179 protein-coding genes, 3 tRNA genes and 4 pseudogenes (2 of these 186 only partly in view) are annotated in these 230,686 nt (G+C 62.2%); 93 read left to right on the forward strand and 93 right to left on the reverse strand.

All coding sequences use genetic code 11. From position 1 onward, the window contains the following. From MUN81_RS20205 to MUN81_RS20235, 7 genes are all read right to left on the reverse strand, one after another. Positions 1-530, reverse strand: partial view of a TonB-dependent receptor gene (locus MUN81_RS20205; protein ID WP_245113808.1) — the 5' portion only. The gene continues 2,758 nt to the left of window position 1, outside the view; the window shows 530 of its 3,288 coding nt (coding positions 1-530); its start codon is at positions 528-530; the stop codon falls past the left edge of the window. A 38-nt stretch (positions 531-568) separates the two neighbouring features. After that, complete coding sequence (kduI, locus tag MUN81_RS20210) at positions 569-1,399, reverse strand: 5-dehydro-4-deoxy-D-glucuronate isomerase (RefSeq protein ID WP_245113809.1); 831 nt, start codon at positions 1,397-1,399, stop codon at positions 569-571. A gap of 111 nt (positions 1,400-1,510) precedes the next feature. Beyond that, positions 1,511-2,281: an SDR family oxidoreductase gene (locus MUN81_RS20215; RefSeq protein ID WP_245113810.1), complete on the reverse strand. Its 771-nt coding sequence runs from the start codon at positions 2,279-2,281 to the stop codon at positions 1,511-1,513. A 501-nt stretch (positions 2,282-2,782) separates the two neighbouring features. After that, positions 2,783-3,739 carry a pectinesterase family protein gene (locus tag MUN81_RS20220; RefSeq protein ID WP_245113811.1) on the reverse strand — a complete coding sequence of 319 codons (957 nt, stop codon included), beginning with the start codon at positions 3,737-3,739 and terminating at the stop codon, positions 2,783-2,785. 325 nt (positions 3,740-4,064) lie between these two features. Continuing rightward, positions 4,065-5,756: a sodium/sugar symporter gene (locus MUN81_RS20225; protein WP_245113812.1), complete on the reverse strand. Its 1,692-nt coding sequence runs from the start codon at positions 5,754-5,756 to the stop codon at positions 4,065-4,067. A 254-nt stretch (positions 5,757-6,010) separates the two neighbouring features. Next, on the reverse strand, positions 6,011-7,939 hold the full coding sequence (locus MUN81_RS20230; protein ID WP_245113813.1) for a glycoside hydrolase family 88 protein: 1,929 nt from the start codon (positions 7,937-7,939) through the stop codon (positions 6,011-6,013). 167 nt (positions 7,940-8,106) lie between these two features. Continuing rightward, positions 8,107-10,470 carry a glycosyl hydrolase family 28 protein gene (locus tag MUN81_RS20235; RefSeq protein WP_245113814.1) on the reverse strand — a complete coding sequence of 788 codons (2,364 nt, stop codon included), beginning with the start codon at positions 10,468-10,470 and terminating at the stop codon, positions 8,107-8,109. 381 nt (positions 10,471-10,851) lie between these two features. Here MUN81_RS20235 and MUN81_RS20240 point away from each other — a divergent pair, with 381 nt between their 5' ends. Then, entirely contained in the window at positions 10,852-11,865 is a 1,014-nt protein-coding gene (locus tag MUN81_RS20240; protein WP_245113815.1) for a T9SS type A sorting domain-containing protein, read from the forward strand. Between the two features lie 246 nt (positions 11,866-12,111). Beyond that, entirely contained in the window at positions 12,112-15,450 is a 3,339-nt protein-coding gene (locus tag MUN81_RS20245; RefSeq protein ID WP_245113816.1) for a pectinesterase family protein, read from the forward strand. Positions 15,451-15,802: 352 nt separating this feature from the next. On the opposite strand, the gene MUN81_RS20250 is transcribed toward MUN81_RS20245, so the two are convergent. Beyond that, a complete protein-coding gene (locus MUN81_RS20250) occupies positions 15,803-16,060 on the reverse strand; it encodes a hypothetical protein (RefSeq protein WP_245113817.1) in 258 nt (85 codons plus the stop codon). Then, positions 16,057-18,318 (reverse strand): TonB-dependent receptor plug domain-containing protein, encoded by a 2,262-nt coding sequence (locus tag MUN81_RS20255; RefSeq protein ID WP_245113818.1) that lies wholly within the window; start codon positions 18,316-18,318, stop codon positions 16,057-16,059. The genes MUN81_RS20250 and MUN81_RS20255 overlap by 4 nt, the downstream gene beginning before the upstream one ends. A gap of 378 nt (positions 18,319-18,696) precedes the next feature. Here MUN81_RS20255 and MUN81_RS20260 point away from each other — a divergent pair, with 378 nt between their 5' ends. Next, positions 18,697-19,728, forward strand: coding sequence for a LacI family DNA-binding transcriptional regulator (locus MUN81_RS20260; protein WP_245113820.1), 1,032 nt, complete (start codon positions 18,697-18,699; stop codon positions 19,726-19,728). 75 nt (positions 19,729-19,803) lie between these two features. Here the strand turns inward: MUN81_RS20260 and MUN81_RS20265 are convergent, their stop codons facing one another. The 6 genes from MUN81_RS20265 to uvrA all read right to left on the reverse strand — a co-directional run bounded on the left by MUN81_RS20265 (position 19,804) and on the right by uvrA (position 27,948). Continuing rightward, a complete protein-coding gene (locus MUN81_RS20265; RefSeq protein ID WP_245113821.1) occupies positions 19,804-21,567 on the reverse strand; it encodes a T9SS type A sorting domain-containing protein in 1,764 nt (587 codons plus the stop codon). A 187-nt stretch (positions 21,568-21,754) separates the two neighbouring features. Beyond that, positions 21,755-22,585 carry a 50S ribosomal protein L11 methyltransferase gene (prmA, locus tag MUN81_RS20270; RefSeq protein ID WP_245113823.1) on the reverse strand — a complete coding sequence of 277 codons (831 nt, stop codon included), beginning with the start codon at positions 22,583-22,585 and terminating at the stop codon, positions 21,755-21,757. Between the two features lie 81 nt (positions 22,586-22,666). Then, entirely contained in the window at positions 22,667-23,050 is a 384-nt protein-coding gene (locus tag MUN81_RS20275) for a hypothetical protein (RefSeq protein WP_245113825.1), read from the reverse strand. Between the two features lie 90 nt (positions 23,051-23,140). Next, a complete protein-coding gene (tpiA, locus tag MUN81_RS20280; RefSeq protein ID WP_245113827.1) occupies positions 23,141-23,905 on the reverse strand; it encodes a triose-phosphate isomerase in 765 nt (254 codons plus the stop codon). Positions 23,906-24,054: 149 nt separating this feature from the next. Continuing rightward, a complete protein-coding gene (locus MUN81_RS20285) occupies positions 24,055-24,936 on the reverse strand; it encodes a hypothetical protein (RefSeq protein WP_245113829.1) in 882 nt (293 codons plus the stop codon). Between the two features lie 159 nt (positions 24,937-25,095). Next, the gene (uvrA, locus tag MUN81_RS20290; protein WP_245113830.1) at positions 25,096-27,948 is read right to left on the reverse strand and encodes an excinuclease ABC subunit UvrA; all 2,853 of its coding nucleotides are present in this window, start codon (positions 27,946-27,948) and stop codon (positions 25,096-25,098) included. Between the two features lie 164 nt (positions 27,949-28,112). On the opposite strand from uvrA, the gene MUN81_RS20295 reads away from it, so the two are divergent. From MUN81_RS20295 to MUN81_RS20325, 7 genes are all read left to right on the forward strand, one after another. Continuing rightward, a complete protein-coding gene (locus MUN81_RS20295; RefSeq protein ID WP_245113832.1) occupies positions 28,113-29,504 on the forward strand; it encodes an alpha/beta fold hydrolase in 1,392 nt (463 codons plus the stop codon). A 174-nt stretch (positions 29,505-29,678) separates the two neighbouring features. Further along, positions 29,679-31,154, forward strand: a complete 1,476-nt coding sequence (locus MUN81_RS20300; RefSeq protein WP_245113833.1) for an alpha/beta fold hydrolase — start codon at positions 29,679-29,681, stop codon at positions 31,152-31,154. Between the two features lie 200 nt (positions 31,155-31,354). Then, on the forward strand, positions 31,355-32,407 hold the full coding sequence (locus tag MUN81_RS20305; protein ID WP_245113834.1) for a helix-hairpin-helix domain-containing protein: 1,053 nt from the start codon (positions 31,355-31,357) through the stop codon (positions 32,405-32,407). 153 nt (positions 32,408-32,560) lie between these two features. Then, positions 32,561-33,196, forward strand: coding sequence for a (2Fe-2S)-binding protein (locus MUN81_RS20310; protein ID WP_245113836.1), 636 nt, complete (start codon positions 32,561-32,563; stop codon positions 33,194-33,196). A gap of 151 nt (positions 33,197-33,347) precedes the next feature. Then, positions 33,348-34,331: a xanthine dehydrogenase family protein subunit M gene (locus tag MUN81_RS20315; RefSeq protein ID WP_245113838.1), complete on the forward strand. Its 984-nt coding sequence runs from the start codon at positions 33,348-33,350 to the stop codon at positions 34,329-34,331. Positions 34,332-34,477: 146 nt separating this feature from the next. Further along, the gene (locus MUN81_RS20320) at positions 34,478-36,808 is read left to right on the forward strand and encodes a xanthine dehydrogenase family protein molybdopterin-binding subunit (protein ID WP_245113840.1); all 2,331 of its coding nucleotides are present in this window, start codon (positions 34,478-34,480) and stop codon (positions 36,806-36,808) included. A 3-nt stretch (positions 36,809-36,811) separates the two neighbouring features. Beyond that, positions 36,812-37,444 carry a nucleotidyltransferase family protein gene (locus tag MUN81_RS20325; RefSeq protein ID WP_245113842.1) on the forward strand — a complete coding sequence of 211 codons (633 nt, stop codon included), beginning with the start codon at positions 36,812-36,814 and terminating at the stop codon, positions 37,442-37,444. 24 nt (positions 37,445-37,468) lie between these two features. Here MUN81_RS20325 and MUN81_RS20330 read toward each other — a convergent pair whose 3' ends face one another. After that, positions 37,469-38,743, reverse strand: coding sequence for an MFS transporter (locus MUN81_RS20330; RefSeq protein WP_245113850.1), 1,275 nt, complete (start codon positions 38,741-38,743; stop codon positions 37,469-37,471). Positions 38,744-38,872: 129 nt separating this feature from the next. Between MUN81_RS20330 and MUN81_RS20335 the strand changes: the two genes are divergently transcribed. From MUN81_RS20335 to nth, 3 genes are all read left to right on the forward strand, one after another. Further along, positions 38,873-39,277, forward strand: coding sequence for a hypothetical protein (locus MUN81_RS20335; protein WP_245113852.1), 405 nt, complete (start codon positions 38,873-38,875; stop codon positions 39,275-39,277). Positions 39,278-39,568: 291 nt separating this feature from the next. After that, positions 39,569-40,207: a sigma-70 family RNA polymerase sigma factor gene (locus tag MUN81_RS20340; RefSeq protein WP_245113854.1), complete on the forward strand. Its 639-nt coding sequence runs from the start codon at positions 39,569-39,571 to the stop codon at positions 40,205-40,207. A 390-nt stretch (positions 40,208-40,597) separates the two neighbouring features. Further along, positions 40,598-41,275: an endonuclease III gene (gene nth, locus MUN81_RS20345; RefSeq protein ID WP_245113861.1), complete on the forward strand. Its 678-nt coding sequence runs from the start codon at positions 40,598-40,600 to the stop codon at positions 41,273-41,275. Between the two features lie 110 nt (positions 41,276-41,385). Here nth and MUN81_RS20350 read toward each other — a convergent pair whose 3' ends face one another. Together MUN81_RS20350 and MUN81_RS20355 are read right to left on the reverse strand one after the other, a co-directional pair. Then, positions 41,386-42,588, reverse strand: coding sequence for a glycosyltransferase family 4 protein (locus tag MUN81_RS20350; RefSeq protein WP_245113862.1), 1,203 nt, complete (start codon positions 42,586-42,588; stop codon positions 41,386-41,388). A gap of 153 nt (positions 42,589-42,741) precedes the next feature. Continuing rightward, positions 42,742-43,767: a gliding motility lipoprotein GldB gene (locus MUN81_RS20355; protein WP_245113864.1), complete on the reverse strand. Its 1,026-nt coding sequence runs from the start codon at positions 43,765-43,767 to the stop codon at positions 42,742-42,744. A 79-nt stretch (positions 43,768-43,846) separates the two neighbouring features. Between MUN81_RS20355 and MUN81_RS20360 the strand changes: the two genes are divergently transcribed. Then, a complete protein-coding gene (locus MUN81_RS20360) occupies positions 43,847-44,530 on the forward strand; it encodes a porin family protein (protein WP_198978172.1) in 684 nt (227 codons plus the stop codon). Between the two features lie 83 nt (positions 44,531-44,613). Here MUN81_RS20360 and MUN81_RS20365 read toward each other — a convergent pair whose 3' ends face one another. From MUN81_RS20365 to MUN81_RS20375, 3 genes and pseudogenes are all read right to left on the reverse strand, one after another. Then, positions 44,614-46,221, reverse strand: coding sequence for an Rne/Rng family ribonuclease (locus MUN81_RS20365; RefSeq protein WP_245113865.1), 1,608 nt, complete (start codon positions 46,219-46,221; stop codon positions 44,614-44,616). A 341-nt stretch (positions 46,222-46,562) separates the two neighbouring features. Next, positions 46,563-47,522: a tetratricopeptide repeat protein gene (locus MUN81_RS20370; protein ID WP_245113867.1), complete on the reverse strand. Its 960-nt coding sequence runs from the start codon at positions 47,520-47,522 to the stop codon at positions 46,563-46,565. Between the two features lie 132 nt (positions 47,523-47,654). Further along, a pseudogene (locus tag MUN81_RS20375) lies at positions 47,655-47,984 on the reverse strand (HU family DNA-binding protein); the annotation flags it as partial. A gap of 169 nt (positions 47,985-48,153) precedes the next feature. On the opposite strand from MUN81_RS20375, the gene mutY reads away from it, so the two are divergent. From mutY to recG, 4 genes are all read left to right on the forward strand, one after another. Continuing rightward, positions 48,154-49,236, forward strand: a complete 1,083-nt coding sequence (gene mutY, locus MUN81_RS20380; protein ID WP_245113868.1) for an A/G-specific adenine glycosylase — start codon at positions 48,154-48,156, stop codon at positions 49,234-49,236. 157 nt (positions 49,237-49,393) lie between these two features. Next, complete coding sequence (locus MUN81_RS20385) at positions 49,394-49,822, forward strand: single-stranded DNA-binding protein (protein ID WP_245113870.1); 429 nt, start codon at positions 49,394-49,396, stop codon at positions 49,820-49,822. 169 nt (positions 49,823-49,991) lie between these two features. After that, complete coding sequence (gene gldD, locus MUN81_RS20390) at positions 49,992-50,549, forward strand: gliding motility lipoprotein GldD (RefSeq protein WP_245117426.1); 558 nt, start codon at positions 49,992-49,994, stop codon at positions 50,547-50,549. A gap of 11 nt (positions 50,550-50,560) precedes the next feature. Beyond that, the gene (gene recG, locus MUN81_RS20395) at positions 50,561-52,660 is read left to right on the forward strand and encodes an ATP-dependent DNA helicase RecG (RefSeq protein WP_245113872.1); all 2,100 of its coding nucleotides are present in this window, start codon (positions 50,561-50,563) and stop codon (positions 52,658-52,660) included. A gap of 66 nt (positions 52,661-52,726) precedes the next feature. Here the strand turns inward: recG and MUN81_RS20400 are convergent, their stop codons facing one another. After that, a complete protein-coding gene (locus MUN81_RS20400) occupies positions 52,727-52,954 on the reverse strand; it encodes a hypothetical protein (RefSeq protein ID WP_245113873.1) in 228 nt (75 codons plus the stop codon). Between the two features lie 322 nt (positions 52,955-53,276). Between MUN81_RS20400 and MUN81_RS20405 the strand changes: the two genes are divergently transcribed. Further along, positions 53,277-54,749, forward strand: a complete 1,473-nt coding sequence (locus MUN81_RS20405; RefSeq protein ID WP_245113875.1) for a hypothetical protein — start codon at positions 53,277-53,279, stop codon at positions 54,747-54,749. A gap of 71 nt (positions 54,750-54,820) precedes the next feature. Here the strand turns inward: MUN81_RS20405 and MUN81_RS20410 are convergent, their stop codons facing one another. The 5 genes from MUN81_RS20410 to MUN81_RS20430 form a co-directional block, all read right to left on the reverse strand. Beyond that, the gene (locus MUN81_RS20410) at positions 54,821-56,611 is read right to left on the reverse strand and encodes an acyl-CoA dehydrogenase family protein (protein ID WP_245113876.1); all 1,791 of its coding nucleotides are present in this window, start codon (positions 56,609-56,611) and stop codon (positions 54,821-54,823) included. A 168-nt stretch (positions 56,612-56,779) separates the two neighbouring features. Then, positions 56,780-57,964, reverse strand: coding sequence for an acetyl-CoA C-acyltransferase (locus MUN81_RS20415; protein ID WP_245113878.1), 1,185 nt, complete (start codon positions 57,962-57,964; stop codon positions 56,780-56,782). Positions 57,965-58,084: 120 nt separating this feature from the next. Continuing rightward, complete coding sequence (locus MUN81_RS20420; protein ID WP_245113880.1) at positions 58,085-60,493, reverse strand: 3-hydroxyacyl-CoA dehydrogenase/enoyl-CoA hydratase family protein; 2,409 nt, start codon at positions 60,491-60,493, stop codon at positions 58,085-58,087. Positions 60,494-60,552: 59 nt separating this feature from the next. Then, positions 60,553-61,032 (reverse strand): MarR family transcriptional regulator, encoded by a 480-nt coding sequence (locus MUN81_RS20425; protein WP_245113882.1) that lies wholly within the window; start codon positions 61,030-61,032, stop codon positions 60,553-60,555. 210 nt (positions 61,033-61,242) lie between these two features. Beyond that, positions 61,243-63,024: a long-chain fatty acid--CoA ligase gene (locus MUN81_RS20430; protein WP_245113884.1), complete on the reverse strand. Its 1,782-nt coding sequence runs from the start codon at positions 63,022-63,024 to the stop codon at positions 61,243-61,245. A gap of 198 nt (positions 63,025-63,222) precedes the next feature. Here MUN81_RS20430 and MUN81_RS20435 point away from each other — a divergent pair, with 198 nt between their 5' ends. The 4 genes from MUN81_RS20435 to MUN81_RS20450 all read left to right on the forward strand — a co-directional run bounded on the left by MUN81_RS20435 (position 63,223) and on the right by MUN81_RS20450 (position 66,246). Continuing rightward, the gene (locus MUN81_RS20435) at positions 63,223-64,374 is read left to right on the forward strand and encodes a formimidoylglutamase (protein ID WP_245113886.1); all 1,152 of its coding nucleotides are present in this window, start codon (positions 63,223-63,225) and stop codon (positions 64,372-64,374) included. A gap of 112 nt (positions 64,375-64,486) precedes the next feature. Continuing rightward, the gene (locus MUN81_RS20440) at positions 64,487-64,744 is read left to right on the forward strand and encodes a cytochrome b5 domain-containing protein (protein WP_245113888.1); all 258 of its coding nucleotides are present in this window, start codon (positions 64,487-64,489) and stop codon (positions 64,742-64,744) included. Between the two features lie 9 nt (positions 64,745-64,753). Beyond that, positions 64,754-65,557: an N-acetylmuramic acid 6-phosphate etherase gene (murQ, locus tag MUN81_RS20445; RefSeq protein ID WP_245113889.1), complete on the forward strand. Its 804-nt coding sequence runs from the start codon at positions 64,754-64,756 to the stop codon at positions 65,555-65,557. Positions 65,558-65,661: 104 nt separating this feature from the next. Further along, a complete protein-coding gene (locus tag MUN81_RS20450) occupies positions 65,662-66,246 on the forward strand; it encodes a hypothetical protein (protein ID WP_245113892.1) in 585 nt (194 codons plus the stop codon). A gap of 68 nt (positions 66,247-66,314) precedes the next feature. On the opposite strand, the gene MUN81_RS20455 is transcribed toward MUN81_RS20450, so the two are convergent. The 3 genes from MUN81_RS20455 to era form a co-directional block, all read right to left on the reverse strand. After that, positions 66,315-66,557, reverse strand: a complete 243-nt coding sequence (locus MUN81_RS20455; RefSeq protein WP_245113893.1) for a hypothetical protein — start codon at positions 66,555-66,557, stop codon at positions 66,315-66,317. Positions 66,558-66,731: 174 nt separating this feature from the next. After that, entirely contained in the window at positions 66,732-68,060 is a 1,329-nt protein-coding gene (der, locus tag MUN81_RS20460; RefSeq protein ID WP_245113895.1) for a ribosome biogenesis GTPase Der, read from the reverse strand. Between the two features lie 214 nt (positions 68,061-68,274). Then, a complete protein-coding gene (era, locus tag MUN81_RS20465) occupies positions 68,275-69,171 on the reverse strand; it encodes a GTPase Era (protein ID WP_245113896.1) in 897 nt (298 codons plus the stop codon). Positions 69,172-69,401: 230 nt separating this feature from the next. On the opposite strand from era, the gene hemH reads away from it, so the two are divergent. After that, complete coding sequence (gene hemH / locus MUN81_RS20470) at positions 69,402-70,445, forward strand: ferrochelatase (protein WP_245113898.1); 1,044 nt, start codon at positions 69,402-69,404, stop codon at positions 70,443-70,445. A 131-nt stretch (positions 70,446-70,576) separates the two neighbouring features. Next, positions 70,577-71,770 carry a T9SS type A sorting domain-containing protein gene (locus tag MUN81_RS20475; protein WP_245113900.1) on the forward strand — a complete coding sequence of 398 codons (1,194 nt, stop codon included), beginning with the start codon at positions 70,577-70,579 and terminating at the stop codon, positions 71,768-71,770. Between the two features lie 15 nt (positions 71,771-71,785). Here MUN81_RS20475 and MUN81_RS20480 read toward each other — a convergent pair whose 3' ends face one another. The 5 genes and pseudogenes from MUN81_RS20480 to glmM form a co-directional block, all read right to left on the reverse strand. After that, positions 71,786-72,235 carry a PRC-barrel domain-containing protein gene (locus MUN81_RS20480; protein ID WP_245113902.1) on the reverse strand — a complete coding sequence of 150 codons (450 nt, stop codon included), beginning with the start codon at positions 72,233-72,235 and terminating at the stop codon, positions 71,786-71,788. Between the two features lie 11 nt (positions 72,236-72,246). Next, a complete protein-coding gene (locus MUN81_RS20485) occupies positions 72,247-72,960 on the reverse strand; it encodes a hypothetical protein (protein ID WP_245113904.1) in 714 nt (237 codons plus the stop codon). A 161-nt stretch (positions 72,961-73,121) separates the two neighbouring features. Beyond that, on the reverse strand, positions 73,122-73,853 hold the full coding sequence (locus MUN81_RS20490) for a PA2169 family four-helix-bundle protein (RefSeq protein ID WP_245113905.1): 732 nt from the start codon (positions 73,851-73,853) through the stop codon (positions 73,122-73,124). 218 nt (positions 73,854-74,071) lie between these two features. Further along, positions 74,072-75,232 (reverse strand): cysteine desulfurase family protein, encoded by a 1,161-nt coding sequence (locus MUN81_RS20495; protein WP_245113907.1) that lies wholly within the window; start codon positions 75,230-75,232, stop codon positions 74,072-74,074. 107 nt (positions 75,233-75,339) lie between these two features. Beyond that, positions 75,340-76,736, reverse strand: a pseudogene (gene glmM, locus MUN81_RS20500) (phosphoglucosamine mutase). 74 nt (positions 76,737-76,810) lie between these two features. On the opposite strand from glmM, the gene mazG reads away from it, so the two are divergent. From mazG to MUN81_RS20545, 9 genes are all read left to right on the forward strand, one after another. Continuing rightward, positions 76,811-77,668, forward strand: coding sequence for a nucleoside triphosphate pyrophosphohydrolase (gene mazG, locus MUN81_RS20505; protein WP_245113909.1), 858 nt, complete (start codon positions 76,811-76,813; stop codon positions 77,666-77,668). Between the two features lie 283 nt (positions 77,669-77,951). Further along, on the forward strand, positions 77,952-78,815 hold the full coding sequence (locus MUN81_RS20510) for a MotA/TolQ/ExbB proton channel family protein (protein ID WP_245117428.1): 864 nt from the start codon (positions 77,952-77,954) through the stop codon (positions 78,813-78,815). Positions 78,816-78,902: 87 nt separating this feature from the next. Beyond that, positions 78,903-79,532, forward strand: coding sequence for a biopolymer transporter ExbD (locus MUN81_RS20515; RefSeq protein ID WP_245113911.1), 630 nt, complete (start codon positions 78,903-78,905; stop codon positions 79,530-79,532). Positions 79,533-79,578: 46 nt separating this feature from the next. Further along, a complete protein-coding gene (locus MUN81_RS20520) occupies positions 79,579-80,115 on the forward strand; it encodes a biopolymer transporter ExbD (RefSeq protein WP_190928260.1) in 537 nt (178 codons plus the stop codon). Positions 80,116-80,192: 77 nt separating this feature from the next. Next, positions 80,193-80,942, forward strand: a complete 750-nt coding sequence (locus tag MUN81_RS20525) for an energy transducer TonB (RefSeq protein WP_245113932.1) — start codon at positions 80,193-80,195, stop codon at positions 80,940-80,942. A gap of 225 nt (positions 80,943-81,167) precedes the next feature. After that, positions 81,168-81,986, forward strand: a complete 819-nt coding sequence (locus MUN81_RS20530; protein ID WP_245113934.1) for an energy transducer TonB — start codon at positions 81,168-81,170, stop codon at positions 81,984-81,986. A gap of 185 nt (positions 81,987-82,171) precedes the next feature. Further along, the gene (locus tag MUN81_RS20535; RefSeq protein WP_245113936.1) at positions 82,172-82,444 is read left to right on the forward strand and encodes a hypothetical protein; all 273 of its coding nucleotides are present in this window, start codon (positions 82,172-82,174) and stop codon (positions 82,442-82,444) included. Next, positions 82,437-83,432, forward strand: coding sequence for a substrate-binding domain-containing protein (locus MUN81_RS20540; RefSeq protein WP_245113938.1), 996 nt, complete (start codon positions 82,437-82,439; stop codon positions 83,430-83,432). The genes MUN81_RS20535 and MUN81_RS20540 overlap by 8 nt, the downstream gene beginning before the upstream one ends. Positions 83,433-83,488: 56 nt before the next feature. Beyond that, positions 83,489-85,111 carry a tetratricopeptide repeat protein gene (locus tag MUN81_RS20545; protein WP_245113940.1) on the forward strand — a complete coding sequence of 541 codons (1,623 nt, stop codon included), beginning with the start codon at positions 83,489-83,491 and terminating at the stop codon, positions 85,109-85,111. A gap of 71 nt (positions 85,112-85,182) precedes the next feature. On the opposite strand, the gene MUN81_RS20550 is transcribed toward MUN81_RS20545, so the two are convergent. From MUN81_RS20550 to MUN81_RS20620, 15 genes are all read right to left on the reverse strand, one after another. Further along, on the reverse strand, positions 85,183-86,229 hold the full coding sequence (locus MUN81_RS20550; protein WP_245113942.1) for an RluA family pseudouridine synthase: 1,047 nt from the start codon (positions 86,227-86,229) through the stop codon (positions 85,183-85,185). 71 nt (positions 86,230-86,300) lie between these two features. Further along, complete coding sequence (locus tag MUN81_RS20555; RefSeq protein WP_245113944.1) at positions 86,301-86,933, reverse strand: OmpH family outer membrane protein; 633 nt, start codon at positions 86,931-86,933, stop codon at positions 86,301-86,303. Between the two features lie 49 nt (positions 86,934-86,982). Next, a complete protein-coding gene (locus tag MUN81_RS20560; protein ID WP_245113947.1) occupies positions 86,983-87,666 on the reverse strand; it encodes an OmpH family outer membrane protein in 684 nt (227 codons plus the stop codon). Positions 87,667-87,704: 38 nt separating this feature from the next. Next, positions 87,705-90,209: an outer membrane protein assembly factor BamA gene (bamA, locus tag MUN81_RS20565; protein ID WP_245113948.1), complete on the reverse strand. Its 2,505-nt coding sequence runs from the start codon at positions 90,207-90,209 to the stop codon at positions 87,705-87,707. A gap of 18 nt (positions 90,210-90,227) precedes the next feature. Then, positions 90,228-90,974 (reverse strand): isoprenyl transferase, encoded by a 747-nt coding sequence (locus MUN81_RS20570; RefSeq protein ID WP_245113949.1) that lies wholly within the window; start codon positions 90,972-90,974, stop codon positions 90,228-90,230. A 131-nt stretch (positions 90,975-91,105) separates the two neighbouring features. After that, entirely contained in the window at positions 91,106-91,567 is a 462-nt protein-coding gene (locus tag MUN81_RS20575; RefSeq protein ID WP_245113950.1) for a DUF6089 family protein, read from the reverse strand. A gap of 17 nt (positions 91,568-91,584) precedes the next feature. Beyond that, on the reverse strand, positions 91,585-91,854 hold the full coding sequence (locus tag MUN81_RS20580; protein WP_245113951.1) for a hypothetical protein: 270 nt from the start codon (positions 91,852-91,854) through the stop codon (positions 91,585-91,587). A 51-nt stretch (positions 91,855-91,905) separates the two neighbouring features. Then, the gene (locus MUN81_RS20585; protein ID WP_245113952.1) at positions 91,906-92,835 is read right to left on the reverse strand and encodes a DUF6089 family protein; all 930 of its coding nucleotides are present in this window, start codon (positions 92,833-92,835) and stop codon (positions 91,906-91,908) included. Between the two features lie 146 nt (positions 92,836-92,981). Then, positions 92,982-93,869 (reverse strand): NAD kinase, encoded by an 888-nt coding sequence (locus tag MUN81_RS20590; RefSeq protein WP_190928234.1) that lies wholly within the window; start codon positions 93,867-93,869, stop codon positions 92,982-92,984. Positions 93,870-93,960: 91 nt separating this feature from the next. After that, positions 93,961-95,409, reverse strand: coding sequence for a BamA/TamA family outer membrane protein (locus tag MUN81_RS20595; RefSeq protein ID WP_245113953.1), 1,449 nt, complete (start codon positions 95,407-95,409; stop codon positions 93,961-93,963). A gap of 6 nt (positions 95,410-95,415) precedes the next feature. Then, positions 95,416-96,090 carry a CBS domain-containing protein gene (locus MUN81_RS20600; protein WP_245113954.1) on the reverse strand — a complete coding sequence of 225 codons (675 nt, stop codon included), beginning with the start codon at positions 96,088-96,090 and terminating at the stop codon, positions 95,416-95,418. Positions 96,091-96,220: 130 nt separating this feature from the next. Continuing rightward, positions 96,221-97,003: an alpha/beta hydrolase gene (locus MUN81_RS20605; RefSeq protein WP_245113955.1), complete on the reverse strand. Its 783-nt coding sequence runs from the start codon at positions 97,001-97,003 to the stop codon at positions 96,221-96,223. 11 nt (positions 97,004-97,014) lie between these two features. After that, positions 97,015-97,611, reverse strand: coding sequence for an aminodeoxychorismate/anthranilate synthase component II (locus MUN81_RS20610; RefSeq protein ID WP_245113956.1), 597 nt, complete (start codon positions 97,609-97,611; stop codon positions 97,015-97,017). Positions 97,612-97,684: 73 nt separating this feature from the next. Then, positions 97,685-98,215 (reverse strand): CvpA family protein, encoded by a 531-nt coding sequence (locus MUN81_RS20615; protein WP_245113957.1) that lies wholly within the window; start codon positions 98,213-98,215, stop codon positions 97,685-97,687. An 84-nt stretch (positions 98,216-98,299) separates the two neighbouring features. Continuing rightward, entirely contained in the window at positions 98,300-98,761 is a 462-nt protein-coding gene (locus tag MUN81_RS20620) for a GatB/YqeY domain-containing protein (RefSeq protein WP_245113958.1), read from the reverse strand. Between the two features lie 244 nt (positions 98,762-99,005). Here MUN81_RS20620 and MUN81_RS20625 point away from each other — a divergent pair. From MUN81_RS20625 to MUN81_RS20635, 3 genes and pseudogenes are all read left to right on the forward strand, one after another. Beyond that, positions 99,006-99,730 (forward strand): annotated as a pseudogene (locus MUN81_RS20625) (pyridoxine 5'-phosphate synthase). Positions 99,731-99,791: 61 nt separating this feature from the next. After that, on the forward strand, positions 99,792-100,820 hold the full coding sequence (mnmH, locus tag MUN81_RS20630; RefSeq protein ID WP_245113959.1) for a tRNA 2-selenouridine(34) synthase MnmH: 1,029 nt from the start codon (positions 99,792-99,794) through the stop codon (positions 100,818-100,820). 175 nt (positions 100,821-100,995) lie between these two features. After that, positions 100,996-104,244, forward strand: coding sequence for a T9SS type A sorting domain-containing protein (locus MUN81_RS20635; protein WP_245113960.1), 3,249 nt, complete (start codon positions 100,996-100,998; stop codon positions 104,242-104,244). 104 nt (positions 104,245-104,348) lie between these two features. Here MUN81_RS20635 and MUN81_RS20640 read toward each other — a convergent pair whose 3' ends face one another. After that, a complete protein-coding gene (locus MUN81_RS20640; protein WP_245113961.1) occupies positions 104,349-105,347 on the reverse strand; it encodes a MoxR family ATPase in 999 nt (332 codons plus the stop codon). A 278-nt stretch (positions 105,348-105,625) separates the two neighbouring features. Here MUN81_RS20640 and MUN81_RS20645 point away from each other — a divergent pair, with 278 nt between their 5' ends. The 9 genes from MUN81_RS20645 (at position 105,626) to MUN81_RS20685 (ending at position 112,203) form a co-directional block, all read left to right on the forward strand. Continuing rightward, positions 105,626-105,838, forward strand: a complete 213-nt coding sequence (locus MUN81_RS20645) for a hypothetical protein (protein ID WP_245113962.1) — start codon at positions 105,626-105,628, stop codon at positions 105,836-105,838. A 97-nt stretch (positions 105,839-105,935) separates the two neighbouring features. After that, entirely contained in the window at positions 105,936-106,493 is a 558-nt protein-coding gene (locus MUN81_RS20650; RefSeq protein ID WP_245113963.1) for an archaeosortase/exosortase family protein, read from the forward strand. Continuing rightward, a complete protein-coding gene (locus MUN81_RS20655; RefSeq protein ID WP_245113964.1) occupies positions 106,486-106,980 on the forward strand; it encodes a hypothetical protein in 495 nt (164 codons plus the stop codon). The genes MUN81_RS20650 and MUN81_RS20655 overlap by 8 nt, the downstream gene beginning before the upstream one ends. 260 nt (positions 106,981-107,240) lie before the next feature. Beyond that, complete coding sequence (gene paaE, locus MUN81_RS20660) at positions 107,241-108,317, forward strand: 1,2-phenylacetyl-CoA epoxidase subunit PaaE (RefSeq protein ID WP_245113965.1); 1,077 nt, start codon at positions 107,241-107,243, stop codon at positions 108,315-108,317. Between the two features lie 38 nt (positions 108,318-108,355). Continuing rightward, positions 108,356-109,312 (forward strand): 1,2-phenylacetyl-CoA epoxidase subunit PaaA, encoded by a 957-nt coding sequence (gene paaA, locus MUN81_RS20665; RefSeq protein WP_245113966.1) that lies wholly within the window; start codon positions 108,356-108,358, stop codon positions 109,310-109,312. A gap of 124 nt (positions 109,313-109,436) precedes the next feature. Further along, positions 109,437-109,724 carry a 1,2-phenylacetyl-CoA epoxidase subunit PaaB gene (paaB, locus tag MUN81_RS20670; RefSeq protein ID WP_190928204.1) on the forward strand — a complete coding sequence of 96 codons (288 nt, stop codon included), beginning with the start codon at positions 109,437-109,439 and terminating at the stop codon, positions 109,722-109,724. Between the two features lie 5 nt (positions 109,725-109,729). Next, on the forward strand, positions 109,730-110,530 hold the full coding sequence (gene paaC / locus MUN81_RS20675) for a 1,2-phenylacetyl-CoA epoxidase subunit PaaC (protein WP_245113967.1): 801 nt from the start codon (positions 109,730-109,732) through the stop codon (positions 110,528-110,530). Further along, the gene (gene paaD, locus MUN81_RS20680) at positions 110,524-111,033 is read left to right on the forward strand and encodes a 1,2-phenylacetyl-CoA epoxidase subunit PaaD (protein WP_245113968.1); all 510 of its coding nucleotides are present in this window, start codon (positions 110,524-110,526) and stop codon (positions 111,031-111,033) included. The genes paaC and paaD overlap by 7 nt, the downstream gene beginning before the upstream one ends. A 9-nt stretch (positions 111,034-111,042) precedes the next feature. After that, positions 111,043-112,203 carry a 3-hydroxyacyl-CoA dehydrogenase NAD-binding domain-containing protein gene (locus MUN81_RS20685; protein WP_245113969.1) on the forward strand — a complete coding sequence of 387 codons (1,161 nt, stop codon included), beginning with the start codon at positions 111,043-111,045 and terminating at the stop codon, positions 112,201-112,203. Positions 112,204-112,212: 9 nt separating this feature from the next. Here MUN81_RS20685 and MUN81_RS20690 read toward each other — a convergent pair whose 3' ends face one another. The 3 genes from MUN81_RS20690 to MUN81_RS20700 form a co-directional block, all read right to left on the reverse strand. Then, complete coding sequence (locus MUN81_RS20690) at positions 112,213-112,830, reverse strand: DUF6134 family protein (RefSeq protein ID WP_245113970.1); 618 nt, start codon at positions 112,828-112,830, stop codon at positions 112,213-112,215. Between the two features lie 134 nt (positions 112,831-112,964). Next, a complete protein-coding gene (arsM, locus tag MUN81_RS20695; RefSeq protein ID WP_245113971.1) occupies positions 112,965-113,933 on the reverse strand; it encodes an arsenosugar biosynthesis arsenite methyltransferase ArsM in 969 nt (322 codons plus the stop codon). Positions 113,934-113,966: 33 nt separating this feature from the next. Then, positions 113,967-114,752 carry a DUF547 domain-containing protein gene (locus MUN81_RS20700; protein ID WP_245113972.1) on the reverse strand — a complete coding sequence of 262 codons (786 nt, stop codon included), beginning with the start codon at positions 114,750-114,752 and terminating at the stop codon, positions 113,967-113,969. A gap of 183 nt (positions 114,753-114,935) precedes the next feature. Between MUN81_RS20700 and MUN81_RS20705 the strand changes: the two genes are divergently transcribed. The 4 genes from MUN81_RS20705 to arsS all read left to right on the forward strand — a co-directional run bounded on the left by MUN81_RS20705 (position 114,936) and on the right by arsS (position 118,678). Further along, a complete protein-coding gene (locus MUN81_RS20705; RefSeq protein ID WP_245113973.1) occupies positions 114,936-115,628 on the forward strand; it encodes a TIGR04283 family arsenosugar biosynthesis glycosyltransferase in 693 nt (230 codons plus the stop codon). Continuing rightward, positions 115,628-116,626 carry an NAD-dependent epimerase/dehydratase family protein gene (locus MUN81_RS20710; RefSeq protein ID WP_245113974.1) on the forward strand — a complete coding sequence of 333 codons (999 nt, stop codon included), beginning with the start codon at positions 115,628-115,630 and terminating at the stop codon, positions 116,624-116,626. Before MUN81_RS20705 ends, MUN81_RS20710 begins: the two co-directional genes overlap by 1 nt. Further along, on the forward strand, positions 116,619-117,506 hold the full coding sequence (locus MUN81_RS20715; protein WP_245113975.1) for an SDR family oxidoreductase: 888 nt from the start codon (positions 116,619-116,621) through the stop codon (positions 117,504-117,506). Before MUN81_RS20710 ends, MUN81_RS20715 begins: the two co-directional genes overlap by 8 nt. A gap of 125 nt (positions 117,507-117,631) precedes the next feature. Further along, positions 117,632-118,678 (forward strand): arsenosugar biosynthesis radical SAM (seleno)protein ArsS, encoded by a 1,047-nt coding sequence (arsS, locus tag MUN81_RS20720; RefSeq protein ID WP_245113976.1) that lies wholly within the window; start codon positions 117,632-117,634, stop codon positions 118,676-118,678. Positions 118,679-118,748: 70 nt separating this feature from the next. On the opposite strand, the gene MUN81_RS20725 is transcribed toward arsS, so the two are convergent. Further along, positions 118,749-119,375 carry a TIGR04282 family arsenosugar biosynthesis glycosyltransferase gene (locus tag MUN81_RS20725; RefSeq protein WP_245113977.1) on the reverse strand — a complete coding sequence of 209 codons (627 nt, stop codon included), beginning with the start codon at positions 119,373-119,375 and terminating at the stop codon, positions 118,749-118,751. Between the two features lie 398 nt (positions 119,376-119,773). On the opposite strand from MUN81_RS20725, the gene MUN81_RS20730 reads away from it, so the two are divergent. The 3 genes from MUN81_RS20730 (at position 119,774) to MUN81_RS20740 (ending at position 124,275) form a co-directional block, all read left to right on the forward strand. Then, positions 119,774-121,984, forward strand: coding sequence for a T9SS type A sorting domain-containing protein (locus MUN81_RS20730; RefSeq protein ID WP_245113978.1), 2,211 nt, complete (start codon positions 119,774-119,776; stop codon positions 121,982-121,984). Between the two features lie 66 nt (positions 121,985-122,050). Continuing rightward, positions 122,051-123,844, forward strand: a complete 1,794-nt coding sequence (locus MUN81_RS20735; RefSeq protein WP_245113979.1) for a hypothetical protein — start codon at positions 122,051-122,053, stop codon at positions 123,842-123,844. Further along, positions 123,778-124,275, forward strand: coding sequence for a T9SS type A sorting domain-containing protein (locus MUN81_RS20740; RefSeq protein ID WP_245113980.1), 498 nt, complete (start codon positions 123,778-123,780; stop codon positions 124,273-124,275). Before MUN81_RS20735 ends, MUN81_RS20740 begins: the two co-directional genes overlap by 67 nt. An 80-nt stretch (positions 124,276-124,355) precedes the next feature. Here the strand turns inward: MUN81_RS20740 and galB are convergent, their stop codons facing one another. Continuing rightward, on the reverse strand, positions 124,356-126,833 hold the full coding sequence (galB, locus tag MUN81_RS20745; protein WP_245113981.1) for a beta-galactosidase GalB: 2,478 nt from the start codon (positions 126,831-126,833) through the stop codon (positions 124,356-124,358). Between the two features lie 244 nt (positions 126,834-127,077). Between galB and MUN81_RS20750 the strand changes: the two genes are divergently transcribed. Genes MUN81_RS20750 through MUN81_RS20760 form a run of 3 tightly spaced genes read left to right on the forward strand, consistent with a single transcriptional unit; the run spans position 127,078 to position 131,498 of the window. Beyond that, the gene (locus MUN81_RS20750) at positions 127,078-129,915 is read left to right on the forward strand and encodes a TonB-dependent receptor (RefSeq protein ID WP_245113982.1); all 2,838 of its coding nucleotides are present in this window, start codon (positions 127,078-127,080) and stop codon (positions 129,913-129,915) included. Positions 129,916-129,972: 57 nt separating this feature from the next. Further along, positions 129,973-130,881, forward strand: a complete 909-nt coding sequence (locus MUN81_RS20755) for a hypothetical protein (RefSeq protein WP_245113983.1) — start codon at positions 129,973-129,975, stop codon at positions 130,879-130,881. Next, positions 130,845-131,498, forward strand: a complete 654-nt coding sequence (locus MUN81_RS20760) for a hypothetical protein (RefSeq protein ID WP_245113984.1) — start codon at positions 130,845-130,847, stop codon at positions 131,496-131,498. Before MUN81_RS20755 ends, MUN81_RS20760 begins: the two co-directional genes overlap by 37 nt. A 97-nt stretch (positions 131,499-131,595) precedes the next feature. Here the strand turns inward: MUN81_RS20760 and MUN81_RS20765 are convergent, their stop codons facing one another. The 4 genes and pseudogenes from MUN81_RS20765 to mutS all read right to left on the reverse strand — a co-directional run bounded on the left by MUN81_RS20765 (position 131,596) and on the right by mutS (position 137,250). Beyond that, positions 131,596-133,974 (reverse strand): T9SS type A sorting domain-containing protein, encoded by a 2,379-nt coding sequence (locus tag MUN81_RS20765; RefSeq protein ID WP_245113985.1) that lies wholly within the window; start codon positions 133,972-133,974, stop codon positions 131,596-131,598. Positions 133,975-134,185: 211 nt separating this feature from the next. Continuing rightward, positions 134,186-134,268 (reverse strand) — tRNA-Leu (locus tag MUN81_RS20770). An 89-nt stretch (positions 134,269-134,357) separates the two neighbouring features. After that, positions 134,358-134,433 (reverse strand) — tRNA-Gly (locus tag MUN81_RS20775). A 199-nt stretch (positions 134,434-134,632) separates the two neighbouring features. Further along, positions 134,633-137,250: pseudogene (gene mutS, locus MUN81_RS20780) on the reverse strand (DNA mismatch repair protein MutS). 222 nt (positions 137,251-137,472) lie between these two features. On the opposite strand from mutS, the gene MUN81_RS20785 reads away from it, so the two are divergent. From MUN81_RS20785 to MUN81_RS20800, 4 genes are all read left to right on the forward strand, one after another. After that, positions 137,473-138,006, forward strand: a complete 534-nt coding sequence (locus MUN81_RS20785) for an RNA methyltransferase (protein WP_245113986.1) — start codon at positions 137,473-137,475, stop codon at positions 138,004-138,006. Between the two features lie 146 nt (positions 138,007-138,152). Next, the gene (locus tag MUN81_RS20790) at positions 138,153-141,023 is read left to right on the forward strand and encodes a M36 family metallopeptidase (protein WP_245113987.1); all 2,871 of its coding nucleotides are present in this window, start codon (positions 138,153-138,155) and stop codon (positions 141,021-141,023) included. Between the two features lie 2,012 nt (positions 141,024-143,035). Beyond that, positions 143,036-143,356: a T9SS type A sorting domain-containing protein gene (locus tag MUN81_RS20795; protein ID WP_245113988.1), complete on the forward strand. Its 321-nt coding sequence runs from the start codon at positions 143,036-143,038 to the stop codon at positions 143,354-143,356. A gap of 114 nt (positions 143,357-143,470) precedes the next feature. Beyond that, positions 143,471-143,911 carry a hypothetical protein gene (locus MUN81_RS20800; protein ID WP_245113989.1) on the forward strand — a complete coding sequence of 147 codons (441 nt, stop codon included), beginning with the start codon at positions 143,471-143,473 and terminating at the stop codon, positions 143,909-143,911. 78 nt (positions 143,912-143,989) lie between these two features. On the opposite strand, the gene MUN81_RS20805 is transcribed toward MUN81_RS20800, so the two are convergent. Both MUN81_RS20805 and MUN81_RS20810 read right to left on the reverse strand, forming a co-directional pair. Continuing rightward, entirely contained in the window at positions 143,990-144,760 is a 771-nt protein-coding gene (locus tag MUN81_RS20805) for a TerC family protein (protein WP_245113990.1), read from the reverse strand. Between the two features lie 93 nt (positions 144,761-144,853). After that, a complete protein-coding gene (locus tag MUN81_RS20810) occupies positions 144,854-145,345 on the reverse strand; it encodes a YajQ family cyclic di-GMP-binding protein (protein WP_190928636.1) in 492 nt (163 codons plus the stop codon). Between the two features lie 103 nt (positions 145,346-145,448). On the opposite strand from MUN81_RS20810, the gene MUN81_RS20815 reads away from it, so the two are divergent. Then, positions 145,449-145,910: a GNAT family N-acetyltransferase gene (locus tag MUN81_RS20815; protein WP_245113991.1), complete on the forward strand. Its 462-nt coding sequence runs from the start codon at positions 145,449-145,451 to the stop codon at positions 145,908-145,910. Here MUN81_RS20815 and MUN81_RS20820 read toward each other — a convergent pair. After that, positions 145,907-146,212 (reverse strand): DUF962 domain-containing protein, encoded by a 306-nt coding sequence (locus MUN81_RS20820; protein ID WP_245113992.1) that lies wholly within the window; start codon positions 146,210-146,212, stop codon positions 145,907-145,909. The two genes, MUN81_RS20815 and MUN81_RS20820, sit on opposite strands and share 4 nt — an antisense overlap. Positions 146,213-146,317: 105 nt before the next feature. Here MUN81_RS20820 and MUN81_RS20825 point away from each other — a divergent pair, with 105 nt between their 5' ends. Continuing rightward, positions 146,318-146,794, forward strand: coding sequence for a PaaI family thioesterase (locus tag MUN81_RS20825; RefSeq protein WP_245113993.1), 477 nt, complete (start codon positions 146,318-146,320; stop codon positions 146,792-146,794). Between the two features lie 73 nt (positions 146,795-146,867). Here the strand turns inward: MUN81_RS20825 and MUN81_RS20830 are convergent, their stop codons facing one another. Then, positions 146,868-147,866, reverse strand: a complete 999-nt coding sequence (locus MUN81_RS20830; RefSeq protein ID WP_348533148.1) for an NYN domain-containing protein — start codon at positions 147,864-147,866, stop codon at positions 146,868-146,870. 399 nt (positions 147,867-148,265) lie between these two features. Beyond that, positions 148,266-149,006 (reverse strand): metal-dependent hydrolase, encoded by a 741-nt coding sequence (locus MUN81_RS20835; RefSeq protein ID WP_245113995.1) that lies wholly within the window; start codon positions 149,004-149,006, stop codon positions 148,266-148,268. Positions 149,007-149,265: 259 nt separating this feature from the next. On the opposite strand from MUN81_RS20835, the gene mfd reads away from it, so the two are divergent. Continuing rightward, entirely contained in the window at positions 149,266-152,679 is a 3,414-nt protein-coding gene (gene mfd / locus MUN81_RS20840) for a transcription-repair coupling factor (protein WP_245113996.1), read from the forward strand. 29 nt (positions 152,680-152,708) lie between these two features. Here mfd and MUN81_RS20845 read toward each other — a convergent pair whose 3' ends face one another. Further along, entirely contained in the window at positions 152,709-153,074 is a 366-nt protein-coding gene (locus MUN81_RS20845) for a glyoxalase (protein WP_245113997.1), read from the reverse strand. Between the two features lie 263 nt (positions 153,075-153,337). Here MUN81_RS20845 and MUN81_RS20850 point away from each other — a divergent pair, with 263 nt between their 5' ends. Together MUN81_RS20850 and MUN81_RS20855 are read left to right on the forward strand one after the other, a co-directional pair. Then, positions 153,338-154,027, forward strand: a complete 690-nt coding sequence (locus MUN81_RS20850) for a DUF6624 domain-containing protein (RefSeq protein ID WP_245113998.1) — start codon at positions 153,338-153,340, stop codon at positions 154,025-154,027. Positions 154,028-154,036: 9 nt separating this feature from the next. Continuing rightward, a complete protein-coding gene (locus MUN81_RS20855) occupies positions 154,037-154,486 on the forward strand; it encodes a GNAT family N-acetyltransferase (protein ID WP_245113999.1) in 450 nt (149 codons plus the stop codon). A 143-nt stretch (positions 154,487-154,629) separates the two neighbouring features. On the opposite strand, the gene MUN81_RS20860 is transcribed toward MUN81_RS20855, so the two are convergent. Then, positions 154,630-155,331, reverse strand: a complete 702-nt coding sequence (locus MUN81_RS20860; protein WP_245114000.1) for a DsbA family oxidoreductase — start codon at positions 155,329-155,331, stop codon at positions 154,630-154,632. Positions 155,332-155,483: 152 nt separating this feature from the next. Between MUN81_RS20860 and MUN81_RS20865 the strand changes: the two genes are divergently transcribed. Together MUN81_RS20865 and MUN81_RS20870 are read left to right on the forward strand one after the other, a co-directional pair. Further along, complete coding sequence (locus MUN81_RS20865) at positions 155,484-156,482, forward strand: aldo/keto reductase (RefSeq protein WP_245114001.1); 999 nt, start codon at positions 155,484-155,486, stop codon at positions 156,480-156,482. 51 nt (positions 156,483-156,533) lie between these two features. Next, positions 156,534-157,019: a YdeI/OmpD-associated family protein gene (locus MUN81_RS20870; RefSeq protein WP_245114002.1), complete on the forward strand. Its 486-nt coding sequence runs from the start codon at positions 156,534-156,536 to the stop codon at positions 157,017-157,019. Between the two features lie 70 nt (positions 157,020-157,089). Here MUN81_RS20870 and MUN81_RS20875 read toward each other — a convergent pair whose 3' ends face one another. Further along, positions 157,090-157,530, reverse strand: coding sequence for a DUF2141 domain-containing protein (locus tag MUN81_RS20875; protein WP_245114003.1), 441 nt, complete (start codon positions 157,528-157,530; stop codon positions 157,090-157,092). Between the two features lie 119 nt (positions 157,531-157,649). Here MUN81_RS20875 and MUN81_RS20880 point away from each other — a divergent pair, with 119 nt between their 5' ends. Both MUN81_RS20880 and MUN81_RS20885 read left to right on the forward strand, forming a co-directional pair. After that, the gene (locus MUN81_RS20880; RefSeq protein WP_245114004.1) at positions 157,650-158,129 is read left to right on the forward strand and encodes an META domain-containing protein; all 480 of its coding nucleotides are present in this window, start codon (positions 157,650-157,652) and stop codon (positions 158,127-158,129) included. Positions 158,130-158,221: 92 nt separating this feature from the next. Further along, the gene (locus MUN81_RS20885; protein ID WP_245114005.1) at positions 158,222-159,553 is read left to right on the forward strand and encodes an NAD(P)/FAD-dependent oxidoreductase; all 1,332 of its coding nucleotides are present in this window, start codon (positions 158,222-158,224) and stop codon (positions 159,551-159,553) included. A gap of 3 nt (positions 159,554-159,556) precedes the next feature. On the opposite strand, the gene MUN81_RS20890 is transcribed toward MUN81_RS20885, so the two are convergent. After that, positions 159,557-161,923, reverse strand: coding sequence for a nucleotide-binding protein (locus tag MUN81_RS20890; protein WP_245114006.1), 2,367 nt, complete (start codon positions 161,921-161,923; stop codon positions 159,557-159,559). Positions 161,924-162,284: 361 nt separating this feature from the next. Here MUN81_RS20890 and MUN81_RS20895 point away from each other — a divergent pair, with 361 nt between their 5' ends. From MUN81_RS20895 to MUN81_RS20915, 5 genes are all read left to right on the forward strand, one after another. Then, positions 162,285-162,431 (forward strand): hypothetical protein, encoded by a 147-nt coding sequence (locus MUN81_RS20895; protein ID WP_245114007.1) that lies wholly within the window; start codon positions 162,285-162,287, stop codon positions 162,429-162,431. Continuing rightward, complete coding sequence (locus tag MUN81_RS20900; RefSeq protein ID WP_245114008.1) at positions 162,428-163,117, forward strand: hypothetical protein; 690 nt, start codon at positions 162,428-162,430, stop codon at positions 163,115-163,117. The genes MUN81_RS20895 and MUN81_RS20900 overlap by 4 nt, the downstream gene beginning before the upstream one ends. A gap of 151 nt (positions 163,118-163,268) precedes the next feature. After that, on the forward strand, positions 163,269-163,634 hold the full coding sequence (locus tag MUN81_RS20905) for a VOC family protein (RefSeq protein ID WP_245114009.1): 366 nt from the start codon (positions 163,269-163,271) through the stop codon (positions 163,632-163,634). A gap of 207 nt (positions 163,635-163,841) precedes the next feature. Beyond that, the gene (locus MUN81_RS20910; protein WP_245114010.1) at positions 163,842-164,678 is read left to right on the forward strand and encodes an alpha/beta hydrolase; all 837 of its coding nucleotides are present in this window, start codon (positions 163,842-163,844) and stop codon (positions 164,676-164,678) included. Positions 164,679-164,941: 263 nt separating this feature from the next. Further along, complete coding sequence (locus MUN81_RS20915; protein WP_245114011.1) at positions 164,942-166,273, forward strand: Gfo/Idh/MocA family oxidoreductase; 1,332 nt, start codon at positions 164,942-164,944, stop codon at positions 166,271-166,273. A gap of 155 nt (positions 166,274-166,428) precedes the next feature. Here MUN81_RS20915 and MUN81_RS20920 read toward each other — a convergent pair whose 3' ends face one another. Together MUN81_RS20920 and MUN81_RS20925 are read right to left on the reverse strand one after the other, a co-directional pair. Next, the gene (locus MUN81_RS20920; protein WP_245114012.1) at positions 166,429-167,004 is read right to left on the reverse strand and encodes a hypothetical protein; all 576 of its coding nucleotides are present in this window, start codon (positions 167,002-167,004) and stop codon (positions 166,429-166,431) included. Continuing rightward, positions 166,971-169,298 carry a hypothetical protein gene (locus MUN81_RS20925; protein WP_245114013.1) on the reverse strand — a complete coding sequence of 776 codons (2,328 nt, stop codon included), beginning with the start codon at positions 169,296-169,298 and terminating at the stop codon, positions 166,971-166,973. The genes MUN81_RS20920 and MUN81_RS20925 overlap by 34 nt, the downstream gene beginning before the upstream one ends. Before the next feature lie 179 nt (positions 169,299-169,477). On the opposite strand from MUN81_RS20925, the gene MUN81_RS20930 reads away from it, so the two are divergent. Both MUN81_RS20930 and MUN81_RS20935 read left to right on the forward strand, forming a co-directional pair. Continuing rightward, positions 169,478-170,029, forward strand: a complete 552-nt coding sequence (locus MUN81_RS20930) for a YceI family protein (RefSeq protein WP_245114014.1) — start codon at positions 169,478-169,480, stop codon at positions 170,027-170,029. Positions 170,030-170,175: 146 nt separating this feature from the next. Continuing rightward, entirely contained in the window at positions 170,176-170,622 is a 447-nt protein-coding gene (locus MUN81_RS20935; protein ID WP_245114015.1) for a hypothetical protein, read from the forward strand. Here the strand turns inward: MUN81_RS20935 and MUN81_RS20940 are convergent. Further along, the gene (locus MUN81_RS20940; RefSeq protein ID WP_245114016.1) at positions 170,527-171,642 is read right to left on the reverse strand and encodes a fatty acid desaturase; all 1,116 of its coding nucleotides are present in this window, start codon (positions 171,640-171,642) and stop codon (positions 170,527-170,529) included. The genes MUN81_RS20935 and MUN81_RS20940 overlap by 96 nt on opposite strands. Before the next feature lie 102 nt (positions 171,643-171,744). After that, the gene (locus MUN81_RS20945; RefSeq protein ID WP_245114017.1) at positions 171,745-172,143 is read right to left on the reverse strand and encodes a hypothetical protein; all 399 of its coding nucleotides are present in this window, start codon (positions 172,141-172,143) and stop codon (positions 171,745-171,747) included. A 343-nt stretch (positions 172,144-172,486) separates the two neighbouring features. Between MUN81_RS20945 and msrA the strand changes: the two genes are divergently transcribed. Both msrA and MUN81_RS20955 read left to right on the forward strand, forming a co-directional pair. Beyond that, complete coding sequence (gene msrA, locus MUN81_RS20950; RefSeq protein ID WP_245114018.1) at positions 172,487-173,167, forward strand: peptide-methionine (S)-S-oxide reductase MsrA; 681 nt, start codon at positions 172,487-172,489, stop codon at positions 173,165-173,167. A 141-nt stretch (positions 173,168-173,308) separates the two neighbouring features. Next, entirely contained in the window at positions 173,309-177,538 is a 4,230-nt protein-coding gene (locus MUN81_RS20955; RefSeq protein WP_245114019.1) for a PAS domain-containing protein, read from the forward strand. Positions 177,539-177,798: 260 nt separating this feature from the next. Here MUN81_RS20955 and MUN81_RS20960 read toward each other — a convergent pair whose 3' ends face one another. Further along, positions 177,799-178,917 carry a hypothetical protein gene (locus MUN81_RS20960; RefSeq protein WP_245114020.1) on the reverse strand — a complete coding sequence of 373 codons (1,119 nt, stop codon included), beginning with the start codon at positions 178,915-178,917 and terminating at the stop codon, positions 177,799-177,801. Between the two features lie 702 nt (positions 178,918-179,619). Between MUN81_RS20960 and MUN81_RS20965 the strand changes: the two genes are divergently transcribed. Together MUN81_RS20965 and MUN81_RS20970 are read left to right on the forward strand one after the other, a co-directional pair. Continuing rightward, positions 179,620-180,801: a methionine aminotransferase gene (locus MUN81_RS20965; protein ID WP_245114021.1), complete on the forward strand. Its 1,182-nt coding sequence runs from the start codon at positions 179,620-179,622 to the stop codon at positions 180,799-180,801. Positions 180,802-180,942: 141 nt separating this feature from the next. Next, complete coding sequence (locus MUN81_RS20970) at positions 180,943-181,725, forward strand: amidohydrolase (RefSeq protein ID WP_245114022.1); 783 nt, start codon at positions 180,943-180,945, stop codon at positions 181,723-181,725. Between the two features lie 60 nt (positions 181,726-181,785). On the opposite strand, the gene MUN81_RS20975 is transcribed toward MUN81_RS20970, so the two are convergent. Beyond that, positions 181,786-184,113: a T9SS type A sorting domain-containing protein gene (locus tag MUN81_RS20975; RefSeq protein ID WP_245114023.1), complete on the reverse strand. Its 2,328-nt coding sequence runs from the start codon at positions 184,111-184,113 to the stop codon at positions 181,786-181,788. A 102-nt stretch (positions 184,114-184,215) separates the two neighbouring features. Between MUN81_RS20975 and murF the strand changes: the two genes are divergently transcribed. After that, a complete protein-coding gene (gene murF, locus MUN81_RS20980; RefSeq protein ID WP_245114024.1) occupies positions 184,216-185,520 on the forward strand; it encodes a UDP-N-acetylmuramoyl-tripeptide--D-alanyl-D-alanine ligase in 1,305 nt (434 codons plus the stop codon). Between the two features lie 65 nt (positions 185,521-185,585). On the opposite strand, the gene rfbC is transcribed toward murF, so the two are convergent. Next, positions 185,586-186,134 (reverse strand): dTDP-4-dehydrorhamnose 3,5-epimerase, encoded by a 549-nt coding sequence (gene rfbC, locus MUN81_RS20985; protein WP_245114025.1) that lies wholly within the window; start codon positions 186,132-186,134, stop codon positions 185,586-185,588. A gap of 38 nt (positions 186,135-186,172) precedes the next feature. Then, entirely contained in the window at positions 186,173-187,285 is a 1,113-nt protein-coding gene (locus tag MUN81_RS20990) for a glycosyltransferase family 4 protein (protein ID WP_245114026.1), read from the reverse strand. A 174-nt stretch (positions 187,286-187,459) separates the two neighbouring features. Here MUN81_RS20990 and MUN81_RS20995 point away from each other — a divergent pair, with 174 nt between their 5' ends. The 4 genes from MUN81_RS20995 to MUN81_RS21010 all read left to right on the forward strand — a co-directional run bounded on the left by MUN81_RS20995 (position 187,460) and on the right by MUN81_RS21010 (position 194,112). Beyond that, positions 187,460-187,747 (forward strand): cytochrome c, encoded by a 288-nt coding sequence (locus MUN81_RS20995; RefSeq protein ID WP_245114027.1) that lies wholly within the window; start codon positions 187,460-187,462, stop codon positions 187,745-187,747. A gap of 180 nt (positions 187,748-187,927) precedes the next feature. Next, on the forward strand, positions 187,928-189,253 hold the full coding sequence (gene hflX, locus MUN81_RS21000) for a GTPase HflX (protein WP_245114028.1): 1,326 nt from the start codon (positions 187,928-187,930) through the stop codon (positions 189,251-189,253). 100 nt (positions 189,254-189,353) lie between these two features. After that, complete coding sequence (locus MUN81_RS21005; protein ID WP_245114029.1) at positions 189,354-190,490, forward strand: DUF6268 family outer membrane beta-barrel protein; 1,137 nt, start codon at positions 189,354-189,356, stop codon at positions 190,488-190,490. A gap of 340 nt (positions 190,491-190,830) precedes the next feature. Next, positions 190,831-194,112 (forward strand): M12 family metallo-peptidase, encoded by a 3,282-nt coding sequence (locus MUN81_RS21010; RefSeq protein ID WP_245114030.1) that lies wholly within the window; start codon positions 190,831-190,833, stop codon positions 194,110-194,112. Positions 194,113-194,168: 56 nt separating this feature from the next. Here the strand turns inward: MUN81_RS21010 and ppk1 are convergent, their stop codons facing one another. The 5 genes from ppk1 to MUN81_RS21035 form a co-directional block, all read right to left on the reverse strand. Continuing rightward, the gene (gene ppk1, locus MUN81_RS21015; RefSeq protein WP_245114031.1) at positions 194,169-196,232 is read right to left on the reverse strand and encodes a polyphosphate kinase 1; all 2,064 of its coding nucleotides are present in this window, start codon (positions 196,230-196,232) and stop codon (positions 194,169-194,171) included. A 160-nt stretch (positions 196,233-196,392) separates the two neighbouring features. Beyond that, positions 196,393-196,887 (reverse strand): histidine phosphatase family protein, encoded by a 495-nt coding sequence (locus MUN81_RS21020; protein ID WP_245114032.1) that lies wholly within the window; start codon positions 196,885-196,887, stop codon positions 196,393-196,395. 221 nt (positions 196,888-197,108) lie between these two features. Next, a complete protein-coding gene (locus tag MUN81_RS21025; RefSeq protein WP_245114033.1) occupies positions 197,109-201,353 on the reverse strand; it encodes a CARDB domain-containing protein in 4,245 nt (1,414 codons plus the stop codon). A gap of 414 nt (positions 201,354-201,767) precedes the next feature. Further along, positions 201,768-203,096, reverse strand: a complete 1,329-nt coding sequence (locus tag MUN81_RS21030) for a M43 family zinc metalloprotease (RefSeq protein WP_245114034.1) — start codon at positions 203,094-203,096, stop codon at positions 201,768-201,770. Positions 203,097-203,430: 334 nt separating this feature from the next. Next, positions 203,431-207,411 carry a metallophosphoesterase gene (locus MUN81_RS21035; RefSeq protein ID WP_245114035.1) on the reverse strand — a complete coding sequence of 1,327 codons (3,981 nt, stop codon included), beginning with the start codon at positions 207,409-207,411 and terminating at the stop codon, positions 203,431-203,433. A 223-nt stretch (positions 207,412-207,634) separates the two neighbouring features. Here MUN81_RS21035 and MUN81_RS21040 point away from each other — a divergent pair, with 223 nt between their 5' ends. Both MUN81_RS21040 and MUN81_RS21045 read left to right on the forward strand, forming a co-directional pair. Beyond that, positions 207,635-208,948, forward strand: a complete 1,314-nt coding sequence (locus tag MUN81_RS21040; protein ID WP_245114036.1) for a Pycsar system effector family protein — start codon at positions 207,635-207,637, stop codon at positions 208,946-208,948. 56 nt (positions 208,949-209,004) lie between these two features. Next, positions 209,005-209,078, forward strand: a tRNA-Arg gene (locus MUN81_RS21045). Between the two features lie 30 nt (positions 209,079-209,108). On the opposite strand, the gene MUN81_RS21050 is transcribed toward MUN81_RS21045, so the two are convergent. Beyond that, complete coding sequence (locus MUN81_RS21050; RefSeq protein ID WP_245114037.1) at positions 209,109-209,594, reverse strand: HNH endonuclease; 486 nt, start codon at positions 209,592-209,594, stop codon at positions 209,109-209,111. Between the two features lie 42 nt (positions 209,595-209,636). Between MUN81_RS21050 and MUN81_RS21055 the strand changes: the two genes are divergently transcribed. Further along, positions 209,637-211,967: a GH92 family glycosyl hydrolase gene (locus tag MUN81_RS21055; protein WP_245114038.1), complete on the forward strand. Its 2,331-nt coding sequence runs from the start codon at positions 209,637-209,639 to the stop codon at positions 211,965-211,967. Here MUN81_RS21055 and MUN81_RS21060 read toward each other — a convergent pair. Together MUN81_RS21060 and MUN81_RS21065 are read right to left on the reverse strand one after the other, a co-directional pair. After that, a complete protein-coding gene (locus MUN81_RS21060) occupies positions 211,959-213,428 on the reverse strand; it encodes a PIN-like domain-containing protein (RefSeq protein ID WP_245114039.1) in 1,470 nt (489 codons plus the stop codon). The two genes, MUN81_RS21055 and MUN81_RS21060, sit on opposite strands and share 9 nt — an antisense overlap. Before the next feature lie 83 nt (positions 213,429-213,511). Then, a complete protein-coding gene (locus MUN81_RS21065) occupies positions 213,512-214,201 on the reverse strand; it encodes a hypothetical protein (RefSeq protein WP_245114040.1) in 690 nt (229 codons plus the stop codon). Between the two features lie 536 nt (positions 214,202-214,737). Between MUN81_RS21065 and MUN81_RS21070 the strand changes: the two genes are divergently transcribed. Beyond that, positions 214,738-215,184, forward strand: coding sequence for a DinB family protein (locus tag MUN81_RS21070; RefSeq protein WP_245114041.1), 447 nt, complete (start codon positions 214,738-214,740; stop codon positions 215,182-215,184). A gap of 32 nt (positions 215,185-215,216) precedes the next feature. Here the strand turns inward: MUN81_RS21070 and MUN81_RS21075 are convergent, their stop codons facing one another. Then, the gene (locus MUN81_RS21075) at positions 215,217-215,795 is read right to left on the reverse strand and encodes a DUF1801 domain-containing protein (RefSeq protein WP_245114042.1); all 579 of its coding nucleotides are present in this window, start codon (positions 215,793-215,795) and stop codon (positions 215,217-215,219) included. A gap of 592 nt (positions 215,796-216,387) precedes the next feature. On the opposite strand from MUN81_RS21075, the gene MUN81_RS21080 reads away from it, so the two are divergent. Further along, entirely contained in the window at positions 216,388-217,926 is a 1,539-nt protein-coding gene (locus MUN81_RS21080; RefSeq protein WP_245114043.1) for a family 43 glycosylhydrolase, read from the forward strand. Between the two features lie 152 nt (positions 217,927-218,078). Here the strand turns inward: MUN81_RS21080 and MUN81_RS21085 are convergent, their stop codons facing one another. The 3 genes from MUN81_RS21085 to MUN81_RS21095 all read right to left on the reverse strand — a co-directional run bounded on the left by MUN81_RS21085 (position 218,079) and on the right by MUN81_RS21095 (position 225,080). Beyond that, positions 218,079-218,771: a hypothetical protein gene (locus MUN81_RS21085; RefSeq protein ID WP_245114044.1), complete on the reverse strand. Its 693-nt coding sequence runs from the start codon at positions 218,769-218,771 to the stop codon at positions 218,079-218,081. A 109-nt stretch (positions 218,772-218,880) separates the two neighbouring features. Beyond that, positions 218,881-221,346, reverse strand: a complete 2,466-nt coding sequence (locus MUN81_RS21090; protein ID WP_245114045.1) for an alpha-2-macroglobulin family protein — start codon at positions 221,344-221,346, stop codon at positions 218,881-218,883. Beyond that, positions 221,241-225,080: an MG2 domain-containing protein gene (locus tag MUN81_RS21095; RefSeq protein ID WP_245114046.1), complete on the reverse strand. Its 3,840-nt coding sequence runs from the start codon at positions 225,078-225,080 to the stop codon at positions 221,241-221,243. Before MUN81_RS21095 ends, MUN81_RS21090 begins: the two co-directional genes overlap by 106 nt. Before the next feature lie 189 nt (positions 225,081-225,269). Here MUN81_RS21095 and MUN81_RS21100 point away from each other — a divergent pair, with 189 nt between their 5' ends. Then, positions 225,270-226,058, forward strand: coding sequence for a porin family protein (locus MUN81_RS21100; protein WP_245114047.1), 789 nt, complete (start codon positions 225,270-225,272; stop codon positions 226,056-226,058). A 137-nt stretch (positions 226,059-226,195) separates the two neighbouring features. Here the strand turns inward: MUN81_RS21100 and MUN81_RS21105 are convergent, their stop codons facing one another. After that, positions 226,196-226,795: a DinB family protein gene (locus MUN81_RS21105; protein WP_245114048.1), complete on the reverse strand. Its 600-nt coding sequence runs from the start codon at positions 226,793-226,795 to the stop codon at positions 226,196-226,198. Positions 226,796-226,912: 117 nt separating this feature from the next. Here MUN81_RS21105 and MUN81_RS21110 point away from each other — a divergent pair, with 117 nt between their 5' ends. After that, on the forward strand, positions 226,913-227,890 hold the full coding sequence (locus MUN81_RS21110) for a hypothetical protein (protein ID WP_245114049.1): 978 nt from the start codon (positions 226,913-226,915) through the stop codon (positions 227,888-227,890). Positions 227,891-228,037: 147 nt separating this feature from the next. On the opposite strand, the gene MUN81_RS21115 is transcribed toward MUN81_RS21110, so the two are convergent. Next, entirely contained in the window at positions 228,038-229,363 is a 1,326-nt protein-coding gene (locus MUN81_RS21115; protein ID WP_245114050.1) for a hypothetical protein, read from the reverse strand. A gap of 224 nt (positions 229,364-229,587) precedes the next feature. Here MUN81_RS21115 and MUN81_RS21120 point away from each other — a divergent pair, with 224 nt between their 5' ends. Then, a complete protein-coding gene (locus MUN81_RS21120; RefSeq protein WP_190928503.1) occupies positions 229,588-229,782 on the forward strand; it encodes a cold shock domain-containing protein in 195 nt (64 codons plus the stop codon). Positions 229,783-229,866: 84 nt separating this feature from the next. On the opposite strand, the gene MUN81_RS21125 is transcribed toward MUN81_RS21120, so the two are convergent. Continuing rightward, positions 229,867-230,358, reverse strand: a complete 492-nt coding sequence (locus tag MUN81_RS21125) for a gliding motility lipoprotein GldH (RefSeq protein WP_245114052.1) — start codon at positions 230,356-230,358, stop codon at positions 229,867-229,869. Positions 230,359-230,393: 35 nt separating this feature from the next. Continuing rightward, positions 230,394-230,686, reverse strand: partial view of a regulatory iron-sulfur-containing complex subunit RicT gene (gene ricT / locus MUN81_RS21130; protein WP_245114054.1) — the end only. Its footprint extends 1,432 nt past the window's final position; the window shows 293 of its 1,725 coding nt (coding positions 1,433-1,725); its start codon lies off the right edge, out of view; the stop codon is at positions 230,394-230,396.

Here is a 230,686-nt window from a genome sequence, read left to right on the forward strand (position 1 = left end):
GTAATGGAGCCCCCGCCGCGCACGCGCACCTGCACGTTGAGGTTGCCGGGGGTGCCTTCGGCGCTGGTCAGCTGCACGCCGGCCAGGCGGCCGGTCAGGGCTTCCGCGGCCGAGTTCACGGGCACGTCCTTGATTTGCTGCGCGCTCACCGACGATACCGAGCCGGTGACGTCGCGGCGCTGCACCTCCTGGTAACCAATTACCACTACGTCTTCGAGCTGCTTGCTATCGGAAGCCAGCGTCACGTTGATGGTGGTTTGGTCGCCCACGGTTACTTCTTTCGACGTGAAGCCCACGAAGCTGAAGCGCAGCTTGGCCGTGGCGGCCGTGGCAGCGGGCAGCGAAAGGCTGTATTCGCCGTTGACGCCCGTCGAGGCGCCGTTGGTGGTGCCCTCCACGAGCACAGTCACGCCCGGCAGGCCCTCGCCTTCCGCCGACTTCACGACGCCCTGTATTTGGCGGCTTTGGGCCATGGCCAGCCCGATGCTCCCGAAAAACAGGAGCCAGACCAGGAGAAAATGTTTTTTCATGAGTGAAAAAATTGGGGTGGGAGTTTTTTTAAAGCTTGTTAGCGCAGGGCCTCGAGGGGCACGGCGTCCATGTCGGTGTATTCGCGGTTTTCGCCGGCCATGCCCCAGATGAAGGCGTAGTGGCTCGAGCCGCAGCCGGTGTGGATGGACCAGGGCGGCGAGAGGATGGCCTGCTCGGTGCTCACCCACAGCGGGCGCGTTTCGGTGGGCTCGCCCAGCAGGTGCAGCACGCGCTGGCCGGCGGGCAGGTTGAAGTAGAGGTAGGCCTCCATGCGGCGGTCGTGGGTGTGGCTGGGCATCGTGTTCCACACCGAGCCCACCTTGAGCTGGGTCAGGCCCATCACCAGCTGGCAGCTGGGGATGCCTTCTTGGTAGATGTACTTGTAGATGGTGCGCTCGTTGGCCGTTTCCCGGGCGCCCATTTCCACCGGCGTGGCTTCGGCCTGCGTGCGGCGCGTGGTGGGGTGCACCGCGTGCGCCGGGGCCGAGAGCAGGTAGAACTTGGCCGGCTGGGCCGCGTCCGCGCTGGCAAAAACCACTTCCTTCGAGCCCATGCCCACGTAGAGGCAGTCCTGGTTATTCAACTCGTACACCGTGCCGTCCACCGTCACGGTGCCGGCCCCGCCCACGTTCAGCGCGCCCAACTCGCGGCGCTCCAGGAAGAAATTGGCTTTCAGCGACTCCGGGCAGGGCAGCGTGAGCGCCGCGCCGGTGGGCTGGGCCCCGCCCACCACCATGCGGTCGTAGTGCGTGTAGGTCAGTTCGATTTCGCCGGGCGTGAAGATGTTCTCAATCAGGAAATGCTCCCGAATGCCGCTCGTGTTGAGCGTGGCCGTTTCGCGGGGGCCGATGGCAAAGCGCTGGGTCATGTTGTAAGGGTTGAGTTTTGAATGTTGAGGGTTGAGTTGTTCGGGTTTTTTTTCCTGAAATCAGGGGTGGTTTTTGATTCAAAACTCAGCCCTTAAAACTCAACCCTTCACTTACCGCCCCATCCAGCCGCCGTCGACGGTGAGGATGGTGCCGTGCACGTAGTCCGAGGCGGCCGAGGCCAGGAACACGGCCGGGCCGGCGTAGTCGGTGGGCAGGGCCCAGCGGCCGGCCGGAATGCGCGCGAGAATGGCGGCGCTGCGCTCCTCGTCCTGGCGCAGGGCGGCCGTGTTGTCGGTGGCCACGTAGCCGGGGGCAATGGCGTTCACGTTCACGCCGCGGCCGGCCCACTCGTTGGCCAGCGCCTTCACCAGGCTGCCCACGCCGCCCTTGCTGGCGGCGTAGCTCGGCACGTTGATGCCGCCCTGAAAGGTGAGCAGCGAGGCCGTGAAGATGATTTTGCCCGAGCCGTTCTGCAACATCTGCCCGCCAATGGCGCGGGCCAGGCGGAAGGGCGCGTCGAGGTTGATGCTCAGCACGGCGTCCCAGTCCTCGTCGGAGTGCTCGGCGGCCGGCGCGCGGCGGATGATGCCGGCGTTGTTGAACAGAATGTCGATGACCGGAAAGTCGGCCTGCACCTGCTTGATGAAGCCCTGCAGCTCCTCCAGCTTGCCGAAATCGGCCTGATAGCCGTTGTATTCGCGGCCCAGGGCCTGCACGGCCAGCTCCGTTTCGCCGCCCTTGGGCATGTGGATGGATACGCCAATGATGTCGGCGCCGGCTTCGGCCAGCCCGAGGGCAATGGCTTGTCCGATACCACGGTCGCAGCCCGTGACGAGGGCACGCTTACCAGCCAGGCTAAACGCAGAAGAGAATGCAGTCATAAAAGGGACAATGCGGAGAAGAAAAAGAGAAGAATTCAGCGGCACCAAGCGGTTGGCGCCGGTCTTGCTTCATAAATATTTCATGGCAGACCCGCCAAAAGCAAGAGTTGGACAATCTATTTTTGTGCAATCGTTGCCGGGAACGATGCCATACCAGGATTACGCCACTACATTCCGCCAAAAAACGCCTGTAAGGCCGCGAAACCATATCCTCACACCCCATTCTAACGCAAGGCCGCTTTATCAATAATAATTGCACTTTATTAATAAAACCAACTTTTATTAGCGTATTTAGCCATGTCGTGATTTACCAGCTGTGCCGGCCTGCTCCCGGTAGCGTCCCCGTCCTTCTGCCGCGCTAAAATCAGCTTGGGGATGGGGGTAGCACAGCCCCTGATGGGCTCAACTCACCTACTGCGGCCCCAGGGCGCCATACGCAACAGGCCCCGCTGCTGCGCCGGAGCGCACCAACGGGGCCTGTCCTGAAATAACGGACGGCAGCTATTCGCCGGCCAGCGGGTTCCAGTTGCCCAACACAGCTTCGCGGGTGTAGAAGGCTGCCTGCTGGGGCGTGAGCTGGCGGCTCCACAGAATGCGGGCCTTGGGGGCCGCGCCATCGCCGGTCGACTTGTATTCGGCAAAAAAGGCGTCCTGCTTGTTGCTTTCCTTGCCCCAGTGGTCCCAGCCTTTGGGCTTGATGATGTTGCTCAGCTCGCAGTTGAGGAGTACGGTTTTGCCGAAGGGTTTCCAGGGGCGGGCCAGGAAGTAGGAATCGGGCGGAGCCTCGCCGCCAATCTTGCAGCGCTGCAGCACGATGCCGTAGCGGATGCTGTCGGGGGTGGAGGCGGCGATGATGACCGTGCCGCCCGTTTTGCAAAACAGCGTGCACTCCTCAAAATAGGCCGTGGCCGAGCCCAGGATGTAGTCGGTAGTGCCCTCAATGTAGCAGTTCTTGTAGTACTGGCGGCTGCCGTAGCCGTACACGTACAGCGTGTCGCGGAAGCCCAGGAAGCGGCAATTCACGAACTTGGCGCGGTCGCCGTACACCCACATGGCCGGGCCCTGGCCCACGGTGCCGGCGGTGTTTTCGAAGGTGATGTTTTCGGCCGAGAAGTCGTTGCCAAATGCCCGGAACGTGGACGCCTCGGAGGTGCCCAGGGGCTCACCGTTGGCGGGGGTGCGGCCGTTGTAGTCGTCGAAGGTGAGGATGGTGGTGTTGAGGTCTTCCCCCATCAGCTTCACAAAGTTTTGCTTCTTGGCAAGGTTCAGCTTTTCCTTATAGATGCCCTTGCGGATGAAAATAATGATGGGCGTTTTGTTGTTGAGCGGCACCGCATCGAGGGCGGCCTGCACGGTGCGGAAGTTGCCGGAGCCGTCTTGCGCCACCACCACGGTTTTGGTTTGGGCGAAGCCGCTGAAGCCGGTCAGCAGCAACAGAAAGAGTAGAATTTTAGACATGAGCGGTGGGTGGGTAGGGAAAAGGCGCCGCGAGCATGTGGCCGCTGCAAGCAATGCGAATTTAGAACGATATTTTCGACCAGTCCAAATTAATAATCGCCCAAACACCTTATTTGACCATTCGACTACAAAATAAACCAATTTTTTCGCCATCAATCCCGCTTCTACCTTCCCTTTCTATCCGTCCTTTCGCAATAGCTTCCGTGGGCTGCGCCACCCAGGTATTTGGATTCTCGCCTTGGCCGTCTGCCCTCGACACACGAGTGGCCCGCTGGCAACTGCCAACGGGCCACTCCGGGAAAACCTTCCGATACCCGCTACGGCCCTACCAGTAAACGGTGTAGAGCACAGTGAGGATGGCCACAATGGCCATGGCGCCGATGGCAAAGCCGGGGGTGGTTTTGAACATGCTGCGGTCCACTTCCAGGCCATTGGTTTTTACGCCGCGGCTGGTTTCGAATAGACTGATGAGCACCATCATTACCACGCAGATGACGAACACGAAGCCCATGCGGTCAAGGAACGGGATTTCGTACACGCCTTCGGCGTTAGGCACCGCAAAGCCCAGCGGCGCCAGTAACTTCAGGCTCACGTAGTTGGGTAGGAACTTGAACATCACCGACAGCAGGAAGCCGCCCACGGTGGCAAACAGCGCCGCCGTGGAGGTGGTGCGCTTCCAGAAGAAGCCCAGGATGAACATGGCGAAAATGCCCGGCGACACGAAGCCGGTGTACTCCTGAATGTACTGAAAACCACCTTTCTTGTCGATGCCCAGGTGCGGCGCAATCAGCACGCCCAGAATCATGGCCACCACCACGGTGATTTTGCCCACGTTCACCAGCGTCTTTTCCGACGCTTCGGGGTTGATGACCTTCTTGTAAACGTCGAGCGTGAAGATGGTGGCAATGGAGTTGGCTTTGCCGGCCAGCGAGGCCACCACGGCGGCCGTGAGAGCGGCGAAGGACAGGCCCTTGAGGCCCACCGGCAAGATGTTGAGCAGCACCGGGTAGGCGCGGTCGGGGTTCAGGTCGGCACCGGCGCCGAACTCGGCGGCGCCGAACACGTCCTGCTTGTAGAGCACGTAGGCGGCAATGCCGGGCAGCACCACAATCACGGGCATCAGCAACTTGAGGAAGGCCGCGAACAGGATGCCGCCGCGGGCCGTGGGCAGGTCGGCGCCCAGCGCGCGCTGGGTGATGTACTGGTTGCAGCCCCAGTAGTTGAGGTTCACAATCCACATGCCGCCGAGCAGCACCGTGAGGCCGGGCAGGTCGATGAAGTTGGGGTTGTCCTTCTTGAAAATCATCTGGAAGTGGTCGGAGGCATTTTGCGTCATCAGGTTGAAGCCGTTGATGACGCCGGAGCTGCCGTAGTGCTCGGCCACCATGTTCATGGCCAGGTAGGTGGTGGCCAGGCCGCCCAGGATGAGGAAGAACACCTGAATTACGTCCGTAAAGCCAATCACCTTCATGCCGCCCAGCGTAATGATGACGGCAAACGCAGCCAGCGCATACAGGCAGAAGGTGAGGTTGAGGTCGGCGATGCTGCTGATGGCAATGGCACCGAGATAGAGAATGGACGTCAGGTTGACCACCACGTAGAGCGCCAGCCAGAAAATGGCCATAATCATGGCCACCGTGCCGTTGTACCGCTGGTTGAGGAACTGCGGCATGGTGAAAATGTGGTTCTTCAAGTAAACCGGAATGAAGAACACGGCCACGATGACCAGCGTGATGGCCGCCATCCATTCGTAGGTGGCAATGGCCAGGCCCATCTTGAAGCCTGAGCCCGACATGCCCACAAACTGCTCGGCCGAGATGTTGGAGGCGATGAGCGAGGAGCCGATGGCCCACCACGTGAGCGAGCCTTCGGCGAGGAAATAGTCTTTGGAGTCGCCCTCCAGGGTGCCGTCGTGGCCGGTTTTGCGACGATACACCCAGATGCCGTAGCCGGACACGATGAGGAAGTAGACGAAAAATACGATGTAGTCAATCGTATCGAGGGCGTGCTTGTTCATTGAAAAAAGCGGGAAGAAATTAAGGCGGTGCTCACCCCAGCGCCTGCGGGCGCAAGGCTGCCGAAGCTATGGAAAGGTAATGTTGCGCTAAAAAAACGGCTTCTGAAAGGAAAATCTTGGTTTTACTTCCGTAATCGTTCTCGAAACCGATGCCGATAGGTGGGCAACCCAGTGAGTCCTCGCTTACCCAGGCCTTAAAACAAAACCGGCCGGGAATCTCCCGGCCGGTTTTGCTTGCAGTCTACCTGCGGGCCTTACTTGCCCAGTAGCCAAGTGGCCAAATCCTTGCCCGCCTGGAAGTTCTGGAACGAAGCCGGAATCTTGCGGCCGTCCACGTACTCGTTGTACAGCCACGGGTCGCCGAGCAGGAACACCTTGCCCTTGCCTACCCGGGCCGTGGCCATGATGACCTTGCCGTTGTTGGTAACCAGCGGCTGAGCCGGCGCGGCCACCGACAGCACCGACAGCTCCTTCACGTAAGCCGTGCCAGCGTTTTTAAACACGGCTTTGCCCGAAGTCAACTCGACTTTGCCCTGCTCGAACTGGCTGCCCTGCACCATGTTCACGCTCTGGTCGGTGAACTGCACGCCGAAGTTTTTGGCCAGCTCATTGAAGTGCTTGATTTCGCAGTTGGCCGTGTCGTTGGCCAGCAGCACGAGGGTGCCGCCGCCCTTCACCCATTCGGTAATCACCTTGCCGTCGGCGGGCTGCACGTAGTTGGGCTTGGGCGACTCCTTGCGCGAGTCCGGGTCGACGATGATGTAGACGCTCAACGGCTTGAGGCTGGCGGCCGTGGGGGCCGCGGGCACGGCCACCGTTTTGGCGCCCAGTTCGCGGAACTGATTACCCCACAGCCAGAAGCCGCCGTGCTGGCGCTCTTCCCAGGTATAATGCCACTGCTCCTGCTCGCCCGTCACGGGGCTTTTGCGCATCTCGTGGTTGAAGTAGTAGTCCAGGCCCACGGTCTTGCCTTGACCGAGCTTGTCTTCGGCGGCAATTTCCATCTCGGTGCTGGCCAGGATGAAGGGGCCGACGCCCTTCAGGTCGTTTTTGCGCAGCGGCTCGCTCAGGTAATAATCGTAGGAGCCGTCGCGGTAGGGCTTGCCGCCCAGGCCGCCCACGCTCACCGTGCCGTTGAAAGCCAAGGCGCCATCGGCCTCGGTGGCCACGAAGGTTTTCAGCAGGCCTTCATAGCCTTTGCGGGCCACGTCGGCGTACTTTTTATCGAGGTAGCCTTTGCGGGCACCCTTGGCCAATGCGTACACAAACATGCTGCTGCCCGAGGCCTCGGCGTAGTTGCCCTTGCGGCCTTCCTGCGTCATCACCAGGCTCCAGGTGCCGGTTTTGGGGTCCTGGTACTTGGCCAGCGCGGGCGCCAGGCGCTGCAGGGCTTTGACGAGGGCCGGGCGCTGCGGATGGTTGGCGGGGAAATAATCGAGCACGTCGACCAGGGCCATGCTGTACCAGCCGATGCCGCGGTCCCAGAAGTTGGGGCTCTGGCCGGTGGTTTTGTTGGCCCAGGCCTGCTCCTTGCTTTCGTCGTAGCCGTGGTAGAGCAGGCCGGTTTTGGCGTCAACGAGGTGCTTCTCAATCAGCGCAAACTGCTTGGCCACGTCGTCGAAGCCAGCGGGCTGGTTAAATACCTGGCTGTACTCGGCGTAGAAGGGCTCGGCCATGTACAGGCCGTCGAGCCACATCTGGTTGGTGTAGATTTTTTTGTGCCAGAAACCGCCCTCTTTGGTGCGCGGCTGGCCATCAAGCTGCTTGCGCAGGTACTGCGCGGCCTTGATGTACTTGTCGTTGCCCGGCAACGATACCTGGCCCAGCAGCAGCAGCGCGTGGCCGGTGGTCATGTTGTCGAGGTTGTAGTCCTCCTGCTTATAGGTCCGGATGCTGCCGTCCTTCTGCACGAACTGGTCGAGGTCCTTCTGAATGTAGGTGAAGTACTTGGCGTCGCCGGTGCGCTGCCACACGCGCTCCAAAGCGCGCATCATCAGGCCCTGCTCGTAGTCCCAGCGGGCAAACTTGTTTTTGCCGATGACGATGGAATCCGGGTGCCAGCCGATGAAGGCATCGGCCATGCGCTGCGAGTAGGGCTTGGTGCCAGCCGTTTGGGCGCCGGCGGTTTCGCTGAGCAGCGCCAGTCCCAGCAGCGGCAGGAAAAACGAGGAGTTGAATTTCATATTATTTTCGAAACGAAACAGAACGTCATGCTCATCTGGCGTCCGCGCAGTCGAAGCATCTCTACCGCAATAGTAAACTAACCATTGAGTTACTGTTGCGGTAGAGATGCTTCGACTGCGCGGACGCCAGATGAGCATGACGTTTTTCTTGGTAAGAATATAGAGAATTAGCGCTGGGCGGTGATGACGGTTTTCTTCGCCACCTTGTCGCCGAGCTGCACGTCTTTCTTGGCCTTTTTGGTGTCGGTGTTGGTAAGGCGGATGTCTTTGCTGCGGTCGCCGGTCACGCGTAGCAGGAGCTCGGCGCCGTTGGCGTAACGAATACCATCCAGCGCTAGGTTGCGGCTGTTCTGCACCTCCATCACCGGGGCCGTATCGGCTGAAAGCAGGCTCACGTTTTTCAGGCGGATGTTCTCGGCCTCCTGGCACACGAGGCCCTTCTTGCATTCCAGTACGGCGTTCTCGATGCTGATGTCCTTGATGCTCATTTCGGGCAGGCCGCGCACCAAGATGCCGGTGGTGGCGCCCTTGCAGGTCACGTTTTTGATGCGGAAAGTTTTGAACTGTGGGGTGCCCTCGTTCAGCGGCATGGCCGCAATGACGGGCGGGGCAGTGCTCTCGCCGGCCATGGGCACGGGGTCCTTAGCGGCGTAGTACATGTCGAACAAGATGGCCTCGCCGGCAATGTCGGTCATGTCCACGCCGTCCACGAAAATGTTCTCGACCACACCGCCGCGGCCGCGGGCCGTTTTGAAGCGCAGGCCCACGTCGGTGCCCATGAAGGTGCAGTTGCTCACATACAGGTTGCGGGCGCCGCCCGACATCTCGGAGCCAATCACGAAGCCGCCGTGGGCGTGGTACACCTTCGTGTCGCGGATGATGAAGTTTTCGGTGGGCACGCCGCGCTTGCGGCCCTGCTCGTCGCGGCCCGATTTGATGCAGATGCCGTCGTCGCCCACGTCGAAGGTGCAGCCTTCCACCACGCCGTTGCGGCACGATTCCAGGTCCAGGGCGTCGGTGTTCTGGCCGTACCAGGGGTTCTTGGCCGTCACGCCGCGCAGGGTGATGTTTTCGCACAGCAGCGGGTGAATGGTCCAGGCCGGCGAGTTCTGAATGGTGAAACCCTGCAGCAAAATCTGCTTGCAGCGCGTGAGGCTGAGCATGTTGGGCCGCAGGTAGTCGCGCACGTCGTCGAAGTCGGCCGGGTTCAGGCTCTTGCGGGCCTTGCCGTCGGCGGCCAGCAGGTTGCCCTTCATCGACGCTGCCGACGGGTACCACATGTCCTTCTTCTCGCTCAGCACGCCGCCCGAGGCCACCAGCTTCTGCCACTGGGTTTCGTTGAGCTTGCTCTTTTTCACGGGGCGCCAGGCGTCGCCGGCCCCGTCGAAAGTGCCGCTGCCGGTGATGGCAATGTTGGTCAGGTCGACGCCCGAAATCGGGGCCTGGCTCCGGATGGCGTCCTCCCCTTCCCAGGTGGTTTTGATGAGCGGGTACTGGCTGCGGTCGGCCGTGAACTGCACCAGGGCGCCGGTGGCCAGGTGCAGGTTCACGTTGTTTTTCAGGGTGATGGGCCCCGTCAGCCACAGGCCGCGGGGCACCAGCACGGTGCCGCCGTTGGCGGCGCAGGCTTCGATGGCTTTGCGAAAGGCCTCGGTATTCAGCGTCTGGCCGTCGGCGACGGCGCCGTACTTGGTCAGGTTGAAGGTGTCCTTTTTGAACACCGGCTCCAGCACCACCGGCAGGTCGGCGGCCAGCTTGCCTTCGAACGGCGTGTGGCTGAGGTGGCTGGCCAGCCCCAGGTGCTGGGCCTGCACGTCCTGGGCCACCAGCTGGGCCACGCGGGTGGCGCCGTATTCCGAAAAGTGGGTGTTGTCGTTTTTGGCCGGCGGCACGGGGTTGGGCTGGTAGTAGCCGTTCTGGTAGCTCCAGAACAGCGGCCGCGTGCCCTGCTCGCCCATGGCCGAGTACATGGCCCAGCTTTTCTCGTGCAAGTCAATCAGCGGCACTTTCTGGGCTTTGGCCACCTCGCGCACCACAGCGGGGTATTCGCCGTGGTCGTCCTTGCGCTTGCCGGCGTCGTCGAAGTAGCGCCGGCCCACGGGCGTGAGCAGCACGGGGTTGGCGCCTTTGGCTTTGGCTTCCTGCACGAAACGGGTGAGGAACTGGCGGTACGTGGTTTGGGCCGGGGCCGAGCGCACGCTGTCGTCCACCTTCGAGTCGTTGTGGCCGAACTGGATGAACACCCAGTCGCCGGGCTTCAGTCCTTCGAGCACCTTGGCCCAGCGGCCTTCGCGGTAGAAGCTTTTGGTGCTGCGCCCGTTCACGGCCGTGTTGCGGATAACCACCTGGTGGTCGAAATACTGGCCAAACTCCATGCCCCAGCCGCGCTCGGGCTTGGCCAGGTCGGGCTTGTCGGACATGGTGGAGTCGCCGACCAGGAAAATCTGCGTTTGGGGTGCGGCCGCGGGCCGGAAGCCTACCGTGAGGCTGGTGGCCAGGCCGGCCAGCAGCACCGTCAGAGTTGCTTTCATGGGAATTGGGGAAAGGATATGAGCCCGGCGCAACGGCCCGGAACAAGGCGTGCGGGCAAGGTTGCCCTAACAATATTAGCCCCGTTCTCAACCGACAAGGCCCTGATTTTGGTCCGCAGTGGCCTTTTTTTTGCGCAATCGTTGCCGGGAACGTTCTCATGCAGGGCACGACCGGCCTTCGGCCACCGTAGCCGCCACCCGCCGCTTAAGTACCTCCATTTCCGGCAACGATTGCGCAATTAAAGTCAACCCAAAGCTTGTGTTTTGCGGTAAGAGGAAGCCAGCTTGCATGAGTAAAGGCTTACTTACGTGCTGTCAGCAAGGCTTTTTGCATTTCTCACGCTCTCAATTTCATTCTTCACCTTTTCACTTACAATTACCATGAAAAATCATCTACTCGCTGCGGTGCTCATGCTGGGAGGGCTGGGTCTGACCGGTCAGGCCCAGGCCCAGACCACGCCCGTGTACAAATACTGGTCGCTGAAGGCCAACGCGCAGGACAGCGCTGCTTTGCGCTCACCCAGTGCCATGACCAGCAGCAACGTGACGATGCGCCGGTTTGTGCTCTCGAACGGCACGGCCGCCGCGCCGCCCAAGGCTTACAGCTCGGCCTACGGAATGGCGTTTGCCCCGGCTGCTGACGGCGGCGGCTGGAGCACGTCGGCCAACGGCACCGGCAGCACGCTGCGCCGCTACTTCTACGTGCAATGCACCGCTACGGCTCCGGCCGGCGTCACCCTGCGCGCCGACTCCATTGCGATGAACCTGGCCGTTGCCAGCTCGGTAAGCGGCACGTTCCTGGGCGTGGTGTATTCGAAAAACGGCTTTACTACGCCCGCCGACTCCACAGAGGCCGCCGGCAGTGCCCGGACGCCGGCCGGCACGCAGGCCGGCACGGCCAACGGCACTACTTTATTCAATACCTGGACCATTGGACAAGCCTTTAGCTTCGCCAACAATACGTCCCTCAACCGGGCTTTCCGCTACAGCGTGCCGCTCAACGGTAGCACGGGCGTCACCATTACCCCCGGCCAAACGCTGACCGTTCGCATTTACGTGAGCTGCAGCAGCAGCAGCACCGGCCGCTACGCCGTTATGCGCGACCTCACCCTGAAGAGCCAGCAAACGCTGCTCTCCGCCCGCACGGCCGTGCAAACCAACCTGACCGCCTACCCCAACCCCGCCCAGAATCAGCTGAGCGTGCCCCACACCGCCGCCAGCCGCGACGCCCGCGTTTCGGTGTTCAGCGCGACCGGTGCCAAGGTGGCCGCCGTGGCCGCGCAGCCCGGCACCACCGAAACGCCCGTCGACCTGAGCGGCCTGGCCAAGGGCCTCTACCTGGTAGAGTACGCCGATGGCACGCAGCGCAGCAGCGCCCGCATCGTGAAAGAATAGTTGGCCCTGCGCCAGCTTTAAAAAGCGTCCCGGCTGGTCCGGGGCGCTTTTTTTATTGGTGGGTATGAAGCCAATGGAAACAGGCAGGCGGTAGCCCAGGCGGAGAACCCGGAGCTATTGCCTGCGCTCATCTATCGGCATCGTTGCCGGGAACGATTGCACAAATAAAAACGCCAAAACCGGGGCAGTTCGGGGAAGCCGGGATTTAATATTGAGTGAATCCCCACTCAATCAACCCCTTTTCAGATGAGACACCAATACCGAACCCGATTCACGTGGCCGCGCCCGGCGGCCCGCTTCTGGGCCATGCTGGGCTTTTTGCTGCTGGCCTGTGGCGCCCGGACGTTTGCGTTCGACCTGACCGTGGCCAAGGACGGCACCGGCAACTTCACCACCGTGCAGGCGGCCATCGACGCGGCGCCCACGGGCCGCACCGCGCCGTTCACCATCTACATCAAAAACGGCCGCTACAAAGAGCTGGTGACCGTGCCGGCCAACAAGCCCTTCATTCAGCTGATTGGCGAGAGCGTGGGCAGCACCGTGCTTACCTACAACAACTCGGCCGGCACCATTGTGAACGGCGTGGCGCTGGGCACCCAGAACTCGGCTTCGGTCACCATCAACGCCACCGACTTCTCGGCCATGAACCTGACGTTCGAGAACTCGTTTGGCGAGTCGGCCTCCAACGGGCAGGCCGTGGCCATTCTGGTGAACAACGACCGGGCGGCGTTCCGCAACTGCCGCTTCCTGGGCAACCAGGACACCATGTACCTGAAGGGCAACGGTACCCCGCGCCAGTACTTCCTGAACTGCTACATCGAGGGCAACACCGACTTCATTTTCGGCAGCGCCATTGCGCTGTTTGAGAACTGCAACATCTACGCGAAGAACAAGGCCACGGCCAGCGTTTCCTACATTGCCGTGCCCAACACGCCGACCGGCCAGGCCTACGGGCTGGTGTTCAAGAACTGCAACGTGACCGGGCACTCGGTGGCCGGCGGCACCGCCTACGACCTGGGTCGCCCCTGGCAGGCCAACCCCAAAGCGGCTTTCCTGAACTGCAATCTGAGTACGCCGCTCATTCTGGCCGAAGGCTGGTCGCCGACCAGCTCGGCCGGCTCCGCCACCATCCGCGACTCCTACTTCGTGGAGTACCAGAACACGCACTTCAACGGCCGGCCTATCAACGTGAGCAGCCGGGTGCTGTCGGGCCAGGCCCTGACGCCCGCGCAGCCGTCGTCGCAGCTCACGGCCGCCGAAGCGGCCACTTACACCAAGGCTAACATCCTGGGCACCTGGGACCCCTGCTCGCTGATTGACTGCGTAACGCCGTTCGTGAAATCGGTGGTGGTGAACAACTTCCGGGGCGTGAAGGGCGCCACCACCACAGCCTTCACCTGGAACACCAGCTGGCCCATCAGCGGCGATGTGCTGAGCGTGTACCGCGCCACGGCCACGCCGCCCACGCCCCTCGGCGCCTTCGCCGTGGTGGGTTCCCAGACCGAGCCCAACGACACCACCTTCAACTACTCCTATTCCGATGCCGTGCCGGCCTCGGGCAGCCTCTACAAATACTTTGTGCGCGGCAGCAACGCCGTGCGCCAGATTTCGTCGGACACCGTGACCATCAGCAGCGCCCCCACCATCGTGACGACGGGCGCGCTGGGCAACTTCACCCAGCAGCTGGGCACGGGCTCGCCGGCGCAGAGCGTGAGCGTGTCGGGCACCGATTTGACGGGTGCTGTGACCGTGACGGCTTCGGCCAACTACCAGGTGTCGCTGACGTCGGGCGGCACGTTTGCCAGCAGCGTGACCCTCACGCCCACCGCCGGCACCCTGGCCAGCACGCCGGTTTACATTCGCCTGAATGCTACTACGGCCGGCCCCTACACCGGCACCGTGACCCTGACCAGCACCAACGCCACCAACGTGGTGGTGAGCCTGAACGGCACCGCCATCGTGGCGCCCACCATCACCTCGAACGTGGTGCAGTGGTGGCCGCTGCGCGTGAACAACTCCGATAGCGTGCAGGTGCGCAGCAGCCGCATTGTGGCCACCACGCCCACGCTCAAGCGCCTGTACCTGTCGAACGGCACGACGCTGGCCAGCATCCCGGCCTACTCCAACCAGTTCGGCCAGGCTTTCGGCGCCAGCGCGGCCGGCGACGGGCAGTGGAGCACCGCCGCCGGCGGACCCGGCGGCACCCTCAGCCGCCTCTACTACGAGCAGTTTACGGTGACGGTAGCTGCCGGCGCCCCCACCATGCGCATCGACTCGGTGTTGTTCAACTCGGCCTTCTATAACACCAGCTCCAACACCAAGATGGCCATTGTGTACTCGCTGAACGGTTTCAGCACCCCGGCCGACTCCACGGAGATTACGGGAGTGAGCGGCCCGGGCGGCGCGCAGCCCCTCACGGCCAGCGGCAGCTTCGCCAATTCCTTCCCGCTGCAGAACCAGACCTCGGGCAATACCAACCTCTACCGCGTGGCCCTCAAAGGCCCCAGCACCGCCAACCCCAGCGGCGGCGTGACCGTGGCCGCCGGCCAGACCCTGACCGTGCGCCTGTACTACGCCTGCGGCAGCACCGGCGTCCCGCGCTACGCCCTGCTCAAAAACCTGCGCTTCAAAGGCGATGTAGCGCCGCTGCCGGTAACGGTGCTGGAACAGTGGCCCCTGCGCGTGAACAATACCGACAGCGCCCAGGTGCGCAGCAGCCGCATTGTGGCCACCACGCCCACGCTCAAGCGCCTGTACCTGTCGAACGGCACGACGCTGGCCAGCATCCCGGCCTACTCCAACCAGTTCGGCCAGGCTTTCGGCGCCAGCGCGGCCGGCGACGGGCAGTGGAGCACCGCCGCCGGCGGACCCGGCGGCACCCTCAGCCGCCTCTACTACGAGCAGTTCACGCTGGCCGTAGCCCCCAACTCAACTGTGCGCGTCGATACCCTGCTGTTCAATGCGGCGTTCTACAACACCAGCTCCAACACCAAAATGGCGGTGGTGTACTCGCTGAACGGCTTTGGCTCGCCGGCCGACTCCACGGAAATCGTGGCCGCTTACGGCCCCGGCGGCCTGCAGACGCTCAGCGCCAGCGGCAACTTCACCAACTCGTTTCCGCTGCTGAACCAGACTGCCGGCAACCCGAACACCTACCGCGTGGTGCTGCGCAACGGCGGCGTCAGCCTGGCCGCCGGCCAGACGCTGAGCGTGCGCCTGTACTTCGCCTGCGGCAGCACCGGCGTGCCGCGCTACGCCTTCCTCAAAAACCTGCGCTTCAAGGGCACGGCCGGGGTGCTGACGGCCGCCACGCCGGCCCGGGTGCTGAGCGCCCAGCTGCAACTGTTCCCCAACCCGGCGTCGGGCTCGTTCTGGGTGCAGTTGCCGGCTGTGAACAGCAAGACGGCCGTATCGGCAGCCCTCATCAACACCCTGGGCCAGACGGTGCGAACCCAACAGCTGAAATCAGCGGCCGGCCAGCCCATCGAGGCTGAGGTGGACGTGCGCGGCCTGGCCGCCGGCGTCTACACGCTGCGCCTGAACGTGGGCGGCACGCCCGTGACGCGCAAAGTGGTGGTGGAGTAATTCATTCTTCACTCTCAAACAAAAAAGCTCCGGCCAGTGTGGCCGGAGCTTTTTTGTTTGGGGTAAAGTCTACTTTTTAGCCTGTCATCCTGAGCAGAGCGAAGAACCTACCCCCATTTGAACGACTTGTTCTATGGTCGGTGGACAGTTGGTGGGAAAGGCTGTTTAAAACGTCATGCTGAGCTTGTCGAAGCATCTCTACCACAGCCGTAGTTGATTTTACTTACGCAGTAGAGATGCTTCGACCAGCTCAGCATGACGTTCTGTTTCTTATCGGTCTATACGGCCTGGCATGAGAAGGTCCTTCGCTGCGCGGACGCCAGATGAGGATGCCAGACGAAGCACATCTCTCCTACTTGCCGCGCACCACCATGGTGCCCGAGCCCAGCGCCGGCACGCCGTCCCGGCTCACGCCTTCGGCCACGGCCTGAAACGTGCCGCTGCCATCGGCGGTGAAGAAGTGCAGCTCGGCTTCGCCCTTGGCGTTGGTGCGCACGGTGGGGTTCCAGTAGAGGGTGCTGGTGCGCGGGTCGGCGGGCGGGTTGGTGAGTAGGGCGTTGTAGCGCGGCTGGTAAAACTCGCGGGCCGCGTAGAAACCGGGCAGTTTCACGGTGGCGATACCGGGCGCGGGTTCTTGTCGGGGCCTTTGTAGTTGGGGTTGGCGCGCTTGGTATACACCGCAATGGCGCCACCGCTGCTGCCAAAAATGGCTGCCTCGGCCCCCTTGAACACTTCCACCGCCTCCACGTCGGAAGTGTTGAGGTTGGTGATGGCGTCGAGGTCAACCTTGATGCCGTCGAGGATGAACAGCGGCGAACCGCCTCCCCGAATTTGGGCTGACATGTTGGGCGGGCTGCCGCTGATGGTGAGGCCGGCTACCCGGCCCTGCAAAAACTGCAGAATGTTGAGGCTGGAATTGGCGGTGGGGTCGTTGGCGAAGTCGATGACGGTGCCGCCGGTGGCGCCGTACATGCGGCGGGGGTCGTCGCGGGGCACGGCGGCGCGCTTGGCCGTCACCGACACGTTGCCCAGGTTGATGTTGCGAATGGCTTTTTCGGGGTGCAGGTCCAGCTCGGCGGCCTGGGCCTGGCGGCTGCGGCGCACAAAGGTGGTAACGGCAGCCGGCGCCGCCGAGAGCTGCGGCAGCTGAGGCAGCGGCTGGTTGCCGGTGAGCGGGCCGGTATCGGGCTTGATGAGCACGTTGGTGCCGCCCTGCGCCCGGCGCGCCTGCAGGGTGATGATGGCCGTGTCGCGCACCGGAATGCCGATGAAGCTGAACCGCCCCTGCGCGTCGGTGGTGGCCGTAATGATGTTGCGCTCCGGGCGCGTTTGCAGGAAGGTCAGTTGGCTGTTGGGGATGGGGCGGTTGCCGTTCTGGCTCACCACCTGGCCCGTGAGCGAGAGGGCCGTTTCGGGCGAGAACGTGAGGGACGGCCGCTGGCCGGCCAGCACTTCTTTCCACACAAAGCGCCGCCAGCCCTGCGTCAGCAGCAGGTCGTCGAGGGCCTGCGCGGTGGCCGCCGACTGGTTGCGGAAATAATAGCCCGGGTTTTCCACGTAGCCCGTCAGGTCCGACGTCAGCAGCAGGTTCGAGGCAATGGTTTCGGCGTTGGGGTCGAGGGTGCTGAGAGCGGCGTCGCTCACGGCCACCGAGAAATTGGTGGCCACGGGCTGCCCGGCGGCATCGGTCACGCGCACGTTGAGCTGCACGGGAGCGTGCGGGCCGTAGCTGGGCTGGTCGGACGTGAGGGAGATTTTCAGGCCGGGCGCGCCGTTCTGCACAAACGCCAGCCGCTCGCACTGCGGCGCGCCCTCCGCGTCAAACAGCGTGAAGTGCACGATGCCCGTGGGGTAATTCTTCTTGGGCATGCGCCAACTGGCAGGGGCCTCCGCCGACACGGGCCGCGGCCCCGGGTAGGCCACCACGCCGCGCACCTGCGTCATGAGCTGAATGGGGCCCGGCGCCGGAGCACCAGCAGCCCCGCGGTAGCGCGCTTCCACCAAAAAGTCGGTGGCGTTTTCCACCACGTGCAGGGTATATCCGCTGGTCTGCACGGCAGGCAGGGGGTAGTCGGCGGTGCTGCCGTCGGGCAGCGCAACGCGGGCGTGGTAACGCTGCCCGGTGCCCGGCACAAAGGCAAAGCGCCCCATGCCCCCGTGCCGGCTGCTGAATGCGGCCAACACCACCTTGTTCTGGGCGTCGAGAATCTGCCCACGCACATCCAGGCCGCGGCCGGTGGCGTCGGTGGCTTTGCAGGCCACCACGGCGGGCAGGCCTTCCACGAGGTAGCCGCCTTCGGGGAAAAACTGCACGTCGGGCCGGTTGGCGCTGGCGGCAGCGGCTTTGCCCTTGCTGCCGGGGGCGGCGGGGGCCTGGGGCACGTCGGGCGGGCTCAGGGGCGAGGCGGGCCACACGCTGAGGCGACGGCTGTACACGAACTGGTCGCCGGCGTTGCGCATCCAGTTGGTGTAGGCGCGCAGCACGTAGGTGCCGGCGGCCAGCGAGTCGGCAATGTCGAGGTCGCCGTAGGCCCGGCCGCCCTGCAGCTGCAGCGTGCGGCGGGCCACCACCTGGTGCTGGGCCGACACCAAATCGACGTGCAGCACCTGGCTGAGCGAGTCGAGCCGGTGCTGCGAGGCATCCACCACGTAGGCGCTGAACCAAATGGTTTCGCCGGTGGCGTACACGGGCCGGTCGAGGTGCAGGTAGGCCTTTTCGCCGCGGGCGGCGGCGTAGTAGTCGCTCACCTGCCGGGCGATGCGCTGCAGCGGGGTTTCGTCGGTGGGCCGAGGCCGAAAAGCCATCAGGGCCACGCCGGTGGCTACTCCGGCGGCCAGTAAGGCTTTGGGCACGCGCATTTTTTTCATGTTTGCTTGCTGTCGTGAAGGGGCGGCCCCGCCAACGGGCCCACCGCGAGATTACAACACAAAGATGGCGACGCCGTGAAGCAAGGCCCCCTTCGGGCCAACGAACGGCGGGCATTTCGAGTGCCTCGGCCGGCATCGGCGGGGCAATTGGCCGTTTTCAGGCAGATTTTCGCTACTCTTGTAATAGATTTGGGTCGGTGAAGGCTCTCCGCCAGGACAAACCGCAAGGCCAGTCGCCCGACTTGTGCAGCGCCGCGGGGCTGCCAGCCACCGGTGGCCGCGCTTGCCGGAACCTTTTGGGGCGCCCAGCCGGTCAGTTACCTAGGTCGGCGGATGCGCCGCCCGTTGCCGTTACTTTCACTACCAACCCCGAAGCGTTTGGACCCGGTCACCATCAAGGACATAGCGCACGCCCTCAACCTGTCGACCTCGACGGTGTCGCGGGCGTTGCGCGACAGCTACGAAATCAGTCCCGAAACCAAGCGGCTGGTGATGGAATACGCCGAGCGCATCAACTACCGCCCCAACCCCATTGCCCTCAGCCTGAAGGGCAGCAGCAGCAAGGCTCTGGCCGTCATTGTGCCCCAGATTGCGAACAACTTCTTTTCGCAGGCCATCAACGGTATCGAGGCCATTGCCTATAATCGCGGCTACCACGTCATCATCTTCCAGACGCACGAAAGCTACGAGCGCGAAGTGGCCAACGTGCAGCAGGCCGTATCGCGCCGCGTCGACGGCCTGCTGCTCTCGCTCAGCAGCGAAACCTCGGACGTGAAGCACCTCAAGGCCCTCATCGACCAGGGCATGCCGCTGGTGCTGTTCGACCGCGTGGCCGGCGAGCTCGACGTAACTCAGGTAGTGGCCGACAACTTTGGCGGGGCCTACGCCGCCACCGCGCATCTGCTCCAAACCGGCCGGCGCCGCATTGCCCACCTCACCATTCCGCCTTACCTCAGTATCACGCAGGAGCGCCTGGCCGGCTACCGCGCCGCCCTGGAGCAATATGGCGTGCCCTTCGACGAAAACCTGGTGCGCTACGGCACTTTTGGCCCCGACGAGGCCGGCCCGCTCGTGGACGAGCTGCTGGCCCTCTCCCCTCCCCCGGACGCGTTTTTCACGGCCAGCGACCGGCTGGCCTTGGGCTGTCTGGCCGCTCTGCGCCAGCGCGGCGTCGACGTGCCTGGCCAAGTGGCGCTGCTCAGCTTCACCAATTCGCAGTCGGCCCACCTGCTCAACCCTCCTTTGAGCACCGTGACCCAGCCGGCCCAGGAAATCGGCCAGCTTGCCGCCGAGCGGCTCATTGAGCTCATTGAGCGCAAGCACAAAAGCACCGGCCCCAGCACGATGAAGCTACCCACTACGCTGGTGGTGCGGGAGTCGTCGGCAGCTGCGCCTAAAGTGGTGGCGTAAAGCAATCAATAATCAAAAGCCAATAAAAAAGCCCGCCTGATGACTCAGACGGGCTTTTTTATTGACCATCTTGTTCTATTCGTGCGTGCACTTGGCGGTCAGGCTCACGTTGGCGTCGGTGTACACCACCAGGTAATTGCCTTTGGCCAGCGTGCCGAGGTTGACCGGGGTGGCGACGCCACCGGCGGCGGGCTTGAACGAGGCCACGCGCTGGCCCACGAAGTTGTAGACCGAAACGCTGGCTTCGGCGCTGGCGCGGGGGTGTTCCACGGTGAGTTGCTCGGCGGCGGGGTTAGGATATAGGCGCAGCGGCTGCGATACGGCGCCGGTGGCCCTGGTGCCCGAAATCACGGTCACGAGGCCGTTGAGGTAATTTTCGAGGTTGGTGTAGCCGTTGGCGGCAATGAACTGGCGGTCGGCCGGGTTCAGCGGCGCGAGGCCGTTGTTGAGTTCGTACACGTCGGGCATGCCGTCGTGGTCGGAGTCGACGGGAGCCGCCCCGCAGGTCAGCACGGGCCAGGCCACAATGGAGGTGCTGATGGGCGTTTTGGCCGGGAAACCGCCCTGCACGTCGATGATGGCGCCGGTGCGGTTCTGCACGTCCTGCACAATGCGCTGGTCCAGCGCGTCGCGCACCGGCAGAATGCATCCCGCCCCTTGCAGCACCGAGGCGTAGGCCGCCTGGGCGGTCTGGGTGTTGAGGGGCGCCACGTTGAAGGGCGTCGCCACCTTCGAGAGCGCCGTGTCGGCGGCGGTACCGCCGTTCATGGATACGCCTTTCCAGTTGGCGGCCGTCACGGTGGGGTTGCCATCTACGTAGTTGCCAGCAATGTACAGCTGTGGGTAAGGCAGCACCGGCGCGGTGGTTTGCTTGTAGGCCTGAAACACCCGCGAGCGGTTGGTGGTGCTGGTGCCGGTGCTGGGGCCGTACTTGTAGTAGTTGTTCACCATGTTGTAGTTGCCACCTTCGCCGCCGTAGGCGTTGGCGCCGGTGCCCCAGTTGTAGATGACGTTGTTGCGGAAGTCGCAGTTTTCCGAGCCGATGGCGGCCCCGTAGCGCGTGCCGTTCCAGCGCGGCGTGCGGCTCACGCAGTGGGCAAACAGGTTGTGGTGAAACGAGGCGCGCCGGCCCCCCCAGATGCCGCCGTAGCCGTGGCGCTCGTAGTCGGTGTCGCCCGTTTCGAAGTGGTAAGAGTAGTTCAGTGGCTCCGAAATCATGTTCCACTGCAGGGTCATGGAGTCGGTGGTGGCGCCGTAGAACGTGAAGGCCTCGTCCATGCTCCAGCTCATGGTGCAGTGGTCAATCACAATGTTTTTGCGCTCGGTGCTGCTCAGCGCGTCCTCGTCGCCGTTGCCATTGGTCATGCCAATGTTGGTTTGCTGCGGGTAGGCATCGCCGGTGCGGAAGCGCATGAAGCGCACAATCACGTTGTTGCCGTTCACCTGCACTTGGCGGTCGGCGGTGCAGATGCCGTCGCCGGGCGCGGTCTGGCCCGCGATGGTGGTGTTGGCCGGAATGCTGAGCCGGTTGGTGAGGTGAATGGTGCCGCACACCCGAAACACAATGGTGCGGTAGGGCGCCACCGCCGCCGACTGGCTGCAGGCGTAGCGCAGGGTGCCGGGCGTGTTGGTATCGGCCAGGCTGGTCACTTCATACACCGTGGTGGGCACGGAGGACTTGCCGCGGCCACCGGTCACGAAACGGCCGGCGCCCTCGGCACCCGGAAAAGCCAGCTGCTGCGCCTGCGCGGCGGTGGTCAGCAGCCCGCCCAATGTGGCGAACAGGCCAAGTCGGGCCCGGCAGGACGAGAAAAAAACTCGGGAGGAGAAAGGAATCATGGCGAAAAGTGTGGGAGTCAGGCGAGAAAAAACCGGCCCGGCATCGTAGCAAAACGACCCGAAAAGCCGGCAATTCCCCTCTAAATATTACGCCCGAACCGCCTGGAAACTACCGCCCGCAGCCTTTTTATTCGCGCAATCGTTGCCGGGAACGATGCCATTCCCGGCCCTTCACCCAACCCTCATGCTACTCCTTCTCGAAAATGGCCGACACCCAGCTGCGCAACGTGCGGTGGCGTTGGTAGCGCAGGCCGTGCTTGCTGGCTTCGGCCTGAATTTTCGGCAGGTCCTCTTCGTAGAAGCCGCTGAACAGGATGGGCCGGCCGCTGGGCAGCAGGCGGGCGTACTCGTGCATGTCTTCGAGCAGCACGTTGCGGTTGATGTTGGCCAGAATCAGGTCGAACGGCTCCTCGTTGGCCAGCGTCTCCACGCCGCCCAGGCGGCACTCAATGTTGTGGCACTGGTTTTCGGCGGCGTTGTCGCGGGCGTTTTCCACAGTCCAGGGCTCGGTATCCACGGCCAGCACCTGACGGGCGCCCAGCATCTCGGCCATAATGGCCAGAATGCCGGTGCCGGTGCCCATGTCGAGCACGCGCAGGCCTTTGTGGTCAACATCAAGCTGGTTTTCAATCATCAGCGCCGTAGTTTCGTGGTGGCCCGTGCCAAACGACATGCGCGGCATTATCACGATGTCGTAGTCGACGCCCGCCGGCTCCGGGTGGAAAGGCGCGCGCACCGACACCCGCTCGGCAATGATGAGCGGCTGAAAGTTCTTCTCCCACTCGGCGTTCCAGTTCTGCCGCGTGATGACGCGGTGCGAGTGGTTCAGGTCGCCGATGCCGGAATAGCGGGCCATGATTTCCTCCACCGCGTCGGGGTTGAACGCGTCCTCGGTGGTGTAGGCGCAAAAGCCCGCGTCGTTGTCCTCAAAGGTGTCGAAGCCTATTTCGGCCAGCTCGGCCACCAGAATGTCGGCCAGCTCGCGTGGCGCCTCAACGGTCAGTTCAATAAAATCCATGTGCTTGAATGCGGAAAGAAGCACGCGGAAGGAGGAATTGCCGAGTGGCTTTTAATTCCTCCTTCCGCATGCTTCTTCCAGTTAATTTTTGCAGCCGGCAAACGACCGCACTTTGGTGTAATGAATGCTAAAGTCGGCCCGGCTGCGGTCCGTCACCACCAGCAGCACATAATCGGCAAAGTCGCGGGCGGGGGCATCGGCCCACAGGCCGGCTTTGTCGGCAAAGAGCTTGTTGTTTTCTTTGAAGACGAGGACGTCGGCAAAAGCTTCTTCGGGCTCCACGTACACCGTGCCGTGGCAGTAGCCGCGGCGGGCGGGGTCGGTTTCGAGGTACACCGAGCCGAAGATTTTGCAGGGCTCCAGCGGGCCGGCGGCCGGCGCGTGGGCGGCCACTGCCGGCGCCGACACCGTCGGCTGAGCCGAACCCAGCACCAAAGCCGCAGTCAACAGAAAAGAAAAGAACATAAGCGGGCAGCAGGAAAGTGAGCGGAATAACGCGGCAGTCCTTCGTGAACCAACCCGCCGGCGCCATCCAACAACGGTGCCAGGCCGGGCTTAAAACGACTGAATGATGGCCGTGAAGTCGGCTGCTTTCAGCGAAGCGCCGCCAATCAGTCCGCCGTCAACATCGGGCTGCGAAAAAAGCTCCCGCGCGTTTTGGGCATTAGCCGAGCCGCCGTACAGAATGGTGGTGTCGAGGGCGGCCTGGGCGTCGTAGGCGCGGGCAATGCGCTCCCGGATGAAGGCGTGCACCTCCTGCGCCTGGGCGCTGGTGGCGGTGCGGCCCGTGCCAATGGCCCAGATGGGTTCGTAGGCGATGGTAACCTGGGCAAACTCCTCGTTCGAGAGGTGAAACAGCCCGTCGGTGAGCTGCTTGCCGATGAAGTCGAATGTCTCGTCGGCTTCGCGGGTATTCAGCGACTCGCCCACGCAGAAGATGGGTTTCAGGCCGGCAGCCAGGGCGGCTTTCAGCTTCTGGCTCAGCAACTCATCGGTTTCGCCGAAGTACTGGCGGCGCTCCGAGTGGCCCAGAATGACGTACTCGCAGCCCACCGAAGCCAGCAGCTTAGCCGATACTTCGCCGGTGAACGCGCCGCTCTCCTTCTGGTGGCAGTTTTGGGCGCCCAGGTGAAAATTGCCGCCCTGCGGCAAAGCCTGGCCCACGCCGTGCAACAGTGGAAACGGCGGGCACACCACCACTTGCGGGCCGTCGGCAGCGCTACCGGCTCCAGCCAGCCGGGCAATTTCTTCTACCAGGGCCATGGCCTCAGGGTAGGTCAGGTTCATTTTCCAGTTGCCGGCAACGAGGTTTTGGCGCATGTGTAGCGGGGCGAATTAAGTGGGAGTTTCGCCGCAAAGCTACGGGCTGCCGCACAGAAGGCAGAACCGTACCCCCAAGCTGTGCTTGGGCACGGGCGAACGACCTGCACCGAATCACGACGAGCCCAAGCGCAGCTTGGGCGTACAGGCTACTCCTCGGCCCGGGCGGCATTGCGGGCCGCAATCTCGGCTTCGATGGCAGCGGCGGCTTCGTCGCGCAGCTGCCAGGGCGTTTTGCGGGCGCCCAGGCGCGAGAGCACCACCCCGCCAATGGCCGCCGCGGTAGCCGCTGCCAGGGCGGCCCAGCCCAACTCCGGAATTTCGCGCAGGCGCACCACCCATATGGCCACCAGCGCCCAGGCCACCACCAGCGGAAACACCATGTCGCGGAAGGCACGGCTGATGATGAAGGCCAGCCCCACCAGCACCATCAACAAAATGATGGTGAACACCAGCGAAAGGCCTTCGGCAGTTTGCCAGCCCAGCTGCTGCAGCCCGATGGTGATGTTGATGGCCGAAGCCACCGATATCCAGCCCAGAAACAGCGAAAACGGCACGCCGGTCCAAGCCGGGGCCGCATCGGCAAAAATGCGGCGGCGTGCCCGGCCGTACGTCACGATGAGGCAGGCTAGCAACATTACCATCACGGCCACGCTAGGCAAAATCATTTCGTAGGCAAACAGCACCACCCAAGCGCTGGTGGCCACGCACGCAAGCGTGAGCGGCCGGGCCACGGCATCCGGCAGCGAGAGCCGGCGCTGGGCCGGCAGCAGCTGCCACACCGAGTACACCACCAGGCCCAAAAAAATCAGTCCCCAGATGCTGAAGGCATAGCCGGCCGGCGTGAGCAGCGTGGGGTACTTGGCCGACACCTGCCCCATGGTCTGGCCATTGAAAGGGTGGGTGTTGGAATAGTAGTTCAGGAAAATGGTGCCCCAGATGGCCAGGGTGGTGAGCCAGCGCCAGGCCCGGCCCGTGGCCGTGGCGGTTGGCGCTGCGTAGGAGTCGGGAACGAGGGCGGGGGCGGGCATACGCAGACGGGGTGGGGCTCAACTACCTACGCGCTTACTGGGTGGGATGGATTAGGCGCAAGGCTTCCCAATAGGCGCACCGCCGGGAGCGGCGGCGTCCGGTTATTCGGATAAAACCGCCTCTCCGTTGCTTATGGGCAACCGCTTGAGACCACAACGTTACACTTTCTCGGCCAAAAACCGCGCAGTGTGATTGGTATCTTTCAGTTTTACCATGTCTTCCGGCGTGCCTTCGAAGAGCAGGTGCCCCCCGTTGAGGCCGCCCTCGGGGCCGAGGTCGATGAGCCAGTCGGCGCATTTGATGATGTCGACGTTGTGCTCGATGATGAGCACCGAGTTGCCCTGCTCCACCAGCGCGTTCAGGGCGGTGAGCAGCTTGCTGATGTCGTGAAAGTGCAGGCCCGTGCTGGGTTCATCAAAGATGAACAGAATCTTATCCTGCTGAAGCGTAGCGCCTTTGGTGAGGAACGAGGCCAGCTTCACGCGCTGGGCCTCGCCCCCGCTCAGCGTGTTGGCCGACTGCCCCAGGCGGATGTAGCCCAAGCCCACGTCTTCCAGCGGCTTGAGGCGCTCGGCCACTTTGGGCTGGCTCTGGAAGAACTGCACGGCGTCGGTGACGGTCATTTCGAGCACCTCGTCAATGCCTTTGTCCTGAAATTTTATTTCCAGAATGTCCTGCTTGAATTTGTGGCCGCCGCAGCCTTCGCAGGTCAGGTAAATGTCGGCCATGAACTGCATCTCGATTTTCACTTGTCCTTCACCCTGACACACTTCGCAGCGCCCACCGTCGACGTTGAACGAGAAGTGCGAGGGCTTGAGGCCGCGCGCCTTGGCCAGCGGCTGCTCCGAAAACAGCGTCCGAATCTGGTCGTAGGCCTTCACGTAAGTCACCGGGTTGGAGCGCGACGACTTGCCGATGGGGTTCTGGTCCACAAACTCTACGTGCGTCACCTGGCCGTTCACGCCCGTCAGGCGGTCGAACTTGCCCGTGCTTTCGCCCGCGCCGCCGCCCAGCATCTTCATCAGGGCCGGCGCCAGAATGCGCTTGATGAGCGTGGACTTGCCCGAGCCCGACACGCCGGTGACGACGGTCATCACGCCAAGCGGCAGCTTCACGCTCACGTTTTTGAGGTTGTTTTCGCGGGCACCGGTCAGTTCCAGGGCGTTGCGCCAGGGGCGGCGCACCTTGGGCACGGGCACCTCCATTTTGCCGCTCAGGTACTTACCCGTGTAGGTTTCGGTGTCCTGCAGCAGTTGCTCCATGGTGCCCTGGAACATGAGGTTGCCGCCGCCGCTGCCGGCTTCGGGGCCGATGTCGATAATCTGGTCGGCGGCTTCCATCATCTTCTCCTCGTGCTCCACCACCACCACGGTATTCCCGAGCTGCTGCAACGAGCGCAGCACGCCAATCAGCTGCTCCGCATCCTTCGGGTGCAGGCCAATGCTGGGCTCATCGAGCACGTACATGGAGCCCACGAGCGCCGAGCCCAGCGAGGTGGCCAGCGAGATGCGCTGGCTCTCGCCGCCGCTTAGGGTGTTACTCAAGCGGTTCAGCGTGAGGTAGCCCAGACCCACGCGGTTGAGGTAGCCCAGGCGGTTGGTGATTTCCGTCACGAGGCGCTCGGCCACTTTGGCGTCGTGCTCGCTCAGGCTCATATTTTCGAAGAACTTCAGCGCCTCCGAGATGGGCAGCAGCACGATGTCGGCAATGCTGCGGCCGTCAATCTTCACGTACTGCGCGTCTTTGCGCAGGCGGGTTCCGCGGCAGTCAGGGCAGGTAGTGCGGCCCCGGTAGCGGCTTTGCAGCACGCGGTACTGGATTTTGTGGGTTTGCTCGCTCACCCACTTGAAGTAGGCGTCCAGGCCCTGGAAGTACTTATTGCCGGTCCAGAGCAGGCGCTGCTCGGCCTGGCTGAGCTCGTTGTAAGGCCGGTGAATGGGGAAGTCGAAGCGGATGCCGTTTTTCAGCAGCGGCTTCAGCCACTCGCCCTGCTTCTCGGTGCGCCAGGGCGCGATGGCGCCCTCGTACACGGTCATGCTCTTGTCCGGAATGACCAGGTCCTCGTCGATGCCCAGCACCGAGCCGAAACCCTCGCAGGTTTGGCAGGCGCCGTAGGGGTTGTTGAAGGAAAAGAAGTTGACGCTGGGCTCCTCGAAAGTGATGCCGTCGAGCTCGAATTTGTCGGAAAACGTGCGGGTTTCGGGCTCGCGCTCGCCGCCCGACATCTGCACCAGGCAGGTGCCGTGGCCTTCAAAAAATGCGGTTTGCACCGAGTCGGAGAGGCGGAAGAGCAGGTCCTCGTCGTCGGGGCGCAACACGGCGCGGTCAATCATAATGAAAACGTCGCCCTTCACTTCGGGCTGGCCTTCGGCAATCAGGTCTTCAATTTGCGACGTCTCGCCGTTCACCACCACGCGGCTGTAGCCTTTTTGCAAGAGCAAATCCAGCTCCTTGCTCATGGCGCGGGTTTTGTCGGGGCGGTGCAACGGGGCCAGAATCATGGCGCGGGTGCCCTCGGGCTGCGCCGCCAGAAAGTCGACCACGTCGGCCACGTTGTCTTTGCGCACCTGCTCGCCGCTCTCCGGCGAGAACGTTTTGCCCACCCGCGCAAACAGCAGCTTGAGGTAGTCGTAAATCTCGGTGCTGGTGCCCACCGTCGAGCGGTTGTTCTTGATGCTGACCTTCTGCTCGATGGCAATGGCCGGCGAAATGCCCCGGATGTAGTCCACGTCGGGCTTGTCCATGCGGCCCAGAAACTGGCGGGCGTAGCTGCTCAGGCTTTCCACGTACATGCGCTGGCCTTCAGCATACAAGGTATCGAAGGCGAGGCTCGATTTGCCCGAGCCCGACAGGCCCGTGACAACGATGAACTGGTTGCGCGGCAGGGCCACGCTCAGGTTTTTGAGGTTGTGAACCCGGGCGTTTTTGATGAGGATAAATTCGCGTGGGTCGAGGTTATCAATGGCGTTGTCGGCGGGGGCCGAAACTTGCAAAGCGTCTTTTTTGGGCATAAACGAACTAACAGCGAGGAGGGGCCGGAAGGTTTCGGCCGCGAGCATTTGCTGCGGTTACGAAGGTACGGCCACGAGGGAGGGGAATATTTTTCTGCCTCGTGAAAATCCGCCTGAGCCGCGTCGTAGCATTGTCCTTCCATTCACCGCTCTTCCATTTCCTCATGCCCACCCTTACCCGCTTCTTCCTCGGCACCGCCGCCGCGCTGCTCAGCTGCTTCGGTGCCCGCGCCCAGACGACTCGCCCCAGCCTCACCGGCGACTGGAACGGCGCGCTGGGCCCCATCGACTTCATCCTGCACCTCACCGACCCGGCCGCCGGGCCGCGCACGGCCACGCTCGACATCCCGGCCCAAAAGGCCAAGGGTCTGCCCCTGCAGTTCACCGCCCCCGGCGACAGTGTGTACCTGCGCCTCGCCCAGCCCGAAGCCCGCTTCGCCGGCCGCCGCTCGGCCGACGGTCAGCAGTTGCTGGGCGAATGGCAGCAGGGACTGCGCGCCTTCCCGCTCACGCTGGCCCGGGGCGCCGCCAATGCCAAGCCCGCCCTGCGCCGCCCCCAAACGCCGCAGCCGCCCTTCCCCTACCAGTCGGCCGACGTCACATTCAAAAACGAGAAAGCCGGCGTGACGCTGGCCGGCACCTACACCGTACCGGCCGACAAAGGCCCCTTTCCGGCCGTGGTGCTGCTCACCGGCTCGGGCCCCGAAGACCGCAACGAAACCATTTTCGGCCACCAGCCTTTCGCGGTGCTGGCCGACTACCTCACCCGCCACGGCATCGCCGTGCTGCGCTTCGACGACCGCGGCGTGGGCCAGAGCGGCGGCGCCCAGCAAAACATGACCAGCGCCGACTACACCACCGACGCCCAGGCCGCGCTGGCCTGGCTGCGGGCCCAGCCGGGCATTCGCAAAAACCAGGTGGGCGTGCTGGGCCACAGCGAGGGCGGCACGGCGGCCATTGGGGCAGCCATTCAGCCGGCAGGGCCCGATTTCCTGGTGCTGCTGGCGGCGCCCGGCATTGCGGGCGATGAGCTGATTGTGCAGCAGTCATTGGCCATCACCCGCCTGCAAACGAAGGATGCCGCGCAGCTGGCCGCCGTCGAAAAACAAGCGCGGGCCATGACGCAGATTGTTCAGAAAACGCCCGACGACGCCCAGGCCCGCGCCCAGCTCACGGCCCTCTACAACCCCACCAACGCCCCCGAAATAAAGGCCGCGCTGGAGCCGCAGTTGGTCGTCATGGTTTCGCCCTTCTACCGCCACCTGCTCGCCGACCGCCCGGCCCAGACGCTGGCCAAGGTGCGCTGCCCGGTGCTGGCCCTCGGTGGCAGCAAAGACGTGCAGGTGCCCGCCACCCGCAACCTGGCCGCGACGGCGGCCGCCCTCAAAGCCGGCGGCAACCGCGACGCAACCGCCAAAGAGCTGCCCGGTCTGAATCACCTTTTTCAACCCGCTACCACCGGAAGCATCGGTGAATACGGCACCATAGAAGAAACCTTTTCGCCTGCTGCCCTGCAGCTCATTGGCGACTGGATTGCACGGCATACCAATAAGTAAGCTTCAGCTGCTGTTCAGAAACACCGCCCCACGGCCCGGCCCCCAGGTCGGGCCGTGTTGTTGGTGGGCTTTGCATCAGTTGCTTTTTTATTGGCCAGGCTATCCTTTCTCTGTACTTTTCAGGCTTGAATTCCGTAAGACGTTATTAGAGCCACGTTAGAATAGTCTGATTCCATGATAAGATTTTTACTTGCCGCCATTTTTCTAGCCACTTCCGTGCTTGGCGCCGCGGCGGCTACCCCGCCCGTAGCCGCCGCTCCGCTCAACGGCCAGTGGAAGGGCCCGCTGAAGCTGCTCGGCGGCCAGATTACGGTGGTCATCACCATTGTGCCGCTCACCAACGGCACCTACTACGGCGCCCTCGATGCGCCCCAGCAGCGCATCAGCCGCATGCCGGTGGAGGTTGAGTTGAAAGGAGCTGACCTCACCCTGCGCATCGAGCAGGCGGGCAGCAGCTTTGTGGGCAAGGTGCTGGAAGGAGGCGCCAAGCTTAGCGGCACTTGGACGCAGCCGGGCGTGAAATCGGCCATGGTGCTCACGCGCAGCCTGGCCGGCGCAGCGCCCACCAAGCTGCGAATTGCCCCGCCCTACCGCGAAAACCAAATCACTTTTAAGAACCCCAGCACCCGGCAGAAGCTGGGCGGCACGCTCACGGTGCCGGCCGGCGAAGGCCCCTTCCCGGCCGTGGTGCTCCTCTCCGATTCGGGCCCCCAGAACCGCGACGTGGAAGTGACAGGCTACCGCATGTTTGGCCAGCTGGCCGACTACCTCACCCGCCACGGCATCGCCGTGCTGCGCTTTGACGACCGCGGCGTGGGCCAGAGCGGCGGCGTGTATGCCAACGCCACCACCGCCGACCTGGTGAGCGACGCCCAGGCGGCGCTGGCCTTTGTGCGCACCCGGCCGCTCATTGCGCCGGGCCGGGTGGGCCTGCTCGGGCACGGCGAGGGCGCCAACGTGGCCCTGCTCACGGCCGCCGCGCCGGGCCGCGCGCCGGCCTTTGTGGTGTCGCTGGCCGGCTACGGGCAGCCGGGCTACGACGTGCTGCTGCGCCAGCAGGGCGAAATCATGCGCCTGATTGGGGCCGACCCCGCCCAAGTGAAAGCCGCCCAGGACGTGTACCAGCGCACGGTGAGCGTCATTCGCCAGACGCCCGACGATGCAGCAGCCCGCGCCAAGGTGGTGAGCCTGCTCAGCGGCGCCAACACCGGGTTCGACGCCGGCATGGCCCGCGCCCGCGCCGTGCAGCTCACCTCGCCCTGGGCCCGCTATTTCTTCGACTTCGACCCGCAGGTGCAATTGGCCAAGGTGCAAAGCCCGGTGCTGCTGCTCAACGGCACGGCCGACCTGCAGGTATCGGCCCGCCGCAACATGACGCTGCTGCACCGGGGCCTGCGCCGCGCCCACCGCAGCGTGACGTCGGTGCGGCTCGACGGCGTGAACCACCTGTTTCAGCCCTCGCCGGCCCAATGGCCGCTGGTGAACGGCCAGCAGCAGGCCACGTTCTCGCCCATCGCGCTGAAAAAAATTCAGGATTGGGTGGCGCTCGAAACCAAGGTGCCCGCCATTCCGGTGCCCGCGCCGGCCAAGCGCCCGGCCGCCGAGCCCAAGGTGGCCAAGTCGGCCGGCCCGGCCCGCCCCCGCGGCTAAGGGCCAGCCAATAGACGAAGTACCACCCCGGCGCGGCCGCGAAGCACAAATTGCTTCGCGGCCGCACTGCGTTGGGCCTGGCTATTGGTTTGGTTTTTTGGCTTATACTTGCTTCTGCTAATCCGGCTCAACGTACGTTTTGTTGCGGGCCGCAATCTTCTCTCTTCTACCTCATTCACGCCCCCTCACGGGGACTTCCCATGGCCGCTCTGCCGCCTTCGCCCCGCCCCCGCTGGTCCTGGGACGACTCGCGCCCCATGCGCTGGGTGCGCCGCTCCTTCGGCTACTCGCGCGGCGAGGCCCGGGGGCTGGTGGGCCTGCTGGGCATCATGCTGCTGACCATTGCGGCCCCCCTCCTGCTGCGCCCCGAGCTGCCCGTGTACCTGCCCGAGGCCGACCAGAAGGGCGTGAACGAGCTGGCCGCGCAGCTCAAAGACCACCGCACCGTGGAGCAGGGCTTTGCCAGCCGCTACCCCCGGCGCGAGTTCCGGAAATTTGAGCGCAATGCGCCGCGCTACCCGGCCGTGCCGCAGGTGCGCCTCAGCCCTTTCGACCCCAACGCCCTGTCGGCCGAGGGCTGGGAGGCGCGCGGCGTGCCGCACTTTGTGGCCGCCCGCCTGGTGAAATACCGCGAGGCGGCCGGCGGCTTCAAGGCCAAGACCCAGGTGAAGAAAATGTATGGGCTCGAAGACTCGGTTTATCAGCGGCTGGCGCCGTTTATGCAATTGCCCGCCGAAGCGCCCCGGCGCGACTACGCCACCAACCGGCCTGGTCCCGATGGCAAGTTTCCGCCTTTTGCCGCCGGCGACGCGGCGGCCAAGTTTCCGCGCAAGCCCCGCAACCTCCAGCCTTTCGACCTGAACCAGGCCGATACTACCCAGCTGATGCAGATTCGGGGCATTGGCTCGGGCCGGGCCAAGTGGGTGGTGAAATACCGCAACCAGCTGGGCGGCTATATGCGCGAAGACCAGCTGGACGAGGTGTTTGTGCTGCGCGACGCGCCCGACCTGCGCGACAGCCTCAAGAAATACACCTTTGTGGCGCCCGGCTTCGCCCCCAAAACCGTGAACGTGAACACGGCCACCTTCGATGAACTGTACCTGCAGCCCTACATTGGCAAACCGCGCGCGCGCCTCATCGTAGCCTACCGGCAGCAGCACGGGCCTTTCCACTCAGTGGAAGACCTCAAGCAGCTGCCCACTCTCAAGCCGGCCGACCTGGAAAAAATGCGGCCCTACGTCCGCTGCGAGTAGCAGCACCGAGAACGCATAGCGGATACATAACAGGCATGAGCACTGCCTTCAGACGGGCCAGGCAGAGCGCAGCATTTATATATTCCAACACGCTTTCTGCCAACCATTACTCCTTCAATCTAGTATTATCAGTCCGGCTAATCCCCCTGCGCCATGACTGATGATTTGACCCCTGCCACCGGCAACGGCTTGGCGGCCTCCGACGACGGCCGCCGCACCTTTATCAAGCAAGCCTCAGGACTGCTGGGGCTGGCCTTGGCTCCGCCCTTGGTGGGCCAGGCCGAGCGGCTCACGGCAATGGCCAAAAAGGTGGAGGGCGTGAGCGAAATGCGCCTGAAAGTCAACGGTGCCTTGCGCACCATCAAGGCCGAGCCCCGGGTGAGCCTGCTCGACGCCCTGCGCGAGCACCTCGACCTCACGGGCTCGAAAAAAGGCTGCGACCACGGCCAGTGCGGCGCCTGCACCGTGCTGGTGGATGGCCGCCGCGTAAATAGCTGCCTCACCCTGGCCGTGATGGCGCAGGGCAAGGAAATCACCACCGTGGAAGGCCTGGCCAAGGGCGAAGACCTGCACCCGCTGCAGCAGGCCTTCCTCGACCACGACGGCTTCCAGTGCGGCTATTGCACCCCGGGCCAGCTCATGTCGGGCGTGGCCTGCCTCAAGGAAGGCCACGCCAAAACCGACGGCGACGTGCGCGAGTGGATGAGCGGCAACCTCTGCCGCTGCGGCGCCTACCCCAACATCGTGGCCGCCATCCGAGAGGTGGAAAAGAGCGGGTTTAAAGGATAATTTCTAGCGCGCGATGCAGATAGAACGTCATGCTGAACGAAACCGAAGCATCTCTACTGCGCAACTAACCCAATCGATTGAATTACTGCTGCGGTAGAGATGCTTCGACTGCGCTCAGCATGACCTTCTTCTCCTCTTTCGGAACCAGACCATGAACAACTTCTCCTACCTCCAAACCTCGCAGGCCAAAGAAGCCGCGGCCGCCGTGACCGGCACCAAGGGCGCGGCGTTCATTGCGGGCGGCACCACGATACTGGATTTGATGAAGCTGAACGTGGAAAACCACGGCCAGCTGGTCGATATCAACCTGGTTCCCTTCAAAGGCATTGAGCTCACGGCCGACGGCCTGCGCATCGGAGCGCTGGAGCGGATGAGCGACGTGGGCGAGCACCCGCTGGTGGTGCAGAACTTCCCGGCCATCTCGCAGTCGTTGCTGCTGGCCGCCTCGCCGCAGCTGCGCAACATGGCCAGCATTGGCGGCAATCTGCTGCAGCGCACCCGCTGCGGCTATTTCCGCGACACCGCTTTTCCGTGTAATAAACGCAACCCCGGCTCGGGCTGCCCGGCCCAGGAAGGCGAAAACCGAGGACTGGCCATTCTGGGTGGCAGCAAGGCCTGCATCGCCACCCACCCCGGCGACCTGGGAGTGGCCCTGGCCGCCCTCGATGCCGTGCTGTTGCTCGAAAACGCCAAGGGCAAGCAGCGCCGCGTGCCGCTGGTCGATTTCCACCTGATGCCCGGCAGCACTCCCCAGCGCGAAACCGTGCTGGAACCCGGCGAGCTGATTGTGTCGGTGACGGTGCCAGCGGCGGCCCACGCCCGCAAGTCGATGTACATGAAAGTGCGTGACCGAGCTTCGTATGCATTCGCGCTGGCTTCGGCCGCGGTGGGGCTGGAGGTGCAGGGCGGGCAGATTCGGGCGGCGCGGGTGGCGCTGGGCGGCGTGGGCACCAAGCCCTGGCGCTCGGTGGCAGCCGAGAAAATACTGACCGGTGCTCCGGCCACCGAAGCCACGTTTCGGGCGGCGGCCGCGGCGGCGGTGAAAGACGCCCAGCCCCGCGAGCAAAACCGCTTCAAAGTAGAGCTGGCGCAGAATACGCTGGTGCAGGCGCTGCTGGAATTATCGGCGGCGTAGGCGATTCTATAGAACGTCATGCAGAGCGCAGCGAAGTATCTCGCGTGCATTGCTAATCCAATCTTTTGATTTACTACCACAGGCGAGATGCTTCGCTGCGCTCTGCATGACGGCCCGATGGGTCGTTCTAACCAATTCCAACGGTCATGGAACACGAACCCGCTTTTTTCGAAACCTCGCCCACGCCCAGCGTAGTAGGCAAGCCCCTAAACCGCGTGGACGGTCGCGACAAGGTGATGGGCAAGGCCAAATACTCGGCCGAATACCCGCTGCCGGGCCTCACCTACGGCGTGCTCAAAACCAGCGACATTGCCAAAGGCCGCGTCCAGAGCATCGACGCCAGTGCGGCGCTGCGGGAGCCGGGCGTGCTGGCCGTGTTCACGCACCTTAACCTGCCCAAGCTGGCCAAAACACCCAACGACGCCGACGGCAAAAAAGCCATTGGCGCGCCTATGGGCTTCCTGCCGCTGACGTCGGACGTCATTCACTACGCCGGCCAGCCCGTGGCCGTGGTGGTGGCCGACACCTTTGAACGCGCCACCCAGGCCGCGGCCTTGGTGCGCGTGAGCTACGCCGCCGAGGCGCCCATTGCGGCCTACACCGACAAGCGCGCCCAGCGGTTCAACCCCGAAAAAATTCAGGACGGCAAGGCCGACGGCTACACCCGCCGCGGCGATGCCCAAGCCGCCATGGCCGCCGCGCCCGTGCAGCTCACGGCCGTGTACACGCACGCCATAAACCACCACAACCCCATGGAGCCGGGCGCCACCACGGCCATTTGGGAAGCCCCCGACCGGCTGACGGTGTACGAATCGACCCAGGGCGTGACGCGCACGCAGAAGTCGCTGTCGGCTTACTTCGGCCTGCCGCAGGACCAGGTGCGCGTCGTGACCAAGTACCTCGGCGGGGGCTTCGGCTGCAAGGGCTCGTGCTGGCCCCACACCGTGCTCACGGCCCAGGCCGCCAAGGGCGTGGGCCGGCCGGTGAAGCTGGTTCTGAGCCGCAAGCAACAGTTCACGAGCATGGGCCACCGCGAAGACCAAACCCAGACCCTGCGCCTGGGAGCTTCCAAAGAAGGCAAGCTGCTGGCCCTGATTCACGAGAAAACCTCCACCACCTCGCCCTGGGACAATTACGCCGAGGCCAACAGCAAAATCATCAACCTGCTGTACGACTGCCCCACGTTTGAGTCGCACTACGAACTGGCGCGGGCCAATGTGATGACGTCCACCTTCACCCGCGCCCCAGGCGAGGCCCCGGGCTCGTTTGCCATCGAGTGCCTGATGGACGACCTGGCCTACCGGCTGGGCAAGGACCCCATCGAGATTCGTCTGCTGAACTACGCCGAAAAGGACCCCAGCACCGGCAAACCCTGGAGCAGCAAGAGCCTGAAGCAGTGCTACGCCCGCGGTGCCGAGCTATTTGGCTGGAGCAAGCGCAACCCCAAAGCCGGCGCCACCCGCAATGGCCGCCTGCTGGTGGGCATGGGCATGGCCACGGCCAGCTACCCGGTGCACAACTCGCAGGGCACCGCCCGCGTGCGCCTCTACGCCGACGGCCACGCCGTGGTGCAAAGCGGCGCCACCGACCTCGGCACCGGTACCTACACCGTGATGACGCAGGTTGCGGCCGACTCGCTGGGCCTGGCGCCCGAAAAAATCCGTTTCGAGCTGGGCGATACCAAATTGCCCACCGCGCCCAACTCGGGCGGCTCGGTGGCGGCGGGCACGGTGTCGTCGTCGGTGTACATGGCGGCGCAGGACGTGTGGGAGCGCCTCACCAAAATGGCTATTAAAGACCCCAAGTCCCCGCTTTTCCAGGCCAAAGCCGAAGACGTGGCGATGGAAAAAGGCCGCCTGCAATTGAAGAAGGATGCATCGAAAGGCGAAGACTTTAAAGCCCTGATGAAGCGCGCCGGCATCGACGACATCGAGGGTAGCGGGCAGGGCAAGTACGGCGCCGGCTACGAGGCCGGGCAGGCAGCGTCCACCGCGCCGGAGTCGCGCAAGGACTCGGCGGGGCAGCATTCTATGCATTCCTTTGGCGCGCATTTCTGCGAGGTGCAGGTCGACCCCGATTTGGGCACCGTGCGCGTCACGCGCTGGGTGAGCGTGCACGGCGCCGGTCGGATTCTAAACGCCAAGACGGCCCGCAGCCAGATTATCGGCGGCAGCATTTTCGGCATCGGCGCGGCCCTGATGGAAGCCACCGCCCGCGACCCGCACTACGCCCGCTATACCAACGCCGACCTCGGCGATTATCACATCCCGGTGAACGCCGACATTCCGGACATGACCGTGGAATTCATCGACGAGCACGACCCCTACATCAACGCCATGGGCGTGAAGGGCATCGGCGAGATTTCGATGGTGGGCGTATCGGCCGCTGTGGCCAATGCCGTGTTTCACGCCACCGGCAAGCGCGTGCGCGACCTGCCCATCACCCCCGATAAGATTTTGGGCACAAAATCCGTTTAGGCAATGGCTGCCCCTGAGTCCACCGCCAGCGCCACTGCTTCGGCTGCCACCGAGCCGGTGGCGCTGGTACTGTTAGCCGCCGGCGCCTCCACCCGCATGGGGCGCCCCAAGCAGCTCCTCTCCTACCGCGGCCGCACGCTGCTGCGCCACGCTGCCGAAACGGCCGTAGCCAGCGGCTGCACGCCCATTGTGCTGGTGACGGGCGCCGTGCACGAGGCGTTGGCCGCCGAGGTAGCGGGCCTGCCCGTGCAGGTGGTGCACAACCCCGATTGGGAAACCGGCATGGCGTCCTCCATCCGCGCGGGCCTGGCAGCAGCTCAGCCAACCGAGCCGGCGGCGGTGCTCATCATGCTCAGCGACCAGCCTCACCTGACGCCGGAGCTGCTGCGGGAGCTGGTGCAGCGGCAGCGCCAAGCCCGGGCGCCCATCGCGGCGGCGGCCTACGGCGACGCGCTGGGCGTGCCCGCCGTGTTCGACCGGGCCTTGTTTTCTCAGCTTATGGAGCTGCGTGGCCAGGCCGGCGCCGGCCGCCTCATTGCCAGCTACGGGCCCGCCGTGGAGCGCATTGCGTTTCCGGCCGGTTTGCTTGATGTAGACACGCCGGAGCAATACGCCGCGCTGCTGCAGAACGGGTAGCGCCACGGCAACAAGCCCCCGCACCTACTTCGTGCCCGATTCCAGCTTGCGCAGCTTGTCGGCCCGCCAAGTGGTGATGGCCACCACGAGCAGCGTCATCAGCCCGCCAAACACCACCGAGCGCACCGTGCCCAGCAGCCGCGCCGCCGTACCGCTCTCAAAGGCCCCAATCTCGTTGCTGGAGCCGATGAAGATGTTGTTCACCGCCGACACCCGGCCCTTCATGTATTCCGGCGTGTACACGTGGATGAGCGTGGAGCGCACAATTACCGATACTGAGTCGAACACGCCCGTGAGGAACAGCAGGAACAGCGACAGGAAGAAATTACGCGACAGCGCAAACCCAATGGTGGCCAGCCCAAAGCCCGCCACCGCCCACAGCAGCTTCAGCCCGGCCTTGCGCTTCAAGGGGTAGTAAGTCAGGAAAATGGCCATCAGCACCGAGCCAATGGCCGGAGCGGCTTCCAGCTGCCCAAAGCCGCGCGCGCCCACTTTCAGAATATCTGAGGCAAAAACCGGCAGCAACGCCACCGCCCCACCAAAGAGCACCGCAAACATGTCCAACGACAGCGCGGCCAGCACCAGCTGGTTGCCAAAAATGAAGCGCAGGCCGCTCAGCACGCTGTCTTTCAGGCTCAGGCGTTCGCCTTCCATGGGCGGCAGGGGCCGGTCGGCAATGCGTATAAACTGTACCAGTCCAAGCAGCAACAGCCCCAGCGCCACGGCGTAGGACCAGGCCACGCCCAGCGGCTCAATCAGAAAGCCGCCCAGCGCTGGCCCCAGCACCGCCGAGGCCTGGTAGGTGGTGCTGTTCCAGGTAATGGCGTTGGGCAGCAGCGCGCGGTCGGGCAGCAGCTGCGGCATAAACGAAAACAGCGCCGGCCCCATAAAGCCCCGCGCCAGCCCGCTCACAAAAATCACCGCGTACAGCGGCAGCGTATAAAGTGCCCCCTTCGCCAGCAGCCCGATGCCGTAGGGGCTGGCCAGTGCCGCCAGAGCCGCGGCGCACAGCACCAGCACCAGCAGCGCCGCCGTCACAATGCGCTTGCGCCGCACGGTATCGGCCACGTAGCCCGCGTACAGCGACACCACAATGCTCGGAATGGCCTCCGAAAGCCCAATAAGACCCAACGCCAGGGGGTCACCGGTGAGGTGGTAAATCTGCCAGCTCACCACCAGGCCCTGCACCCGCGTGGCCACCGTGAGCAGGGTGCGGGTAGACACCAGGCGGCGAAAATCAGGCACGCGCAGGGCCGCGTAGGGGTCGTGAGCCGGGGCAGAATCAGCAGAAGGCAGCATAAGCAACGTCAAAAAGGCCAGTACGGCAGCCGCGGGCAAAGGTAGGCCGAGGCGGCACGGAGGGTTAGGTCCGGCCGCAGGATTCGCCTATCTTGGAGCCCCTCTCGCACCGCTTGTCCCGTCCGGCTCATGTCCGCCTTTGGCCTGGAAATAACACCCCGCCCCGACCTGCCGGCCATCGTGGCCCGGTGGCAGCGCGAAATCACCGCGCCCGAGCTGCAGGCCGGCTACTTCGCCATCCTGGAGGCCGCCGACGCCCTCGGCTGCTGGCGCTGGCTGCTCGACCTGCGCCGCCGCGACGAGCTGGCCACTCCTGAGCTAACCGTCTGGATGAACGCCGAATTCTTCCCCCAGCTTCCGGGCCGCTACCCCGAGCCGGTGCGCCTCGCGTTTCTGGTGTCGCCGCTGCGGGCGTTGCAGCAGCAGTCGGCCAGTTCGGTGGCTGCCATCAGCGCCGCGGCTCGGCCCGACCACGGCTACCTTACCGCCTTGTTCACCGAAGAAGCGGCTGCCTATCAGTGGCTAGGAGGTTAGCCCAACCATTTCGAGAAGAAAAAATATTTTTTGAAACTTTTTTCAGATTTTTTATTCCCCAATTCTGCACTAGAAACGCGTAGATGAAGTTTTGAGGAAGGTTGCTCACTTTAACCTACAGAATTTTGTCTTTTTTTCGTTTTGTAGGCTTGCGCATGTGGTTTTCGTCGCTCTACATTTGGAACGATTGTAGCGGGCAAAGCACCCGACTACCGGTCGCTCCCCAAATTTTTTCTCGGTAACTGCATACTATGGCCTAAAGCTCTACGTTCCCTTATTCCGTAGCCCTTTATGGACCTCTTGCAACCGAGCGACTCCGCGCTCATCTCGCTCTACCTGGCCGGCCAGGAATCCGCCTTCGCTATCCTGCTGGAGCGGCACCGCAGTCGTGTGTTCACGACCATCCTCCTCATCGTGCGCGACGAGGACGTGGCCGAGGACCTGTTGCAGGACACGTTCATCAAGGCCATTCACACCCTCAAAGGCGGGCGCTACAACGAAGAGGGCAAGTTTGCCCCCTGGATTTGCCGCATCGCCCACAACCTGGCCATCGATTCGTTCCGGCGCGGCAAGCGGACGCCCCACGTCAGCTTGAGCGATAACGACCGGCTGGCCAACACCCTCACCCTCGCCGACGACGGCCCGGACGATATCCTGGCCCGCGAGGAAACCCATACCCGCCTTCGGGCGTTAATCCAGGAGCTGCCCGCCGCTCAGAAGGAGGTGCTGCTGATGCGCCACTACGGCGACATGAGCTTCCAGGAAATTGCCGACGCAACCGGCGTCAGCATCAACACGGCCCTGGGCCGGATGCGCTATGCGCTGATTAACCTGCGGAAGAAAATGACCGCAAATTCCCTGCATCATTATGATTCAAACCTTACCCCATTCGACACTGCTCCAGTATGTGTACAACGAATTGCCTCCTGAAAGGCAGCGCGAGGTAGAGGAGGCGTTGCAGCACGACCCGGAACTGGCAGCCACGTGCGCCGACCTCCTTTTGGCCCAGCGGGCCCTCGACGGCGTTCGCCGCGAGCCGCGGGCCCACACCTCCGAGGCCATTTTGCGCTACTCGCGCACTTTTTTAGCCAAATCCTAAGCCCGTTCAACTTCTTGTGGCAACCGCTGCAGCCGTTGCGCCGGAGCCGGCAGCAACGGAGCTGAACAACATTAGTTGAGATAAAAGCGGTCATGCTGAGCGCAGCCGAAGCATCTCTACCGCAGTACTATTCCTTTTGATTGGATTTAGTTTTGCGGCAGAGATGCTTCGGCTGCGCTCAGCATGACCGTTTTCTTTGTTGTTGATTCTGCCCTACACCCATGCGCCGCGCCGACCGATTCAAATACTTCCTCGACTACTTCACCACCAACTTCCCAGAGCCCAAAACCGAGCTGGTGTATGGCAACCCGTACGAGCTGATTGTGGCCGTGGTGCTCAGCGCACAGTGCACCGACAAGCGCGTGAACCTGGTGATGCCTTCCCTACTAGCACAGTTCCCGACGGCCGCGCACCTGGGCGCCGCCTCGGCCGAGGAAATCCTGCCCTTCATCAGCAGCATCTCCTACCCCAACAACAAAGCCAAGCACCTGGCCGGCCTGGGCCGCATGCTCACCGCGGACTTCGGCGGCGAAGTGCCCAGCCAGATTGACGAGCTGCAGCGCCTGCCCGGCGTGGGCCGCAAAACCGCCAACGTGGTGGCCTCGGTCATTTACAACCAACCGGCCATGGCCGTCGACACGCACGTGTTTCGGGTGTCGCACCGCATCGGGCTGGTGCCCAAAATGGCCACCACGCCGCTGGCCGTAGAGAAAGCACTGGTGCGCTACATTCCGGAAGGCCTCATTAACCGGGCCCATCACTGGCTCATTTTGCACGGGCGCTATACCTGCGTGGCGCGCTCACCCAAGTGCAACAGCTGTCCGCTGGCGCCCGGCTGCGCTTATTTTGAGAAGCAGTTCGGCAGAGCGGCGGCTTACGTCCCCATCCCAGAAAAGTAGCAGAGCCACCAGCAAACGGCTACAAGGCTACATTCTGCATTTGATTTTGGCACACAAAGTTCAATTACAAGCACAACGCAGCACAAAATACGTTGGCTCTGGTACAAATGCTAGCTGATTGCATGCTCTAGCACCTGCTGCACGGTTGTGGCCAGGTGCTTGCGGTCGAAGGAATCGATTGCCAGGATGCGGCCCTGTTCTCCGGCTTGAAGCAACACGTTGGGCTGGGCCAGCAGCTCGCGCAGCTTGGTAGCCAAAGCCACGGAGTCGCCCGCCGGCACGTACCAGCCACAGGACTGCTGCTCCACTAGCTTCTTGGTCCAGCCCTGATTGGTGACAATGACTGGAGTGCCCACGGCCAGAGAATCGTAGAGCTTGGCCGGCGAGTTGGCATCCAGCACCGGCATATTCAGGAAGGATACAACTGAAACGTCGGCCAGCGCAAACCAGCTAAACACCTCGTGCCGCGGCAGCCCGCCCACCAGCCGGATGTGCTCCGGCCAGCGGGCCGCCGCCGCCGCAATCAGCGGCTCATAAAAGCCGTGGCCCAGAAACAGCCACACCACATCGCGGCCCTCCGCAGCCATCGCCTCAGCAGCAGCTACTAGGGTCGGCATGTCGTTGGCACGGCCGAAAGTGCCGGCATAGAGTACGACCTGCTTGCCGCGTAGCCCTTGCTCCTGCCGAAGCTTTGCAACGGCTGCCGGTGTGGCCCGGGCGGCCAACTCCAGGTCGGTGCCGTTGAGCACGGTGGTGACTTTTTCGGGCGCAATACCCAGGTCGGTCACGTAGCGAGTCATGTCGGGCGAGAGCGGCAACACGGTGCGGGCGCTCTGGTACAGCCTCTTTTCCATCCGGTAAAGCTGCTGTCGGGCCAACGCCGTGGGCACCGCCCCCATGGCAATGGGGAACGACGGCCACAAGTCCTGCACCTCAAACACCCACGGCACCCGCCGCCAGCGCGCCACCTGCGCCGCCGCCCAAGCCGCCGTGAGCGGCGTGCTGATGCCCCAAATCACATCGGGCTTGTCAATTTTCAATCCTTCGCGCACGGCCCAGGCCGCGTATTGCGCAAAAGCCAGGGCCCGGCGGGCCGGGCCCATTTTGTTCTCATACGGCACGTTAGCCTCCCGAATTTCCACGCCAGCCGGTACCCAGGGAAATTCATGGGTAAGCTGCTGGCTGCGCCAGGCGGGGGTGGTCAGCAGCGTCACGCGGTGCGTTTTGGCCATGTGTGCCAGCAGCGTGTAGTGCCGGCTGGTGGCCGGGCAATCGGGGCTGGTGTGGTACTGGCTGAAAACGGCGATGTGCATGAGTATAACGAGTAGCTATCATCCTGAGCGCAGCGAAGGACCTTCTCACGTTTGAGCAATTTGCAGTAATTACTGCCGCCAACGTAAGAAGGTCCTTCGCTAGAAGGTCCTTCGCTGCGCTCAGGATGACAGACGGGACACTATTTCACCGCCTCACTTATTCATGGGCCGGTAGTGCGACTCGTTCAGAATGCGCTGGGCGTTTTTCTCCGCCATCAGGCGGCCCAACGTTACGTCGGGGTGCAGCGACACGTACTTGCGAATGATTTGCAGGCCTACCCACTGGCCCACGCGGCCGGGGCAGGTCTTGTCGATTTCGGGCACGTTGGGCCGCTCGCCCACGTATTTCTGCAGCAGGAAGGGCGTGGTCGAGTACAGCAGGTTTTTTTCCAGGAAATGGCCCCACACGCGGGGCTCGTTGGCCTCCAGCCCCATCATTTCGCGCCGCGTGTAGCCCATCAGCAATGAGTCGGGGGTGCAGGGCAGCATCTGGCTGGCGAAATAGAGCGACTTGCCGGCGTGCACCATGGCGTCGAGCATGGTGTTGGCCGTGAGTTCGTGGCGGTTGTATTTGCTCGACACGTCCTGGGCCAGCAGCGGCATCAGGCCGGCCGGCGTGTAGCGGCGCAGCATGTACTGCGGCAGGTCGGGCCGCTTGCTGGCCTTGGGGCCCACAAACCAGTCCAGACTCATCACTAGCAGGCTGTCGTTCACATAAATATCCTTAGCCAGGAAGCCGCTCACATACGTGTTGGTGGGCGGCACCCGGAAATCAGGGAAATAATGATGCACCCGCCGAAACACTTCGCTCACGTCGTGCCGCAGCGCCGCGCTGTCGGGAAAGGCCGCGGCCGTTTCACGGCCCAGCTGCTGCAGCGCAGCGTTGGTGGCCAGTTGCGTCAGGCCATTGGCCAGCTCCTTTTCGTTGGCCGGCTGGCGTTGCAGGTAGTAGCGCGCGAAAGCCGGATGCGCGTTCATAAACTGCTCGGCATCGGCCGGCGTCTTAATGGCGAAAAACGGCTGCTCCAGGCGCTGCACCTTCACGGGCACCGCCGGGGCGTCGGCGGCAGCATCGGCGCGGCAGCCTTCGGCCGGCCCTTGCTCACAGGCCGTAAGGCCCAGGCTCCCGACTACAAACAGGGGCAGCCAGCGCCGCCAGGCAAAATTATTCGTATTCACGCTCGTTACTTTGGAGTAAAATTAGCCAAAACCTACCGGCAGTCGGTAGTTTCCATTCGCAGTAGCCGTATCTGTACGCATGAAAAAAATATTGCTCGCCGCTCTGGCTCTCGCCGCTTCCATCGGCACGGCTTCGGCCCAGGTCGAAATCGGCCTGAAAGTGTCGCCTTCCATCACCAGCCTGCGCGCTGAATCGACCTCCGCCAACGCCTTCAAAAGCGACGGCAGCCAGCTCGGCTTCGGCGGCGGGCTGGTGGTCGACTACTTTTTTGGCGAAAACTACGCCTTTAGCACCGGCCTGCTGCTCACCGGCAAAGGGGGCACCATTGCCTACAACGACATCAATAACGGCTCGAACACGCCGGTGGTGGTAAAACCCAAAATCGGCATTCAATACCTCGAGTTGCCCGTCACGGTGAAGCTTTTCACGAATGAAATTGCGTCGGCTACCCGGCTATACTTCCAAGTGGGCGGCTCCCTGAATGTGCCCATCGGCACACGCATCAACGGCAGCAAGTTCTACACCGACCCCGGTACCGGCACCGAGGTGAAAGCCGGCGATTACGTGTATTTCATCGACGCCGATGCACTGGTCGGTGCCGGCGTTGAGTACCAAATGGGCAAAAGCACCAAGCTATTTGCCGGCCTTAGCTACCACCGCGGCTTGGTCGACATCGACCACTATTTCGAAAGCAAGCGCGGCTTTAAAGACGTGACCATCAAAAACAGCAGCGTGGCCCTGGACCTTGGCATAAAGTTTTAGGTTTCGGCAGAACTCACTATCCACAAAAAAGCCCCGGCTTCATACGAAGCCGGGGCTTTTCTATATCACTGGTTGAACAGTCCTCAATCTTCGATTTCCACCTCGCGGTCCTGCAAGCGGCTCATGGCGGCGGCCGACGAGCGCAGCTGAATTTCCTCGCCCCGCTCGTCTTCGATGCGGTAGTCGGTGAGGCCCAGGCTACTGTCTTTCACCACTTTCACCCACTTGTAGTACTTGAGATACCACTTCATCTGGCGCGAAACCAGTCCTTTGGTGTAGTACGCGTGCAGGAACGGATGCACCGACAGCGTGAGGCCCGACTGGTTCTGGTTCACCAGCAGGTCGTCAATGCTGTTGTCAATGTCGTCCGTCACCTGGATGGAGGCCGAAATCTTGCCGGTGCCGCCACAAGTAGGGCACACCTCGCCGGTCACGATGTTCTCAGCTGGCCGCACCCGCTGGCGGGTGATTTGCAAGAGGCCGAACTTAGTGATGGGCAGGACCGTGAACTTGGCTTTGTCGTGCTTCATCACGTCGCGCACGGCGTCTTCCACCTTCTTGCGGCTTTCGGCCGAGCGCATGTCAATGAAGTCGACCACGATGATGCCGCCCATGTCGCGCAGGCGCAACTGCCGAGCCACTTCTTTGGCCGCCAGCATGTTAATCATCAAGGCCGTAGCTTCCTGGTCATTTTCCTGATTGCTCTTGCTACCCGAGTTCACGTCGATAACGTGCAGGGCTTCGGTGTGCTCAATCACGAGGTAGCCGCCGCCGGGCACGGTCACCGTCTTGCCAAACAGCGTCTTTAGCTGCTTTTCAATGCCGGTTTGCTCGAAAATCTTGATTTTCGAGTTGTGCAGCTTCAGCAGACCCAGCTTGTCGGGCGCGATTTTCTGAATGTAGTCGCGCATCTCCTCGTACATGGCCGGGGCGTCGACCATGATGCTGTCGAACGACTCGTTCAGCATGTCGCGGAGCATGGACGAGGTGCGGCCGAGTTCGCCCAGCACCTTGTCGTTGGGCTTGGCGGTGCGCAGGGTGGTGTACATCTGCTCCCACTTGGCCACCATGTCCTGCATGTCCTTGTCCAGCTCGGCTACTTCACGCCCTTCCGCTACGGTGCGGATGATGACGCCAAAGTTGTCGGGCTTGATACTGGCAATGAGCCGCTTGAGCCGGTCGCGCTCAGCCTTGCTCACTATCTTCTTGCTCACGCTGATGGTGTTCGAAAACGGCATCAGCACGAGGTAACGGCCCGCCATCGAAATGTCGGTGCTCACGCGAGGGCCCTTCGTCGAGATGGGCTCTTTGATAATCTGGACAACAATCTGCTGCCCTTTCTTGAATACGTTTTCGGCCTTGCCCACTTTATCAAGCGGGGGCTCAAACGTAAATTTTTCTAGTCCGGCGGTGGCGGCGCGGCCGCTTTGAACCGTCCGGGCCCACTTCGTGAAGGAGTTATATTGTTCCCCGAGGTCGCCGTAATGCAGAAACGCGTCTTTTTCGTAGCCAATGTCCACAAAAGCCGCGTTCAGGCCGGGCATCACCTTTTTCACGGTGCCCAGGAAGATGTCGCCTACTGAGTAATTGGTGTCGTTGCGGTCGAAATGGTATTCAATCAACCGCTTGTCTTGCAACAACGCAATTCGCTCGCCTTCCTGAGTAGAATTAATGACTAATTCATTACTCAAAGCCTTGATTATGTTAAAGTAACCATCATAAGTGTATTCGCAGCACTACCCCGAAACCAGCAAAGGGAAGCCAGAACCATAAGTTCTGGCTTCCCTCGCGAGCCACGGGAAAAGCGCTCAGCGCGGCCACACCCAGGAGGCTACGTGAGAGATAGACGGCTGGCTCCCTTCCCGTTAGGAAAACTGCCGGCCGCCGCTACGCCCCGTGAGGCTTACTTCTTCTTGTGGCGGTTCTTGCGCAGGCGCTTCTTGCGCTTGTGGGTGGCAATCTTATGACGCTTTCTTTTTTTACCGCAGGGCATGATGCTTGGGGGTTAAGTTGGTGATTGTGTGTGTCGTGTCTATTTCAGCTTGGCAATTTCTTCGTCCACCGAAGCGGCCAGAGCGGGGTCGTTGCTCAGGCCCTTGGCGGCCAGAAACGCTTGCTTGGCTTCTTCCTTGGCGCCGGTACGGGCCAAAGTTACGCCGAGGTAAAACTGTCCGTTCACGTTTTTCGGATTGACTTTCACCAAATCCTTGAAACGCTGCACGGCTTTGTCGTACTGGTTGCTTTGCACCGCCAAGATGCCCATGTTGTAGAGGGCTTTCTCGTTGCGCGGGTCGGCTTCCAGCACTTCGCGCAGGAGCGAGATGCCCTGCACGGGGTTTTCGGAGGCCATGTAGGCCATGCCGAGGTTGGTTTTGGCGTCGAGGTTGCCGGGCTGCTCCTTTAGTACCTTGGCGTACAGCTCCCGGGCTTTGCCACCGAGCAGTTTCACCCGCTCGTCAGATGCCGCAAAGCTAAACGCCTGGAAATAGGCATCGGCCGCCTGCTGCCAGTTGGCCGCCGAAGGCTTGGCCAGGGCCACTTGCTCCAGGTAGTAACCGGCGCTGTCGAAACGCTCCACGCCGTTGTAGCGGCGGGCCAGGGTGGTAGCCACCGCCGCCTTGGTAGCGGGCGTGGCGGCCTGGTATTCCTTCAGCAAACGGCTGATTTCCTGCCGCTGGGCAGCGGTGGCCGTGGTATGCGGCGCTGCGGCGTCGGCCGAAGCGCTGTGGTTGTGGCCGTCATCGTCGGAATGGGCACCGCCGTTGTCTGTCGCCGTGGCCGGCACCGGCCCCGAGGAAGCTTCGGTTTTGGAGCCGTTGGTGTTGGGCCCGCCGCCGTCTCGGTTGGCCGTGGCGGCGGCATCCTTGCTCAGCTCCGAACGGCTTTCCTTGGGCTTCACGATGCCCTTGGGCAACGCAAAAAGCCCTCCCACCAGCACGAGTGCGGCAGCGAGGACGACCAATTGATGGGAAGCTGAACGGGTAGTGGCCATGGGCTGAAAAAAGCCGGCCGCCGGGGCTTTCCCTTGCGGAAAAGACACCGGCGGCGCGGCCGGCAATTCTTCAGTGATTAATGATACATGGCTAAGGATTAATTAACCGCTAACGTCTAATCACCAGATGATTTAGGCTTTGGCCGCGGTGGCTTTTACCTTCTTGCTGTTTTTGATTTTGGCTACGAAAGTCTTCGACGGCTTGAAGCTCGGGATGTAGTGCTCCTCGATGATGAGCGACGTATTTTTCGAGATGTTGCGGGCCACTTTCCGGGCGCGCTTCTTGTTAACGAACGAGCCGAAGCCGCGCACATAGATGTTGTTGCCTTCCGTCATGGAATCTTTCACGACTTTGAAGAAAGCCTCAACAGTCATCAATACATCTGCTTTCTCGATGCCGGTCTTGGTGGAGATTTCGGCGATTACCTCAGCTTTAGTCACGTTGGTATGGTACTTAAGGTGGTTGAAAAAATTACGTTTTTAGGCAAGAAAATCCCGAATTCCAGCGTAAGCCTTTGCCTGGTAGGCGGTTCGCCCTTGAATTGGGGCCACAAAGGTAACCCCATTTTTTTGTTTTACCAATCTACCCTCCGAAACAAAGGCTGGGTCCAATTTATTCTCTTTCAAAATTTTGACGAATCTTCCCTCGCGCCCATCCTTCCTCGCTTCTGCCCTGTTGGCCTGGTATCCGCGGCACCACCGCGACCTGCCCTGGCGCCACACACGCGACCCCTACGCTATATGGCTATCTGAGGTAATTCTGCAGCAAACCCGTGTGGCTCAGGGCCTCCCTTATTACCAAACGTTTCTGGCAGCCTACCCCACCGTGCAGGACATAGCCGCTGCGCCCGAGGCCGAGGTGCTGCGCTACTGGCAGGGCCTGGGCTACTATTCCCGGGCCCGCAACATGCACCGCACGGCTCAGCAAGTAGTGGCCGAGCACGGCGGCAAGTTTCCAGATTCCTACGCCGAGCTGCTGAAGCTGCGCGGCGTGGGGCCCTATACCGCAGCCGCCATTGCCTCCTTTGCGTTTGACGAGGCCGTGGCCGTGCTCGACGGCAACGTGTACCGGGTGCTGGCCCGCATTTTCGGGCTGCACTCCGACATCGCGGCGCCCAGCTCGCGCAAGGAGTTTCAGGCCGTGGCCGACCAGCACATTCCGCCCACGGCACCGGCCGACTTCAACCAAGCCATCATGGAGTTTGGGGCCCTGCAATGCACGCCGGCCAAGCCCGACTGCTTGTTTTGCCCCCTGCAAAGCCAGTGCTGGGCGTTCAACCATGGCCAGGTGGCGTTGCTGCCCGTAAAGAGCAAGGCCAAGGCTTCGCGCACGCGCTACTTCCATTACTTCGTGCTGCGCCACGGCGACCTGACCTACCTGCGGGAGCGCCGCGAGAAAGACATCTGGCAGGGCCTCTACGACTTTGCCATGGCTGAGACGGTGGAGCCCAACTTGCCGGCTAAGGAGTTGGTGCGCCACCTCGACGCGCTCGGGGCCAACCTCGACACCAGCCAAGCCGCCGAGCCCACGGCAGCTTACCGCCACGTGCTGAGCCACCAGAAACTGGAGGCACGCTTCCACCCCATGGCGCTGACCCGTCCGCTGCCCGAGGCCACGCTGCGCGATTTGGGCCTGCGGGCTTATTCTGCCGCCGAAATTGAGGCATTGCCAAAACCCAAACTCATTGCCAACTATTGCAGCCAGAACTTGTAGCAGCAGTATTTCCCCTGCTCTTACCTCCCAATTAAATTAGCCTTACGGGCAAAATATTTTAGCAAAATATTAGCGGGGGCCGATTTAATTCCTTATCTTTAAGGCAAGAAACGGCCGGGTGGCCTTTTCGATTCTGTATTTCCTAACGTGCATTAATATGGCCGGAGTGAACAAAGTGATTTTGGTAGGCAACCTGGGCAAAGACCCCGAGGTGCGTCATTTGGAAGGCGGCGTGAGCGTGGCTCACTTCACCCTCGCTACCAACGAGTATTACAAGGACAAGCAAGGCAACCGCGTGGAGCGCACCGAGTGGCATAACATCTCGGCCTGGCGCGGCTTGGCCGACATGGCTGATAAATTCCTAAAGAAGGGCCAGCAAGTGTACATCGAAGGCAAGCTTCGCACCCGCCAATACCAGGACAAGGACCAGCAAACGCGCTACATCACCGAAATCATCGCCGACGAGATTTCGATGCTGGGCGGCCGGCCCCAGGGCGGCAACGGCCCAGCCAGTGAAGCCAACGGCTCGGCCGAGGTTCAGCAAACCTTCCGGCAGGAGCCGGAGCTGGACCAACTGCCCTTTTAGTCAGTAGCGTTGTGATTTTGAGAAAAGCCCCGGCACTAGCTCGGGGCTTTTTTCGTTGCCTTCGGCACAAGCCACCGGTTACCTTTGAAGCTTGAGGCGCGCACGGGGTCGGGCGCAGCCGTTTATCAACCTACTCTACGTGGTGTCGAACCTGAAAAAACTTCCGGGCCTGCTGGCGCTGGCGCTGCTGGTGGCCTGTTCGTCGGCGCCGGACTTTACGCCCAAGCCCAAGGGCTACAACCGCATTGACCTGCCGCCGCACCGCTACCAGGAGCTGCCGGGCGGCCACCCCTACTCCTTTGAGTACTCAAAAGAGGCTGTGATTAAGCGCGATTCCTCGTACATGGCCCAACCGCACTGGCTGAATGTGTACTACCCCAAGCTGCACGCCAACGTGCAGATTACCTACATGGACGTGCAGCGTGACCGGCGCCTCTATAATAAGATGATGGAGGACGCGCGTAAGCTCACAGGCAAGCACGAAATCAAGGCCACGGCCATCGACGAGCGGATTTTGAAGACGCCCAGTGGCATGCGCGCTTCGGTGTTTGAGTTGCAGGGCGAGGTACCTAGCCAGTTCCAGTTTTATACAACCGACAGCACGCACCACTTCCTGCGCGGCGCCCTGTATTTCAAAACAGCGACAGCGAATGACTCATTGGCCCCGGTGATTGAGTACGTGAAGACGGACATGATACGCATGCTTAACACGCTGAAGTATAAGTAGATGAGCGAAGAATGAGTAATTTCTTCAACACCCGGCTGGAGTTTTTGCGCTCGGTGGGCAGCACCCAACGGGCGCAGCTGCTGGGCAAAGAGTTGGGCCTGTTTACCTACGGCGACCTGATTCAGCGATACCCGTTCCGGTACCTGGACCGCACGCAGGTGTACAACATTGCTGATTTGCACGACGACCTGCCTCACGTGCAGGTGAAGGGCATGCTGCGCGGCAAGGAGCTGATTGGCGAAGGCCCCAAGCAGCGGCTGGTGGCCAAGGTGGGCGACGGCACCGGCGAGCTGGAAGTGGTGTGGTTCAAGGGGGTGAAGTGGGTGCAGCAGGTTGCCAAAAACAATCAGGAATACATCGTTTTCGGCAAGCCGACGATGTTCAACGGCCGCCCGCAAATGGCGCACCCGGAACTGGAGGAAGTGAGCGAGAACAAGCCGGGCCAAAGCTTTCTGCAGCCGGTGTACAACACATCGGAGAAGCTCAAGAACTACCACCGTGTCGACAGCAAGGCCATCATGCGCATGGTAGCCGAGCTGCTGAAGCTGGCCCAGTCGCACATCACGGAGTCATTGTCGCCGGCGCTGGTGCAGCACTATGGGCTAATGCCCAAGGCCCAGGCGCTGCAGCAAATTCACTTTCCGCAGAGTCCGGAATTACTGGCCGCGGCTAAGTTCCGGCTGAAGTTTGAAGAGCTGTTTTACGTGCAGCTGAAGCTGCTGCGGCAGCGCGACCAACGCAAGGTGACGCTGGCCGGGCAGATTTTTAACCAAGTACCGACGCTGGTGGATTTTTACAAAAACCACCTCACCTTTGACCTGACTGGCGCCCAAAAACGCGTCATTCACGACATCTACAAGGATTTCTGTGCCGGGCAGCAGATGAATCGGCTGCTACAGGGCGACGTGGGCTCGGGCAAAACCATTGTGGCCTTCATCGCCATGCTGATGGCGGCCGACAACGGCGCTCAAAGCTGCATGATGGCCCCCACCGAAATTCTGGCCGACCAGCATTACGTGGGCCTGAAAGTGTACGCCGACGCGCTGGGCATCAAGATTGGCAAGCTGACGGGCAGCACGCCCACCCGCGAGCGCCGCGTGCTGCACGAGGAGCTGCGCAACGGCACCATGCACATGCTGGTGGGCACCCACGCCCTGCTCGAAGACGTGGTGCAGTTCAAGAACCTGGGCCTGACAATCATGGACGAGCAGCACCGCTTTGGCGTGGCGCAGCGCTCCAAGCTGTGGCAGAAAAACCCGCACGTCATCCCGCACGTGCTGGTGATGACGGCCACGCCCATCCCGCGCACGCTGGCCATGACGCTGTACGGCGACCTCGACGTGAGCGTGATTGACGAGTTGCCGGCTGGCCGCAAACCCATCGTGACGGTGCACCGCTACGATGCCAACCGATTGAAGGTGTTTGAGTTCATTCGTGACCAGGTGAAGATTGGGCGGCAGGTGTACATCGTTTATCCGCTGATTGAGGAGTCGGAAACGATGGACTACAAGGACCTGACCGACGGCTACGAAAGCGTGGCGCGGGCCTTTCCGGAGTTTCAAATCAGCATCGTGCACGGGCGCATGAAGGCCGAGGAAAAAGACTACGAGATGCAGCGCTTCATCAAGCGCGAAACCCAGATTATGGTGGCCACCACCGTGATTGAGGTGGGCGTGAACGTGCCCAATGCCTCGGTGATGGTGATTGAAAGCGCCGAGCGGTTCGGCCTTTCGCAGCTGCACCAGTTGCGGGGCCGCGTGGGCCGCGGCGCCGACCAGAGCTACTGCATCCTGATGACGGGCTTCAAGCTGAGCAAGGACGCCCGCACCCGCCTCGAAACGATGGTGCGCACCAACAACGGCTTCGAAATAGCCGACATTGACCTCAAGCTGCGCGGCCCGGGCGACCTGATGGGCACCCAGCAAAGCGGCGTGCTCGACCTGCTCATTGCCGACCTTTCCAAGGACGGCCGCATTCTGAGCGAAAGCCGGGCCGCTGCGCAAGCCCTGCTGGCCGAAGACCCCAACTTGGTGCAGCCGGAAAACCTCAACATCCGCCGCCACATTGAGAGCTTGCCCGCTACGGCCGTGAATTGGAGCCGCATCAGTTAAACTACGGTGGCGCTTGGCCAGTGGGCAAAAAAAAACGACTTCTGAAAAGTCGTTTAGAGCATCTGGCTAGAACATTTCGGTAATAAAACCGCTGCCGCTTTGCTGCGGTTGCTGCTCTCGCGTGGGCTTCACGGGCTCGGAAGTGAGCACCTGGTGCACCAATACCACCGAAGAAGTATCGGGACGTGTTTGAGCGGTAACGGGTTGGGCAGCGGTAACGGGAGTAGTGGTTTTGGCAAACTTGCCCCCCACAATGAGGGCTAATAAGAGGGAAAGCTTAAGCAGAGATTTCATAATAACTATATATAACAGCGGGGTCAAAAGTACGACGCAACTTGGATTCAGTCAAGTACTTCGTCGGCAGGTCTTATTGAGCAGGGCTGAGAAGTTGGCGTGAAAAGTGGGCAGACAAATCCGTGAGGCAGTGGGTTTCTGAGGAAAAAGCACTTACACAAAGGAAACGGGTTCCCAATACGGAGGCGTTGCGAACAGGTTATGGTTGAGAGAAGATTTTTTTTCGAGGGGGTCGAGTTTGCGGCCTCAGCCGATAAAAACCTGGCCGCAAGCGCCAAAATGGCTACTTTTGGCAGCCCTGATGGGCCATATTTCATTTCTTATGACGCAATCGCACTTCAAATATATTCTGCGCCGGGCCTGGCTGCTGGGCGCGCTGGGCTGGGGCCTCACCAACAATGATGCCGCAGCGCAAAAGGTAAAATCGGCACCGTTTAGCTATCTGCCCGAGCAGGGCTCTGACCGCTACGACATGCGCGTGCCCACCAAAACCCTGCCGCTGGCCGACGGCTCCGGCTTCGTCATTCTGGCTCACCAAAGCGCCGGCGGCTACTCCGTGGAACGCTACGACGCCGACCTTAAAAAGCAGTGGAGCACCACCATCCCCATTACGCCCGGCGAAACCCTCGAAGCCTTCGGTCGCGGCTCGAAGCAGGCGCTGGTAGTGCTGCACCACAAAGACGACGCCGGCCAGAACCTGGCCGTGGTAGCTGTGAACCTGCAAAACGGCCAACGCAGCCCCGCCAAAGTGGTGATGAGTGTGTCGCCCCGCGACCGGCGGCCCGGCGTATCCATCTCGCCCAACGGCAGCCGGCTGCTGGCCTTCCGCTACCTCACCTATGGCCAGCAGGTGAAGAGCATCGCGGCCACGCTCTTCGACCAAGACCTACTGAAGCTGGAAGACAAAACCTACGATTTCCGCGACTTGGGCGACTTCTTCTCCCCCGCCGTGCACGTGGCCAACGATGGCACCCAGTACGTGACGCTGGTGAGCGACGGCATGAAGAAGCTGACCGTGCGCCGCTACCTGGCCGGCCCGGCCTCGGAGGTGAAGGTGCTGGGCGTGCCCGTGGGCGGCGTGTTTGGCGGGCGCACCGTAACCGTGCGCGATACCAAATTCACGGTGCTCGGCGATGGCAGCCTCTACGCCGCCGCCTTGTGCGCCGACTACGCTACCGGCGAATACTACAGCCTGAAAGTGGTGAAATACGACTTTAGCGGCAGCGGCGACATGAAATTCTCGCCCGAATTCCGCTTCACGCCCGCTTACCTGGCCGAGGTCAGCAAAGCCAGTGGCCTCGACGTGAAGCGCCTCGACGACGTTTACCTGGCCGACCTGCTGCTGAGCGCCGACAAGCAACTGGTAGTCATTGCTGAAAAGCATTTTGAGGAAGGCGGCAGCGAAGCGCCGGTGCACGCCCGCGAGCTGCACATGTTCGGCTACAACGAGTTTGGCGCGCCCGCCTGGCACAGCATCGTGGCCAAAGACCAAGTGGCCCCCGCCGTGGATGCCTACACGGGCATCGGCTTCCGGGCAGCCATCTTCGGCAACACTCTGCAGCTGCTGACCCTGGAAAACCTGAACAAGAAATCGGACCTTTACCTACGCCGCGTAAACACCCAAACCGGCGTAGTAGGAGCCCCCGAACGCCTCAAGCTGAACGTGGCTGACGACCAGCAGCTGGCCTATGTGAAGGATTTCACCGCATGGCTGGGCGAGAAAACCATCATCGGCGTGAGCCGGCCGAGCAAGAAATCGGCGGCGCTTCAGCTGGAGAAAATAGTGGTGAAATAGCTCTCTGCCAACCATAAAAAAAGGCCGCTCCTGATTCAGGAGTGGCCTTTTTTATTCACTGTGTTCGTGGCTTAGAACACGTACTCGTTGGCTTCGATGAGCTTAGCGGCCACGCGGCGGCGGGCTTCCTTCACGTTCACCAGCTCGGCTTTGGTGAAGCGCTTCAGGCCCATAAGCAGCAGGCGCTGCTCGTCGCCCTCGGCCATGCTGCCGATGGCGTCTTTGCCGGCTTTCTCTACCAAATCCACGGCGTCGGCCAGGTACACGCGGGCCATGTCGGCCTGGGCGGCCACGGCCTCCTCACCTTTCAGCGAAGCTTCCTTCTCCACGCGCAGCAGGGTGCTCTCGGCGATGTAGGTTTTGATGGCCATGTCGGCGATGTTCATCAGCAGCTCCTGCTCTTTGGCCAGGGTGGCGGTGAACTTCTGCACGGCCGAGCCGGCCACCATCAGAATGGCTTTCTTCAGGTTGGCGATGGTTTTCATCTCCTTGCTGAATAGACCGGTTTCCTCGTCTTGGCTCATGCTCGGGATGCTCATCAGCTCCTGCTGCACGGCCTGGGCGGGACCCATCAGGTCGATTTCGCCTTTCAGGCCCTTCTTCAAAATCATGTCAACGGCCAGCAGGCGGTTGATTTCGTTGGTGCCCTCGAAAATGCGGTTGATGCGCGAGTCCCGGTAAGCGCGGTCCATCGGGTAGTCGGCCGAGAAGCCGTAGCCGCCGTAAATCTGCACGCCTTCGTCCACCACGTAGTCGAGCACTTCCGAGCCTTCCACTTTCAGAATGGCGCACTCCACGGCAAACTCGCGGGCGGCACCCAGCAGGGCCTCGTTGGCCCCTTTGCCCTCGGCCATGAGCTTCTGCTCCATGCGGTAGATGTCGTCACCGGCACGATAGATGGCCGATTCAACGGCGTACATGCGGATGGCCTGTTGCGCCAGCTTGAATCGGATGGCGCCAAACTTGCTGATGGGCAGTTTGAACTGCACCCGCTCGTTGGCGTATTTGATGCTCTGGTTAGCCGCGCCTTTGGCACCGCCCAGGCAGGCCGCCGCCAACTTGATGCGACCAATGTTCAGCACGTTGAAGGCGATGAGGTGGCCTTTGCCAATCTCGCCCAGGATGTTCTCCTTCGGCACCAGCGCGTCGGACAGGAACACCTGACGGGTCGACGAGCCTTTGATGCCCATTTTGTGCTCCTCGTTGCCGAGGCTCAGGCCGGGCGTGTTTTTCTCCACGATGAAGCCCGTGAACTGCTCGCCGTCAATCTTGGCAAACACGATGAACACGTCGGCAAAGCCGGCGTTGGTAATCCACATTTTCTGGCCGTTCAGCACGTAGTGCGTGCCTTCGGCGTTCAACACGGCTTTGGTTTTGGCGCCCAGGGCGTCGGAACCGGAGCCGGGCTCGGTGAGGCAGTAGGCGCCCATCAGCTCGCCGCTGGTGAGGCCGGGTAGGTACTTAGCCTTCTGCTCGTCGGTGCCGAAGTACAGAATGGGCAGCATGGCAATGCCCGTATGGGCCGCAAAGGCTACCGGAAACGAGTGGCCGCCGCCCACACCCTCCGTCACGCGCAGGGCCGTGGGGAAGTCCATGTCGAGCCCGCCGTATTGCTCAGGAATGCTCACGCCGAACAGACCCAGCTGACCGGCTTTTTCCATCAGACCGCGCATCAGGCCCTCCTCGTGATTGTCGAGGCGGTCAAGCAGGGGCTGCACTTCCGTTTGCACGAAGTCCAGACAGGTCTGGTACATCATGTTCTGCTCTTCCGTAAAGTCAGCCGGCGTGAAGACGCTCTGCGCATCGGTCGGCTTGATGATGAACTCGCCGCCTTTCAGGCTGGCATTCTGCGTTACTTCCATGACGGTTGGGGTGGGGATGAGAAGGTAAAAGTGTTCGGCACGCCTACTATTTAAAGAAACAACGAAGCGGCCGGATTAGTGTTGCAAGATAAGAAAAAATGTTAGGCACGCCTACTACTTTGTTAAAAGAAAACCCCAACTGAGCGGGGTTTTCTTTCAACAAAGAGGCTACTTCAGCAACTCGTAGATACCAGCCACGCCCTGGCCGCCGCCCACGCAGGCCGTGACCATGCCGTACTTCTTGCCACGCGCACGCAGCTCGTCGAAAAGCTGGATGCTGAGTTTGGCGCCGGAGCAGCCCAGCGGGTGGCCCAGGGCAATGGCGCCGCCGTTCACGTTCAGCTTCTCAGGGTCGATGCCCAGCTCGCGCACCACGGCGATGGACTGCGAGGCGAAGGCTTCGTTCAACTCAATCAGGTCGATGTCGTCGAGCTTAAGGCCGGCTTGTTTGAGGACTTTTGGCACAGCCTTGATGGGGCCCATGCCCATAATGCGCGGGTCGACGCCTTCGGAGGCGTAGTTCACCATGCGGGCCACGGGCTCCAGGTTCAGCTCCTTCACCATGCGCTCCGACATCACGAGCACGAAGGCCGCGCCGTCGGAGGTTTGGGAAGAGTTGCCGGCGGTCACGGTGCCGTTGGCGGCGAACACGGGGCGCAGCCGGGCGAGGGCTTCCACCGAGGTATCGGCGCGGGGGCCTTCGTCGGTGTCCACCACGTAAGAGCGGTTTTTCTTCTTGCCGGTGGCCGGGTCGAGGTAGGTTTCCTCTACCGTGATGGGCACAATCTGCTTCTTGAACTTACCGCCTTCGATGGCCTTGATGGCCTTCTGGTGCGAGTTGTAGGAGAATTCGTCCTGGTCCTGGCGGCTGATTTTGTAGTCGTTGGCCACGGCTTCGGCGGTGAGGCCCATGCCCATGTAGTAGTCAGGGTGCTGCATGGCCAGCTTGTAGTTGGGCACGGTTTTCCAGCCCACGGTGGGCACCATGCTCATGCTCTCGGTGCCGCCGGCAATGATGCAGTCGGCCATGCCGGCCGAGATTTTGCCCACGGCCATGGCAATGGTTTCGACGCCGGAGCCGCAGTAGCGGTTCACGATGAGACCGGGCACGTTGATGGGCAGGGCCAGCAGCGAGATGAGACGGCCCATCTGCAGGCCCTGCTCAGCCTCGGGCACGGCGTTGCCGACGATGACGTCGTCGATGCGCGTGGGGTCGAGGGCGGGCACTTCGGCCACGAGGTGTTTGATAACGGCCGCGGCGAGGTCGTCGGGCCGGGTGAAGCGGAAGCCGCCGCGCGGGGCTTTGCCCACGGCCGTGCGGTAGCCGGCTACGATATATGCTTGTTGGGACATGGTGTGTTGATTGTCATCCTGAGCGTAGCGAAGGACCTTATCACGCCTGCACTACTGAGGTTTAAACCGCTAACAAAGGCCGCCGTGATAAGATGCTTCCTTCGTCAGCATGACAAATAATTAGTTTCGGAGTGGCTTGCCCGTCGTAAGAATGCTCTGTATCCGCTCCAGCGTCTTGCGCTCGCCGCACAACGACAGGAAGGCTTCACGCTCCAAATCCAGCAGGTACTGCTCGCTCACTTCGGTGGGCGACGACAGGTCGCCGCCGCACATCACGTAGGCCAGCTTATCAGCAATGAGCTGGTCGTGGGTCGAGATGTAGTTGCCCTGCTGCATGGCATACACGCCGGTTTTGAACATGGCTAGCGCACCCTTGCCGTGTACCTTGATGTTGGTTTTCGGCGTGGGCTGGGTGTAGCCAGCGTCGGCCAAATCCAGCGCGGCGGCTTTGGCGGCGGCGATGATGCGGTTGCTGTTCACCACGATTTCGTCGCCGCGGCGCAGGAAGCCCAGGTCAAAAGCTTCGGCAGCCGAGGTCGAGACTTTAGCCGTGCTGATGGTCATGTAGGTGTTGCGCAGCAGGTTGAATTCGGGCTCGCCCTCTTCGTACTTGGCCGCGGTGCGCAGCGTCATTTCCTTGGTGCCGCCGCCGCCGGGAATCAGGCCCACGCCGAACTCCACGAGGCCGATGTAGGATTCAGCGGCCGCTACCACGCGGTCGCAGTGCAGGTTCAGCTCGCAGCCGCCGCCCAGCGTGAGGCCGTGCGGCGCGCCCACCACCGGGATGCTGCTGTAGCGCATCCGCATCATGGCGTTCTGGAACTGCGAAATCATCAGGTTGAGTTCGTCGAACTCCTGCTCCAGGGCCTGCATGTACACGAGGCCCAGGTTGGCGCCGGCCGAGAAGTTGGGGCCGTCGTTGCCCACTACCAAGCCGCGGTAGCCTTTTTCGGCCATGTCCACGCCGCGCAGCAAGCCTTCGATGACGTCTTGGCCCAGCGAGTTCATCTTAGAGTGGAACTCTACGTTCAGGATGCCATCGCCGAGGTCGATAACTGAGGCGCCGGAGTTTTTCCACAGCACCTTGCCGCTGGCGCGCAGGTTGTCGAGCACGATGAAGTTTTCCACGCCCGGGATGGCCTGGTAGTTCTTCGATTCGATGTCGTAGAACTGGCGCGCGCCGCTGGCATCTACCTTATAGAAGGTCGTGTTGCCGGCGGCCAGCATCTCCTCAATCCACGGCGCCACGGTGCGGCCGGCGGCTTTGGCCAGGTCCACGCCGGCTTGCAGGCCCAGCGCGTCCCAGGTTTCAAACGGGCCCATCTCCCAGCCGAAGCCAGCGCGCAGGGCGTCGTCAATCTTATAGAGCTGGTCGGAGATTTCCGGCACGCGGTTGCTCACGTAGGCAAAGAGGCTGCCGAAGCTCAGGCGGTAAAACTCGCCGGCCTTGTCCATCCCTCCTACCAATACTTTGAAACGGTCGGCCAGCTTGTCGATGCTCTTGGTCATCTCCAGTGTGGCAAACTTCACCTTCTGGCTCGGCTTGTATTCCAACGTGTTCAGGTCCAGCGCGTGAATTTCCGACTTGCCGCCTTCGCCTTTCACTTTCTTGTAGAAGCCCTGGCCGGTTTTGTCGCCCAGCCACTTGCTCTCGCCCATTTTCTTCACAAAGTCGGGCAGCACGAACACGTCTTTGGCTTCGTCGTTCGGCAGGCCCTGGGCCAGGCCGTTGGCCACGTTGATGGTCGTGTCCAGGCCCACCACGTCGGACGTGCGCAACGTGGCCGACTTCGCGTGGCCAATCACCGGGCCGGTCAGCTTGTCGGTTTCTTCCACGGTCAGGCCCAGCTTCTGCATGGTTTGCATGGCGTCGAGCAGGGCAAACACGCCCACGCGGTTGGCAATAAAGCCGGGCGTGTCCTTGGCCAGCACCACCGTCTTGCCGAGGTACAGGTCGCCATAGTGCTGCAGGAAATCGAGCACCTCCGCATCAGTATCCGGCGTCGGAATGATTTCCAGCAGCTTCAGGTAGCGCGGCGGGTTGAAGAAGTGCGTGCCGGCGAAGTGCTTTTTGAAATCGTCGGAGCGGCCCTCGGCCAACAGGTGAATCGGAATGCCCGACGTGTTGCTGGTAATCAGCGTGCCGGGCTTGCGGAACTGCTCCACTCGCTCGTAAAGGCTCTTTTTGATATCGAGGCGCTCCACAACCACCTCAATGGTCCAGTCGCAGCCGGCAATGTCTTTCAGGTTATCGTCGAGGTTGCCAGTTTTGATGCGGCTGGCGTCGGCCTTGCGGTAGAGCGGCGACGGATTGGCCGTGATGGCGGCCTGCAGCGCGGCATTCACAATGCGGTTGCGCACGGCGGGCGCGTCCAGCTTCAGGCCTTTTTTCTCTTCGTCGGGCAGCAGCTCCTTGGGCGCGATGTCCAGCAGCAGCACCTGCACGCCGATGTTGGCGAAGTGGCAGGCAATGCGCGAGCCCATGACGCCGGAACCCAGCACGGCAACTTTCTTGATGGTTCGTTTCATCCTCTAATAGGTGATGAGTGGGAAGTAGGTAAATGACAAAAGCAGGAAGCGGCGCTTCCTTAAGAAGCGGACGTTTCCTGCCGCAATGATTTCAGCACGAAGTCTTCGAAGAGGGTTTTGCCCTCAATCATGCCCGTAATTTGGGCAGCTACTTTGAAAAAGTTATCCAGCTGGCTCTGCGAGATTTTCTCGCGCACTTTCAGATTGAAGTGGCGCACGGTCTGGCGCGACACCTCCTTTTTCTCCAGCCCGAGCGGGGTCAGAAAAATGCGCACCGAGCGTTTGTCCACCGAATCGGCCTGCTTGTAGATGAGGCCTTTTTCTTCCATGCTCCGCAAAATGCGGGTCAGGCTGCGGGTTTCGAGACCGAGCAGCGGGGCAATTTTGGTGGCCGGGGTGCCTTTTTCCTGGTCGATGTTCAGCAGCACGAACCCGATGCTGGTCGTGATGTCGTTCTGCGCCGCCTGGGTATTGTACATCCGCGAAATCGCATGCCAAGCCACTTTTATGTTGTAATCGACGGTTTCTTCGGGTTTCATAAGCAGACGGTAAGTGCGGTAAACTTACGAAAAATTTATTAGGCTTGCATACTATATTTTTCACAAAAAGGATGCTTTCCTTCGCAGCGCCCAAAACAGCACGTCATGCTGAGCGCAGCCGAAGCATCTCTACCGCGCGAGTAATCATACTGCCGTGGTAGAGATGCTTCGACAAGCTCAGCATGACGTTCCTGGTTATCCTTTGGCCTCTCAGCGCTTCTCGGCCTGCATGTAGAGGCTGTCGATGAGGTCCTTGTTTTTCTCGGTAATCACCTTGCGCTTCACCTTCATGGTGGGCGTCATCTCGCCGCTTTCCACGGTCCAGAGCTCGGGCAATAGCACAATGCGCTTCACCTGCTCCCACTGCGCGAAGCTTTGGTTGTACTTCTTCACCAAGCCTTCGAACAAGTCCACCACCTGTTCCTTCTTCACGAGTTCCTCGTTGGAGCAATCGCAGTCCACGTTGTTGCGCTTGCACCAGCCCTTCAGGTCCGAGAACGAGGGAATCACCAGCGCCGAGGGAAATTTCTGGTCGGCGCCCACCACCATGGCCTGCTCAATGAGGGGGTCTTCCTTCAGCTTGCCCTCAATGACCTGCGGGGCAATGTACTTGCCGCCCGACGTCTTGAACATCTCCTTCTTGCGGTCGGTGATTTTCAGAAACTTGCCGTTCACCAACTCGCCAATGTCTCCGGTGTGGAACCAGCCTTCTTTGTCAAACACCTCGGCCGTGAGGTCAGGCTTATTATAGTAGCCCTTCATCACCGAAGCCGACTTGGTCAGAATCTCGCCGTCGGCGGCAATTTTCACTTCCATGTTGTCGATGAGCGGGCCCACGGTGCCAATCATGTTGTTTTCGGGCTCGTAGCCACCCACGGCAATCACCGGCGAGGTCTCGGTGAGGCCGTAGCCTTCCATCACCCGAATGCCCGCGGCCCAGAACACGCGGGCCAGGCGCGGCTGCAGCGCGCCGCCGCCGCTCACAATGCAGCGCAGGTTGCCGCCCAGCGCCTCGCGCCACTTATTAAAAATGATTTTGTTGGCCAACGCCAGCTGCGTGTTGTAGAGGAAACCCTGGTCCTTCTGCGTGTCAAACTTCAAACCCAAATCCAGCGCCCAGAAGAACAGGTTTTTCTTGATGCCCTCCTGCTCGTGGCCCTTGGCGACGATTTTATCATACACCTTCTCCAGCAGGCGGGGCACGGTGGTGAAAATCTGGGGCTTCACCTCACGCAGGTTGTCGGCAATCACGTCCATGCTTTCGGCGTAGTAGATGCTCACGCCGTTTATCATATACAGATAAGTCACCATGCGCTCGAAAATGTGGCAGAGCGGCAGGAAGCTCAGGGCTTTGTCGTTTTTCGTGACGGGCACGAAGCGTTGCGAGTTGCGGCAGTTGCTCAGGATGTTGTCGTGCGTGAGCATCACGCCCTTGGGGCTGCCGGTGGTGCCGCTGGTGTAAATGAGGGTCAGCAAATCGTCGGGCTCCACGGCCGCTTTGAGCGGGTCGAGGTCGGCGGGGTTGCCCTTCTTGCCGATTTCGAGCAGCTCGCTGAAATGGCGGGCGCCGTCAATCTTGTCGAAGGTGAAAATATTTTCGGCGGGAATGTCGAGGCCCTGGGTGGCCTCCTTCACCTTGTCGAACAGCTTGGCATCGGCCACAAACACGGCCCGCACGCCGGCGTCGGTGAAGATGTATTTGTAGTCCTCCACCGTGATGCTGGGGTACATCGGCACGCTGGTGGCCCCGATTTGGGAGATGCCAAAATCGGCCAGCATCCACTCCGGGCGGTTCATGCTGATGATGGCCACCTTGTCGCCGCGCTTGAGGCCCAGCGATACCAGACCGAGACTGACGAGGTTGGCCTGGTCGAGCAGTTGCTGGCTGCTAATGGGCACCCACTGGCCATCTATTTTCGAGGCCAAGGCGTCGGATTTGGGCGAAGTGGCAATTTGATGCGGGAGGATATCGAAGGCGCGACGAACGTCCATGGGGGTGGGATTTGCGAAAGCAGGCGAATGAAATTCACCTTAAATAAAAAGCTTTTTTCTCGGGCAAGCTACGCCTCGGGGGCGCAGCAGCACGGTTGGGCTTACGGGTAAAAACCAATCAGGCCGCGAAAACGGTCAAAAAACCGCCGGCGCGGCCTTTTCCTGTGTAATTTTGGGCCGCTTGCTTTTCCGTCCCCAATGAACCTGGCCCTGTTTTTTGACCCCCTGCCGGAAACGCTGACCGCCGCCGCGCCCGCGCCCACCACGCTGGCTGCATACGCCACCCGCTTCACCGAAACGTTTCCGGACTGGCGCGCCGCCGACCTGGCCCTCATTGGGCTGGACGAATGGCGCGGCAGTGCCACCGGCCATCCCAGCCGCCACGGCGCCAACGAGGTGCGTCACCGCTTCTACAGCCTGCAGAAAGGCAGCGGCGCCGTGCGCCTCGTCGACCTGGGCAACCTGCGCCCCGGCCTCACCCTGGAGGACACCTACCAGCGCCTGCGCGAAATCATCGGCGCGCTGATTGAGGAAAACACGGTACCGATTCTGCTCGGCGGCAGCCACGACCTCGACTACGGCCAGTTTCTGGCCTACGAAACGCAGAACCGCGCCATCAGCTTCGCCATGGTCGACTCGCGGCCCGACATGGCCGAGCCCGGCCCCGGCACGCCGCCCGAAGACAGCCACCTGCGCCGCATGTTGGTGCACGAGCCCAACTTCGTATTCAGCCTGGCCCACCTCGGCCACCAGCAGTACCTCACGCCGCCCGAAGTGTTGGTGGCGCTGGAGAAAATGCACTTCGAAACCATGAGCGTGGGCGAGGTGCGGGCCGACCGACGCATGTCGGAGCCGCTCATTCGGCAGGCCGATTTCATGAGCATCGACATTGCCGCCATTCGCTGGCAGGATGCGCCCGGCTACTACCCGGCCTACCCGTTCGGCCTCGGCAACGAGGAAGCCACTCAGCTGTGCTGGTACGCCGGGCACAACGAGCAGCTCAGCTCCTTCGGCCTGTATGGCTACCGCACCGACCAGGACACCAACGGCATGGCCGCTGCCACGCTGGCTACCATGCTCTGGTATTTTGTGGAAGGATTTTACCACCGCCGCCCCGAAACGGGCTTTGGTACCTTCCGTTTCCTCACCTATACGGTTGTACTGCCCGGCAACCCCGATAAGCTGGTGTTCTACAAATCGCGCCGCGCCGACAAGTGGTGGATGGAAGTGGAACGCCTCGGCGACAACGCCGTGAAGCGCGTGGTGCCCTGCACCTACGAAGACTACCTCAATGCCTCGCAGGGCGACCTGCCGCAACGCTGGATTCGGCTGCAGGCCCTGCTGAGCTAACTGAACGTCATAATGATAGAACGTCATGCTGAGCGCAGTCGAAGCATCTCTACCGCAGCAGTAATGAATACTAACTTGACGAAGCGGTAGAGATGCTTCGACTGCGCTCAGCATGACCGTTTCGGAACAACAGACCAACCTTCCCTCCTACACCAAGCGCCAGCTTGCCCTGCGCAACGGCCAGGACCGCGACGAAATCTGGGTAGCCTACCAGGGCCGGATTTACGACGTGAGCCGCTCGCGCTTGTGGCGGCGCGGCAACCACTACGAGCACTGGGCCGGCCAGGACCTCACCGCCGAGCTGGACCGCGACGCCCCGCACACGGCCAACGTTTTCGATAACTTTCCCGTCATTGGGCTTCTGACTTAATTTCCCGCCATGACCACTGAATCGCCGTCTGAATTCAACCACCTCGAAACCCTTTCCACCACCGAGCTGCTGGCCGGCATGAACCGCCTCGACCACACCGTGCCCGACACCGTGGCCAAAGCCCTGCCCCAGATTGAGCGGCTGGTAGAGGCCATTGTGGCGCGGCTGGGCGCCGGTGGGCGGTTGTTTTACATCGGGGCGGGCACCAGCGGGCGGCTGGGCGTGGTGGACGCGTCGGAGTGTCCGCCCACGTTCGGCGTGCCGGCAAGCCTAGTGGTAGGCATCATGGCGGGCGGCGACGGCGCCATTCGCCAAGCCGTGGAAGGCGCCGAAGACGACGCCGAACAGGCCTGGATTGATTTGCAGCAGCACAACATCAACGCCAACGACGTGCTGGTGGGCATTGCGGCTTCGGGCCGCACGCCCTACGTCATTGGCGGATTGAACAAGGCGCGGGCGGCGGGCATGGCTACTGGCTGCGTAGTGTGCAACGCCGATTCGGCCGTGGCCGCCGCCGCCGAGTTTCCGGTGGAAGTGGTGACGGGGCCGGAGTTTCTCACGGGCAGCACCCGCCTCAAGGCTGGCACGGCGCAGAAGCTGGTGCTGAATATGCTGACCACCGCCACGTTTATTCGCCTGGGCCGTGTGAAGGGCAACAAGATGGTCGACATGCAGCTCTCGAACGAAAAGCTGGTGCACCGCGGCGAGAAAATGCTCATGGAAGAGCTCGGCATTGAAGAAGCCGAAGCCGTGCAGTTGCTGAAGCAGCACGGCAGCGTGCGGGCCGCGCTCGATGCCCGGGCCAAGCAGTAACACCTGCTTAGGCTTGTGTTTCACGGGCTTATTTTTTCGGCCGAACGATTCGGGCTTAATGGCGTTTCTAGGGAGGCACCGGCTATAGCCGGTGCTCCTTCGCTATGCACACCATCGAGCCGCACTACAACTGGATTGACCAGTACTCCGCTTCCGAAGACCCTCGCTCACCCCTCTTCGAAGCCGAGAATAGCCTGGAATCATACACCAACACCATCTACGGCTACTATATCCACCCGCAGTGGGACAGCCTGGGCTCCGATACGCTGTTCTTCAAAATCCTGTTTGCCGACTACGAGGACGGCATTGCCATTCTGGAGTTCATCGGTGAGTGGAACGACGCCATCGAGAACGACATCATGGAGCTCAAGCGCAACATCATTGATGTGCTGGTGCACGAGGGCATTCGCAAGTTTATTCTGGTGGGCGAGAACGTGTTCAACTTCCACGGCTCCGATGACGACTATTACGAGGAATGGTACGAGGACGTGGAAGAAGGCTGGATTGCGGGCGTGAACTTTCTGGAGCACGTGCAGCGCGAAATGAAGCAGTACAACGTCGACAACTACATCAATTTCGGCGGGCAGCTCGACGACCTGCCGTGGCGCACCTACGAGCCGCGCCGGCTTTTCGAGGTGGTCGATGGCATGCTGAACCGCCGGCTGGGCATGCCCGAAACCGAGCTATAAGAAGGGCAACAAAAAAGCCCCGTCGTTTCCGGCGGGGCTTTTTTGTTGCCCTTGCGGGCGAAGTGAAATTACTTCACTTTCTCTTCGGGCGACACGGGAGCCATTTTGTCGGCGTTGTCTTCCATTTTGTCAGCCTTGGCGTCAGCCGAGTCACGTACGGCGTCAGCCTGGTTTTCCATGGCATCAGCTTTGGCTTCGCCAGCAGCTTCTACGTTTTCAGCCTGCTGCTCAACAGCCTCTTCTTTCTTGCTTTCGCAAGCGGTGAACGAGAACGAGGCAGCAGCCAGGGCGAGGAACAATACTTTTTTCATCTTGTGTTGGGGTTAAAATTGGGGTGAGATTCGAAACAACTTTCAACGCTTGGCACGAAGCAAAACGTCAAATTCGGGGCTTTATACCGCAGTTGGGAATAGGTAACCCACTCGCTCAAAAAATTGTGAAGAATTTATGAACGAGCCCTTTTCTCTGGCTTACGGTTGGCTCTGCTATTTTTTGCGGAACACAATGCCGATGGGCACGCCTTTGAAGTCGAAGGTTTCGCGCATGCGGTTTTCGAGGTAGCGCGTGTAGCTGGCCGTCACGTACTGCGGCAGGTTGCAGAAGAAGGCAAACACCGGGTTGTGCGTGGGCAGCTGCGTCACGTACTTAATGCGCACCATCTTGCCTTTCACGGCCGGCGGGCCGTAGCGCTCAATCTCCTTCAGCATCACGTCGTTGAGCTGCGAAGTCGGGATTTTGCGGCGCTTGTTCTGGTACACCTCAATGGCCGTTTCGATGGCCTTGTGCACGCGCTGCTTGTTCAGCACCGAGATGAAAATGACGGGCGGGTAGGCAATGGGCGCCAGCTTCTCCATGATTTTCGCCTCGAACTCCTTGGCGGTGTTGGTTTGCTTGTCCTCCACCAAATCCCACTTGTTCACCAGAATGACAATGCCTTTGCGGTTCTTGTCGGCCAGAGTGATGATATTCACGTCCTGGGCCTCGATGCCGCGGCTGGCATCAAGCATCACAATGCACACGTCCGACTCTTCCAGCGCACGCAGGCTGCGCATGTTGGCATAGAATTCCACGTCCTCGCTCACCTTGGCCTTGCGCCGCAGACCGGCCGTATCCACCAAAATAAACTCGTTGCCGAAAGCATTGTAGCGGGCCGAAATCGAGTCGCGGGTGGTGCCGGCAATGTCGGTCACGATGCTGCGGTCTTCGCCCAGCAGCAGGTTCACGAGGCTGGACTTGCCCACGTTGGGGCGGCCCACCACGGCAATGCGCGGGATTTCGGACTCCGGCTCTTCCTCGCCGGGGTCGTCGAAGTGGCTCACCACCTGGTCGAGCAGCTCGCCGGTGCCGTGGCCGTTCTGGCTGCTGATGGCGAAGATTTCGCCGTCGCCCAAGCCCAGCGAATAAAATTCGCCGGCGCCGTGGGCGCGCAGGTTGGTATCGGCCTTGTTGGCCACCAGGTAAATGGGCTTCTTGCCCATGTAGCGGCGCAGCACCGAGGCAAATTCCTCGTCGAGGCCGTGCACGCCGGCTTCGGCGTCCACCATGAAGAGCACCACGTCGGCCTCTTCGATGGCCAGCTTCACCTGCTTGTTGATTTCGCCCTCGAAAATATCCTCCGAATTGTGCACGTAGCCACCGGTGTCAATCACGGTGAAGTTTTTGCCAATCCAGTCGCCGTAGCCGTAGTGGCGGTCACGGGTCACGCCGCTCTCGTTGTCCATAATGGCCTTGCGCTGGCCCACGAGGCGGTTGAATAGCGTGGATTTGCCCACGTTGGGCCGCCCCACGATGGCGATGGTGTTCTGCTTAGACATGTTGTGTGGCCCCAGCCGCCGACCCGACCTAGATTCGGCAGTGCCCGGGGGTATGTTGATTATAGATGGTCGGAAATATGTTCAGAACGTCATGCAGAGCGCAGCGAAGCATCTTGCTTGCAGTCACTAACTAATACTTGAGGCAACGAAGCGGGCAAGATGCTTCGCTGCGCTCTGCATGACGTTCTTAATTAATCGATTTAATCGGTGTTTCTTATTGATAACCGAAGCGGCTCAGCGCTTTCGCATCGGTGCGCCAGTTCTCGTTCACCTTCACGTGCAGTTCCAGGAACACCTTTTTGAGGAAAAATTTCTCCATTTCCTCGCGCGCCCAGGTGCCTACCTTTTTTAGCGCCTCGCCGCCCTGGCCGATGACAATGCCCTTCTGGCTGCTACGCTCCACATAGATGATGCCGCGGATGCGAATGATGGCGTCTTCCTCCTTAAACTCCTCAATCACAACCTCGCAGCTGTAGGGTATCTCCTTTTTGTAGAGCTTGAAGATTTTCTCACGCACCATTTCGGCGGCAAAAAACCGCTCCGGTTTGTCGGTTAGTTCGTCTTTAGGATAGTATGGTGGGTGGACGGGCAGGCGCTCCAGCACCAGTTGCAGCACGCCGTCGGTGCCGAAATGGTTGAGGGCCGAGATGGGCAATACCTCAGCGGCGTTGGGCAGTTGCTCCTTCCAATAAGCCAGCTTGGCTTCTACCTCGGTCTGGTCGGCCTGGTCGATTTTATTGACGAGCAGGATGATGGGCGTGTCCACCATCTTGCGCAGGCGCTCCACCACGGGTTCCTCGTCGTGCTTTTCGTAGATGTCTGTGACGAAGAGCACCACATCGGCATCTTCGAGCGACGAATACACGAACGACATCATGGCGTTGTGCAGCTCGTATTTGGGCTGAATGATGCCGGGCGTGTCGGAATAAATCAACTGAAAGTCATCGCCGTTGAGGATGCCCAGAATGCGGTGGCGCGTGGTCTGGGCCTTGCTCGTGACGATGCTGAGCCGCTCGCCCACCAGCGCGTTCATCAGCGTGGACTTGCCCACGTTGGGCTTGCCAATGATGCTCACGAAGCCGGCGCGGTGGGGTTTAGTTTCGGGGTTCACGATGGATGGGTTTGATAATCAGGGCCGCAAAGGTACGGCTTTCGGGGCGGAAAAGCTAGGCCGGGCCGCAAATCGGCCATTACGGGTCGTTTCCGAAACCATGCCCGCGGCCGGCTGTTTGCTGGGCAGGCACGTGTAGCGTAGACTCTGCGAGTCCGTGACCAAGCACCATTCGCTTGCGGACTAAAAGTCCGCGCTACACTCCGCCACAGTTCCGACCTTTGCCCCCCATGAATTCCACTACTTCGCCCAACGCCCGCATTGGCGTGCTGCTCGTCAACCTCGGTACGCCCGACTCACCCAACACGCCCGACGTGCGGCGCTACCTCAACGAATTCCTCACCGACGGCCGGGTGGTTGACATGCCCGCCGCCATTCGCTACCCGCTGTTTCAGGGGCTGGTGGTGCCGCTGCGGGCGCCCAAGTCGGCCAAGATTTACAAAGAGCTTTGGACCGACCGGGGCTCGCCCCTGCTCTTCCACGGCCTCGACCTGCAACAGAAGGTGCAGGCCGAACTGGGCGAGCGCTACGTGGTAGCCTTCGGTATGCGCTACCAGAAGCCCAGCATCGAGAAGGCGCTGGAAGAGCTGCGAGTGGCCGAAGTGGAGCGCATCATTGTGCTGCCGCTGTTCCCGCAATATGCGTCGGCCAGCACGGGCTCGGTGCAGGAGAAGGTGATGGACATTGTGAAAGACTGGTGGGTGGTGCCCAGCATCAGCTTCATCAGCCAGTTTGCCACCGACCCGGGCTTCATCGCCACCATCGTGGCACGCGGCCGGGCGGAAATGGCCAAACACAACTACGACCACATCGTGTTCAGCTACCACGGCATTCCGGAGCGCCACGTCAAAAAAGGCGACCCGACCAACTACTGCCGCTTCGGCAGCTGCTGCGACACGCTCACGCCGCAGAACCAATATTGCTACCGCGCCCAGTGCTTCGCCACGTCGCGCCTGGTGGCCGAAGGTCTGGGCATCAAACCCGAGCAATACACGGTGGCTTTCCAGAGCCGCCTGCAAAGCCGCCTGCGCGACCCCTGGCTGCAGCCTTACACCGATGAGGTGCTGAAGGAATTTCCCGCCAAGGGCATCAACAACGTGCTTGCCTTCTCCCCGGCTTTCGTGGCCGACTGCCTCGAAACCACCATCGAGGTGGGCGAAGAGTTCAAGGAACTGTTTGAAGAAGCAGGCGGCAAGCACTGGCAGCTGGTGCCCTCGCTGAACTCGGAGCCGCAGTGGGTGGACGCCGTGGCCAACATGATTCGGCGGAATTAGCGCGTAGCTAGGCTAATATATTGGAAGGCCCCATTGAGCAGAGCTCGGCGGGGCCTTCTTGCATATTTATATTTCCATCCGCCGCATTTGCCGTAACTTCGAGGTTTCGTCCTCCGCAGTTTCCCACCCAAATGCGCTTTCATTACACGTTTGCTCTTATTTTCAGCTTGGCTGCCAGCATTAAGAGCCAAGCCCAGCAAGTTGTCAAAATCCTATTTGATGCCACTAAAGCCCAAACGGCCGGCAACGCCGACTGGGTGATTGACGCCGACGTGGCGGGCAGCCCTCAGCGCCTGCCCACGCCCGCCCAAAGCACCATCACGGCCAGTACATCCGAAGGTTTCTGGACGGGTGCCATTTCGTCGTGGGGCATTGCCCTGGTGAAGCGCGGCTACCAGGTCGAAACCCTGCCCAGCAGCGGCCGCATTACCTACGGCGACGCCAGCAATGCCCAGGACCTGCGCAACTACGCGGCCTACATTGTCGACGAGCCCAACACGCGCTACACCACGGCCGAAAAAACGGCGATTCTGAACTACGTGCGCAACGGCGGCGGCCTGTTCATGATTTCAGACCACACTATCTCGGACCGCAACGGCGACGGTTGGGATTCGCCGGCCATCTGGAACGACCTGATGAGTTCGGCTAGCCCCGCCAACCCCTTCGGCATCACCTTCGACCTAAATAACCTCACCTTCACCTCCGGCGTGGGCGCGGCCACGGCCCCTGCCGACTCCCTGCTACACGGCCCGGCCGGCAACCCCGTGGCCATGGAATACCACAACGGCGCCAGCCTCACGCTGAGCCCAACGGCCAATGCCAGCGTACACGGCGCCCTGTTCCGGCCCGGCGCGGCCACCACCGGCACCACCGGCGCGCTGGTGGCGTGGGCCCGCTACGGCCGCGGCCGCGTGGCCGCCCTCGGCGATTCGTCGCCGCCCGACGACGGCACCGGCGCGCCCGGCAACAACCTTTACGACGGCTGGGCGGCCGAAGCCAACGGCGACCATGCCCGCATCCTGCTCAATGCCACCATTTGGCTGGCCACTCCCAACCGCACCGCCACCGCCACCCGCCGCGCCACCGAAGCCGATTTCAGCATCTACCCCAATCCGAGTGCCGACGCGTTTTTCCTCAGTGGGAACGTGCTGCCCATCGAAATCCGCTGCCAGGACATGCTCGGCCGACCAGTGACCCTTAGCAGCACACTGGCCGGCCCGGGCGCCTTGCGCTTGGATGCAGCCGGCCTGGCCCCGGGCCTCTACGTGCTCAGCCTGCATTTGCCCGACGGGCAGGTGCTCACCCGCCAAGTTGTGCGGCAATAATGTGCTGGCGGTTTATCAGGAGGCGCGGCGACGGCTGTAGAAGCTGTCGGTGTCGAACGATTCCTGCTCGTAGAAGCGCGGGGTGGCGGCGGGCTCCTGGCCCAGGGCGCGCAGCATGGCTTCCTCGTATTCGCGGGTAATTTGTATTTCGACGTAGGGCGGGTAGTTCAGCACCGACTCCGCATTGAGCGCCGGCACAAACACGTTGTCGCCTTCTTCATCGAGCGAAGCGGCCCCGATGGGCAGCAGGATGTGATTCTCGTGCTCGTTGATGTGGAAACGCGAGTCCAGCTCCACGTCGAGGTAGCGCACTTTCATGGCTTCGGGGTCCACTATCAACTCAAACACAGTGCCCAGGGCCTGGCCATCGTTGCCGCGCACGGTCCAGCCGCGCACGTCGGGGTTACCATCGGCTACTTCAAAATCGGTAAGGTCGCGCAGGCGGCGCAGTACGGGGGTTTCCATGGCGTGGTTCGTTAGTTCAGGGTCTGCTGGGAAGGCTCGCTCAGGGCGCGCGCGGCGTCGGCAGCTTTGGTCAGGAACTGCTGCGTGGCTTGCTGGTCGGCGGCTGTGGCGTTGCGGCCTGACAGCTGGCCCGCCAGGCGCGTCAGTTCGGTGGCTTGGTTTTCGAGTTCGGGATAAGCTTTCTGCTGCATGGCCCGGATGAGGGCCGCCGCCGCCACAAAGCCCGGCCGAAGGCCGGCCGTGGGGTCATTCAGGCGGTCGGTGGCGCTGGTGAGGTTATCACGCTGCTCGATGATGGTGGGGTCGCGCAGGTCGTCGCGGTCAGTGAGCGACACCAGCATGCCGGTGAGCTTGCGCAGGCCATTGCGGGCATAGTCGGGGGCGGCGGGGTCGCTGGCGGCCTGGGCGTCCAGCGAGGCAGCGGTTTCGGTGCTGGCATCTTCGGCCGCGGTGGTGCCACCGGGCCCGGCCGGGTTGTGCGACTGACGGAACGTGTGGCCGGCCGCGGTATCGGTGGCGGCCAGCACGGTTGTGTCGGCCGCTGTTGCGGTTGTCGTATCGGTTGCGGCGCCGGTCACGCCAGCGCTGGCGGGCGGCGCGGGCTCGTCGGCGGGGTCGGGGCGAAGGAAAAAGTAGGCGGCCACCGCCACCACGGCCACCGCCAGCAGCACCAGAATCCAAGGACTGGGCGCGGATTTCTTGCGTTGAATGTTGATATCAGCCATGCTGAAGTAAAAAAACTAAAACCATCTACCTGTACGCTAATGTACCGGCGCGGTTTTTATCGGCTCCAGGCGCATTTCATCGACCGCCCCAAAACCTTCTTATTCACAAAAATCCGGCCGTGGGGTGCACAGCCGGATTCTCAAGTTGCAAAGATTGGCATCTAGCGCTGAGCAGCGTCCATGCGCTTTAACTCGCTGTAGGTTTTCTTCGATTGGGCAAACTGGTGTTCCACAGCCCGGCGCATGGGGCCGGTGAGGGTACCATCGTTGAGGGCTTCCTCGTAGGCCTTCAGGGCCCATTCCTCGCCGTAGATGTTCGAGCCAATGATGGAGCTTTCATCGCGGCCGGTCACGGCCGCCTTGGCATCCATAAAGGCGCGGTACAGCTTGCCTTTCAGGGTGGTGCTGTTCTGACGGCCGGCGCCTTCCTGGTCAAGGTAGGCGTTCAGCTGGTTGGCAAACTGCTGGCTCTGGCTCACCAGCTGCAGGTAGTAGCTGCGGTGCTGCGTGTTGCGGCTTTCGTCGGCCGCGCGGCGGTACCCCTCAATGCGGTCGTTCACGAAATAGAGCAATTCGTTGATGGTAGCAGCCTGGGCACGCTTGCCGCTGCTGCCGCGACGGGCCAGGTAGGTGGCGCCAGCCACCAGCAGGGCGCCACCCACCACCTTTTGGGTCGTGCTCAGCTTGTTGAAGCCGGTGGTAGCGGTGTCGCTCACGGTTTTGAGAGAAGCCGGCACCTTGTTCAGCAGTTCCTTGACATTGCTGTCTTTGAGCCACTGCTGGGCTTTGGTCAGCAGCGCTTCGGCGGTATTGCCGGTGGCAGTGGCATAGGCGCCGCCATTATCGGGGGCAGCCGTCGGGGTAGCTTCGGGGGAGGCGTTGGTTGGTTCCATTAGTGGTTGTGCTTGGGATAGGAAGGTTTAACAATTACTCCTGCCTACGCCCAAACCCCGGCGGGCGTTCGATTAGACTATACCTTTTCTACCTAGCCAAGCGCAACGCGGCCATTCACTAAACCCCCTCGCTGCACACAATACGGCTGCCCGCACATGCACCACTCACCTCTCATAACCATATATACGCCTTAAAACAGGCAATTCAAGATTTTCTTTTAAACCGCCACCGGCCGGTAGAGCTTGGCCAGCGCCTCTACAGCGTAATCCACCTCAGCGGCGGTGTTCATCTTGCTCATCGAGAAGCGCACCGTGGCCCGGTCGGGGTCGCAGCCCAGCGCTTCCAGCACGTGCGAGCCGGCCTGGGCGCCGCTGGTACAAGCCGAGCCACCCGAGGCCGCTACCTTATTAATATCGAGGTTGAACAGCAGCATCTCGTTGATGGCCGACGGCGGCAGGCTCACGCTCAGCACCGTGTAGAGGCTCTTGTCGGCGTGCTCCGAGAGCCCGTTGAACTGCACGTCCTCAATTTCGGCCCGTAGCTTTTCGATGAAGCGGGTTTTCAGGCCCTGTACGTGTGCCTGGTGGGCTGCCAGGTCGCGCACCGCTATTTCCAGCGCCTTGGCCAGGCCCACAATGCCGTACACATTCTCGGTGCCCGAACGCACGTTGCGCTCCTGCGAGCCCCCGTGAATAAGCGGGCTCACCTGCAGGCCGCTGCGGGTATAGATGAAGCCCACGCCCTTCGGCCCGTGAAACTTGTGTGCCGAACCCACCAGAAAGTGGTTTTTCAGCTGCTGCACGTCGTGCCGGTAGTGGCCCATGGTCTGCACCGTGTCGGTGTGGAACACGGCGTCGTACCGGGCACAAATCTCGCCAATGGCCTCAATGTCGTTGAGGTTGCCAATCTCGTTGTTGGCATGCATCAGGCTCACGAACGTGCGCGACTGCGTGGCCAGCAGTTCTTCTAGGTGGCCCAAATCCAGGGCGCCCTGGTCATTGTGCTTCACGTAGTGCAGCTCAATCTCGCCCAGTTTGGCCAGCGCCTGCAGCGGGTGCAGCACGGCGTGGTGCTCCAGCTTCGAGGTGATGGCGTGCTTCAGCCCCAGCGTGCGGATGCTGCCAAAAGCCGCGTAGTTGTCGGCCTCGGTGCCGCCGCTGGTGAAAATGATTTCGGCCGGTGCGGCATTCAGCAAGTGGGCCACCGTTTTGCGGGCATTCTCGATGGCCGCGCGCACCTGCCGGCCGGGTCCGTGCAGGCTGCTCGGGTTGCCGTAGTGGTTGCTCAGAAAAGGCAGCATGGCCTCCAGCACCTCCGGGTCGAGGGGCGTGGTGGCGGCGTTGTCGAAATAAACGAAGGCGGGGGTGGTTGGGGTCATGGGGTGAAGAAAGACGCGTCAGCCGGGCGTGGGTGCGCCCGGCCAACCCGGTTGTCAATGCACAAACCTCGGACTTTTAGCCGAAAGCAACCGCCCAGCGCTCAGCCTTATGCCTTCACGGCAATGATTTCCTTGATGTCGCCGATGATTTTCTGCGCCAGGTAGTCGGCCGTGGCGTTGGTTTCCGACTCGGCGTAGATGCGGATGATGGGCTCGGTGTTGGACTTGCGCAAATGCACCCACTCCTTGTCGAACTCAATCTTCACGCCGTCGATGGTGTTCACCGGCTGCTTGGCGTAGCGCTTCTGCATCTGCACCAGCACGTTGTCGGTGTCGATTTCCGGCGTCAGCTCAATCTTATTTTTTGAGATGAAATAGCCGGGGTAGGTGTTGCGCAGGCGGCTCACCGTAAGGCCCGATTTGGCCAGGTGCGTCAGAAACAGGGCAATGCCCACCAAGGCGTCGCGGCCGTAGTGCAGCTCGGGGTATATAATGCCGCCGTTGCCCTCGCCGCCAATCACGGCGTTGGTTTCCTTCATTTTGGTCACCACGTTCACCTCGCCCACGGCGGCCGCGGCGTAGCTGCCGCCGGCTTTTTCGGTCACGTCGCGCAGGGCACGGGTGCTGCTGAGGTTGCTCACGGTATTGCCGCCGCCCAGGGATTTCAGCACGTAGTCGGCCACGGCCACTAGCGTGTATTCTTCGCCAAACATCTCGCCGTTTTCGCTCACCAGGGCCAGGCGGTCCACGTCGGGGTCCACTACGATGCCGAGGTCGAAACCGCCTTTCTCCAGCACTTTGGCAATGTCGCGCAGGTGCTCGGGCAGGGGCTCGGGGTTGTGGGCAAATTCGCCGGTGGGCTCGCAGTGCAGTTTCTCGATGGTCGTCACGCCCAGCGCTTCCAGCAGTTGCGGCACGGCAAAGCCGCCCGAGGAGTTCACGGCATCGACCACCACTCGGAAATTGCGGGCCTTGATGGCTTCCACGTCCACCAGCGGCAGGGCCAGAATGGCCTTGATGTGCTTTTTGAGGAAGGTGTTATCGACGGTGTACTGGCCCAGCTTGGTTACGGGCGCAAAGTCGAAGCCTTCGCTCTCGGCCAGGGCCAGCACCTGCTGTCCGTCAACATCCGAAATAAACTCGCCTGTGGCGTTGAGCAGCTTCAAGGCGTTCCACTGCTTGGGGTTGTGCGAGGCGGTGAGGATGATGCCGCCGGCCGCGCTCTTGGCGGGCACAGCCATTTCTACGGTGGGCGTGGTGCTCAGGCCCAGGTCGCACACGTCGAGGCCGAGGCCCTGCAGGGTAGCGGCCACCAGGCGGCTCACCATGTCGCCCGAGAGGCGGGCATCGCGGCCAATGACGATGAGCTTGCTATCAGTGGCCTGGGTTTTTACCCACGTGCCGTAGGCGGCGGCATACTTCACCACGTCGAGGGGGGTCAGGCCTTGCCCAACCGGCCCCCGATGGTGCCGCGAATGCCGGATATTGATTTAATAAGAGTCACGCAGTCGTTTTTTTTGAAAGACCAAAATTAGGCATGAACGGCCGGTTGGCGACGCCCGGTTTATCTTTGGAACAATGGAAAACACTGCCCCCGCCCCTGGCGACCTGCTCGCCAGTGCCCGCCGGCCGGCTCAGCTTGAAGCTTTTGGCCGCCTGCTCGACGTTCTGGACCGCCTGCGCACCGAGTGCCCCTGGGACAAAAAACAAACCCTGCAAAGCCTGCGCCACCTCACCATTGAGGAGACCTACGAAATCAGCGACGCCATTTTGCGCGACGACCTGCCGGACCTGAAAAAAGAGCTGGGCGACGTGATGCTGCACCTGACGTTTTACGCCCGCATTGCCGCCGAAAAGGGCGCTTTCGACATCGCCGACGTCCTCAACGCTCAGTGCGAAAAGCTCATTTACCGCCACCCGCACATCTACGGCGACGTGCAGGCCGACGACGAAGACGCCGTGAAGCGCAACTGGGAGCAGCTCAAGCTGAAGGAAAAAGGCAACACCACCGGCGTGCTCGGCGGCGTGCCCACTTCCCTGCCGGCCCTGGTAAAGGCCATGCGCATCCAGGAAAAAGCCCGCGGCGCTGGCTTCGATTGGGAGCAGCCGGAGCAGGTATGGCAGAAAGTGCAGGAAGAGTTAGGAGAATTTGGCGAAGAGTACGGCCACGGCAACCCTGCCAAAATGCAGGCCGAGCGTGCCGCCGATGAATTTGGCGATTTGCTTTTTTCGCTGGTCAATTTTGCCCGCTTCGCCGGCATCAATCCCGAAGAGGCGCTGGAGCGCACAAACCGCAAGTTTATCAGCCGGTTTCAGTACCTGGAAAGCGCCGCAGCGGCCCATGGCCAGCGCCTGGCCGACCTCACGCTGGCCGAAATGGACGTGTATTGGGAACAGGCAAAACGCCGCTCGCCCCAACCCGATGGAGCGAATTAGCGTTGGCACATTTTACCTCACTCATTCTTCATTTGAATTGGCTCCGACCAAGTTTTCTTTGGTCGGGCCGCTCTTTTTGGTTAGGTTTGCCCAGCTAAGCCAGCACTGGGGCAGTTCGAACTTTGGTAAGTGCTATTCTAGTCTACCTTCATTGCGGGATTATCAAGGTTCCCGGCCGCTCGCTGCGCTTCTCACCATTTTTTGCTTTTTCTTTACCCACTCAATTCAACTACTTCACACAATAACCCCCAAACACTCCGGAACAATGGAACAGAAAAATGCCATGAATACGAGCCCCCGGCCCGCCGCGACGGCCGCCAAAGCCGAAGCCCAAAGCAGCGGTGGAGCCTCGCTGTTCTCCGTCCTGGTCATTATCCTAGCCTTCATCGTCAGCGTTGTCGTCTATAAATTCGTCCTCGGCGACGCCAGCCACTTCCAAGGTGGCAACAACGAAAACAACCCCAATGCCGGCGACTATCTCGGCGTGGTGTACAAAGGCGGCTTCATCGTGCCCGTGCTGATGACCATGCTGCTCTGCGTAATCACCTTCTCGATTGAGCGTGCCCTGACCATCAGTAAGGCCAAAGGCTCGAAGAGCATTGAAGCTTTCGTGCGCACCGTGCGTCAGAAGCTGAACACCAACGACATCAACGGCGCCCTGGCTGCCTGCGACCAGCAAAAAGGCTCGGTAGCCAACGTGGTGAAAGCCGGCCTGCTGAAATACAACGAAATGGGCCGTGACCGCACCATGGCCACCGACCAGAAAATCCTGGCTATCCAGAAAGAAATTGAAGAAAGCACCGCTCTGGAGCTGCCCATGCTGGAGAAGAACCTCGTTATCATCTCGACGCTGGCTTCTATCGCCACGCTGGTGGGTCTGCTTGGCACGGTATTCGGCATGATTCGCGCCTTCGCCGCTCTGGCGCAGGCCGGTACCCCCGACGCCGTAGCTCTGGCCAACGGTATCTCGGAAGCTCTGATTAACACGGCTCTGGGTATCGGTACCTCGGCCCTGGCCATTGTGGCTTACAACTACTTCACCAGCAAAATTGACGAGCTGACCTACAGCATCGACGAGGCCGGTTTCAGCATCATCCAGACGTTTGCCGCTCAGCACGGCAATACGCAGCCTGCCCAAACGGTTTAATTCCGTTTTCAGCACGTTGCTGATGCACTAAAACGCGGGGCTATTCGTTCTCCGGAACGAGTAGCCCCCTTTTAACCCCACCTCGCAATGCCTAAAGTAAAACCGCACCGTACCTCGCCGTCGCTCGACATGACGCCGATGGTGGACCTGGCCTTCTTGCTGGTGACGTTCTTCATGCTCACCACCAAGTTTGCCCCCGAGGAATCTGTGGTGGTGGACACCCCGTCTTCCATCTCGGAGATTAAGTTGCCCGAGAACAATGTGATTACGCTGACCGTCGATAAAAACAAGCGCGTGTTTTTTGGCGTCGATGCGAAGCAAACCAAAATCCAGGCCCTGCAGCGGGTAGGCGCCAAGTACGGCGTACAGTTTACTGCTGCTCAGGCGAAGGAATTTGGTGACCTGCCCAACTTTGGCCTGCCCATCAGCCAGCTCGGCTCCTACCTCAACATGGACAAGGAAGCCCGCAAACTAGTGAACAAGCAGCAGCCCGGTGTGCCCCTCGACTCGCTCAACAACCAACTGGTTGACTGGGTACTGGAGTCGCGTCGTGCCAACCAGGCCATCTTCCACAAGCCGACCTATATCGCCATCAAAGGCGACGGCGACGCGGACGTGCCCACGGTGCAGAAGATTATCAAGGTGCTCCAGGAGAAGGATATCAACCGTTTTAACCTCATTACGGACATGGAGAACAAGCCGGTTGCAGCCAAATAATCTTGGCCTGCCTCTGTGCTCCTCTCCATTAACTTAATCAAATACCATGGCAGAAATCCAACCGAAAGGCGACTCCGGTGGCAAAGGTGGAAAGAAGCGGGCGAAGAAGATGTCGACCAAAATCGACATGACGCCGATGGTGGACTTGGCCTTCCTCCTGCTCACCTTCTTCATGCTGACCACCACCTTCGCCAAACCCAACGTGATGCAGCTCACGATGCCGGTGAAGAAAACCGACGACGTGGAGGACACCAAAATCAAGGCCTCGCAGGCCATGACCATCCTCCTCGGCAAAGACAACAAGGCGTACTACTACTTCGGCCTCAATACCCCGGCCGATAAAACGGTACCCAAGCCCGAGCTGAAAGTGACCAACTTCTCGGCCAACGGCATCCGGCAGGTGTTGCTGGAGCGTCAGCGCCAGCGCCCGGAGCCTATCATCCTCATCAAAGCAACCGAAGACGCCAAGTATAAAAACATGGTGGACATTCTGGACGAGATGAACATCACGAACCAGAAGAAGTACGCTTTGGTGAAAATCCCCAAAGAAGACACGGACCTTATTAAAGAATCAGCGCTATGATGGACAACGCGCAAATTGCCAAGGCCAGCTTAAACGACATCGTTTTTGAGGGCCGCAATAAGGCATACGGAGCCTATGTGCTCCGCCGCTTGTACCAGCGGCACGTGACCCGGGCGCTGATTATTGCCACGGCCGTTTTTCTGTTGCTGATTGCCTTCCCGCTCATTTCACAGTATCTGAAAGAGCGGATGCCGAAGGAGCCCAAGAAGAACCTACAGGAAAACGTGCTGATGGACGCGCCCCCGCTGGACGAGACCAAGCCGCCGCCCCCTCCCCCGCCGCCCGAAGCTCCGCCGCCCCCGCCGCCTAAGCTGACCACCATCAAATTCACCCCTCCGGTGGTGAAGAAAGATGAGGAAGTGAAGAAGGAAGAGGTGCCGGACCAGGAAGAGCTGAAGGACAAAACGGTGGCTACCGTGACTGTAAAAGGCAACACGGACGCTCCCGACCTGAGCGAACTCGCAAGCGGCGAGGGCGACAAAGTGGTAGAGGAGGTAGTAGAAAACAAAGTCTACACCTACGTGGAGCAGATGCCCCAGCTGCCCGGCGGCGGCGGCAACGGTGCCATCGTAGCAGCCATTCAGAAAGCCACTAAGTACCCGCCCCTGGCGCTCCGCAACCAAGTCGAAGGCCGCATTTTCGTGAGCTTCACGGTAAATGCCCAAGGCGACGTTTCGGACGTGAAAGTGGTAAAGGGCCTGGGTTCGGGCTTGGACGAGGAGACCATTCGGGCAGTGAAAACCCTGCCCAAATTCATCCCCGGCAAGCAGAACGGCCGCGCAGTGAGCGTATCGTTCACGGTGCCGATTACCTTCAAGATTCAGTAATTGCCGCGGCTGGCCTCCAAGCTACCGCACTTGGAACCCCGGATTGAGCCTCACGGCTTGGTCCGGGGTTTTTCGTTGGCAGGAGTTGAGCAGGGCAATAAAAAAATATTGTCGGCTTGCATACTATTACCGTGGAGTGCGCCGTTGTATAAGGGCAAGCCAGTGGCGGAGGGCCCCCGCCCGCGTGGCTTGGGTTCGATTTTTTCACCTCAACCCACTGCTGCCATGTCCACGCCCATCGCCCTCACCGGCTCCCTCGACGACATCGTGTTCGAGGGACGCAACAAAGCCTACGGCGCCTTTCAGCTGCGCCGCTCGTATCAGCGCCACCTTGGCTCGGCGCTGCTCATTGCTGTCACGGCTTGCACGCTGCTGTTTTTATTACCCTTCGCCGTGAACATGCTGTGGCCAGCAGTGGTGGAAGCACCGCCGGTATTGCCCGAGTTGCCGCAGAACCAACCCAAAATCTACGAGTTTGAGAAGGTAACGCCGCCTCCACCGGCCGCCGCTGCGCCCGAGGTGAAAGTGACGCCGCACGACGTTATTCAGACCCGCGTTGCGCCCGACGCACAAGTGAAGCCCACCGTAGAGTCGACGCTCCCGCAAGACATTGGGCCTTCGGGCCCGGCGAAAGACGGCGCCGAAAATTCAACCGGTGCCAGCGGCAATACCGGCCCAGGCATTGCGCCGGCAGGCGATTCGGCTGCGCCGGCCCCAGCCGCCCCAATGGCCCCGGTTCTGGCACCCGAAGTAATGCCCGATTTTGTGGGGGGCCGCACCGCCCTGATGCGCTACCTGCAAAAGCACCTGCGTTACCCCGCCGCCGCAATGGCCGCGCAGGTATCGGGCAAAGTGTATGTTTCGTTTGTGGTGCAGACCGACGGCAGCATTGGCGAAGTAACGGTATTGAAAGGCCTGGGCTACGGCACCGAGGAAGCCGCCTCCCGCGTAGTGCGCGAAATGCCGGCCTGGACGCCGGGCTTGCAGAACAACCACGCTGTGCCGGTGCGCTTCACCCTGCCCATCACGTTTCAGTTTGAGTAGTAGGGCGGTGGCACAGCCCGGCAGATAATCCCCGTAAGACAAAAGCCGAAAATTGGCCGTGGCTATGAAAAGCGGCTAATTTTCGGCTTTTTTGTGGGCTGGTTGCCGTATGGCTTTGCGATTTGGCCGAACCTTTACAGGCCTTTTGCGGGTTTATACATCTCCATTCCTGCATTTATCACTTTATGCTCAACCTTCCCACTACCGAGGAACGCCTCGGAAAGTCGCCCCAGCGACTGGTGCGTTACTTTGTGCTCGCCATGGCCTTGGTATACCTGGGCCTGGGGGTATGGCTGTGGTGGACGGCCGACACGGCCACGGGCGGTGGCATCATCACGCTGGGCCCTACGGCCCGCCGGGTGCTGGGCTCGGTTTTCGTTCTGTATGGCTTGCTGCGGTTTTTCCGCGGCTACCAAACCTATTTCCGCAAAAAACCTTTCTCCGATGACAATGAATAAGCGCGCACACCTGCTGACCAGCGGGGCCCTGGCCATCCTGGCAGGAGCCGCTACCATCATTTCTTGCAACGGCCCCGGTACGCCGGGCGCTCAGGACACGCCCACTACCGGCACGGTGGCTGTGGGCGTAGACGAGACATTTGCCCCCATTCTGCAGGCGCAGATTGACACCTTTGCCAAGCTCTACCCGAACGCCCACGTCAAGATGAGCTTTCAGCCGGAAGAGAAGGTGATGCTCGACCTCATCAACGACCAGATTAAGCTGGCGGTGGTGTCGCGGGAGCTGAACGCCGAAGAAAAGGCGGACTTTGAGAAGCAGAAAATTACCCCGCGCCTCACCCGCATCGGCATCGACGGCCTAGCCATTGTACTGAACCGTGCCAATCCGGATTCGCTGCTGACGGTAGCGCAATTAGCGGACATTTTCACGGGCAAAACCAGCACCTGGAATCAGGTGAGCGGTAAGAAAGGCCTCGATGCCATCAACGTGGTGTTTGACGCCAACCGCAGCAGCACGGCCCGTTTCGTGCGCGACTCCGTGACGCACGGCGCGCCGCTCACCAAGCGCGTATTCGCGGCCACTTCCAACCCTGCCCTGCTCGATTATGTGGCCACGCACCCCAACGCTATCGGCGTGGTGGGCGTGAACTGGATTTCGGACCGCGACGACCCGGCGGCCATGAAATTTGCCAACAAAGTGCGCGTGGCCAGCATCACGGCGCGCCCCAACCCCACCGCCGACGACTACATTCAGCCTTACCAGGTTTACCTGGCGGAAAAGACACCGGAACAACTCGCCGAACATCCGGAGTTGCAGAATTACCCGCTGCGGCGCAACCTTTACATCATCAGCCGGGAGGCGCGCGCAGGGTTGGGCACGGGGTTTGCATCCTTCGTAGCAGGCAAGAACGGACAGCTGATATTTCAAAAGTCGGGCTTACTTCCCGCTCAGATGCAGGCTCGCATCGTGACCACGCCTAAACTGTAAGCGCGCTTTGCGCGTACCCCCTTTTCACTTACGCTTTTTCATTTTTTCTTCATCCTATGACTTTCAAGCCCTGGAAACAGCCGCTGCTCGCCGCCCTCCTCGTAGCGGCAGGTACTACGGCAGCCACTGCCCAAGACATTCAGAAAGCCCAGCGCGCCATCGAATTGGGCCGCTACAACGAAGCCCGCGCCATGTTGCGCACGGGTTCTTCGCCCGAGTCGAACTTTGAACTGGGCCGTTTGTACCAAATGCGCGACATGCCGGATTCGGCCGCGTTCTACTTCAACCGCGCTTCGGGCTCTTCGCCTTTCGGCCAGGTAGCCGCCGGCCGTGCCTTGCTCGCCAAGGGCCAGCTGGGCCCCGCCGAGCAGCAGTTTGATGCTGCCGCCAAAGCCACCAAAAACAAGGACACCAAAGTCCTGACCATGATTGCCCAAGCTTACGGCGAAGCCGACATCAAAGAGGCTGGCAAGTCGCAGACGTACCTGACGGCCGCCCAAACGGCTTTCAAGAAAGACGACCCGGCTCTGATGGTGGCCCGCGGCGACATTTATCTGCACTCCGACCAAGGTGGTGGCGAAGCCATGACCAGCTTCGACCGTGCCATTGCTGCTAACCCTAGCTACGCGCAGGCTTACTATAAGAAAGGCGCGCTGAACGTGCGCTCGCGCAACTTCAACGAAGCCCGCACGGCGCTGACCAAAGCAACCGAGCTGGACCCCAGCTACGCTCCTGCTTACCGCGAGTTGGCCGACATGTACTACTATGCTGGTCAGTACGACCTGGCTGCCAGCACGTTCAAGAAGTACCTGGAACTGGCTGAGCGCACGCCGGCCACGGATGCGCAAAATGCGTCCTTCCTGTACTTGACCAAAAAGTACCCTGAAGCACTAAGCGAGGTGAACAAGGTGTTGCAGAGCGACCCCAAGAACTTCACCATGAATCGTCTGAAGCCTTATCTGCTGTATGAAACCGGTGATTTCACTGGCGCAGCTGCGGCAATGGACAACTACATGAAGACAGCTCCAGCCGACAAGATTATCTCGGAGGACTACATCTATCAGGCGAAGATTCTGAGCAAAACGGGCAGAGGCGACGAAGCATTGGCGCTCATCAAAAACATTATTGCGAAAGAGCCCGCGAAGGCCTGTGACTTTCAGGATGACCTGGCGACCATCTACGCCAACAAAAAGGACTACAAAGGAGCCATTAGCGTGTATAAGTTCAAGTTGAACAAGTGCAGCGGTGACCTCACGGACCAGTTCCGCCTGGCTACGGCTTTCAGCAGCAATAAGCAGTTCGTGGAAGCTGACAGCGTGTACGGCATCATCAACACTGCCAAACCCACCTACGCGCCGGCTTACTTATACCGCGCTTCCGTGAACGCTCAGCGCGACCCCGAAGGCAAGCAGGGGCTGGCAAAACCGTATTATGATAAATACATCGAGCTGTCGAAAGCGCCCGATGCGGAGCCCGCTAAGTTTCGCGAAGGATTGGTGCAGGCGTATGGCTACCTGGGAGTATACGACTTCCAGAAAGGCGACAAAGCTGGTGCGAAGGCGAACTTTGAGCAAGTGCTGGTGCTTGACCCCGAAAACAAAGGTGCCAAGAACAACCTAGAAATAATTACGGCCAAACCCAAGCCGGTGATTAAAAAAGCCGCTCCTAAAAAGAAATAGCTTTCAGGCACATTTGCCACTAAAGAAAAGGCCCCAGCGCGCTGCGTTGGGGCCTTTTCTTTGGCACTGACCTACGCAGCGGCCCAAGCCCGCCACTTCTCCAGCACGCCCGCAAAGTCTTCGGGGAGTTCGGCTTCGAAGAACAGTTGCTCGCCCGACGTGGGGTGCACAAAGCCGAGCGACCGGGCGTGCAGAGCCTGCCGGGGCATGAGTTGAAACGCGCTTTCGACAAAGTCGCGGTAGGCCCCGGTGTTTTGGCCCACACGAATGCGGTCGCCGCCGTAGGTGGCATCCGAAAAGAGCGGGTGGCCGAGGTACTGCATGTGGGCCCGAATCTGGTGCGTGCGGCCGGTTTCGAGTACGCAGCGCAGCAGCGTGACAGGGCCAAAGCTTTCCAGCACTTCGTAATGCGTCACGGCCGGCTTGCCCTGCTCGCCATTGGGATACACGGCTTGCACCTTGCGGTCGCGCAGGCTGCGCCCAATGTGCCCGCGAATGGTGCCCGTCGACCCGGGCGGCGTGCCCCATACCAGCGCCAAATAACTGCGCTGAATGGTGTGGTGAAAAAACTGGTTGGACAGGTGCGTCATCGCAAACTCCGTTTTGCCGATTACCAGCAGGCCCGAAGTATCCTTATCGATGCGGTGCACCAGCCCGGGTCGGATTTCGCCGTTGCGACCAGTAGGCAGGTTGGCCAGGTGAAAGGCCAAACCATTGACCAGCGTGCCCTGCCAATGCCCGTAGGCCGGATGCACCACCAGGCCCGCGGGCTTGTTCACAATCAGCAGTTCCGGGTCCTCGTAGCAAATGTCGAGGGCCATTTCTTCGGGCACCACCCGGTCGTCGCGGGGCGGCTCGGGCAGCGTCACCGTGATGGTATCGTTGGGCTTCACCCGGTAGTTGGGTTTCACGGGCGTGCCGTTCACCTCCACAGCCGAAGCGCGAATGGCCTCCTGCACTTTGTTGCGCGAGGTATTGCGCAGGCGGTTGTGCAGAAACTTATCGATGCGCAGCAACTCCTGGCCGCGGTCGACTACGATGCGGTGGTGTTCGTAAAGTTCATCGCCCTCGGCGCCATCGGCGTCGAGTTCATCGTCTGCTAGGTCGGTGGGTATCATGAGCGGTTCGGTACACGAAAAAAGCCGGAGCACTTGCTCCGGCTTTTCGCCATTGGGACAGCGGGTGCTGCTTATTTCTTGGTCTTGGTCTTCGTTTTGCTGGCAGGCGCCGGCGCGGGCGACGTAGCAGGAGCCGGCGCTTTGATTACCGGAGCCGGCGTAGCGGCACCGGGCGTGATGCCCATCTTCTTCAGCACGAGGTCCGAGATGTCGCCTTCTTTGGGGGCGTGCAACAGCAGCGGGCTGCCACCACCGTCCGAGTTGAACACGTAGGTGAAGCCGTTCTCGTTGGCCACGTCGTCGATGTTCTTCTGGAGCTTGTCGAGGGCGGGCTTCAGCAGCGTCTGCTGCTTCTGCTGCAGCGACTGCTGGGCGCTCTGCTGAAACTCCTGGATGGACTGCTGCAGGTTTTGCAAGCTTTTCTCCGTGTCAGCTTTTACGATGTCGGTCATCGTACCAGACTTTTGCTGGTAGTCTTTCACCTTGGTTTCGAACTCAGTGGTTTTGCTTTTGAGCTGAGCGGCCAGCTGGTCGTTATAGGTTTTCAGCTGCGATTCAATTTGCTTGCTCTCGGGCATCTGCGACAGCACGTATTGCACGTCGGTGTACCCAATCTTCAGGGGGGCCTGGGCCTGCGCGGAAGTGGCGGCCAGGGTTCCGGCGGTCAGCAGAGCGGCGGCGAGCGTCAGACGAAAAATTTTCACGAGGTTCATCAAAAGAAAAAGGGTCAGAAAAATATTGGGACAAAGGTAATTACTTCGAGCCCTTCTTCACGGGCCGGGTGGTTTTGGGTGCGGCCTTGGTAGGAGCCGCCGGTTCAGGCGTGCCAGAATCGGACTCGAAATTGGGGTCGACGGGGGTTTTGGGAGGCGCCACGGTCTTTACTGCACCTTTCGGGCCAGGTTGGTTCCGGTCCTCGGCTCCGAGGCCTAATTCTTCCAGCACAAACTCTGTGTAGTCGTGCGCCGGGTTGGTGTAGAGCATCGTCAGGTCGCCCGATTTATCGAACAACACCGCCAGCGACTTTTTCTTCGCTACCTTCTCGCAGGCCTCAAAAATTTTGTCCTGCACCGGCTTGTTCAACTCTTGGCGCTTCTTAAAAATCTGGCCTTCGTAGCCAAACTGTTTGTTCTGATAGGTCTTGATGTCCTGCTCCTTCTTTAGGATTTCGTCCTGGCGCTTCTTTTTCATGGGCTCGGTGAGCACCACTTCTTCGGCCTGGTAGGTACGGTAGAGCTTGTCGAGGTCCTTTTTTTGGGCTTCAAGCTCCTTCTGCCAGGTATCCGACAACGCATTCAACTCCACCTGCGCTTTGGCGTATTCGGGCATCTTGTTCATGATGAACTCCGAATCTATCCAACCGAATTTCTGCGCCCAGGCGCTCGGCGCAACAAGTAGCAACCAAAAGGCCAGCAGCGGGCCACCGAAGTTCTTCATACTGGAGGAAACGTGAAATGAGGCCCGCTAGTGCCCTGCTATCGAATTTGCTGACCGATGATGAAGTGGAAGTGGTTGGGGTCTTGCTTGGTGTTGTCGGGCAGGCTCGGAATCACACTGTCGAAGCCGTGGCCGAAGTCGAAGCCCAGCAAGCCAAAGGCCGACATGAAGATGCGGGCACCCACCCCGGCCGAGCGGTACAGCTTGTAGGGGTTGTAGTTCTTGTAGGAGTCAAACGCATTGCCGGCTTCAGCAAACGCCAGCACGTACACCGTAGCGGCCGGATTGAGGCTGACCGGGTAGCGCATTTCCACCACGTACTTGTTGAAGGCAATGCCGCCCGCTTGCGAGTTTTGGGCCGTGGGAATGGCGTAGGTGGCGCCCGGGTCGTCGTAGCCGCGCAGGCCCACGTAGTCGGTGCCCACCAGAAAGTTGCCGCCGCCGTTGTAGCCCAGGCCGGCACCGCCCATCTTGAAGCGCTCGAACGGACCAACCGGACGGTTGGAGTTGTAGGTGCTGAGGTAGCCAAAGTGCGCGCGCGTGTTCAGCACCAGCTTGCCCACGATGGGCGTGAACCACGAGGCGTCGAACATCCACTTATGGAACTCAATCCACTCGTTGCTGGTGTGGTCATTGTTCAGCAGCGAATACGGGGGAGTCAGGCTCAGGCTCAGGCTCAGCGACGAGCCCCGGCGCGTATAAGTCGGGTTGTCGATGCTGTTGCGGGCCAGCGTGGTGTTCAGGGTAATGTTGTTGAACGTACCGGTAGCCGCCCCGGGAATCACCGGATAGTTCTGCGTCTGGTACTGGCTGTAGGACAGCGAATTGCTAAGCGTGAAGTAGTCATCCGGCACGCGCAGCTGGCGGCCCAGACCCACGCTGGCGCTGTTCACCTTGATGAACTGGTCGCTCGAAGCATCCAGGGCCGCGCCCGTACGCTGCACGCTGTGGTTGAGGCTGAACGAAAACGAATTCGGACGGCGACCGCCCAGCCACGGCTCGGTGAAGGACAGTGAATAGGCCTGGTATTGCACGCCGTTGGCCTGCACGTTGAGGGCCAAGCGCTGGCCATCGCCGGCCGGCACCGGGGTCCAGTTGCGCAGCGTGCCGGCTTTGCGCAGCGAGAAGTTGTTGAACACGAGACCCACCGTGCCAATGAAGCCGGCGTAGCCGCCCCAACCGCCCGACAGTGTTACCTGGTCCGAAGGCTTCTCCACCACCGTGTAGTTTATGTCGACGGTGCCATCGGCCTGATTCGGGATGGGGTTGATGCCAATTTTTTCCGGGTCAAAATAGCCCAGCGTAGCGATTTCGCGCTGGGAGCGAATCAGCAGTTCGCGGTTGAACTTGTCGCCGGGCAGCGTGCGCAGGGTGCGGCGCAGCACGTGGTCGCTGGTTTTGGTATTACCCGAGATGTTGATGTCCTTGATGTGGGCCTGCACGCCTTCGCTCAGGCGCATTTCGATGTCGATAGAATCGCCCTCTACTTTGGTTTCCACCGGGTCGATGGTGAAGAACAGGTAGCCGTCGTTGAGGTAGAGCGAGGAGATGTCCTGACCGGTCGGGTTGTAATTCAGACGCTTGTCCAGTGTTTCCTTGCTGTAGGGGCTGCCCGACTTGATGCCCAGCACGTTGGCCAGCGTCTTATCGTCATAGAGGTAGTTGCCGCTCCAGGTGATGTGGCGGAAGTAGTACTTCGGGCCTTCGTCTACCCTGATGGTCAGCGCCAGGCCTTTATCGTCGCGTACCAGCGTGTCGCTCACAATGGCCGCGTCGCGGTAGCCTTCGGCGTTGTAGAACTCCAGCAGCTTTTTCTTATCTTCTTCGTACTCAGCACGCTGAAACTTGCCCGCAGTGAGGAATTTATACGGCTTGCGCTCCTTGGTTTTCTTGAGCTTGCCTTTCAGCTTACGGTCCGAGAATGCCTTGTTGCCTTCAAACGCAATGTCATGGATGCGCACTTTCGAGCCTTTGTCCACGTCAATGCGCAGAGCCACGCTGTTGGCCAATGACGAATCGGCCACCTGCACCACGTTCACTTTGGCGTCGAGGTAGCCCTTGTTTACAAAAAACTTCCGCACCTGCGTCCGCGTGTTATTCAGCAGAGCATCGGTTACCACCTTACCGCGAATCAGCGTAATTTTTTTGGTCAGGTCCTCGGTCTGTCCTTTCCGGACGCCCGAAAAAGTAAATTTCGACAAGCGGGGCCGTTCCTTCAGGTTGTAGTCCAGAAATATCTTGTTGCCCTCGATGCGGGCAATGGTCACGCTCACGTCGCCCAGAATACCCTGGGCCCACAGCTTGCGGATGGATTTACCTATTTCCTCGCCCGGCACCGAAATGGGGTCGCCCACGCGCAGGCCGGTGAGGCTGATAAGGGTGTTGGGGTCGAGGTAGCGCGCACCGCTCACGGTGATGCCTCCCAGTTCGTACTTTTTAGGCTCGTCGGCGGCACTGCCCACTTGCTGCGCCCGCACCGGACTACTCACTGCCCCACCCAACACCACCAGGGCCAGGACCAACTTGACAACTAAATTACGCACAAGAAACATTACTAGAAATTAAGAGACAGCGACTTGCTCGCTTGTTTTGCCAAAGCGCCGTTCCCGGCCCTGGTAGGCCCGAATGGCCTCCTGAAAATGCTCCTTCCGGAAATCCGGCCACAGCAAATCCGTGATATACAATTCCGTATAGGCCAATTGCCACAGCAGGAAATTGCTGATGCGCTGCTCACCGCTGGTTCGAATCAGCAACGCAGGGTCTGGCATGCCCGCGGTAGCGAGGTACCCGGCCACGGTGGCTTCGTTTACATCGGCTGGTTTCACCTGCCCGCTGGCCACATCGGCCGCCAAACGCCGAGCGGCCTGGGTCAGGTCCCAGCGGCCGCTGTAGCTCAGTGCCAGCACCAGGGTCATGCGGCTGCCGCCCTTGGTTAGCTCCATGGCCTCGGCCAGCTCGCGCTGGCAGTTCTTGGGGAGCGTGCTGATGTCGCCAATGGCCTCGAGCCGGATGCTGTTTTTGAGCAGCGTAGCCGTTTCCTGCCGAATGGTGTGCACCAGCAGCTGCATCAAGGCCATTACTTCCAGTGCCGGACGGTTCCAGTTTTCGGTCGAAAAGGCGTAAAGCGTAAGGTAGCGCACGCCCAATTGAGCGGCTTCCTCCACAGTTTCGCGAACAGCCGTAATGGCGCTTTGGTGCCCGAACACGCGCATGCCGCCGCGCTGCTTAGCCCAGCGCCCATTGCCGTCCATGATGACGGCCACATGGGCGGGAATATTTTGAGTATCTATTTCGGCCTTGCCGGTCATCTTTGCGGTTTCGCTAAAAGAGCCCGCAAGTTACGGAAATGGTTGCATTTGGGCGCCGCCGGTTCAATCGCGCTCCTGCACCGGCATTCCCACTATTCGGGGATTTTCAATGCCTGAATCAGCCCTGCCGGCTACTTCAGCAACCTCTTGTTCTTCTTGTACTGAGACGGACAAGGGATTTTATAGAAAGTATACGAAATGCTAAGCCCGCTATAATAATACCAGTCCTGGTCGTGCACGTTCACCAGGAAGGGGTCCTGCTCCGACAAGTGGTCGAGCTGGTCGGTAAACGCTTTGCGCACGCCCACCTCCAACCCGAGATTGATGTGCTCCGACAGGGCATATTTAAGCCCCGCACCGGCCGGAATGGAAAATCCCAGCATGCTGCCATCCTGATTGTACTGCCCGCCCAAACTGTTGCTGACGGTGGTGGTGCTGGCGTAGAAAGCAGCCAGGCCGGCGAACAGGTACGGCGTGAAATGGATTTTATCGGTCCGGTAGTGGTAATCGAGGAAGTTATATTCCACCACGGCCGAGGCTTCGAGGATGCTGCCCTTGGTATTGGCCTGGCGGTAACCCTGCAGGGGCGGCACTCCTCCGTTCACGCCGCTCACGTTGCCGTCGTCGGCACGCAGAAAACCGGCCGTAAAGCCCCCCGCAACGTGATGGGCACCGACACATCTTTGCGATAGAAGACGGTGAAGGCCGGCCGGTTGTTTTGCAACTGGTAATCGGGCGAGATTTCTCCGCGGTAGTTGGTGGCCCCAATGCCGATGCCCAACTCGCTGGTGTTCTGCGCACTGGCAGAGGCACAAAAAAGTGCACTCCCCGCCTGCACGAAGCAAACGAGGAGTGCACTTTGAACAAATGACTTTATCATCTAAACTAGGTTGCTGGCTAGGAAAGTAGCGTTTCGGCCAGCGGCCGCAGGCTAGCGGAATTTCGGGTTCTTGATGCGGGGCGTCAAGATGTAGTTCAACGTTACGCCCGTAACGATGTACCAGTCGGTTTTATTGCCCGAGTCGCCACGCTGGCTAACCGGGTTGGTGAAACCGGGGAATTTCGTCGGGTTGAAATTGTTGTCGGGCTGCGAAATGCTGCGCGTAATGTCGCGGCCGAAGTACTGCTGGGAAGGAGTCGACAGCTTGGACGGGTCAGCGTACTTGCCTCCTACGTCGTCGAGGTAGTCGGTGAAGGTTTTGCGCCAGCCGATTTCCAGGCTTGCGTCAAAGTTGCGGTTGATGCGGTAGCGGATACCACCGCCGAAGGGGATGGAAACCTGCGTCTGACCGTAGGCTTTGTCCTGGCCTTCCGTTCTCAGGTCAGCCAAGGGTACGTACGAGCCTTCGGAAAGGCCAAGGCTGTTCTTGCCTACCAAACCCTTGGGATTGTGGTAGAAACCGGCCACACCCACGAACACATACGGCACAAAGTCCGGACGCTTCAGGTAGTTGTTGCGGTTCTCAATCAGGTCGATAACGGCAACGGCCGAGGCCTCAAAGATGTCGTTGCGGAAGGTCATGTTCCGGTTGTAGCGGAAACGAGCATCCGGGTCTTCGCTGTTGGCTGCCTGCGAGTCATCGCCCGAGATGCGGCCGTAAGACAAACCGAAACGGCCCGACAAACGCGGATAGAAGCGGCGCGTGATGGAAACACCGGCACCTACCCGGGTAGCACCCAGACGCAGGCTGGTGAAGTTGGTCACCGGAGTTACGTCGCCGAAGTAGTTCATGGCGTTCAGGCTGAAGCCAATGGAGTTATACTGCTTCCGCTTGCTGAACTGCTGAGCATCTGCATCGGGCGTCGCCACCAAGGCCAGGCCCAGCACAAGTGCCGAAGAATAAGTGAAAATATTTTTCATAAGGCAACTAAAATGATGATTCGGGTTTCGGGGTGTTGAGAGCAGAGCAGTGAATGCGCAGTTTCAGACGGTGACAAAAGTAGGCCTAATCGGGAACTAAAAAAACTTTCAACGTTTTTTTCCAAAAAAAAGCTATCTGCTTCTATTTAAATTCCAGCCGGGTTGCGGCGGTCGAGTCCCCAATTCAACTTACTGCGCAAGGTACTTAGGAAGTTAACGTGATTGAGCTTTACTAGACGAGCGTTAAAGGTTTCGCGGCGAACGGCTATCTGCACGGAGGCTTCGACGGGCAGGGAGCGGGAATCGAGCGCCAGCATGTAGCTGGTGCTGCGGCCTTCGATTTCGAAGGAAATCACGCTCTGGTCTGACACCACGAGTGGACGCACATTCAGATTGTGGGGGCATACGGGGGCAATAATGAAATTGTTTGTTTGGGGCAGCATAACCGGGCCGCCGCAGCTCAACGAATACCCCGTGGAACCGGTGGGCGTAGCTACCACGAGGCCATCGGCCCAGTAGGAATTGAGGTATTCGCCATCGATGTACGTGTGCACGACAATCATGGACGAGGTGTCGCGCTTGAGCACGCTGAACTCGTTGAGGCCGAAGTTGAGCCCGCCAAAGACGTCGGGGTCGGTGTCGACGCGAATCAGGCTGCGCTCTTCGATGTTGAAGTGGCCTTTATATAAGGCGTCGATGGCTTGGGCAATGCGGTCGGGGGTGATGGTGGCCAGGAAGCCGAGCCGGCCGGTGTGAATGCCCAGAATGGGGATTTGGAGGGCACCGACGTAGGTTACGGTGTCGAGCAGGGTGCCGTCGCCGCCGATGCTGAGCACGAACTGCACGCCGCGCAGCGAGTCGCCGCGCCGAAACTCGGTGGTGCCGGGGGGCAGGCGCAGACGGTTGTCGAGGAAAGTGCGGAAAGACTCGCCGATGCGGACTTCGGCGCGGCGGGCGGCCAAATCATCGAGCAGCGCCTGAATGGCGGGGGCAGCTTCGTCGTCGAAAGGCTTGCCAAGGATGGCGATTTTCATGCGGAGACAGCGGACGGCTTGTGCAGGAACAAAGCATTTCCGCAAGAAGATTGATAACAAATTAACAACCCAACCGGCGAGTCATTCGCCATTAAATGGGGAATTCGGCGCGAAAAAAGTACCCGGTTTGCCCCAGGCCGTTCAGAGTATACTCGGCCGTAAACACCCGGTCGTAGTAGGTGACAAGGTGCAAGCCGAGGCCCACGGCGCTGAGCAGGCGATTGGGAAGGCCGTTTTGCGGCAGCGGGCTGGGCGCGGCCACGTAGCCGGCGTCGGTAAAAATATTGAGGTAGAGCGCCAGCGGAATGCTGTTGATTTTGGGGTTGTCGATGGAGCCCAGTTGAATGTTGCGGGGCTGCAACAGCTGGTATGACAGCCCCTGTTGCAACAGGCCGTAGTGGCGGCCGTCGATGACGTACTCGTCGTAGCCCCGTACCAGGTCGGTGTAGCCCAGGGCCCGCACGTCGGCGTAGGCCAGCTTTTCGGCGAAACGCGCCTGGCCGCTCAGCCCAACACTGTAATAGAACCGATGCCCCAGCGCCAAGTAGCGCGAGTACGTGGCGTGCACGGTGGTGACGCTGGGCGCCGTGCGGCCCAGGAAAACCCGGTGCGACACGCTCAACTGCGCATACCTGCCGGTGAGGGGATAGGCAAACGTGTTTCGCTGGTTGCGGGTGGTGGTAAAAGCAACATCGAGGTACTCGCGTTGCGTGCGGCCCAAGTAGTACGTGGGGTTGCGGTGCTGGATGGAGTCGCTGATTCGCTCGCGGTGGTAGGAGACGTCGAGCGCCGTGAGGAACTGTACGGTGTGCCGGAAGCGCAGGCCGCCCGTGAAGTAGAGCCGCTGAATGGGAAAGTTGTCATCTGCCCGAAAGGGCACGAGGCGGTCGCCGCGCGTGATGTAATCGAGGGCGTGGCTCTGATAGTAGGAAGCGCCCGCGCCAAAGCCCAAGCGCCGGTTGTGGCCCAGACCGGGAGCCTCGTAAAACAGCTCGTACTTGCGGTTGAAGCCCAACTGCAGGTTGGCCATAATCTGCTCGTTGCGGCCGCGAAAGTTGCTGCGCACCAGGTGTACACCGTAGTCGACGCGCTTCCAGCGGTCGGCACGGTCGAGCCAAGAGCGCAGATTGCGGTCAGCCAGCGAAAGAATGGGCACCGGAAACAGGTACCACCGCTCCTGCAGGCCAAACACAATAAGCCATTTGCCGCCGGAGCAGCTGGCCTGCACCACCACGGCGTGGAAAAGCTGGAGATTAAAAAGGCGACTCCGGTTAGCTTCGAGGCGGGCGGCGATATCGGCCACGGCCAATGTGTCGCCTTCGTGAAAGTCAAGCTCAACGCGCAAAATCCGCTCTTTGGTGACGGCGTTGCCCAGGAATAGAATGGTGCCAACCGCTGCCCGGTCCGCGTCGGGGCAGGGCATAACGCGCACCAGCGTATCGGCGGGCGCAATGGTGGGCCGCAGCGCGTGGGGCAGCGTATCGGCCGGAGCCGGGGCGCCGAGCAGCGTCTGCAGAAAAAGTAAGAGAACTCCGAGCACCCGCCGTTACACGCTCAGGTAGCGCAAGAGGGCATCGAAGCGCTCCTGCTCGTCTTCGTTGGCCGGGGCGCTGCCGCTGAACTGGGCCGTCACCACGTAACCAAACCGCTCGAGCGTGGCCGTGATGCGGGTCAGGTTGTCGGTGTTTAGCTTGAGCGTGAGGCGAATGCGATTGGGGTCGACTTCATCCTGGGCCACCAGTGCGCTGATGACTTTGGCGTTGTTTTCCTCGACGTAGCGGCTGATTTGGGTGAGCGAATAATCCCGCTCTTCCATGGTGAGGACAATGATGCCGCCCTGACCGCCGGCCGGCTGCTGGCCAAACGCCGCCAGGGCATCGGCAATGGTGACAACGCCGGCGTACTCGTGCCGCTCATCTACCACGGGCACCAGCTGGATTTTATTTTCAATGGCCAGCTCCATTACCCGATAAAAGTGCTGGTCGGGGCGCACGTAAGCGTCGGCGAAGCCCAGGGGCAACTCCGACAGTAGGGTTTCGGGGTCGTCGAAATCGGCCAGGTCCGACTCGGTAACGAGGCCGCGATAGTGGCGATTGTCGAGCACGGGCAGTTGGGCCACGTGAAACTCATCGAGCCAGCGAGCCGCTTTGCCCGCCGAATCGGTGCCTTTCAGGGGCGGAATCATTTCGTTGAGTAAATCCTCGGCGAGCAGGGCAGGCATATGCAGGGCTAATGATGAGGGTAAGGGCAATAACTCGGCGTTAGTTGGGAATGATAGAATAGGCTAGCGAGTGCGCCAGGCGGCGCGTGTAAACGAACAACAATCGAGCCGATGAAAAGATACCCGCCGTTTAGGCAGCTACCGCAGGGGCTGTTTCGGTAGTACGCAAAAACCGGCGCAGGTAGCGGTTGAACCCGGCGGGGCGCTCCATCATAGGGGCGTGGCAGCAGTGGTCGAGGAAGCGCAGTTCGGCGTGGGGCAGCAGGCGAGCGAACTCATGGGCCACCGGCGGCGGCGTGATGGTGTCATTCAGCCCCCATACCAACAGAGTGGGCACCTCGATTTTAGTCAGTTCCTTGCTCAGGTTGTGGCGCTGGGCAGAGCGCGCGATGGCGATGATGCGCAGGCACTTGGCGTTGGAATTCGTGACGTTGAACACCTCATCAACCAGTTCCTGGGTGGCCACGCTGGGGTCGTAGAACGTGTAGCCGACTCGCTCCTGCACGTAGGCGTAGTTGCCGCGCTTGGGAAAGGAGCCGCCCATGCTGTCCTCAAACAAGCCGCTGCTGCCCGTGAGCACCAGCCGGCTGACCCGGGCCTTGTTGTTGAGGGTATAGACCAGGGCGATGTGGCCGCCGAGCGAGTTGCCGAGTACGGTGAACGTGGGAGGCAGGGCCAGCGCTTTCACAAAGCCTTCAACGTAGGCCACCAGGCCCGGCACGCCGGCCTGGGTGAGGGGCATGTCGTATATCGGCAGCAGCGGGATGATGACGCGGTGGTCGGCCGAAAACTCCATAACGACGTCCTGCCAGTTGCTGAGGGCACCGAAGAGGCCGTGCAGCAGCAGCAGGACGGGGCCCTGGCCTTCGTCCACGTATTCGTACCCGTGCTGGTGCTGGTGGCGCAATTCCATCTCGTTTCTCGTCAATTCCCGGCGGTTTTGGCAATGATACAACAGCGCAGCCAATTGGCCAAAATTGCCAGTCCATGCGGCGTAAGCAGGGCTTCGGGGTGAAATTGGACGCCGTAGAGCGGCAGCGTGCGGTGGCGCAGGGCCATGAGCTCGGGCACCGGCCCGGTGGTGCGGGCCAGCGGCACCAGGGTCGGCGGCAGGGGCTCCTGCAGCAGCAGCGAGTGGTAGCGCGTGACGGACTGCGTGGCCGGCAGGCCCGCAAACAGCGGCTCATCGGGCGCGCACTGCATTTCCGACACCTTGCCGTGCACGGGCCGCGCCGCTCGCGTCACGGTGCCGCCAAAAAAATCGCCCAGCGCCTGATGGCCCAGGCATACGCCCAGCATGGGCACGCGCTGGTGGTAGTGCTTGATGACCGCCGGCATAACGCCCGCCTGCGCCGGCGCGCCGGGCCCGGGCGACAACACAATGCCATCGAAAGTCAAGGCCTGCAATTCTGGCAGCGTCACGTCGTTGCGGCGCACCAGCACTTCGGCCCCAAGCTGACGCAGGTAATCGGCCAGGGTGAAGGTGAAGGAGTCGAAATTATCGAGTAGCAGCAGGCGCATATTAATATGAGGAATGAAGGGAGCGGGAGTAAGAATTGCTCAACGCCAATTCCTGCTTCCGCTCCCTTCATTCTTAACTTTTGACGAAAGCCGTGCGCATGCGCACCAGCAGGTCCTGCGCGAAGGGCAGCACATAGCCGGTGATTTGCAGGGCCAGCGGGGTGGCTTGCTGCACAATGGGCAGCACCTGGGAGCCCGCCACCAGATTGGGCGACAGCAGGTGCAGGCCGGCCAGCCCGGTGCCGTGCAGCAGCAGGCTCAGGCCCAGCACCCACTTCAGCACGCCGGCTACGCCGCCCAGCAGGTTGTCGAGCACGCCCAGCGGGGTGAGGTGCACGGCGGTTTTGAGCAGGCCGCCCAGCAGGTGCACGCCCCACATAATGGCCACAAACACCAGCGCAAACGACACCAGCGGCAGCAAGCCAAACGCGCTGCCCACGTACTGCCGCACCAGCGGCACAGCCGCCGACAGCAGGCTCAGCCCGCCCACTACGGCCAGCACAAAGGCCAGCAACGACACCACTTCCAGCACCAGCCCGCGCCGGTAGCCCTTCACGGCCCCGATGCCCAGCGGCAACAGCAGCAGAATGTCGAGGGCAGTCATGATACAATGGGTGAATGGGTGGATGGCCGAATGAGTGAATGGATTCATTCGCCCATTCAGCCATCCACCCATTCACCCATTGAATTACAGATTCGTGTTGTTCAGCAGGTGGCCCAGCACGTCGGAGATGCGCTTGCCGTCGGCTTGGCCGGACAGCTCGCGGGCGGCCACGCCCATCACCTTGCCCAGGTCGGAGGGGCCGGTGGCGCCCACGCGCTGGATGATGTGCACGAGGCGCTCCACGAGGTCAGCTTCAGAAAGCTGGGCGGGCAGAAACTCTTCGATAATGGCCAGCTCGGCCAGCTCGTTTTCTTCCAACTCGGAGCGGAACTGCTCCTTATAGATAGCGGCAGCGTCGCGGCGCTGCTTGGCGGCTTTGTTGAGCAGCTTGAGCTCGGCCTCGGGGGTGAGGGCAGCGCCCTGGGCGCCTTCGGCGGTTTCGGCCAGCATAATCTGCGATTTGATGCTGCGCAGCGCGGTGAGGCGCACTTTGTCTTTGGCCAGCATGGCTTGCTTGATGGCGGCGTCGATGGTGTCTTTTAGCATGAGGCGGAGTGGTGAGTTGGTGAAATGGCGAAACGAGGCGTGGAAAGGGGGAAGCCGTAATTTCGCCCCGAAGCTACGGCCCTGGCTGTCATCCTGAGCGCAGCGAAGGACCTTCTCACGTCTGAATGGTTTGCTATAGCGCACCCGATGCAGACCTGAGAAGGTCCTTCGCTGCGCTCAGGATGACAGCCGTCTCCAAACACTTCCTCCCCGCTTACCCCCATACCCTCCTGCTTCAGCCACCATGACCAAGCTCAGCGTTAACATCAACAAACTGGCCACCCTGCGCAACGCCCGGGCCACAACCGCCCCGACATTCTGCAGGCCGCGCGCGACATTGAGCGCTTCGGAGCCGAGGGCATCACGGTGCACCCGCGGCCCGACGAGCGCCACATTCGCTACCAGGACGTGCGCGACCTGAAAAGCATTGTGACCACCGAGCTCAACGTGGAGGGCAACCCCACGCCCGATTTTCTGGCCCTGTGCCGCGAGGTGCGCCCGGAGCAGGTGACGCTGGTGCCCGACGCGCCCGACGCCATCACCTCCAACGCCGGCTGGGACGTCATCACCCACCGCAGCTTTCTGCAGGAGGTGGTGGCCGAGCTGAAGGGCCTGGGCGCCCGCGTCAGCATTTTTCTTGACCCCGACCTGGCCCTGGTGGAAAGCGCCGTGGCCACCGGCACCGACCGCATTGAGCTCTATACCGAAGCCTACGCCCGCCAGTACCACGCCGACCGCGAAGCCGCCGTGGCGCCCTACCGCGCCGCCGCCGCCCGCGCCGGCCAGCTGGGGCTGGGCGTGAACGCCGGCCACGACCTCGACCTCGACAACCTGGCCTGGCTGCACCTGCAGCTGCCCGAACTGGCTGAGGTGAGCATCGGCCACGCCTTGGTGTGCGACGCCCTATACCTGGGCCTGGAAAACACGGTGCAACTGTACAAGCGCCAGCTTCAGGCGTTTAACCAGTAGCATGTTTCATTGAATAGCCAGCCGGCGGCGGGCACACGTTACCGGTTAAATACACTACGCTATGCCTCGTCACTCCCTGGCCGATTTTAATGCCCTGCCCTACCCCATCCTCGACGTGCGGGCCCCCATTGAGTTTGCGCAGGGCCACGTGCCGGGCGCCCTCAACCTGCCGCTGTTCACCGACGAGGAACGGGCTCGCATCGGCACGGCCTACAAGCAAGTGAGCCAGGAACACGCCGTGCACCTGGGCCTGGAGTTCTTCGGGCCGAAGATGTCGGCCATGGTGAAGCAGGCTAAAAAGCTGGCCCCGGGCAAAGAAGTGCGGCTGCACTGCTGGCGCGGCGGCATGCGCAGCGGCGCCGTGCTGTGGCTGCTGGAGCTGGCCGGCTTCCGAGTGCACCTGCTGGACAAGGGCTACAAGGACTACCGTCGTGCGGTGCTGGCCTCGTTTGAAGGGCCGCGCGCGTGGCGCGTGCTGGGCGGCCTTACCGGCAGCGGCAAAACCGACGTGCTGCACGCCCTGGCCGCGGCGCCCCACCGCCAGCCCGTGCTCGACCTGGAGGGCCTGGCCCACCACAAGGGCTCGGCTTTTGGGGCCATTGGGCAGCCGACGCAGCCCACGCAGGAGCAGTTTGAGAACAACCTCGCCGCCGCCCTGCTCGACCTGCCCGCCGGCGCGCCCGTGTGGGTGGAAGACGAGAGCCGCCAGATTGGCCGGCTCACCATTCCCACGCCGCTATTTGAGCAGCTGCGCGCCGCGCCGCGCTGGGTGCTGGAAGTGCCGCGCGCGGCCCGCGTGGCCAAGCTGGCCGCCGAGTACGGCGCCGAAAACCCCGTCGAGCTGGCCGCCGCTATTGAGCGGCTGCACAAACGGCTGGGCGGGCTGGCCACGCAGCAGGCGCTGGCGGCCGTGGAAGCCGGCGACTTCGTCCGCATGGTGGAGCTGGTGCTTGACTATTACGACAAAACCTACACCTACGGCCTGGCGCAGCGCCCCGGCGAGCCGGCCCGCACCTTTGTGCCCGTGGCCGACTGCAACCCCGCCGACAATGCAGCTACTTTGGTTGAGCGTACTTCGCCCAAACCCTAAGGCTGGTCGATTAATATCAACTCTTTATCCGAAGAAATCCCGCCCAGGTGTCGGGTTTGGTGGCTAATGCGTAATTTGGGCGCAGGTTCATTGCTTGTTGCCGGACCTGTGGCCATTTGCGGCCCTTCTTGTTTCATCACTTCCCCTTTTTATTCCTCACTTTTCCCCCATTTTCATGCTAACAACCTTACAGACCCGGCTGAAAACAGCCAGCCGGTGGTTGCCGGTGGCTTTGTTGCCACTGCTGCCACTCGCGGCAAGCGCCCAACAACTGGGCTATTCGCCGACAAGCGCCACCAACGTGGCCGGTACTTACACCGACTTGGGCACCAATGGCACGGCCATCACTACGTCGAGCAACGACGACGCCAACTCGGCTGCGCAGAACATCGGCTTCACGTTCACCTACAACGGGACTGCGTTCACGCAGTTTGTGCTGAACACCAATGGCCTGATACGCCTGGGCAGCGCCGCTCCCTCGGTGGCCAACCTGTTTGGCGTGTACGAGACCGGGCAAACGGCGCCGGGGGTTGACCCGGTGGGCAGCACCAACGCGGCCGACGTGAACCTGATTATGCCGTTCAACTTCGACCTCATCCCGGGCACCGGCACCGCCGAATACCGTGTGGCCACCACCGGCACGGCGCCCAACCGGGTGTGCACCATTCAGTGGAAGAACGTGAGCGACAAGTCGGGCACGGCCCGCCTGAGCCAGTACGCCAACATGTCGTTCCAGGCCAAGCTCTACGAAACTACCAACAACATCGAGTTTGTGTACGGCCCGACCACGGCCTCGACCAACGCGGCCATTTCGCGCTTCCCCAGCGTGGGCATCAAGGGTTCGGGCTCGGGCAACGGCCAAACGGTGCTGGCCAACAAAACCACTGGTGCGGCGGCGTGGTCGACCACGGCCTTTATCACCGGCGTTTACACCGGCACTACCCATAACTTCAACGCCACGGCAGTTCCTGACGCCGGCCGCACCTACCGCTTCGCCCCGGGCACCATCGCGGCCCCGGCCAACGACGACTGCGCCGGCGCCACGGCCCTGACGGTGGGCACGTCGTGCACCAATGTGACGGCCAACAACGGCCTGGCAACGGCTTCAACGGGCGCGCCGGCTCTCACCTCTACCGGTTGCTTCAATCCCGCTCTCGCCATCGGTAACGACTTGTGGTATACGGTAGTGGTTCCTGCCACCGGCACCGTCACCGTCACTACCAGCGCCGTTGCAGGCTCTACGGTAGACGACACCGGCATCATCATCTACTCCGGTACGTGCGCCGCCCTCACCGAAATCGGTTGCAACGACGCCATTGCCGCCCCCAATAACGAGTTTTCGAGCGCGACGGTAACGGGCCGCACCCCGGGCTCCACGCTCTACGTTCGGGTATTCACCTACCCCGGCACGGACGCCGGAACCTTTGGCATCTGCGCCACTACCGTGGCGCCCAACGACGCTGCGGTTCGCATGGTGTACGCCCTCACCAAGCTGCCCATTCCGCAGGGCGCGCCCCACGCCGTAAGCGCCTACGTGACCAACACCGGCACCAGCGCCCAAACGAACCTGGTGGTGACCCTGAACGTGACGGGTGCTAATACTTTCAGCAACACGAAGACGGTGGCTTCGCTGGCCGCTGGTGCCAGCACCACCGTGATCTTCGACCCGTATGTGCCCACCGCTACCGGCAACAACACCGTAACGGTTTCGGTACCTGCCGATGACAACGCGGGCAACAACGCAAGCAGCGTTACCCAGGTGGTGAACGCCTCGGACTACTCGTACAACGACGCTACGCAACCGACTTCGGCTCGTGGCTTCGGTCCCAGCACCACGTTCACGGGGGCTTTCCTGACCAAGTTCACGGCCAACACGTCGGTGAACGTGACCCAGGTGCGCGCCTTCCTGGTGAACTTCTCGGGCGCTCCCAGCCCCACCATCGGCAAAACGGTATACGCCGTGGTAATGAACCCCACCACGGGTGCCGTCCTCGGCCGTTCCCCCGACTACGTGGTAACGGCTGCCGACGTAGCCGGCACTGGCTACACCAATTTCACCCTGAGCACGCCGGTGGCCCTGACCGCCGGTGACTTCCTCGTGGGCCTGGCGCAGACTTACCAGACGGGCCAAACCACCCAATACTTCCCGCTGGGCACCCAGCCCGAGGTGTACACCCGGGCTGGTCAGTACTTCACCGCCTCGGCTACCACGGCTGCGGCTCCGGTCGACGTGACTACCGTGGCCAACGCCACCCGCGACTTCCGCTTCATGCTGGAAGCCGTAACGACCTCGACCAGCGCCCCGGCCTGCACCCCGGTTAGCGCCCTCACGGCCGGTTCCGTCACCCAGACCGGTGCCACCATCACCTTCACGGCTCCGGCCGGCACGGGTGGCTACGTGGTAACCTATACCGCCGCTAACGGCACTCCCGTGACCGTGACGCCGGCCCCCACGGGCTCGCCCATCGTCCTGACTGGCCTGGCCTCGGGCACCACCTACACCGTGAGCGTGGTAACGTCCTGCTCGACGGGTGCCAACTCCATCCCGGTGACCACCACCTTCACCACCCTGCTGCCCCCCGCAGCCTACGCCACGCTGCCTTTCACCGAAGGCTTCGAAGGCACTTGGATTAACGTGGGTGGCACGCGCGACGTGCCCTCCAACAGCTGGCGCAACACGCCCGCCACGGGCGACAACTCTTGGCGCCGCGAAGACGACGGCTTCCTGTCGGCTGGCTGGCAGTACGAAGCCTACGAAACGGCTTCGACCAGCAACCCCACGCCTCCTTACGTGACGCGTTCGAGCACCGGCTCGCACTCGGCTCGCTTCCACACCTTCGGCTCGGCCATTGGCTTGCAAGGCAAGTTTGACCTCTACGTCAACCTGAGCGGTGCCGCCGGCGCCCGCACGCTGACGTTTGACTTCATCAACCCCAGCGGCACCGACAAAGTGGAAGTGCTGTACAGCACCGACGGCGGCGCCACCTTCAACGCCACGCCCCTGCTGACGGCCACCACCAACACGGCCTTCGCGGCCAAAACGGTGGTTATCCCCAGCACCTCGGCCACGACGGTGATTCGCTTCCAGGCCACTTCGGACTTCGGCAACGACGACATGGGCATCGACAACGTGCGCCTGAGCATCATCTCGTCGAGCCGCAACGAAGCCCTGGCCGCCACGGTGGGCCTGTACCCCAACCCGGCCCACCAGAACTTCACGCTGGAAGTACCGGCCGGCAGCCTGCACGCTGCTACCGCTACGCTCATCAACTCGCTTGGCCAGACGGTGCTGACCCAGCAGCTGAACCTGCCCACCGCCGGTGGCAGCACGAAGTTCGACGTGAGCCGTCTCGCTGCTGGCGTATACTCGCTGCAGCTGAAGTCGGGCAACGACCTCGTGGTGAAGCGCGTGGTGGTGGAATAACCTCCTCCACACTTTGCACAAAAAAGGGCTGACCGCATGGTCAGCCCTTTTTTTATGTCTGTCCACCTGGCAACGCGATTGACCGGCGCGCAGAGGCCAGCCGTTTAGCTGATGGGCACCTTGCGCAGGATGGCTTCAATCAGGTCCTGGGTGCGGATGCCGTCGGCTTCGGCTTCGTAGGTGAGCAGAATGCGGTGGTTGAGCACGTCGGCCGCCACCTCCTTGATGTCTTCGGGCAGCACGTAGTCGCGTCCTTCGAGGTAGGCCACGGCCTTGGAAGCGCGGTGCAGGGCAATGCTGGCGCGGGGGCTGGCCCCGAACTGCACGGCCTGGGCAAACTCGGGCAGGTCGTAGTCGGCGGGGCGGCGAGTGGCAAAAACCAGCTCGATGAGGTACTTCTCCAGCGTATCTGAAATCTGCACTTGGTTGATTTGCTGGCGGATGCCAAAGATATCGGCCTGCGTGAGCACCGGCTGCACGTCTTCTACGAAGCTGAGGTTGGCCATACGGCGCATTACCTCCAGTTCGTCGGCTTTCTTGAGGTAGTCGACGTGCACCTTCAGCATGAAGCGGTCGACCTGGGCCTCGGGCAGCGGGTAGGTGCCCTCCTGCTCCACGGGGTTTTGGGTGGCCAGCACCAGAAAGGGCAGGTCGAGCGGATAAGTGGTGTCGCCGATGGTGACCTGCTTTTCCTGCATGGCTTCGAGTAGGGCGCTCTGCACCTTGGCCGGCGAGCGGTTGATTTCGTCGGCCAGCACAAGGTTGGCGAAAATCGGCCCCTTCTTCACCTCGAAGATGGACTGGTTCTGGTTGTAAATCATGGTGCCTACCAGGTCGGAGGGCAGCAGGTCGGGCGTGAACTGCACCCGCTGAAAGTGCAGGTGCAGCACCTTGGCCAGCGTGGAGATGGTGAGCGTCTTGGCTAGGCCGGGCACCCCTTCGAGCAGGATGTGTCCGCCCGTGAACAGGCCGATGAGCAGGCGGCTGAGCAGGGGCTGCTGGCCCACCACCACTTTGCCCATCTCGGCAAACACCTGGCGAATGAGGGGATGATAATCGGCGGGGCCAGCCGCCGGCGCAGCAGCGTCGGAAGGAGAAAGCATGGGGTAGGGAAACAGGCGAAACAGCCGCCGCAAGGTAGGCACGCCGCCCGAGTAGCGCGCCACGCCCCCGCCCACCCGGTGTTTTTAGCTGCGTGGGCCAACTAAGCCAGCGGAGACCCGTAGGGAAAATGCCCCGTCAGGCCTTGCTTGACGGCCCGGGCACCAGCTGATAAATTAACACAGATAATACTCCCGGAAGGCTATATTTTAAAAACATTGTGATACATTTACCCCTCTGGTTGCCTTCGCATTTCACTTCACCTTCTCAACCCTAACGCATGAAATCATTTCTCCTAACTCGTTTGCTGCCAGCATTTACCATGGCACTGGCGTTTGCCGGAACCGTACTGGCCCAGGGCCCTGGCTCGGGTGGTCCCACGCCCGGCACACCCGCCGCCGAAGTGCCGCTGGATGGCGGGGCCTCGCTGCTGCTGGCCGGTGGGGTGGCCTACGGCCTCAAGCGCCTGCGCGACCGCCGCAAGAAATCCTAGCCTTTGTTTCAACACTGCCCGCAGTAGCCCGACGGCCTTTCCGACGAGAAAGGCCGTCTTTTTTTTGCGGCTTCGCAGCTGTTATCTTTCCTGCCTTATGCTACCTTCCGCCCCCGCCGCTGGCGCACCGCCCGACAATCGGCTGCTGTTTCGCTTTTTGCTTGTGGCCGTGGCCATGTATTTGGCGTGGTTTTTTGGCTATCAGCAGTGGCTGGGGCCCGACGGGCGCCTCGACGCCGCGCTGTGTGCCCAGATTACGCGCAGCAGCGTGGGCTTGCTGCAGGGGCTGGGTTTTGAGGCGGCCGTGAGCCCCTCCTCCCGCCAGCTGGTGCTGATGAGCGGCCAGCCCTCGGTGGTGGTGTACCCGCCCTGCAACGGGCTGGTGCTGTACGCGCTGTTTGGGGGCTTCGTGCTGGCGTTTCCGGGGCCGTGGCGGCGCAAGGCGTGGTTTATTCCGGCCGGCATGGCGCTCATTTGGGGGCTGAACGTGCTGCGCGTGGCCGCGCTGGCCATCAACCACCGCTACGCCCATTCGTCGCTCGAATTCAACCACCACTACACCTTCAACTTTGTGGTGTACGGCTGCATTTTTGGCCTCTGGATGCTGTGGGCCCGGCGCCTGGCCGTGGCGCCCAACGGCCCGGCCCATGACTGAGGCAGGGCTGACGCCGCGCAGCAACGGCGGCCGCTGGGTAGCGGTGGGCGCGCTGCTGGCTGCCCTGCTTCTGCTGGGCGTGTACGACGTGGCCGTGCTGAATTTCCTGACGAAATGGTGGCAGCGCGCCCTGGCCGCCGTGGGCCTGCGCCAGCAGCTGGAAGCCCTGCAGCAAGGCATCAGCGGGAGCGTGGTGAAGCGGCCGCTGCCGGCGGTGATGACTTATGCCGTGGGCTACCTGAGCGTTTGCCTGCTGCTACTGCGCCTGCTGCTGCCAGCGCCCGCGCAATGGCGGCTGGTGCTGCGGCTGTACGCGGGCACGCTGGCCGTGTACGTGGCGCTAGTGGTGCTGGGCAAGCTGGCCGGCGATGCCCAATGGGCCTACCGCCTCGGCCGGCAGCTACTCGATTTTGTGGTGAGCCCGCTGCCGGTGGCCGGGCTGTACGTGCTGCTGCGCTCAGGATTTGGGGCCAGGGCCAAGGCCTGAACGTGGTAAAGACGCGACACTTCGCGTCTCGGCGTCCGGGCGGCTGGCGTCGCTCGCCGGTAATCGTTCAGCGCTGAGACGCGAAGTGTTGCGTCTCTACATTGTGCTGGGGGCCTCTTTTTCGGCCTTTTTGCTAAAACAAACACTCGTTAGCTTTTTGGGTTATAGTAGCTATATTTGTAAGGTCGCCGATTGTTGCCTTTTAGGCAATGGCTGGACGACCTTCTGCTCTCGCCCTCACTGCTCATCCCATCCCACCCATGAGCCAGTTTCACAAACTCAAAATCAAGAACATTCGGCGCGAAACGCCCGACTGCGTTTCGCTGGCGTTTGACGTGCCGGCCGAGCTGCGCGAGGCTTTCCGCTACACGCCCGGGCAGTACCTCACCCTGCGCCGCGAGCATAATGGCGAGGAGCTGCGACGCTCCTATTCCATTTGCAGCAGCCCGCTGGACGACGAATGGCGCGTGGCTATCAAGAAAGTACCCGAGGGCCGCTTCTCCACCCTGGCCGTGGATGGCCTGCACGCGGGCGACACCCTCGACGTGATGCCGCCGCAGGGCCGCTTCTCCCCCAGCCTGCACCCCACGCAGGCCAAGCGCTACGCGCTATTTGCCGCCGGCAGCGGCATCACGCCCATTCTGAGCATTGCCAAAACGGTGTTGCTCACCGAGCCCGGCAGCCATGTGTACTTGGTATATGGCAACCGCGGCCGCAACTCCATCATCTTCAAGGAAGCCATTGAAGGGCTGAAGAATAAATTTCTGAACCGGCTGAGCGTGTACCATGTGCTGAGCCGCGAGCAGGGCGACAGCGAGTTGTTTTTCGGCCGCCTCGGCTACGCCAAAGCGGCCGAATTTCTGCAAAAAATTGTGCCCGCGGACCGGCTCGATGAGGCGTTCATCTGCGGACCCGAGGAGATGATTCACGGCGTGAAGCAGGCCCTAACGGAAGCCGGGGTGGCCAGCGACAAGATTCACTTTGAGTTGTTTGCCTCCACCAGCAGCCCGGCCAATGCCAGGGCAACCGCGCCGCGCCCAATGGGCGACGACGACCAGAAAAGCCAGGTAACGGTGCAGCTCGACGGCCGCGCCTACCCGCTGGCCATGTCGTACTACGGCGACACGGTGCTCGATGCCCTGCTGGCCATTGGGGTGGATGCGCCCTATTCCTGCAAAAACGGCATGTGCAGCACCTGCCGCGCCCGCGTCACGGCCGGCACGGCCGAGATGGACGTAAACTATTCGCTGTCCGATACCGAAGTGGCCAAGGGCTACGTACTTACTTGCCAGGCCCGGCCCACTACGCCGGAGGTTACGGTCGACTTCGACCAATAGCCACTTCTCTTTCTTTCAACTAAATCCCACCCCGTCCCATGGAAACGCTCGAACAAGTCCTCACCCCGGAAGAACAGTTTCAGGCCCGCATCGATGCCGACGTGCGCATCGAGCCCAAGGACTGGATGCCGGAGGCGTACCGCAAAACCCTCATTCGCCAGATTTCGCAGCACGCCCACTCCGAACTGGTGGGCATGCTGCCCGAAGGCAACTGGATTACCCGCGCCCCTTCGCTGAAGCGCAAGTCCATTTTGCTGGCCAAGGTGCAGGACGAAGCCGGCCACGGCCTCTACCTCTACAGCGCCGCCGAAACCCTCGGCACCACCCGCGACCAGATGCTGGCCGACCTGCACTCGGGCAAGGCCAAGTACAGCAGCATCTTCAACTACCCCACCCTCAGCTGGGCCGATATGGGCTGCGTGGGCTGGCTGGTGGACGGCGCCGCCATTCTGAACCAAGTGCCGCTATGCCGCACCAGCTACGGCCCCTATGCCCGGGCCATGGTGCGCGTGTGCAAGGAAGAAAGCTTCCACCAGCGCCAAGGTTTTGAGGTGATGCAGACGCTGTGCGAGGGGGCGCCTGAGCAGAAAGCCATGGCCCAGGAAGCCCTCAACCGCTGGTGGTGGCCCACGCTGATGATGTTCGGCCCGAAAGATGCCGACTCGCCCAACACCGAGCAAAGCATGAAGTGGCGCATCAAGCGCTTCACCAACGACGAACTGCGCCAGAAATTCGTGGACATGATGGTGCCCCAGGCCGAGTTTCTGGGCCTTACCGTGCCCGATGAAAAGGTGAGGTGGAACGAGGCCCGTCAGGCCTACGATTTCGGCGAAGTGAACTGGGACGAGTTCTGGGCCGTGGTGAAAGGCAACGGCCTCTGCAACCACGAGCGCCTGCAGGCTCGCGTGGATGCCCACGAAGAAGGTGCTTGGGTACGCGAAGCCGCCAATGCCCACGCGGCCAAGCGCGCGGCGCGGGAGGCAGTGGCGGCTTAGGTATTTAAGAAGAAAAACGTCATGCAGAGCGTAGCGAAGCATCTCGCGCGCTTCGTTGCAATAGTATTGGTTAGTGCTGCACGCGAGATGCTTCGCTGCGCTCTGCATGACAACGAACAAAATTATGAACCAATCCGAATGGCCTCTGTGGGAGGTTTTCATCCGCAGCAAGCAGGGGCTTGACCACAAGCACGTGGGCAGCCTGCATGCCGCCGACGCCACCATGGCCGTGCAAAACGCCCGCGACGTGTACACGCGCCGTCTCGAAGGCGTGAGCATCTGGGTGGTGGAGTCGAAGCACATCCACGCTTCCAATCCCGACGACTCGGAGGCCTTCTTCGACCCGGCGGCCGACAAAGTGTACCGGCACCCCACGTTTTACGAGGTGCCGGATTCCATCAAACACATGTAATTGCCATGCTGCCGCAAAACGACTCCCGCGTGGCCGCTGCCACACCGGCCACCGCCCCGGGCCCGCTCTTTCCCTTCGTGTTGCAACTGGCCGACACCAGCCTGATTCTGGCGCACCGCCTTTCGGAGTGGTGCGGGCACGGCCCCGTGCTGGAGCAGGACTTGGCCATGGCCAACATCGCGCTGGACCTGCTGGGCGAGGCGCGCAGCTACTATCAGTATGCTGCCGAGCTGGAGGGCCAGGGCCGCACCGAAGACGACCTGGCGTACCTGCGCAGCGCCGTGGAATACCGCAACCCGCTGCTGGTGGAACAGCCCAATAATGACTTTGCGCACACCATCCTGCGGCAGTTTCTGTTTGATAATTTCCACTACCACTTGCTGAAGGCGCTGCTCACCTGCCCCGATACGCAGCTGGCCGCTATTGCCGAGAAGTCGGTGAAGGAGGCATCCTACCACCTCAAGTGGAGCTCGGAATGGGTGATTCGCCTCGGCGATGGCACGCCCGAGAGCCGGCAGCGTCTGGAGAAGTCCATTGCTACGCTCTGGCGCTTTGGCGAGGAATTGACCACGCCTACGGCGGCCGAAAAAGAGTTGCAGGAAGTGGGCGTGCTGCCTGACTACGGCGCGCTGCGGCCCGCCATGCAGGCACACACCGAGTATGTATTTGCCGAGGCTACGCTGCCACTGCCGGGCCCGGTGTTTGGGCAGCAGGGTGGCAAAACAGGCCGCCACACCGAGCATTTAGGCTATCTGCTTTCGGAGTTGCAGTACATGCAGCGCACTTACCCCGGCCTGAAATGGTAATAGCCCCCGCTCCCACCGAAGCCCACATCTGGCAATTGCTGGAAGAAGTGAGCGACCCCGAAGTGCCGGTGCTCAGCATCTTGGACCTGGGCATCGTGCGCGGGGTGGCAGTGGCGGGCGACCAGATTACCGTGACCATCACGCCCACCTACTCGGGCTGCCCGGCCATGAACGTCATTGCCACCGAAATCCGGCTGCGCCTGCTGGCCGAAGGCTACCAAAACGTGCTGATTCACAACCAGCTGAGTCCAGCCTGGACGACGGACTGGATGAGCCAGGCCGGCCGCGAGAAGCTGGAAGCCTACGGCATTGCCCCGCCCGTAGACGGCACCGCCACTGGCCATGTACTCAACCTCTTCGGCAAAGACACGGCCGTGCGCTGCCCCGTGTGCAAGTCGACGCACACCCACCTGGTCAGCCAGTTTGGCTCCACGGCCTGCAAGGCGCACTACCAGTGCGACGACTGCCTGGAGCCATTCGACTACTTTAAATGCCATAACTAGCCTGAACGCATGACAATTGGAATTATCGGCAGCGGAGCCATGGGCGCGGGCATTGCGCAAGTAGTGGCCGTGGCCGGCCACGACGTGTATTTGCTCGACCAAAGCGCCACGGCGCTGGAAAAAGCCACCGCCGGCATTACCAGCACCCTGCGCAAGCTGGCCGAGAAAGGCAAGATGCCGGCTGACGCCGCCGAAGCCGCCGTGGCCCGCCTGCGTCCCACCACCGACATGCAGGATTTTGCCGGTTGCGGCCTGGTGCTCGAAGCCATTGTGGAAGAGCTGGCGGTGAAGCAGCAGGTGTTCCGGCAGGTGGAGGCAGTGGTGTCGGCCGACTGCATCTTGGCCAGCAACACCTCGTCGCTTTCCATTGCTTCCATCGCAGCGGCCTGCCAGCGGCCGGAGCGGTTTGTGGGCATTCATTTTTTCAACCCGGCCCCGCTCATGGCGCTGGTCGAAATCATTCCGGCGGTGCAAACACGTGAGGGGCTGGCCGAAGAAGTTCGCAGCCTGGTGCAGAGCTGGGGCAAGCTGCCGGTGCTGGCCAAGGACACGCCCGGCTTCATCGTGAACCGCGTGGCGCGACCCTTTTATGGCGAGGCCATTCGCCTGCTGGAAGAAGGCGTGGCCGACATGGCCACCATCGACTGGGCCCTGACCGAGCTGGGCGGCTTCCGCATGGGCCCCTTTGCCCTCATGGATTTCATCGGCCACGACGTAAACTACCGCGTCACGGAATCCGTCTTCACCTCCTTCTTTTTTGACCCGCGCTTCAAGCCGTCTTTCACCCAGAAGCGCCTGTTTGAAGCCGGCTACTACGGCCGCAAGTCGGGCCGCGGCTTCTACAGCTACGCGCCCGACGCCGTGCCGCCCGAGCCAACCCGCGACGAGCAGCTGGGCCGCGAAATCCTGAACCGCGTGCTGGCCATGCTCATCAACGAAGCCGTGGACGCGCTGGCCCTCAACGTAGCCTCAAAGGAAGACCTGGAGCTGGCCATGACCAAGGGCGTGAACTACCCCAAAGGCCTGCTGGCCTGGGCCGATGAGTTGGGTCTGCCGCAGGTGCTCGGCACGCTCGATGCGCTGTACGAGGAGTACCACGAGGACCGGTACCGCGCCAGCCCGCTGCTGCGCCGCATGGTGCGGGCCGGGCAGACGTTTGCCAGCCGGTAGCACCGCCGCTCACGGCAGCAGCCGGATGATGAAATTCTTGAGCGGGTTCTTTTTGATGATGGTGACCAGCTGGCCGTTGGCGTACTGGTACTCGTCTTCACGGCCGTCGCGCAGGGCGCGGGTGGTGCCGTCCTTGTTGCGGCTCAGAGCGAAGTAATCGCCGAAATACTCCGCGAAAGCGCGGGGTTGGCCAGCGGGCTCCGCAAAGAACAGATTGGTGACGGCGTAGCGGATGGGCTGCGTCTCGGTGGCCTCGTAGTGGTGCTTGTACTGGTCGGCCAGGATGGCGTAATGGTCGCCCTTCCACTCGGTGCGCGAGGTAAAGTCGCCTTGGTTGGTGTGCGCTTCCACGGTAGAGAGCAGCAACTGGCCGTTGCGGAAGCGGTTCATTACCTGATAGTAAATCTTCAGGTGATAAAACAGAAAATTGACTTTCACGTCGCTCACCAGCGTGTACACCTGCTCCGGGCCCACGGGCGGCTGGCGCGTGGCCGTCATGGTGCCCACGCGCACGCCGGCCACTTCGATGGCGTAGCGGCGCGTTTCGGTGGCGCCGGGCTTGACAGCCTGCGCGGCGGCGGCCACGGGCAGCGCACAGAGCCAAAGCAGCACGAGGAGTTGGTGCATCGCAGTGAACCTAAAAAAACGTCATGCTGAGCGCAGTCGAAGCATCTCTACTACGCAACTAATTCCTGCGTGCGGTTGAGATGCTTCGACCAGCTCAGCATGACGTTCTATTGAGACAATAGCAAAGCTGCTGACTAGCAGCAGCCGCCACCGTCGTAGTGGTAAGTGGAGGGCGACACGAAGATGTCGTCGCGGCCCAGGGCCAGCAGGGCGCCGGCCGTTTTGTCGCACACGGCCAGGGGCTGGTTGGCCAGTAGCACGTGGCCTTTCTGGTCATCGAAGTATTCTTCGCCGCCGTAGTAGATGGCGGTGCGGCCCGTGAAAATGCAGGGCCCATCGGCCGGCATGGGGTCTTTGATGGCGCACACTTCCACGCTTTCGATGTAGATGAGCTCATCGGTGGCGTAGTGGCCGGGGGCCAGCACGCGGTAGGCCCGCCGGGCGCGCACTTCCACCGTGCCGAAGCCGACTTCGGTAATCATGTCGAGGTACTCCTGCAGGGGCAGCGAGCCGGTGAGGCAAAGGGCCCGCAGGCGCTCATCGGCGCGTAGCGCGTCGCTCATGGGCTGCTCGCAAGTGGGGTCCGACATCACGAGGCGGCCGTGGGGCCTGAGCACGCGGTAGGTTTCCTGCAGGGCGCGCTTGAGGTCGTCGGCTTTGAAGATGTTGAAGAGGCAGTTTTGGGCGGCCACGTCCACGCTTTCGTCGGCCACGGGCAGGCCGAGGGCGTCACCCGAGCGCAGGTCGATGAACTCGCGACTGAACCAGTCGTTTTCCTGCTCGGCGGTAAGCATATTTTCGCGGGAAGCCTCCAGCATTTCCTCCACCACGTCCACGCCAATCACGGCGCCGGGGCGGCGGCTGAAGTAGGCAAACTGGAGCAGCTCCATGCCGCCGCCCACGCCCACGTAGAGCACGGTGGGGCTGTTGGTGAGGTCGCGCGGGTTCACGGTGCTGCCGCAGCCGTAGTTCATGGCCAGCATGCGCTTGGGAATGCTCAGGCCGGGCAGCTGCCACACGGGGTTTGTGGTGCAGCACAGGCCAACCTGCGGCTCCTGGGCCGCCTGGCGGTACACGTCGGCGGTGGTATCGAGGTAACTCATTCTTGAGATGCAGGCCTGGGTTGAGGTGTCGATTTATTGCTGATTCAGCTTCCAGTTATAGTCCAGGTAGCTGATGGGCGTTTTTTCGTCAATCTTGGTGGTCGAGTACTTGTTCACCCACTTCGCCACCGACTGGCCGTTTTTGGTCCAGTCGCCCTTGTACCAGTCGAAGTACTTGGAGAGCTGGGCGCTGCCTTTGCCAATCTTGTTTTTGGCCGGATTGTTTAGGAAGTCGCGGCCCTGGTCGTCGAGCTGGCTGTCCAGCTTGGCGGCGGTGTAGGCCTCGTTGCGCAGGCGGGGGCAGCTCATGGAGGCGCACACTAGCGCAAAGTGAATGCGCGGGTCGTCATACTTCTTGCGCAGAATGCCGTGCTCGATGTTGTCGAGGCTCATCTTTTCGCCGCCGATGCGAAAGAACTTATCGGCCCACGGCGTATTTACGAACGGAATCTTGATTTTCGAGCCAATGTCCTTGATGCTTTCCAGCGGGTAATGATTCAGGATGGTTTTAATGGTAAACGCGTTGTAAGCATTTATCCAGTAAGCCATTTGCTCCTGCTTACTCCAGCTGCTGGCCGGCGCGTTCTTGCTGAGCAGGTCAAGGTATTGGTCGAAGACGGCCTGGTCGGCCTTGAAGCCTTTGTAGTCAACCAGCCCTTTGGCGTTGACGTGCTTTTTCAGTAGCTTGTCGAAAGCCGAATGGTCGACGGCGGCCGGGGCGGCAACGGCCGGATGAGCAGCGGCCAGGGCCGGGGCCGGAGCAGCCGCGCTGGCCACGAGCACAGCAGCGGCCAACAGGGAAAAGAAGGCTTTTTTCATGAAACGGGATGTTGTCGGGAATATACGGCGGTGGCTGTCTTTTAAGATTGACGCGGGCCAAACTCTAACCTGACGAGCTTACGTAAGCAGAGAAATTGGTTGCCCTGGCGGCCACCCGGTAGCAGCCCGTCGCTTTCTACTTTGCTTAAAAAGCCGGAAGTTGCGCCTTCTTCCTTTCCGCCCATGACTTTTAGCGTTATCGTTCCCACCTACAACGAAGCCCCCGGCATTGCCCGCCTCGTGGCCGCCCTGCGCCGGCACGCCCCGGCCGGCGAGGTGGAAATATTGGTGGTGGACGCCCACAGCCCCGACGGCACCGCCGAGCTGGCCCGTCAGGCCGGCGCCACCGTGCTGCTCAGCCCCAAGCCCGGCCGGGCCGCCCAAATGAATTTCGGCGCCGCCCAGGCCACCGGCGACATCCTCTACTTCGTGCACGCCGACGTGGGCATTCACCCCGACTACGTGGCCACCATCCGGCAGGCCGTGGCGGCGGGCCACGAAGCCGGCTGCTACCGCTTTCGGTTCGACTCGCGGCACCCGCTGCTGCGCATCAACAGCTACGGCACCCGTTTCAAAGGCATCATGAGCCGCGGCGGCGACCAGACCCTGTTCATCACCAAAGCTTTGTTTCAGCGGCTGGGCGGGTTCAATGAGCGGTTTGTCATCATGGAGGATTTTGAAATCATCCGGCGCATCCGGCGGGTGGCCTCGTTCTACATCGTGCCGCAGGACGTAGTGGTATCGGCCCGGAAATACGAAACCAACAGCTGGTTGCGCGTGCAGCTGGCCAACCTCACGGCCTTCGCCATGTTCTTCCTGAACGTGCCGCCGCCGCGCATTGCGCGCACCTACAAGGCCCTGCTCAACTACCGCTGATGCCGGGCCGCGTACTTGTGACGGGCGCCAATGGCTTCCTGGGCCGCCACATGGTGCAGGAGCTGGTGGCGCGCGGCCACGCCGTGCGGGCGCTGCTGCGGCCCGGCACCGCGCCGCCTTTCCCGGCGGCGTGGGCGGTGGAGTATTGCGAAGAAGACCTGGCCCGGCCCGTTAATATTTCCCATTTGACCAGCCTGGCCAACGGTTGCGAATCCATTATTCACGCGGCAGCATTGGCCCAAGTAAATCCTGCCCGAAATCCGGAGGTGGTGCTTGCCAACATTGGCGGCACCGAAAACGCGCTGCGCATGGCCCGCAAAGCCGACGTGAGCCGTTTTGTGTACGTGGGCACGGCCAACGTTTTCGGCTTTGGTACAAAAAGCCGTCCCGGCGATGAAACCCGGCCCTACGCTGGCCAGCGCTATGGCCTCGACTACATGGACAGCAAAGTGACATGCACCAAAATGCTGTTACGCGCCGTCCAGCAAGAGCACCTGCCCGCCGTGCTGGTGCATCCCACCTTCATGCTGGGGCCGGGCGATGCCAAGCCAACCTCCAACGCGCTGCTGCTGGAGCTGTACCACGGCCGCCTGCCCGGCTACCCGCCCGGCGGCAAAAACTACGTGCACGTGCGCGACGTGGCCGTGGCCACCGTCAACGCCCTGACCATGGGCCGCGTGGGCGAGTCTTACATTTTAGGCAACGAAAACTTGAGCTACCGTGAAGCTTTTGCGCTGATAGCCGGTTGTTTGCAGGTGAAAGCACCGCGTTGGCCCATTCCGCCGGGCCTGGCCACAATCTATGGGCAGCTCTGCGACGTAAAGAGTAGGCTGACCGGCCGCCCGGCCCAGCTAAACGCCGCCATGGCTGCCGTGGCCAACGATGGCCATTACTTTACCGCTCACAAGGCCCGCGCCGAACTGGCCCTGCCCCAAACACCCATCACCCAAGCCGTTGTCGAAGCTTTTGACTGGTTTAAAGCCCACCGCTATGTTTAAGGACGCTCCGGCGCCCGAAGCCGCGCCCGCGCCCGAGCAGTTTCGCGCCTGGGCACCGGTGGACCTCACCGGCCCATTTGCCGGCCAGGTGGCCATTGTCACGGGTTCCGAATCGGGCATTGGCCGCGAAACCGCCCGCCTGCTCTGCGAGCAGGGCGCCGCCGTGGTGCTCAACGGCCGCAACGCCGAGCGCCTGGAGCAAACCCGCGCCGCGCTGCAGGCCGCCGGCCACTCGGTGGCCAGCTGCGTGGCCGACGTGACCGATTACGAGGCCTGCGAACAGCTCATCAACACGGCCATCGAAGCATTCGGCCGCCTCGACGTGCTGGTGACCAACGCCAGCATCTCGCAGCGCGCCTACTTCGCTGACATGCAGCCCGAGGTATTCCGGCAGGTGCTCGACAGCAACGTGTACGGCACGGTGTACCCGCTGAAAGCCGCCCTGCCCTACCTGATAAAGGCCCGGGGCAGCGTCACGTTCATTTCCTCCATTTCGGCCCTGAACGGCATGCCCAGCGGCTCGGCCTACTGCGCGGGCAAGGCGGCGGTGGCCAACCTGGCCCACACGCTGCGGTTGGAGCTGGCCCACACCGGCATCCATTTCGGAGTAGTACACATCGGCTTCACCCAAAACGACCCAGAAAAGCGCGTGCTGGCCGCCAACGGGCAGCCCGTGCCCATTGCACACCGCCCGCCGCGCTGGCAAAAAAGCCAAGCGGAGGTGGCCGCCATTATTCTGCGCCACATCCGGCGGCGGCGGCAGCGCACGGTGATTTCGGCCCTGGGCCGGCTCATTGTGCTGGTGCACACCTATTTCCCGCGGCTCGGCGATTGGGTGGTGCAAACCACCATGCGCCGGATGCGGCATTTTTATGAATGACGCGGCGGTAAATCTGCGCCTTCCTGCTTTCTCGTAAAGTCTCTTGGCGGCTTCGGCCTGCCGTAACTTGTCACTATTCGCGCGGCTGGGCTGTTGCTTGGTCGTCTTTCTCTTTATTGCCCTCGATGAAATCCCTTAAAGCTACCGGTCACCAGCTCGCCGATTCTGCCTTTCAGCTAACGGTGTTGAAACGTGAAGTGGCCGAAACGCTGCACCTGCCGCTGTTCCACGAGAAGCTGCGCGAGTCGGCGCTGTTTCCGCTGCAACCCGTGACGCCGGCCGTGCTGCAAATCAACGTGGGCAAGATGTGCAACCAGGTGTGCAAGCACTGCCACGTCGACGCCGGCCCCGACCGCAAGGAAATCATGACCCGCGAAACGATGCAGTACTGCCTCGACGCGCTGGCCCAGACCGATATCCCGTCGGTGGACCTCACCGGCGGTGCCCCCGAGATGAACCCGGACTTCCGCTGGTTTGTGGAGGAAATCAGCAAGCTTGGCCGCAAGGTGCTGGTGCGCTGCAACCTCACCATCATCGTGGCCAACAAGAAGTACTACGACCTGCCGGAGTTCTTCAAAAAGCACGGCGTGGAAGTGGTGAGCTCCCTGCCCTTCTACAGCGCCTCTAAAACCGACAGCCAGCGCGGCGACGGCGTGTTTGAGGACTCCATCCGGGCGCTGAAAATGCTGAACGCCGTGGGCTACGGCCAGCCCGGCACCGGCCTAGTGCTGAACTTGGTGTACAACCCCGCCGGCGCCTTCCTGCCGGGCTCGCAAAAGGGCCTGCAGGACCAGTTCAAGCGGGTGCTGCTGAAAGACCACGGCATCGTGTTCAACGACCTGTTTGCCATCACCAACATTCCGGTGAGCCGCTACCTCGACTACCTCATCGAGTCGGGCAACTACGCCGGCTACATGGAAAAGCTGGTGAACGCCTTCAACCCCGTGGCCGCGGCCGGCGTGATGTGCCGCAACACCATCTCGGTGGGCTGGGACGGTGGCCTCTACGACTGCGACTTCAACCAGATGCTAGATTTGTACGTGGCCAGCCCCGTGCAGCACATCCGCGACTTCGACGCGGCCGCACTGGGCCAGCGCGCCATCGTCATCAACCAGCACTGCTACGGCTGCACGGCCGGCAGCGGTTCCAGCTGCGGCGGCACCGTGGCGTAAACTTCGCAGCTACATAAAAACAGCGGGCGATGCTTCGATGAAGCATCGCCCGCTGTTTTTATGTAGCCACTTATAAGGCCTTAGCTGCGCGCCAGGTAGCCAGGTCACGGCCGGAATCGACGTCGTGCAACATGGGCAGCTGGGCCACACTCAGACCCAGGCGGGCGGCATCGGCCAGGGTGTCGGGTAGTACGGTGGCGGTGCTCCAGTCTTTATTGGCGAATAGCTCCAGGTGCAACGCATTCAATCCTAATAGATAGTAGCCGCCGTCGTCGGCCGGGCCTACCACCATGTCGTGGCTGGCCAGCGCTGCGAAAGCGGCGTGCAGCAGCTGCTGGGTCAGGCCCGGGCAATCGGTGCCAACGATGGCGACCCGCGAGGCACCACCTGCAAACGCTTGTTCGAAGGCGTGGCTCATGCGTTCTCCGAGCGACTCGGCGGGCGGCTGCACGCGCCAGGGCAGGCCGGGCCATTCGGGGCGCGGGGTGCTGGCGTCGGCGGCGGGCGCGGGCGCTTCGGCCAGCCACACCGTGGCGGGCACCTGCGCGGCCGTGACGGCGGAAGCGGTGATGGCTAATAATTCGCGGTACACGGCCAGGGCGGCTTCATTGCCAATGTCGGCAGCCAGGCGCGTTTTTACGCGGCCGAGGACGGGCTCGCGGGCAAATACGAGGAGGTGGTTAGTAGGAGATGACAAATCAGAGCGGCTGATAGCGGAGGGGGTGAAAACAGTAGCAACGAAAAAAAGCCGCTTACGGCTTTCCCAAAGCTCGCACTTTACGGACAAAGCCTTTCTGCGCGTGGCTTTGGGTATGATGGGCCGGCAGCAAGGTGTTGTTGCTGGTAAAAATCATTAGATACTCGCCAGGAAAAAAATTAAGCCATTGACTTAGTAACAATTACAGTAAACAGCAATTTCCCCTATCAATTATTTCACACATTTTCAAGCAATTCCCCTAAAGAATGGAACCAAAATTGCGCATAGCATAACCACCATATTCAGGGCTTATTCTCAGCTTCTTCCGCAGCCATTACGCTGTGCTGAGGCCAGGATTCAAGTGCCTGTAGCATCCTTCCACTTTAGCCGATTTTTGTATGAAGAACCGTCTACCTTCTGTTCTTTTCTCGCTGCTTTTCTGGGTTTTTCTGGGCGGCCTGCCGGCGGCACAGGCGTCGCACCTGCTGGGCGGCGACATGACCTACAGTTCGTTGGGCAATAACCAGTACCGCGTCAGGTTCCGCGTGTATCAGGACTGTTCGGGCGCGCCCACCACGGCCTTCACGCTGGAATGCCGCACCGGCGGCTGCAACACCCTGGCAACGCTTACGGCACCGCTCGTGCAGCAGGGCGCCGCCTTTGAGCCGGCGCCGCTCTGCGCCACCACGGCCGGCACCTGCCAGAATCCGGCATCTGCCTACGCCCTTTTTCGCTTTGTGAGCTACGAAGCCACCGTGACGCTCCCGCCGGGCCAATGGACGCTGAGCACCGTCCAAAACGCCCGGCCCGTCCTGGCCAACATAGTATCCGGTGACCTGTACGCCGAGGCCTACCTCGACAACCGGGGCAGCGGTGTAAGCAACAACACGCCGCAGTTTGATGCCGACGACATTCCGGTGCAGTACATGTGCTGGAAGCAGCTCACCACCTTCAGCTTCTCGGCCCTGGAGCCCGACGGCGACTCCGTGGCGTACTCGCTGGCTGCTCCCCTGCAAGCCTGTGGCATGCCGGTTACTTATAAAGCAGTGCCTCCTCCATTGGAGCCGTTCCCCACACCCGGCCCTTGCATATTGACTATTCCCGGGTTTTTACCGGGGGTGTATTCGCCCACCTACCCCATCCGCATGGGCATGGACACAGTCGGCGCCTGCCCCGTTAGAACGGGCGTGGTGCGCACCCTGCGCTTCAATCGCGAAGCCCGCACCGTTACGCTTATGCCCGGCGTCTACAGTGTACCTACCACGCCGGCCAGCGGCGACAACAAGTACCTGCTGGCGGTGCAGGCCGACGAGTACCGCCGGGTGAATGGCGTGCTGCGGCTGATTGGCCGGATTCGCCACGAGATGGTTTTCATCGTGGTAGACTGCGGCGGCAATTCCGTGCCGAATGCCGTGCAGGTCGCCAATCAAACTGCCAACTCGGGGGCCCGCATCATCAACACGCCGGACACTACGCGGATTGATGTGGAGGCCTGCAGCTACTCGCGCCTGACGCTCGACTTCACCGACCCCGACAACCTGCGCGTGCCCAGCGTCGGGCAGCTGCTCACCGTCACGGTTCCGGCTGATATCAATACCAACCCGCTGCTGCTGGCCGGAGGCGACGTAGGCACGTTCAGCCTGAGCGGCAACGGCACCGCGCATCCGCAAGGCATCCTCTACCTGCAGCCGCTGGCCACGGCTGCGGGGCGCACCGTGCGCCTCAACGTGCGCGTGGAAGACAACGGCTGCCCCGTGAAGGGCCGGCAAAACCGCGTCATTGTCATCAACGTGCGGCGGAACGTGCGGGCGGGCATCGTGCCGGCGGGAGGCACGGCCCCTGCCGCTGCCGTGAGCCTTCCGGCGGGTAGTACGCTGGTTCTGCGGGGGCTGGCCCAGCGGCCGGATTCCTTGCGCCGGCTGGCCACTGGCACCACCGTGGCCCAGACCTACGGCTACCAGTGGCGGGTGCAGGGCAACGGGCTCGACCCGGCCCAGGCCAGCAGTGCGGCCACCACGGTAGCCCCCACAATGAACAGTCGCTATTTCCTGACCGTAACTCCCGCCGGAGGCTTTGGCCTGGGCTGCGCCGACACCACGTCCATCCTGGTGACGCTGGTGCCGCCGCTGGCACCCGTCGTAACGACCAACGGCGCGACGCTGAGCAGCAACTACGCCACCGGCAACCAGTGGTACCTCAACGGGCAGCTAATTCCGGGCGCTACGGGCCAAACCATTACACCCACCGCAGGCGGCGTCTACACGGTAGTGGTGACGGTGGTGGTTGGCGGCGTACCCTACACCTCGCCGCCATCAGCGCCGCGCACGGTGCTGGGCAGCCAGCGCGCGCTGCCCGGCAGCAGCCTGAGCGTGGCCCCCAACCCCACCCCCAACGGCCACCTGAGCGTCACCCTCACCGGCTACGCCCACCCCGTGACACTGGCCGTTTTCGACGCCCTGGGCCGCCAGGTGATAGGCGCCGCCGTCAGCAAGCCCAACCCGCAGGGCATGACCCAAGAGCTGGATTTGAGCAGGTGCGGAAAGGGCATGTATCTGCTGCAGGTGCGCACGGCCGCCAGCCTCGAAACCCGCCGCATCGTGCGCGAATAAGATTATCAGACAATCGCAGGCATCCTATTTCCTGTTATTGATTCACTATCCTTCTCAATTTTCTCAATGAAAAAACCTCTATCCTTCCAATTCCTTTTTTTGCTGCTTGGTCTGCTTCTGGGCAGCGCTCGCGAAGCGTGGGCGTCACACCTCTGGGGTGGCGACATCACGTATGTGTCGTTGGGCAATAACCAGTACCGCGTCAAATTCCGACTGTACCGCGACTGCAGTGGGCTGGTGCCTGGCCCCAACGACTTCCTGCTCTCGTGCCGCAACGGCGGCTGCAACGCCACAGCCACCGTCACGGCCCAGCTGGTGCAGCAGGGCCCGGCCGAGACAGCAACTCCATTCTGCACGGCACTGTCGGCGGGGCCTTGCCAGGGCCCGGCGGGCCTGGCCAACTACGACGTATACCTGTGCGTGGCAACCGTAACCCTGCCCCCCGGCAACTGGACGCTGAGCACCTTCAGTAATTCCCGCCCCGTGACTGCCAATGCCATAGGCGGCGACCTCTACGTGGAAGCCACCCTCGACAACCGCAACCAGGGCACCACGGCCGCAGCCAACAACTCGCCCCAGTTCGACCCGCAGGACGCGTTGGTTCAGTTTGCGTGTCGCAATCAGCCCACCACAATTGCTTTTCCCTGCACCGAGGCCGACGGCGACTCGCTGGCGTATACCCTAGCCGCGCCGCTGCGCGCCTGCGGCACGCCTGTGACCTACACCAACTACCCGACACCAGCCGTTCCGGTGGTGCTTTCCACCAATCCGCTGTGCGTGTTCAACTACACCGGTAGTGGCGGCCAGTACAGCCCCACCTACCCTATTACTCTGGGTGTGGATACGGTGGGCTTCTGCCCGGCCTTTGTGGGGATGCCGCGCACATTCAGCTTCAACCAGCGGGCGCGCAGCGTTACGTTCACGCCAGGCGTGTTTGATGCCATGGCCGCGCCTAGCTCAGGTAGCAATAAGTATCAGATTGCCATGCTCATCACCGAATACCGCCGCATCAACGGCGTGCGCCGGGTCATCGGCACCGTGCGCCGCGAGGCCACGATAATCGTGATAGACTGCGCCGGCAACTTCCCGCCCAACCCGCCCGCGGTGAGCACCCAAGCCGTGGGCTGCACATTTAGCAATGGCCCCGATACCGTGCGCATCGACGTACGGGCGTGCAGCTACGCCCGCGTGCAGCTCAACATCAGCGACCCCAACAACCTGCGCACGCCCAGTGCCAACCAGCCCCTCACCGTGAGCGTGCCCGCCGACCTCAGCACCAACCCGCTGCTACTGGGCGGGGGCGACGTGGGCACGTTCAGCCTCGTGGGCAATGGCACGCCCGCGCCGCGCGGCACTTTCTACCTGCAGCCGGCGCCCGCGGCGGTGGGCCGCACCGTCTACTTCACCCTGCGGGTTGATGACAACGTGTGTCCCTATCCCGGCCGGCGGAGCCAAGTGGTGGCCATCCGGGTGTTTCGCGGCTACACGGCGCTCATCACCAACCCGGCCATGGGCGCGGGGCCGATGACTATTTGCCGGGGCAGTTCGCTGGCGCTATCGGGCGTGGTGGTTCGGCCTGATTCGGTGCGCAACCTGGCCATGGGCACCACTCTGCGGCAAACCTACGCCTACCAGTGGAGCACCAGCTCCGGCGGCGACGGCCTGCCGGCCGTGACCACCACACCCAGCATCAGCGTAAACCCCACGCTGACCACTCGCTACTTCCTGCGCATCACGCCCAATGTGACGTTCTGGCCGGGGGGTGTGAAGACACCACCTCCGTATTGGTGCGGGTGCTACCGGGGCCGCCCGCGCCCACTGTTTCGCGTAGCGGCACGCAGCTCACCAGCAGCGCCCTGACCGGCAACCAGTGGTACCGCGACAACGTGCTGCTACCCAGCGCCACTGCCCGCACCCTCACGGCCACCACCAACGGGACCTACACCGTCACGGCCACCGTCGTGGCGGGGGCCACAAGCTGTACCTCGCCCATGTCGGCACCACTCACGGTGCTATCTGCGGCGCGAGCCCTGCCCGGCAGCAGCCTGAGCGTGGCGCCCAACCCCACCCCTGACGGCCGCCTCAGCGTCACGCTCACCGGCTACGCCCAACCGGTTACACTGACTGTCATGGATGCCCTGGGCCGCCGCGTGAACGAAACCACAATAGCAGCGCCCAACCCGCAGGGCACCACCCGCGAGCTGAATTTGCATAGCCTCGGCGCGGGCCTGTACCTGCTGCAGGTGCGCACGGCCGCCAGCCTCGAAACCCGCCGCATCGTGCGCGAATAGCCTTTTATCACCCGCTTTTCGGCAATAAAAAAGCCGGCTGCTTTACGAAGGCAGCCGGCTTTTTTGCTTTTACAGAAGACTTACTTAGCAGCCGTTTTCAGTTGCAGCGTACCGGGCTGCAAGCCTGCGGCGCTCACTTTCAGCTGCACATCGCCGGGCTTGGTGCCGGCCTGCACAATGGCCACCAGCTGGCCGTGAAAGGCGTGCATCTGCGGCTGGTGAAACAGCTCCAGGCTGGTGGGGTCGCCGTTGCCCATGGCGCGGAAACGGCCGGCGCCGCTCACGGCCACTTGCAGCTGGTCGGCGGCGTCGGGGCAGAGGTTGCCGTCCTTGTCTTCTACCCGGGCCGTGACGTAGGCCAGGTCCTGGCCGTCGGCGGCGAGGGTGCGGTGGTCGGCCACCAGTTTGATGTGGTGGGGCTGGCCGGCGGTGCGCACGGTTTCTTCGGCCACGGCCTTGCCCCGGGCATCGTAGGCCACCACTTTGATGCTGCCGGGCGCGTATTTTACGTCGTTCCACATCAGGCGGTAGCGGGTTTGGGGCTTGTCGGACTTGGCTTTGGTTTGGCGGCCCTGGCTCACGCCGTTCACGAACAGCTCGGCCGAGGGGTAGCTGGTGTAGCAGAATACCGGTGTGGTCTGGCCCTCGCGGCCGGGCCAGGTCCAGTGGGGCAGCAGGTGAACGGTAGGCTGGGCGGTGTTCCAACGGGCGCGGTAGAGGTAGTACCGGTCCTTGGGCATGCCGGCCAGGTCGAGCATGCCGAACATGGAGCTGTGCGAGGGCCACTTCTCGTCGTAGGGCGTGGGCTCGCCGAGGTAATCGAAACCGGTCCACACAAATTCGCCGATGACATTGGCAATATCGTCCTGCTGCACAAATTCCTCGTCTGGCGTCTGCGACCAGCTGCACGCCTCCAGGTCGTAGGACGAGCATTGGTTGTCGTCGTACTTCTTCTCCTTGGCCGTCACCACCGGAAACTTGTAAACGCCCCGCGAGCTCACCGTGGACGCCGTTTCCGAACCCAGCAGGAAGCCCTGCGGCAGCTTGCTCAGCGCCTCGGCGTAGCGGTGCGGCTTGTAGTTGAAGCCGGGAATTTCGACGGCCGGCGCCATGCCGTACTTGAAGTCGTCATCGAAACGGTCCATGCCGGCGGCGATGGGGCGGGTGGGGTCTTCGCGGCGCACGATGTCCTGCAGACGCTTGGCCAAGATGGGGCCGTTGGGGTTGCTCTGGTCGGGCACCTCGTTGCCGATGCTCCACATGATGACCGAGGGGTGGTTGCGGTCGCGCCGCACCATGTTCACCAGGTCCTTTTCGGCCCACTGGTCGAAGTACTGGCTGTAGCCGTTTTTCACTTTCGGCGACTTCCATTCGTCAAAGGCTTCTACCATCAGCATGAAGCCCATTTCGTCGGCCAGCGCCACCAGCTCGGGCGCGGGCATGTTGTGCGAGGTTCGGATGGCGTCGCAGCCCATGTCCTTCAGCAAGGTGAGTTGCCGGCGCAAAGCGGCCGTATTCACGGCCGCACCCAGCGGGCCGAGGTCGTGGTGGTTGCACACGCCCTTGAACTTGCGCACCTGCCCATTCAGCGAGAAGCCTTTGTCTTTCTCAAATTTGAAGGAGCGCACACCGAAGCGGGTGCGGTACTCGTCTTTCAGCGTCTGACCGGCGTAGAGCCTGGAGGCTGCCGTGTACAGCACCGGCGTCTCGGGCGACCACAGTTTCGGCTGCGGCAGGTCCAGGTTTTGCTCAAACTCGGGTTTGCCGGTAGCCGCCAGGTTGCTGGTAGTAGTGGCCACGACTTTGCCAGCCGCGTCGCGAATTTCGGTCACGAGGCGCAGGGCCTGCCGGGCGCCGGCGGGCACTTCCACCTGCGTGCGCAGCTTCACCTTGGCCGACTGCGCCGTGATATCGGACGTGGTGAGGTAGGTGCCCCACACCGGAATGTGCACGTCGTCGGTCACGATGAGGTGCACGTTGCGGTAGAGGCCGGCGCCGGGGTACCAGCGCGAGGCTTCTGCCTGGTTTTGCAGGCGCACGGCCAGCGTGTTGTCGGCTCCGGCTTTCAGGAAGGGCGTGATGTCGAAGGAAAACGAGTTGTAGCCGTAGGGCCAGCTGCCCACTTCCTTGCCGTTCACAAACACGTGCGCATTGCTCATGGCCCCGTCGAATACCAGCGCGGCCCGCTTGCCCGCCTTGAAGCCGGGCACGGCCAGCTTCCGCCGGTACCAGCCGGTGCCGATGAACGGCAGGCCGCCCGTGCGCCCAGCTTTTTGGGTGGCCGTCTTTTCGTTGTTCTGCTCGATTTTGACCGTTTGCAGGTCGTTGTTGCCATCAAACGGGCCGTAGATGGCCCAGTCGTGCGGCACGCTCACGGTCTGCCATTTGGCGTCGTTGAAGCTGGGCTGGGCAGCGTTGGGCTGCTCACCTTTGGTGAATTTCCAGTCGGTGGTGAGCAGGTATTCCTGGCGGGCCTGGGCAGCGGCGGGCAACGTCGGCGCCAGCAGGGCCAGAGCGGCCACACCATGCAGGGCCCAACGGGTGAGAGAATGATTCATGCGAAATCGGATAGGTGGGGCCGACAAGTTACCCTTGCCGGAGCGGGCAAAGGTCTGCCTTCTGCTGCGAAGCCGCAACGCTACCGCCTTCCTACGCAGGTTACCGCAGCCTTTCACCAGCCCTTATTAACTCATTGCCGAACAATAATTTGCTGCGCAACAAACCCCGTATTACCGGACGTAACATTATAGTAAACCAGACAGCATATTGTGGCAACAGGAGGCGGGGACCTTTGCACCCATTATGCAAAACACCAGTATCCGCAGCATTTTTTCGCTTGTCTTGTGCCTGGTTTCGATAGCCTCGGCCGTAGCGCAGGGCACGGGCAGCATCAAGGGCACGTTTAAGGACGGAGCCAACCAGGAAGCCATTATTGGCGGCACGGTTCGGCTGGAAAACACCACCATCGCGGGCCCGACCGGGGTCGATGGCAGCTACTCGCTGGAGAAGGTGCCCACGGGTAGCTACACGCTGGTGGTTTCGTCGGTTTCCTATAAAACCGTCTCCATCCCGAACGTAACCGTGACCGCCGGCAAAACCACGGTGCTCGACGGCAAGCTCACTTCCGACTCCAAAGCGCTGGACGAAGTGGTGGTGAACGGCGTGCGCCGCACCAATACCGAAGTGTCGGTAATTAACGAAATCCGGCAGGCCAGCGTGGTGGTTAGCGGCGTGTCGTCGGAGCAGATTGTGAAAACTCAGGACCGCGACGCGGCCGAGGTGGTGCGCCGCATTCCGGGCGTGACCATCGTCGACAACCGCTTCATCCAGGTGCGCGGCCTGAGCGACCGGTACAACACCGTGTGGCTGAACGACGTGAGCGCGCCCAGCTCCGAAACGGACCGCAAGTCGTTTTCCTTCGACATCGTGCCCAGCGCCCTGCTCGACCGCGTGCTGGTGTTTAAAGATCCCTCGCCGGAGCTGCCGGGCGACTTCGCCGGCGGCCTCGTGAAAGTGTACCTGCGCAAGCCGGTGTTCAACGAGAAGCTGCTGACAGTGAACTACTCCACCGGCTTCCGCGACGGCACCACGGGCCAGGACTTCTACACCGACAAAACGCAGGCCGGCGACGCCTTCGGCTTCGGCGCCACCAAGCGCGAGCTGCCCAACGGCTTCCCGCAGCTGAACTCGGCTTACCAGCAGTACGAGCGGGATTTCTACGCCCGCCAGCTCGACAACACCTTCGCGATTTATAAGATGAAGGCGATGCCCGATGCGCGCTTCAACCTCTCCTACCTCGACCAGTTCAAGCTGGGCGGGCTGGAAATCGGCAGCGTGACCTCGCTCAACTACACCAACGCCTACACGCACTTCAACATCGACCGCAACCTGTACGACGTATCGGGCAAGCGCACCGACCAGTTCAAGGACGACCAGTCGACCAACAACGTGCGCCTTGGCGCCATCCAGAATTTCAGCCTGCAGCTTGAGAACGGCGGCCGCCTGGAGTTCCGCAACCTGTTCAGCCAGCAGGCCCGCAACCAGCAGGTGACGCGCCAGGGCCTCGACGACAACGGCACCCTGAACCGCCGCAGCTACCAGGCCGGCTACCAGGGCCGCACCACCTACACCGGCCAGCTGGCCGGCACGCACATTCTCAACAAGGAGAAAACCCACTTCGACTGGGTGGGCGGCTACGGCTACTCCAGCCGCAGCGAGCCCGACCTGCGCCGCGTGTCCTACCAGGTTTCGCCCTCCACCGGCGACAACCGCCCCGCCACCCAGACCGTGCTCACGCCCGGCGCCGGCCAGGTGGACGTGAACAACGCTGGCCGCCTCTACCAGAACCTCGACGAGCACATCTTCACCGCCACGGCCAACCTGAAGCAGAAAGTGGCCCTTGGCGCCCGCGAAATGGAAGTGGCCGCCGGCACCTACCTCGAATACCGCAAGCGCAGCTTCAACGCCCGCGCCCTCGGCTACTCGCTGAACCCCAACGGCATGCAGGGCCTGAAAAACGAAGACGTGGGCAACATCTTCTCGCCGCAAAACATTGGCAGCGACGGCTTCCGGGTGGACGAAGACCAGAACTCGACCTACCACTACTCGGCCACCAACGAGCTGGAAGCGGCTTACGTGTCCTTCAACCTCCCGCTGGGCGAGCAGGTGAAACTGCTGACTGGCGCCCGCTACGAGCGCAACGTGCAGTCCATCTCGACGGGCATCAACGGCCAGCCCGTGACGCAGAACGTGACCACCAACTTCGTGCTGCCCTCGGCCAACCTGAGCTACAACTTCAGCGAGAAAAGCCTGCTGCGCGCCTCCTACGGCCGCACCCTGAACCGCCCCGAATTCCGCGAAGCCGCGCCCTTCTTCTTTTACGACTTCGATTTCAACGTGCTGAACTACGGCTCGCTGTATCTCAAGCCCGACAGCCCGCTGAAAGTAGCCACCATCGACAACGTCGACTTCCGCTACGAGCTGTACCCCTCGGCCGGCCAGCTCATCCACATCGGCGCGTTCTACAAGCACTTCACCAACCCCATCGAAAACGTGGTGGTGCTGACTTCGAACCTGGCCTACACCTTCGCCAACGCCCCCAGCGCCTACGCCTACGGCGTGGAGCTGGACCTGAAAAAGGACCTGGAATTCATCACCCCGAGCCTGAAAAACCTGTCGATGGTGTTCAACGCCTCGCTGATTAAGAGCCAGGTAAACCTCGGCGACGACATGGTGGCCTGGAACAAGAAGCGCGCCCTGCAGGGCCAGTCGCCCTACGTCTTCAACGGCGGCCTGTACTACCAGACGCCCAACAACAGCTGGCAGGTGGCGGCCCTCTACAACGTGTTTGGCCCGCGCATTCTCTTCGCCGGCAGCGACCAGTACCCCGACGTGGTGGAGCTGCCGCGCCACACCATCGACCTGACCCTGACCAAGTCCCTCACCGACCGCCTCTCGCTGAACGCCGGCGTGCAGGACCTGCTCAACCAGCGCACCAACCTGGTGCAGGACTACAACAACGACAAATCCTACTCGGCCGCCGACCCCTCGCTGAGCAGCTACCGCCGCGGCACCTACTACACCCTCGGCCTGCGCCTGAACCTGGAGCCGCGCCGCGCCGCCACCACGCCTCTCCCCTAGCACTCCCCGACTGGCTTTTGCCCCTCACCCCGAACTGGCTTTCACTTCATCCCTCTCATGAAAAAGAACACGCTTTCGCTCTCCCTCGCCGCCATGTTGTTGCTGGGTTTGGCCTCGTGCAGTAAGAAAGACATCACTCCGGCGCCCAACATGACGGGCAGCGGCACTTCCAACCCCGGTGGCGGCACTTCCAACAGCGGCAACGCCGTGGTGGTCGACGCGCCCATCACCACCAGCACCACCTGGTCGGCCAGCAAGCAGTACCTGCTGAAAGGCTACGTGTACGTGCGCTCCGGCGCCACGCTCACCATCGAGGCGGGCACCATCATCAAGGGCGACAAAGACACCAAAGGCGCGCTCATCGTGGAGCCCGGCGCCAAGCTCATTGCCATCGGCACGGCCACCAAGCCCATTGTCTTCACCTCGAACCAGCCCAAGGGCTCGCGCAACTACGGCGACTGGGGCGGCGTCATCCTGGCCGGCAACGCGCCGGTGAACACGCTGGTGGGCGGCAACCGCCCCACCATCGAAGGCGGCCCCACCACGCAGTACGGCGGCACCAACGCCACCGACGACTCCGGCACCCTGCAGTACGTCCGCATCGAGTTCGGCGGCGTGGCCTTCTCGCCCAACAACGAGGTGAACGGCCTCACGCTGGCCGGCGTGGGCAGCGGTACCACCCTGGACCACATTCAGGTATCGTACAGCGGCGATGATGCTTTTGAGTGGTTTGGCGGCACCGTGAACGCCAAGTACCTGGTGTCTCACCGCACGTTCGACGACGACTTCGACACCGACAACGGCTTCTCGGGCAAGGTGCAGTTTGGCATTTCGCTGCGCGACCCGCTGCAGGCCGACCAATCGGGCTCCAAGGCGTTTGAGTCCGACAACGACGCCAACGCTTCCACCAACGGCCCCAGACCTCGGCGGTGTTCTCCAATATCACGGCCATCGGGCCCATTCTGAACCCCTCGGGCTCGACCTACAGCCCGCAATACACGGCCGGCGCGCACATCCGCCGCAACTCGGGCATTAGCATCATGAACTCCGTGATTATGGGCTACCCCACCGGCGTGCTCATCGACGGCGCTCCCACGGCCGGCACCATTGCCCGCAACGACGCCCGCTTCAAGAACAACATCGTGGCCGGCTCCCTCACGGGCTCCAACTCGGTGGGCGGCCAGCGCAGCATCCTCTACGTAGGCCCGAGCGGCGGCGCCGGCAGCCTCACCGTCAACAACGTGATGGCGTCCGACTCCTCCGCCTGGGGCGCCGCCATCGGTCCGCTCACGTGGTTCAAGGCCAGCACCAACCGCCGCTACGCCACCGCCGACAACGTGCAGCTCCTGAACCCCTTCAACCTGACGGCCCCGAGCTTCCTGCCGCGCACGGGCTCGCCCATCGTGACGGTGGCCCCGGCCACGGCGCCCGTGGCCCCCTCCAGCTTCACCGACAGCAAGCTCACCGACTCGTTCTTCACGCCGGTCAACTACATCGGCGCCCTGGCCGACCCCAACGCCGCCGGCGCCACCAACTGGCTGGCCAACTGGACCAACTTCGACCCGCAGAACACGGACTACTAAGTCAGGAAGCGTCCGCCATTTCGGCGCTACTTACTGCAAAAGCCAGGGCCGCATTGGCCCTGGCTTTTTGTTTTGGCATAGCGGAAGCGGGCTTATGTCATGGTCGGCAGAAGCGTACCGTCCGCGTAGCGTTTCCTGTTTGCAAGCGCAGCACGTACCAGCCCGGGGCCAGTTCGCTCACCGAAATTCGTCCTTGCGTGGTGCCGCCCAGCGCTTGGCGCCACAGCCGTTGGCCCGTGAGGGAAAAAATTTCCACGCACGCGTCAGCTTCCGGCTTCGGCCCGGTGTACGCATAGTGTACTTCGTTTCCGGAAGCCACCGTGGGGAACAGGCTGAACTCACGGTCTGCAGCGGTGCGGGCCACCGCCAGGGGCCCGTTGGGGCCAAAGATTTGCAACGGAACCGTGCTGTAGGCCGGAATGCCCAGCTGGCCCCAGTTGTTGTTGCCCCAGGCCCAGAGCGAGCCGTCTGTTTTCAGGGCCAGGGTGTGGCCCTCACCGGCCGAGATGCCCGCGGGCAGCCACGTAGCCCCGGCGCCCACCTGCACCGGGCTTGTCCGGTTAGTGGTGGTGCCGTCGCCGAGTTCGCCGGAGGTGTTGATTCCCCAGGCCCAGAGCGAACCATCGGCGCGCACGGCCACGGTGTGATTGCCGCCCACGGCCACGCCCCGCCACGTGGTGGCGGTTCCTATCTGCACGGGGGTGGGCCGGTCCACGGTGGTGCCGTCGCCCAGTTGCCCCACGCCGTTGCCGCCCCAGGCCCAGAGGGTGCCGTCGGTTTTGAGCGCCACCGTGTGGGTGGTGCTCGTTACTACGCTAAGCCAGTCGGTGGCGGTGCCAACGCGCGTGAGAGCGTAAAAGGGCGAAGGAAATACGCCGAGCTGCCCAAAGCTATAATCGCCGCAGGCCCAGAGCGAGCCGTCCTGGCGAATGGCCAACGAATGATTCCGGCCCGCCGCCACGCTGCGCCAGCCGGCCAGCGCGCCTATTTGCCTTGGCGTGTTGCGCGACGCGGTAACGATGTCCCCGAGTTGGTAATCATAATTGCGGCCCCAGCCCCACAGGGTGCCATCGGCTTTGATGCCCAGGGTGTGGCGGCCTCCGGTGGCCACGCTCTGCCAGGGTATGGCCACGGGTTGGGGCGTGTTGAGGTCGAGGTTGCTGCCGTCGCCCAGCTGGCCTTCCCCGTTCATGCCCCAAGCCCACCAGGTCCCGTCTTGGCGCCGGGCGAAGGTGTGGTGGTCGCCGGCCGAAAGGCTTTGCCAGGTGGTAGCCGTGCCCACCGGAAGCGGCGTACCGCGGTTGGCCGTTAGCCCGTCGCCCAGCTCGCCGAAATTGTTGTAGCCCCAGCTCCACAATGTGCCGTTGGCGCGCACGCCTACCGAGTGTGCCTGGCCGGCCTCAATGCTTTGCCACGCCACGCCCGGGGCAATGGCCAATGGCGAGGGCTCGATAAAGACGGTGAGGGCGGGGCTCCCGACCTGGCCCTGGCCATTTACGCCCCACGCCCAGAGGGTGCCGTCGGTTTTGGTAGCCACCACGTGGGAATAGCCGGCCGTAATGCTTTGCCAGGTGGTGGCGCTGCCAATTTGCACGGGCGTGTTGTGGAACACGGTGGTGCCGTCGCCGAGCTGGCCTACGTCGTTGCGGCCCCAGGCCCAGAGCGTCCCGTCGGTTTTAAGCCCCAGCGAAAAGCCTTCGCCCGCCGCCACGCTGCGCCAGTTGGTGGCAGAAGTGATTTGCACGGGCACCGTGCGCTGGAGCACGGTGCCATCGCCAAGTTGCCCTTCTCCGTTCATGCCCCAGGCCCAGAGCGTGCCATCGGCGCGCACGGCCACCGTGTGAGAGTAGCCAATGGCCACATGCTGCCACGTAAACGGCCCGCCAACCTGAACCGGGGTGTTGCGCTGCACCAGCGTGCCGTCCCCTATCTGGCCATACATGTTATTGCCCCACAGCCACAGGGTGCCGTCGGATTTGATTGCGGCGGAGCAGTCGGCTCCAGCGCTTGCGCTTTGCCAGCTACCCGCCCCGAGTTGGGCTACGTTAACATAGAGGGCGCCGCTCCCGTTGCCCGCTTGCCCGTACTGGTTACGCCCCCACACCCACAGCGTACCGTCGGTCCGAATGGCAGCCGTGTGGTAATTGCCGGCCGAAACGCTGCGCCAGGTGGTGGCAGTGCCCACCTGAATGGGATTATTGTACTGCGTCACCGAGTTCTGCCCCACTTGCGCATAGGCATTGTTGCCCCAGCCCCAGAGCGTGCCGTCGGCCTTCACGGCCATGGTGTGGAGGTAGCCCGCAGCCGCGGTCAGCCAGCTGGCCGTCGTTATCCGGACGGGGACGCGGCGGTTGCTGGTAGTGCCGTCGCCCAGTTGGGCGTTATCGTTGCGGCCCCACGTCCAGAGCGAGCCATCGGGCCGCACCGTCACCGAGTGGAAAGCCGGCTGCGCTACCGCCAGGCACGGCAGCAGCACAAGGCAAAGAATTCGTAAAACGTGTTTCATGCAAAGGGCACGCTATGGAAAAACGCTCCAAGGTAAGTGCCAATGCGTATCGAATGAGTTAGCCTCCGCGCCGCAAAGCCCTTGCAGCCAGCTTCTCACCCGTCTGTGGTACCTCGTTCTCCCTGTGGTTCTTAAAGGACAAAGCCCCCTTTGCATCGGGGCAAAGGGGGCTTGCTTATCGTACCGGAGACGGGACTCGAACCCGTAAGCCCGTGAAGGCAAGGGATTTTAAGTCCCTCGTGTATACCATTCCACCACTCCGGCGTGGGCTGGCATCGGCCAAAATTAACCCAAAAACCGTAGGGTTGGCGGTAAACAAAAAACGCTGCCCGAAGACAGCGTTTTTTTATTCTTGGAGCGGGAGACGAGGTTCGAACTCGCGACCTCGACCTTGGCAAGGTCGCGCTCTACCAACTGAGCTACTCTCGCTTGAGGTTCAGAACTACTTGCGTAGCGCTGAATGGTGCGACAAAGGTAAGGCGTTTTTTTGGCGACGCAAGGGGTGAAAGTGGAATTTCTATCTACAGAAGCCTTTCCGCTTCATTTTCAGGCCGAAAAAATTATCCTTTGCCCAAGGTCAGTTTCAGTTCGTTCAATTTCATCAGCGCTTCGATGGGCGTGAGCGTGTTCACGTCGAGGTGCTGCAGCAGCTCCCGAATGCGCTCCAGGGCCGGGTCCGAGGGCTCGAAGATGCTGAGCTGGGCGCGCGGCGCCGTGGCCACGGCCGCCGTGGCGCGCGGCTTGGGCTGTGCCGGCACCTGGGCCGGCGGCACCGCCAGGGCCTGGCGCCCCCATTCGCGTCAATGCCGGCCAGCACGTCGTCGAACTCCGTTGGCACGCCATCCTCCGCCCCGGCGCTGGTGCGCTCCACTTCCAGGTGGTGCATGATTTCGTTGGCCCGCAGCACCACCGAGGTGGGCATGCCCGCCAGTCGTGCCACGTGAATGCCAAAGCTGTGCTCCGAGCCGCCGGGCTGCAGCTTGCGCAGGAATAGAATGCGGCCGTCGGCCTCCTTCACGGCCACGTTGTAGTTGCGCACCCGCGGGCAGTCGTCGGCCAGCTGGTTGAGCTCGTGGTAGTGGGTGGCGAAGAGGGTTTTGGCCTTGGCTTTGGGGTTGTTGTGCAGGTGCTCCACAATGGCCCAGGCAATGCTGATGCCGTCGTAGGTGCTGGTGCCGCGCCCGATTTCGTCCATCAGCACGAGGCTGCGGTCGGAGAGGTTATTCAGGATAGACGCCGTTTCGGTCATCTCCACCATGAAGGTGCTTTCGCCCTTGCTCAGGTTATCGGAAGCGCCCACGCGGGTGAAAATCTTGTCGATGATGCCCACCGTGGCCGCGTCGGCCGGCACGAAGGAGCCAATCTGAGCCAGCAGCACGATAAGGGCCGTCTGGCGCAGCAGAGCCGATTTACCGGCCATGTTGGGCCCGGTTATCACCACAATCTGCTGCTCGTCCTGGTCGAGGCAGATGTCGTTCGGGATGTAGCTTTCGCCGGGCGGCAGCTGGCGCTCAATCACGGGGTGGCGGCCTGCTTTGATGTCGAGCAGGGTGCCGTCGTTCACCACGGGCTGCACGTAGCGCTGCTGCCGGGCCGTGAGGGCAAAGCTGGCCAGGCAGTCCATCACGCCAATGGCGCGGGCATTCTGCTGAATCTGAGGCACAAAGTCCAGCGCCGCCAGCACCAGCTCATTATAGATGTTCTGCTCGATGACGAACAGGCGCTCTTCCGCGTTGAGGATTTTCTCCTCGTAGGTTTTCAGCTCCTCGGTCACGTAGCGCTCGGCGTTCACCAGCGTTTGCTTGCGAATCCAGGCGGCCGGCACCTTGTCTTTGTGGGCATTCGTCACTTCGAGGTAGTAGCCAAACACCTTGTTATAAGCCACTTTCAGCGACGAGATGCCGGTATTGCGTTGCTCGCGCATCTGGAGTTGCAACAGGAAGTCCTTGCCCGAAAAGGCCAGCGCGCGTAACTCGTCCAGTTCTGCATCGATGCCCGAGTTTAGCACGCCGCCTTGGTTGGTAAGGATGGGCGCGTCGGGCTTTATTTTGGCGAAGATTTCCTGGCGCAGGTTGGCGCAGGGGTTGAGTTGGTCAGCCAATTTTACCAGCGCCCGCACGCCGGAAGCGGCCAGCCGCTCACGCATAGGCGCCACGGCTTCGAGGGCGCGGGCCAGCTGCAGCAGCTCGCGCGGGTTCACGCGGCGCACGGCTACTTTGGAAATCAGGCGCTCCAGGTCGTTTATCTGACGCAGGTGCTGGGTGAGGTCGGCCAGCAGCTCGTCGTCGGCCACCAGCGCGGCCACCGTGTCGAGGCGGCGCTGAATCTGGCTTACCTCCTTCAGCGGCAGCACTATCCACTTGCGCAGCAGGCGGGCGCCCATGGGCGTCAGGGTCTGGTCGAGCACGTCGATGAGGGGCACGCCGCCGGGGTGCTGGGCGTGCACCAGCTCCAGGTTGCGCACCGTGAAGCGGTCGAGCCACACGTACTTGTCCTCCTCCAGGCGGCCCAGGCTGGCAATGTGCTGGATGTCGGTGTGCTTGGTTTCGGCCAGGTAGTGCAGGATGCAGCCGGCCGCAATCACGCCTTCCTTCAGCCCGTCCACCCAAAGCCTTTCAGCGAAGTGGTGCGGAAGTGGCGCGTCAGGGTGTCGTGGGCGTAGTCGGGGCCGAAAACCCATTCGTCCAGCGCATAGGTGCAATAATCCGGGCCGAAAGTTTGCTCAAACTCGCCGCGACTTTTCTTGCAGAACAGCACCTCGGCGGGGCTGAAATTCTGCAGCAGCTTGCCCAGGTAGTCCAGCGTGCCCTGCGCCACCAGAAACTCGCCGGTGCTGATGTCGAGAAACGAAATACCGGCCTCGGATTTCCCGAAATGAATGGCGGCGAGGTAGTTATTGGCCCGCCGTTCCAGCACGTTGTCGTGCATGCTTACGCCGGGCGTCACCAGTTCGGTGATGCCGCGTTTCACCAGTCCCTTAGCCTGCTTGGGGTCTTCGAGCTGGTCGCAGATGGCCACGCGCTGGCCGGCGCGCACCAGCTTGGGCAGGTAGTTGTCGAGGGCGTGATGGGGGAAGCCGGCCAGCGGAATTTCGTTGGGCGTGCCGCCGCCGCGCTTGGTGAGCGTGATGTCGAGGATGCGCGCCGCCGTGACGGCATCTTCGCCGAAGGTCTCATAAAAGTCGCCCACCCGAAACAGCAGCACCGCGCCGGGGTGCTGCTGCTTGAGCAGGTAGTATTGCTTCATCAGGGGCGTATCGACGGGCGAGCCGGGCGCAATGTGGTCGGGGCCGACGGACTTGATGACGAACTGTTTTTTGGGAGCAGACAAAACGGAAGCAGTAGGAACGCGCCGGGGCGCATTCAATCGTTGAAATAATCGGCCCGGTCAGCCATTCAGCCCCGGCCGCGGCAACGGTACAAACGCCGAATGCGCCGCGGCGCGTTCCGGCTCGAATACCTTTGCCCCATGCGAAAACTCACAATGGCCGAGCTGAACCGAGCCTCGGTTGATGACTTCAAAAGTACGCCCAAAAGCCCCGTGGTTTTGGTGCTCGACAACGTGCGCAGCATGCACAACGTGGGGGCGGTATTCCGCACGGCCGATGCTTTTGCGCTCGAAAAAATCTGCCTCTGCGGCATCACCCCGCGCCCGCCGCACCGCGAAATCACCAAAACGGCGCTGGGCAGCGAAGAGTCGATGGCCTGGCACTACCACGCCGAGACCGTGGCCGCCGTGGCCGAGCTGAAAGCCGCCGGCTACCAGGTAGTAGCTGTGGAACAAACGACGGGCAGCGTGCCGTTACCGCAATTCCAGCCGGAGTCAGGACGTCCCCTGGCCTTGGTGCTGGGCAATGAAGTGTTCGGCGTAGACGACGCCGTGCTGGCCCTGTGCGACACAGCTGTAGAAATCCCGCAGTTTGGCACCAAGCACTCGCTCAATGTGGGCGTGGCCGCCGGCGTGGTGCTCTGGGACGCGCTGGTGAAGCTGGGCGTGGTATAGGCCGGTGCAGCTTTTGCGAAATACTCGCTCCCTTATGCGTTCCAAGTGAAAAGATTATATTAAATTTGGCAGTGCTGTTTTGCCTAAAAGCAGCGTCACGTTTTAATGCTGTTGTAATTTCCTCTTCACCCACTTTTTTCTATTATATGGTTTTTTCCTTTACGAAGTCCCATAGCGGGTTGCTGCTGGCGCTGGCCCTGGCCCTCCCAGGGGTATCGGTAGCGCAGTCGGGGGCACCGTCGGCGCAAGCGCTGGCGTATTTCACCGCCCAGGGCGAACGGCAGGGCCTGCACGGCGGCGACGCCGCCAACCCCTCGGTCACAAGCTCCTATTTTGATGCAAGCAGCGGCCTCACCCACACCTACCTGCGCCAGCGCGTGAACGGGGTGGACATCTACGGCGCCGTGGGCGATTTGCACACCGACCGCTCCGGCAAGCCCGTGCTGATGCACCAGGGCTTCGTGGTGGACGCCGCCCGCCTGGCGCCGTCGGCCGTGCCCACCCTCACGGCCGAGCAGGCCGTGAGCGCGGCCGCCAAGGCCCTGCAGCTGCCCCGCCCCGTGGGGCTCACGCTGGTGCGCGACGCCCGCGCCGCCGACGGCGTGCTGTTCAACAACGGTGGCATCTCGGAATACGACATTCCGGTGCGCCTGCTGTACTTCCCCATCAACGGCCAGCTGAAGCTGGTGTGGGACGTGAACATTGCCCAGCTTGACCAGCAGCACCACTGGACCGTGCGCGTAGACGCCCACACCGGCCAGATGCTGGACAAAACCGACTTCGTGGTGAGCGAGGAAGTTACGTTCCAGCAAATCACCGCCCGGGCCCTGGGTTCGCGTCCGGCGACCGTTACGGCTCCTTCGACCAAAGCCACAGCCAACCGCGGCGGCCTGGGCGCGGCCAATAGCATGACCGTGCTGCCCGTGCCGGTGGAAGCGCCCACGTTCGGCAACCGCGCGTCGGTGGCCATTCCGGGTGCAGCCAGCGCCAACGCGGCGTACTCGCCCTACGGCTGGCACGTGTCGGACCCCCGCGCCACGGTGGCCGGTGCCAGCATCTTCCCCACTAGCTACAGCCGTCTCGGCGCTGGCGTGTACCTGACCCGCGGCAACAACGTGGCGGCTTACGACGACAGCCAGAGCACGACCAGCGGCAACGGCAACCTGCTGTCGAACACCAACTCGCCCGACGGCGGGGCCACGCTCGACTTCGACTTCCCCTTCAACCCGGCCATTTCGCCCAAGCTCAGCTCGCCGGCCATCATCACCAACCTGTTCTACTGGAACAACATGTTGCACGACGTGATGGCCAGCAAGGGCTTTGACGAGGCTTCGGGCAACTTCCAGTACAAGAACGCCGGCACCCAGGGCGCAGGCGGCGACTACGTGCGCGCCGAGTCGCAGGACGGCAGCGGCCGCAACAACGCCAACTTCTCGACGCCGGTGGACGGCCAGCCCGGCCGCATGCAGATGTACTTGTGGGACAATGCCCTGCGCCCCACCTTCAACATCACGGCGCCGGCCGCGCTGGCGGGTTCCATCAACTACGGCACGGCTGACTTCGGCCGTTCCATCGCCACGCTGCCCGCCGGTATCTGCGGCACCATTGTGGCCGTCAACGACGGCGTATCGGGCAACGGCGGCCTGCACGGCTGCGCCACCCCCTACCTCAACACGCGCGACGTGAACGGCAAAATTGCCCTCATCATGCGCGGCGGCTGTGCGCAGCTGACCGGTGGTGTACGCACCGCCAGCTCGTTTGCCGGCAAGGTGCGTCGGGCGCAGCAAAACGGTGCCATCATGGCCATCATCATCGACTCGGTGGCCACCAACACCACCCTGTCGAACATGACCGGCACCGACACGGTGGGCATCCGCATTCCGTCCATCTTCCTCACGGGGGCCGACGGCGCCCGTATTCTGGCTTCGCTGCGCGCCGGCACTCCGGTGACGGGTTGCGCCACGGCATCGCCCGACTACGACGGCTCGCTCGACAACGGCATCGTGTCGCACGAGTTTGGCCATGGCATCAGCAACCGCCTCACCGGCGGCCCCACCAACTCGAACTGCGTGACGCAGCAGTACCTGCCCAACGGCAGCAGCACCGCCGCTACTACCCAGTGCATGGGCGAAGGCTGGAGCGACTTCTTCGCGCTGTGGATGACCACGCGCGTGGGCGACTTGGGCCGCACGCCGCGCGGCACGGGCACGTATGTGTATGGCGAAGCCCCCACTGGCGGCGGCATTCGCTACAAGAAGTACACCGACGACATGGCCGTGAACAACTATACATACGGCATAGTAGGCTCTAATGCCACCTATAGCGAAACCCACGCACTGGGCGAAGTGTGGGCTACGGTATTGTGGGACCTTAACTGGCAGTTCATCTACCGCTATGGTTTTAACCCGGATTTCCTGGCCCAGACCGGCGGCAACAACCAGTTCCTGAAGCTGGTGCTGCAGGGCTGCAAACTGCAGGTGTGCAACCCCGGCTTCCTCGACGGCCGCGACGGCATCCTGCGCGCCGATTCGCTGCTGAACAACCACGCCAACTCGGCCCTCATCTGGACGGTATTTGCCCGTCGCGGCATGGGCAAGAGCGCCCAGCAAGGTCCCCGCGTAGCCGTGAATGGCTACCCCAACGGCCTTCCCGGCCTCACGGGCATTGTGGCGGCCTTCGACATGCCCACCGGCGTGCGCCCCGTGTCGCTGCTGAACCCTTCCACCATGCCGTTGGGCGCCCAGAGTGCCAGCGCCATCAACGGCAGCCTGGTGTCGGCCTACCCCAACCCGGCCCAGAACGTGCTGACCGTGCAGGCCCAACTGGCCAGCAAGTCGCAAGTACAGGTGAGCCTCATCAACCTAGTGGGCCAGGCCGTGATTTCGACCACGACCAACGTGGCCGACGTGCAGCGTGGCCTCGAGCTGAACACCAGCTCGCTGGCCGCCGGCTTGTACGTGGTGCGCATCACCACGTCGGAAGGCATCTTCACGACCAAAGTGCAGGTGAAACACTAGTTTATTAGAATAGCCCCCGCACCGCGGGGCATAAAAAAAGCACCCAGTCGTTGACTGGGTGCTTTTTTTATGCCCCGCGGTGAGCAACGATGTCACAAAGTGCGTATTAATTCAATTCATCCTTACTCACACAAAGCATTGATTAACATCTAAATAGTATTTATAACGTTAGTTATTTGTTCAATTTTACCAATTATTATTTTAATTTTTATTATAGATATTTTATTTATCATATGTCTCATTAAAGAGTGAAGTTTCCTTTGTTTAATGATTTACTACATGATATTTCGGTACGTAGTGGCAACGTCGCCGTGCTGTTAAAATCATTTTTCAACGCAACATTTTTTCCTATGAACGTACACTTACTCAAATGCCACCTTGCTAAAGCAATTTTCCTTGGTTGCTTGGCCGGCCCAGTCAGTTTTGCAGCGGCGCAAAACGTCAGAGATACAAACGACATATTGGTATTCAATGACGGGAAATCCCAATCTGCTCCGTCAATATCCATTAGCCCAGAGGGCATACTGCTCATCACCGCAAACACAGCCACAGTCTCACCCAACACGCTTACTTACCAGCAGGGCTATTATATCAGCAATGATGGAGGGGTAAGTTGGATGGGCGACGACGCACTGCCTAACAATGGACGAACCTCGAACTCGCAAAATAATCCCGGATGGCCAACATCAGCTATTGGTTGGAATAACCAAATGTACTTTAGCACAGACACCCCGCCATCGTTCACTAGCAGCGGCTTCCCCGACGGTTATTTTGTTCAGAGTTCTGCCAACGGCGGCTCCACGTGGACTAACCAAGTGCGAGCCTCAGGACCAGTCCGGTACTATGAGCATTCTAAAATTGCGGTAGATACTTATTCCGCCAGCCGATACGTCAACAGGTTGTACGGCGTTTGGGACAGTTATGACAATCACCCAACCCTCCCAACTATTCTTTTCAATTACTCCACGGACAACGGGCAGTCATTCTCTTCATCAACTTACCTGAGCGACTATTTCGGAGAGGATTTTGGCCCATCGGCCGCGACGGGGCCCAATGGTGAGGTGTACGTAGCTTGGTCAAATTACTTGTACTCGAACGGCACAGAAGACCGGGGCTTGGGCTTTAATGTGTCGACTGACGGCGGGGCGACTTTCGGCTCGCCATCGCTAGGCTTTGGCTACACCAGCATCCGGGAAGACGGAGGGGGGTGGGGTATAATCGGTTATAGCCCTACCTACAACAGTGCCGTTGATGATTTCCCGGCAATTGCGGTTGATAAAAGCTGCGGCCCTCACAACGGTCGCGTGTATGTTGCTTATTCTACTAAACAGAATTCAACCGCAGTGGTCGAGGTTCGCTATTCCGATGACGCCGGCGTGACGTGGTCGCAACCAACTGTTGTTAGCATTGCCTCCGGCAGGCAGAGCTGGCACCCGGCCATTGCTGTCGACGACGTTACGGGGGACGTGAGCGTGGTTTATACCAGCATAGATACACCAACCGGCTTCAGCACGAATACTTACGTCGCTTATTCAACAAACGGCACAACGTACCAAAACGTGAAGGTGAGCGATGTATCGCACCTCACCAGAGGTAATCCTTCGTATTCGCTTGGCCTTGGCTATGTGGGGCACTTGAGTATTATTGCGCACGCAGGAAAGGCTTATCCGGTGTGGTCAGATAACCGAAACGGCAAGTGGCAGATTTACGTGTCACCCCTCAACTATTATAGCGTTGTCGGCCCTAACCCCTTATGTGCCCAAGGCGGAACCTACTCTCTTACCGCGAACCCGGCATCTAATGCAACCGTCAGTTGGCTTGCGAGCGGTACCGGAATCGTGATGCCGTTCACGGTGGCAACGGGTACAGGCACCACTTTCACTACTGCAGCCCGATTGAACGGGCCAGGCATAGTAGGGGCACTTATTACGTTTCCTTGCGGCCAAACGGTTGGTACCATTGCGCTTCCTGTGCAGGCCACGATAGGAGACTGCGGCAGTTCCTCCGGCCTAGTGACGACCAAAGCAGCAGGAGCGGCCGCTAAGCCGTTGGGCGCCCAGAGCGCCAGCGCCATCAACGGCAACCTGGTGTCGGCCTACCCCAACCCGGCCCAGAACGTGCTGACCGTGCAGGCCCAACTGGCCAGCAAGTCGCAAGTACAGGTGAGCCTCATCAACCTAGTGGGCCAGGCCGTGATTTCGACCACGACCAACGTGGCCGACGTGCAGCGTGGCCTCGAGCTGAACACCAGCTCGCTGGCCGCCGGCCTCTACGTGGTGCGCATCACCACGTCGGAAGGTATCTTCACCACCAAAGTGCAGGTGAAACACTAAGCGCGTAGCCTTGCTATTCGCTGCAAAAGCGGGCCCGACGGAAGCGTCGGGCCCGCTTTTTTGTTGTAAACTTTTCCACCTTTCGGCTGCGCAGCTGCGGGCCCTTCTTCTCCCATGACCATTCCATCCGTTCACACCCCCACCCGCCCCGCAGCCGCCGCGGCCCTGCTGGCCCTGCGGCCCGTAGTGCCCAGCGCCGAGTCCGCCCCTGCAGACGAGGGCTCCGTGGGCCATTTCCTGCACGCCACGCTGCGTCCGGTGCTCAAGCTGCAAAACGACTTGCTGCTGGCCGTGGTGGCCGATTTTGTGCTCGACCACCACATGCCGCTGGCCACGGCCAGCCCCACCGACCAGCAGCGCCAACTGGCCGAGTTGCTGTCCCGCAACACCAAGCTGCGTTACACGGTGGTGGGCATGGTGTCGGGCATGTTCACGGCCGACGAGTACGCCTTTTACCGCGCCCACCGCTCCGAACTGAACCGCCGCCTGCTGGAACTGGCCCAGCGCCGCGTGCTGGAGCAGACTGCTGCCGTGGTGGCGCTGGCGGCTACGTAACCGATAGGATAGCCACAAACGAAAAGCGCCCCATTGACCGGAACTCCGGCCAATGGGGCGCTTTTCTGTTGAAATACTTTAATCGAACTTCGAATCGCGCAGGTGCACGGGCTTGCTCTTTTTGCGCAGGCGCAGGTTGAGCAGCTCCACCACCAGCGAGAAGGCCATGGCAAAGTACAAGTAGCCTTTTTCGACCTCTTTGTGGGCCGCTTCCATCACCAGCATGAAGCCAATCATGATGAGGAAGGACAGGGCCAGCATCTTGATGGTGGGGTTGTTGTTGACGAAGTTGGCCACCACGCCGCTGAAGCTCAACATGATGCCCATGGCGCAAATCACCGCCGCAATCATCACCAGCACGTTGTCGACCAGGCCCACGGCGGTGAGGATGGAGTCGAAGCTGAACACGATGTCGATGACGATGATTTGCAGAATCACGCTCATCATCGTGGCTTTGGGGCCGCCGCTGGCCTCGTCCTCTTCTTCGCCCTGCAGCTTGGTGTGGATTTCGGTGGTGCTCTTATACATCAAAAACAAGCCACCCGCCAGCAGAATCAGGTCGCGCCCGGTCACGCCAAAGGGCTGGTCCAGCCACGGAAAATCGGGCAGGTGAAACAAGGGATTGCGCAGGCTCACAATCCAGGAAATGCTCAGCAGCAGGCCGATGCGAAACATGAGCGCCAGCAGCAGCCCGATGGTGCGCCCGCGCGCCTGCATCTCTTTGGGCAGCCGGTTGACGACGATGGAGATGAAGATGATGTTGTCGATGCCCAACACGATTTCCATAAACGTGAGGGTCAGCAAACTAACCCAGGTAGCGGCGTGGGCAAAGGCTCCGAAATCGTACACGAAGAAGAGTTATGAGTTTTAAATTATGAGTTCTGAGTTCAGCATTATACATGACGGCTATGCCAACTCAGAATGCTAAACTCAGAATTCATTTTAGGATTTCATGTTCACGAATTGCAGGGGCAGGCCGATGTCGGCCTTGCGCAACACGGCGATGGCGGCCTGCAGGTCGTCGATTTTTTTGGACGTCACGCGCACCTGGTCGTCCTGCATCTGGGCTTCCACCTTCACCTTGGCGTCCTTGATGGCCTTGATGATTTTGCGGCCGAACTCCTTGTCGACGCCGGCACGCACCTTGATGGTTTTCTTGATGAGCTGGCCGCTGGGCTGCTCGTCGGCCGTGAAATCGAGGCTGGTGCCGTCGATGCCCTGCTTCACCACGCGGCCCAGCAGAATGTCTTCGAGGGCCTTGATGCGCATGGAGTTTTCGGACGACAGCAGGATGGTGTTTTCCTTTTTGTTGAGTTCGATGCCGCCCTTGGTGTCGCGCAGGTCGTAGCGGGTCTGGAGTTCTTTCTGGGCCGTGTTCACCGCATTTTCCAGGGTTTGCGGGTCCACTTTGCTCACAATGTCGAAGGAGGCCATAGCGGGAAGAGAAGTAGTTTTGGAAAGAGAAGCCGGCCGGGGCCGGGGCGTAAAGGTAACGCCCGGCACGGACCAGGGTTGCCCCGTTCTTCATTCTTTCCTCATGGCCTTTGTTCCTGCCGTTTGCCCGCCCCGCACACCCGCCGAGTGGGCCGCCTACTACCAGCTGCGCTTCGAGGTGCTGCGCCGCCCCTGGCAGCAGCCCTTGGGCTCCGAACACGTGCCCGCTGATGACGAGCCCGGCACCTTCCACGCGCTACTGCTTGCCGATGAAGAAGCGGCAACGCCCACTGCGCTGGCCGTGGGCATGCTGCAGCCCACCGGCGCTGGCCAGGGGCAGCTGCGCTTCATGGCGGTGGCGCCCGAGGCGGCCGGTGCCGGCCTGGGCAGCCGCATAGTGGCCTACCTGGAACAGCAGGCCCGGGCCGCTGGCCTGCGCGAAATCATCCTGCACTCGCGCGACTCGGCGGTGGGCTTTTATGAAAAGCATGGCTATGCGGTGGTGGAGCCCTCACACGTGCTGTTTGGGGTCATTCCGCATTTTCTGATGCGCAAGCAGCTTTAGAATTTCTCGCGGCCGCGCCACAGGTCGGCGTACATTTTAAAATCGCCAAGCAGCGAAAACCAGGGGTGTTGAAACGTGGCCGGCCGGTTGTGCTCCACGAAGAAGTGCCCCACCCAAGCCAGCCCGTAGGCGGCCACAATACCCGCCACCAGCCACTGCCAGTTGCCGCTGATGCCCAGCATGACCAAGCACGCCAGAAATAGCGTCGTGCCCATAAAATGCAGCACCCGGGTGCCGCGCCGGCTGTGTTCGCGCAGGTAGCGCGGATAGAACTCGGCGAAAGTGAGGGGCAGGGCCGACATAAGCACGGGGTGCGGTGAAAGACCAGCCGCCCCACCAAGTTCGGCAACTACGGCGGATTTTCACCCAACTTGCCGCCGAATCCGCTTCACCTTCCCTAGTTATTCGTGTCCGACTCCCGCCCCGCTCCCGAACTGGCCGCCATGGTGGCCGCCTACAACCACATGAACCACTACGGCCGCGCCAACGGCATGGCCCTCACCGTGCCCGAGCCCGGCCAGGCCGAATACCGCATGACCGTGCGCGATGAGCACCTCTCCTCCCCCAACACCTGCCACGGCGGCGTGCTGGCCGGCCTCATGGACGCGGCCCTGGGCGCGGCGGCCTTGTCGCTGGCTTTCACCACGCTGGAATTTGTGTCGACGGTGGAGTTCAAGATGAACTACTTGCACGCCGTGCACCTGCACGACGTGCTGGTGGCGCGCGGCGCGGTCGACCACGCCGGCAACACGTTGGTGGTGAGCAGCTGCGTCATCTACCGCGTGAAACCCGGCCAGGAAGACGTGGCCGTGGCCCGCGGCCTGGGCACCTTCAACCGCTACCCGGCCACCAAGCGGGACTTTGCCAAACTGGTGCTGCAGTAACCAATTGGTAAATCCATAAAAAAAGCCCCGGCTCTAGACGAACCGGGGCTTTTCTATTACAGGGCGTAACGTCTTACAGCTCAGCAGACGCGTGCACGTTTACGGGCTCGTAGTCGTCCTCGCCGTCGCTCATTTGCGGGGCGGGCACTTTGCGCACGTTGCGGGCGCAGTCTTCGTCGCGGTGGTTGCGGCCCACGGTGAACTCTACCCAGTCGCCTTCGCGCAGGTCGTTGAAATCACCCTCGGTCAGGTCGGCGTAGCTGAAGAACAGGTTGTTCGGCGGCATCACCACGAAGCCAAAGCCGTTTTTGAGGTTTTTGATGGTGCTCATGCCGAGCGTGCCCACGGGGCCAGCGGCGGTGGGGCCGGTGGGGCGGGCCAGTTTGGGCGCCGCGGCGGTGCTGGGCGCGAAGGCGGCGGGCTCGGTCTGGTTCACAAACAGGGCTTCCACCACTTCGTCCTGCTGCTGCAGGCCGCGGTCGATGACGTCGTGCATGGCCACGGGGTAAGTCACCTGCTCCAGCAGCTGCTGCGAGGCGCGCGTGACACGGGTTTCGCCCTTGAAATCTTCGTATTTGAAATCCCAGTTCAGCAGCATCACGCGGGTGCCCACGGTGTTGAGCTTGCGGATGAGGGGCACGTAATCGGAGTCGCCGGCGATGAGCACCACCACGTCGAGGGTTTTGTGCAGGGCCAATTCCAGGGCTTCGAGCGAGAGCCACACGTCGATGCCTTTTTCCTGCAGGCGGCCGTCGCGGGTTTTCAGGGCCATGTAGTGCGTTTGCACGCCGAGGTTCATCAGGATATCGTCGAGCAGGCGGTCGTGAAACAGCCGGTCTTTGTCGCGGGCTTCGGTGGCGGAGAGGCGGCCGCGGAAGAAGTGGGCGTCGGTAATCTGCGCCAAGCGCACGTCCACGTCCTCTTCTTCGGCTACCTGGTGGCGGATGTATTCGTGCAGTCCTTCGAGGCTAATGCGGGCCTTGCGCTCGTGCTGGAAATAGTAGTAGTCGCTAATTTTTAGAAAATAGTTGCCGTCATAGAAGACACCAACCCGAATCAAAGGGCTGTTCATCTGGTTCATGAGTATGGAATGGGGTAAGGTTAGAAAAAGTGTTTCGTTGAGTGGGACAAGTTGTTGTGAATGAATCAGAACGGCCGCCGCAACCACGGTGTCGAAGCGCCGTGGTACAGTTTGCCAGCCAGGATAATGGTACTTGGTAGAGCAGAAGCTGGCCTAGTATAGTGGCCGCTTGCTCGGAGGGTCTAGTTTAATGGTAGCGTAAAAGGATGACTTGTGGCCGTATCGATTGAAAACGCTGGATAGTAGCACGTATCAATGCGAATACTGCCGTAATTTGTCGGCATATCTGCTGCGAAGCTAATGGTCTTGGCTGACTTATGCAACAGTAGGCTACTCAGGCCCTAACACCGCGTGGAGGCCACTCCGGGCCCATCGCTGTGTTGCAGCCGGTTAGAACCCCATGCGGCCCACCACCAGCCCCAGCACCAGCAGGCCGTAGCCGGCGCAAATGGCCACCTCCAGCATGTTGCCCGAAGCCGACCCGGTGCTGATGAGCGGTATCTTAAAGGAATAGTCGGAAACGGGCAAAAACCACCGTACGCCCGCTTTGGTGAGGGTATCGGCCACCAGATGCGAGGCGTAGCCACCGCCGGCAAACAGCGCCACGCCGTGCCAGCCCAGGTGCTGGTTGGCCAGGTGGCCGATATAGGTCCAGAGCGCCGTAGCCCAGATGGTGTGCGTCCAGGAACGGTGCGCGGTGAAAGGCGCCAGCGCCACAAACGTGCCCAATAAACTTAGCCAGAGCTGCTCGGTGTAAAGGCCCGCCACCACCGTGCCCAGGCCCGTAAACAGCAACGCCAGCCGCCGCGCCGAGCCGCCCTGCATGCCCACGCCAATCAGGCCAAACGCCAGCGCCACGGTGTAGTAGAGCCGCTGCTCGGAGCCTGCCCGCAGCTGGAAATAGGCGTAGGCCGCGATGGCCAAGGCGCCGGCGGCAAAAGCCCAGCGCACGTAGTTCTGCGTGAAGCCGAGGCGCTTGCTGAGGCGGCTTTCGGGGTGGTCGAGGTCGGGGGCGAGGCTGGAAAAGCCGGCCAGGGCAATGCCGGGCAGCGAGAATGGCAGGCCCGGCACCAGCCCCGCAATGGCCACGCCGGTGATGAGGCCAATGGCCAGGTGAGAAGAACCGCGCATTTATAGGACAATGTATGTTTGCTGTCAGAATATGCCCCTTCTGACATCCTGAGCGGAGCGAAGAACCTTCTCAATGCAGAAACAACACGTTTCAACGTGAGCAGGTCCTTCGCTCCGCTCAGGATGTCAGACGAGGGCCGCGAAGCTACGGGCAGCAGCCCGGAAACCTTCGCCGCCCCAGCCGTGTATTTACCCCCGCAGCCCGACCGGAAACTACTCCGGCCGGGCTAGTTCATTTGCCCGCCTAGCCCACTTTTCTGTGCAAGTAGCCGACTTTCTTCGCCTCTATCGCCTTTCGCCCGAGCTGCAAACCCTGGCCGCCCGCCTGCGCGGCGCCGCCAAGCCCGACCCCAGCAGCGTGCGCCTGCACCTGCGCGGCCTGGTGGGCAGCCAGGACGCCGTGGTGGCCGCCGCCGTGGCCCACGGCCAGCACCCGCACGTGTTCGTGCTGCACGACAAAGACGAGGCGGCCTATTTTCTCTCCGACCTGCAGCACCTGCTGCCGGAAGGGCCCGAGGCGCTGCTGTTTCCCAGTTCCTACAAGCGGGCCTACCAGTTCGACGAGACGGAAAATGCCAACGTGTTGATGCGCGCCGAAGTGCTGAACCGGGTGAACACGACGCGCGTGGCCGCGGCCGGTAATAGCGTGTTCATTGTGACGTATCCGGAGGCGCTCACGGAGAAGGTCATCAACCGGCAGAGCTTGGTAAAGAACACCTTCAACGCCAAGGTGGGCGACAAGCTGGACGTGAATTTTCTGGGCGAGTTGCTGGGCGAGTACGATTTCGAGAAGACGGATTTTGTGTACGAGGCGGGGCAGTACGCGGTGCGCGGCGGCATCGTGGACGTGTTTAGCTACGCGAATGAGCTGCCGTTCCGACTGGAATTGTTTGGTGATGAAATCGAGAGCATTCGGACGTTTAATCCCGAAACGCAGCTGTCGGTGGAGCCGCGGCCCAACATCAGCATCATCCCGAACGTGCAAACCAAGATGCTGCACGAGACGCGGGAGGCTTTTTTCGATTTTCTGCCGCGCACGGCCTGCATTTGGCTGAAAGACGTGCGGCAGACGCTCGACGTGGTGAGCGAGCTGTACGAGAAGGCCGAAGCTAACTTCGAGCAAATGCTCAGTGAGGCGCACGGCATGCAGATTGTGAGCAAGCCGGCCGATTTGTTTGAGTCGGGCAAGAATTTTAAGAAGCTGCTCGATGAGTTTGCGGTGGTGGAATTTGGCAAGCGCTTCCACTTCAAGAATGCCGAAACGTTTCAGTTTACGGCCAAGCCGCAGCCGAGCTTTAACAAGGAATTTGAGCGCATGGCCAAGAACCTGCGCGAAAACCAGCTGCGGAATTTTACCACGATAATTGCCTCCGATACCGTGCGGCAGGCCGACCGGCTGCGCACCATTTTCGACGAGCTGGACAACAACGTGCAGTTTCAGCACCTGCTGCTGGCCTTGCGCGAGGGCTACGTGGACGAGCAGTTGGAGCTGGCCGTGTACACCGACCACCAGCTGTTTGAGCGCTACTACCGGGCCCAGGAAACCAAGAAGTTTTCGAAAAAGAAAGCCCTGACCCTGCGCGAGCTGAAAACCCTGCAGCCCGGCGACTACGTGACGCACCAGGACTACGGCATTGCGCGTTTTGCGGGCCTGACGCAGGTGGATATCAACGGGCAGATTCAGGAGGCCATTCGGCTGGTGTACCGGGATGACGACGTGCTGACGGTGAGCATTCACGCTCTGCACAAGATTGCGAAGTACAGCGGCGCGGAGGGCGCGCCGCCGACGATGAGCAAGCTGGGCTCACCGGAGTGGGAGAACAAGAAAAAGTCGGTAAAGAAAAAGGTAAAGGACATCGCGGCCGACCTCATTCGGCTGTATGCCAAGCGCAAGACGGCGCCGGGCTTCGCCTTTTCGCCCGACGGCTTCATGCAGGCCGAGTTGGAATCGAGCTTCATTTACGAGGACACGCCCGACCAGGCCAAGGCCACCGAGGACGTGAAAAACGATATGCAGCAGCCCCACCCCATGGACCGGCTGGTGTGCGGCGACGTGGGTTTTGGCAAAACCGAAGTGGCCATCCGGGCGGCCTTCAAGGCCGTGGCCGATGGCAAGCAGGCGGCCGTGCTGGTGCCCACCACCATCCTGGCCATGCAGCATTACAAGACCTTCCGCGACCGGCTGGCTACGCTGCCCGTGACGGTGGAGTACATCAACCGCTTCAAAACCACCAAGCAGATTAAGGAAACGCTGCAGCGCGTGGCTGAGGGCAAAACCGATATTCTCATCGGCACGCACCGGCTGACGAATAAGGACATCAAGTTCAAAGACCTGGGCCTGCTGGTGATTGACGAGGAGCAGAAATTCGGGGTGAAAACCAAGGACAAGCTCAAGGAGCTGAAGGTGAACGTGGACACACTTACACTGTCGGCCACGCCCATTCCGCGCACGCTGCACTTCTCGCTGATGGGCGCCCGCGACCTGAGCGTGATTGCCACGCCGCCGCCCAACCGCCAGCCGGTGCAAACGGAGCTGCACGTGTTCGACGAGATTCTGATTCGCGACGCCGTGGCGCGGGAGCTGAAGCGCGGCGGGCAGGTATTTTTCGTGCACAACCGCGTGAAGGACCTCGACGAGCAGGCCGCCATGATACTGCGCATGGTGCCCGATGCCCGCATCACCACCATTCACGGGCAGATGGAGGGCGACATGCTCGAAAAACGCATGATGAAGTTTGTGGAAGGCGAATACGACGTGCTGGTGAGCACCAACCTGATTGAGTCGGGTCTCGACATTCCCAACGCCAACACCATCATCATCAACCGCGCCCACCTGCACGGCCTGAGCGACTTGCACCAGATGCGCGGCCGCGTGGGCCGCTCCAACCGCAAGGCATACTGTTACCTGCTCACGCCGCCGGTGGCCAACCTGCCAAGCGACGCTCGCAAGCGCCTGAGCACGCTGGAGGAGTTTTCGGACCTGGGCGCGGGCTTCAACGTGGCCATGCGCGACCTGGATATTCGCGGCGCGGGCAACCTGCTGGGCGGCGAGCAGTCGGGCTTCATCAACGACCTGGGCTACGAAACCTACCACCAGATTCTGGACGAGGCCGTGACCGAGCTGAAGGAAACCGAATTCCGCGACCTGTTTCTGGGCGACTCCAGCCAACGCCTGCAAATGGCGGCCGGCGCGGGCCGCAGCCGCGAGTGCAACGTGGAAACGGACCAGCAGGTGCTCATCCCGGAGAAGTACGTGAGCAACGTGTCGGAGCGCCTGCAGCTCTACGCTAAGCTCGACCGCGCCCAGAAACCGGAGGAGCTGCAGAAGCTGCTCACCAGCATGACGGACCGTTTCGGCCCGCTGCCGCCCGAGGTGGAGCAGCTGGCCGACATCGTGCGCCTGCGCTGGCAGGCCTGCAAGGTGGGCTTCACCAAAATCACGCTGAAGCGCGACACGCTGAAGGGCTATCTGTCCGCCAGCGAGGAGCACAAGGCCTACTTTCAGGGCGAGCAGTTCGGCACCATCCTCAACTACGTGCAGACGCACCCGCGCACCGCTAAACTCAAGGAGCACAAGGAGCAGCTTATTGTAACGTTCGACGAGGTGCGGTCCATTCAGCAGGCCAAACGCGTGCTCAGCGAGTTGGGCAGCGAGGAAGCCGTGACGGCATAACGCGGCCCGACCTATACGCCAGCCCTGCCCTACCGCGCAAACTCCCCAATGTGCCACAGCACGCCGGAAGGGTCGTGCAAGAAGCACTCCTTGCCCCAATCAAAAGTCTTTACGGGCAGTAGTTTCACACCGGGGTAGGCCGCGGACAGGTCGAGGGCCACGAGCTGGGCCCAGTAGCGGTCCACGTCGTCTACTTCCAGAAACACCATCGTGTTGTCGACCCAGTCGGCCACGTAGGCGTTTTGTAGGTAGAAGGCGAAACTGCCCGCCGAAAACACCGACAGCGTGGGCGACAGCACGCCCTCCCGAAAGCCCAGGGCGGTGTAAAAGCTTCGGGAAACGTCGAAATTGAGCGCGCCGAGAAACGGGCGAATGGATTTGATGGCCGGCTCCATGCAGAAAGCTTACAAGGTGAGCCGGCAAGATAATTCGCCGGGAACTGCACCGGCGCAGCTTCTGACGCCCACCGCGAAGACCATTGCGCCCAACACCAGGGGGAGCAGCAAGCGCACGGGGCAGAAAATCAACATCGCACCGGCCACGAGCGCGAAGAAATAAACCGCCGGAATTAATCGTTGGGCCCGGCCCGTTGTCAGCGCAGCGGGCCGGGCTTTTTGCGCCCGGCCCGTATCTTGCCCACCTGCCTTTATCGCCGCGTATGAAAGTTGTTGTGTTGCTGCTGTTGCTAATATCGGTGGCCGGCTCGGCGAGGGCCCAAACCAAGCCGAACCCGGCCCTGAAGCGCGAACTGGACAGCCTGTACGCGGCCGACCAGCGCTGGCGCCTCATGCTGTTTGACCGCCGCATCAGCCGCCGGCCCGACTCGCTGGCCACGGCCCTGGGCGTGCCCAAAGACCAGTTGCAGCCCTACATCATCGGGCAGATGCTGCGCACCGACTCGGCCAACCTGGTGCGCGTGCGCGCCCTGGTGAAGCAGTACGGCTACCCCGGCAAGTCGCTGGTGGGCGAGCCCACGAACGAAACCGTGTGGAACGTCATCCAGCATTCCGACGCCATCAAGCAATACCTGCCGCTCATCAAAAAGGCCGCGGCCAAAGGCGAATTGCCCTTTCGGCTGTATGCTCAGATGCTGGACCGCCAGCTCATGCGGGACGGCAAAGCCCAGCTCTACGGCACCCAGGGCATGAGCTACAGCCACACCAACCGCGCCACCGGCCAGCGCGAGGGCCAGCCGCCATTCATCTGGCCTATCAAAGACCCGGCGGGCGTGAACGAGCGCCGCCGCCAGGCCGGTTTCACCACCACCGTGGAGCAGAGCGCCACTGCCCTGGGCATTCCCTACCGCGTGGTGACGCTGGCCGAAGTTGCCCAAATGCCCAAAGACTAGCCCCCGACCATGACCATCCGCTGGCACTGCATCGCCTTCGATTCGTTTCCGCCCCTCATTCTCTACGACGTGCTGCGCCTCCGCTCCGAGGTGTTTGTGGTGGAGCAAAACTGTGTTTTTCAGGACATCGACCGCCAGGACCTCGACGCTTACCACTTGCTGGGCTACAGCGAAGGCGGTGAGCTGGTGGCCTACGCCCGCCTGTTTCCGGCCGGCAAGTCCTACGAGGAGGCCAGCATCGGCCGCGTCATCGTGGCGCAGCCCTACCGCAGTTTCGGCCTGGGCCGCGAGCTCATGCGCCAGGCCCTGCTGCATTCCGATGCGCTGTTTGGCCCGCAGCCCAACAAAATCGGCGCCCAGCAGCATCTGGAGGCGTTTTATAATGGCTTTGGCTACGAGCAGTGTGGACCGATGTACGTGGAAGACGGCATTCCGCACATTCCCATGCGGCGGGCGTAAGCAGAGCTAAACACAATACAAAAAACCGTCATGCTGAGCGCAGTCGAAGCATCTCTACCGCGAAGAGTAAATAATTACTTCGGCGGGAGAGATGCTTCGACTGCGCTCAGCATGACGGCCTGATGCTTTCTTACAACAGCTGTTTAGTCACAACCTTCCGGGCCACAGGCCGGGCCATCGGCGATGGATACCAGCGCGGGCTTGGCGGGCTTGAACTCGTCATACACCTTTTCCAGCACCTCGGCGAAAAGCTCCGTGGGCTGGGCGCCGGACACGGCGTATTTGTCCTCAAACACAAAGAAAGGCACGCCGCGCACGTTGATTTGCTGGGCCTGGTATTCGTCGAGGCGCACGGCGTTGGCGTAGGTGCCGGCCGTGAGGGCTTCGCGAATTTCGGTGGCGTCGAGGCCCACTTCAGTGCCGAGCTGCACCAGTGTGTCGAGGTCGCCGATGTTCTGGCCTTCGGTGTAGTAGGCGGCAAAAAGGCGCTCCTTGGTGGCGTCTTGCTTGCCGTGGTGGGCGCCGAGGTGAATGAGCTGGTGCGCCAGGAAGGTGTTGGCCGGGATGGCTTTCTCGAAGTCGTAGTTCAGGCCGACTTCCTTGGCTACGTTGGTCATGTAGTCGTTCATGCGGCGGCCCTCGGCGGGCGAAACGCCCTTCTTGTTGGCTAGGTGCTCGTGAATGGTCATGCCGGGCACGGCCTCAAAGTTGGGGTCCAGCTCGAAGCTGTGCCAGACAACTTCTACCTCGTCGCGGTGCGCGAAGGCTTTCAGTGCATTCTCAAACTTGCGCTTGCCGACGTAGCAGAACGGGCAAACGACGTCGGACCAGATTTCAACTTTCATATCGTTGGGATTTTTGCAGCAATGGAAGAGGCTACAAGCAGTGGCAGTACAGAAAAGTTTCGGGGAGGCAGAACGTCAGCTACAACCTTCGGCCCCAAACCGTAGTTAACAAGCCCGGCCCAAATGCGGCCTTTCACCCGACCAATCCCCTTATGGAATTTCAAGAATTAGGCAACTCCGGCGTTTCCGTTTCGCGCATCACCTTTGGCAGCTGGGCGGCCGGCGGCTGGATGTGGGGCGGCACCGAGCAGAACGACGCCGTGGGCGCCATCCGGGCCAGCTACGACCTGGGTGTAACCAGCATCGACACCGCGCCGGTGTACGGCATGGGCTTCAGCGAAGAAATTGTGGGCGAGGCCATCAAGGGCCTGCCGCGCGACAAGGTGCAACTCCTCACCAAGTTTGGCATGCGCTGGGATTTGGCCAAGGGCGACTTCGCCATGAAAACCAAGGACAACGACGGCCGCGACCTCGACGTGTACAAGTACGCCGGCCGCGACAGCATCATCAAGGAGTGCGAAAACAGCCTGCGCCGCCTCGGCACCGACTACATCGACCTCTACCAGCAGCACTGGCCCGACGTGACCACGCCCATCGACGAAACGATGGAGGCCCTGAGTCGGCTCATCGAGCAGGGCAAGGTGCGCGCCGGCGGCGTGAGCAATTACTCGGTGGCCCAGATGCAGGAAGCCGAAAAAACCCTGACGCTGGCCTCAAACCAGGTGCCCTACAGCATGGTGCGCCGCGACATTGAGCAGGACGTGGTGCCATATTGCATTGAACACCACAAGGCCATTCTGGTGTACAGCCCGCTGCAGTTGGGCTTGCTCACGGGTAAGATGAAGCCGGGCCAGGAGTTTGGCGAGGGCGACCTGCGCCGGGGCCACCGCCTCTTCACGCCCGAAAACGTGAAGCGCGTGAACGACGTGCTGAACAAGATTCGCCCGCTGGCCGAAACCAAAAACGCCACCCTGGGCCAGCTCGTGCTGCGCTGGACGCTGGCGCAGCCCGGCATCACGGTGGCGCTGGTGGGCGCCCGCAACCCCGAGCAGGCCGTGCAAAACGCCCGCGCCATGGATTTCCGGCTCACGTTCGAGGAAGTGGACTTCATCAACAAGCAGCTGAAAGCCCTGGAAGTGGCGCCGGCCTAAGCTGGGGCACGGGAGAGGCAAGCAAGCAGTGGCACTTCTACCTTTGTGGCCATGGCAACTCCCGTTTTTTTCCGCGCCCAGCTGGAGCCGGGCGGCCCTAGCTTCATGCCCACCCAAACCATTGTGGTGCCGGCCGAAGTGCTCGCAGCCCTGGGCGGTAAAAGCACGAAGCGCGTCATCGTCGGCATCAATGGGCACTCGCTGCGGCTGGGACTGCTGCTGCTGGAAGGCGGCGGGCGCTACCTCATGCTCAACAAGGACGTGTGCCGCGCCGTGGGCATCGAGTTGGGCCAGTGGCTGGACGTGACCATTGCGCCCGACCCCGCCCCTGACCACGTGGACCTTCCCGACGAGCTGGCCGAAGCCCTGGCCGCCTGGCCCGAGGCCGAAGCCGCGTTCAACCGCTACAGCGGCTCGCACCGTCGGGCCATGGCCCGGCTGGTGGCCGAGGCCAAACAAGCCGAAACCCGCGCCCGCCGCGCCGTGACGCTTACGGAGCGGCTGGCACGGGGCCTGCACCCGTTCCGGGGCGACTGAGTACTTCACCAAAAAAGCCGCACCTGGAATTTCAGGTGCGGCTTTTTTACCAAGTGGTGTCCCGTACGGGCTAGTCTTTCAGCACGATGCTGACCACTTTGCCGGGGCCGTCGACCATGAACTTGCATTCGTCGAAACCGGGCGCGGCCACGGTGGGGCGCACGTTGTTCGAGAAGGCGTAGGGCTCGGTGGGAATACCGAGGAAATTCTTGTCGATTTTGTCGTTGTTGTTCAAATCCTGGGTGATGGCCACGGCCCACTCGCCCCGGGGCAGCTCCACGGGCAAGGTGAACTCGCTTTTGCCGGCCGGCTTCACGGTTTTGGAAAACGCCCATTTGCCGCTTTTTAGAAAACCCTCGCGGGTATTGTAAAAATACAGCCTCACGGCCGACGTGGTGGACACCAGCGAGGTGACGGTCACGGTGACGGACTGGGGAGCATCCGAACCGGGAGCAGCCGCATTCAGCAGCAAACCACTCATAAACAACGCAGCGAGGGGCAATAAAGTCATAAGCGGAAGGCAAAACGGTGGAAGTAGGCTGGCAACACCTGTGCTTACGGAAAGAGTTCGATAACAGCTGGTTTTGGGCCGGCGGTGGGCGGCGGACCCTGCCGTTTTTTTCGCTACTATTGCAACAGTCTTTCACGCACACCCTCATCCGTCCGATGACTTTCCGGCGCCTGTTCCCCGCAACATTCCTTGCAACCCTGGCCCTGAGCAGCTGCGAGAAAGACGACAGCGCCGCACCCATCGACCTGCCGCTTGGTGGCCGCTGGATGCTGGCCCGCATCGACGCGTTTCCGGTGGAGGCGTCCAGCTACTCGGGCACCACCAAGTCCTACCTGGAGTTTCAGGACCTGGGCAAGGCCGTGGTGGGCCTGGGGCCGTGCAACAACTTCAGCGGCCGCTTCGCGCTGGGCCCCGGGCAAGGCCTCACGCTTTCCGCCCCCATTTCGACCCGCGTGACTTGCCCCGTGCAGCAGCTCGAAACCCAGTACCTCGACAACCTGGCCTTGACGGCGCGCTACGAAATCAGCGGCGGCGAGCTGCGGCTGTTCGATGCCACGGCCGCCGCGCCGCGCCTCACGTTTCGGCGCGCCGGGGAGTAGTGTTCCGGCCGGCCGTGCCGGCAACCCCATGCGCGCAAACGCGGTAAAGCCCCACCATGAGGCCACCTGGGGCCCGGCACTAGTTATCGGACATGGAAGGGTTAACGAAAATAGACGACCTCGGCAAACCGCGCGTGGTGATAGTGGGCGGCGGTTTTGGCGGCCTGGAGCTGGCCAAGGCCCTGGCCCACGCCCCCGTGCAGGTGGTGCTGATTGACAAGCAGAACTACCACACCTTCCAGCCGCTGCTCTACCAGGTGGCCACCGCCGGGCTGGACGAGGGCGACATCGTGTCGCCGTTTCGCAAAATCCTCAACGAGCAGGACAATTTTTACTTCCGGCTGGCCGAGGTGCTGTCGGTCGATGCGCAGGCGCAAATCGTGGAAACCAGCATCGGCTGCGTGCGCTACGACTACCTGGTGCTGGCCACCGGCGCCACCACCAACTACTTCGGCGACGAGCAAATGGCCCAGAACGCCATCGCCATCAAGAGCGTGGAGGACGCCATTGAGCTGCGCAACACGGTGCTTTCCAACTTCGAGCAGGCCCTGCAGCTCGGCGACATGGAGCAGCTCAACAGCCTCCTGGACTTTGTGATAGTGGGCGGCGGCCCCACCGGCGTCGAAATAGCCGGGGCCCTGAGCGAGCTGCGCAAGCACGTGTTCCCGAAGGACTATCGCGAAATCGACTTCAAAGAAATGGACATTCACTTGGTGCAGAGCGGGCCGGTGCTGCTGAAGGGCATGTCGGCCAACGCCTCGGCGCAGGCGCTGAAGTCGCTGCAGGAGTTTGGGGTGCAGGTGTGGCTCGACGCCCGGGTGAAATCCTACGACGGCTACACCGCGACGCTGAACACCGGCCAGCAGCTGGTGTCGCGCACCCTCATCTGGGCCGCCGGCGTCACGGGCGCCCCCATCAAGGGCCTCGACGCCTCGTGCCTGCTGCCCGGCAACCGCTACGCCGTGGACGTGTACAACCGCGTGCAGGGCTACGAAAACGTCTTCGCCATCGGCGACATCGCCCTGATGAAAACCGACGCCTACCCCGACGGCCACCCCATGGTGGCCCAGCCTGCGCTGCAGCAGGGCCGCCTGCTGGGCGAAAACCTCTACCGCGTGCTCACCAACCAGCTCATGCAGCCCTTCGCCTACCACGACAAGGGCGCCATGGCCACCATCGGCCGCAACCACGCCGTGGCCGACGTGAAGCTCTTCGGCAAGGAATACCACCTGCAGGGCGTGCTGGCCTGGCTGGCCTGGAGCGTGGTGCACGTGGTGTCGCTCGTGGGCTTCCGCAACCGCCTGATGGTGCTGCTGCAGTGGACCTGGAGCTACCTCAGCTACGACAAGGGCCTGCGCTACATCATCGGCAAAACCAAGGCCCCGCTGGTGGAAACGAGCGTGGAGGACAAGGCGATATTGTGAATATTATTGCACCAACCTTAGTGCAGGGACAATTGCATTATGAACTCTAAATCTTCTTACGGAAAGTTTACCGGCTAAAATTTTATTTCTTAAATCGACATTCAAATCGTATTCAAAAACAAAGTTGTTTGCAGTAACCTCTCTTCCAAGAATTGATAACGCAACCAAGTGGTCAATAAAATGCTCACGACTTTTATCGTCGCCATCATCAATATTAGCCAATTGCATTGCAGTCACTATATCCTCTTCGCATAATACGGTAGTATTACCAGCGAGATTATACATGAAATTCTCCATCTGTTGTTGAGTAACTCCATTCTCAACAAACAATGAAGTAAGTACCCACTCAGAATAGAGCAAGTAAGCTTTTTCAACATCACTACTCTCTATTATTGAATGGCCTCTGGCAACAGCAGTATCCTTTGCCTGCCTAATAAAATAAATCAAATCCCTTGGCCGAGGAAATATCCTATTAAATATATAATCATCGATAATTTCATCAGCAACTGAGTGGCTTATGTATTTATCCCAAAATTCTGAAGCGTCCGAATGCTTAGGGTTAAGTTGAACGAATCTTTCATTTAGAATTCTTAGCAGAATTTCCTTGTCATCGTACGTCAGCTCTGACTTCTCAATTTTATCAGGCTCACGAGCAGACTTCATTATGTGCCTAAGAATGTCACTGCGCAGGAATATAGTAAGATTAAAAGCAACATTAATTTGCTTTTGTTTTATAAAAGAAATTTCTTTAGCTATTCGCCCGGTAACGCTTAACAAGCCTAAAATCCATTGGCTCAGTACTGGCAAATCATTGTCTTTACGCCATGACTTATCAAGATTATCAATCAATACAATTATACGACCTGATTTTGGAGCAATTTCAGCTATATGTGCTCTTATATCAAAGAGAATAGTATCATGAAGCAACTCAGATATCCTTTCTTTAAATCTCTGCTGTGTGTCTTCAACAAGAGAAGCGAAAAGCTCCTTAAGCTTTTCTAATTGAACTTCCATTCTTGTTGAAAAATCAGGAAGTATTGTCTGCTGATGTCTGTTTACGTAATCTAAAAAATCTTGCTCTTGAATACTAAGTGAATAAAGAGGCTTATTTGCAACTCTTTCATAAAGGCTTTTAGCAACCTCAGTATATATTAAAAATTTCCAAACAGCTTCAATGAGATAATGTTTTTGGAAATCCTCGCCAGAAGCACGCAGCAGTACTAGTAGACCATCTATCTCAAAGCTAATAGGCTTTATCACGCACACAACGTTTCTTACATCAGAGGACAATTCTTGTTCAAGAAAATAAAAACTAGCTGTTTTTCCGCATCCTTTACGTCCTACGATTATATTATGCTCATTCTTAACCAAGCTTTTAATGTGCTTTATCTGCACATAATAATCGTATATCTTTGAGCTCTCATGTTCAGCAATCCATTCCCCAAAAGAAATAGTTTGTAATTCGCTCTTTGGCCTTTCACCAGAACGGCTTTTCTTAGGAGCAACAAACAACTCTGCTACTTCTGCCTTTAGATTAGCAACAAATCCAACAACAGACTTATTAGCTTGGTCAGAATAATCGTAAACTTTTATCAGGCTTCTGTAATCCGAGGAAGGTATATAAGGATGCTCAACAATCATTAGAACTCTTTTATTCAAGCCAAATGCTAATCCAGATATAAAAGCGCACTTGGTATTCTGCAAGCTATGCCCACTTCTTGCTGTTGAACTAAACTCAGCTAATACAGCTAGTGTGGACCACACGTTCTGCATGTACCAAGACAAATTTTGAACCTTTGATTCACTAGGGTCATCTAGAACTAGAGGAATATTTCTGCTTTCAACAGCCCTATATACAGCGCTACTTGCCGTAGTGTCTATCTGTTGCTTTAAATAAAGCAAAATACTTGGCGTAGCATCCGGGTCTGTGTAGTTTGACACTAACCTTGGGAGTAAACGTTCTCCTTCAAAAGGCCTGTCTTTTTCAAAGGCAGCCACAATTCCTCTGTCATTAGTATAAGCACTGTATGTAATATCTTTTAAAAGGCCAAGCTGGTCATATTTCCGTACAGATTCCTCATGTGAAGTATCAAAAACGAGCCAAATTGGCTTGTTTTTCCCAATTGCAAATCCTATTTCATATAAAACATTATCATTCATTCCTGTTAAGTCAAAACAAGCAAAGTCGCTATTCTCAATATTACGCAGAATATCATTAATTACTAAACTACCTCCCTTAGCTAACTTTCGCCATGTTAGTATTTCTATTTCCTGACTTTCATTTATAGTTTTAACAGCTGCCTCTACTGCCTCCCCTGCACTATTTGGATTACTGCTATATCCAAAAAAACCCTTTAATTTATTAGGCATGCCTTTTAAACTTTGTTAAACAATTATTTTTCAATACATGAGCCCCCTCTTGCCTCAAATGTATGCATTAAACCAAAGCAGTAGTCATAAGTCTCTTTAACTATTTGCATTCTCCCTAATCCTCCCTACCTTCCCCCCACACTTACCGCCACACTCTCACCCCTAACCCCCCACTCTACCAACCGCCGCCGGGACGTTCCTTTCCCCGGCCGCGCCGCTCGCCAGCACTGCTACCGAGCTTGCCACCCCGGCCGCCACGCTAACCAACCCGGCAATATGACATGACGTCATAGCAGCTACGCTTGACGCCTCGGCAGCATGGCATGACGTCCCGGCTGCTACCCTTGTCACCTTCGCTCTGATGCTTGTCGGCTCGGCCGGCAGGCTTGCCAGCCCGTCCGCCATCGTCGCGGCGGCGGCCGGCATCGTTGCCAGCCCGGCCGCAGGTGGCGCGGCCGACGCCTCCGTTGTTTTTTCTCGTTTCACCTTCTTTCTGTTTACCCCATGACTGATAAGCAGCGGGCCAAGCTGGCCATGTTCCAAACCACCCTGCGCGTGCTCCAGGACCACGCCGCCGACTACGCCGCCAACAAGGCCCTCACCGCCGCCGTGGCCGCCTTCGAATCCGAAGTCAACATCCTCGACCCTGAGCACCAGGCCCAGCGGCCCGAGTCGGGCGGCCTCACCCTCGTGAAGCAGAAAACCCGCCAGCGCGTGGCCGCCGCGGCCCACAACATCGGCGCCGCCCTCTACGCCTTTGCCGCCGACCCCGCCCACCAAGACTTGGCCCTGCAAGCCGCCGTCGACTACTCCCAGCGCACCCTCGAACGCAAGTCCGACGCCGAGCTCGTGCGCCTCGGCCGCCTCATCCTCGACCACGGCACCGCCCACGCCTCGGACCTGACCGGCTACGACGTGGCCGCCGCCGACCTCACCGAGCTGCGCGACGCCCTCACCCAGTTCAAGGCCGAGCAGGCCGCCCCCCGCGCCGCCCGGGCCGAAGGCGCCGCCGACACCAAAGACCTCGCCCGCACCTACCGCGAAGCCCAGGCCCTGCTCCGCGACCAAATCGACCGCCAGCTGGCCCGCTACGAAACCCGGCAGCCCACCCTGTTTGCCGCCTTCCAGTCGGCCCGCAAGCCCAACGCCACGGCCGCCCGCCGCGCCCGGCCGGCCGGGCCCACGCCCGCCTAAGGCCGCCGGCCCGGCCCGTTTTATGTTCCAACGCCCGGCCCTGGCGCCGGGCGTGTTGCGTGCTGTTGTTCGATATTAGCCCTCCACAAAACCTTCAACTGCGCCCCATGCAAGACCAGTCCCACGAGCCCGCCGCCCCCTCGCCCCCAAAGTGACGGGCATCGGCGGCATCTTCTTTTTAGCCGACAACCCCGCGGCCACCCGGGAGTGGTACGCCCGCCACCTGGGCCTGGCCACCACCGAGTGGGGCTCCACGTTCGAGTCCAGAGACATGGACCGGCCCGACGAGGTGAACCAGCTGCAATGGAGCCCCTTCAACCGCGACAGCGACTACTTCGCGCCCTCCACCCGCGGGTTTATGATTAACTACCGGGTGCAAAACCTCGAGGGGCTGGTGCAGCAGCTGCGGGCCAACGGCGTCACCATCCTCGACGACATTGCGAGCTACGACTACGGCAAATTCGTCCACATTCTGGACGCTGACGGCAACAAGCTGGAACTGTGGGAGCCCAGCTAGCCGGTGCCAGCCGCGGCCTATACCTCTAAAAAATCAGACGCTTTCAGCCCAACAGTCAAGCCAGTCAAGGAATTGAGACCCCGTTGGTAAAATAACCGGAGTGTGTGTTCACGGCTTTCGGGCTGGTTAAATTTGGCATTCATTGAATCCATATTTTGGAATTGTGCCGTATGTTGCGCGCCCCTGTTCCACTTTTGCCCCCGCAGTATGACCCCATCCGCTACTTCCATTCTTGAGCGCAGCAACGTTACCATTTCCGGCGCAACCGGCCCCAACACCCCGGCTATCGTGTTTTTGCACGGCCTCGGCGGCGACCAAAGCGACTGGCGTCTGGTGGCGCCCCATTTCGAAGACCAGTACCGGGTAGTGCTCCTGGACCTGGTGGGCGCCGGCAAATCGGACCAGGCTGCCTACTCCCCCACCGCCAAGCACAGCACCCTGGCCGGCCACGCCGACGACCTGCTCGAAGTGCTCAGCGCCCTGGCCCTGCACGACGTGGTATTCGTGGGCCATTCCGTGGCCTCCATGATTGGCGTGATTGCGGCCGTGCGCGAGCCCGAGCGGTTTTCCAAAATGGTGCTGGTGTCGCCTTCGCCCCGCTTTATTAATGAGAAGGGCTACGCCGGCGGCTTCGAGCAGAAGGACATCAACGAGCTGCTGGCGGCCATGGAAGGCGACTACACCGGCTGGGCCAACGGTTTCGCGCCGGTGATGATGGGCCAGAAGGAAAGCCCGGAGCTGGTGATGTCTCTCACCAACAGCTTCGTGCGCACCAACCCCGAAATCGCCAAGCACTTTGCCCGCGTCACCTTCTTCTCCGATACCCGCGCCGAGCTGGGCTTCCTCACCATTCCCACGCTCATCGTGCAATCGGCGCACGACATCATCGCGCCGCTGGCCGTGGGCCATTACATCAACGAGCAGCTGGCCGACAGCCGCATGAAAGTGGTGGAAACCAGCGGCCACTGCCCCCACCTCAGCGCCCCGCAGGAAACGCTTTCGGCGGTCGACCATTTTCTGCACCACGAGACGGCACTGGGGTAGGGCATGGCCCGGTCCGACGGCGCAGCCGTCCGACCGGTCAAAGCAAACACGTTCACACCAGTTCGTTCGGGATAACAACGACGACCGGTCGGACGGCTGCGCCGTCGGACCGGGCCGATGCCGCCCGTTTTTGCCCCCGCCCACCGGCGGGGGCTTTTTCGTGCCCACGCCGGGAACGATTGCGCAAATATCTCCGCCTTTGCCTGGTGGTTTTCAGCCAAAAGACCAGCAACTTCACCGGCCCAACCTCATTCCCACCGCCGATGAAACGCCGCACTTTCACCCAACTTACCGGCAGTGCCCTGGCCGGCTCGCTGCTTACCAATAATGTTCTGGCCTCGGCTTTGGCCCCCGTCAAAAAAACCCGCGTGGCCATGGTGGGCACCGGCCACCGCGGCCTGGGCATGTGGGGCGTGGACGTGCTGAAGGAGCACGGCGACAAAATGGAATTCGTGGGCCTGTGCGACATCAACCCCGGCCGCGTCGAAACCGGCAAAAAGATGCTGGGCGTGAGCTGCCCCACCTTCACCGACTTCGACAAGATGATGAAGCAGGTGAAGCCCGACGTCCTCATCGTAACCACCGTGGACGCCACGCACAACCAGTTCATCGTGAAGGGCATGGAGTACGGGGCCGACATCGTGACCGAAAAGCCGATGACGACCGATGAGAAGAAGTGCCAGGAAATCATCGACGCCGAGAAGCGCACCGGCAAGAAGGTGAAGGTGACCTTCAACTACCGCTACTCGCCGCACCGCCAGAAGCTGTTCGAGATGTTACGCTCGGGCGTTATTGGCAACATCACGTCGGCCGATTTCCACTGGTACCTGGATGTGCACCACGGCGCCGACTACTTCCGCCGCTGGCACCGCCTGCGCCAGAACAGCGGCTCGCTGCTGGTGCACAAAGCCACCCACCACTTCGACCTGCTGAACTGGTGGCTCGACTCCGACCCCGAAGAAGTGTACGCCAACGGCCAGCTGAATTTCTACGGCAAAAACAACTCGTTCCGCCACACCCACTGCCGCCCCTGCCCGCACAAAGACAAGTGCCAGTTCTACTGGGACGTGACCAAGGACGCGCGCCTGACCAATATTTACGTCGACAACGAGAAGTACGACGGCTACCTGCGCGACGGCTGCGTGTGGAAGGAAGACATCGACATCTTCGACAAGATGGCCGTGCAGATTAAGTACGCCAACCAAGTGCAGGTGAGCTACTCGCTCACCACCTACTCGCCCTACGAGGGCTACCGCATTGCCTTCAATGGCACCAAGGGCCGCCTCGAAGCCTGGATTAAGGAGCGCCAAACCTGGGACGAAGAGCCCTTCGACGAAATCCAGCTCACGCCCAACTTCGGCAAGCGCGAAATCATCCGCATCCCCAACAACGAGGAAGGCCACGGTGGCGGCGACGTGCGCCTGCGCAAGCAAATCTTCCAGCCCGGCGCCGACCCCTACCGCCAGTCGGCCGGCACCCGCGACGGAGCCATGTCCTGCCTGGTCGGCATCGCCGCCCGCCACAGCATTGACAGCGGCAAGCCGGTGAAAATTGGCGACCTGACCACGCTCAAACCGCAAAGCGTGCGGGCGTAAGCGGGCCTAAGGAGGAAAGTAACCCAAAGAAAGAAGGTCATGCTGAGCGCAGCCGAAGCATCTCTACCGCTGAAGTAAATGAATACTTACGCGGTAGAGATGCTTCGGCTGCGCTCAGCATGACCTTCTTTCTTAACGCATTCTGGCTTTACCCATCAAATTCGGATATCAAACGCCAGCGCCTGCACCACCCACTGCCGCTGCACCGAGCTATACACCACCCGCACGCCACCCTCGATGGGCGTGCGCAGGCGCAGCACGTTGAACTGCACCAGCGCATCGAACCCGACGTTCTGGTAGTCGAGCCCCACGTTGATGCCGCGGATGGCGCGGCCCTGGGCCACGTCGCCAAACACGGTGGCGCGCAGGCGCTGGATGTAGAGCAGGCGCCCCAACTCCCAATGCGTGAAGGCCAGCGGCAGGTAGTAGTCGAAGCTGCCCACGCGCAGGCGGTCGAAGCTGGTGTAACCCTCGCCGCGCGGAAACGACACGGCCGGCGCAAACTGGTACTGCGCTTGGTCCTGCCACTGGTAGCCGGCCCGCAGGCGGATGGCGTGGTTGCGCGAAAGCCCCGGCAGAAAGACGCTGGCCTGCAGGCCGGCCTGCGACGCATTCAGGCTTCCACCGAAGGGCGTGGTGCGGTAGGTACCCAGCAGCGAGCCGCCCCACTTCGGCGCCACGCTGCGGGCGCTGCGCTTCAGCTGTGTGACATAGCTGAGCGTGGTTTGCACGGCGTTGAGCGGCCGGTTGGGGCCGACTTCGGTGAACCGCCGCAGGGGCAGGTCGTAGCCGTACACCTGCTCGTGCAGCAGGTAGGCCCCACCGTCAGGCCCTGCAGGTATTTGGAATGCGTGAGGGTGAGCGGCAGGCGCAGCCCCGCGCTGAAGCGCAGGTACTGCCACTGGTCGCGGTACGTAACGCCCTGGCTGATGAGGGCGGCGTCGCGGCCGCCGTAGGTCATGTCCACGTCCAGCACCGGGAAGCGGCCCTGGTAGCTCAGGGCGCTGGTCACGTTGAAGGTGCGCTCTACCTGGTCGTAGCCCACGCCGGCAAACACCTGCGTGGTGCTGAGCAAATCCTGCGAGCGCAGGCCCACGGCCACGGCGTTGCCGGTCGGGCTTTGCACCACGCCGTAGCTGAACAGGTTGAACGCGTGCCGTAGCGGCGAATAGCGGTTCACGCTGTAGCGCGGTCCGGCCGAGTCGGGCCGCGCTAGCAGGCGGGCTACCTCGCGGCCGGCCGGCTCCCGGGCGGTGAGGGCGTCGGCATACGGGCCAATGGCGTCGGTGCTAGCCACGGGCACCGGCACCCAGGCAGTGCTGTCGAGAGGCATCTCAACCACGCGGGCGCCCGTGGCGCGGAAGTCGTGGAAGGCCAGCGTGCGGCCGCCGGGCGCCACGGCGGCGTGGTAGGCCCCCAGCGGCCGGGCCGTGACGCGGAAGGTGCGCCCGGTGCGGGCCTGCACGGCGTAGATGTTGTCGACGCCGCTTTGGGCCGAATTGTAGAGCACAAAGCCCTGCCAGGGCTGCGGGTTGGCCAGGTTCACATTGGCCACGGGCAGCAGCGGGCGCGTGGCGCCGGTGGCGGGGTCGATGACGACGATGGTTTTGCCGGCGGCGCTCAGCGTCACGGCCACCAAGCGGCGGCCGTCGGGGTGCCAGCGGGGCTGAATGTAGAGGTCGTTGGCGGGGTTGGGCAGGGTTTGCAGCTCGGCGCCGGTTTGGGCGTTGAGGACGACGAGGGCATGGTGGTAGCTGGCGTCGGTGCGGGCGGCCACCAGCCGCGTGCCGTCGGGCGAGAGAGCGGCAGCTGAGTAGCGCCCGCCTTTGCCGATGCGCATCAGCTGGCCGGTGCTCAAATCCAGCACCTTCAGCTCCGAGGCAATGCGCTGGCCCCAGCGGGCGTGCTGCTGAAACTCGGGCCACACGGCCTTGCCGCCGTTCACCGACAGCATTTCGGGAATGTTCAGCTGGCCGGGCACGAACACCTTGCGCTCGGCCCCGCGGCGGCTGAGCAGCACGAGTTGCGGAATGTAGTCGAGGCCGGTTTTCAGGGCCAGCACGGTGCTATCGGAAGTGTACTGCGGGTATTGGTATTGGGTAAAAACCCGCTCAGTGGCTTCCACCCGCAGCTCCTGGGCGGGCGTGGGCGCGGGCTGGGCGGCCTGCTGGGCGCGCCAGGTGGAGTCCAGCTCCGTCATGGTGCGGCCGTAGAGCTGCTCTACGCGCAGGCCGGTGGTGCGCCGGATGCCGTTGGAAAACGAGAACGGGTAGAACGGAAATTTGTAGTACTCGTCCAGTGCCTTCGCCCAGGCGTTGGGGCCGTAGTGCGTCTTCAGGTACGACGTCATGAAATAGCCCAGCACGTACCAGCTGGGCACGTTGTCGCGCAGCGAGCCATTCACCGCTTTCTGGTAGGAATAGCGGTGGCCGGCCAGCAGGTTGGCCCGCAGGCCCACCCCGAAGCTGGGGATGCGCCCGCGCCCGCTGCGCGTGAGGGCGGTTTCGGTGCCCACGGCGTCGCCCTCAAAAAACCACTGCGGCACGCCCACGGCGGCCACGCCCAGGGCGCCGTCGCCCAGCAGCGGGCCCAGCACGCGGCCCACGCCCTGGCGGGCTTTCTCAAACTGCCCCACGTGCCGGAACTCGTGCACCACCAGCCCGTCGAGCCAGTCGACGGTGCCCAAATCCAGGGCCTGCTGCGGGGTGATGAAAAACTCGGCGTGCCGCGGCAGAAACGTCACAAAGCCGTTGCTGACCGTGGTCTGGGCCTGCATCACCACCGAGATGGGCCGCGGGCTCACGCCGAGCGTGGCGCCGTTGGGGCCGTGCAGGCGCTCGAGGCGGGCGGCGGTGCGTTGCGCCGCCGAGTCGAGCCCGGCCGGGTACAGCACCCGGAAGTGCGGCGTGCGCACTTCCTGCCAATGCAAATCGGGCGGGTTTTGCGAGAGAACGGGCAGGCTTTGGGCCAGGGCCGGGCAGGCGGCCAGGCCACTCAGCAGCCCCTGCAACATCAAACGACGCATAAGAAAATGAGCCAACGGAAAATGTGGCTTAAAGAACGGTACCCCAGCGCTTGCGCCCTCGCCGGCGCAGCAATTTTAGTGCGCCGTGAACTTTAAAAAAATAATTGATGTATCGACATCAAATGTAGCAACATTGATTACATTTGCATCGTCTTTTAACCTTATCAACTCCAAACGCCATGTCTGAAACCGCCACCGCCGCCGCTACCAAATGGGCCCTCGACCCCACGCACTCCGAAGTGCAGTTCAAAATCAAGCACCTCGTGATTTCCACCGTCACGGGCTCGTTCAAGTCGTTCCAGGGCACCATGCAGAGCCCCAGCGACGACAACTTTGAAAACGCCCAGCTGGAGTTTTCGCTCGACGTCGACAGCATCGATACCAACCAGGAGCAGCGCGACGGCCACCTCAAGAGCGAGGAGTTTTTCGACACCGCCAAGTACCCCACCATCAAGTTCGTGTCGACTTCGTTTGTGAAAGACGGCGACGCCTACAAAGTGACCGGCAACCTCACCATGAAAGACGTGACCAAGCCCGTGACCCTGGAAGCCGAATACGGCGGCTCGGCCGTCGATTTCTACGGCAACCACAAGGCCGGCTTCGAGGTGAGCGGCAAAATCAACCGCAAAGACTTTGGCCTCACCTGGGGCGCCGTGACAGAAGCCGGCTCCATCGTGCTGGGCGACGACGTGAAGCTGATTGCCAACGTGCAGTTTGCCAAGCAGGCCTAAGCCAGCGTTTGCAGAAGCGAAAACAGCCTCAAAAAAAGGGCCGCCCCGCACAGGGCGGCCCTTTTTTTGCCTCCATGCAACGCAATGCATCACCGGCCGGTCAGAAAAGTATGGCTGGAAATTCCGGCGCTGCTCATCTTCTTTTTATGCCTCGTTTCTCCTCTTTCCTGGGATTGCCCCTACTGGCCCTGGCCGCTGGTGGCCTGTCGGGCTGTGACAAGACCGATACCGCTGCTCCTTCGTCGGGCCCCACCGTCTGTTTTCCCGCGCCGTCTAGTGTCTGCTTCTCGGGCGTGGTGTTGGCCGACCGGTGCTGGGACGGCGTGCTCATTCAGGTCGATGCGCAGTTTCCCATCGGCCAGCGCGTTGCCTGGCCTGACAGCTTGGGCAATACCAACGTCATTGCCGCCACCAACACCGCCGATTTTAACAGCCTAAACCGACGCGGCCAGCGCATTTACTTCACCTACAACACCGACCCCACCCGCAAGGCCACGCTACGCGCCTGCACCACCGACCAAATCCCGCTGTCCGTCCCGCACCTTGTGCTGGGGAGCATTTCGGGCGTACCCTGCGTGGTGCCCAACCCGTAGGCGCAAACAGTCATTGCTACGCCGACAGCAATTCCTTGTCCGGCACGCTCTGGTCTTTGAGGGTGGCGGTGCCGCGCTCCTTGCGCGTGATGCGCGAGTAGAGGCTGATTTCCTGGTCGAACAGGAAGCGGAAAAACAGTTTGGTGTAGCTGGTATGGGCCAGCAGCGGCTCGTAGAACTCGGGGCCAGGGCCTTGATTTTGGGCAGGTTATTCCACGGAATGCTGGGCATGTCGTGGTGCTCGTTGTGAAAGCCCACGTTGAGGTTGATGCCGTTGAGGCGGCCGTAGTAGGAGTAGGTTTCCTGCTCGGGGCTGAGGGTGAGGTAGTGCTCCTGAATCCAGCGGGCGCCCAGCGGGTGCAGGCCGACGGAAAACCAGAAGCTGAGGAACAGGTAGAGCAGCGCCGTCCAGCCGAAGAAGTACACAACGGCCGCATCGAAGGCCACCTGGGCCACGATGTTGGCCGCCACGTACTTGTCGATGGTAGCCACCTCGCGGCAGCGCGCCGTGCGAATGACCTGAAACAACGGAAAGAAAAACAGCCAGATGGCCTTGCCGATGCTGTAGTTGTGAATCAGCTTGGCCTCGTACCAGTCGGGCAGGTCGGCATCCAGCTCGTGCACGCCCTGAAACACGTGGTGCTTGATGTGGAAATTCTTGAAGCTGATGGCCGTGGGAAATACCGACGGAAAATTGGCCAGAATGCCGGTGGCCACGTTCTTCCACAGCCTCCTGAACACTAGGTTGTGCGCCGCTTCGTGAATGACCACAAACAGCGTGTGCGAGAAAAACGCGCCCACTAGGTAAGCCACCGGAATGGTCCAGTACCAGGCCTTGTCGCGCAGAAACCAGGCCAGCGCCACCTGGGCCAGCACGCAGCCCAGCCCGATGAGGAAGGTGGTGGGGTTGCGCGTCATCAGCTGCTTCACCTCGGGGTGGGCCTTGATGATTTGGCGGGTGCGCACGCGGTGCGGCTCGGTGGCCGTGGCCACGGTGAAGGCGGTAGGTGCTGGGGCCATACGAAAAGAACTGAAATACAGGCGTGCTGGAATGCCACTGCGCCCGGGCTTTCAGACAAAAATACGGCAAATAGGTTCTGGTTTCCAGCTCGCGGCCGGGCGCTACATCTGCCGCAGCCAGGCTTTGGCCGTTTCGAGGTCGTCGAAGGTGGCAACGACCGGGTTGCCTTCGGTGAACTGCAGGGTGAGGTCGGTGGAGAGGCGACTGTAGAGGTTGGGCGAATACACCCAGGCAAAGTATTGCAGGCCGGCTTCGGTCATGGCCGGAAACCACACCTTGCCGCCCCACTCGGCGGCCTCGCTCCACATGCTGGTCACGCGGGTGTTGTCGTTCAGCACCTTACGGCAGCGCTGCTGGCGCAGCAGGCGCAGCATGTCGAGGGCGCCGCGCTGCACGCTGGCCAGGTCCTGGTCGCCGTGCCAGTCGGCCAGCAGCCACTCATGCAAATGGTCGTAGGAAATGGTGATATGGGATTCTTCGAGTAACGTTTGCAAAGACATAGCGGAAAGGAAAGGACAGTGGGCCCTGCTACGGTAACTACGTAGGCAGAGATACAGACCACGGGCAAATTAGTATGCCCGAAGTCGCTCATGCACGCCACAGGGCAGTTGCCGGCCCGAACAAATACTTACCGGGCGCCCGGCCCGCCCCGACCGGCCCGGGGAGAAACGGCTGCTTTTCAGGCCAAACTTTTCCGGCCCGGTTTAGCTTATGGGCAAGCCGGGCCGCGCCCGATTTCGTATGCTTTTTTTCGGGGGCGGGCGGCTGTAAGGTTTGGAGCAGGCGAGCGTCTGTCCGACCAGCAGCGCCGCCTCCGCTGTCCCTTCCGTCATCCGTCATTCCATGAAAAACCGCGTGAAATCCCTGATTAGTCTGAGCTTGCTTTCGTTCCTGTTTGCCTGCGGCTCGCAGCCCGCCGCCGAAGCCCAGGGCCAACGCCCGCCGCGCTCTACGGCCGGCTATGCGCCCGCCAACCTCACGGGCCTGGCCGTGGCCACCTTTGCTGGCGGCTGTTTTTGGGCCCAGGAAGAGGCTTTTGAAGAGATAAAAGGCGTGAAGCAGGTGGTGAGCGGCTACGCCGGCGGCACCAAGGCCAACCCCACCTACGAGGAAGTGGCCGACAAAACCACCGGCCACACCGAAACCGTGCAGATTTACTACGACCCCAAGGTGGTGAGCTACCAGAAACTGGCCGACATTTTCTTCACCGCCTCGCACGACCCCACCCAGCTCAATCGCCAGGGCCCCGACGCCGGGCCGGAGTACCGCTCGGCCGCTTTCTACCGCACGCCCGAGGAGAAGAAAACCCTCGAAGCCACCATTGCCCGCGTCAACGCCTCGAAGCAGTACGGCAGCAAAATCGTGACCGAAGTGGTGCCCTTCCAGAAGTTCTGGCCCGCCGAGGCCTATCACCAGGGCTACTATCGCCTGCACCCCGAGAACCCCTACATCGAGCACGTGTCGGCGGCCAAGGTGGAGCACGTGCAGAAAGCTTTTCCGCAAGACCTGAAAAACCCGCTGTAGGGTTTCGGCGTTACTCGCTGCTACCGGCCCCGGCCCTTTGGGCGGGGCCTTTTTGCGCCCGCCCGCCCTACGCCCGCGCTCACCTATCTTTGGAAACAGAAGCGGCGCATGATGGGCTGCTTGCTGCCGTGTTTGCCCGCTATGCCCGCCCCTGCCGTTCGGCCTGCCCTCGATTTTGAGCTGCTGTTTGAGATGCTGCCCGCGCCCCACGCGGTGCTGGCCCCCGACGGCACCGTGCTGGGCCTGAACGCGGCCATGACCACCCTGCTGGGCGCCGAAGAAGGAGCCTTGGTGGGACAGCCCCTGCCCACGCTGTGCGCGGCGGCCCAAGCCACCGGTGCCGTGCTGGCCGGTGAAGCCGCCTGGGCGGCCGCCCTGCCGGTGGTGCGGGCCGGCACTCCGCAGGTGCTGGTGCCGGCGCTGGCCACCGCCTCGGCGCACGTGCCCGGCGACTATTGGGAAGCCACCCTGCAGCCCGTGCCGCTGGGCAACCCGCGCTACCTGCTGGTGCGCCTGCTGAACGTGACCGACCGCCTGCGCAGCCAGCGCGCCGCCGAGCAGGAACACGAGCAGTTCCGCTTTCTGGCCGAAAACCTGCCGCAGCTGGTGTGGGCCACCTCGCCCACCGGCGAGCCGGAATTTCACAACCAGCGCTTCATCGACTACGTGGGGTACGACACCGCGCTCCTTGACGCACCCGCCCGCGCCAAGCTGTGGAGCGAAATCATGCACCCCGACGACCTGCCCGGCATGTACGCCCGCTGGAACGAAGCCCTGGGCTCGGGCCAGCCCTTCGAAATGGAGTTTCGTATGCGCGGGACCAACGGCGCCTACCGCTGGTTTTTGTCGCACGTGATGGCGCAGCACGACGAAGCCGGCCAGGTGCGCCGCTGGTTTGGGGCCTGCACCGACGTGGACGCCCGCCACCGCGCCCAGCTGCAGTTGGAGGGCCAGCAGCGCCTCATGCAGCGCATTCTGGACCAGCTGCCGCTCACCATCAGCACCATGGAAGGGCCCGAGCTGGCGTTCAGCTTTCTCTCGGCCCGAGCCCGCGAAACCATGGGCGCGCGCGCCACCGTGGGCCGCGGCGTGGCCGAAAGCCTGCCCGAGCTGGCTACTCAGGGCTACCTGGACCTGCTGAACCGGGTGCGCGAAAGCGGCCAGCCGCACTTTGGCACCGAAGAGCGCACCGAGCTGCTGAACCCCGCCACGGGCCAGCTCGAGGAGCGCTACCACGATTACGGCTACCTGCCCCTGCGCGGCGAAACCGGCAGCGGCGTGCTGGCCTACGGCATCGACGTGACCGAGAAGGTGCTGGCCCGCCAGCGCAGCGAAGCCCTGCAGGCCGAAGCCCACGCCGCCGACCAGCGCCTGCGCCGCGTGACCGAAAGCCTGCCCTTCATCACCTTCATCAGCGACCAGGAGGGGCAGGTGCTCTACCTCAGCCCGCAGTGGTATGCCTACACCGGCACCACCGCCGATGACGACCTGGCCAGCGCCTGGCACGCCTGCCTGCACCCCGACGACCGCCCCCGCGTGCAGACCGCCTACGCCGCCGCCCTGGCCGCGGGCACGCCCTGGCGCTACGAGCTGCGCCTGCGCCGGCACGACGGCCACTACCGCTGGTTTGTGAGCCAGGGTGTGCCCGAGCCCGTGGAAGACGCCCGGGCCGCCGGCCGCTCGCGCCAGTGGTTCGGCTCCGACCTCGACATCCACGACCTGCACGAGACCCAGCACCGCCTCGAGCTCAAGGACCAGCAGCTGAGCCGCATCCTGGAGCAGCTGCCCGCCTACGTGGCCACCCTGGAAGGCCCCGAGCACCGCTACTCGTTCTTCAACCCCAGCTACGCCGACCTGGTGGGCCACCGCGCCCGCCTGGGCGAGCCCGTGGCCCAGCTGCTGCCCGAGCTGGCTGCGCAGGGCCTCGAAGCCATGCTCGACCACGTGTACAAGACCGGCGAAACCCTCATTCGCCCCGAGCTGCCGCTACGCCTGCACAACCCGGACGGCTCCCACCCCGAGGTGTACATCGACCTCACCTACATTGCCTTGCGCGATGAGCAGGGGGCGGTAAACAGCGTGCTTAACTTCTCGAAAAACGTGACGGTGCGCGTGCGCGCCCGCCAGCAGGCCGAGCGCCTGGCCGCCGAAATGAGCCGGCGCGACGAGCAGGTGCGCGCCATCACGGCCTCGGTGCCGGTGTTCATTTTCAACTTCGACGCCGCGGGGTCCATCACCTACACCAACCCCTACTTCTACGAGTACACCGGCCTGGACCCCGCCGGCCCGCCCGATGACGCCTGGCAGGTGCTACACGACGACGACCGCGCCGCCGTGGCCGCCGTGGCCCAGGCCGCCATGGCCCGGGGCGAGGCCTGGCAGGCCACGTTCCGGGTGCGACGCCGCGACGGCGTGCTGCGCTGGTTTCAAACCAAAGCCCAGCCCTACACCGACGACGCCGGCCAGCCGGCCGGCTTCAGCGCGGCCACCGTGGAAATTCATGAGCTGCAACACCGCACCGAGGAGCTGACCCGCAGCCGCCTCGAGTTTGCGGCCCTGGCCGACAACATTGCCCAGTTGGCCTGGATGGCCGACCCCACCGGCTACATCGACTGGTACAACCGGCAGTGGTACGAGTACACGGGCACCGATTTCGAGTCCATGCAGGGCTGGGGGTGGAAGCTGGTGCACGACCCGGCCCTGGTGGAGGGCATTGCGCAGCGCTACCAGGCCAGCATAGCGGCCGGCGAGCCTTGGGAAGATACCTTCCCGCTGCGGCGGCACGACGGCGAGTTTCGCTGGTTTTTGAGTCGGGCGCGGCCCATCCGCGACGCGGCTACCGGCGCGGTGGTGCGCTGGTTTGGCACCAACACCGACGTGACCGAGCTGCGCGCGCTGCAAGACCGCCTCATCGAGAGCGAAGAGGAATTGCGCATTCAGGCCGAAAGCATTCCGCAGCAGGTGTGGACGGCCCGCCCCGACGGCACCGTGGATTTCTACAACCACCGCACCGCGGCCTACGTGGGCGTGTCGATGGAGAAAAACGGGGCCGCGCACTGGCTGGAGTTTGTGCACCCCGACGACCGCGCCCCCATGCAGGCGCGCTGGGACCAGGCCATCGCCTCGCAGCGCTACTACGAGGCCGAGTTCCGCCTGCGCCGCTACGACGGGCAGTACCGCTGGTTTCTCGGGCAGGCCCAGGCCCGCCGTGCGCCCGGCGGCCAGGTGCTGAAGTGGTACGGCACCAACACCGACGTGCACCAGCAGCGCCAGCTGCAGGAGCAGGTGCTGGCCAGCCAGTCGCGTTTCCAGCAGTTGCTCGAAACCCTGCCCCAGATGGCCTGGACCTCGCGCCCCGACGGCGCCGTGAGCTACTACAACCAGCGCTGGTACGACTTCACGGGCGGCACCTTTGCCGAGCTGCAGGACTGGGGCTGGGAGCGGTTCATTCACCCCGACGACCTGCCCGGCACGCTGCGCCGCTGGCAGCACAGCCTGCGCACCGGCGAGTCGTTTGAGGCGGAGCACCGCTGGCGCGACCAGCAGGGTGACTACCGCTGGTTTCTGGCCCGCGCCGAGGCCATTCGCGACAAGTCGGGCACCATTGCCCTGTGGGTGGGCGCCAACACCGATGTGCACGAGTTCAAGCAGGTGCAGCAGCAGCTGGAGGAGCAAAACGCCCGCCTGCTGCGCACCAACGAGGACCTCGACAACTTCGTGTACACGGCCTCGCACGACCTCAAGCAGCCCATCAACAACATGGCGGGCATCTTTGAGGAGCTCACGCGCACGGCCTACTTCCGCGACCCCGACGCCATCAAGCTCATCTCGTATTTTGAGCGGGCCCTGGCGCAGATTTTCAGCACCATCGACGACCTCAGCGCCATTGTGCGCGGGCAGCGCCAGCAGCAGGAAGTGCCCGCCGAAGCCGTGGCCCTGGCCCCGTTGGTGGCCGAAGTGGTGAACAGCCTGCAGGACCAGGTGACGCAGTCGGGCGCGCGCTTTGAGCTCGATTTCGACACCTGCCCCACCATCACCTTCGTGCGGCCCAACCTGCAAAGCTTGCTCTTCAACCTCATCAGCAACTCGCTGAAGTACGCCGCGCCCGGGCGCCCGCCCGTCATCCGCCTCAGCTGCACCCCCGACGCGGTGAGCGGCCGCCCCATCCTCACGGTGCAGGACAACGGCCTGGGCATCGACATGGAGCGCTACGGCGCGCAGCTGTTCCAGCTCTTCCGGCGTTTCCACACCCACGTGGAGGGCACCGGCATGGGGCTGTACCTGGTAAACCGCATCGTGCAAATCCACGGCGGGCGCTTGGAAGTGAGCAGCGTGGTGGACGAGGGCACTACGTTTACCATGCACTTGTAGGGACGTCGGGTGGGCCGTTCTCGCTTCGCCCGTGCGGGCGCCTCACCCCCTGCCCCTCTCCCCAGGGAGAGGGGAGCTACGGTGGAATGAGCTTGTCTTGATTGCCTACAACCGAAAAGGCCCGACTCATTGCTAAGCCGGGCCTTTGCTCATGTTTTCGATAGGCTCCCCTCTCCTTGGGGAGAGGGGCCGGGGGTGAGGCGCCCGCGCGAACGCCCGATGAACAGGGCCGTTCGGTTTTAGCCAAGCCCCCGCCTAAATTACGGGGCCTGCACCAGCAGGCGGGCCGTGGCCACGGGGCGGCCGGCGGCCAGCACGCGCACGGCGTAGAGGCCGGGCGCCAGCCCGGCCGGCAGGGCCACGGCCAGTTCGCCCCCCACGGGTTCGGCGGCCACCGCCGCCACGGCGCGGCCCAGCGCGTCGAGCAGCTGCACCCGCGCGGCCCCGCCCAGCGGCCGGGCCAGCGCCAGCCGCACCGTGCCCCCCGGCGCGGCCGGCTGCGGGTAGAGCACCACGGCCCCGGCCGGGACCGCGCCTGGGCGAACAGCCGACACCACGGGCACGAACTGGCTGCGGCAGGGCCGCTCGAAGGAGGCCAGCCACGCCGGCTGGGCCAGCAGCTGGCCGGTCGGGCTGCGCTGCCGGCCCTGGCCGCTGACCACGATGGTGCTGTCGCCGGGCAGCAGCTGCCAGCTCTGGGGCAGGGCCGCGGTCAGCGCCTGCGAGCAGTAGGTGTCGCGCCGGGTCAGCCGGCCCTGCGCGCTCAGGTGCAGCACCTCGAACTCGTTGGGCGCCGGGCGCGGCGTGACGGGAAAAGTGAGCACGCGCAGGCTGCCGTCGGCCGCCTCCTGCACCCCGCCCGTGAATTGCAGCGCGGTGGCGCTGCCCGCCGGCAGGGGCGCTTCAATGAGCGTGCGCCACACCACGCGCAGGGCCGTGTCGAGCCGGGCCACGAAGCCGTGGGTGCGCGCCCGCCCGCCCAGCGAATCCAGCTGCGCCTGCCCCGACACCACGTAGCCGCTGCCGTTGCGCAGGCGCAGGGCCCCGGCCGAGGCGAACATCTGCACGAAGGCGGCGCGGCCGAAGGGCTCTATCCACCGCGCCCGCCGGGGCTGGCCGCCCGAGTCGACCTCGAGGGCGTAGAGTTGGTAATTGACCGAGTCGCGCTGGGCGTCGCCCAGCAGCAGCCAGCCCCGGCGCGGGGCTTCCACGATGCGCCGCAAATAGGCGTAGGCCACGGCGGCGGGAAACTGCGCCCCGAGGCGGATGACGGGGTTGAGGTAGTTGCGCTGCCAGCGCAGCACGCCCGCCGTGTCGAGGCACACCAGCGAGAAGTGGTTCGACACCGGCGTTTGCCCCGTGCCGCTGTTGTCGCCCAAGCCGGCGATGTAGTAGCGCCCGTCGCGCGTGGCCGCATGCTGGCCGGCATGGTCCGTAACAATTGTCGGACGTGCCCGCACTCGAAGCGTGTCCCCACTCCCGTTGAGCCAATAATATTCGCCAGTGACCCCGATGCGGTTGCGGGCGGCTGTTCCGCCGTAGGCAAAGATGCCGTCGCGCCAAGCCGGGCCCGCTGCAGCCAACGACGGACCACGGGTTCTTTTTTGCCACAACAGCTGCCCGCGCTCGGTGTATTTCGCCCAGTACCCTCCGCCTGAGCTACCGCCCGAAACAACAATCGCCTTATCGCGAATCAAAAAATTAAAATACTGACTACTGACGTTTAACGAGTTAACGTTGCCAAACAAGTCCGTACGTTCCCAGTTGCCCGTTCCCTGTCCGTAGAGTTTCAAAGGGCCAGCTACTACCAACAGCCACAGGCCGTACATCCATGCCGTTTTCATGATTAATTCGTTTAATGGGTAGCGGAATGTTCCATGTGTGTAAGACGTGGGAAGCTGTCCCGAGATGGCGAACAAAAATCAATCCAGCGTCCTGTGCCCCTGAAGCAATAAGTGTGGCCAGGCTTTAAAAGCCTTGTTTGCGAAACGGAGCTATTGCGGCGAAAGAATATGGCTGTGAGGGCAAAAAATGACCGCAACCGCGTTATTTGCCGCTATCCTACTTCCGCCCTCGTTCCCATGAGCACTCCCCCGCCCCTGCCCGCCGTCGCGCTGCCCTCCAAGCTTCCCGATGTGGGCGTCAGCATCTTCACCCAAATGACCTTGCTGGCCCAGGAAACCGGCGCCATCAACCTGGCGCAGGGCTTTCCCGACTACGACCCGCCGCAGGAACTGCTGGAAGCGCTGGCCCGCCACGCCCGCACGCCGGGCCACCACCAGTACGCGCCCATGCCCGGCCTGCCGCGGCTGCGCGAAGCCATAGCCGCCCAGGTGGCCCGCCTGCAGCCCGACGCCCCCGCGCCCGACCCGGCCACCGAAATCACCCTCACGGCCGGGGCCACCGAGGCGCTGTACGCGGTGCTGGCCGCCGTGGTGCGGCCCGGTGATGAGGTGCTGGTGTTCGAGCCGGCCTACGACCTGTACGGCCCGGCCATCCGGCTGCAGGGCGGGGTGCCGCGCTACGTGCGCCTGCCCGCCCCCCACTTCCGGCCCGACTGGGACGCCGTGCGCCGCGTGGTATCGGCCCGCACCCGGCTGGTGCTCGTGAACACACCCCATAACCCCAGCGGCGCCGTGTTTTCGGCCGAGGATTGGGATGCGCTGGCCAAGCTGCTGGCCGGCACCAACGCCCTCGTGCTCAGCGACGAGGTGTACGAGCACCTGGTGTTTGACGGCACGCCACACCGCAGCGCGCGCCAGCACCCGGAGCTGCGCGAGCGCAGCTTCGTGCTCTCGTCCTTCGGCAAAACCTACCACGCCACCGGCTGGAAGGTGGGCTACTGCATTGCCCCGCCGGCCCTCACCACCGAGGTACGCCGCGTGCACCAGTTCCTCACCTTTGCCGTGAACACGCCCACCCAGCACGCCCTGGCCGACGCCCTCGAAAACGACCCCACCGACGCCCACGCCCGCGGCCTGGGCGCCTTTTACCAGCAGAAGCGCGACCAGTTCCGGGCCCTGCTCGCCGAGGGCGGCTGGGAGCTGCTGCCCGTGCCCGGCGGCTACTTCCAGCTGGCTCGCTACGACGCCCTGTCGCCGGCCTCCGACCTGGCCTTCGCTCAGTACCTAGCCCGCGAAAAAGGCGTGGCCGTGATACCCGTGTCGGCGTTTTACCACAACGGTTTTGACGAGGGGCTGATTCGGTTTTGCTTTGCGAAAGAAGCCACTACGCTGGAAGCCGCGGCCGCCCGGCTGCGGTAGTAAACGGAACGTCATGCAGAGCGCAGCGAAGCATCTCGCGTGCGGAAGTCATTCCATCAAAAGAATGAGTGGTAGCCCGCGAGATGCTTCGCTGCGCTCTGCATGACGTTCTCCTAAAGAAACGCTTTCGCCCTCATGCCCATGTCCGACCTCACCGTCTCCTTCCTCCAAACCGAGCTGCACTGGCAGGACGCCGCCGCCAACCGCGCCAGCCTCGACCTGGCCCTGGCTCGCCTCGACGGCCCCACCGACCTCGTGGTGCTGCCCGAGATGTTCACCACCGGCTTCAGCATGGAAGCTGCCACGTTGGCCGAACCCATGGACGGGCCCACCGTGGCGTGGCTGCGCGCCCACGCCGCCCGGCTCGACGCCGTGCTCACGGGCAGCGTCATCATCGAGGAAGACGGCGCTTACTACAACCGCTTGCTCTGGGTGCGCCCCGACGGCCGCCTGAGCTACTACAACAAGCGCCACCTTTTCACGCTGGCCGGCGAGCAGCACACCTACACGCCCGGCCGCGAGCGGCTGGTGGAAGAATGGCGCGGCTGGCGCATCTGCCCGCTGGTGTGCTACGACCTGCGCTTCCCCGTGTGGAGCCGCAACCAGCCCCATGAGCCTTACGACCTACTGCTGTACGTGGCCAACTGGCCTGCCGTGCGCCGCACCGCCTGGCGCACCCTGCTGCGCGCCCGCGCCATCGAAAACGTGGCCTGCGCCCTGGGCGTCAACCGCATTGGCCACGACGGCCTGGGCCACGCCTACAGCGGCGACTCGGCCCTCCTCGACGCTAAAGGCGGCTACCTGGTGGAGGCCCACGACCAGGCCGGCTCCTTCACGCACACCCTGAAAAAGGCTGAGCTGGACGACTTCCGCACCAAGTTCACCGCGCTGAATGACGGTGATGCGTTTGAGTTGCGGGCATAGGGCGGGCCACATTGTCATTGCTAGCATTCCGCGCATCAAGCGGGGCCCGAACAACCTGCCCTACTGCACGGCTAGGCGCTGCACGGCGGTAGCGCCATCGGTGCCCACGGCGCGCACCAGGTACACGCCGGCGGCCAGGCCGCTCAGGTTGAGGGCGTGGCGGCGCTGGGCAGCATCAACGGTGCGCACCACGCGGCCGGTGAGGTCAAGCAGGGTGAGGCGGGTGGGCGTGGCGGTTTCGACGGTGGCGGTGGCCGTGGCGGGGTTGGGGTACACGTTCAGGGCCAACGCGGCGGCGGCTTCGGCGCGGGTGGCCGTGAGCACGCGGTTGCGGGTGCCGAAGCTCAGCAGGCCGCCGGCCTGGGTGCCCACCAGCAGCTCGGGGGCGCCGTCGCCGTTCACATCGGCGGCAGCTAAGCCGTAGTGCGAATACGGGTCGAGGCCGAGGCGGGTGGGCTCGTAGCTGTTGGTAAGGGAGTTATACAGCACATCGGTGCGCTCCAGGAAGATACCGACCTGCGCGCGGTAGTTGCTGAACAGCCGCAGGTAGCCTGTGGCATCAGCCGTGAGCAGGTCGGGGAGGCCGTCGCCGTCGAAGTCGGCCACGCTGGGCGCCAGGTTGTCGGGCCGCGCGCCGGCGGCGGTACGAATGCGGCCAAAGTCATTGTTCACCAGCACGAAAGCACTGTCCAAAGGCCCGCGCCCGCGGTTGCGGAAGTAGCGCAGCGACATGCCCGGCTCGCGCACCTCGTTGGTGCCGATGAGCAGGTCGACGAAGCCGTCGTTGTCCACATCGGTGAAGCATGGGATGTCGCCCATGGTGTAGGGCAGCACGCCCAGCGTGGGCGCGGGGTTGGGCGGCGGCGTGGTGGTGGCGGGGCCCTGCGGCTTGAATATGACGGCCGTGCCGGGGTCGTAGGCCGCCGCCTGGCCGGGGCGGGCCGTGTTCAGGATGTAGGTAAACACGTTGGTGCCCCGGTCCCAAGCCGAGTACACTAGGTCGAGGGCGCCGTCGCGGTTCAAGTCGACAAGGAAGGGCTTGATGGCCAGCAAGCGCTGGGCGCTCAGGCCCAGATAGTCGTTGCTCACCAGCTGGAACACCGGCCGGGCGCGCGTGCCGGAGTTGTGGTAGTAGGCAATGGTGGCGCGGTACACGTTGTTCACGCGGTCGGCGTGGTTGGCCACCAGCAGGTCGGTCAGACCGTCGCCGTCGATGTCGCCGAAGGCCGGCGCGGCGCCTTCGCTCACGTCTATCATCGTGTTTTGCAAGAAGGCGTCGGTTTGCTTGGCGAAGGCCGGGGCGCCGCTGGCGGCGGTGTTGGTGAAGAGCTGGATGTTGTTGCGCATGCTCACCAGGTCGGCCTGATTGTTCAGCATGTTGGGGGCCACCACCAAGTCGGGGCGGCCGTCGAAGTTGGCGTCGAAAGAATAGCCGGCTGGAAACACCGACACCCGGGCCGGCGCCGCCGCCGACGGAAAGCTGGCGCTGATGCTGGCCTGCGTGAGCACGGGCGCCGCCGTGGTGCCCTGGTTGAGCAGGCGCACCAGCTCGGGGCAATTGTCGCGGCCGTCGAGCAGGTCCTGGTCACCGTCGCCGTCCAGGTCCACCAGCAGCAGGCTGTGGCCGCCGGTGTGCAGCGTTTTGTTGGCCGTGAAGCAGGCCTGGCCATTGAACATGTATTCGGCGCAGCCGCCGCAGGCGCGCAGGCTGCCCCAGTTGTCGGTGTTCATCCGGAAGGTGAGGGCGCTGCCGCAGGTGCCGGGGCTGGTGTTGAGGTACTGCTCGATGTAAACCGCGTTAATGAAATCATAGGTCATGATGTCGAGCTTGCCGTCGCCGTTCACGTCCTGAATGGCCGGCAGGTTGTAGCCGCCCACCGTGAGGTTGGCCGTGCCGGTGAAGTTGCCCGAAAACCGCAATTGGGAGCTGGCCAGCTGGAATTGCACCTGCCCGTTGACCAGCACATTGCGTAGGACGGCAATGTTGCCGCCGTTCACGTAGGTGAAGAGGTCGGCGCGGCCGTCGCAGTCATAGTCGCGCAGCAGCACCCAGCCGCGCAGGCTGTCGGGAAAAATGGACTCGTACTGCGGTGCGTACAGCCAGCGGCGGCCGGCCGTGGTACCGGGCGCAGCCACGTTCAGGAAGGTGTAGCTGCGGCTGCTCTCGTGGTCGAAGGCGTAGAGGTCGGGCTGGCCGTCGTTGTTCAGGTCGATGGTGCTGAACTGCGGGGTATTGAGGCCGCCGGCCCAGGCATTGGCCAGCGTGTCGGTGCCCTGCACCACCTTGCCCGCGGCCCGGTACTCAAACCCGAAACGACTGGCCGACTGGGCCCGCGCCCCGATGGAAAACGCCAGCAGCGCCAGCAAAAAAGCGTAAGAACGAAGCATAAGCAATAAGCAACGAGCGTGTGGAAAGAAGAACTGCCCGGCGCAGTACAAAAATCACGCCCACCTTTGCAGCAAGTTACACCCGGCCACTCGTTTCCGTTCATGCCCACTCCGCTCTATTCGCAGTACCTGGCCGCCGCCGGCCTCGTCAGCACCGATTCGCGCCAGGCCCAGCCCGGCACGCTATTCTTCGCCCTCAACGGCCCGAGCTTCCGCGGCGCGGCCTTCGCCACGCAGGCACTGGAAAAAGGCGCCCGCCACGCCGTGGTGGACGACGCCGACCTGGCCGCTACCGACCCCGCCCGCTACACCTACGCCCCCGACCCGCTGCTGGCCCTGCAGGCACTGGCCCGCGAGCACCGCGAGCAGTTCCGCATCCCGGTACTGGCCGTCACGGGCTCCAACGGCAAAACCACCACCAAGGAGCTGCTGACGGCCGTACTGGCACAGAAGTTTAAGGTGCTGGCAACCATCGGCAACCTCAACAACCACATCGGCGTGCCCCTCACGCTGCTGCGCCTACGGGCCGAGGAGCACGACTTTGCCGTGGTGGAGATGGGGGCCAACCATCAGCGCGAGATTGCCAGCTACTGCGAGTACGCGCAGCCCACCCACGGCCTCATCACCAACATCGGCCGGGCCCACCTCGAAGGCTTTGGCGGGCCCGAAGGCGTGGCCAAGGGCAAGGGCGAATTGTTCGATTACCTGGCCCGCACCGGCGGCTCGGCCTTCGTCAACACCCTCGACGCCAAGCTGCCCGGCTTGGCCGCCCAGGTGCCCACCCGCCTCAGCTACCCCGGCCCGGCCGACACCTATCCCGCCACGCTGCTCTCGGCCGCGCCCGCCGTGGCCCTGCGCCTGGCCGACGGCACCGACGTGGCCGCCCAGCTCACCGGCGACTACAACTTTCCTAACCTAGCTGCCGCCGCCGCCGTGGGCCTGCACTTTGGCGTGGCGCCCGGGCGCGTGGCCGCCGCGCTGGCGCAGTACAACCCGCAAAACAACCGCTCCCAGCTGGTGCGCACCGGGCGCGGCAACGAGTTGGTGCTCGATGCCTACAACGCCAACCCCAGCAGCATGGCCGCGGCGCTACGGAGTTTCGCGCAGCGCCCGACCAGCACCGGCCAAGGCCGCGTAGCTATTCTAGGCGACATGTTCGAGCTGGGCGAAGAAAGCCAGGCCGAACACGCCAAGCTGGGCCAGCTGCTGACCGGGCTGCCAATCGAGCAAGTGCTGCTCATTGGCGAGCAGATGCAGCACGCCCATGCTGCTTCCCCTCAGGCTCATTATTTCCCTACCAAAGCCGAAGCGGCCGACTGGCTGCGCCAGCACCCCATGCGCCAGCAACTGGTGCTGGTGAAAGGCAGCCGCGGCATGGCCTTGGAAACCCTTGTGGAACTGCTGTAATATTCAGTGAGCAGAACCGCCCGTATTGTTCACTGCTCACTGATAACTGTTCACTGCTAACTGCCCTAAAACGGGCTTTCGAACTCGGCCAGCGTGGGCAGGGTGGCGTCTTTGGCCGACACCAAGGCGTCGGCTACGCCCCAGTTGATGGCCAGGGCGGGGTCGTTCCAGCACAGGCCGCCTTCGCTGGCAGGGTCGTAGTAGTCGGAGCACTTGTAAAGGAACAGCGTGTCCTCTTCCAGCGCCACAAAACCGTGCGCGAAGCCCGCCGGAATAAACAAAATATTGCCCACGGCGGCACTGAGCTCTACTTGCGAGTGCCGGCCGTAGGTGGGCGAGTCGCGGCGCAGGTCCACCACCACGTCGCGCACGCGGCCGTGGGCCACGCGCACCAGCTTGGCCTGCGCGTGGGGCGGGCGCTGGAAGTGCAGCCCGCGCACCACGCCCGGCTGCGATTTCGACTGGTTGTCCTGCACCCAAGCAATGTCCGGCGGCAGGCCCAGCTCCTGCATTTGCCGGGCGCTGTAGGTTTCGTAGAACACGCCCCGGGAGTCGCCGAACAAGCGGGGAATAAATTCGATGAGCCCGGACAGGGCGTGGGTTTTGGCTTGCATTGGCGCAAAGGTAGGATGTGCCCGGGCCGCCCGCAGGGTCATTTTTTCACCGCCGCCACGGCCGAGACGTATTTGTCGAGCACCAGTTTCTCGTCGAATTTGGTTTCGGCAAGGTAGCGACTATTTTGGCCCATGCCGCGCAGGTCGGCGTCGCTCAGGCGCAGCACTTGCAGCATCTTGGCGGCCAGGTCTTCGCCCGAGCGCACCTGGCAGAGGTAGCCGTTGCGGCCGTCCACCACGGTTTCGCGGCAGCCGGGCACGTCGGTGGTCACGATGGGCTTGCCGCAGGCAGCTGCTTCGAGCAGGGTTTTGGGGGTGCCTTCGCGGTAGCTGGGCAGCACCACGCAGTCGGCCTGATGGATGTGGGCGGCCACATCATCGGAGCGGCCCAGGTATTCGATGTCGCCGCTCTTCAGCCACTCCTCAAACGTGGCGCGGGGCACGCCCACGCCGCCGGCCTCGTCGAGCCCGCCCAGCAGCTGCACGCGGGTGCCGGGCACGGCCTGCCGAATGATTTTGGCCGCCTCGAAGTACTCCACCACGCCTTTCTCATACAGCACGCGGGCCACCATCAGGAACACAAACGGCGTTTGGCGCACAAACTCCGCTGCCGGCCGAAACCGCTGGGTGTCGACGCCGGAGCCGGGCAGCAGGTCGGTGATTTCGCGGCGCACCAGGCCGTTTTCGAGGAACAGCTGCCGGTCATCGCCGTTCTGAAAGAATATTTTGGCCGGGAAGCGGAAGGCGAAGCGGTAGAGGCCCAGGGCCACTTTGCTCACGAAGTTCTTCACGATGAACACCGTGCCCAGCCCGCTCACGTTGTTGATGCTGGGAATGCCCGCCAGCTTGGCGGCAATGCTGCCGTAGATGTTGGGCTTGATGGTGTAGTGCAGCACCACGTCGGGCCGCTCCCGCTTGTAAATCTGGTAGAAGCGGCGCGTGAGGGCAGCGTCCTTCACCGGGTTGGTGCCCTTGTTTTCCATCAGGATGGGCACGTAGCGGCAACCCAGCTCGGATTCGAGGCGCGCAGAATAGTCGTCGGGCGGGGCAATGGCCAGCACTTCGTGGCCGGCGGCCTGCAGGGCGCGCACGAGGCTGGCGCGAAAATTCCAGATATTCCAGCTGGTGTTGATGACGATGGCGACGCGCACTTTTTGTTAGGGTAAGAGGGTATGGGAGTAGGCGGGTATGAGTTGGCAAAGGTCGGGCCTACGGCGCGATGGCAGGCATGTTGCGAACAAAAGCACCTCCTACCCCCATACCCTCCTGCCCTCATTCCCTATTTCTGCCGGTACTTTGTGGCCTGATTTTGTGTTAGCCCAGGTATGAACACTCGATTTTCGGCGCTGTTGTTGCTGCTTCCCCAACTGGCTGTGGCTGGCCCGCCCGTGCTGCCGGGCCAGGCCATTTTTCAGAAAAACTGCGTGCGCTGCCACGGCGCCAACGGCAAAAAGGGCCTCAACGGCGCCCACGACCTCACCAAAAGCAACCTCAACGCCTTCGGCCGCACCTACCTCGTCACCAACGGCATGGGCAAGATGCCGGCCTTCGGCAAGGTGCTCACGCCCGAGCAGGTGCAGCAGGTGGTGGCGTATTCGCTCACGCTGAAATAGCGTTTGGATTTTGAAAAAATCTGTCATCCTGAGCGCAGCGAAGGACCTTTTCACGTTTGCTTCGTTTGATAACTTCAAGCCGTTCTCGGGCGAGAAGGTCCTTCGCTGCGCTCAGGATGACAAATAGCTCCGACCACCCACCGACCAAGCACTAAGCACCAACCACCAAGCACCCATTACATGGCAACTTCCCAATCCGGCGGCCGCAAGCACACCAACAGCACCCGCCACATCGGCGCCACCGATAACGTGAAGGGCCGCGCCGGTCGCATCCTCGCCAAATCGGCCGACAACGGCACCTACGAGACCGCCAAGGAGCAGGAAACCGCTGTGCTCGTGAGCGTGCCCCCGCGCCGGCAATCCGAAGCCCAAACCCAGGAATACCTCGACGAGCTGGCCTTTCTGATTGAAACGGCCGGTGCCACCGCCACCAAGCGCTTCGTGCAGCGCCTCGAAAAGCCCGACATCCGCACCTATGTGGGCGAGGGCAAGCTGGCCGAAATCAAGGCCTACGTGCAGCACGAGGGCAGCAGCATGGTCGTGTTCGATGACGACCTCTCCCCTTCCCAACTCCGCAACCTTGAGGCCGAGCTGCTGGTGAAAATTGTAGACCGTTCGCTGCTCATTCTGGACATTTTCGCGCTGCGGGCGAAATCGGCCACTTCGCGCACGCAGGTGGAGCTGGCGCAATACCAATACTTGCTGCCCCGCCTCACCGGCCTCTGGACTCACTTGGACAAGCAGCGCGGCGGCGTGGGCATGAAGGGCCCCGGCGAAACCGAGATTGAAACCGACCGCCGCATCGTGCGCGACCGCATTGCCTTTCTGAAGGAAAAGCTCGAAGACCTCGACAAGCAAAGCCACACCCAGCGCAAAAGCCGCGGCGGCCTGGTGCGCGTAGCCCTGGTGGGCTACACCAACGTGGGCAAAAGCACCCTGATGAACGTGCTGGGCAAGGCCGACGTTTTCGCCGAAAACAAGCTTTTCGCCACCGTGGACGCCACCACCCGCAAGGTGGTGCTCGACAACAACCCCTTCCTGCTGTCCGATACCGTGGGGTTCATCCGCAAGCTGCCCACCAAGCTCATTGAGAGCTTCAAGAGCACGCTCGATGAGATTCGCGAGGCTGACCTGCTGCTGCACGTGGTCGACATCTCGCACCCCGGCTTCGAGGAGCAGATTCAGGTAGTGAACGACACGCTGGCCGACATCGGCGCGGCCGATAAACCCGTGCTACTGGTGTTCAACAAAATAGACCAGTACAAGCCCGACGAGGCCGAAAAGGACCCGTTCGGCGAAGTGCACGAGTCGGAAGATGAGGAATCGGCCGCGCCGCGCCCGCCGCTGGAGCAGCTGCAGGCCACCTACATGGCCAAGCTGCACGACCCGGTGGTTTTTGTGTCAGCGCAGCAGCGCACCAACCTGGAAGAGCTGCGCGAGCTGCTGGCCAAGCGTGTGGCAGCCCTGCACCAGCAGCGCTACCCCTACCAGACGGCTGCCGAGTAGGCGTGTGTTACGCCTATGTTACCAATGCGGAATGGGCGGCCTAAGTTGAGTTTTTCGCGTAAGGGAGCAAACTGCGCCATAACGGCCGGTTTGCTTCCTTATGTCAGATTCGATGTTTCGCCGGGCTACGCTGGCGGCTGCGCTACTGAGTACGGCCAGCGCGGCCCACGCGCAGGTGCAGGAACGGGTGTACCCGCCCGCCGCGCCCACTGCCCAGGACACGGCCGCCAACGATGCCCAGCTGCACGACAAGCAGCAGTTTGCCAACCCCTCGGTGCTGGGCATGGGCCCCAGCAAGGGCCTGATAGTGCGCTACGAGCGAATGCCGCGCTTCGGGGTGTCGTCGTCGGCGCAGGTGCAGGGGCTGAATGATTTCAGCACCGAGGCCACCAAAAACGCCCGCCTGTCTATCAAGGGCTACATTCCGGCTTGGAACCACCCGCACCTCAAGGTGATTGTGGGACTGAGCTACGAGCGCGAGGAATTTCAGTTTGCGCAGCTGCCCACTTCTTACGAGCTCTACGACAACATCGAAAACAAGGGCCTGAAGAGCACCGCGGCTCAAATTGCCATTATCCGGCCCGTGGATGACGTGCACTGGTACCTGGCCCGCGTGAAAGGCGAGCTCAGCGGCGACTACACGTCGAGCGAGCTTTCTAAATCTGATTATTCCCGCTTTTCGGCCGAGGCCATTTATGGCTGGAAGCGCAGCCCGAATTTCTCGTGGGGCGTGGGCTTTCAGTACGGCTACACGTTTGGGCGTCTCAGCATCTACCCAGCCGTGGTGTACAACCGCACCTTCAACAACCGCTGGGGCGTAGAGGCTTTGGCGCCGGCCCGCATTACGCTGCGCTACAACGTGAACCCCAGCTCCATTCTCTACGCCGGCTACACCGTGGACGGCTACAACTACATCGTGCACCTGACGCGCGCGCCGCTAGCCCGCAAAAACGCCGACGGCAGCCCCGACCTCAGCAAGGCCGTGCTCAGCACCCTGGAGCTGCGCGAAACCGAAGTCAAATTCCGGCTGCGCTGGGAGCGCGAGCTGCTGAGCTTCCTGTGGCTGGGCGCCGAGGGCGGCTACCGCTACAACTACGCCTTCGACGCCTTCGACCGCACCAACGCCGACCGCGAGAAAATCATCGACTCGCAGCTGAACGGCGCGCCCTACGCCAGCCTGGAACTGTTCATCACGCCGCCGCGCAAGCTGTTGGAGAAGGCCGGCGTACGCCGCTAGGCTGAGGCCGGGGCTACAAACCCGGCCATCTTTTGGCGCTTAAGCCTTGTGCTGCCCCAACTCGTCTATACGTTTTATCCTATAACAGCAAACCCAATGGCCAGTCTCACGACTGGCCATTTTTATTGGCCCAATGCCGACGGTCTGCCGCCGCCTCTACCAGCGCCTTCTTAAGCTCCGCCGTACCTTGCCGGAACAAATTCGTTTTTGGCTTAAAATGACACTTTTATTCTCTTCTTAGAGTTGGCGGCGGGCAGAGGCGTGAGCTAATGTGCGTCTGAGCCCTCGCGGAGCGAAGGAAGTTTCAGCTGGTTCTTTTCATTTCTCATTTCAGTATTTAATGAGCAAAGTACTATTATTTGCAATCGCGCTGTTTGTGGGCCTGATGGGCGGCGCCCGCCCGGTAGCAGCCCAGATTTTGCGGGCGCAGCCCGGTCCGGCCCGGCGCGTGGCCCTGGACGTAGCGCTGCTGCGGCAGCAGCTGGCCCCGGCACCGGGCGCCAGCGTGCGCGCCCGGCAGGCGACCGCCTACCGCGTGAGCTTGCCCACCCTAGGCGGCGAGCGGACCTTTGTGCTCACCGAGTCGTTTGTGCTGCCGGCCACCGATGCGGCGGCCCAGCGGCGGCTGCGCACTTTCGTGGGCTACGAAACCGGCCGGCCCGCGCACCGCATATCCATTGTACTGACGCCCAAGGGCCTTACGGCCGACTTTGCCGGGGGCACTGAGGCGGCCAGCCTGCGGCCCGCGCCCGATGGCCAGGCCTACCTGCTGCAGCCCACTGCGCCCGATGCGGGCCCCTGCGGCGTGGTCGACGCGGCCAGCGGGCTCCGGCGGCCCGGCAGTTTCTCGACCCAGCCCGCGCCGTTCAGCTTTGGCACGCAGCTGCGGCGCATTCGCTACGCCATCCTCGTCACGCAGGAATTCTACACCGACAACGGCGGCACCGACCCATTGGTGGAGCAGGCCGTGGTGACGGCCATGAACCAGATGTCGGCCCTCTACTCGCAGGAGCTGTCGGTGAGCTTCGAGCTGGCGCTGCCCAGCAGCGGCAGCTACTACTTTTCGGCCATGACCACACCCACCCTGGCCAGCTCGGACGCTGCTGCCGCGGGCCGGCTGCGCAACCAGAACCTGGGCGAAGTGGCGGGCTTCATCGGCGGCCGTTTTGCCAGCAGCTCGTACGACCTGGGCCACTGCTTCCACAACAGCGGCGGGGGCGTGGCCTACGTGGGCATCATCTGCAACAGCAACCTGACCTACCGGGCCGGGGCGTGGTCGGGGGTGCGGCCCACGGGATTCCGGCAGGTGCTGGCCCATGAGATGGGGCACCAGCACGGGGCTTCGCACACGTTTACGGGCCCCTGCGGCAGCGGCTCGCTGGGCAGCAACTTGGAGCCCGGCGGCGGGGCCACCATCATGGGCTACACCTACGTGTGCGGCGCCCAAACCCTGCAAGGCGTGGGACCTACGGACGAAGACCATTTCAATACGCTTTCGCTCAGCCAGATGCGCGACGAGCTGCTGAGCGTGAGCTGCCCCACCGTGACGGCCAACGCCAACCGCCCGCCCACCCTGAGCGCCGGGGCCGACTACGTGATTCCGCGCAACACGCCCTTCACCCTCACGGCCAGCGGCGCCGACCCCGACGGCGAGGCCCTCGTGTACACCTGGAACCAGTTCGACTACACCACCAACCTCAACGCCCTGGGCAGCATCGTGGGCACGGGCGGCCTGGCCGCCGTCGACGACCCCGAGGCACCGCTGTTTCGGCCCCGGCCACCGCGCACCACGCCCAGCCGCACGTTTCCGGACCTGCAGTACGTGCTGGCTAATAGTAACCGGCCGGCCGACATCCTGGGCGAGGCCCTGCCCAACGTGGGCCGCGACCTGCACTTTGTGGTGACGGCCCGCGACCAGCGCGCCAGCGGCGGCACCTTCACCACCGACAACGTGACCCTGACCGTGGCCCCCGGCACCGGTCCCTTCGCCGTGACCACCCAGAACACGGCCGCGCTCTGGATAGCCGGCCAGCAAGCCACCGTGACGTGGTCCGTGAACGGCACCAACGCAGCGCCCATCAACGTGGGCCAGGTGCGCATCACGCTTTCCACCGACGGCGGCCAGACCTTCCCGACGGTGCTGGCTGCCGCTACGTCCAACGACGGCACCGAAGCCGTGAGCATTCCGGCTGTGACCACCACGCAGGCACGCCTCCGCGTGGAGGCCGTGGGCAACATCTTCTTCGACGTCAACGACGTGGATTTTCCCATCGGGCCCTGCGCGCCGGTGGCCTCGCAGCTGTTGCCCGCCACGGCCGTGAGCGCCCCGGTCGGCGACGCTGCTCTGAACCTGACACAGAACGCCTTCAGCCTCACCGAGCTCGCGGGCGTGAACCAGCTGACCGGCACCATCGCGGCCACCGACCCCACCACGTTTCTGTCGAACAACGTGAGCACCTGCTTCCGCTACAGCAACGTGCAGTACTACGACAGCTACGTGTTTGTGCCTTCAACCACGGGCACCTACACCATCGGCACACCCGTGGGTTTCAATAACATGGTTATTCGGGTGTACGACAGCAACGGCTTCGTGCCCAGCGACCCCTGCCAGAATGTGCTGGCCAACAATTTTATTCCCAGCACCTTTTTATCCCGCAACCTGACGGTGGCACTCACGGCCGGGCAGCGCTACACGCTGGTGCTGTCAGATTTTGGCAGCACCACGCCGTCGGCGCCGGTGCCGGGTGCCTACAGCGTCACGTTCACGTCGTCGCCGGCCGGGGGCAAGGTGTTTGCGCCCTTGGCGAGCCTGGGCTATGAGTACCAATACGCCGTGGTGAACACCGCCACCAACGCCGTGGTGCAGGTGGCTCCCGCGGCTGACCTGCGCTCCCTGCCGGCCGGCACCTACGATGTGTACGGCCTGCTGCTGCAGGGCGGCTACAACGTGAGCTCGCTGCAAAACGGCTTGTTGAGCAGTCTGCAGACGGCCCTGGGCAACCTGGCGCCCTGCGGCCAGCTCAGCACCAACACCCGGCGCGTCACCATCACCGGCAACCCGCTGCCGGTGGTGCTCACCAGCTTCACGGGCCGGGCCGCCGGGCCGGTGAACGCCCTGGAATGGACCACGGCTTCGGAAGAGAAAGTGGCGTATTTTGAAGTGCAGCGCAGCCTCGACGGCACCACGTTTGCCGCGCTGGGCCGGGTGCCGGCCACTAACACCAGCACGGCCCACCGCTATACTCTCTCCGACACTGCCCCGCCCGCTGGCCTGGCCTACTACCGCCTGCTGGTGCAGGACCAAGACGGCCCGGCCAGCTACTCGCCCACCGTCAGCGTGCAGCGCGACGCAGCCCCTCAACCGGCGCTCAGCCTGCAGGCTTTCCCCAACCCGGTTCCCACGGGCACCACGCTGCAGCTGCAGCTGCAAAGCCCCCGCGCCCAAACCGTGCAGCTCAGCGCCACCGACCTGGTGGGCCGCACCGTGTGGCAACAGACGGTGACGCTGCCCGCCGGCACCACCTTGCTGCCCGTGCCCGGTACCAGCCGCTGGCAGGGCCTCTACGTGTTCAAGCTGCAGCCGACCACGGGTGCGCCGCTGCAGCAGAAGGTATCGTTTTAAAAGGTGCTGCCGCAGCAGTAAAGCAAAACGGTCATGCTGAGCATGACCGTTTTGCTTTACTGCTTTGCCATCCGGCGCTTCAGGCCTTTTAGCCACGCGTAGGTGGCCTCCTGAGCACGCAGGGGCTTTTCGCCTTCGGCGGCTTCAATGTATTTGTTGTCGAAATCGCGGGCCTTCACATTGTCGCGGCGCTGCAGGTCGAGCAGGTGGCGCACTTCAGCCCGCAGGCCGTCGTCGAAGATGGGGAAAGCTACTTCCACGCGGCGGTCGAGGTTGCGTGTCATCCAGTCAGCCGACGAAACGTACACTTTCTCCTCGCCGCCATGGCCGAATACATACACGCGGCTATGCTCCAGGAAACGGTCTACTAGGCCGCGCTGCTGAATGTTGGCACTGCATTCGGGCAGGCCCGGCAGCAAGCGGCCAATGCCGCGCACAATGAGCTCGATGCGCACGCCGGCCTTGCTGGCTTCGTAGAGCTTGGCAATCATGCCTTCGTCCTCAATGGCGTTGACCTTGAGAATGATGGAGGCATCCCTGCCCTTTTTGGCCTGCTTGATTTCGTAGTCGATGAGGGTGCTGAGGCCGGGGCGCAGGCCGAAAGGCGCCACCAGCAGGTATTCCAGCTGGGGCACGGTGCTTTGGTCGAGCAGGTAGCCAAACACGGCCGCCGACTCCTGCGTGAGCCGCTCATCGGCCGTGAACAGACCGTGGTCGGTGTAAAGGCCGGCGGTGCTTTCGTTGAAGTTGCCGGTGCTGAAATAGGCGTAGCGGCGGGTGGTTTCGTCGGCTTCGCGGCGCGCAATGAGCAGCAGCTTGCTGTGGCACTTGAGCTCGGGCGGCGTGAACACGACGTGGGCGCCGGCGCGCTTCAGCTTGTCGGCCCAAAACAGGTTCGACTCTTCGTCAAAGCGCGCTTTCAGCTCCACCACGGCCGTGACCTGCTTGCCGTGCTTGGCGGCTTTGAGCAAGGCTTTTACCACGGCGCTTTTGCTGGCCACGCGGTAGAGCGTGATGCTGATGCTGGACACGCGCGGGTCGGTGGCGGCTTCGCGCAGCAGGCGCGTCACGTAGTCGAAGCTTTGGTAGGGCGGGTGCAGCAGGTGGTCGCGCTGCCCAATGGCGTCGAGCAGGCTGCCCGTGCGCGGCAGCGTGGGGTGGGCCAGCGCCGGCCACTCGGGGTACTGGAAGCTGGTTTCGCCAAAATCCGGGAAGCCGAAAAAGTCGCGGAAATTGTGGTAGCGGCTGCCTTCCACCAGCTCTTCGTCGGTGATGCCGGTTTTCTGTTTGATGGCGCGCAGGGCCTCGGCGGGCATGCGGGGGTCGTAGAGCAGGCGGGCCGGAAAACCGGTGGTGCGCTTGGCCAGGCTGCTGCGGATTTTCTCCATCAAGTCGCCCGATACTTCTTCCTCGATATCAAGCTCCGCATCGCGCGAGAGCTTGATGGCGTTGACGTCGACCCGCTCGTACGCCGGAAACAGCTCGGCCGCGCCGACCCGGATAACGTCGTCGAGAAACAACACGAACCGCTCCTCGCCCTCGTCCGGCAGGCGCACGAAGCGGCCGCCGTGGCGCTTGGTGGGCAGCTCCATCACCAGCACACGCTCAGCTTCGGCTTTGGCCTTACGCTCGCGCGGCTGGCTGAGGAAGAAGGTGAGGTAGACGGCCTGGTCCTTCAGAAAGAGGTGGTGCAGCGTCTCGTCCAGCGCCACCGGCGAGAGCAGGTCGCGCACGTTTTCGCGGAAGTAGCGGGCCGTCCACTCGCGCTGCGCGTCGGTCAGCTCCGCTTCGCTGATGAGGTGAATGTGGTGGGCGTTAAGCTCGGGCAGTAGCTGCTCCCTGAACGTGGCGCCGAATTCCTCCTGCTGCCGCGCCACTTCGGCCAGCACTTCCTTCAGCACGCGCTTGGGCCGCTCGCTGAGCCGGGCGCGGGTTTTCTTTTTGAGCTTGGCCAGTCGCCGCAGCGTGGCCACGCGCACCTTGAAAAACTCGTCGAGGTTGCTGCTGAAAATGGCCAGAAACTTGAGCCGTTCCAGCAGCGGCACGGCGGGGCTCTGGGCTTCTTGCAGCACGCGGGCGTTGAAACGCAGCCAGCTCAGGTCGCGGGAAAGGACTTTCAATTCGTGGGGATTATTGAAAAAATTAACGAAATGGGCCTGCTGAACGAAGTCAAAGCATCTCTACCGCTTCGTTACGAAGGCATTAAATCCTTCTACGGCAGAGATGCGTCGGCTGTGTCTGGCCAGACGTTATTTTTTCGTAATCCAGTTTGCCGACGGCTTATTCCGCATTGCGCGGGTAGTCGTAGAAGTAGAACTCGGCGTTGGCTTTGGCCACGTCTTCCCAGCGGTCGGTATCGAAGCGCAGGCACACCACGGCGGCGGTGGGCATCTCGTTCAGCGACGACGGCGACAGCTCATTGGCCGTTTCGGTGATGGTGGGGTTGTGGCCCACTAGCAGCACCGAAGCAGCCGTGTCGGGCAGGTGGTGAATGACGCCGAGCAGCCCGTCCACGTCGGTGTTGTAGATGCCGGCATCGACCACAATCTTGTCGTGGGGGTATTGCATTTCGCGGGCCACCAGCACGGCCGTGCTCATGGCGCGCACGGCCGGCGAGCTCACCACCAAATCTGGGCAGATGCGGCGCTTGGCCAGGGCCTTGCCCATGAGCGGGGCATCGTCGCGGCCCCGGTCGTTGAGGGGGCGTTCCTGGTCGCTGAGCTCGTCGAAGCTCCAGCTGGATTTGGCGTGGCGAAGGAGGTACAGGGTTTTCATGAAAGCGAAGCTAGGGGCGTTTGGCTTACCGCGGACATTAGGAAAAGGTTATGGTGCAGGACGCCCGAAAATTCATTCGGCCGCAGAAGCAACAGTGGCTTACCACCAAGTGCTAAATGCTGCATTGGCCCGAATGCAGCGCACCAAAAAAGCCCCGGCCATGTGGCCGGGGCTTTTCCAGTTTGAAAGAATAGCTCAGAAGAAGCAGCGGAAACAACGGGTTATTGCAGCACCACCTTGCGGGTCAGCACCTCGGCGCCGGCCTGCACGCGCAGCGTGTAGAGGCCTGCGGCCAGGCCACGGGTCGCCACGGTCTGCTCGCCGGTGCCGGCCAGGGGCTGGTGTTTCACCACTTGGCCCAGGGCGTTCAGCAGCGCGACCGTGCCGGTGCCGGCCGTACCGGTGGCCAGGTGAAACAGCAGCTCGCCGGTGGCACTGGGGTTGGGGTACACGGCGAGGGCGGTGCTAAGGCTGTTGCGGCTGCTCGACACCACCGAGGGAGTAATGGTGAACGTACCCGGTGTATCCGAAGCGCCAAAGCCGCTCACGGCCAGATAATAGCCTTGGCCCACCGTGAGGCCACTCACCGATACGGTGCCCAGGGCCGTGTTGGCTGTGCCGCTGCCTTCGCACTGCACCAGGTTGAACGGACCAGCCGAGCAGCTGGGGCTGGTGAAGATGCGCAAGGTGCCGGCAGGGGCGCCGGTCAGCGTCAGGGTCATGTTCGGGCCGGTGGGCGAGAAGGCAAACCACACGTCGCGGGGCAGGTTGCCGCCGCCGCAGGCCGGCGTGCTGATGCCGGCTTGGGTGCTGGTGCTGGCACCGCTGTTCGAAGACGTCGTGGTGACGCCGGTAATTAGCGCCACGGCGTTGCAGGGCTCGTCGTTGGGCGGGGTGGGCTGATTGAAGGTGAGGGTCTGGGTGTTGTTGCTGGCGTTGCCGTCGGGGTTGCCGTTGGGCAGGCTGGCCGTCACGCTCAGGGTGTTGGTGCCGCTCACGCTCACGTTGGCGCCCTGCGTGAAGCTGAGCTGCTGGCTGGCGCCGGTGGCCAGCGAAAGGCCCGTGAAGGTTTGCGACACGGGCGTGGCCCCGTTGAGGCTGTAGGCCAACGTTACGGAGGCCAGCGGGCCCACGCCGTTGTTGCGAATGGTGACGCGCACGGGGTTCACGCCCGGCACGGCCACGGCCGTGGGCGAGTCGATGCTCACGAGGGCCACGTCGTCGGTCACGGGCGCAAACTCGTAGGCGCCCAGGTCGGGCGGCGTGGAGCGCAGCACGCCCGCAAAGTCGCGCGGCACGCGGGCCAGCGCAACGCCAGCGCCGTTGAGCGGAGCGGTGGTAGGCTGCAGGTTGCCCTGGGCCAGGTTGGCGAAGCGGGGCTCGGCCTGCACGCTGTTCTGGTCGTAGGCGTTGCCGTTGGCGGTGCGCCAGTCCGAGAGGGCCGCGTAGTTGGTGGTGCCGTAGCGGCCCGTGAAGTAGAGCGCGCCGGTGCCCACGTACAGGTCGTTGTAGTTCGAGGTGATGGTCGAGGTCGTCGTCACAAAGTACAGCGCGTACTTGCTGCCCGTGCCGCCGGTGCGCGTCACGCTCACCAGGTTGTTGCGGAAGTCGATGCCCGTGGCCGCGCCGGTCTGGTAAAAGCCGTAGGTGGTTCGCGTGGTGCCCGGCCCGGCGTTGTCGAGCGAAAACGTGTTGTGGTAGTAGCGGGCGAAGTCGGAGCTGGTGTTGTAGATGCCGTACTCCGTGCCCGCGCCGTTGAAGTTGTAGACGAGGTTGTTCACTGCGTCGTTTTCGGCCCCGGCCGTACCGTCGCTGGTGAAATACAGGCCGTACGCCGCCGCCGTGTCGCTGGTGTTGCCCGTGAAGCTGTCGTGGATGCGGTTGCGTTCGATGGCCGTGCCCGCGCTGCCCACCAGGTACACGCCATAAAAGGTGCTCACGTTGACGCGGGTGCTGCGGTGAATGTTATTGCCGAGCAACTGGGCGCCCGACTGGTTTTCCACGTCCAGACCGTAGGCGTAGAAGTCGCGGATTTCGTTGCCCGTCACGCGCAGGCCGGTGGCACGGCTCGTGGTGCTCGTGCCCGTCACAATCACGCAGTAGTAGCCGCCGCTGAGCACGTTGTTCTCGATGCGCAGGTTGCGCGCATCGCCGGCCGAAGTGCCCGATGCCACGCCGCCGCTGGCCGCAATGGCGGCATCGGCCGTGGTCGAGGTGGCCGTGGCCGGGCCCATCACCACGCAGCTGGCCACGCGGTTGTTGTTGGCCGCGCCCACCAGCAGCACGCCGATGCCGTAGGTGGTGCCCGCCGAAGCGTCAATGGTCAGGTTTTGCAGGGTCACGTAGTCGGTGCCGTTCAGCAGCACGGCGGCCGGCTGAGCCGAGGTGCCGGTGTAGCGCAGGGTCTGCTTGCTGGCGCCGCCGTCCACCACAATGGTGTCGGTGGCGCTCACGCCCGTTACCTGGTCCAGCGAAAACTGCTCATTGTACGGCCCGTTCAGCACGTTGAAGCGCACACTGGCCGAGATGCCGCCCGAGTTGAGCGCCGCCGCCACTTCCGCAAAACTGGCGAAATTGGTGCCGCCCGTGGGCTGGCTTTTGTTGATGGTGTAGGTGCCGGCCATGGCCGTGTACAGCGTCAGCGTCTGGCTGTTGTTGCCGGGGTTGGCGTCGGTGCTGCCATTGGGCAGGCTGGCCGTCACGGCCAGCACGTTGGCGCCCGTCACGATGGTGGCCGGGGTGGTGAACGACACGGCGCGGGTGGTGCCGGGGGCCACGCCGCCGGTCAGGGTGAAGGTTTGGGCCACCGGCGTGCCCCCGTTCAGCGTGTACTCCAGCCGCACCGAGTTCAGGGCCACTGCGCCGTTGTTGCGAATCGTCACCGTCACGGGGCGGGCGCCGGGGGCCACGGGCGCCGTGGGCGAGTCGATGCTTTCCACCGCCACGTCGTTGCTGGCCGGCGTGAATTCGTAAGCGCCCAGGTCGGGGGCCGTGGTGCTGCGCAGGGCGTTGGCAAAATCGCGCGGCACCCGCGCCAGCGGCGTGGCCGTGCCGTTGAGGGGGCTGGCCGAGGGTACCAGGGTCGGGCTCACAAACTCGGGGTTTACCTGCACGCTGTTCTGGTCGTACGCGCCGCCGTTGGCGGTGCGCCAGTTGGCCAGAGTGGCGTAGTCGGTGGTGCCGTAGGTGCCGGTCACGTAGCCGGGGCCGCTGCCCACGTACAAGTCGTTGTAGTTCGAGGCGATGGTCGACGCGGTGGTGACGAACGCCAGGGCCGTTTTGTCGCCCGAGCCGCCGGTGCGCGTCACGCTTATCACGTTGTTGCGCAGCTCAATGCCCGTGGCCGAAGTTGTCTGATAGAAGCCGTAGGTGGTTTGGGTGGTGCCGGTGGCCGCCTGGTTGTCCAGCGAAATCGTGTTGTGGTAGTACCGAACGTAGTCAGCGCTGGTGTTGTAACAGCCGTATTCAGTCCCCGAGCCATTGAAGTTGTAGACGAGGTTGTTCACCACGTCATTTTCCGCGCCGGCCGTCGCATCGCCCGAGAAGTAGATGCCGTAGGCCGCTCCCGTGGCCGCCGTATTGCCCGTGAACGGGTCGTGAATGCGGTTACGCTCCACGGCCGCGCTGGCGGTGCCAAGCAGGTACACGCCGTAGAAGGCCCCCACGGTGGCGCGGGTGCTGCGGTGCACGTTGTTGTTGAGCACGCGGGGCGCGCTGGAATTCTCCACGTCGAGGCCGTAGACATAAAAGTCCCGGATTTCGTTGCCCGTTACCCGAATGCCCGTGGTGCGGGCCGTGGTGCTGGTGCCGGTCAGAATCAGGCAGTAGTAGCCGCCGCTGAGCACGTTGTTCTCGATGCGCAGGTTGTTGGCGTCGCCGGCCGAGCTGGCCGAGGTCACGGTGCCGCTGGCCGCAATGGCGGCGTTGGCCGTGGTCGAGGTAGCGCCGGTGGTGCCCATCACCACGCAGTTGGCCACGCGGTTGTTGTTGGCCGCGCCCACCAGGTGCACGCCGATGCCGTAGGTAGCCCCCGCCGCCACGTCCACGGTCAGGTTTTGCAGGGTTACGTAGTCGGTGCCGTTCAGCAGCACGGCGGCCGGCTGAGCCGAGGTGCCGGTGTAGCGCAGGGTTTGCTTGCTGGCGCCGCCGTCCACCACAATGGTGTCGGTGGCGCTCACGCCCATGACCTGGCCCAGCGAAAACTGCTCATTGTACGGCCCGTTCAGCACGTTGAAGCGCACACTGGCCGAAATGCCCGACGTGTTCAGGGCCGTAGCGGCCGCCGCAAAGCTGGCGAAGTTGGTGCCGCCCGTGGGCTGGTTTTTGTCGATGGTGTAGGTGCCGGCCAACTGTGCCATGGCAGTGGTTCCGGTCAGCAGCATCAGGCCCGCCGCCAGCCCGCCGAGGCGGAAAAGCGGACGGCTGGTTCTGGGCGTCATCGTTTGTTGTCGAGTAGCTCTACTCATAAGGAAAGAGAAAAGGGTGGAAGTATCGATAAGCGGCAGAAAGGAAGCGCGTTGCGGATTTTTTAAAATCCTCCTTCATAGTTACGCACTTATTGTCAAATCCTCAATTTAACCGGATTTTAATCTCATTTTAATAACCGTATGTTTGGCAATTGCGCTGGTGAGGTTTGCAACGTTTCCGCCTTCCGTCGAAAATCAACCGGCCCGGCACTGGTTTTTTTGCCAAAAATTCAATTGCAACACAATTTTGGCTTTGGCCATTTTTTGCCAATCCGGCAATTCGCCTGCTGTGCACGTCGTCTTTAGCCAGCCCCGGGCGCGCATCAAAAAAGGCCCCGGCTATGTAGCCGGGGCCTTCTCTCTAACGTGCGTATCAGGGCCGCTGCGGGCATCCTAATTGGATGCGGGCGCGGCTTACTCCTTCTCGAAACGCTGACGTGACGTGTTCACGCCGTCGCTGATGCTGATGTAGTAGAGGCCTTTGGGCAGCGCGGCGGTTTGCAGCGTGCCCTGGCCGTTGTAGCGGGCCTGGGTCATTTCGTGGCCGCTCATGTCATACACGCGCACGGCGTAGCGGGCGGCGTCGGTGCCGGCGGGCAGCGTCAGGCTCACGGCGTCGCGGCCGGGGTTGGGGTATACCGTGGTGGGGGCCACCGCGGCCGTCTGGCGCAGCACGCCGCTGGCCACGGCGAAGCTGGAGCGGGCGCCGCCGGCATCAAACACGGCGGTCATGCGGGTGGCCTGGCCCTGCGAGAACATGAACATGCACTTGTCGTCGGTATAGTCCATGTAGTTCATGAACATGTCGCCGCCCGTGGCAGCGTTGGTGCACGAGGACTTGCCGGCGGCCGGGCAGCCGTAGTTCTCGGCGCCCTGGTTGGGAGTATCGGCTACTTGGTCGGAGCCGGTGCAGGCGCCGCTGTCGTCGCCCCAGATGTGGCGCAGGTTCATCCAGTGGCCCACTTCGTGGGTGGCGGTGCGGCCCAGGTCGTAGGTGGTGGTGTAGGTGCCGGCGGGGTATTTGGCGCGGCTGCCGAAGGCCGAGTACAGAATCACGACGCCGTCGGTGGCGGTGGCGCCGCCGGGGAACTGAGCGTAGCCCAGCAGGCCCTGGCCCAGGTTGCACGACCACAGGTTGAGGTACTTGGTGGCGTCCCAGGCATCATCGCCGCCGCGTTTCGAGTTTTTCACCGCGTCGTTGGTGCTCCACGAGCGGGTTTTGGTGAACTTGTGGATGATGCCCCCCGGAGCCAGCACAAAGCGCACCGGCGCCGCGGCCGCCAGGCCCGAGTACGGATAGGTTTTGTTGGCGTCGGCGTTGAGCTTCTGGAAGTCTTCGTTCAGCACGGCAATCTGCGATTGCACCTGGGCGTCGCTGATGTTTTCGGCCGCGGCGTTGTAGAGCACGTGCACGACTACCGGAATGGTGACGGTGCCGCTGAGCGCCGACGAGGTGCCCGTGGTGGTACCGCCGGTAGTGCCTCCGCTGTTGCGTTGCTGGGCCGCCGCGCGGGCGGCCACAAAGCGCTGCGTCTGGGCTTCAATGGCTTCCATGCGGCGTGCCAGGGCAGGGTCGGCGGCCATTTGGGCCTGCAACACGTCGTTGGCGGCGCAGGAGCGACGCAGGATAACGGGCGTCACGTCATCATTAACGGATTGGGCGGCACGGGATGCTACGTTTTGCGCCAGCAACGTGCCTGCGCTGCCTAGAAGGGCCAGCGCGGAGAGGTAAGCCTTTTTCATGTAGTTGTGGAAAATAAGTGGTGGGAAAGGAGGTAAGAAAATGGTGACTTCGAATTGCCAAGCTAGGAATATTTTTTGGCAAGCCAACTGTTTTCCGTTAACAGTTCTTGAACGAATGTGCTGATTTGGCAACCATAACCATGAAAATACTAACTAAAAATTGAATCTATTGAAAAAGTATGCTCTTGGCGGCTTGTTTGGGCAGTTGGCCACAGTTGGGAGCAAGCGCCAAATTTTACACGTCCTCTCACCCAAAAAATGACAGCCCCGGCCGCTCATTCCGGAGAACAAGTGGCCGGGGCTGCCAGGGCAAAGGCTGGGGCAAACCGGTGGCCTAGAACAAGAAATCGAAGCCCACGAAAACCAGCTTCTCCTCCCCTATCGAGTAGGTGGCGTTGATGACGGCCTGCTTCAGGATGTCGACGTAGACGCCGCCGCCAAAGCCGCTGTGCAGGGCCGAGAGGCCGGAGCGGGTGTCGTTGTCGGAATACACGCGGCCGAAGTCGGCCAGGCCCAGAATGCCCAGCTTGCCCGGAAACAGGTAGGCGTTGAAGGACAGCAGCTGCAGGCGGGCTTCAAAGTTGCCGTAGACGCTGCTGCGGCCCGAGTAGCGGGTGCGGCGGTAGCCGCGCAGGTTGGTGGTGCCACCCAGCGTGTTGGCCTGGTAGAAGCGGTAGTCGCCCAGGTTATGCGCCACGCCAATGCGGCCGGCATAGGTGATTTGGAAGGGCAGGTTGGGCGTGAGGTAAGCCCGGATTTCGGAAGTCAGGCGGCCGTATTGCAGCTGCTCGCCATTGAGCTGGAAGTTGTACTGAAACTCGTTGTACCAGCGAATGCCAATGCGCGGGTTTTTGGGCGAGGAGCTGGCATCGAGGTTGAGGTAGAGCAGGCCGCCGAGGTACTGGTTGACCTGAAAGTCGGAGGCCCGGATGCCGAAGTGACGGTTTTCGTAGGTCACGTCGCCGCCGCGGGTCAGGCTGTCTTTGATGACCGAGCCAATGGGATCTTTTTCCACGCGGAACTGCTCGTAGCGCGGGCCCACGCCCAGCTTCAGGAAGCTGAACAGGTTGCGCTCCAGGGTAGGCGCCACGTTCAGGCTGTTGAAGCGCACGCGGTAGGCCGAGTTCACGGTGCGCACGGTCACGCGGCCGCGGTTGGAATCTTCGGTGGCTAGGTTGGCGGTGTTGTTGCCGATGCCGAAGAAGTTGTACAGAAGTTGCGGGCCGTAGTACTGCGCCGCAATGTGCAGGTCGTACTTGCCAAACATGCGCGTGAACTGCCCCGTGTACTTGAAGTTGTAGGCGTCGCGGGCCGGGGCGAAGTTGGCCACCAGGCTTTGCTCAGAAGAGAAGGGCTCGCGGCGGAAGCCGTAACGGCGGTGCGTGATGCCGCCGCCCAGCAGCAGGCCGTCGTCGATGTTGTAACCGAAAAACAAGGCCGGGCCGGTGTAGTTCAGGCGGTAGTCTTTCAGGTCGAAGCGCTTGGGGTGGTCGTAGCGGCTCACATCCACGCCGGGCTCTAGGCGCAGGCGCGCTTCCTTTCCGGCGTTGATGACGTTGCCGGTATCGGCGTCGTAAATCTGCGTTTTGTGCAGGAAGCCCCCCACGTGGCTCACGTCGCGGATGGTGTCGCGGTCGGTGCCGCCTATCACGCGCACCTTCACCGACTTGCTGGCGTCTCCCTTCACCAGGTAGGTGTCGTTGCCGCTGATGCCGTAGAGGCGCAGCTCGTCGGTGATGCCGTACTCCACGGTGCGGTCGAAGAGCACCTTGGTCACCTTGCCTTCCTTCGTGATTTTGCGCACCGTCACGTGCACGTTGCCGTTGGGCAGGCGGTCCACCACAAACTGCTCGTTTTTCTGGGTGCCGCGCACTTCCACAATGTCGGCCACCACGTCGGCGTATTTGGCGGCCACGTCGGGCAGCAGGTCGCGCCGGCTTTTCAGCTTGGCCATGATTTCCTTGGCGTGCAGGTCGTAAATCTCCTTGGGCCACTTGTCGCGGAAGGCTTTTTCAATCACCTCGTCCGTGAGGTGCTCCTTCATGTACTGGGCCTGGGCTACCCACTGCTCGCGGCTCACGCTGCTCAGAAAGGTGCGGTCGTTGCTGAGGGCCGTTTGGTTCAGGCCCTTATAGTCGGCGTAGTCGTAGCCAAAGTTCTGGAAGTTGCGCACCGCAAACTTGCGGCTGATGAGGAAGGGCAGCACACCGTCGCCTTTGAAGAAGGCAATGTCGCGGTCTTCGGGCACGGCCGTGAAGGTGCGGTCGCCGTCCTTGTCTTTCACCTCGGCCCAGCGCCACTGGTCCTCGTGCCGGTCCCAGTCGCCTATCCACATATCGAACAGGCGCGAGCGGGCAAAAGCCACGGCGTCAATCTTGTTGTCGTTGTCTTCGAGCAGACGCTCCAGCATCTTGTCTGTGCCCACCAAGTTTTTGGCGTAGCCCAGGCTGGCCACGTTGCTCTGGTCGTCCTTGGCGTCTTCCTCAATGGCAGCCGGCTTGTTCGAGAACGCGCTGTAGTACTGGCCCAGCAGAGGGTCCTGCGGAATGTACACCGGCTCGGGGTTGGTGTGCAGAATGCCGGCCGCCGTGCCCAGCGGCGGCAGCACAAACGAGGCATACGGGTGCTGGGCCGAAATCTGGTCCTGCAGAATGTCTTTGGCAAAGCCCGTGCGCAGGGCCTCGGGCAGCACCGCGGCGGGGTCTTTGTCGATGCCGCGCAGCGAGAAGTTGTGGCCGGCTTCGTTGCGCACTTTCAGCGAGGCGGTTTGCTTGCCGCCACCGGTTTTGTAGGGCACCAGGCCGCCTTTGTCGTTGGCCAGGTCCAGCAGGCGGAACTTCACGGGCGTGGCCCACTCCTTGCGGTAGTGCTCGCCCAGCAGCCAGTTGTGGAAGCCGCCGTGCTTGTTGTAGCCGGGGTTAATGGCCACCACCACGCTGCTGTCGCGGAAGTCGGGGCGCTTGGTGGGCACGGGCTGGGCCTGCACGTCCTGCTCGTTCTTTTTCTTCTGCTTTTCGAGGGGCGTCATCGGCGCGGGCGCAGTGGCGGCCACGCCCTGCGTGGTTTTGGCATACAGCGGCGTGCGGAACACGAGGCGGGCCTTGTCGCCGTTGCCCTGCGGGATGTAGTACTCGGTCCACACTTGGCCGTCGTCGTAGTAGTTCACGCAGGCCCAGCCCTTTTCCTTGTCCGAAAACAGGGCATCGCCGGCGCCGCCGGGCTTCACGTGCTGGGTTTTGCAGCCCGAGCCGCTCACGATGAGGTGGGTGGCGCCCTCCTTGAAGTATTGCAGGTTGTGCTCGTGCCCGGCCGCGTAAATGATGTTGGGGTACTTGTTGAAAATATCCATCAGGCCCTTCTTGTAGGCCTGGTAGGCCGGGTAAGCCAGGTCCTGGCTCACCCCACCGTATTTGCGGGCGAAGGGGTAGATGGACCCGATGATGGGCAGCGGCAGAAACGCGTACTTGTACACGATGCTGAGCGGAAAAATGTGGTCGCCCAGCGTGAAGTAGCCGCCGTGAATGCCGTCGGAGAACAGCGGGTGGTGGCCCACCACCATGATGTTTTTGTCCTTGTTGCGGGCAATGATGTCCTCCAGTTGAGCCATAAAGTCCGTCTCGTCCTCCACGCCGCAGCCGCCGTCGGCGCCGTAGGGCCGCTCGCTCTGCTTGGTCAGAAACCACTGCGAGTTGATGGTAATGAGCACCAAATCGTCCTGCAGGCGGATTTCGTAGGGGCCGGGGCAGCCGTTGCTGGGCGTAATGAAATCGCCGCTGTAGCCGAAAGCGGCAGAATCCTGGGCCATATAGTTTTCGGCGAAGCGCTGCTCGCGCAGCACCTGCTCCAGGCCGCCGGTGAGGCCCTGCTTCCAGTCGTGGTTGCCGGGTATCATGTACTTCTCGCCCTTGTAGTCGCGCAGCACGTCAATCTGGTCGGCTAGGCGGCGCTCGGCTTCTTTGCGGTCGTAGGCGCCTTCCTCGGGCATGCCGTACTCATACACGTTGTCGCCGAGGTAGATGGTGGTGCTCTTGGCGCCGGCTTCCATGATTTTTTTGCGCAGGAAGTTCAGCGAAGGCTCGCCGCCGTTTTCCTTGGCAATGGGCTTGCCCACGTCGCCAATCAGAAAAACAGTGTAGCGAATGCGGGTGCTATCGGGCGGGGTTTTGGTTTTCCAGTCGAGGCCGCCGCGGCGGTAATTGGGGCGCGAAACGTGGGGGTTTTGCGACGATTCGCCCTGGGCCAAAGCACGCGAATGAAACGCCAAAAGGGCGCCGAGCAGCAACAGCGCGGAGCGAAAGCGAAAAAATGGGGGCATAAAGCAGAAAAAGGGCCGAGCATCAAGGCTCGCCGCGGGGTACTGTTAAGGTAAACGAAGCGCCGGCTGCCCACGTACTGGCACGAACCTGCAGCCGGCGCGCTAGGGCCCGTTACGCAAAGCGCGGCCGTGCGGTTAGGCCGGGCTATTTAACTTACGCCCGGCGCTTCGCGTTGAAAGCCGGCGAGCCCGCCGGAATGAACCGGCCGCTGCTTCGCTAGTCATGAAAGAAAGTACCCCCGAAACCGTTGCCCCCGCCCCGGCAACGGACCCCGCCCCGCCCGAAGCCGCCCTCGCCGCCGAAGCCGCCGACAAGCCCGCCAAGGCCAAGGCCTCGCCCCTGGTGAAGGAGGCTCAAACCTACGTTTCCGACCTGTTTGCCCGGGAGCTGCAAGCCAAGCTCACTTACCACTCCCTGCGCCACACCGAGGCCGTGGTGAAGGAATGCCGCGTGCTGGCCCCGGCTGCCGGCCTCTCGCCCGAAGACACCGAGGCCCTGCTGCTGGCCGCCTGGTTTCACGACACCGGCTACCTCGACGTGTATGAGGGCCACGAGTTCCGCAGCATGGAGCGGGCCGGCGCCTGGCTGGCCGAGCACGGCGTGCCCGCCGGGCGGGTGCAGCTGATAAAGGACCTCATCAAAGTGACACACCGCGACTACGCGCCCGAAACCGAGCTGCAGCAGCTACTGGTGGACGCCGACATGAGCAACCTGGCGCGCGACGACTTCCGCAGCAGCGCCGAGCTGCTGCGCACCGAATGGGAGCTGGTGCTGGGCCAAACCTACTCCAACCCCGAGTGGGCCGAGCTGCAGCTCAACTTCATGCTGGAGCACAAGTACCACTCCGATGCGGGCAAGGAACGCTACAAAAAGGCCTTCAAAGACAACCTCGACGAGCAACGCGACGCCTTAAAAAAGACCGAGAAAAAGAAGAAAAAGAAGGCCAAGGAGAAGAACGAAACCTTCGCCGAGCCCAAGCGCGGCATCGAGACGATGTTTCGCACCATGTACTCGAACCACATGAAGCTGAGCGACATGGCCGATAAAAAAGCCAGCATGATGATTCAGCTCAATGCGGTGCTCATGTCGGTTATCATTACCTATTTGGGTGCCAAGATGGGCAAGGCCGGCGCCCTGGGCCCCATGATGAGCGGCAACCCCGTGCTGGGCATTCCGATGGGTATTCTGCTGGTCACGGCTCTGGGCTCGGTCATCACGGCCATCCTCTCGGCCCAGCCCGACGTGACGAGCTTTGCCTGGCTGAAGAAAAGCCCTCAGATTGCCACGAACCGCCGCGTCAATCTGCTGTTCTTCGGCCAGTTCACCAAGCTCAGCCTCGACAACTTCCAGGGCGGCATGCGCGAGCTGATGCGGCAGAAAGACATGCTCTACAACAACATGGTGACGGACATTTATTACCTGGGCGAGGTGCTCACTCGCAAATACCGCCTGCTGCGCACCAGCTACACCATCTTCATGGTGGGGCTGATTCTGACGGCGCTCTCGTTCGGCATCGCGCTGCTGTATAAGATGTAGGGGGCGGGGTTCGATTCGCTGCCTTGCTTTATCTTTGTAGAAGAAGCTTATTACCCGGGCCTGTAGCTTAACTGCATAAAGCAAGCCTCTCCTAAGGGCTAGAGTACAGGTTGGATTCCTGTCAGGCTCACGCACTTACACCCCGCACCTCATGCTCTAATCAGCTGAGCAGTGCGGGGTGTTCTGTTAATAAGCCGTGGTCGTATTCCCAATGGCAATTGGGACATAAGACCAGAATATTCGCCGGCCCGGACACATTTTGCACAGTCGTAGAATCCGGAAAGGAACTGATTGGTTGCTTATGGCAGTATTCTACATGCTTGTCATAACCGCACGCCTGGCACACGCGGGGACGGTGGGCATTGAGCAAGCGGGTGATGCTGTTCAAATAGCCGCGGTAGTAGCTGGGATGCTTGATGGCATCTTTGGCCTTGAGCTGCGCCACGGTTAATAGACGATAATCAGCCTTGCGTTTGCCGTGTGCTGCGCAAAACTGTCGGCTCGCGAGAACGAGAGTTTCGCAGGCGGCGCACTTGCGCGTCAGTTGTCGCTTGGGGGCCTGCTGGTTGGTATGAATGGCGGCGTGCGAGCGGGAACAGTATTTGGGGTTTGCTGTGCGGGCACCGCAATGCAGGCAGTTATTCATGCCCCAAATTACCGATTATTGCTCTCTCATCCGCACCCTTGCATGAAGAAGCCGAAGAACCTCCTGCCCCTGCTGCTCCTGGCCGCCGTATCGGCCGCTGCCCAAAAGCGCCCGGCTCAACCCGAAAACCTCGTGCAGTACGCGCACCCCCTGGTGGGCACGCAGAAGATGGGCCACACCTACCCCGGCGCCACCGTGCCCTTCGGCATGGTGCAGCTCTCGCCCGATACCGACACCCTCAGCTACGAGCTGAACGGCAAATACAACCCAGACATCTACAAGTACTGCGCGGGGTATAACTACGACGACAAAACCATCGTCGGCTTCAGCCACACGCACTTCAGCGGCACGGGGCATTCGGATTTGGGCGACTTCCTGCTCATGCCCACCACCGGCCCGCTGCAACTCAACCCCGGCACCGCCGACCGGCCCCAGAGCGGCTACCGCTCCTCCTTTTCGCACCAGAACGAGGTGGCCGAGCCCGCCTACTACCGGGTGAAGCTCGACGACCACAACATCCTCGCCGAGCTCACGGCCACCACCCGCGTGGGTTTCCACCAGTACACGTTTCCGGGCACCGAGCCGGCCCACGTCATCCTGGATATGATGGCCGGCATCTACAACTACCCCGACAAGAACGTGTGGAGCTACGTGCGCATCGAAAACGACTCGCTCGTGACCGGCTACCGCCAAACCACCGGCTGGGGCCGCACCCGCACCGAGTACTTCGCCATGCAGTTCTCGAAGCCCTTCAAGAGCTATGGCGCCCGCAAATACGACCCCAAGGAAGCCTACCGCGGCTTCTGGGGCCGCTTCGACCAAACCAAAAACTGGCCCGAGCAGGCCGGCCGCCAGCTGCGCCTCTACTTCGATTTCAGCACCGTGGCCGGCGAGAAAATCAAGGTCAAGTTTGCCCTCTCGCCCGTGAGCGCGGCCGGGGCGCTGGCCAACATGCGCGCCGAGCTGCCCGGCTGGAATTTCGACCAGACCCGCCGCGCCGGCCAGCAGCTCTGGCAGCAAGAGCTGAGCAAAATCACCATCCAGACGCCCAACCGGGCCGATAAGGAGAACTTCTACACGGCCCTCTACCACGCCTGCCTCAGCCCTACTGTGTACCAGGATGCCGACGGCCAGTACCGCGGCCTCGACCAGCAAACCCACCGCGCCGAGGGCTTCGTGAACTATACCACCTTCTCGCTCTGGGACACCTTTCGGGCCCTGCACCCGCTCTTCAACCTCATTCAGCCCAAGCGCAACGCCGACATGGTGCAATCCATGCTGGCCCACTACGACCAGAGCGCTGAGCACATGCTGCCCGTCTGGAGCCACCACGCCAACGAAAACTGGTGCATGAGCGGCTACCACAGTACCTCCGTGGTGGCCGATGCCGTGCTGAACGGCGCGGTGCCGCCCGCCCAGGCCGAGCGCGCCCTGGCCGCTTGCGTAGCCACCGCCCGCCACCGCTGGTACGATGGCTTGGCCGACTACATCGACCGCGGCTACGTTCCCAACGAGCGCAGCGGCACCTCCGTCTCCACCACCCTCGAATATGCCTACGACGACTGGTGCATCGCCCAACTCGCCCAGAAACTCGGCCACGCCGACCTCTACCAGGAGTTCAGCAAGCGCGCCACCAACTGGCAGAACGTGTTCGACCCGCGCGCCAACGCCATGCGCCCGCGCCTGGCTGACGGCAGCTTCCGCCCCAAGTTCGACGTGCTGAGCACCAACGGCCAGGGCTTCATCGAGGGCAACGCCTGGAACTACACCCTCGCCGTGCCCCACGACCCCGCCGGCCTCATTGCCCGCATGGGCGGCAACCCCCGCTTCGTGCCCCACCTCGATTCGCTCTTCACCATGCACCTGCCCGACTCGTTCTTCGCCGAAACCGAGGACATCACCCGCGAGGGCATCATCGGGGGCTACGTACACGGCAACGAGCCCGCCCACCACGCCGCATACCTCTACAACTACACCGACCAGCCCTGGAAAACCCAGGCCCAGGTCCGCAACATCCTCGCCCGCCAGTACCACCCCACCCCCGACGGCCTCGGCGGCAACGACGACTGCGGCCAGATGAGCGCCTGGTACCTCTTCTCAGCCCTCGGCTTCTACCCCGTCGCCCCCGGTTCGGGCCACTACGCCCTCGGCAGCCCCCTCGTGCACGGCGCCGTGCTACACCTCGAAAACGGCCAGTCCTTCACCATCCAGGTCAAAAACCAAAGTGCCAAAAACGTCTACGTGCAGCAAGTCACCCTCAACGGGCAGCGGCTGACGCAGCCGTTTCTGGCGCAGCAGGACGTGGCGAAAGGTGGTGTGCTGGTGTTTGTGATGGGCGCGCGGCCGGTGCGAAAAAATCAGGAGTTACGATGACATTGCATAGGAGTAATCACCAGCAAACCCACCACCGTCCTCTTGAAGAAGAACCATAAAATTATAATCAATTATAGCGCCGACTACAATCGCATCTACTGGATATCTTTTAATCAAATCCCTTAGCATATCTGACACCTCTGCTCTACTCTCACGAGAAAGGACTATATCTGTGAAGCTTCTTTCAGGAATCACAATAATCAATGTGAAAGCATTTAAGTTGCCTGTAGACACCTCTACATACCCTCGCATTAAGATATCCATCAAAGCAGAAACTGATTTAACTGTATCAAGGCGTTCTAAGAGTTTAACTTCAAAGCCTTGATAACCTATACCACGTTCTACGATAAAATCAGGAAATTCTTGATACGCCTTTATAATCAGGCCCCTCTTTTTGAGCCAATTGCCAATCACTTCTTCTACTACTTTGGGATTAGAAAAGTAAGTAGCTTGTCCCTGTGCAAAAGCTTCATTTACACGGGCAGGATTTGTGTAAGAATGTGAAATAAAAATTTTATGATTCTGCTTGCGTTCTACATCTGAAAGCACATTCTGTAGTTCTGTAACCGACTCTTTAGAGACTTTAGCACTTACATACTTATTGGCTTGCTCCACAAATTGAACAGAGGAATACATCCAAAATAGGTCAACGCCTGCTTCGCGATGAATTTCGCGAACTAGTTCTTGTCTCGGCCCTATCGTTTTGCCTTGCTCACGCCACCACCAATCTTCTTTGTTATCAGCAGTGATAAACAGAACCGTTTTGACTCCCTTATCCTTGGCATGAGTAATTATCTGACGCCAAATAATCAAGTCGCCAAATTTTCTTTGATATTTAAGTCCATCAAAGATAAAACTTGCATCGGCTGGATTCTTGCCTTTATCAGCATCTTTAAAACCAGGCGGGATTTTGTCGTCGAATCGGTTTTCTCCATCTAATACGAGTTGGTCTAGTTCGCTCTGGGTTACTGGCCCAATACCGACATTATCAGCTACTAATTCATCAATTCTTTTTCTAATAGGGTCGGATGATGAAATATCCAACTGTGATTCATGCGCCTTTCTAATAGCCTCGACTAATTGTTCACTAGCTTTATCCAATTCTTTTAATAAAGACTCACAGTCTACGCCTATGTCTCTTTTGTCTATCTGTAGGGTGTCGAATTTGCTTTTAACCTCGTTAATCAAATCATTTGTCGATGTCAAAACATCATCAACAGCTTTACGCTCATTCGCAATTACTGTAAGTCTGCCTCGCTGGAATTCAAGCGCTACATGATGAGGTATCCATAAGCGGTTTTTAACCTTTTCTAGGACACCGATGACCTCTTCCCGAGCAGAAACAGGTAGTTTATAAAGACTCAATAAAACATTTGTGTCTAATACAATTAGAGCTTCTTCCCATAGCTTGCTATATTCTTCTGATGTGGGCTGGTAATAGCCGATGAACTGATTTTTCATTCTGAGTCAATTTAATAGATGTACCTAAACCCGCCCGCTCCCCAACCGAAAGCGGGCGGCTTCATTTCCACTCCTTCCGAAACTTACGCCGCGGCCGGTTTCTCCTTGCCGCTGCCGCTGCCGCCGCCGGAGTTGAGTATCTTGCGGGCCTGCGTGTAGCCGTCGTAGAGCGGGCGGTCGAGCAGCTTGAAGGCTTTCATGTCCTCGTCGAGGGTGCGGAGTTCGTCCATCAGGTCGGCGAGCAGGTCTTCCAGGGCCGCGCCCGAGAGGGTGCGCTCGCTGATGGTTTTGCGCACGGCCGGCTGGGCGGTACGGAAAGTGTCGAGGGCATCGGTCAGCGGCTTCAGGGCCTTGGGCGTGAGGCCCTGCTTGGCCAGCTCGGGGGCTACGTCGGGGCGGGCGGCGCTGGCCAGCACTGCCCCTACTACCGAAATAAACGGCACCGGGCGTAGCTTGCGGAGCTGCTTGCTGCCCAGCGTCACGGCGGCTTGCAGGTCGGCATCGCCGAGGCGCACCGCCACCCGGCCGAGGGGGCCGAGCAGGGCGGGCAGCAGGTCGAACACTGTTTTCTGAGCGGCTTGGGTGGCGGCCGTCAGGTCTTCGGTGCGGCGGGCGGTGCCGCCGCGCGCCTGGGCCACCTGCGCATACAGGGTTTGCACGTCGGCGGCCTGCTGGGTGGCTACTTCGCTGGCGGCCAGGTCGGCCGCGTGGTCGGCCAAATACGCGGCCACCCGCCCGCACATAGCGAGCTGGTCCTCTTTGTACTGTTCCATCGAGACATTGGGTAGAAATGCAATGGAGGCGCTCCATCGGGCGGCGCAAGCGGTTCTTGCGGCCGCCAAGGTAGCGGGAATTTCCGAGGCAGCAATGCGCCGTTCGGGCCCGGCGCGGGTGGCCCAATGGCCGGCCCCGTTCCCACCACTACCGGTTGCGTTTCAACGGCTTCCGGCTCCGCTGCAACCGTTTCCGGCCGCGGTTCCACCATCTCCGGCCGCGCCCAAACGCCTCCCGGCCTTGCTTCAACCGTCCCCGGCCCCGCTCCTCCCCTTCCCGGCAGCGGCCAAACGGCTTCCGGCATCGCTCCAACGGCCCCCGGGGGCGCCCAAACACGTCCCGGCCACGGTGCAACCGCTACCGGAACGGACCCCGCCGCCGCCTGCTAGCTTTGCCGCCACCGCGCCGCCGGCCCGCACCGGTGCCACGCAGGCCGGGCGGCCCGCCCACAAGGCCTTGCGCACCAGCCGAGCCCGCATCGCCGGCGAAGGCCGGCCGGTGGCTTTTGCATACCCCCGAAACCCTTCTGCTCATCATGCTCCTCGCCACCCTCCGCACCCTCTTCGCCCGCGACCTGGACAAGCTACAACAGGAAATCGAAGCCTACGAAACCGAAGAAGCTCTGTGGCGCACCGCCCCGGGCATCAGCAACTCGGCCGGCAACCTGTGCCTGCACCTCATTGGCAACCTCAACACCTACATCGGCGCCGAGCTGGGCCGCACCGGCTACGTCCGAAACCGGGAGTTGGAGTTCTCCCTGCGCGACGTTCCGCGCGCCGAACTGGTGGCCAGCGTCGAAGCAACGCGGGCCGTGGTAGAGGCCGCCCTCGCCCGGCTGAGCGAGGAGCAGCTGCACCAGCAGTACCCCGTCGTGGTATTCGAAAGCGAGATGACCACCGGGTATTTCCTGGTTCACCTCGCCACTCACCTCGCTTACCACCTGGGCCAAATCAACTACCACCGCCGGTTGGTAGGCGCCTAAGTCCGGCCCGCCCGCCCGCGTGCACGGGGCCGCTACTCGTTCAAGCCCTTCCCGGCCAGAATGCCCGGCGTGCATTTCTCTACCCGTGCCGCCCGCGTTTGGGCCTGTTTGGCCGCCGCAAAATGCAGCAAGTAGGCCCGCTGCCGCCCGGGCGTCAGGGCCGCGAATGCGGCCTGCAGGGCCGGCATTTCGTCCAGCTTCTGTTGGAATTCTGCCGGCACGCCGTAGTCCTCACTCGGCTTGAAAGCCACTTTTTGTCCCGTCTTTTCTATATCAATGGCCTCCCGCACGTAGGCCGCCACCACGGCCTCCCGTTCCTTCACCTCCCGCGGGCTGGCAAACCGCAGCTGGCGCTGCGCCTGCGTGTTCTCCGTTTGCTGAATCAGCAGGCCCTGCGGGTCTTTCAACAAGGCCCCCTTGAGAAACAACACCGCGCAATACTCCTTAAATGCGTGAATGATGCAGACGTTTCGCCCCTGCAGCGTGTAGCAGGGCACGCCCCACTTCAACTCTTCGGTGAGCCCGGTGGCCAGCACAATCGCGCGCAAATGCGCGAGTTCTTCGAGCCACTTGTGGTTTTTGCTGAAATAAAAATCAACGGCGGGGTTCATGACATTATTTGTTTGACTTGTGCGAAATGGCCATCCACCGCGTGCTTTCTCAACCAGAGCCAGCGCTAAAATAAAGCCGTCTTTCGAATAAGCCACCCCGTCCACCCAAGCGGCCTCCTGCCCTACAGGCCAGGGCCCTGGCCGTCGAAACTGGCAGCGTCGAGTAAGTGGCCTAGCCATCGGTTTCGTGCCCACGGCTGCCAAATCCCGGCCGCCCCTCGCAGGTTTTTTGGCCCGAGTGCCGCCAATGCCGCTAGCCATGCTTTCTTCGCAAAGTGTAATTTTTGCCTGGCTCGTCACCCGGCGAGGCAGCAGCCTGGCCCAAAATCTGCTTATCTGTTACCCAAGCCACCCCGGCGGCCATATATCCTTTTCCAATTACGCCAGCAACCTTTGCGCACCGGCCGGCCACGTCTTAATTCGCACTCTCTTCGCGTGGTGCGGCCACTCATTCGCCGGTTCTTTTCAGCTATTCACCCTAAAAAATTCCATTTTGGTTAGGGTTTTCAATTCAAACCCCTACCTTTCTAACCTGGAAAGTCGTTTGCCCACGGCTCGGCTTTCTTTTCTATCCTCTTTGCACTCTCCCACCGTGTCCATCGAACTAGAACTGCCAGCCCCGCTGGCTCCCGCCCCCCAAACGATTCCGGCCCGCACCGCCTACGACCACGTCGTGCTGCCCGGCGATTTCCCCGACCCCACCATCACCAAAATCGGCGATACGTACTGGGCCAGCGCCACCTCGGCCGAGTGGGGCGCCATCTTCCCCCTCTTCTCCTCCAAGAACCTCCTCGACTGGGAGCTGGTGGGCCACGTCTTCCCCGACCGGCAGCCCGACTGGGCCAGCTCCAACTTCTGGGCGCCCGAGTTTCACCACGAAAACGGCCGCACCTATATGTACTACACCGCCCGCAGCAAGCAGGGCGGCATGCTGTGCGTGGCCGTGGCCAGCGCCGACCGCCCCGAAGGCCCTTACCGCGACCACGGCCCCCTTGTGGGCCAGGAAGCCGGCTCCATCGACGGCTTTGCGATGCCCGATGAAAACGGCGACCTCTACCTCGTCTGGAAAGAAGACGGCAACTCCTGCCAGCAGGACACCCCCATCTGGGCCCAGCGCCTCAACGACGAGCGCACCGCCCTCATCGGCGAAGCCACCGAACTATTTGCCAACGACGCCAAGTGGGAAGGCCCCCTCGTGGAAGGCTCGGCGCTGGTGCGCCACAACGGCTGGTTCTACCACTTTTTTGCGGGCAATAGCTGCTGCGGCAAGGGCTGCAACTACGCCACCGGCGTGGCCCGCTCCCGCTCCCTGCTGGGCCCGTGGGAAAAGCACGAGCAAAACCCCATCCTCGACCGCAACGACGTGTGGAAGTGCCCCGGCCACGGCACCGTGACCGAAATGGACGGCCGCTGGTTCTTGCTGCACCACGCCTACCTGGCCGACAGCCACGAGTTTGTGGGCCGCCAGGGCCTGCTCTCCGAGTTCACTTGGAACGAGCAGGAGTGGCCCGAGTTTGTGAACCGCAGCCCCCAGGCCGCCCCCCTCACCGACGTGGCCCGCCTGAACGTGGCCGACGAGTTTGAGGGCGACCGGCTGGGCCTGGAGTGGCAGTGGCCCATCAGCGCCCCCAAGCCCGCCACCGAGCTGCGCGGCGGCCAGTTGCACCTCGCTGCTGGCGCCTCGCGCCTGGGCAACTTGGTGGCCCGCCGCACCCACGTGGCTACCTACAAGGCCGCCACCACCCTCGACTTCGCCAGCCTGCCCGCCGACACCTACGCCGGCATTGCCGCCGTGGGCGACCCCTACAACGCCCTGGCCCTCATGGCCGGCAACGGCCAAGTGCAAATCTGGCACGTGAAGAGCGGCCTGCAGCAGTGCCTCGCTCAGGTGTTCCTGGACGAGCCCTGCGACACGCTCAGCCTGCGCCTCGAAGTGTGGGGCGGCCAGCGCTACCGCTTCGCCTTCAGCACCGACGGCGCCACCTGGCAGCCCCTGCCCACCGAAAGCTTCTCGCTCAACGGCACCTACCTCCCGCCTTGGGACCGGGGCGTGCGCGTGGCCCTGGTGGCCCAGGGCGCCGAAGGCAACACGGCGGCGTTCAACAATTTGATTATCCGCAATAAGCGGTAGGCAACCATGCCATGCAAAAAGCCAGGCTGTCCTCACGGACGGCCGGGCTTTTTCGTGTGCATGAACAACATATTGCGTCTCTACCCCCGCCCTGAAACAGCAACGCCCGGCACATCAGTACCAGGCGTTGCTCTTGATTCAGGAAGCTGCTACTAGCGGCGGTGCTTCTTCGACTTGCTTTTCGACTTATAAGGCGTGATTTTCTTCGAGGAAGACTTGTGCGAAGTGCTTTTCTTGGCAGAAGCCTTGGCCTTGCTGCTCTTGCTCTTCGACTTGCTGGACTTGGCGTGCGACTCCGACGTGGCTTTGTGCTTGGATTTGCTTGACTTGCTCTTGCTGCTCGACGACGACTTGTGCGACTTCGACTTGCTCGACTTGCTCGACTTGCTGCTGTGCGACGACGACTTGTGCGATTTCGACTTGCTGCTGTGGCTGCGCGAAGAGTGGCGGGCGGCGCGGCGGGCTTCGGCGCGGGCCTCGGCCCGGGCTTCTTCGCGGGCTTCTTCGCGGCGGGCGGCGGCGCGGCGGGCGGCCAGGGCCTCGGCGTGGCGGGCCTCGTAGCTGCGGGCGGTGCGGGCCGTGAGGGCGGCTTCTTCGCCGGCTTCCTCGTTGTGGGCAGTGGCGTCGTTTTCGGGCGAGGCGGTGCTTTCGTCGGCGGCGGCTTTGGGGGCTTCGGCCACTATTTTCTTCCGGCGCACCGGCATCAGAAAATCACGTTCGGCGCGTTCGCGCAGGCTCAGGTTTTCCTCACCGGGAAGCTTCGTGACGGGGGTTTGAACGCCATTTTGGGCTTGGGCGCTGCCCCACGTGAGCAGCAGCGAAAGGAAGACAAATAGGTGTTTCATAAACGAATAACGTAATTTCAACAGAAGACAAAGCTACACCGCACCCCGGTTAAATGCAAGGCCATAGTGGTTTTAAACGCGGTGAAGCCCCTTTCTGCGTTCCAACGGCCTATTTCGCCCGATTAACGGACTGAGGAGCTATTCGAACCCGCACACCGGCCGAATGCGCCGAAAACTCCGGCGCATACAGGCACTGCACCTGGCTGAGCCCGCCCGAAAAGTCGCCCGCCTGGCTCGCCCGCAGCCGGTACTCGAACACGTGCGTGCCGCGCGGCACGGCGCCCAGAAAGAAGTTGGTGGCCGCGTCGCGCGGCGACTCATAATAGCCCAGTCCGTTCTGATAGCGGTAGCCGCTGAGCTGGCCAATGGGCTCCAGACCGGCGGCGCGCTGGTCTTTCAGGTGCACGTATTCCAGCTCGCGGTCGGTGCGCATCACCAGGCGCACCACCAGCACGTCGCCCACGGTCAGCGGCGAGGCGGCCGTGAGCTTCTCAAGCTGCGGCCCGCCTGCCGACGGCACTTCGCGGTAGAGCTGACGCTCCAGGCTGAGCGGCGTGGCGGCGGGCGTCACCTTGTCGAGGTCCTCGAAGTACTGCCAGTAGAGGGCGCCCCAAGCCACGCCGGCGTCGGGCTTGGCCACCGTGACTTTGCCCTGCGCGGGCTGCACCTCGGCCGCCGGCCAGCTGGTTTTGTAGTAGCCGGTGCCCGCCTGGGCCGCTTCGGGCTTCACAGCCTGGCCGCCCACCGTCACTTGCAGCGGCTGGGTGGGCGCCAGCCAGTCGGAGCCGCGCAGCAGCAGGGCGTAGCAGGCGTCGGCGGTGGCGCGGGTGCTTTCCCAGCTGTGGGTTTGCTTTTGCTTGAGCAGCCACAGCTTCAGCTCGTCCACGGATTGTTGGTCGTGATTGATTTCATCGAAGGCTTCGATGAGCGTGGCCTGGGTTTCGGTGGGGGCCTCGCGCCAGTAGTAGCCGCCGCGCACTTCCTTCCAGTACATGCCCAGCTCGGGCGAGTGCAGGGCGTTTTCGGCCAGGGCGCGCATGATTTCCCGGGGGGCCAGCCCGCCGGCCTTTTCGCGCGTCAGGCTCAGCGCAATCAAGGCTTGCAGGTAGCGCGTCTGGGCCGGCCAATACTTGGAGGCTTGTCCCTGGTAGTAAGCGTAGGCATCTTTCGCGCCGGTGGCCGGTACGTTTTGGGGCCAGAAGCTACGGGCGTAGAGCGCCTGAATCTGCAGGTCGCCGAGGTGGTTTTCGGCCAGTTTCACGCCTTTCTGGCGGCGCAGCTCAGCGTAGTCGCGGGCGGTGGCGGCGTCGAGGTAGCGCAGGGCGCTTTGCAATAGCGCCTGGGCCGTGGGGTCGGTGCTGGCATCGAAGGCGCCCAGCTTCCGCAGCTTGCCAAAGCCGGCCACGATGAGCTGGGTGATGTAGCGGTCGGCGGGCATCTGCTCAAACCACGGGAAGGCGCCGTCGGGCAGCTGCATTTTTTGGAGCTTGAGCAGGGCACGGCTGGTTTCGGCTTTCAGGCGGGTTTCATCGAACAGCTCGGTCAGGCGGGCCAGGCGCTCGGTTTCGCTTTGGGCATCACGCACCCAGGGCGTTTCCTGCAACAGCAGGTTCTTGAGCTCCTGGTTTTGGGCCAGCTTGCTGGCGAGGGCATTGCGCTGGGCGGCGGTACCACTCTGGGCCTGGCGCGTCCACTCGGCCAGCACGGTTTTGAAGCGCGGGCTGGATTTGAGAATCTGGGCGGCCAGCAGGTTGGCGTAGAGGCGGCTGAATACCTGCTCGGAGCACTCGTAGGGGTACTCCATGAGGTAGGGCAGGCTTTGCACCGCATACCAGGCCGGGTTGGCCGTCATTTCCAGCGTGAGGCTGTAGTTGCGGCGCGTGGGGCTGCTGGTGCTGGTGAGCTTTTGCAACTCGAAGGTGCGCGTGCCGGGGCCTACGATGGGCAGCGGCAGGCTTTCGGTAACGAGGATGCGGTTCGGAAGCACGGGCACGGTGTTTTCCTCGCCGTCGGACAAGCTGGTTGTCTGCTGTTGGGGGTCGGTGGTCAGGCCCTTCTTGCGCTTCGATTTCTTTCTTTTCTCTTCCCCAACAACTGGCAACGAAGAGCTCACCACCACCCGGTACGTCACTGCTGCCGGCGCAAAATCCGCTGGCAGGCTGATTTCCCAACCCACGGCGGCACTCTGGTGCGCGGCGGCTGAAACAGCTTGCTGCGCCGGGCTTTTCAGCAGCTGGCTGGTAATATCTTGGCCGGTAGCGGCATCGAGCAGGAAAAGCTGAGCCGTGCCACTGGTGGCGTGGTCGGTCAGGTTCGAGAACTTAGCGGGGAAAGTGAAGGTGTCGCCCTGCCGGAAAAAGCGCGGCGCGTTGGGCGTAATCTGGATTTCCTTCTGCGTCACGAGCTGGCGGGCCAGCTGGCCGCTGTGCAGGTTTTTGTCGTGGGCCAGGGCCAGCAGCTGCCAGCGCGTCACCGCCTCGGGCATCTGAAATTCGAGCACCACGTCGCCGTTTTTGTCGGTGTGCAGGGCCGGCTGCCACAGGGCCGTTTCGCGAAAATCGGAGCGAGTGGGCACGGTGCTGAGGTCGGGAGCGGCCGGCGCGGGGCCGGGGCCATGCTCGCACTGCCGCGAATCATGATGCGCTGGGAATTTACCACCCCGCCGGCATTGCCGGCCATGGCCCTGTCAGCGGCCATCGGAGCCGGCATCGCGGCGGCCGTATATGTCTTGTTTTCCACTACTTCTTCCACCACCGTGTGTAAGCCACTGCCACGCTGCGTGCGGCCGGCTTCGCTGAGGTAGTCGGCATGAGTCCGCAGCATGGGGTATTCTATGGGGTAATCCCGGTCACTGTCGGTGGGCGCGAAGAGCGGAACCGCGTTCAGCATCTGGTAAAAAACCTGCCAGCCGAAACGGGTCTGGTAGTACCCATCCCAGAACGCCAACCCCATGAAGTGATGCGGCCGAAAAATATCCAGGCTTTGGTCGTAGAGCGTGGCGAGCAGCTCGGCATCGGCCGCTTTGCCGTTGGCCTGCCGAATGGTCACGCGCCAGGTTTCCTGCTGGCCGGGCTGCAGCTTGTTGCGGAAAGTGGCAATGGATAGCTGCAGCGGCTGGGGCTTCTCCGTCACTTGCACCGTGGCATCGTGGCGGTACACCACGTTGTCGCGGGTTTGCGTGGTGTGAATGAACAGCGGGCCGTTGGCCGTGGCCGGGCCGCTGGGCAGCGTGAGGCGGCGCTGTTCGTTGGCGTTCAGCGTCAGCCACTCCTGCCGCAGCAGCTGGCCATCGCGGTCTACTTCGAGCAGGAGGTGGCCGCCGGCCGCACCGCCGCCCACCAACACGGTGGCGGGCTGGCCCGGGGCCACGGTATCGGCCAGCGTCACAAACCAGTCGGGCGTGGCGAAAGGCACGGTGGCGGCCTGCGAGTCGTAGAGCGTAAAGTCGAGCTGTGCCCGCGCCGAGTCGGCGCCGGCCGCCACGGCTTCGAGGCGGTAGCGGCCCGTGGGCACTCTGGCCACCAGCGCGCCCAGGGCCAGCTGCGCCCCGGCGTTGGTATCGAAAGGGGCGGTTTTGAGTACCGCCGACTTCATTTCGTTTTCAGCCGTTTCCGGCGCCGGGCCGGGCACGCCGGGCGGGTTTGGGCGGTAGTGCAGGGCGCGGAGGCGCAGCGTGCCGGTGGCGGGCACGGGTTCGCCGGTGGCGTTGGTGGCCAGCAGCGTCACAACGGGCAGGTGCTGCTTGTCGGCCATGTTCGGCCCGGCAAGTTGCAGGCTGATGGGGTTGCGGCCGATGGGAAAGGCCCGGGTGCCCGTGCGGGTTTCGCCGGCCGCATCGGTCACGTCGGCCGTGATTTCGAACAGGTAGCCGGGCTCCCAGCCCCGACGCCCCTGCGCGGGTGGCACCAGCGGCGGCGTAAACGTGATGCTGAACCGGCCCTCGCCGTCGGTGAGCGTGCGGCCGTGCGCAATTTCCTGCGTGCCGCGGCTGCCGCCGGGCAGGTAGCCGCCGCGCGAACCGTACACGACGTCGAACAACGGAAACAACTCGCGGCGCGTGACGCGGTAGCTCACCGCGGCGCCGTCGGTGGCTTGCCCGGCGTAGGCGCGGGCCCGGCCGCCCAGGGTGAGCGGCTGGCCCAGCTGCGGCCGGCCGGGCACCGAATCGAGCGTGACCAAAAAGGTGGGGCGCTTGTAGTCTTCCACCGCGAAGCTGGTGTTGCCGTACTCGGTTCGTAGCATCATCTGGCCGTTGAGCAAGCCTGTGGGCAGGACTAATGAGCCATTGAAGCTGCCGTAGTCGGAAGTAGTGAAGGGCAGGGTTTGCACGGGCTGGCCGTTCACGTCCATTAGCCCAACCACCAGCGGCTGTTTAGGTAGTATGTGCGCTTTAGCGCCCAGGCTCTCGGTGAGAATGCCCTTGAAATACACCGTTTGGCCGGGGCGATAAATCGCACGGTCGGTGAACAGAAAAACGTGTCGCTGCGCTACTGGCCCCGAGGGAGTGCCGGGCCGGTAGTAGCTGCCGCTGCCGTTTAGCTGCAGCGTATCGGGGCCGCGCCACGCCCGGGTCCACAGCATGCGCTCGGTCCGGCCCTTGGCCGTGGCGGGCAGGGGCAGCGTCACGATGCCGTTGGCATCGGTTTGCAATACTTCGCTGGTAATCGTGAAATCTTTGGGCGGCGCGGCTTCATACACCCGCGTCGTGGCCTGCACCGGCAAGCCCGCCAACGGTGCGCCCGTTTGGCGGTGCATCAGCAGCAAGCGCAACGCTCCGGTTGTGGCATCGCGCTGGTTCACGGCGCTCAGCTCGCTGGCGCCCAGCAGGGCGTAGCTCGTGACTGCCCCCGGCTGCTCTGCCGTAGGCCGGGTGGCCTGGTTGCTGACCACTACCAGGTAGTACCCCGCCGGCACGGCCGCCCCGGCCACGGCCAGTTTCTGCTCTTTGTAGTCCGGAGGCGCGGCCACCGACATGGCCCACGTCGCGACAGGCGCTTCCTTCAATGCGCGAGCGTAGCGCTGCCCGAACGAGCGCTGCAATGGGTCGTATTCGTAAGACTGCTGCCACTGCTTCAGCGAAATGCGGTAGGCCCAGGCGTATAGCTGGGTCACGTTGCGGGCCGTCACGTCCAGCCGCCACGGCTGGTTGGGCACCACAATGCCCGCCGCCGAAAACGTCAGTTCGGGGCGCTCAAGGTCCGCACGCAGCGCCCGGGCCCGCGCCGCGCCGTGCGACTTCGGAAACCGCGCTTCGGCCTCCCGGGCCAGGCGCACGGCGGCCACGTTGTCGCCGGCTTCGCGCGCGGCCTCGGCCCGCCGCGCCATAAACTCGGTGCTGATGGGCAGCGCTTTATACCTATCGGCCATGCGCACCAGCGCGGGCACGTATTGGGCGGCGAGGGCGGTGTTCTGGGTGAGGCCATGCAGGTAGTCGAGGCGACTCAGGTCCACGTCGGCCAGCGCGGCCAGGTTTTGCGGGGCCAGTTGCTGGCGCGAGGCCGTGAGGCGCTGCAGCAGGTGCAGCGCGTGCAGCGTGCCGTTGAGCGAGTCGCCATCGGGCGCCAGCAGGCGCAGGGCCGCAAACTCGGCCGCCGTCCCGAACAGTCCCGGCTCGGTGGGCTGAAACTGCTGCTCGGGCCGGGTGATGTACAACTCCTGGTTTTTCAGGCCTTCGATGGCGCGCTGGGCCAGCAGGTCATACAAAGTGGGGCGCAGGGCGCGGCCCTCGGCGTCGCCGCCAAGGGCCAGGTCGCCCAATTGGGCCAGGGTGGTTTTCAGCTGGCGCTGGGGCTCGTCTTCTACCGACTGGTAGTAGTGCCGCACAATGGCGGCACCCAGCCGGCTGATGTCCCAGGTGGCCAAGCCCGTGCCGGCATCGGCCCGGGCGTCGGGGTCGGTGCTGGGGGCGGCGCCGGCCGTGCGCTGGTAGAGGCGGTAGCGGTTCTGGTTGAGGTACTGCGTGTAAAGCTCGGCCAGCAGCGAGTGCAGAATGGGCCGGGCCGGGAAGGTAGCCGTCTTCGCTTCGGCTTCGAGCAAGGCGATGGATTTCTCGGCGTCGTCTTCCTCCTTGGCTTGCAGCAACCGGATTTTGTAGAGCAGCGCCCGCACGTAGGCCGGGGTGTTGGCCTCCTTTTTGGCCTGGGCGTAAATGGCCTGCACCAGCGGAGCAGCCGTGGCCGTCTGGCCTTTAGCCAGCAGCGCATCAATCTTTTTCCAGCGGGCCGCATACGGGCCGGGCGGGGTCGGAGCCGCCGAATCGGCGCTCAGAATGGCAGCAAACAACAGCAGAAACAACAGGGAAAGGCGCATAAACAAAGTAACAAGCTGAACCGGTAGTGCCTTAAAGATGCCCGCCGCTCAATTATTGCACAGCCCCGGCGATGCAACCTTTTTTTCGGGGTCTACATCTTCATCGCGCACGTGTTACGTGCGTAGCTTTGCCTGTATTTTTCACCATCAAATTCTTCCATTTTTTCCTTTTTACCACTCCTTTTTTCTATGAAAAACATATTTACTGCCTGTGTCCTCACGGCTGCCCTGGCTGGGGCGACTACCTCCGCCCGCGCCCAGGCGGCCATTGAGTTTGGTCCCCGACTGGGCCTCAACGTCTCGACCGTGAAGGAAAGCGGCGTGCCCGCCGGCCAGTTCAGCCAGGAAACCAAATCCATTGTGGGCGTGCAGGTGGGGGCCACCCTCAACGTGGGCATCAACGACAACTTCTCGTTTCAGCCCTCGCTGTTGTTCTCGCAGAAGGGCGCCGAGTTTGTGGGGTCATTCGACTTCGCCGACAACCCTCCCTACAAAACGTCAATCAAGGTGACGGCCACGCCCAAAATCAACTACCTGGAGCTGCCCCTGAACTTCGTGTACACCTTCGGCGGCCACGACGGCTTCCAGGTGTTTGCCGGCCCCTACGCGGCGCTGGGCGTGAGCGGCAGCGGCTCGGCCAAAGGCACCATCGAAACCAACGACCCCGACCTAATAGCCGCCGGCGCCACGGGCTCGTTCCCGGCCTCGCTCAAGGTAGAGTTTGGTGATAAGCAAAATGATAACGCCAACAACAACAGCACGTCCAACACCCTCTCGGCTACCGTCACGGTGCGCCGCTTCGACGCCGGCCTCAACGCCGGTGTGGGCTACCGCGTGGGGCCGTTTCAGGCACAGTTGGGCTACGGCCTGGGCCTGGTCAACTTCGTGCCCAAAGACACCGACGGCAACGACACCGGCAGCAAGAGCTACAACCGGGTGCTGCAGCTTTCGGCCAACTACTTCTTCGGCGGCAAATAAGCCTGTGCCCCCACGCTGTGCTTGGGTCCGGCAAACGCTCTTCAGCCGAACCCAGGCACAGCTTGGGGCACGCAAAAGCCCCGCTCCGGCAATGCCGGGGCGGGGCTTTTTTTGAAGAGAAAAAACCCGAAAATGGCTTAGGCGGCGCTCACGTTGCTGGCCGGCACGCCGTTGCCCACGAGTACGGCTTCGGCCTGGGCAATGTGGCGCTGAATGTGCACCACCATGAACTCCAGCTGGTCGGTGAGGCGGAAAAGCAGTAGCGGAAAAATGGCGTTTGGAATGCGAATGGCGTTGGCGTTTACCTGCCGGGCCAGCAGCACGAGGCGCAGCAATTCGTCAATCTGGCGGCTGAATACCTCGGCCACGGTGCGCGGCAGGCGCGTGCCGGTGGGCGCGTAGCGCTGCGGCGACTCGTAGGTTTTGACGCTGACGGGCGTGCGCATGGCCTCGATGAAACGCCGCCCGATGTAGCCCGATTTCACGGTGGGGGCGGGCTTGGAGCCGCGGGCCTGGGCCTTGGCAATGCGCGCCGCGATGCTGGGCAAGTAGTAGCCACCCACGATGTTGAGGTGTTCGAGGCACTGGCCGGCGCTCCAGCGGCTGGGGCTGGGCCGGCGGTTGAGTTCCTCGGCGCTCAGGGGCCGAAAGCGCTGCTGCGCCACCACCCGCAGCACCAGCAGGTCGTTGGTGAGTTGGTCAAAAAAATCGGAGGTGGCGCGAACGACAGCGGGCATGGGCGCGGGGGCTAACAAGCCGTAAACATACAATTTAGCAATTGATTCCGAACGGTTTTCTACGCAGTGACGCGCGCCATGGCGGGGCAATTAACTGCCGTTCGGTATCTTGGCCTTATGCTTCAACACCGGATTTTAGGAACTAGTGCACTTGTGGGCCTGCTGACGCTGGCCCTCTCCCCCGCCCGAGCCCAGGCCGTGCCCAACCCCGGCGAGCGGGTCGAAAGCCTCGTCACTTTCGGCGCGCAGTCGGACAAGCAGTGGGGCGACGACGACTTTAGCCAGACCTTCTTCTTCCTCATCCCGGAGAAGCAACGCACTCCGGTGTACATCCGCGTGTTTGACCCCGACTGCGGCGGCAAAAACGACGACCTGAAAGGCTCGGCCAACACCACTACTTCGTTCAGCCTCTACGGCGGCCCGGGCACCTTCAGCGGCCCGCAGGCCCGCGACCCGCGCCCCACCAACCCCACGCCCCCCGGCCGCCTGCTCAAAAGCGTCACCTTTGGGCAAGACCCCAAATACGACGGCAAGTGGTACACCTTCGGCCCGCTCAACCCGCTGGAAGGCGAGATGGTGGACGAGTTTAAGGGCCGGGTGTTCAAGCTGGTAGCCAAGGGGCTGAGTGGCAACGACGGCAATCTGTACCGCTACTTTTTCAGCACCAGCCCCACCGAGAACGTATCGGTTGAGGGCGGCAACGCTTTCACCTACGAGTACTGCTTCCGGCTGCCGGCCACGGCCAGCAAAACCACCGTGCACCTCTACCCCTTCGTGAATGACAAGGTGGTAAGCATTAAGCAAAGCAATTTCGACGCCGATAACGCCGCGGTTTTGCAGGTGTTCAGCATTGCCAAAAACGGCCAGCCCGGCACCATGAGCGGCGACAACGAATGGGCAAGCAGCACGCTGCCCATCGCAGACAAAGAGCACGGCCTCAGCCTCGACATGCGCCTCACCTCGAGCAAGCCCGCCCCCAACGACATGGTGATGTACGTGACCGACCAATACGACACGGCCCTCCCTTTCTTCGCCATCCCGCTGGGCGGCCCGCCCCGCTACCAATACGACGTTAAAGTGAAGGTGCACCGGTAGACGGTGAGGTGGCAAGCAAAAGGAACGTCATGCTGAGCGCAGTCGAAGCATCTCTACCGCGAGAGTAAATAATTACTCCAGCACGCGAGATGCTTCGGCTGCGCTCAGCATGACGTTCTGTTTCTTCCTTCCTACACAAGGCCTCCCCTACTCGTCGGCTTCGCCGTCGCGGCCGGCATTGCGGCGCGGGGCGCCGTGGTCGGCGGCTTCGTCGTCGCCCTGGCCGGAGCGGTTTTCCTGGCGGGCCTGCTGGCCGTAGTTCTGGGCGCGGTCTTCGCTGCGCTGCTCGCCCTGGGCGGGCGAGCCGGCTTTGCTGCCCGGCTGGCTGTCGTCGTAGGCATCGTTGTAGGAGCCACCGCGCGAGCCCATGCCCTGGCCGGTATCGCCGCGGTTGGCCTGCTCCTGCACGTAGCCGTTGCGGTCGTCGCCGGTCGCAAAGTCGGGGGTCTGGCGGGGCTGCTCACGGCCGCGGTCGGCGTAGCCCAGACTGCTGGCGGGGCGCTCGCCGCGGTCGTCGGCAGCGGCGGGGGCATTGGTGGTGTAATTGGGATTCTGCGCGTCGGGGCGGCCTTGCTTGTCGGAGCCGCCCGGCGTGGGCAGGTAGTCTTCGGTCTGGTTGCGATGCTCGCCGGTAGGCTGGGCGCTGCTGCCACTGGTTCCGCCGCGCAGGGAAGTGTGGCCATAATCGGCCGCAAAGCCGGTATCGGTGGGGCTTTGGGCCGAGCCGTTGTCTACCTGCCGGGCGCTGTTGGCATCGGCGCGGTCGGGCTGGTTGCGGTTGTCGCCGTTGGGACCGGCAAACTCGCCGCCGCGCGCCTGGCCGCTGCCAGCTGCCGCGCCGCCGGGGGCGCTGGCTAGCACGGGCCCACGCTCAAAGCCGTAGTTGGGGTGCGCGTCGGGGCGCTCGTCGCGGCCGTCGTAGGTGCGGTAAGCGTTTAGGTCGCCGGAGCCGGGGCGCACGTTGCCCTCGCCGTAGTACTGGGCATCGGCGGGGCCCTGGTGCTCGGTTATGCCTTCACGAAACTGGTTGCCAAAGCCGCCGTGGGTACTGCCCTGCTGGCTTTGCACGCCAAACTCGCCGCGGTTGGGGTCGCTGTCCTGGTTGTCGCGCCGGGTCTGGTCGCGGTAGCTGTCCTGGGTGCTGTTGCTGAAATTGCCGCCGTAGGTGTCGCCGGGCGTGAGGTCGGCAGGGTCGGCTTCCTTGTTTTCCTGCGGGCGGGGGTTGGCTTCCACGGCGCCCTGGCCCACGCCGGTTTCGGCCTCGGCCAGCGACTCGCTCGACGCCGGCGCCGCGGGGCTGCTGATGTCGGGCGTAGCCGTATCGGGAGTCGCAGCCTGCGGCGGGCCGCCAGGAATGCCCACGCCCGCACCGGGGGCGGTGTGGCGGGCGGCTGTGTTGCCTATCGGCCCGTCGATGCGGTTGCCCGCAATGTCGTTGGATTCGGTGTTGAGGTTAAGCGCTTCGTTTTCCATGAGGCGGGCGGGGGCGGGAATGGGTGAAGAATGAACTGCTCGTCTATACGCGGCGCTCAACCCGTTGTTTTCCCGGCGGCCCGGCATTCGGCCGCTCTGGCGCGGCGTTCGGCGCGGCAATTTTACCTTTGCCGGGCCCAGGCCCGTGCGGCGCGCTGGCGGCCAACTCGCCGCCGGTGCCTTACGTTATGCCAAGGCCCCTTATTTACCCCATTCATACGCTCATGCTCACCGGCACCGTTAAATTTTTCGACGACACCAAAGGCTTCGGCTTCATCGTGGCCGACGACAACCAAGAAGAAATTTTTGTGCACCAAACCGGCCTCATCCACGAAATTCAGGAAGGTGACCGGGTGCAGTTCAACATCAAAGCGGGCAAGAAAGGCCCCAATGCCGTGGAGGTTACCCGCATCGTGTAACCATTTGCTATGCAGCCAATGAAAAAGCCGGCCTGCGCACTGCAGGCCGGCTTTTTCATTGGTTGGCAGTGGCCAAAGAAGCCGCTACTTCTTTGCTTCGTGCTTGGCCACGCGCACGCCCACGGCCATGAGGCCGGGCAGCTGGTCCTGGCGCATGTATTGCTCCAGGGTGAGGGTGTAGTTGCCGGGCTTGGCAAAATGCTGGTTGGGCAGGGCCAGCAGTTGCATGTCGTAGATGTCGCCGGTGCCGCTGCCCTTGGGCTCACCGGTTTTGGGGTCCATCAGCAGCATCTGGTGCAGCAGCGGCTTGCCCACGGGGCCGGCCGGGCCCACCAGCGTATGCTTCACGTACAGGTTGTAGTAGCCGTAGCTGGAAGCGTGCCGCACGTTGAAATACACGTCGTAGCGCGCCGCCGTGTCCTCAATAGCAAACGTAAACGCCGGCTTCTGCTGCACGTCCCAGGAGTAGTTGGCGAAGTCCGTGTTCTGCTCAAACACCCGGTTGGGGTCGCAGGCGGTAAGCGCGCACAAAAGCCCGGCGGCAACGGCCGCACGGAAAGCAAAGCGGTGATTCATGCAAGTAGCGGGCATTCGGTAATCAAGCTGACAAATTAAGCGCCGGCCGGAGCAGGTGCGGGGCCAGCCGCGGCACCGCCTTCACCGGCTGGGCCACGGCCGCCGCGGCGGTTGCGGCCACCACGTCCCTCCCGGCGTTCGCCTCCTTCGCGGCGCTCGCCGCCCTCAGCGCGGGGCTCCGAGCCTTCGCGCCGCGGGCGCGGCTCGCCGCCTTCGGCGGCGGGGCGCCGGTTGCGGCCGCCTTCGGGGCGGGCTTCGCCGGGGGTGCTGCCGTTGGCATCAGGGCGCGGCGAGTCGCTGCGGCCGCGGCCGCCCCGGCGGTTGAGCG

It is taken from the genome of Hymenobacter sp. 5317J-9 (assembly GCF_022921075.1).
In the GTDB taxonomy this organism is placed as follows: Bacteria; Bacteroidota; Bacteroidia; order Cytophagales; family Hymenobacteraceae; genus Hymenobacter.

What these genes read in the sequence shown, in the direction of transcription:
- kduI (WP_245113809.1), bottom strand. Translation starts at nt 1,399, where the DNA reads ATGACCCAGCGCTTTGCCATCGGCCCCCGCGAAACGGCCACGCTCAAC.
- MUN81_RS20215 (WP_245113810.1), bottom strand. Translation starts at nt 2,281, where the DNA reads ATGACTGCATTCTCTTCTGCGTTTAGCCTGGCTGGTAAGCGTGCCCTC.
- MUN81_RS20220 (WP_245113811.1), bottom strand. Translation starts at nt 3,739, where the DNA reads ATGTCTAAAATTCTACTCTTTCTGTTGCTGCTGACCGGCTTCAGCGGC.
- MUN81_RS20225 (WP_245113812.1), bottom strand. Translation starts at nt 5,756, where the DNA reads ATGAACAAGCACGCCCTCGATACGATTGACTACATCGTATTTTTCGTC.
- MUN81_RS20230 (WP_245113813.1), bottom strand. Translation starts at nt 7,939, where the DNA reads ATGAAATTCAACTCCTCGTTTTTCCTGCCGCTGCTGGGACTGGCGCTG.
- MUN81_RS20235 (WP_245113814.1), bottom strand. Translation starts at nt 10,470, where the DNA reads ATGAAAGCAACTCTGACGGTGCTGCTGGCCGGCCTGGCCACCAGCCTC.
- MUN81_RS20240 (WP_245113815.1), top strand. Translation starts at nt 10,852, where the DNA reads ATGAAAAATCATCTACTCGCTGCGGTGCTCATGCTGGGAGGGCTGGGT.
- MUN81_RS20245 (WP_245113816.1), top strand. Translation starts at nt 12,112, where the DNA reads ATGAGACACCAATACCGAACCCGATTCACGTGGCCGCGCCCGGCGGCC.
- MUN81_RS20255 (WP_245113818.1), bottom strand. Translation starts at nt 18,318, where the DNA reads ATGAAAAAAATGCGCGTGCCCAAAGCCTTACTGGCCGCCGGAGTAGCC.
- MUN81_RS20265 (WP_245113821.1), bottom strand. Translation starts at nt 21,567, where the DNA reads ATGATTCCTTTCTCCTCCCGAGTTTTTTTCTCGTCCTGCCGGGCCCGA.
- prmA (WP_245113823.1), bottom strand. Translation starts at nt 22,585, where the DNA reads ATGGATTTTATTGAACTGACCGTTGAGGCGCCACGCGAGCTGGCCGAC.
- MUN81_RS20275 (WP_245113825.1), bottom strand. Translation starts at nt 23,050, where the DNA reads ATGTTCTTTTCTTTTCTGTTGACTGCGGCTTTGGTGCTGGGTTCGGCT.
- tpiA (WP_245113827.1), bottom strand. Translation starts at nt 23,905, where the DNA reads ATGCGCCAAAACCTCGTTGCCGGCAACTGGAAAATGAACCTGACCTAC.
- MUN81_RS20285 (WP_245113829.1), bottom strand. Translation starts at nt 24,936, where the DNA reads ATGCCCGCCCCCGCCCTCGTTCCCGACTCCTACGCAGCGCCAACCGCC.
- uvrA (WP_245113830.1), bottom strand. Translation starts at nt 27,948, where the DNA reads ATGCCCAAAAAAGACGCTTTGCAAGTTTCGGCCCCCGCCGACAACGCC.
- MUN81_RS20295 (WP_245113832.1), top strand. Translation starts at nt 28,113, where the DNA reads ATGCCCACCCTTACCCGCTTCTTCCTCGGCACCGCCGCCGCGCTGCTC.
- MUN81_RS20300 (WP_245113833.1), top strand. Translation starts at nt 29,679, where the DNA reads ATGATAAGATTTTTACTTGCCGCCATTTTTCTAGCCACTTCCGTGCTT.
- MUN81_RS20305 (WP_245113834.1), top strand. Translation starts at nt 31,355, where the DNA reads ATGGCCGCTCTGCCGCCTTCGCCCCGCCCCCGCTGGTCCTGGGACGAC.
- MUN81_RS20310 (WP_245113836.1), top strand. Translation starts at nt 32,561, where the DNA reads ATGACTGATGATTTGACCCCTGCCACCGGCAACGGCTTGGCGGCCTCC.
- MUN81_RS20315 (WP_245113838.1), top strand. Translation starts at nt 33,348, where the DNA reads ATGAACAACTTCTCCTACCTCCAAACCTCGCAGGCCAAAGAAGCCGCG.
- MUN81_RS20320 (WP_245113840.1), top strand. Translation starts at nt 34,478, where the DNA reads ATGGAACACGAACCCGCTTTTTTCGAAACCTCGCCCACGCCCAGCGTA.
- MUN81_RS20325 (WP_245113842.1), top strand. Translation starts at nt 36,812, where the DNA reads ATGGCTGCCCCTGAGTCCACCGCCAGCGCCACTGCTTCGGCTGCCACC.
- MUN81_RS20330 (WP_245113850.1), bottom strand. Translation starts at nt 38,743, where the DNA reads ATGCTGCCTTCTGCTGATTCTGCCCCGGCTCACGACCCCTACGCGGCC.
- MUN81_RS20335 (WP_245113852.1), top strand. Translation starts at nt 38,873, where the DNA reads ATGTCCGCCTTTGGCCTGGAAATAACACCCCGCCCCGACCTGCCGGCC.
- MUN81_RS20340 (WP_245113854.1), top strand. Translation starts at nt 39,569, where the DNA reads ATGGACCTCTTGCAACCGAGCGACTCCGCGCTCATCTCGCTCTACCTG.
- nth (WP_245113861.1), top strand. Translation starts at nt 40,598, where the DNA reads ATGCGCCGCGCCGACCGATTCAAATACTTCCTCGACTACTTCACCACC.
- MUN81_RS20350 (WP_245113862.1), bottom strand. Translation starts at nt 42,588, where the DNA reads ATGCACATCGCCGTTTTCAGCCAGTACCACACCAGCCCCGATTGCCCG.
- MUN81_RS20360 (WP_198978172.1), top strand. Translation starts at nt 43,847, where the DNA reads ATGAAAAAAATATTGCTCGCCGCTCTGGCTCTCGCCGCTTCCATCGGC.
- MUN81_RS20370 (WP_245113867.1), bottom strand. Translation starts at nt 47,522, where the DNA reads ATGGCCACTACCCGTTCAGCTTCCCATCAATTGGTCGTCCTCGCTGCC.
- MUN81_RS20385 (WP_245113870.1), top strand. Translation starts at nt 49,394, where the DNA reads ATGGCCGGAGTGAACAAAGTGATTTTGGTAGGCAACCTGGGCAAAGAC.
- recG (WP_245113872.1), top strand. Translation starts at nt 50,561, where the DNA reads ATGAGTAATTTCTTCAACACCCGGCTGGAGTTTTTGCGCTCGGTGGGC.
- MUN81_RS20400 (WP_245113873.1), bottom strand. Translation starts at nt 52,954, where the DNA reads ATGAAATCTCTGCTTAAGCTTTCCCTCTTATTAGCCCTCATTGTGGGG.
- MUN81_RS20405 (WP_245113875.1), top strand. Translation starts at nt 53,277, where the DNA reads ATGACGCAATCGCACTTCAAATATATTCTGCGCCGGGCCTGGCTGCTG.
- MUN81_RS20410 (WP_245113876.1), bottom strand. Translation starts at nt 56,611, where the DNA reads ATGGAAGTAACGCAGAATGCCAGCCTGAAAGGCGGCGAGTTCATCATC.
- MUN81_RS20415 (WP_245113878.1), bottom strand. Translation starts at nt 57,964, where the DNA reads ATGTCCCAACAAGCATATATCGTAGCCGGCTACCGCACGGCCGTGGGC.
- MUN81_RS20420 (WP_245113880.1), bottom strand. Translation starts at nt 60,493, where the DNA reads ATGAAACGAACCATCAAGAAAGTTGCCGTGCTGGGTTCCGGCGTCATG.
- MUN81_RS20425 (WP_245113882.1), bottom strand. Translation starts at nt 61,032, where the DNA reads ATGAAACCCGAAGAAACCGTCGATTACAACATAAAAGTGGCTTGGCAT.
- MUN81_RS20430 (WP_245113884.1), bottom strand. Translation starts at nt 63,024, where the DNA reads ATGGACGTTCGTCGCGCCTTCGATATCCTCCCGCATCAAATTGCCACT.
- MUN81_RS20435 (WP_245113886.1), top strand. Translation starts at nt 63,223, where the DNA reads ATGAACCTGGCCCTGTTTTTTGACCCCCTGCCGGAAACGCTGACCGCC.
- MUN81_RS20440 (WP_245113888.1), top strand. Translation starts at nt 64,487, where the DNA reads ATGACCGTTTCGGAACAACAGACCAACCTTCCCTCCTACACCAAGCGC.
- murQ (WP_245113889.1), top strand. Translation starts at nt 64,754, where the DNA reads ATGACCACTGAATCGCCGTCTGAATTCAACCACCTCGAAACCCTTTCC.
- MUN81_RS20450 (WP_245113892.1), top strand. Translation starts at nt 65,662, where the DNA reads ATGCACACCATCGAGCCGCACTACAACTGGATTGACCAGTACTCCGCT.
- MUN81_RS20455 (WP_245113893.1), bottom strand. Translation starts at nt 66,557, where the DNA reads ATGAAAAAAGTATTGTTCCTCGCCCTGGCTGCTGCCTCGTTCTCGTTC.
- der (WP_245113895.1), bottom strand. Translation starts at nt 68,060, where the DNA reads ATGTCTAAGCAGAACACCATCGCCATCGTGGGGCGGCCCAACGTGGGC.
- hemH (WP_245113898.1), top strand. Translation starts at nt 69,402, where the DNA reads ATGAATTCCACTACTTCGCCCAACGCCCGCATTGGCGTGCTGCTCGTC.
- MUN81_RS20475 (WP_245113900.1), top strand. Translation starts at nt 70,577, where the DNA reads ATGCGCTTTCATTACACGTTTGCTCTTATTTTCAGCTTGGCTGCCAGC.
- MUN81_RS20480 (WP_245113902.1), bottom strand. Translation starts at nt 72,235, where the DNA reads ATGGAAACCCCCGTACTGCGCCGCCTGCGCGACCTTACCGATTTTGAA.
- MUN81_RS20485 (WP_245113904.1), bottom strand. Translation starts at nt 72,960, where the DNA reads ATGGCTGATATCAACATTCAACGCAAGAAATCCGCGCCCAGTCCTTGG.
- MUN81_RS20490 (WP_245113905.1), bottom strand. Translation starts at nt 73,853, where the DNA reads ATGGAACCAACCAACGCCTCCCCCGAAGCTACCCCGACGGCTGCCCCC.
- MUN81_RS20495 (WP_245113907.1), bottom strand. Translation starts at nt 75,232, where the DNA reads ATGACCCCAACCACCCCCGCCTTCGTTTATTTCGACAACGCCGCCACC.
- mazG (WP_245113909.1), top strand. Translation starts at nt 76,811, where the DNA reads ATGGAAAACACTGCCCCCGCCCCTGGCGACCTGCTCGCCAGTGCCCGC.
- MUN81_RS20510 (WP_245117428.1), top strand. Translation starts at nt 77,952, where the DNA reads ATGAATACGAGCCCCCGGCCCGCCGCGACGGCCGCCAAAGCCGAAGCC.
- MUN81_RS20515 (WP_245113911.1), top strand. Translation starts at nt 78,903, where the DNA reads ATGCCTAAAGTAAAACCGCACCGTACCTCGCCGTCGCTCGACATGACG.
- MUN81_RS20520 (WP_190928260.1), top strand. Translation starts at nt 79,579, where the DNA reads ATGGCAGAAATCCAACCGAAAGGCGACTCCGGTGGCAAAGGTGGAAAG.
- MUN81_RS20530 (WP_245113934.1), top strand. Translation starts at nt 81,168, where the DNA reads ATGTCCACGCCCATCGCCCTCACCGGCTCCCTCGACGACATCGTGTTC.
- MUN81_RS20535 (WP_245113936.1), top strand. Translation starts at nt 82,172, where the DNA reads ATGCTCAACCTTCCCACTACCGAGGAACGCCTCGGAAAGTCGCCCCAG.
- MUN81_RS20540 (WP_245113938.1), top strand. Translation starts at nt 82,437, where the DNA reads ATGAATAAGCGCGCACACCTGCTGACCAGCGGGGCCCTGGCCATCCTG.
- MUN81_RS20545 (WP_245113940.1), top strand. Translation starts at nt 83,489, where the DNA reads ATGACTTTCAAGCCCTGGAAACAGCCGCTGCTCGCCGCCCTCCTCGTA.
- MUN81_RS20550 (WP_245113942.1), bottom strand. Translation starts at nt 86,229, where the DNA reads ATGATACCCACCGACCTAGCAGACGATGAACTCGACGCCGATGGCGCC.
- MUN81_RS20560 (WP_245113947.1), bottom strand. Translation starts at nt 87,666, where the DNA reads ATGAAGAACTTCGGTGGCCCGCTGCTGGCCTTTTGGTTGCTACTTGTT.
- MUN81_RS20570 (WP_245113949.1), bottom strand. Translation starts at nt 90,974, where the DNA reads ATGACCGGCAAGGCCGAAATAGATACTCAAAATATTCCCGCCCATGTG.
- MUN81_RS20580 (WP_245113951.1), bottom strand. Translation starts at nt 91,854, where the DNA reads ATGATAAAGTCATTTGTTCAAAGTGCACTCCTCGTTTGCTTCGTGCAG.
- MUN81_RS20585 (WP_245113952.1), bottom strand. Translation starts at nt 92,835, where the DNA reads ATGAAAAATATTTTCACTTATTCTTCGGCACTTGTGCTGGGCCTGGCC.
- MUN81_RS20590 (WP_190928234.1), bottom strand. Translation starts at nt 93,869, where the DNA reads ATGAAAATCGCCATCCTTGGCAAGCCTTTCGACGACGAAGCTGCCCCC.
- MUN81_RS20600 (WP_245113954.1), bottom strand. Translation starts at nt 96,090, where the DNA reads ATGCCTGCCCTGCTCGCCGAGGATTTACTCAACGAAATGATTCCGCCC.
- MUN81_RS20605 (WP_245113955.1), bottom strand. Translation starts at nt 97,003, where the DNA reads ATGGAATTGCGCCACCAGCACCAGCACGGGTACGAATACGTGGACGAA.
- MUN81_RS20610 (WP_245113956.1), bottom strand. Translation starts at nt 97,611, where the DNA reads ATGCGCCTGCTGCTACTCGATAATTTCGACTCCTTCACCTTCACCCTG.
- MUN81_RS20615 (WP_245113957.1), bottom strand. Translation starts at nt 98,215, where the DNA reads ATGACTGCCCTCGACATTCTGCTGCTGTTGCCGCTGGGCATCGGGGCC.
- MUN81_RS20620 (WP_245113958.1), bottom strand. Translation starts at nt 98,761, where the DNA reads ATGCTAAAAGACACCATCGACGCCGCCATCAAGCAAGCCATGCTGGCC.
- mnmH (WP_245113959.1), top strand. Translation starts at nt 99,792, where the DNA reads ATGCCTCGTCACTCCCTGGCCGATTTTAATGCCCTGCCCTACCCCATC.
- MUN81_RS20635 (WP_245113960.1), top strand. Translation starts at nt 100,996, where the DNA reads ATGCTAACAACCTTACAGACCCGGCTGAAAACAGCCAGCCGGTGGTTG.
- MUN81_RS20640 (WP_245113961.1), bottom strand. Translation starts at nt 105,347, where the DNA reads ATGCTTTCTCCTTCCGACGCTGCTGCGCCGGCGGCTGGCCCCGCCGAT.
- MUN81_RS20645 (WP_245113962.1), top strand. Translation starts at nt 105,626, where the DNA reads ATGAAATCATTTCTCCTAACTCGTTTGCTGCCAGCATTTACCATGGCA.
- MUN81_RS20650 (WP_245113963.1), top strand. Translation starts at nt 105,936, where the DNA reads ATGCTACCTTCCGCCCCCGCCGCTGGCGCACCGCCCGACAATCGGCTG.
- MUN81_RS20655 (WP_245113964.1), top strand. Translation starts at nt 106,486, where the DNA reads ATGACTGAGGCAGGGCTGACGCCGCGCAGCAACGGCGGCCGCTGGGTA.
- paaE (WP_245113965.1), top strand. Translation starts at nt 107,241, where the DNA reads ATGAGCCAGTTTCACAAACTCAAAATCAAGAACATTCGGCGCGAAACG.
- paaA (WP_245113966.1), top strand. Translation starts at nt 108,356, where the DNA reads ATGGAAACGCTCGAACAAGTCCTCACCCCGGAAGAACAGTTTCAGGCC.
- paaB (WP_190928204.1), top strand. Translation starts at nt 109,437, where the DNA reads ATGAACCAATCCGAATGGCCTCTGTGGGAGGTTTTCATCCGCAGCAAG.
- paaC (WP_245113967.1), top strand. Translation starts at nt 109,730, where the DNA reads ATGCTGCCGCAAAACGACTCCCGCGTGGCCGCTGCCACACCGGCCACC.
- paaD (WP_245113968.1), top strand. Translation starts at nt 110,524, where the DNA reads ATGGTAATAGCCCCCGCTCCCACCGAAGCCCACATCTGGCAATTGCTG.
- MUN81_RS20685 (WP_245113969.1), top strand. Translation starts at nt 111,043, where the DNA reads ATGACAATTGGAATTATCGGCAGCGGAGCCATGGGCGCGGGCATTGCG.
- MUN81_RS20690 (WP_245113970.1), bottom strand. Translation starts at nt 112,830, where the DNA reads ATGCACCAACTCCTCGTGCTGCTTTGGCTCTGTGCGCTGCCCGTGGCC.
- arsM (WP_245113971.1), bottom strand. Translation starts at nt 113,933, where the DNA reads ATGAGTTACCTCGATACCACCGCCGACGTGTACCGCCAGGCGGCCCAG.
- MUN81_RS20700 (WP_245113972.1), bottom strand. Translation starts at nt 114,752, where the DNA reads ATGAAAAAAGCCTTCTTTTCCCTGTTGGCCGCTGCTGTGCTCGTGGCC.
- MUN81_RS20705 (WP_245113973.1), top strand. Translation starts at nt 114,936, where the DNA reads ATGACTTTTAGCGTTATCGTTCCCACCTACAACGAAGCCCCCGGCATT.
- MUN81_RS20710 (WP_245113974.1), top strand. Translation starts at nt 115,628, where the DNA reads ATGCCGGGCCGCGTACTTGTGACGGGCGCCAATGGCTTCCTGGGCCGC.
- MUN81_RS20715 (WP_245113975.1), top strand. Translation starts at nt 116,619, where the DNA reads ATGTTTAAGGACGCTCCGGCGCCCGAAGCCGCGCCCGCGCCCGAGCAG.
- arsS (WP_245113976.1), top strand. Translation starts at nt 117,632, where the DNA reads ATGAAATCCCTTAAAGCTACCGGTCACCAGCTCGCCGATTCTGCCTTT.
- MUN81_RS20730 (WP_245113978.1), top strand. Translation starts at nt 119,774, where the DNA reads ATGAAGAACCGTCTACCTTCTGTTCTTTTCTCGCTGCTTTTCTGGGTT.
- MUN81_RS20735 (WP_245113979.1), top strand. Translation starts at nt 122,051, where the DNA reads ATGAAAAAACCTCTATCCTTCCAATTCCTTTTTTTGCTGCTTGGTCTG.
- galB (WP_245113981.1), bottom strand. Translation starts at nt 126,833, where the DNA reads ATGAATCATTCTCTCACCCGTTGGGCCCTGCATGGTGTGGCCGCTCTG.
- MUN81_RS20750 (WP_245113982.1), top strand. Translation starts at nt 127,078, where the DNA reads ATGCAAAACACCAGTATCCGCAGCATTTTTTCGCTTGTCTTGTGCCTG.
- MUN81_RS20755 (WP_245113983.1), top strand. Translation starts at nt 129,973, where the DNA reads ATGAAAAAGAACACGCTTTCGCTCTCCCTCGCCGCCATGTTGTTGCTG.
- MUN81_RS20785 (WP_245113986.1), top strand. Translation starts at nt 137,473, where the DNA reads ATGCGAAAACTCACAATGGCCGAGCTGAACCGAGCCTCGGTTGATGAC.
- MUN81_RS20790 (WP_245113987.1), top strand. Translation starts at nt 138,153, where the DNA reads ATGGTTTTTTCCTTTACGAAGTCCCATAGCGGGTTGCTGCTGGCGCTG.
- MUN81_RS20800 (WP_245113989.1), top strand. Translation starts at nt 143,471, where the DNA reads ATGACCATTCCATCCGTTCACACCCCCACCCGCCCCGCAGCCGCCGCG.
- MUN81_RS20810 (WP_190928636.1), bottom strand. Translation starts at nt 145,345, where the DNA reads ATGGCCTCCTTCGACATTGTGAGCAAAGTGGACCCGCAAACCCTGGAA.
- MUN81_RS20815 (WP_245113991.1), top strand. Translation starts at nt 145,449, where the DNA reads ATGGCCTTTGTTCCTGCCGTTTGCCCGCCCCGCACACCCGCCGAGTGG.
- MUN81_RS20820 (WP_245113992.1), bottom strand. Translation starts at nt 146,212, where the DNA reads ATGTCGGCCCTGCCCCTCACTTTCGCCGAGTTCTATCCGCGCTACCTG.
- MUN81_RS20830 (WP_348533148.1), bottom strand. Translation starts at nt 147,866, where the DNA reads ATGAACAGCCCTTTGATTCGGGTTGGTGTCTTCTATGACGGCAACTAT.
- MUN81_RS20835 (WP_245113995.1), bottom strand. Translation starts at nt 149,006, where the DNA reads ATGCGCGGTTCTTCTCACCTGGCCATTGGCCTCATCACCGGCGTGGCC.
- MUN81_RS20845 (WP_245113997.1), bottom strand. Translation starts at nt 153,074, where the DNA reads ATGGAGCCGGCCATCAAATCCATTCGCCCGTTTCTCGGCGCGCTCAAT.
- MUN81_RS20850 (WP_245113998.1), top strand. Translation starts at nt 153,338, where the DNA reads ATGAAAGTTGTTGTGTTGCTGCTGTTGCTAATATCGGTGGCCGGCTCG.
- MUN81_RS20855 (WP_245113999.1), top strand. Translation starts at nt 154,037, where the DNA reads ATGACCATCCGCTGGCACTGCATCGCCTTCGATTCGTTTCCGCCCCTC.
- MUN81_RS20860 (WP_245114000.1), bottom strand. Translation starts at nt 155,331, where the DNA reads ATGAAAGTTGAAATCTGGTCCGACGTCGTTTGCCCGTTCTGCTACGTC.
- MUN81_RS20865 (WP_245114001.1), top strand. Translation starts at nt 155,484, where the DNA reads ATGGAATTTCAAGAATTAGGCAACTCCGGCGTTTCCGTTTCGCGCATC.
- MUN81_RS20870 (WP_245114002.1), top strand. Translation starts at nt 156,534, where the DNA reads ATGGCAACTCCCGTTTTTTTCCGCGCCCAGCTGGAGCCGGGCGGCCCT.
- MUN81_RS20875 (WP_245114003.1), bottom strand. Translation starts at nt 157,530, where the DNA reads ATGACTTTATTGCCCCTCGCTGCGTTGTTTATGAGTGGTTTGCTGCTG.
- MUN81_RS20885 (WP_245114005.1), top strand. Translation starts at nt 158,222, where the DNA reads ATGGAAGGGTTAACGAAAATAGACGACCTCGGCAAACCGCGCGTGGTG.
- MUN81_RS20890 (WP_245114006.1), bottom strand. Translation starts at nt 161,923, where the DNA reads ATGCCTAATAAATTAAAGGGTTTTTTTGGATATAGCAGTAATCCAAAT.
- MUN81_RS20895 (WP_245114007.1), top strand. Translation starts at nt 162,285, where the DNA reads ATGCTTGTCGGCTCGGCCGGCAGGCTTGCCAGCCCGTCCGCCATCGTC.
- MUN81_RS20900 (WP_245114008.1), top strand. Translation starts at nt 162,428, where the DNA reads ATGACTGATAAGCAGCGGGCCAAGCTGGCCATGTTCCAAACCACCCTG.
- MUN81_RS20910 (WP_245114010.1), top strand. Translation starts at nt 163,842, where the DNA reads ATGACCCCATCCGCTACTTCCATTCTTGAGCGCAGCAACGTTACCATT.
- MUN81_RS20915 (WP_245114011.1), top strand. Translation starts at nt 164,942, where the DNA reads ATGAAACGCCGCACTTTCACCCAACTTACCGGCAGTGCCCTGGCCGGC.
- MUN81_RS20925 (WP_245114013.1), bottom strand. Translation starts at nt 169,298, where the DNA reads ATGCGTCGTTTGATGTTGCAGGGGCTGCTGAGTGGCCTGGCCGCCTGC.
- MUN81_RS20930 (WP_245114014.1), top strand. Translation starts at nt 169,478, where the DNA reads ATGTCTGAAACCGCCACCGCCGCCGCTACCAAATGGGCCCTCGACCCC.
- MUN81_RS20935 (WP_245114015.1), top strand. Translation starts at nt 170,176, where the DNA reads ATGCCTCGTTTCTCCTCTTTCCTGGGATTGCCCCTACTGGCCCTGGCC.
- MUN81_RS20940 (WP_245114016.1), bottom strand. Translation starts at nt 171,642, where the DNA reads ATGGCCCCAGCACCTACCGCCTTCACCGTGGCCACGGCCACCGAGCCG.
- MUN81_RS20945 (WP_245114017.1), bottom strand. Translation starts at nt 172,143, where the DNA reads ATGTCTTTGCAAACGTTACTCGAAGAATCCCATATCACCATTTCCTAC.
- msrA (WP_245114018.1), top strand. Translation starts at nt 172,487, where the DNA reads ATGAAAAACCGCGTGAAATCCCTGATTAGTCTGAGCTTGCTTTCGTTC.
- MUN81_RS20955 (WP_245114019.1), top strand. Translation starts at nt 173,309, where the DNA reads ATGCCCGCCCCTGCCGTTCGGCCTGCCCTCGATTTTGAGCTGCTGTTT.
- MUN81_RS20965 (WP_245114021.1), top strand. Translation starts at nt 179,620, where the DNA reads ATGAGCACTCCCCCGCCCCTGCCCGCCGTCGCGCTGCCCTCCAAGCTT.
- MUN81_RS20970 (WP_245114022.1), top strand. Translation starts at nt 180,943, where the DNA reads ATGTCCGACCTCACCGTCTCCTTCCTCCAAACCGAGCTGCACTGGCAG.
- MUN81_RS20975 (WP_245114023.1), bottom strand. Translation starts at nt 184,113, where the DNA reads ATGCTTCGTTCTTACGCTTTTTTGCTGGCGCTGCTGGCGTTTTCCATC.
- murF (WP_245114024.1), top strand. Translation starts at nt 184,216, where the DNA reads ATGCCCACTCCGCTCTATTCGCAGTACCTGGCCGCCGCCGGCCTCGTC.
- rfbC (WP_245114025.1), bottom strand. Translation starts at nt 186,134, where the DNA reads ATGCAAGCCAAAACCCACGCCCTGTCCGGGCTCATCGAATTTATTCCC.
- MUN81_RS20995 (WP_245114027.1), top strand. Translation starts at nt 187,460, where the DNA reads ATGAACACTCGATTTTCGGCGCTGTTGTTGCTGCTTCCCCAACTGGCT.
- hflX (WP_245114028.1), top strand. Translation starts at nt 187,928, where the DNA reads ATGGCAACTTCCCAATCCGGCGGCCGCAAGCACACCAACAGCACCCGC.
- MUN81_RS21005 (WP_245114029.1), top strand. Translation starts at nt 189,354, where the DNA reads ATGTCAGATTCGATGTTTCGCCGGGCTACGCTGGCGGCTGCGCTACTG.
- MUN81_RS21010 (WP_245114030.1), top strand. Translation starts at nt 190,831, where the DNA reads ATGAGCAAAGTACTATTATTTGCAATCGCGCTGTTTGTGGGCCTGATG.
- MUN81_RS21020 (WP_245114032.1), bottom strand. Translation starts at nt 196,887, where the DNA reads ATGAAAACCCTGTACCTCCTTCGCCACGCCAAATCCAGCTGGAGCTTC.
- MUN81_RS21025 (WP_245114033.1), bottom strand. Translation starts at nt 201,353, where the DNA reads ATGAGTAGAGCTACTCGACAACAAACGATGACGCCCAGAACCAGCCGT.
- MUN81_RS21030 (WP_245114034.1), bottom strand. Translation starts at nt 203,096, where the DNA reads ATGAAAAAGGCTTACCTCTCCGCGCTGGCCCTTCTAGGCAGCGCAGGC.
- MUN81_RS21035 (WP_245114035.1), bottom strand. Translation starts at nt 207,411, where the DNA reads ATGCCCCCATTTTTTCGCTTTCGCTCCGCGCTGTTGCTGCTCGGCGCC.
- MUN81_RS21040 (WP_245114036.1), top strand. Translation starts at nt 207,635, where the DNA reads ATGAAAGAAAGTACCCCCGAAACCGTTGCCCCCGCCCCGGCAACGGAC.
- MUN81_RS21050 (WP_245114037.1), bottom strand. Translation starts at nt 209,594, where the DNA reads ATGAATAACTGCCTGCATTGCGGTGCCCGCACAGCAAACCCCAAATAC.
- MUN81_RS21055 (WP_245114038.1), top strand. Translation starts at nt 209,637, where the DNA reads ATGAAGAAGCCGAAGAACCTCCTGCCCCTGCTGCTCCTGGCCGCCGTA.
- MUN81_RS21060 (WP_245114039.1), bottom strand. Translation starts at nt 213,428, where the DNA reads ATGAAAAATCAGTTCATCGGCTATTACCAGCCCACATCAGAAGAATAT.
- MUN81_RS21065 (WP_245114040.1), bottom strand. Translation starts at nt 214,201, where the DNA reads ATGGAACAGTACAAAGAGGACCAGCTCGCTATGTGCGGGCGGGTGGCC.
- MUN81_RS21070 (WP_245114041.1), top strand. Translation starts at nt 214,738, where the DNA reads ATGCTCCTCGCCACCCTCCGCACCCTCTTCGCCCGCGACCTGGACAAG.
- MUN81_RS21075 (WP_245114042.1), bottom strand. Translation starts at nt 215,795, where the DNA reads ATGAACCCCGCCGTTGATTTTTATTTCAGCAAAAACCACAAGTGGCTC.
- MUN81_RS21085 (WP_245114044.1), bottom strand. Translation starts at nt 218,771, where the DNA reads ATGAAACACCTATTTGTCTTCCTTTCGCTGCTGCTCACGTGGGGCAGC.
- MUN81_RS21095 (WP_245114046.1), bottom strand. Translation starts at nt 225,080, where the DNA reads ATGCGCCTTTCCCTGTTGTTTCTGCTGTTGTTTGCTGCCATTCTGAGC.
- MUN81_RS21100 (WP_245114047.1), top strand. Translation starts at nt 225,270, where the DNA reads ATGAAAAACATATTTACTGCCTGTGTCCTCACGGCTGCCCTGGCTGGG.
- MUN81_RS21105 (WP_245114048.1), bottom strand. Translation starts at nt 226,795, where the DNA reads ATGCCCGCTGTCGTTCGCGCCACCTCCGATTTTTTTGACCAACTCACC.
- MUN81_RS21110 (WP_245114049.1), top strand. Translation starts at nt 226,913, where the DNA reads ATGCTTCAACACCGGATTTTAGGAACTAGTGCACTTGTGGGCCTGCTG.
- MUN81_RS21115 (WP_245114050.1), bottom strand. Translation starts at nt 229,363, where the DNA reads ATGGAAAACGAAGCGCTTAACCTCAACACCGAATCCAACGACATTGCG.
- MUN81_RS21120 (WP_190928503.1), top strand. Translation starts at nt 229,588, where the DNA reads ATGCTCACCGGCACCGTTAAATTTTTCGACGACACCAAAGGCTTCGGC.
- MUN81_RS21125 (WP_245114052.1), bottom strand. Translation starts at nt 230,358, where the DNA reads ATGAATCACCGCTTTGCTTTCCGTGCGGCCGTTGCCGCCGGGCTTTTG.